Source organism: Agrobacterium sp. LEGMi-208b, assembly GCF_059511785.1.
On sequence record NZ_CM183446.1, the window covers coordinates 113,567 to 344,252 of the forward strand.

Consider the following 230,686-nt stretch of genomic DNA (forward strand, 5'->3'; position numbering starts at 1 on the left):
AGGACCGTGCTTTCCGAAGCGCCGGAGCTTATGGTGGTGTCCTTCCGCTTCAAGACCGGTGCGGAAGGCAAGCTGCACAGCCACCCGCACGTACAATCCACCTATGTCGCCAGTGGCAGTTTCCGCTTCTACCGCGACGGCGAGGCCTACGACCTTCAGAAAGGCGACAGCCTTGTCGTGCCCGGCCATATCGAGCATGGCTGCCTGTGTCTGGAAGAGGGCGAGCTGATCGACTGCTTCACCCCACGCCGCGACGATTTCCTCTGAGCAGGCGCTCAGTCGACAGATAAATCCCTCAGAGTGCGTGGCAAATTGTTCATGCACTCTGCGCCTGATGCCGTGACGAGGAACTGGTCCTCGATCATCAACGCGCCCAGCCCTTCGCCATAGAAGGGCGCTTCGAGCGCGACCACCATGCCGGGAAGAATGATTTCCGGATTTTCATGGGAAAAGAACGGCCATTCCTCGATGCCGACGCCACCGCCGACGGAATGGCCGAAATGGCCGCGATAATATTCGCTGAAACCATCCCTGCGCATCGAGGCCAGCATGGCGGCATGTACCGCGCCGAAGCTGTTGCCGGGACGAAGCGCTTCCAGCCCCGCCGCGAAGGCAGCTTCCAGCGCCTTGAAGATGGTCGCCGCCAATGGCGAGACCGGTCCCCATGAGAAGGTTCTCGCACCATCGGAGGAATAACCGTCGACCAGCGTGCCGACGTCGGCCTTGATCAATGCGCCCGGCGTCACCACGGCCGCCATATCCGATAAGGCTGGCCCGACGGATATGTAGTCCCAATGTCCGCTCAGTGAAAAACCGGATGTCGCGGCATGGGCCTGCGCGCCGGCCTTCCAGGCGGCGGAAAGCCCGCCTAGCGCCGCCCCCGGCCTGACGGCTGCCGCCATCGCGACCAGCCCGGCTTCAGCCGCCGCTGCCGCGTGCCGCAGAAGCTCGATCTCGCGTTCGGATTTCACCGCGCGCAGGCGGCGCAACACGGCCGAACCATCAATCCAGTTCACATCGGGAAGCGCCTGACGCAGCGCCAGAAAATCGGCGGCCGGCATGAATTCGAGATCCGCGCCGATGCGCGCCGCAGACAGCCCGCGTTCCCGCAGCAGATCAGCCAACAGGCCGAAACAGGCGCCACGATCGAATGTCTCCGGCCGCGGCCCACCGGAAGCGTTGCGGCGATAGGCATCGTCCACCTGCGCGATGGTTTCCACACCCGAAAGATCGACCATATCGATCCAGATGCGATGGCAGCGCAGATCGATATCCGGTGCCGCCTTTTTAACGAGCGGGGCGGCATGATCGCTGACGACGGCCGCGAGCCGCGCACCGGCATCGGCCGGCACCAGCGCAATCGCCGAACCCGCCCTGCCCCACATGGTTGCCACGCCGGCATGAGCGCCGACCGCATATCGGAAGGCTTCAGGCTGGAACAACACCAGCGCGTCGATATCCGCCTCCCGCATCAGCTGCTGCGCACGGCTTCGGTCGATATCGCTCATGGGAACTCCGGTGGAGGGTTTGCCTGCCGTATTTTGCGGCGTGTTTTATGAAACTACGCTTTAGCAGTCACCGGGAGAGGAATGAAGGGTGGAAGATGATATCTCGACTGGGAAGATCGCTCATTGAAACGAGCGTGCGCCGTCTGTTTCTTCTCCCCGCCGGGGAGAAGGTGGCGCGCAGCGCCGGATGAGGGGGCGACGGCAGAGATATTCGGAGAGCTTGCCCCCTCATCTACCCCTTCGGGGCATCTTCTCCCCGGCGGGGAGAAGAAATATGCCGCAACGCCTTGCCGTATCCAAAAGAGGCGGCGGATAAATCAGCCGCTCTCCTGATCGGCCTTACGCCTCAAGCCACTTCACCTGCTCCGGCGTCAGCGCAATATCCAGCGCCGAAAGACTGTCTTCCAGCTCGGCGATGGTGCGCGGACCGATCAGCGGGATGACCGGGAAAGGCTGGGCGATGACATAAGCGAGCGCGATATGGATCGGGTGCCGCCCAAGTTTCTGCGCAAGCTCGATTGCCCGGTCACGGCGGACGAAATTGCGGTCGGAATACCAGACGCGGACGATTTCCTCATCGTCCCGCTTGTCCCGCCCTGCCCTGTCGGTGAAGAAACCGCGCCCCTGGCTGGACCAGGCGAAATTGGGAATCTGGCGGGCTTTCAGCCATTCCTTCCACTCGTCATCCGATGCCGCCACGCATCCGGCCCAGATGGGATCGAGCATTTCGGCGAGCGAGAAATTGTTGGAAAGCGCACCCGGAGCCTGTTTGCCATTCTTCCCGGCATAGGCGGCAGCCTCGTCCATGCGCTCGCGCGTCCAGTTCGAACCGCCGAAGATGCCGCGTATGCGACCGCGCCGGACTTCGGCATCCATGGCATCGACGAATTCGCCGACCGGAACGTCCGGATTATCGCGATGCATGAAATAGGCATCGACATAATCCGTCTTCAGCCGTTCAAGCGACTGATCGAGTTGCTTCGCGATCATATCCGGATAGCAGAGCGGCGAATGCGCACCCTTGCCGATCAGCACGATCTCCTCACGCGGCACGTTGCGGCTGGTATGCCAGTCGCCGAAAATCGCCTCGGTCCTGCCTGCGCCATAGACATAGGCCGTATCGAACAGATTGCCGCCCGCCTCGTAAAAGGCATCGAGCGTCAGGGATGCGGAGGCAAAGTTGGGGAAGAATTCGAAACCGAGCGCGACCACGGAAGCAGGCTTGGCAATACCCGGTATCTGCCGCTTGGGAACCGCATTGCCGGCGACGACCTTGCCGCCGGTAATGTTGGCAATACGCGAGTTTGCTTTTTCAATGCTGTATTCGAGCCCGACGGAAGCCCGCCATTGGTCCATGACACGCAGATTGCCGAGGCTGTCGGCCCAGGCCATGCCGGGTGCATCGAATTCATGTTTGCCCTGGCGGATCGCCTCGCCAGCCGCATCGACCTCGAAGGAATAAAGCCAGCGATCCTCCGGCAATTCGATGGTTTCGACCTTGTCGCCCCTGATGATGTCGATCCGGCCGGTGCCGCCCTTGTGGCCGGCGGCGAACCAGAAATCCTTGACCTCGATACGGCCTTCCGAGCCGATGATGCGCAGCACATTGTCCTGCGCCGCCATGATCGAGCACGAGACTTCGGCAACGATGCCGTTTGAGAATTTCAGCACCGCCGAGGCCCATTCATCGACGCCCGACTGACCGAGATGGGCTGCACCCGCCACTTTTTCCGGTTCGGCGAAGGGTTTTCCGTCTACCGCACCGGCAATCATGCGCACCATGGAGACCGGATAACCGCCGACATCGAGAATGCCGCCGCCCGCCGTCTCATTGGCGAAGAGCCGGTGATCGGCCCGGAAAGAGCCCATATTAAAACCGAAGCTGGAACGGATGATGCGGATATCGCCGACCGCGCGGGCTTTCACCAGTTCCAACAATTTCGCCGTCTGCGGGTGCAGGCGATACATATAGGCCTCGCCGGCAAAAACGCCGGCCTTTTTTGCCTCGTGGAAAATGGCATCGGCATCATAGGCGGACAGAGCGATGGGTTTTTCCACCAGCACGTTCTTGCCGGCCCGGATCGCCTTGATCGCCCATTCGGCATGGCCGGTATGGGGCGTGGCGATATAGACGGCGTCGATAGCGGGATCGGCAAGCAGCGCGTCGTACCCATGGATGATGCGCGCGCCGGCAAAAGCTTCTGCAAGGCCGGGCTTGTCCGGATTGCGGGTGGCGATGGCCTCTAACCTGCCGGTGCGGGAATGGGCAATACCGTCAGCAAAGGTTCTGGCGATGGTGCCCGGGCCGATGATGCCCCAGCGGATCGGTTGTACGGTCGTCATGAAATCCTCGTCTTTCATATCAGTCTAGGGTGCTTGGGAAAGGGTTCAGCGCAGGCGTTCGCCCTTGCTGTCGAAAAGGAAAGCCCGGCGGGCGGAAAGGCCGACCGTCAGCCGGTCGCGATTGCCGACATCGCGCGATTCCGGCCGCTCGATGATCAGCTGCTCGCCGCCTTCGGTTCGGGCATAGACATAGCTGGTATTGCCGAGATGTTCGGCGACATCGACATGAACGGTGAGATCGGCATCGCCCGCGCCCGCATCGGCGAAATGTTCGGGCCGGATGCCGAGCGAAACCCTGGCACCGTCGTTCAAACGGGCCGCGACCGGCAGGCTCAGCCGCACCACAGGATCGCTGTCGAGCGAGAGTGTCACGCTCTCCGCGCCGCTGCCGGTGATGGTGGCGTCGAGAAAGTTCATCTTCGGCGAGCCGACGAAACCGGCAACGAAGCGGTTGGCGGGATCGTCATAGAGATCGAGCGGCGCGCCGACCTGTTCGATATTGCCCGCCCGCAGCACGACGATCTTGTCGGCGAGCGTCATCGCCTCGGTCTGGTCATGCGTCACATAGATCATCGTGGTGCCGAGCTGCTTGTGCAGGCGCGAGATTTCCACGCGCATCTGTACCCGCAATTCCGCATCGAGATTGGATAGCGGCTCGTCGAACAGGAAGACCTGTGGTTCGCGCACGATGGCGCGGCCGATGGCGACACGCTGGCGCTGGCCGCCGGACAGCTGCTTCGGCCGGCGCTGCATCAACTCGTTGATCTGCAGAATTTCGGCGGCGCGGTTGACCCGCTTTTGCGTATCGGCCTTGGGGTTGCCGTTCATTCTAAGGCCGAAGGATAGGTTTTCGGCCACCGTCATATGCGGATAAAGCGCATAGGACTGGAACACCATGGCAATGCCGCGATCTGCCGGATCGGCGTCGCTGACCGTTCTGCCGCCGATCACGATATCGCCACCGGAAATATCTTCCAGCCCGGCGATCATTCTGAGAAGCGTGGATTTGCCGCAGCCGGAGGGGCCGACGAAAACGACGAACTCCCCGTCCTTTACCTCCAGATTTGCGCCATGGATCACTTCCAGCGCGCCGTAACGCTTGACCACGTTGTTGAGCGAAAGTTCCGCCATGCGGCCCCCTTACTTGACTGCCCCGGCGGAAATGCCGGCGATGAAGTGACGCTGCAAAGCCACGAAAACCACGAGAATGGGTGCGGTGAGCAGCACCGCGCCGGCCATGATGCCGCCCCATGACACTTTGGTGAGCCCGATGAGGGTGCCAAGCGCCACGGGTGCGGTCATCATTCCTGGGCGGGAATTGATGAGAAGCGGCCAGAGGTAATTGTTCCACGAGGCCAGGAAGAGAATGATCGACAGCGCCGCCATGGTGGGTCGCGCCAATGGCAGGGCGATACGCAGGAAAATCTGCCATTCCTTGACGCCCTCCACCCGTGCCGCGTCGAAAAGCTCCGTCGGCATCATCGAGAAGGATTGCCGCATGAACAGCACGCCAAGCGAGTTGAACAGCGGCGGCACGATCAGCGCCACCCAGGTGTTGGCGAGCTTGAATTCCCGCGCCACCATGATGAATTGCGGAATGACAACGACGGCAAAAGGCAAAGTGATGGTGCCGAGAATGATGGCGATCACCACCCCGCGTCCGGCAAAGCGGTAACGCGCCAGCGCCCAGCCAGCCATCGACGTCAGGAACACCGAAAGCACGGTGTAAATGACGGCGACGGTGATCGAGATGAACATGGCCCTGAGGAAATTGGTGTCCGCCTGCAGATTGTTGAAATTCTCGACGAAATTGGTGGATGGCACCAGAACAATGTCCGGGCTGAAAATGCCGTAATCCGGCATGGTCGAGAACACGAACATCATCCACAGCGGAAACAGCCAGATGATGGCAAGCGGCGTCAGCGCCGCATGCAATGCGATCTTCTGCCAGAAAAGCGATCTCGATTTCGATCTCATTTCGGCTCCCTCCCGACCCAGAGATTGAGGAGCGAAATGGCGATGGCGAGCGCCGCCATGGTGTAGGCAATGGCCGACGCATAACCGAAATTGAGCGAGGTGAAGCCCTGGCGATAAAGGAACAGCCCCAGCGTCTCCGTGCCGCCGCCCGGCCCGCCCCTGTTGGTGATGAGGAAGGGTTCGGCAAACAGCTGCATTGTGCCGATGACCGAGAGCACGACACAGAACAGGATGATGGGTTTAAGCAACGGCAGGGTGATGTAAAAGAACTGCTGGCGCTTGCTCACCTTGTCCAGCGTCGCCGCCTCGTAAACATCACCCGGAATGGATTGCAGCCCGGCCAGAATGATGATGGCGTTATACCCCGCCCAGCGCCAGGTGACGGCGATGATGACCAGCGCCATGGCCGCATTGGCATTGTCGAACCATGAGACGGGGGAAAGACCAACTGAGGTGATGAGTTTGTTGATGATGCCGAAATCGGCGCTGAACATCAGCCGGAACACTGCCGCATAGGCGACCTCGCCGACGACGACAGGCGCGAAGAAGGCAAACCGGTAAAGCGGCCGTGCCTTCAGGAGCGGCGAATTCAAGAGCACCGCCATGACGGTGGCGAGCGCGATCATCACGGGCACCTGAATGACCAGAATGATCAGCGTATTATAAAGCGCATTGTAGAAGGCCGGATCGGAGACCAGCCGCCCCCAGTTCATGGAAGGCGCGAACCGCCACGGGTTGATCCGCGTGTTCTGGAACGACAGCATGAACGAACTGATGATCGGCCAGACCCAGAAGGTGGCGAAAATCAGAAGATAGGGCGCAAGGAACGCATAAGCGATCCTGTTCCTTGACGGCATGACGACCTCCATATGCCGGACGATGGCCGGATAAATGGAAAAGCTTGGAGGCCTGCCCCCGTTTGAGGGCGAGACCATTGCAAGGCGGTGCGGCCTATTTCTTCTCCCCGAGGGGGAGAAGGTGGCCCGAAGGGTCGGATGAGGGGGTAAGCTCGCAGTCTATCGCTGGCGTCGCCCCCTCATCCCGCTGCCGCGGACTTCTCCCCCTCGGGGAGAAGAAACTTGTGGCACCCGCCCGGTCCTAACCGCCGGCTTACTGCGCGACGGGCAGCCCCGTCGCCGTTTCGATCTGCTTGGCCGCATCATCAAGCGCTGCTTTCGCATCGGGATACCCGCCGGCGAAATATTTCGTCTGCGTCGCCTTGTAGATCGCATCCGCATCCGACTGGAACGCTGTGCCGCGGCTCGGCACGATCTTCGGCAGGGTGGCGAGAATGTCGGTCCACACCGCCTGCCCGCCCCAATAGGCCTGCTTTTCCTTGACGAAAGGATCGTCGATGGCGGACAGCAGCGAAGGAACGAGGCCGAAGGATTTCAGCATCGTCACCTGACCTTCATTGGTGGTCAGCGCGTAGTCGATATATTTCCACGCCGCCTCCTTGTGCTGCGATGTCGAACTGATCGCCAGCGACGAGCCGCCGAGATTGGCCGCGTGCGGACCGTCAGGCGTCAGGCTCGGCATCAGATAGACGCCCCATTTGCCGGAAAGATCAGGAGAGCCGGAACGAACCGTGCCTTCATACCAGGCGCCATACATCTGGCTGGCGGCCTTGCCGGCGGTATTGGCTTGGATTTTCTCATCCCAGATCGCGGCCGTGATGATGCCGGCGTCCTTCATTTCCTTGACCTTTTCCAAGGTCGCGACACAGGCCGGCTTGTTGATGGTGATGTTCTGCCCATCTGTCGAAAAGTAACCGCATCCCTGCTCATTGGCGATCATGCGGAACCATTCGCTGTCGCCGTTAAAATCGGCCTGCGCCATGACGGTGCCGGGATTGGCCGCCATGACCTTCTTGCCGGCGGTGATGAAATCGTCCCAGCTTTTGATGGTGGCCGGATCGACGCCCGCCTTTTCATAGAAGTCGCGGCGATAAAAGACGGCCACAGGGCCTGAATCCCACGGAACCGCATAGGCGACACCGTCAACCTCCAGCTCCGTGCGCTTGAAATCCGGGAAAAGCGCCTGTTTCTCAGGCGTATAACCAAGCTCGGTCAGATTGGCGAAACAATCGGGAAAGCGGCTCCAGAACAGTTCCGCCTCGAAATTTTCGATGGTGACAATATCCGGCAGTCCATCGCCACCGGCTGCGCAGGCGGCCAGTGTCTTGTCGAAAACCTGATTATTTCCAAGATCTTCAACAACAATCTTAATGTCAGGATTCTGCCTGTTGAAGCCTTCCACCGTGGATTTCAGCGCGGAAGCCGCGACATTCCAGCTCCAGATGGTGACGGTTTCTGTTTGCGCGAAAGCCGGGGCCGCAAGAAGCAGCATGGCCGTAGACGCGCCAAGAAATTTCAAGCACATTGAAAACCTCCCTTTTTCAATTGCCGTTCTTCAGCGAACATGGGCACATTAGCGGCGGCAGGAAATCTGTCTCGTAAAAAGGGAACATCGATTTGGCGGAAAGTAAGATTGCCGAAAGAGCCTTCTACCAGCCGGGAGCGAGCAGCATCGAAGGCATGCCGACGACGCTTCAGCTTTTCCATAACCACCCGCCCATCATGCTCCGCCCCCACTGGCACGCGCAGGTGGAGGTGAATTATGTGATGTCGGGATCGGTCCATTACCGCATGGGCGACCATGAACTCTCGCTCGATGCCGGCCAGATGTGCATTTTCTGGGGTGGCCAGCCGCATCAGATGGACCACTCTTCCGAGGATTCCTTTTATGCCGGTGCGCATCTGCCGCTCGTGCATTTCTTCCGCATGCGCCTGCCGGCCGCCGTCTCCAGCCAGCTGATGGGTGGTGCTACGATGGTGAGCGCTGAGACCGACAGGGCGGATGCGGAAAATTTCGGTCGCTGGTTCCGTTACGTTACCTCGGGCGATCCGGCAAAGGCACAACACGCGGTGGAGGAATTGCTGCTCCGGGTGGAGCGGATGTTCCTGGAGCCTTACTCCGTCATATCGTCCGCGGCCGATGGCAGACGCCGTGAAGATGACGAAGGGATGGCGCCCTCCATCGGCGTGGTCCGCATGTGCGATTTCATCGCCGCCAATTTTCTCGACGATATCGACGCCACCGATATTGCCCGCGCCGCCTCGTTGCATCCGAAATATGCGATGAACCTGTTCCGCAAATCCACCGGCATGACGCTGATCAAATATTTGACGCTGCTCCGGCTTTCCCGCGCGCAGGCAATGCTGATGACCGGCAAGGACAATATCCTGCAGATCGCCATGGAAAGCGGCTTCGGCTCCGTCAGCGCCTTCAACAAGGCGTTTCGCCAGATATCAGGCATGTCGCCTTCCGATTTTCGCCGCGACATGCGGGCGGCTGCGGCTTAGGGTATTTCCGATGCAGCCGTTACCGTAAGCAACCTACATGGTGCCGACGCGTCCCATCTCCACCCCTCATTCCTGTGCTTGTCACAGGAATCCAGCCGACGCGCGTCTGCGCGGCGGGAAGAGTCCTTTCAGCCCAAAGACTTGGGCTGGCTGGATCCCTGTGACGAGCACAGGGATGAGGAGCGTTAAGCCTAGTCCCCTATATCTTCCAAATCGGAAAAAGCAGCGCTGCGCTGCCGCGCCGCCTGCCGATAGGCCCTTGGTGAACTGCCCAGCATTCGCCGGAACATGGTGGTGAAGGCCGGTATGTTTTCATAACCGGCATCCAGCGCCACATTCGTCACCGCTTCGCCAGCCGCCAGTCTCGGCAGGGAGGCGAAGATACAGGCCTGCTGCCGCCAGGTGACGAAGCTCACCCCCAGCTCCTTGCGAAACAGCCGTGTAAACGAGCGCCGGCTGATGCCCATGGCGGCTGCCCAGTCATCGATCTCCACCCGCGCCACAGGCCTGTTCAGGAAATCGCGGCATAATCCGGCAAGGCGCTGATGACCGGGAAATGGCAATCCGAGCGGGCGTTCCGGCAGACGGTTGATTTCGTCCAGCAACAGCGCCCGCACCAGACCGCGCCGATGGAAAGCGACCGGTTGATGCTCTTCGCTCAGCAATTCCGCAATCAGGCTGGAGGCAAGCGCGGTGATTTCCACCACCCTTGGCACCTCGGCCTGAAACAGGTCGGGATGAACGTAGATCGAATGCATTTCCACCGTCGAAATGGTCTCTGATTCGTGTTCCAGCCCTGCGGGAATAATGAGCCCGTGGCCGGGCGGGATCATCCACCGGCCATCTGCGGTGCTGACCAGAACGACGCCCTGATGCGCATACCAGATCTGCGTCCGGCGATGGCTGTGGACCGGTCCCAGATGTCCCTTGGAATAGGTGCGGCAAAGCGCCAGCACCGGCTCGTTGGTGCCGTCGATCAGGTTCAGCATATAGTTGTGGTCTTCGGCCGAGAAGGAGCCGTAGACCAACGATTTGATTTTTGCCATTTGGCCCACTCACAAAGAAAATCGTCCAGAACACAAATGCAGGCCAGAAACAATATGAATAAAAGCGGGAAGAAATAAAGACATGTTTCCCGTCTTCCGCCGGGAACCCGAGAGGACTTCATCATGGCCACTGTTACCAGCGCCGGCAACAGCTTCAATCCGCAACGCACGGCGTTTTCGATCATCGCAGCCGCCAGCTTCTGCCACATGCTGAACGACATCATGCAATCCCTGCTGACGTCGCTTTATCCGCTGCTGAAGGCGAATTACGCGCTCGATTTCATGCAGATCGGCCTGCTTACCTTCGCCTTTCAGGTCACCGCCTCGCTGCTGCAGCCGGTTGTCGGCATGGTGACGGACCGCTGGCCCATGCCGTTCTCCCTGCCCGTCGCCATGCTGTCCACCTGCGCCGGCCTCATCACGCTTGCTTTTGCCCATAGTTTCGAGGTTCTGGTGATCGGCGCCTGCCTCATCGGCATCGGTTCGGCGATCTTCCATCCGGAAGCCTCGCGCGTTGCACGTCTCGCATCCGGCGGCCGTCATGGTCTGGCGCAATCCTTCTTCCAGGTGGGTGGCAATACCGGCACGGCCATCGGCCCGCTGCTCGCCGCCTTCATCGTCATCCCGCTCGGCCAGACGAGCCTCAGCTGGTTCTCGCTGATCGCGCTCGTCGGTTTTGGCGTGCTTTCCTGGGTTGGCGTCTGGTACACCCGCCACCGCCGCGCAACGGTCGGCAAGGCACCGGCCAGCCGCACGCTTCCCCTTGCGCGTGGCACTGTCATGATGACGCTTCTGGTGCTGGTGGTTCTGACCGCCACCAAGAATGCCTATCTCGCCAGCCTGTCCAGCTACTTCACCTTCTACACCATCGACAAGTTCGGTCTTGGTGTTCAGGACGCGCAGGTTCTGCTGTTCCTCTTCCTCGGCGCTTCGGCACTGGGCGTGTTCTTCGGCGGCCCGATCGGCGACCGTTTCGGCTCGCGCGTCGTCATCTGGTTCTCGATCCTCGGCGTCATTCCCTTCGCGCTGCTGCTGCCCTATGCGAACCTGTTCTGGACGGCCATTCTCGTCGTCGTCATCGGCTTCGTCTTTTCCTCCGCTTTCTCGGCCATCGTCGTGTTCGCGCAGGAACTGGTGCCGGGCCGCGTCGGTCTCATCGCCGGCATGTTCTTCGGTTTCGCCTTCGGTTTCGGCGGCATCGGCGCTGCGGTTCTGGGTGTTTATGCGGATAAGGAAGGCATCGAATTCGTCTACCGCATCTGCTCCTACATGCCGCTGCTCGGCCTGCTCACGGTGTTCCTGCCGAAACTGCCGAGCCACCGCTAAAAGCCTCGCGTTCAACGCTTTTCAACACGGCGGTCACCTGTGATACTCAGGTGACCGCCGTATTCTGTTGAGCAAAGCCCTACCCATGCAGATCCCGATAAAATCAATCCTCGTTTTCCACGCCGCGGCAAGGGCGGGCAGCATTTCCCGGGCGGCGGAGGAACTGAGTGTGACGCCTTCGGCCGTTTCCCAGCAGATCCAGTTGCTGGAAGGTCAGCTCGGCACGACCCTGATGGCGCGAACCGGCCGCAAGGTGACATTGACCGAAGCGGGCGAGCGCTATTTCTCGATGATCACCGCCCAGATCGAACAGATATCAGACGCCACCGACAGTATTCGCGGCTTCCGCTCGGTCACCACGCTGACGATCCGGGCGACGCCGACCATCTCCAACAAATGGCTGCTGCCGCGTCTCGGCTCGTTTCTGGAGGAACACCCGGAACTGGAAGTGCGCCTCGACGGCACCAACGAGCCGACAGATTTTTCGCAGGAGCTTGTCGATATAGAGCTGCGCCATGGCGATGGCCGCTGGCCGGGCCTCTTCGTGGAAGGGCTGGTGGAGGAGGAATTCCTGCCGGTCTGTTCGCCAAATTATCAGGGCGCCGGTAAATTTCTGCCCGAGGAATTGCAGAACCAGCGGCTGATCCATTCGGTCAAGGCGCAGGCGCAATGGAACCACTGGTTCCCTCTGGCCGGCGTCACGGCTGAGAAGCGCTGGCGGCGGGTCCTGTTCGACCGCAGCCACATGGCCATCGATGCCGCCGTTCTCGGCATCGGCGTGGCGCTGGAAAGCACCTTGATGATGGAGCGGGAGCTGCAGGACAAGATGCTGGTGCCGGCCGTGACGGACGCGCCGCGCATCAAGCTGGTCACCCAATGGATCGTTTGCCCGCATTCCCATCTGCGGCAGAGAAAAGTCATGCTGTTTCTGGAATGGATGCGAAAACAACGCGACGAGTGGCAAGCCCGCCGCGTTGTCTGAGGTTTCAGGCAATCCGTTTGCGCGTCAATAAAGCCCCATCAGCCTGATTGGCCCGAGCGTCAGCACCGGGAACAGCACCAGCGCGAAGATGGCAAGCGTCAGCACCGTCATCGGCGCCAGCGAACCGCGAATGACATCCTCGATCTTCATATTCGCCACCTGTGCTGCCGCAAACAGGCAGACCCCCACCGGCGGCGTCACCAGCCCGAGCGTTAGCGTCATGACAGTCACGATCAGGAAATGGATCGGATCGATGCCCAGTGCCTCGACCGGCGGCATCAGCACGGGGATGAGGATGAACATCGCCGGGATCGCTTCCATGAAGATGCCAATGATCAGCAGGAAGACGAAGATGACGAGCATGCCGGTCATGGGGCCGAGGTTCATGGCCTTCAAAAGCTCGGCCACCTGTTCGGGCAACCCATCGAAGGTGAAGACCCAGGCGGCAAGCTGCGAGGTAGCGGCGATGAACAGGATGGTGCCGGAAATGCGCGCCGTCGAGATCAATATTTCCGGCAGTTCCCGCACCGGCAGCGTGCGATAGACGATGACGCCAAGCACCGCGACATAAACCACCGCGATGGCAGCTGCTTCCGTTGGCGTGAACAGGCCACTGGCAATGCCGATGATCAGGATCAGCGGTGTCAGCATCGGCAGGATGGCGCGCAGACCCGTGACGACCACCAGACGGAAATTGAACGGTGTCGGCGGATTGTAACCGTAATGCACCGAATAGAAGTGGTTGAAGACCAGAAAGGCGAAGGCGATGAAGAGGCCGGGCACCAGACCGGCGATCAGCAGCGTGCCGATCGACACGTTGGCGATGGAACCGGCAATCACGATCAGGATCGACGGCGGAATGATCGAGGAGAGCGTCGAGGTGCAGAGTGTCATGCCGACGGCATAACCCTTCGGAAAACCGTGGCGCTCCATGGCCTTGATCTCGATGGCGCCGACCGAGGCGATATCGGCGACGGAGGAGCCGGAGACGCCGGAAAAGATCACCGATGAGATGACGTTGACGTGGCCAAGTCCGCCGGGAAGCCAGCCGACCATGGCCTCGGCGAAATCAAAGATGCGCTCCGCCACTCGCCCCCGCTCCATGACCGTGCCGACCAGAATGAAAAGCGGCACGGCAACGAGCAGGAAGGAGTTCATCGACGAGAACATCGTCTGCGACAGCAGGTCCATGGGCATGGAGGTGAAGAGCCACAGCGTGCCGACACTGGCGAGCGCCAGCGCGATGGCAAGCGGCACGCCAAGCATGCTGAGACCGAAAAAGGCGATGAGAAGAAAGACCGACATGGCTCAATGTCCTGCTGAAATGGAGATATCGGCATGGGCGATCTCGTCCGCCGGCAGGCCAAGCTCGGGAAGCGCGATGAGCTCCCGGCGGCTGCGCAGCGATTCGATGATGGCGAGCACGGCGATGATGGCGGAAACGGGCAAAACCATGCCGATGGCCCACATCGGGATCGGCAAAGTGGCGGCGGTCTCGTTCATCATGATCTGCTGGCGCACCAGGGTGAAACCCGTCCAGCCCATCATGCCGAAGAAGAACACCGATGAACCGACATAGATCGGCACCGCCAACCGCCGGAAGAAGCGGTGGAACAGCACGAGAAACACCACGACACGGGCGCTTTCCACGGTGCGGAAACCGGCGGCAAGGCCAAGGAAGACCATCCAGATGAAAAGAAAGCGGGTCGCCTCCTCGGTCCAGGGAAGCGGACTGCCGATGAGGCGGCCGATGACCTGAAGAAGCACGACGATGAGAATGCCGGCACAGGCTGCCCCCGCGGCTATATCGGCGATGAGTTTTACGATGGTGCCGAGCACCGAAGGTTTCGTATCGCGCATGACAATACCCTTCCACTGCTGAAACCGGATATCCGGTAAACGAATGCCACCCTGCCTTTCCGGCAAAGCAACGCCTGCTGACGTTTGGGGACGGCCGGGCCTGCCAAAAGATGCAGGCCGGGCCTCCAACTGCGGGAAACGTCAGTTCGTCTTAAGGAAAGCCTGCGTCTTGTCGAAGAACGCCTGATCTTTCACCAGCGCCGAGAACTTCGCCGAAAGCCCGGCCGCGACCTCTACGAAGGCCTTGCGTTCGTCATCGGTCAGCGTGTTGACCTCCATGCCGTTCTTCTTCAGCGTTTCGAGCGACTTGTCGATATCGGCAGCGTCGTTCTCGGCTTTCCAAAGCTCGGTTTCAGTCGCCGCCTCCTTCAGTGCCGTCTTGAAGCCCTCGTCGAGACCTTCGAAGCGGGCCGGGTTCATGCCCAGCACCCAGGCGTCAGCAATGTGGTTGCTGATCGTCAGATACTTCTGCACTTCGTAAAGCTTGGCGCTGACAGGCACGTTGACCGGATTTTCCTGCCCATCGACAACTTTCAGCTGGAGCGCATTGTAAACTTCAGCAAAAGCCATCGGTGTCGGGGCAGCCCCCATGGCACCGAAAAACTCGACCCAGAGCGGATTGTTCGGCACCCGCAGCTTCATGCCCTTGAGATCATCCGGTGATTTGATCGGCACCTTGGAATTGGTGATCTGGCGCAGCGGCCGCGACCAGAGATCGAGCCCGAGAATGCCGATCTTGCTCAGATCGGTGGAAAGCTCCTTGCCGAGATCGCTGTCGAGATAGACCCGGAGCTGGTCGATATCACGGAACTGGTAGGGAATGGCGATGGCGGTGAATTTCGGATTGAATGTCGCGTAAAGCGAGGTCGAATTCAAAAGCATGTCCAGCGAACCGCCGGCCAGCTGCTTGACGCCCGCCGAAGGGTCGCCGCCATACAGCGTGCCGTTCGGGAATACCTTGATCTTGAGTTTGCCGTCGGTCTTTTTCGAAACGATCTCGGCAAACTTGTTGGCGGCGAGCGTGATTTCGGAATTGTCGGCATCCGGCGTCGAAAGCGTCAGCGTTTCGGCCTGCGCGATGGATGCGACCAGCATGGTGGCGGCGAGAGCCAGCCCGTAAAGTTTCGAAATTTTCATGTGTTCCTCCCTTGTTATCTCTAGACAGTTTCGAGCGTTCCTCCGAACGCATTCATGCGCTTAATCTCAAGGATCACACCGCTGTGATCAAGCTCACCCGCGCCATGCTCGACCATGGAGCGGAACAGCCGGTCAACCTCCTCGCCGACCGGTAATTTCAGGCCACGGCTTTCGGCGAAAGCCAGCGCCGTGGACGTATCCTTCACCTGGTATTTTGCCGGGCCGCCGGGGCGGAAATCGCCCTCCACCATGCGTTTTCCGTGCTGGCGGAAGACGGTGGACTCGGCAAAACCGCCCAGCAAAGCCTGGCGCACCTGCGCCGGGTCGGCTCCCCCCGCTTCAACCAGCGTCAAAGCCTCGGCAACGGCGCAGATTGTCGAGGCGACGATCAGCTGGTTGGCGAGCTTGGCCAATGAGCCGCAGCCTACCGGCCCGACATGGGTGACGCGGCCAAGGCAATTAAGGAGTGGCCGCAATGCATCCACGTCCCGCTGTTCACCGCCGGCCATGATGGCGAGCGTTCCCTCTATCGCCCCCTTTTCACCGCCGGAAACCGGTGCGTCGACATAAGCGACGCCATAAACCTTTGCCGCCTCCGCCTGTGCCCGTGCGCTGTCGACCGGGATGGAACTCATCACCAGCAAAATAGCACCGGGCTTCATGGTGGAAACGACACCCGAGGCACCGAGCAGAACCTCGTCGCAGACCGGCCCGGAACTCAGCATGCAGATGACGACGTCGGCTTCGGCCGCAGCTTCTGCAGCCTTGGCCGCCGGCTGCACGCCCTTTGCCGCCAGAACCGCAGCTTTTTCAGCGCTGCGGTTCCAGGCTTTGACGGAAAACCCGGCCTCCGCCAGACGCCCCGCCATCGGAGCGCCCATGATACCCGTTCCGATAACGGCGATCCGGCGAATGTCAGCCATCGTTTCCATCTTTCAGAGCCATTGCCGGTTCAGGAAACGCACCGGCAGTTCTTCTTCGATGAGGGCGGGAAACGCCTCGCGAAACCGGTCGAGATGCGGTGTTTTGAGATGATCGTCGAAAGCCTGCCTGTCGTCATAGACCTCGTAGAACACCACATTGTTTCCGGTTTCCGGCCGCACCACATCGAATTGCCGGCAGCCCGGTTCATCCTGAACCGAGTGCCTGGCGTCATCGCGCGCGGCGTCGAGAAAGGCGTCCATCGCCTCGGGCTTCACCCGGAATTCTGCGATCACCACGAAAGCTCCCGTCGACATGCCCTCTCTCCCGTCCATCACGCCGCGGCGTCCTTTTGCGGACGGAACTGGTTTTCCATGTCCTGGCGCAGCTTCACCACATCGAGATCATTGACCAGTTCCACATCGTCGAAGCTGACGATCTGGTCTTTCTTGATGGCGCGCTTCAGCTTGACATTATGGGCAAGGCCGATCGGCAGTGCCTTGATGTCTAGGCTGCGGGTGGCGGGAATGGCGTTTGCCCAGACCGCGTAACCGCCCTCGCCGTCGAGCATCTCGCCGGGCTGCATATCCTTCTTCGCGGTCGCCACCGCATCGCCGCGAAACTCCTTGGAGCAACCGGTAGCCTCATTGCGCAGCACGGCGGAGAGCACGCTGATCGAGGTTTCCAGCCCGATGATGTGGAAAGGACGCCACATGGAGGCGTACCAGCCGGAGGGATCGGTCAGCAGGCCATATTGCTTGAAGCAGGCACGGGCATATTCATTATGCGCCTTGAAGGTGACGAAAACGCCGTAGCGAATGTTGTTGAACACCTCGCGTCCGTCCGGCTCCTGGCTTGCGGCAATATCGACCAGACCGGAACGCGACATACGGCCGCCATCGGCAGCCGGGCGGAAGACGCGGGCGAGATCGTGCAGGCCGGCCGGCGGGAAGGCCAGACCGTCATCCGGGCAATCCAGCCCCGTGCCGTTGGCGACGGCCGCCATTTCGATGGCCGCCTTTGTGCCGTCCGTGAAGGAATTGTACATTTTCGGATTGAAGTCGCCCTTGGCCACTTCTTCGTCGGTCCAGCCGAAATAACCCCAGACCGTGTCCGGCGTCGAATAACGGTAACGCGGCTCGAAATTCATGCCCTTGCCGGCGGAAACGACCTCGAAGCCGGTGGCTCGCGCCCAGTCCACCAGCTCGCAGATCAGCGCCGGCTGGTCGCCGTAAGCCATGGAATAGATCAGGCCCTTGGCCCGGGCCTTTTCAGCAAGGATCGGCCCGACCATGACATCGGCTTCGACATTGACCATGACGACGTGCTTGTTGTGCTCGATGGCGCCCAGTGCATGGCGCGCGCCGGCCAGCGGATGGCCGGTCGCTTCGATCACGCATTCGATCTCGCCGCAGGCGAAAAGCTCGTTCACATCGTCGGTCACATAGGTCTTGCCGCTCTTCAGCGCATCGGCGCAGCTCGTCGCGTCGTAACGCTCCTTCGGCCAGCCGACGCGGTCAAACGATTCCCTTGCCTTGCCGACATTGAGGTCTGCGACGGCGACCATGTGAAAACCGGCGATGCGCTGCGCCTGCGCCAGCACCATGGAGCCGAACTTGCCGGCACCGATGAGACCGACCCGGACAGGTTTGCCGCCGGCTGCACGCGCTGACAGAAGAGAATAGAGATTCATGTTTTGACATCCTTCGCTGGGGAAATTGCTGGCGAGAATGTCCAGACTGCCCGGCGAAGGCCATGCGATACCAAGGCTGCGAAGGTTCACCCCTCGCGGCGCTGGCCACATGACGTTTCTGCGTTCCTCCCGGATCCCGGCACACACTTGCGCCGGCTCTCGCGGTCGCCTCCCAAAGCAACCTTGAGACCAGAGTAGGAGCGTTCAGATATTAGTTCTATTTAGAAAATCAGATTTTTCGTTTAGTTTATCTAACAAGCCATCAGGCCGATTTGCGCAGCATCAGATCGGCGCTGAGCAGGATGCGTTCACGCATCCGCGTCGTGTCATCCGTCTCATCATCCAGCTTCTGCAGCAGAAGCTCGATCGACAGCCTGCCGATCTCGTTATAATTCTGCGCCACCGTGGTAATCGGCGGGCAGGCATAACGCGACAGCGGATGATCGTCATGGCCGGCAACCCTGAGGTCGTAATCGGAGCCGTGGCCAACCTTGATGCCCTTCTGGAAGGCGGCGGCGATGACGCCGAAGGCGATACGGTCATTGGCGCATAAAATGGTACGCGATGGCAAATGCCCTGCCCCATCCAGCAGCCGGCTCGCCTCATCAAAGGCGAAACGCTCGAAATCCCAGGTGACGATGCCGGGAACATCGATGACGTGCGGCTCGAAACCCAGACGCTGCATCGCTTCCTCATAGGCCGTGCGGCGTGTCGCCGCGTTGGTATTGACCTGCGGCATATCGAAAAAACAGGGCGGTTCGCCCGAACGGCAGAGATAATCCACCATCAGCCCGACACTCTGGCGGTTGTCCGTGCCGACAAAGGCCGAGGTCTCATCCAGCGGCGAATCGACATAAACGATCGGAATGCTGGCCGCGAGCTGCTCCAGCGTGGCGCGATGGGATTTGACGCCGAGCGGCGCGATGATGGCACCCGCAACATTCATCGACTTGAAGGTGCGGATCGCCCGGTCCTCGATTTCCGCCTTGCCATCCGACGATAGCACGAAAGCGAGGAACCCCGCCTCGTTGGCGATCAGTTCGATGCGGCTCGTCAGCGCCATGTAGAACGGATCGGTGGAGTTCGGAATGATGATGCCGATGATATTGGAACGGCGGCGGTTGAGGTTGACGGCGAAGATATTCGGCCGGAAGCCCGATTTCTTCAGCGCGTCCTCGATGGTGTCCCGCGTCTTCTTGCGGACCGAGGCCGGATCATTGAAGTATTTCGAAACGGTCGGGCGGGAAAGGCCGACGAATTCCGAAAATTCTTCCATCGTCCTGATAGATTTGGCCAAAGTGCTTGCCCCCATGAAATATTACATGTGGTACTCTATATCGACCGGCCTTCGCACGAAAAGCCGGTCGAATGGTTATCAACGGCCAAACGATCATTCGGCCGTAAACTGCACTTTCATCGTCGCCGGATCGGACGGTTTTTTCGTAAAGAATGGCAGCATTTCCGAAAGCGGCAACCGGTGCGACACCAGCCGCGCCATGACATCGCCATCCGTCTCCAGAATGGCAAGCGCCTGCGGTATGTTGCGGTTCAGCGAATGGGAGCCGACAAGCTTCAGCTGACGCCGGAAGATTTCGAAAGGCGCCACCGAAATGCGGGCATCCGGCGCGCAGACGCCGAAAAACAGCGCGGTGCCGCCATCCGCAACCAGCGGGATCATCGCTTCGGCAACGGCGGCAATACCCGTCGCATCGGCCACAAAATCGAAAGACTTCTGTTGCCGCAAGAGCGCTTCCGAGCCCGACACCGCCACCTTAAGTCCGAGGCTTTCGGCAAAGGCCAGTCTGCTTTCATTGATATCGGCCATCGTTACTGTCTGAATGCCGCGTGCTTTCAGCGACAGGGCAAGCAGCAGGCCGATGGGACCGGCGCCAAACACAAGCGCACTTTCCGGCACCACGCCAGTCTTACCGATGCCAGCGCTCTGCATGCCGTTGACGACGCAGGCGAGCGGTTCGGCCAGTGCCGCGACATGATAGGGCATCGAACCGATGCCGTGCAGGTGATCCGCACGCACAACGCTGAATTCGGCAAAGCCGCCATTGTGGGAAACGCCATAGGCCTTCAGCGTGCTGCAAAGGTTGGTCAGCCCCTTCCTGCAGCTGGCGCAGGTGCCGCAGGGCAGATTGGGATCGACGGCCACACGGTCGCCAGCCCTGAAGCCTGTCACATCGGAAGCCACGGCCGCAACTTCACCGGCATATTCATGGCCGGGGATGACGGGAAACGCACCGTCACCATAACGCGCATGCAGCACGTCTATATCGGTGTGGCAAAGCCCCGAAGCCTTGACCCGCACGAGCGCGTGACCCGGCGGCAGATCGGCGACGGGGAGTTCCGCCAGCACGGCGCGTCCCTTCTCGACGAATTGAATGGCATGCATGGTCATCTCCGGCTTTTCAGCTCATCCAGTTGCCGCCGTCGACATTGTATGTCTGGGCGAGAATATAATCGCTGTCGGCGGAGGCGAGGAAAACCGCCAGCCCCTTGATGTCATCAGGCGTGGCGAAACGGCCGATCGGCACGGATTTGGCCACCGCCGCCTTCTTCTCGCCGGGCCTTAAGCCTTCCCACTTGGCGAAATGCGCATCGACCACTTCCCAATGCTCGCCATCCACGACGCCGGGCGCAATGGCGTTGACATTGATGCCGTGCTTGACGAGCGCCAGCGCCGCCGACTGCGTGGCGGAAATGATCGCCGCCTTGGAGGCGCAATAAAGCGTCACCAGCGCCTCGCCGCGCCGGCCGGCCTGGCTTGCCATATTGATGATCTTGCCGCCGCGCGCGCGCTCGATCATGACATTGGAGACCGCCTTCATCATGAACAGCGGTCCCTTGAGATTGATGTCGAACACCCGCTCATAGCTCTCTTCGGTAATGCCGTTGATCGGCGCCATATCGAAGATCGCGGCATTGTTGACGAGAATATCGATGCCGCCGAATTCCTCATCCACCGCCTTCACCACGGCGTCGATCTCTGAAAGATCGGTCACATCCAGCTTCACGGCCTTGGCGGCAGGGCCGATGGCGGCGGCAGAGGCGGTCGCGCGGGCGATATCGATATCGGCGATAATCACCTTCGCGCCTTCATCCGCAAAAGCCTGCGCGAAACCAAGGCCGATGCCGCGGGCGGCGCCGGTAATCAGCGCGACCTTGTTCTTCAATCTCATGTCGATCTCCGTGATGCATGGCGGACACTGGATGAACCCGGTCATGCGTTTGTTGTTAGATGCATTTTTTCCGGCAAACCCGAACACGGTACACCGGGTAAAGATTTGATATGCCAGCGCACCCCACACTCCCTCATTCCTGTGCTTGTCACAGGAATGAGGGAGTGTGGGTGCGGCAGCCCCACCCCATGCCGCCCGCCACCAGAAGGCGAACGGGCGGCACGCCGGGAGGACGCGGCTACTTGATGTAGCCCGCGCGGGTCATGTCACGTTCGACCTGTTTCTGCGCGCCTTCGAGCGCCGCATCGACGGTCTGCTGGCCGGAAAGGGCTGCCGCGATCTGCTGGCCGACGACCGTACCGATGGACTGGAATTCCGGTATGGCGACGAACTGCACGCCGGTATAGGGCACCGGATCCCTGGTCGGCTTGGACGGATCGGCAGACATGATCGCCTTCAGCACCGTATCCGCGAAAGGCGCCGCCTTCTTGTATTCCGGCAGCTCATAGGTGGATTTGCGCGTACCCGGCGGCACGGCCACCCAGCCCTCGCTTTCACCAACCGTCTTCACATAGGACTTCGAAGTCGCCCATTTGACGAAGGACTTGGCGGTTTCAAGCTTCTTCGTGCTGTTTGGAATTGCAAGGTTCCAGGACCACGACCAGCTCGAACCGTTCGGCGTTACCTCGACCGGAGCACGCGTAAACGCGGTCTTGTCGGCAACCTGGCTCTGCTTGGGGTCATAAACGCGGCCCGCCGCCGAGGTGGCGTCGATCCACATGGCGCAACGGCCGGATGAAAACAGCGTCTGGTTTTCGTTGAAGCCGTTGGCGGCCGCACCGGGCGGGCCGTAGGAGGTCATCAGCGCCACATAATCCGCAATCGCCTTTTTCCACGGCTCGCTCGTCAGCTGCGGTTTCCAGTCCATATCGAACCAGCGGCCGCCATAGGTATTGATCATGGTGCCGAGGAAGGCCATGTTTTCGCCCCAGCCCGGCTTGCCGCGCAGGCATATGCCATATTGCTGTTTCGACTTGTCGGTCAGCTTGGCGGCGAAATCCTTGATCTGGTCGTAGGTCGGATTGTCGGGCATCTTCAGGCCGGCGGCGTCGAACAGATCCTTGCGGTAAAGCGTGAACGAGCTTTCGGTGTAGAACGGCACGGCGTAAAGCTTGCCGTCCACCGTCAGGCCCTTTTTGATCGGGTCGAGCAGATCGGCGTAATCGTAATCGTCGCCGAGATCGTCGACCGGCGCCAGCCAGCCCTGCTTGCCCCAGATCGGCGCTTCGTAACCACCAATGGTCATGATGTCGAACTGGCCGCCATTGGTGGCGATGTCGGTGGTGACGCGTTCGCGCAGAACATTCTCTTCCAGCACGATCCAGTTGATCTTGTTGCCTGTTTCCTTCTCCCAGGCGCTGGAAAGCTTCTGCATGATGATCATGTCGCCATTGTTGACGGTGGCGATGTTGATCTCTTCCGCCTGCGCCAGCCCGGCCAGAAGCCCGGCCCCAACCACAGACGACGACAGAATTCCAATGAATTTGCTCATGATACCCGCTCCTCCTTTACGGATGTCCACGCATAACAATACATGCGTAAATTTTTTATCTCGCAAAATTGCATCCATTGTCAACATCCAAAAATAAATCATCGAGCAACCGAACCGCCCGAAACCTGCATAAATCATTGTTTACACCAGTATATTGACTTCATAATTTATTATTTCGCGCATTTCTCTTGCTGCATTGCAGCAGATATTTCATCCATTAATATCTTGACGCGCGTAAACTTTAACTGATATCCGAGAAAATAACAGACCGCAAATGCACCTGCCCGGCAGGACGGCAGCACACGCTTATGGAGGAGACGATGAGGCAGGCATCTACACTGGCGCCGCAGACCCAGGGCCCGACCATCACGGCCGGCGAAATCCTCGTGGAGATCATGGCGACGACGGTGGGAAACGGCTTTCTCGAGCCGCAAACGCTGATCGGCCCTTTCCCGAGCGGCGCACCGGCCATCTTCATCGATCAGGTGGCGCGTTGCGGCGGAACCGCCGGCATCATCGCCGCAGTCGGTGACGACGATTTCGGCCGCCTCAATGTCGAAAGACTGCGCCGCGACGGCGTCGATGTCTCGGCCATCGCCACTATTCCAGATCGCCCGACCGGCAGCGCCTTCGTGCGCTATCGTGAGAACGGCGCGCGCGACTTCGTTTTCAACATCGCCCATTCCGCGGCCAGCGAAACGCAGATGACCGATGAAGCGCAGGCGCTCATCGAAAAGGCCGGCCATGTGCACGTCATGGGATCGGCCTTCGCGATTGCCGGCATTGGCGACATCATTCTGGCGGCGATCAGACATGTCAGGGCACGTGACGGTTCGGTGTCTTTCGATCCGAACATCCGCAAGGAACTGGCGCAGGGTGACGAAGGCCGCAGGCTGATCGACGATCTGCTTGCCGTCACCGATCTCCTGCTGCCATCAGGCGAAGAACTTCAGGCCGCCTCCGGTCTGGACGATGAGGATGCCGCGATAGAAAAGCTGCTCGCCTCCGGTGTCGGCGAAATCGTGCTGAAACGCGGCGCGAAAGGCGCAAGCCATTTCAGCCGCGCCCATGGGCGCATCGACGCCCCCGGCCTGAAGGTGGAGGAAGTCGACCCGACCGGTGCCGGCGACTGTTTCGGCGCAACCTACCTCACCTGCCGCCGCCTCGGCATGCACCCGGCAAAAGCGCTCGCTTACGCCAATGCATCGGGTGCCCACAACGTCATCAGGCGCGGCCCGATGGAGGGCGCTGCCAGCCTTGCCGAACTCGATGCCTTCATGGCCGCGCAATTGTCGGAGGAAGTCCTATGACCGCCATTCTGGAAAATCTCGCCGCCGCCCGCCGCGCCGGCAAACCCGCGGGCATCACGTCCGTCTGTTCAGCCCACCCCGTCGTCCTGCGCGCCGCGATCCGCCGCGCCGCTGCCAGCAAGACAGCCGTGCTGATCGAGGCGACCTGCAATCAGGTCAACCATCTCGGCGGTTATACCGGCATGACGCCCCGTGATTTCGTTGCCTTCGTCAACAGCATCGCGGCGGAAGAAGGACTGCCCGGCGAACTTCTGATTTTCGGCGGCGATCATCTCGGCCCCAACCCCTGGCGCAGGGAGAAAGCCGAAGAGGCGCTGATAAAAGCCGCCGCCATGGTCGAAGCCTATGTGGCATCGGGTTTTCGCAAGATTCACCTTGATGCATCGATGGGCTGCGCCGGTGAGCCGGCGGCGCTGGATGACGTCACCATCGCCAACCGCGCAGCCAAACTTGCGGCCGTTGCCGAAAAGGCGGCCACCGATGCCGGCCTGCCCAAACCGCTGTATATTCTCGGCACCGAAGTGCCGGTGCCTGGCGGTGCCGACCATGTGCTCGACACGGTTGCGCCAACGCAGCCGCAGGCGGCGCGCAACACCATCGACCTTCACCGCGAGATATTCGCGCAGCACGGTCTTTCGCAAGCCTTCGAACGGGTCATCGCTTTCGTCGTGCAGCCGGGCGTGGAATTCGGCAGCGACAATGTCGTCGCTTATGATCCGCAGGCCGCGGAAGCGCTGAGCGCCGTTCTGGACGGCGAACCGCAGCTGGTGTTCGAGGCCCATTCCACCGATTACCAGACCGAACCTGCCCTTGCCGCACTGGTGCGCGACGGATATCCGATCCTCAAAGTCGGTCCGGGCCTCACCTTCGCTTACCGGGAAGCGCTTTATGCGCTTGATATGATCGCATCCGAAATGGTTGGCACCTATGGCGACCGGCCGCTGGCGCGGACCATGGAAAAACTGATGTTGAGCGCGCCGGGCGACTGGCAGGGCCATTACCATGGCGACGACATCACGCTGCGATTGCAGCGCCACTATAGTTACAGCGACCGCATCCGTTATTACTGGACGCGGCCGGAAGCGTTGCAGGCCGTTTCCGCCTTGCATAAGGCGCTGGATGGGAAGACAATTCCCGAAACCCTGCTGCGCCAGTATCTCGGCGAATTACCGCTCGCAACAGTTGCGGGCGAAGACGCGGAAGAGATTTTGATCGCGGCTGTGGATCAGGTTCTGGCGACCTATCACGCGGCGACGGGCGAAGGCCGCCACTGACGGCAATCATAAATCCGGATGCCCCTGCGGCAGAGGCCGCCGGAGCGAAATGGGGGAAGTGCGAGCGATTTTCATTTGGAATCCCGCTCATACTCATAACTGTATCCGTGAGGGAGGACGACTAATGGCAACACGAAACACGAGCGGTCTGGCGCGGGTGATGCTTGCGCCATCGGTGCTGTTATTGCTGGTGTGGATGATCGTGCCTCTGGCGATGACGCTGTGGTTCTCATTCCAGAACTACAATCTCCTCAACCCGGCCAATGTCAGCTTTGCGGGTCTGTTCAATTACCAGTATTTCTACACCGACCCGGCCTTTTTCCAGTCGATCTGGAACACGCTTTTGATCGTCGGCGGCGTGCTCGCGATCACCGTCATCGGCGGCATTGCCATTGCGCTTCTGCTCGACAATGACATTTTCGGCCAGGGCATCGTGCGCATCATGATCATCTCGCCCTTCTTCGTCATGCCGCCGGTGGCCGCATTGGTGTGGAAGAACATGATCATGCATCCCGGTTACGGCGTGCTTGCCGATCTGTCGCGCTTCTTCGGTTTCCAGCCGGTCGACTGGTTCGCACAGTTTCCGCTGCTCTCCATCATCATCATCGTCGCCTGGCAATGGCTGCCGTTTGCGACGCTCATCCTGCTCACCGCCCTGCAGTCGCTCGACGGCGAGCAGAAGGAAGCCGCCGAGATGGATGGCGCCAACTTCGTCAACCGCTTCATCCATCTGACCCTGCCGCATCTGTCGCGCGCCATCACCGTCGTCATCTTGATCCAGACGATCTTCCTGCTCGGCGTCTACGCGGAAATCCTCGTCACCACCAATGGCGGACCGGGTTATGCCTCCACCAACCTCGCCTTCCTCATCTATCGCACCGCGCTTCTCGGTTACGACGTCGGCGGCGCTTCGGCCGGCGGCATCATCGCCGTCATCCTCGCCAATATCGTCGCCATCTTCCTGATGCGCGCCGTCGGCAAGAACCTGGATCGGTAAGGGGGCGGGATATGACGATGCTTTTGTTCTCTGGACGGCCCTCCACCCTCCCTCATTCCTGTGCCTGTCACAGGAATCCAGCCAGCCCAAGTCCTTGGGCTGAAAGAAAGCCCCTCCGTCGCGCCGACGCGCGCCGACTGGATTCCTGTGACGAGCACAGGAATGAGGGAAGTGGGGATGCCGCCGTCTCCACACCAAAACGGCCGCATACTTTTGCCGCTATCGCTTCAGGGGAGATGTAATCATGGCCCGCAAGACAACCACACGTGCGAAGATCGGCTTTTCCATCGCGGCCTGGGCCGTGGCGCTGCTGCTGTTCTTCCCGATCCTCTATGCCTTCCTCACCTCGCTCAAGACCGAGCCGGAGGCAATCGCCGGCTTCAGCCTCATTCCCTCGGGCACCTTCGAGAATTACGTGACGGTCCAGACCCAGCGCGATTACTTCAAGCCGTTCATGAACTCGGTCGTGCTGTCGCTCGGCTCGACGATCATCGCGCTGATCATCGCCATTCCCGCCTCCTGGGCCATGGCGTTCTCGCCGACCAAACGCACCAAGGATATTTTGATGTGGATGCTCTCCACCAAGATGATGCCGGCCGTCGCCGTGCTGGTGCCGATCTATCTGATCTTCCGCAATGCCGGCCTGCTCGATACCCGCATCGGGCTGACCATCATGCTGACCTTCATCAACCTGCCGATCGTCATCTGGATGCTCTACACTTACTTCCGGGAAATCCCCGGCGAGATCCTCGAAGCCGCCCGCATGGATGGCGCATCCCTGTGGAACGAGATCGTGCATGTGCTCACACCAATGGCGGTGCCGGGCATTGCCTCGACGCTGCTTTTGAACGTCATCCTTGCCTGGAACGAAGCCTTCTGGACCATCCGGCTGACGACCACCAATGCAGCGCCGCTGACGGCCTTCATCGCCTCCTTCTCAAGTCCGCAGGGGCTGTTCTGGGCAAAACTCTCGGCCGCCTCGATGATGGCGATCGCCCCCATTCTCGTCATCGGCTGGTTCTCGCAGAAACAACTCGTGCGTGGCCTGACCTTTGGCGCCGTGAAATAAGGAACGACAAACATGGGCAGCATTTCCCTTCAGAACGTGTCCAAGCTCTTCGGTGAGGCGAAAGTCATCCCGCCGATCGATCTCGATATCAACGACGGCGAGTTCGTCGTCTTCGTCGGCCCCTCCGGCTGCGGCAAGTCCACGCTTCTGCGCCTCATCGCCGGGCTGGAGGACGTCTCCGGCGGCAAGATCGTCATCGACGGCAATGACGCCACCGAAAAGGCCCCGGCCGAGCGCGGCCTTGCCATGGTGTTCCAGTCCTATGCGCTTTATCCGCATATGAGTGTCAGGAACAACATCGCCTTCCCGCTGAAGATGGCCAAGCTCGACAAGGCGGTGATCGATAAAAAGGTCGAGGATGCCGCCCGGGTGCTGAACCTCACCGATTATCTCGAACGCCGGCCCTCGCAGCTGTCGGGCGGCCAGCGCCAGCGTGTCGCCATCGGCCGCGCCATCGTGCGCGAACCGAAAGCCTTCCTGTTCGACGAGCCGCTTTCCAACCTCGATGCGGCGCTGCGCGGCACCATGCGGCTGGAAATCTCCGAGCTGCACAACACGTTGAAGACAACGATGATCTACGTCACCCACGACCAGGTGGAGGCTATGACCATGGCCGACAAGATCGTGGTGCTCAACCGCGGCAATATCGAGCAGGTCGGTTCGCCGATGGAGCTTTACCGCACCCCCGCCAACCTCTTCGTCGCCGGCTTCATCGGTTCACCGCGCATGAACCTCATCACCGGCGATTATGCCCGCGAGAAGGGTGCCGCCACCGCCGGTGTGCGGCCGGAGCATCTGCTGCTGTCGAAGGAAAGCGGCCTGTGGCAGGGCAAGGTCACGGTTGCCGAACATCTCGGATCGGATACCTTCCTGCATCTCGAGGTGTCAGGTATCGGCCCGATCACCGCCCGCACTGACGGCGAGTTCGAATGCAAACATGGCGATACCGTCTTCATCACCCCGGACGAGACCAAGATACACAGGTTTGATGAGAAGGGTGTGGCGATCTAGGTGTTGGCTTTCACAAGGTTTTTCATTCACAGCGGACCCGAAGGCGCGTGGAGCTTACCCCCCTCTGCCCTGCCGGGCATCTCCCCCTCAAGGGGGGAGATCGATCTGCAGCAAAGTCTCGTACATCTCGAAGCTTGCGAATGAAGCGATGAAAGAGCCTCTTGCCGATCTCCCCCTTGAGGGGGAGATGCCCGGCAGGGCAGAGGGGGGTAAGCCCCACGCGCCTTCGGGTCCGCTGTGAATGAAAGACCTTGTGAAAGCTCACATCCAGAGCCTCCACGATAGACGAACGAAAGGCAATCTGATGCCACGGTTGGCGCGTTTGCGAAGGTTCTCAACGTCTCCAGCTTTCCGCCGTTCCGGCTCAAGGCCGGAATGACGGAGGTGGGTTTGCAACCGCCCAGGAAATATTCCTGCGTACTATGCCAAACCTCACGCCTCCCCGATCCTCACGCCATTCCGATCAAAGACATGCAGCCTTTCCCGCGGGAAACCGACCCGCAGGGATCTACCCGGTTGCAACAATGCCCGATCTGACGAAAACAGCTTGAACGGCAATCCATGCACGGTGAGGTGCAGGATGACGCCGAGGCCGGTCGGCTCGACCAGATCGACAGTCGCTTCCACACCGCCATCAGCCGGCGCAACGGTGACATGTTCCGGGCGGATGCCGAGCGTGACCGGCTCGCCATCGGCGAGGTCCACTTCCCGGCCAAGCGCCAGGCGCGTGCCGTCACCCAGCATGACGAAACTGCCGCCATTCTCCTGCACGAGCCGTCCTTCGAGGAAATTCATGCCGGGCGAACCGATGAAACCGGCGACGAAAAGATTGGCCGGGCGATCATAAAGATCGAGCGGCGCGCCGATCTGCTGCACATGGCCGGCATTCATGGCGACGATACGTGAGGCAAGCGTCATCGCCTCGATCTGGTCATGGGTGACGTAAACCGAGGTCGCGCCGAGATCGGCATGCATCCGCTTGATTTCGGCACGCATCTGCTCGCGCAGCCGGGCATCGAGGTTGGACAGCGGCTCATCGAACAGGAAGGCTTTTGGCTGGCGCACGATGGCGCGGCCCATGGCGACGCGCTGACGCTGGCCACCGGAGAGCGCCTTCGGACGGCGGGCGAGATAGGGATCGAGGCCGAGTTTCGCGGAAGCACCGGCCACCGCCGCCGCGATGGTTTCTTTCGGGCTGCGGCGCAGGCGCAGGCTATAGCTCATATTGTCGGCGACGCTCATATGCGGATAGAGCGCATAGGACTGGAACACCATGGCGATATCGCGATCCTTCGGCCGGCGATCATTGACACGTTCGCCATCGATGGACAGGTCGCCGGATGTTATCTCTTCAAGGCCTGCGATCATGCGCAGCAGCGTCGATTTTCCGCAGCCGGAGGGACCGACGAGGACGATGAACTCGCCATCCCTGATATCAAGATCGACGCCATGCAGCACGGCGAGGTCGCCATAGGTCTTGCCGACATTCTTCAGCTCGATGGAAGCCATGGGATTATCCTTTCACCGCGCCGGCCGTCAGGCCCTGCACGAGATAACGTTGAATGAGCAGGAAGAAGAGGCAGGCCGGAATGAGCGCCAGAACGCCCGCCGCCATCATCTGCCCGAAATCGACGGAGAATTTCGAAACGAAGGTCAGAAGGCCAACCGGGAAAGTGGCGCTCTGGTTGCCGGAAATCAGCATCAGCGCAAACAGAAGCTCGCTCCACGCGGCGGTGAAGACGAAACCAAGCGTCGCGGCAATGCCCGGGAGCGTCAACGGCAGGATGATCTGGCGGAAGGCCGTAAACCGGCTTGCCCCGTCGATCATCGCCGCCTCTTCCAGATCCTTCGGAATGCCATCGAAGAACGACTGCATGAGGAAGGTGGCGAAGGGCACGTTGAAGGCGGTGTAGACGATGACCAGACCCGTCAGGCTGTTGGTGAGGCCGAGGGGCGAGAGCATCTTGAAGATCGGCGCGACCAGCATGACCAGCGGAAACATCTGGGTGATCAGCATTAACGCGACGATCCAGTATTTGCCCTTGAAACGAAAGCGTGACAGCGCGTAACCCGACAGCGACGAGAGTATCGTCACGGCAATTGCCGTGGAGCCCGCGACGATGACGCTGTTCTTAAAAAACGTCGGGAAGGCACTGTTTTCTATGACGAAACGATAATGATCCCAGGTCGCCCGCGATGGCCACATCCTCACACCTTCGCTATAGAGCAGATCATTCGGCGTCACGGACACCTTGAGCAGCCAGAACAGTGGGAACAGTGCAAAGGCGATATAGGCAAGGATCGCCAGACGATGGGCAAGGGTGAGAAATATCCTTGAGGTCATCGGTCAGTCCTTCTCGATCAGGCGCTGGCGCAGCAGCACGATCAGCATGGAATAGGCAAGCAGCAGCACCAGCAGCACCAGCGCGATGGCCGAGGCATAACCGAAATCCAGCCGCCGAAAGGCCTGCGTGAAGATGTAGCTGGCGACGATCTGCGTGCGGTCGGCCGGCCCGCCATTGGTCATGACGATGATGAGGTCGGCGAAATTGGCGATCCAGACGGTGCGCAGCAGGATGGTGATGGCGATGGTGGGCGCCAGAAACGGCAGGGTGATGGAGGTGAAACGCTGCAACGGGTTTGCCCCGTCAATTTCCGCCGCCTCGTAAAGATCGCGCGGGATGGCCTGAAGTGCGGCAAGCAAAGTGATGGCGAAGAAGGGAATGCCCCACCAGACATTGGCGATGATGGGCCCCCACATGGCAAGCTGCGGATCGGCGAGGATATTGTTGGGCGCGGATAACAGCCCGAGCGAGACCATCCAGTGCGGCAGCGGCCCGATGACCGGGTTGAACAGCCACGCCCAGTTGAGACCGGCAAGGAAGGTCGGCACGGCCCATGGCAGGAACACCAGCGCCTGCGCCAGCCCCCTGCCCGCGAAGGGTTTATCGAGCAGCAGCGCCAGAATGAGGCCGAAGAAGAATTGCAGGAAAACCGAAGCGCCGGTCCACCACAGCGTGTTTTTCAGCGCCCGGTAAAAGGCCGCATCCTGCGACAGCGCCTCCAGATGTTTGAGACCAACAAAACCGCCGGAAAACGGATTGAGCAGCTGCACATCGCGAAAGGCATAGGAGAGGCCGAGCACCAGCGGCACCAGCATGACGGCGACGATAAGCACCAGCACAGGCGCGCTGTAGAGCCAGGGTTCGGCCCAATCGGCAAACCGCCGCATCGCGGGCTTGCCAGCTGGTTTGCGCGCGGCCATGGGCCCGGCGCCATGGGCATAGGACATGATTGATCGCTCCTGATCGGACGGCGGGGCAGACAGGTTTTTTTAAGGCCTCTGGCCAGCCGGTCCGCACGTTTTTCAAATCGGCCTGTCCTTTTCGGCAGCCCGGAAGAACGGCCACGCGGGTTTCGCCCGCGCGGCCAGCCCGTGTCGTTACTTCGAGGCCAGGAACTTCTGCTGCGCCTTGGTCATGTAATCAGCCCATTGCTTGGCAAGGTCTTCCGGCGTGATATCGCCGAGCAGCGCTTCCTGCGATGTCTTGATCACAAGCGAATCCTTGAAGAAGGCAAATTCCTCAAGATAGGTCGGCATCGTCGTCGGCACGGCGTTCTTGTCGGCCAGTTCGTCAAACCAGCCCTTGAACTGCTCGCTGGCATAGAAGGGGTCCTTCTCCGCCGACTTGTGCACCGGCAACGCACCGGTCTTCTTGTTCCACTCGATATTGCCTTCCGGCCCTTCAAGCGTCTCGATCAGCTTCCAGGAAAGGTCTTTGTTTTCGGATTTCGACATCATCGACCAGCCGGCGAAACCGATCGTTGGGAAGGTCTTGCCGTCGGGTCCCTTGGGCATGGTCATGACGCCGAAATCTTCCGGCTTCATGCGCTGGGCGATGGCGATCAGCGCATCCGGGTCCTGATCGAGGAAGGCGCAGGTGCCGGAATAAAAGCCGGCGACGATCTCGTTAAAACCCCAGTTGACGCTGTCCTTTGGCGCATAACCGTTCTTGTAGAGATCGATCACATAGGTCAGGCCCTTCACCCAGCCGGGGCTGTCGAAGGTGGAGGTGCCGTCCTTGGTGAAGAACTCGTTCGAACCGGCCATGGATGCGCCGAACATGACCCAGCCGTTGAGGCCGCCCGGGCCGCCGCGCAGGCAGTAGCCAGATTTGCCGGGAAGGGCTGCGACCTTCTTGGACGCATCGGCAAATTCCTCGAGTGTCTTCGGCGGCTCCTTCACGCCGGCTTCGGCCAGCAGTTTTTTGTTGTAGAACATGGCGCGCAGGTAAAAACCATAGGGCAGCATATAGGCCGTGTCCTTGACATCGCGGCCGAGTTCCAGCGTGCGCTCGCTCAGGCCCGCGGTGTGCTCCCACTTGGCAAGATAGGGCTCAAGGCTCTCCAGCATGCCGTTATTGGCATAAAGCGACAGCCATGTGTCGGGCATTTCCATCACGTCAGGCACATCGCCGGCCGAGACCATGGTGGCGAATTTCTGGAAGGCTTCGCTCCACGGCAGGGAGATGATTTCCACCTTGGTGCCGGGATTGGCGGCCTCGAATTTCGAGACGATGCCTTTCAGCGTTTCCGTCCGCTCGGGACTTGTGATGACCTCGACCAGTTTCAAGGTCGTGTCCGCCAGCGCCGTTCCGGTCATCAGGGCGGTGAAGATTGCTGCTGTTACCAGTTTTTTCATGTCGTTCTCCCCTTTTTTGTCGTCAGTTTAAAAACACGTCAGGCGGCGGAGGCCGCCTTGATCGCGGGTTCGAGATCGTTCCAGAGGGCTTCCGTGCCCTCCAGCCCGACATGCAGGCGCACCGAACGCGCGCTGATGCCGAAGGTGTGGGCGGAGTTTGGCTGCGCCTTCTGTTCGAGCACCACTTCGCCGGGGACGATGAGGCTTTCATGCCCGCCCCAGGAAACACCCAGTTTGAAAAGCTTGAGGCGGTCGGCAAAAGCGCGCACATCCACCCCTTCCCTGAAGATGAAGGAAAACAGGCCCGAGGTGCCGTGAAGGCCGGGCGGCAGGCGGTTCGCCAGCCCCGGATGGCAGACCTTCTCCACCACATCCAGCGCCTGCAGGCGGGTTGCGATCTCAAGCGCCGAGGCCTGATGCGCCTTCATGCGCAGCGGCAGCGTGCGAAGCCCGCGAATGAGCAGCCAGGCATCGAAGGGCGACATCTTGCCGCCGAGATAGGGATAGGTTTCCGCCCGGATGCGGTCGATCATCGCCTTCGAACCGGCCACCACGCCGGAGACCACATCGCTGTGACCGCCGAGATATTTCGAGGCCGAATGCACGACGAGATCGACGCCGAGCGAGATCGGCTGCTGGAAGACCGGGCTTGCCCAGGAATTGTCGATGACGGTGACGGCGCCATGCCGCTTGCCGATGGCGGCCAGCGCACCGACATCATGGGCTTCCATCACCCAGCTCGTCGGGCTTTCCATGTAAAACAGCTTTGCGCCCGGCATCGCCTTTTCAACCGCCGCCTCGTCGCGGCCGTCAACATAGGTCACCTCGATATTCATGCGCTGCATGAAGGTGCCGAACAGGCGGAATGCATCGGGATAGACATGGCGCACGGCGACGATCCGGTCACCCGGCGAAACGAAGGAGAGCACGGTGGAGGAAATGGCCGACATGCCGCTTGCAAAACCGAGCGCATCTTCGGCACCTTCCAGCTTCGCCAGCATCTCTTCAAACAGCCGCACGGTGGGGTTCAGCCCGCGCGTATAGACCGGCCGCACCTTTTCGCCGCGATAGGTGGAAACCATTTCGTCATAGCTGGAAAAGGTGAAAAGCGAGGTCTGCACGATGGGCGGCACCACGGCCTCGAAGGCGTGGGCCTCGTCATGCGCAACGATAAATGAGGCGGGATCGAAGAGATCGTTGCCATGGTTCATTTCGACATGTCCTTGATATCCTCCTCGACGACGGCGAGGATTTTCAGTGTTTCTTCACGGGCGGTCTCGGCATCACCGGCGGCGATGGCGTTGAACAGCGTGCGGTGAAAGGGAAAAGAGCGGCCGGCGAAATCCGGGCGGTCGAACGGCTTCGACCAGAAGCGTTCGAAGCCTTCGCGCATCTGCTCCAGAAGCTGCTTGAACAGCGTATTATGGGTGGCATCGTAGATCGACAGATGGAAGGCAAGGTCGGCCTTGCCGGAGGTTCCCTCGGCCAGATGCACCCGCTCCATCTCGTCAAGCCGCGCTTCCATCGTGGCGATATCGTCTGCCGTGCGGCGGCGCGCAGCCGCCATGGAGGCTTCCACCTCGATGCCGCGCCGCACTTCCAGCGTCATCAGCAGCGCATCGCGCAGGCTCTCGGCATCGATGGAAATCGGCATATGAACGGTGGCGGCGGAAATCGGCTTCAGCAGGTAATTGCCGCTGCCCTTGCGGCTGTCGATGACACCGAGCGCCTGAAACTTGCGGATGACTTCGCGGATGGTGGAGCGGCCAACACCCAGCGCCGCCATCAATTCCCGCTCCGCCGGCAGCCGGTCTCCCGCCTTCAGCCCTGCCCGCTCGACATAGTCGGAAAGCGCCGCCTCGACCTGGCGCACGCGGTCGCTCGGTGGAATCGGCTGCATGAGTTCCCGGCTGGACCTGTCCAAGACGCACCCTCTAAATTGGTCTGACATCTTACCATTTCAAAGGGTGGATCGATTGTCAACCGGTAAGGAAGGATGCCCTGTCGTGCCACTTTCCCCCGATATCCTGTTGTGCCTCCGAAATGGCATTAGAATACCCAAGGCGATTTGGAGGCCGTGTGTGATTCCGGGGGTTGAGGGTGCGATAAAAAGGTACCCGCACAACCGCTCGATATGGAAAAGGCCTAGACCGGGGAAGGCTGGAAGGAAGAACTTAAAACGCCGAATCAGGGCGACTGACGGCCGCCGGTTAACGCGCCGTCGCGCGGGCGACATCACGCGCCAATGCATCGGCATGCTCATTGCCGGCAGTGCCGGAATGCCCTTTGCACCATTCCACGGCCACTTGGGGATGTCGCTCCAGCAGCGTGTCGAGCTGCTGCCAGATTTCCCTGTCGGGGATCGGTCTTCGGCGGGTACGCTGGTTAGGCGTGATCCGCTTCCAGCCGTTATTGCGCCAGATCGCCCGATATCGGTGGCAACCTTCAATGACATGAGCGGCGTCCGTCCAGAGCGTGATTGCGCGCGTTGGCGCCTCGGCGGCGATCCAGGACATTGCGTTGAGGACAGCGAGGACCTCGAAACTATTGTTCGATGTGCCAACCGCCTTGCCCGAGGCGGAATGGATCTGGTGGCCATCTTCATGAACGACGAACGCCCATCCTCCGGATCGGGAGGCATCGTCGAAGGAGCCGTCGGTAAAGATGTGAAGCGCATCGGACATGAGAGGGTGTGTAGCACCGAAATGGAAGCCGCTAAAGGAACAGCCATTGCGAAGGGATTCTTTCGTTCCGATGCCACTTCACATTCCGCGCCAAGCGGCAGGGGTGCCACCACGAAAGCAGAGAGGGCGGCGCAAGCCACCCTCTCCTAACTCATGCGAAGCTGCCCGTTTTACTGGCCGAGAACGGCCGCCGCAATCGTCTGCATGTTGTGGTTGACCATGTCGATATAGGTCGCAGCCGGGCCGTCGGCTGTCGAAAGCGCGTCGGAATAAAGCGTGCCGCCAACCTTCAGGCCGGTTTCGCTGGCAATCTGGTCGATCAGCCGCTTGTCGGTGATGTTTTCAACGAAAATGGCCGAGGCCTTGTCGTGCTTCACCTGATCCACCAGCTTGGCGACATCGGCGGCCGAGGCTTCGGATTCCGTCGATACGCCCTCCGGCGCGAGGAAGTTCAGGCCATAGGCATGCTCGAAATAACCGAAGGCATCATGCGAAGTAATGATGACGCGCTTTTCCGGCGGGATCGCGGCAATCTCGGTCTTCACCTTCTCGTTCAGAGCGGCAAGCTTGGCGATATAGGCATCCGAATTGGCGGTGTAGGTGGCGCAACCGGCCTTGTCGACCTCGCAAAAGGCGCCGGCAATATTCTTGACGTAGATTTCGGCGTTCTTGATCGACTGCCAGGCATGCGGGTCGAACTCACCGTGATGGTGATGCCCTTCATGGCCGTGATCGTGGTCATGGGCCTCGGCCGTCTCGTGTTTGTGGCCGGCTTCCTCCGCCTTGTGGTCGTGACCCTCCTCTTCCTCGGCTTCCGGATGGGCGTGACCGGCCGGCTCGTCGGAAAGCTTGAGCGGCTCCACACCCTTGGTCAGTTCCACCACCGGCGCCTTGGTGCCGCTGGTGTCGATCAGACGCTTCAGGAAGCCTTCGAATTCCAGGCCATTGACCAGCACCACATCCGCCTTGCTGACGGCGACGGCATCGGCCGGGCGCGGCTCATAGACATGGGCGTCGCCATCCGGCCCCACGAGCGTGGTGATATCGACCCGGTTACCACCGACATTTTTGGCGAAATCGGCGATGATCGAAAAGCTGGCGACAACTTTGAGTTCGGCGGCGGACGCCTGCGCCATCAGGACCGGAGAGAGGGAAAGAAGGCTGACGCCGGTGGCCAGGCGGAGGGTTTTGAACATGAAGGTTCTCCTTTTTCGAACGCTGTTTTCAGGCCGTCCTGTGACGGCCGGAACCGAGAAGATCACGCAGCACGCCGCGCGTGCCGACGAGGATGGAAAGCGCATAGATGACGCCTGCGGACAGGATGATCGCCGGGCCAGACGGCAGCGACGCGTGATAGGACAAGAGCAGACCGGCAAAGCAGGAAACCATGCCGATGCCGATGGAGATGAAGCACATGGGCGCCACGCGGTTGGACCAGAAACGGCTGGCGGCGGCGGGCAACATCATCAGCCCGACGGAGAGCAGCGTTCCGAGCGCCTGAAAACCGCCGACCAGATTGAGCACGACGATGGCAAGGAAGAGGAAATGCACCGGGCTGCCCCAGTTGCTGACCGAGCGCAGAAACAGGGGATCGAGGCATTCCGCCAGCAGCGCCCGCCAGAAGGTGATCATCACCACAAGCGTCACGATGCAGATGCCGCCGATCAGGCCGAGCGCCTCATTGTTCAACGCCAGCACCGTGCCGAACAGCACATGCATCAGATCGACGCTGGAGCCGCGCCACGAGACGAGCAGCACGCCGAGCGCCAGTGAAATCAGATAAAGGGCGGCAAGTGAGGCGTCTTCCTTCTGGATGGTGAAGCGCGACACGGCACCCGCGCCGAGCGCGACCAGAAGGCCGACGGCCAGCCCGCCGATGGTCATGGGCAGGATTTCCAGCCCGTAGAACAGAAACCCGACGGCCGCCCCCGGCAGGATGGCGTGGGACATGGCGTCACCCGTCAGGCTCATGCGGCGCAACATCAGAAACACGCCGACCGGACCGCAGCTGATGGCAAGGATCAGCGCACCGGCGAGCGCCCGCTGCATGAAGACATACTGGACGAAGGGTTGGATGAAGATATCAGCCATGGGCATTCGAATTCGCGTGGGAGTGGTCATGGGCATGGGAACGGGCGGTGGCCACCTGCGGACTTGCCCCGACGATTGGGGGCGAAGGCGCTTCGGCCGGTTCGCACCAGGGCGCATTTTCCTCCCACGCCTCGTGAAAATGTCGCGCCTGGCGAATGTTTTCCGCCTTCAGGACATCGGCCGTAGGACCCAGCCCGACAAGCTTTCGGGCAAGGAACAGGGTCTCGGGAAAATGCTGCCGCACGAGCTGGAAGTCATGGAGGACGGCCAGAACCGTGCGCCCCTCCGCCACCCATGATTTGATCAGGGCCATAAGGTCGGCAACGGTTCGTTCGTCGACGGCGTTGAAGGGTTCGTCGAGCAGGATCAGCTGCGCATCCTGCAACATGGCGCGGGCAAACAGGGCGCGCTGCATCTGGCCGCCGGAGAGCGAGTCGATATTGCGCCTTTCAAAACCGGAAAGCCCGACCGCCTCCATCACGCGGCCCATCGCCGCCCGGTCTGCGGGACGGTGGCGGCCGAGCAGGCCGCGTTTCGGCCAGAGACCAAGCGCCACCAGATCCCGCACCTGCGCCGGAAAGGAGCGGTCGAGTTCCGATTGTTGCGGCAGATAAGCGACGGACAGACCGGGGCTTACGCGGCACTCGCCGCCGAGTGGCTTTAAAATGCCGGCAATGCCTTTCATCAGCGTCGATTTTCCCGAACCATTGGCGCCGACCACCGCAGTGAGCGAGCCTTTGGCGATATCGCCATTGAGATGATGCACGGCCGCGCGGCCGGCATATCCAAGTGTGAGATTTTTGAAAGCGAGGCACGGATCGCTCATCGATCCCTCCGGGGCAGGATGTCATTCGATGGCCCTTGATATGTAATGTTATTACATTCGTCAAACGAATATGTAACGAAATAACATTAATCATTGGAAAGATGGCGGCTCTCTTCGGACAGCCGCCGCCCAGCCCGCCTTGCGGGACGCTTTTTTTCTGTCGCCCGTTGACACGCGACCGATATGTAATGTTATTACGTTACATAACGAAGACGGGCAGCATCGAACCCGTCGTTTCCAGATCGTCAGGCGTGACCGCCATGAGGTCCACGCGAACGTTGCCAAAGAACGAGGTCCATATGTCGAAAAAACTTCCCGTCACCGTGCTTTCCGGCTTTCTCGGCGCCGGCAAGACGACGCTTCTCAACCATATTCTCGCCAATCGCGATGGTCTGCGCGTGGCGTTGATCGTCAATGACATGAGCGAGATCAATATCGATGCGGCGCTGGTGCGCGATGGCGGCGCCAACCTCTCCCGCACGGAAGAACAATTGGTGGAAATGACCAATGGCTGCATCTGTTGCACGCTGCGCGACGACCTCTTGACCGAGGTGCGGGCGCTGGCCGAACAGGGCCGTTTCGATTACCTGCTGATCGAATCCACCGGCATCGCCGAGCCGCTTCCCGTCGCCGCAACCTTCGATTTTCGCGATGAAAACGGCCGCAGCCTTTCCGATGTCGCGCGTCTCGACACCATGGTGACGGTGGTGGATGCCGCCAATCTTCTCAATGATTACGGGTCGTCCGATTTTCTGGCCGACCGCGGTGAGACGGCGGGCGACGGTGACAACCGCACCATCGTCGATCTTCTGGTGGAGCAGATCGAATTCGCCGATGTCGTCGTTCTCAACAAGATCGGCACTGCGACCCCGGAGGAGCGGGACGCCGCCCGCAAGATCATCGTCGGGCTTAACCCGGATGCGAAACTCATCGAGGCCGATTTCGGCAAGGTGGCGCTGAAGGAGGTTCTCGGCACCGGCCGTTTCGATTTCGCAAAGGCTGAAGAACACCCTCTGTGGTTCAAGGAATTGCACGGCTTCAAGGATCACATTCCCGAAACCGAGGAATATGGCATCCGCTCCTTCGTCTATCGTGCCCAAAAGCCGTTTGACCCCGTGCTGTTCCAGCGCTTCATCGATCGCGCCTGGCCGGGCGTGGTGCGTGCCAAGGGTTTCTTCTGGCTGGCGACGCGCCCGCGTTATGTCGGGGAGATCAGCCAGGCCGGTGCATTGGTCCGCACCGGCAGGATGGGCCTGTGGTGGTCCGCCGTGCCGAAGGAGCAATGGCCGCGCGAAAAGCAGTTCCTCGACATGATGAAGCCCTATCTCGATCCGGTCTTCGGCGACCGGCGACAGGAAATCGTCTTCATCGGCTCCGATCCGATGAACGAGGCGCGCATCCGCGCGCAGCTCGATGCCTGCCTGATCGATACCGAGGCATTCACACCGGATGCATGGCGGCACCTGCCCGATCCTTTCGCAAGCTGGGACAAGCAGGCGGCTTGATCGTTCCTCACCGCCCGCATTTTAACCGAGCGGATGCGTCTTTCGCCTTCTCCCCGCCGGGGAGAAGGTCGCGGCAGCGGGATGAGGGGGCGAGCTCTCCGCAAATCTCTGCGCCTGCCCCCTCATCTGACCCTTCGGGCCATCTTCTCCCCCGCGGGGAGAAGAAACGGGAGGCACCCTCTCGCGAAAATAAGAAATTGAAAAGATTATAGAAAATTCAGCGTCACCAGCGCCAGAACGAGATAACGCCCAACCTTGGCGATGGTGACCAGCAGCAGGAAGACCGGCAGCGGTTCCTTCATGATGCCGGCGGCAACCGTCAGCGGATCACCGATCAGCGGCGCCCAGCTGAGCAGCAGCGACCATTTGCCATAACGACGGTACCAGTTCTGGGCGCGCTCCAGCGCCGCCTCCCCGACCGGAAACCAGCGTTCATGCCGAAAGCGCTCGATACCGCGCCCAAGCAGCCAGTTAACGAAGGAACCGGCGACATTGCCGACGCTGGCCACAGCAACCAGCAGCCAGACAGGCTGGGATTTCAGAAGGATGAGGCCGGCCAGTGCGGCTTCCGACTGCATGGGCAGAATGGTCGCCGCGATAAACGCCGTCAGGAACAAACCCGCATATACCGCCAGATCGGCCATTGCCCGCCCTTCATCATCCGCGAATCCCGTCGCTGCCCCTGAAGTGGCGGATGAGGATGGCCGCGGTCAAGCGTATCTTAAGCCCTGAAACGGGTTCTCAAGCCGAATTCGCGGCGATGGCGCGCACGATATCGTCATGATCCACCGCGAGAAGCGCCTTGTGGATAGAGAATTGCCGGCTTGTGCCGGAAGCCGACAGGATGACGATCACCGTTTCGCGCGGCGGGCAATCCGGCAGGACACAGGAAAGCTCGCTGACGGTGACGATGTCTTCGGGGTGGAGATGCAGCAGATCGCGGGACCATTGCTTCAGAAGACGGGCCTGCGAGACGATTGCGGAGCCGCTGCGCGCAAGCGGATTGTTCATGCCCTGCCCTTTCGCCCCACCTGCGAGGCCAGCGTATCGAAGAGAGCGCGGATCGGCTGCTGCGGCATGTCCATGCCGATCAGCACGATGCGCGTTGTACGATTTCCATCCGGCCAGCGCTCCAGACGGGTTAATGGATAAAGCCGGTGCTGCACCGCATGGGCGACAACCGGCCGCTCCGGATCGTCAGTCGCGCCGAAAATTCCCTTGAGCCGCAGCAGGCCGGAATGCACATTGCTGGTGACGAGCTCCAGAAAAGTGACGATCGCCTGCGGATCGAAAGCGCCGTCAAAGGTGAGATCGAAAGCCTCGACCCCAACGCCATGGCGGTTGATATCGTGCTGGTGGGCGGCATGAAGGCTCAGCCTGTCGGCAGCAAGCCACCCCGGCGCATCCTCCGGCTTGCCGCGCAGCGAATAATCCGACACTGCAAACAACGACATCAGATCGAAGTCGGCGGCATTGCGGTCATGAAACGATGCCGCAGGATTGAGATCGACGAGGCTGTCGCGGTCCACGGTCGTGGCATCGGCAAGATCGGTTTTTGTCAGGACGATATGGTCGGCAAAGGCAAGCTGTTTCCAGCCTTCGATGAAGCTATCGAGCATCGCCGGGCCGGAGGTGACGTCGAAAGCCGTGACCACGCCTGCAAGATGGAAATGCCGGGCGACGATGTGATCACGCAGGCCAAGCGCCGGCGTGCCGCCGGCGATCAGGCTGTTGATGATCGGCGCCGGATCGGCAAGGCCGGTGGTTTCGATGACGACCCGCGATACTTCCGGCATCATCCCCTCCAGAAAGGCCTGATGCAGCTCGTAAAGCGAGGTGCGGATATCGCTGGTGGCGGTGCAGCAGATGCAGCCCGTCGTCGTTCTGAAATATCGCTCGGAACCCGTTCGCACCAGACCGTGATCGATGGGCACCGCGCCGAATTCATTGACGATGACCGCAGCATCGCGCATGGCCGGCTCAGTCAGAAGCGCGTTCAGCAACGTCGTCTTGCCCGCCCCCAGAAAACCGGTCAACAGGGTGACCGGCACCGTGCGGACAGGTGGCGAGACGGCCAAATCGTCCCTGCGCTCAACCGCTTTCTTTCGCTTCATTCCGAACACATCCGCACCTTAGCCACCCACAAAATCACTGCATCATAATATGTAATGTAATAACGTATCAATTGCGATTGTTGGATTTCCAGCAGGAGCGAATTCCGTAACGGCATACGTCCAAAGACCGGACGCATGAAAAAACCATGGAACGAAGGAAATGGAATAATAAATCCGTTTCCTTCACTTTCGTTTTAATCGTTCCACGTTCTCTTGCATTTTCGTTAGAGTTCGCTTTTAATCGGATCGCTAATACAGAAAAGATCGCCCGCAGCCGGATCGAGGAGGATAGGCTGCAATAAAGGGCTGTATCTTTTACTGTTTTTATAATGGGAGGAATGACCTTGAAAAAACTCAGCTACCGCCTCGCCGCGGCATCCGCGCTTTCGTTTTTTGTCACATCGAATGCATATGCAGTAACGGACATTCAGTGGTGGCACGCCATGACCGGCGCCAATAACGAGGTCGTGGATACGCTTGCCAAAGAATTCAACGACAGCCAGAAAGAATACAAGATCACGCCCGTCTTCAAGGGCACCTATCCGGAAACCCTGAATGCCGGCATTGCGGCATTCCGCGCCAAGCAGCCGCCGGCGATCATCCAGGTCTTCGATGCCGGTTCGGGCGTGATGATGGGTGCTGCCGGCGCCATCAAGCCGGTGGCGGACGTGCTGAAGGAAGGCGGCTATACCTTCAACAAGGACGAATATCTGGCCGGCATCGTCGCCTATTATTCCAAGCCCGACGGCACCATGCTGTCCTTCCCTTACAATTCGTCCTCGCCGATCCTCTATTACAACAAGGATGTCTTCCAGAAAGCCGGCCTCGACGCCGACAACCCGCCGAAGACCTGGCCGGAAGTTTTCGAAGCCGCGAAAAAGATCAAGACCAGCGGTGCCGCCCAATGCGGTTTCACCTCCACCTGGCTCACCTGGATCCAGACCGAGAACTTCGCCGCCTGGAACAACATCTCCTATGGCAGCAATGAAAACGGCCTTGGCGGCACGGATGTGAAGCTTGCGGTCAATGCGCCACTCTTCGTCGAGCATTTTCAGGCCATTGCCGATCTCGCCAAGGACGGCACCTTCCGTTATGGCGGACGCACCTCCGAAGCCAAGCAGCTGTTCATGTCCGGCGAATGCGGCATCCTGACCGAATCCTCCGGCGGCCTCGGCGATATCGTCAAGACCGGCATGAATTACGGCATCGGCCAGCTGCCCTATTACGAAGGCCACGGTCCGCAGAACACCATTCCCGGCGGCGCCAGCCTCTGGGTCTTCGGCGGCAAGAGCGACGCCGAATATAAGGGTGTTGCCGAATTCTTCCATTTCCTCTCGCAGACCAAGATCCAGTCTCGCCTGCATCAGGTCTCCGGCTACATGCCGGTAACGATCGCGGCCTATGAGGAAACCAAGAAATCCGGCTTCTACGACAAGAACCCCGCCCGCGAAACGCCGCTGCTGCAGATGATGGGCAAGCCGCCGACAGAAAACTCCAAGGGCGTGCGTCTCGTGAACCTGCCGCAGGTGCGCGACATCATGAATGAGGAATTCGAGGCGATGCTGGCCGGCAAGCAGGACGCGAAAGCCGCCCTCGACAAGATCGTGGAACGCGGCGATGCGGCCATAAAGCAGGCCGCCGGCAACTAAGCGATCCCCTGCCCCGCCCGCATCCTTGTCAGGTGCGGGCGGCATTTCCATGTCATCAGGAGATCGCCGTGCAAAGCGTCGTATTCCCCAACAAGATCCTGCCCTATCTGCTGGTCGCCCCGCAGATCATCCTGACGGTGATCTTTTTCTTCTGGCCGGCGAGCCAGGCGCTCTACCAGTCGACCATGCGCGAAGACGCCTTCGGGCTGAGCAGCAATTTTGTCGGGCTGGCCAATTTTTCCGCCGTGCTGTCGGACGAGAGCTATCTTAACTCGCTGCAGGTCACCGTCATCTTCAGCATGCTAACCGCGCTCGTCTCCATGGGGCTGGCGCTGCTTCTGGCGACGGCGGCCGACCGCGTGGTGCGCGGCAAGGGTTTTTACCGCACCATGATGATCATGCCCTATGCCGTCGCCCCTGCGGTGGCCGGCATGTTGTGGCTCTTCATGTTCAACCCGGCCATGGGCACTTTCTCCTACATCCTGCGCCGCAACGGCATCATGTGGGACCCGCTGCTCAACGGCGATCAGGCCATGCTGCTCGTCGTCGCGGCTGCTGCGTGGAAGCAGATCAGCTATAATTTCCTGTTCTTTGTCGCAGGCTTGCAGGCAATTCCGAAATCATTGCTGGAAGCGGCGTCCATTGACGGCGCGCGCGGTTCGCGGCGCTTCTGGACCATCGTTTTTCCGCTGCTGGCGCCCACCACCTTCTTCCTTCTGGTCGTCAACACGGTCTACGCCTTCTTCGATACATTCGGCATCATCCATGCCGTCACCGGCGGCGGCCCCGCCAAGGCGACGGAAACGCTGGTCTACAAGGTCTATAATGATGGCTTCGTGAACCTGAACCTCGGCTCTTCCGCCGCGCAGTCCGTGATCCTGATGGTGATCGTCATTGCGCTCACCGCCTTCCAGTTCCGCTTCGTCGAGAAGCGCGTGCATTACGGCTGAGGATTTCACAATGATTGAAAATCGCCCGGTCGCCCGCATGGTCGCCCATCTGATGCTCATTCTCGGCATCATCATCGTGGCCTTCCCGATCTATTACACCTTCGTCGCTTCTTCCATGACGTCGACGGATATCATCCGCCCGCCCATGTCGCTTTTGCCCGGCGACCATCTGAGCGCCAATTACACCGAGGCCATGGTCGGCGGCGTCGAAAGAGTGGTCGGCGTCAGCCTCGAGCGGCTGCTGTTCAACAGCTTCGTCGTTGCGCTCGCCATCGCCATCGGCAAGATCGTCATTTCGTTCCTGTCGGCCTTTGCCATCGTCTTCTTCCGCTTTCCCTTCCGCATGGGCTTTTTCTGGATGATCTTCATCACGCTCATGCTGCCGGTGGAAGTGCGCATCCTGCCCACCTACAAGGTCATCGTCGATCTGGGCCTGATCGACACCTATGCGGGACTGACACTGCCGCTGATGGCCTCTGCGACCGCGACCTTCCTGTTCCGGCAGTTCTTCCTGACCATTCCCGGCGAGTTGGTCGAGGCGGCGCGCATCGACAATGCCGGGCCGTTCCGCTTCATGCGGGATATTCTGCTGCCGCTGTCGAGAACAAATATCGCCGCCCTTTTCGTGATCCTGTTCATCTATGGCTGGACCCAATATCTCTGGCCGCTGCTCGTCACCAACGATGCCAAGATGAACACGATCATCATCGGCCTCAAGCGCATGGTGGATTTCACCGACGCTTCGACGCCCTGGAATTATGTGATGGTGACGGCGATCCTCGCCATCATCCCCCCCGTTATCGTTGTGGTGCTGATGCAGCGCTGGTTCGTCAAAGGTTTGGTGGAGACCGAAAAGTAATGGCAAAAATTGCGCTGAAAGACGTCCGCAAGATCTATGGCGGCAATGTCGAGGCCATCAAGGGCGTATCGATGGAGATCGCCGATGGCGAAATGATCGTGCTGGTCGGCCCCTCCGGCTGCGGAAAATCCACCCTGCTGCGCATGATCGCCGGGCTGGAAAGCATTTCGGGCGGCCAGATCGTCATCGGCGACCGTGTCGTCAACGATCTCGAACCCTCCGACCGCGACATCGCCATGGTGTTCCAGAACTACGCGCTTTATCCGCATATGACGGTGCGGCAAAACCTTGCCTATGGCCTGAAGAACCGCAACACGCCGAAGGACGAGATCGAACGGCGCATCACCGAGGCGGCCAAGGCGCTGGAAATCGAGCAGTTCCTGGAGCGCAAGCCGCGCCAGCTTTCCGGCGGCCAGCGCCAGCGTGTGGCCATGGGCCGCGCCATCGTGCGCAAGCCGGCAGCCTTCCTGTTCGACGAGCCGCTCTCCAACCTCGACGCCAAGCTGCGCGTGCAGATGCGGGTGGAAATCCGCCGCCTGCAGCGCTCGCTCGCCACGACAAGCGTTTATGTCACCCATGACCAGATGGAGGCCATGACGCTGGCGGACCGGCTGGTGGTGCTGAATTCCGGCCGCATCGAGCAGATGGGCACGCCGATCGAGCTTTACGAAAAGCCGGCCACCACCTTCGTCGCCACCTTCATCGGCTCGCCTTCCATGAACCTGCTGAGCCATGGCGCGACATCCGCAAACGGCTCTTCCGGCTGGTCGGTACAGGGAACCACGGCGCTGCCGCAGGGCGTCGCCACACTCGGCATCCGTCCTGAAGACATCACGCTCGCTGACGAAGCCCCGGCGGATGCCGCCTTCAGCGGCACCGTGCAGGTCGACGCCGTGGAACTGGTGGGTGCAGAAAGTTACGTGCACGGCTCCTTCGCCGACGGCACCACCATCGTCTTCCGCGTTCACGGCCGCTCGCAATTGCGCATCGGCGAGACGCTGAAGATCGCTGCGCAGGCAAAGGATTTCCACCTGTTCGATTCGGCAGGCAAGCGGATCTGAGACGTCGCAGACCGTGATCGGCACCCGCCTCCCGGCGGGTGTCCGTTCATTTCTGAAAGCTTATCCGGCTATTTCACCACACCAGCTCCACCTGCGGCCGGCCATTGGAGGTTTTCTCCACGGTGCGGCCGGATGCATCGATGTTGCAGTGGACGCGCTGGCGGAAAGCGGAAAAGCTTTCGAAAGTCACGACGTCAACGGGATCATCGAGATGCAGGGTCAGCCGGTAACGCTCAGGGTCGCCACCGAGCGACTGAACGCCGAGCACGGAGGCCATGAAAGGCTGCCCGAGATAAAAACCTTCGACCCTTGAACCCAGAAGATAGGGGTTGAAGGCGGGCCGGTTGCCGGCCGCTGCGTGCAGGGTATTCCAGTCGCGAAAGCCATATTGCGCGGCGATGAGTTCCAGCGCCTTTGAGTGGGTGATTGTCTGCCCCTGTTCCTCAAGTGCGGTGCGCAGGCGTTTTGCCTGCTCTTTCAGCCCCTCAAGCGCGGGAAGCGGTTTGGACACGTTCATAACGGTTCTCCAACATTGACATGCCGAATTTTCCGAAGGGGGTCCGCGTTGCCATCGACGACATGCAAAACATGGGGATGACCGTTATTTTGAAAAGAGCTTCACCAGGGGCATAAATGCCTGCGGACGGCCGGGGCTCTCTGCCCGTGGCCGTCCCTATAGCCCAGAAAGCGCCGCCCGTCAAAGGCGGCGCAGCATCACGCCTCGGTCAGAAGCGATAGGTGATACCCGCGCCGATCAGCCACGGATCGAGCTTGGCCTTGCCGCTGATCGGCGTGCCGCCGAGTTCCGCCGTCCAGTCGGTCTTCAGGAAGATCTTCTTGACGTCGAAGTTCACGCCCCAATGCTCGTCCAGCATATAATCGAAACCGACCTGCACGGCTGCACCGACCTTGTTCTTGACGTCGAGATTGCTGAAGCCGGGCTGTTCCGACTGGTTGTAGAACATCGAATAGTTCACGCCCGCACCGATATACGGCTTGAAAGCGCCGAAATCGGTGAAGTGATATTGCAGCGTCAGCGTCGGCGGCAGCAGCCACGTCTTGCCGACCGGCGTGCCGGCCAGCACACCCTCGCCATTGATCTTGGCATAGGTGGTGCCGAGGATAAGCTCCGCGGCGAAGTTTTCGGTGAAGAAATAGGTGATGTCGAGTTCCGGGATCACCGTATCCGAATAGGAAAGGCCCGCACCCGGAACACCGTCGACGCTGCCGCTGTCATGGGTGATGACGCCGAGGCCGCGCACGCGCAGCATCCATGGGCTTGCCGCCGCAATCGCCTCTTCGGCGGTCGGCGCCGGCGCTGCCTGGGCCAGATCGGCGGCCATGGCATTGGTGGATACCAGCATGGCCGCAACACCAACCGCGACACTGGCAAGCAAGGCGGTTTTTTTGTTTCTGTTCGTCATTCCATCTCTCCTATAGCGCACCGCAGCCGGGCAAGTCCCCGGAACCGGCTGATGACGGCGGGCTTTCGCGAATCTTCGCCTGCCGCAACCGCTTGGAAGCGACTATGACGAAGGCAGAGGCGGGCCGATTGAGATGGATCAAACCGGGACGTCGATCGCGTATTGAGGCGATTAACCGGCAGGCAATGTGACAATTACGCAACAAATGCCGGTCAGCGATCGAGGGGCGAGGCTCACGGCGTCCGGCAAATGCCGGGAAAAGACGAAAAAGGCCTGCATCTGCAGGCCTCCTTCCGGTGCATCACCCTATCACACGGTCTGGGGCGTCAGAGTTGCGGAACCGGGCTTGCGCAGGAGGAGAACCGAGACGGCCGCGATCATGCACATCAAACCGGCAATCTGGAGCGCGGGCATATAGGTGTCGAAGTCACTCTTGAAGAACCCGGCGCCGAAGGCGGCGGTGGCGGCCCCCAGCTGATGGCCGGCAAACACCCAGCCGAAAACCAGACCGGCCTTTTCCCGGCCGAAATTCTCGGCGGCAAGCTTCACCGTCGGCGGCACGGTCGCCACCCAGTCCAGCCCGTAGAAGACGGCGAAAACCGAAAGCTCCACGAAGCTGAACCCCGAGAATGAGAGATAGAGCAAGGACAGGCCGCGCAGACCGTAGAACCAGAACAGCAGGAAGCGATTGTCGAAACGGTCGGAAAGCCAGCCGGCAAAGATCGTACCGAAGAAATCGAAAATGCCGATGACCGCGAGCGTGCCCGCCGCTGTCACCGCAGCCATGCCGAAATCGCCGCAGATTGAAATCCAGTGTGTCTGGATGAGGCCATTGGTCGAAAGCCCGCAGACGAAAAATGTGCCGAAAAGCACCCAGAAGACCGGATTGCCCGATACGCTCTTCAGGGTCACCAGCGGCGATACGAGCGTGGCGAGAAGATTGTGATCCTGCCTGGGCGGCTGTGCCACTGCGGTCTCGCCATAGGCCGGCAGGCCGACATCGGCAGGGTGGTCACGCATCAGCAACAGGACAAGGATCATGGCGGCAGCAATCACCGCAACCGAGAGGGTCAAGGCAGTGCGCCAGCCATAGGCTTCCGTCAGCGCCGCCAGCAGCGGCAGGAAAACCAGCTGGCCGGTGGCATTGCTCGCCGTCATGAGGCCGATCACCAGTCCGCGACGCTTGGAAAACCAGCGTGTCGCCACGGTGGCGCCCAATACCAGCGCGGTCATGCCGGTGCCGACGCCAATCACCACGCCCCAGAGCAGCAGCAATTGCCATACCTCGGTCATGAAGAAGGAGGCGACGATGCCGCCCATGATCAGGGCAAGCGCGGTGGACACCACCTGCCGGACACCGAAATGATTCATGAAGGCGGCGGCGAAAGGTCCAAGCAGGCCAAAGAGCACCAGCCTGACGGCCATTGCGGAGGAAATATCGGCAATGTCCCAGCCGAATTCCTGATGCAGCGGCTGGATCATCACCCCCGCAGATCCCATCGCACCGGCGGTGGCGAGCATGGTCAGGAAGGTGGTTGCGGCAACGAGCCAGCCATAATGCAGATTTCTGCCGGCCATCCAGCTGGCGAGGCGTGTGGAGAGCATGTTCAAATTCCCTTTCCAGCGGCCGCGGCCGATATTTTACGGGTATATACCCTATATTACGGGCAGATACCCGCTTATGGTTCGAAAATTACAGGGCTGCGAGCAGTTCCTGCAATTGTGCCGTTTTTTCGGGCCCGAGCCGGGCCTCGATTTCATCCTGCACCCCATCCCAGAGCGGCGCGCCCGCCTTCAGGATCGCATGGCCTTCCTTCGTCACGGTCAGCATCGCTTCCCGCTGATCCTCGCCGTGGCCGATCGCCACCAGACCCATGCGCGCCAGCACCTTGGCGTTGCGGCCGACGGTGGAACGATCCAGCTCCACCCGCGCGGCGAGATCGGTGAGCGAGACCGGCGCAGTGCGATTGATATTCCGCAACAGGCTGAACTGACCGATGTTCACGCCAAGCGGCGCCAGGGCTTCGTCATAATAAGACGAAACCTTGCGGGATGCTTTGCGCAACAGGATGCAGTGGCAACTATCGTTTGGCATTTGTCTCGGGTATATACCCGTAAATTTTCGCACGCAAGAGGCGCCCCGAGAAATTATCGGCGGGCAACGGCCGACCCCAAGGCCATATAGCAGAAACAATAAACCCCGGCTTTGTGCCGGGGTTTGATATCAGCAGTGACACCCGTCTCAGGCAGAGAGCCTGCGGCCGCTTGCGACCAGCAGGCCGGCAGCGCCTTCCAGCCAGCCGGCTTTCAGCTCCAGCGCCAGAAAACGGCTGCGCTCGAACGGGCCGGGCATGATGAGATGCTGGGCCTTGTCGGCGAAAAAGCCGAAACGCTCGTAATAGGAGGCGTCGCCGACCAGAAGAATGGCGCCGTGGCCGCGTCTGGTGGCTTCGGCAATGGCGGCGCGCATCAGCGCCGAGCCGATGCCCTTGCCCTCATGGGCGGCATCGACGGCCAGCGGGCCGAGCAGCAGCGCTTCGACGGCACGGCCTTCGCGCGAGATACCGGCTTCGACATTCCACAGGCGCACGGTGCCGATGACATGACCGTCTTCGTCCCGGGCAACCAGCGCCAGCCCTTCGGCCGGAACACGGCCGGCGCGCAGCTTTTCGGAAGACTTGCGGCGGCGGCCAGCACCCATGGCGCGGTCAAGCAAGTTCTCACGGGCGACGACATCGCCCGGATTTTCCTGATCGACATGAAATGTCTGCGGCGTGAAAAATGCCCGTACCGAATTCAGAAGAGCGGCCATCTCTCGGCCCTCCGTCACACAACCGCCCACACGCGGCCCTTGATAAAAATTGGTGAACCGTTCCGGCCCGCCGACACGCTTTCCTCGGCTGGAAGAGGTGCAGCAAGCAGGGATTTGCGCAACAGCACAATCGGCAGGGCCGGAACGGAAGCTTGGTCGAGACGCCGCCCTGTTCAGCGGACGGCGTTCGGATTTTTTGACCTGCGCATCGGGTTTTCCGAAAACCGCGTTACGCTTTTCGGCCCGATGCTTAGATGACGTAAGCCTTCAGCGGCTCGAAGCCATTGAAAGCAACCGCCGAATAGGTCGTCGTATAGGCGCCCGTGCCTTCGATCAGAACTTCGTCGCCGATGGTCAGAGAGACCGGCAGCGGATACATGTTCTTTTCATACAGCACGTCGGCGCTGTCGCAGGTCGGACCAGCCAGAACGCAGGGCTCCATCTCGTCCTGATCGCGCTCGGTGCGGATCGGGTAACGGATCGCCTCGTCCATCGTTTCGGCGAGACCGCCGAACTTGCCGATGTCGAGGAACACCCAGCGGTGGTTGTCATTGTCGGACTTGCGCGAGACAAGAACGACTTCCGCCTTGATGACGCCGGCATTGCCGACCATGCCGCGGCCCGGCTCGATGATCGTCTTCGGGATCTGGTTGCCGAAGTGCTTGCGCAGCGCCGTGTCGATCGCCTGGCCGTATTCTTCGGCAGCCGGAACGTCGCGCAGGTACTTGGTCGGGAAACCGCCGCCCATATTGACCATCTGCAGGTGGATGCCCTGCTTGGCAAGCGATGCGAAGACGCGCTTGGCGTCAGCCAGCGCCGCATCCCATGCGTCGAGGTTCATCATCTGCGAACCGACATGGAAGGACACGCCATAGGACTCAAGGCCGAGCTGATGGGCATAGACCAGAACGTCGACAGCCATCTGCGGCACGCAGCCGAACTTGCGCGACAGCGGCCATTCCGCACCTTCGCCATCCGTCAGCACGCGGCAGAAGACGCGCGCGCCGGGAGCGGCACGGGCAACCTTCTCGACTTCCTCATGGCTGTCCACGGCGAAGAGATCGATGCCAAGCGCATAAGCGCGTGCAACATCGCGTTCCTTCTTGATGGTGTTGCCGAAGGAGATACGGTCAGCCGTTGCACCTGCGTCGAGCGCCATCTGGATTTCAGCCACGGAGGCGCAATCGAAGTTGGAGCCGAGCGAAGCGAGCAGCTTCAGGATTTCGGGAGCCGGGTTTGCCTTCACGGCGTAGTAGATCGCGCTGTTCGGCAGGGAATGCCGGAACGCGTTGAAATTGTCGCGCACGACGTCGAGATCAACCACGAGGCAAGGGCCTTCGGGACGTCGGGTCTTGATGAAGTCGAGAATGCGTGCAGTCGTCATCGATATATTCCCTATAAAACCGGCTCCGGAAAAATCCGGAGGACAAAGGACGCTCGAGATATGCATTCGAATCAGCCGGTGGAGGCGCAGAATCGATAGCATACGCTCAAGGCGCGAATGTGAACGACGCCCTGCCAGAGCATCATTCGGCTTTGTCTGCCATCGATTGGAGGGATTGACCCGACCGCACTTCAGGCAATGATGGTGTGCCTCTTCAGTACCCCGGCTGATGGAGAGCCGGCAGAGAACCAGAAAGGCCCGCACCGTCGTTGCTTTCATATGTCCTCGCATTTCCCGGTTGGCCGGAATAGCGACTGGAGGGGTTAGTTCCAGGTACCTTACCTAAATCCTCACCACATCGAGGACTCGGCGGACACACATGGGCACGTGCGACTTTGGGCAGCCCGTGAAATAAGAATATTCGCAGTCATAATCAAGAGGATTTTTTCACCAAATAGCGGATTTTTTCGGCAGCTATTTTGGGGTTGAACAGTCTTTCTTCAGCGTTCAATTATATGGAACGAACCGGAGGATTTTCATGGACACGCTGACCCGCATCCGCGCCTTTATCGATGTTGTCGAAGCGGAGGGTTTTTCCGCCGCCGCGCGCAAGACGGGGCGTTCCAAGGCGCTTCTGTCCAAATATGTGCGGGAATTGGAGGACGATCTCGGCGCGCTGCTCCTCAACCGCACCACCCGGCAGTTTTCGCTGACGGAGGCCGGGCACACCTACTACCGCACCGCCTCCGACATTTTGAAGGAGATCGACAACCTCGCCGATCTGGTACGCGAAAAGAACGCCGATCTGAAAGGAAAGCTCAGGATTTCCGTTCCCCGCACCTTCATCGATGCCGAGGTCGGCCAGAGCCTCATCGATTTCGCCAAGGAAAATCCGGAACTGTCGCTGGAAATCGTCGCGGAAGACCGATTCGTCGACCTGATCGAGGAAGGTTTCGATCTCGCGGTTCGAATCACCCGGCTGGAAGATTCAGGCCTCATCGCCCGCAAGCTTTCCGATTTCCGGGTCTATGCGGTGGCAACGGCGGATTTCGTGGCGCAGCACGGGCCGCTCGACGGGCCGCAGGATTTCTCCCGCGTTCCTTTCATCATCGACACCAATACGCGTTTCCACAATACCGTGCGCTATCTCGAACCGGATGGTGGCTCGAATTCGGTGACCATCAGCGGGCCGATCGAGGTCAACAGCCCGCAGGCCACGCTACGCGCCGCCCGCGCCGGCCTCGGCATCGCCATGGTACCTGACTTCATCGCCCGACCCTATATCCAGTCCGGCGAACTGGTGACGCTGTTCGATGATTATATTTCCAAGGACAGGGGTATTTATGCGGTCTATCCGCATCGCCGTTACCTGCCCGCCAAGGTGCGCAGCTTCGTGGATTATCTTTCGGCGTGGTTCAGGAAGAACGGGTGAAGAGTGGAGAGCCGAATGGCTCTCACCGAGCGCCCCTCCGTCATGCCGGACTTGATCCGGTATCCAGCCACGGCGCGTCTGCGCCGTGAGACGAGTCTTCAGCGATCAAGGACTGGATCGCGCTGGACCCCGGATCAAGTCCGGGGCGACGGTGTACGGATGCAGCGGCCTCATTAAAACCTGATCTCTGCAAGTTTTTCCACCCGCCTAAACGCCCACCTTCCAGCGGGCGTCGCATGGCCGGAACCCTCTATCAGAACGGCGAATCCGGGAAGTAGAACTGCTCGGCATTGTCCTTGGTGATCAGGGTCGCGTCGAGAATATAATTCCCGGCAACCGGCACCTGATCGTAGAAATGCCCGGCCGTCAGCTGCATGGCGGTCGCCACCATTGCCGGCGGATAGAGCACGTCGACCGGCACCAGCTTGTCGCCATCCATGACCTTCTTGATCATGTCCTTGGAGCCCGCGCCCGCGACGATATACTGGATATCGGTCCGTTTCGCCTGCTGAATGGCTTCCAGCACGCCGATCGCCATGTCGTCATCCTGACACCAGACCACGTCGATCTTCTTGTATTTGGTCAGGTAATCCTGCATCACGCGGAAGGCGTCGTCGCGGTTCCAGTTGCCATATTGGCGGTCGAGAACCTTGACGCTGGAACCGGCGATGCCCTTGTCGAAACCATCCTGACGCTGCTGGTCGATCGGGATCGGCAGGCCGCGAATGACCACGACTTCGGCGTCAGGCGTTGTCTTCTTGATATATTCGCCCGCCACCTGGCCAAGTGCGGGGTTATTGCCGGCGACATAGAGATCGCGGATCGAATTGTCGTTGACGCTCGGCGCGCGGTCGACCAGCGCGACGAAGGTGCCCTTGTCCTTGATCTCCTTGATGGCGTTTACCAGCGGGTCGGGATCGGACGGCAGCACGACGAGCGCATCGAGCCCCTGCACGGCAAGATCCTGCAGCGCGTTGGCCTGATTGGCGGCATCCGGCGATGTCTTGACGATGACGTTGAGCCCCGGATGTTCCTGCATCAGAAGCTTCGCCACGCGCTCGGCATGGTAGACGACGCCCGCCGTCCAGCCATGGTCGGCCGCCGGAATGGATACGCCGATGGTGACCTTCTTGTCCTGCGCATGCACTGAACCAGCAAGCACCGCAGCGAGCGCGGCAAAGGCCACGCCGATGAATTTTCTACGCATAGTCTCTTTCCTCCCAGGAAAGGGGCGTTACTCCTCCGACCGCGCCTGCCCCACATAACGCGGCGTGACTGCTTACCGGCGGCTCAAAGAGCGCTGCACCAGCATGGCGATGATGATGATGGCCCCCTGAATGGCGCCGATCAGATATTCGCTGACGAAATTCGACAGGATCATGATGTTGCCGACGATCTCCAGAATGAAGGCGCCGCAGATCGTGCCCCAGATGCGCCCTACCCCGCCCCGCAGCGCCGTGCCGCCGACGACGACGGCCGTGATGGCCTGCAGCTCCCACAACATGCCTGTCGTGGCCGAGGTGGAGGCAAGACGCGGCACGTAAAGCAGCACCGCAACGGCAACACAGAGCCCCTGCACCACATAAGCGATGGTGCGCACCCGGGCGACGGAAATACCGGAATATCGTGCGACATCCTCACTGGAGCCGACGGCGGTCAGATGCCGGCCATAACGGGTGCGGTAAAGCACGAAGGCGGCGATGGCCGCGGTGACGAAGATGACGATGACAGGCACCGGCACGCCGAAGACATTGCCGAAATAGACCGGGCGATAAAGCGTCTGGATGTCCGGGTTGCGCAGCGTGATCGCGCCGCCCTGCGACAGCCATGTGGTCAAACCGCGATAGATACCCATGGTGCCGAGCGTGGCGATAAAGGGCTCGATGCGGCCGATGGTGGTGATGAGACCGTTCGTCAGTCCGCAGGCCGCGCCGATGGCGAGCGCCAGCGCCATGGCGGCAAGCAGCATCAGAAGCGGACTGGCAATGACGCCGCTGTTCATGAACAGGATCATCAGGCTGGCGACGAAGGCCACCATGGCGCCTACGGATAGATCGAGCCCGCCTGATGTGATGACATAGGTGGCGCCAAGCGCGATGATGGCGATGAAGGCGCTGCGGGTGATGACATTCAACAGATTGTCGATGCCGATGAAGTTGGGATTGGCGATGGTGCCGAGAACCAGCAGCAGGGCCAGCGCCACGAAAGGCGCGACGGCGCGCAGATCCCAGTCCTTCGAGGTCTTTGGCGTTTTGCCGTTATCAAATGCGGCCTCAGTCATGTTTCCCCTCGGTTTCTTTTGTCAGGCCATATTCCCCGGGACACGGGTGCTCAGGCGGGCTCCTGCGTATGCACACCCGTCGCCAGCGCCACAATGTCGTTTTCGGTCATGCGCTCGCCCGCCACCTCACCGACGATCCTGCCCGAACGCATCACCAGAATGCGGTCGCAGATGCCGATCAGTTCAGGCATTTCCGAGGACACCACGATGATCGAACGCCCCTCATCCGCGAGCCTGGCGATAAAGCGGTAGATCTGTTCCTTGGTGCCGATGTCGATGCCGCGCGTCGGCTCGTCGATGATGACGATGGACGGATCGAGCAGCATCATCTTGGCGAGCAGCAGCTTCTGCTGGTTGCCACCGGAAAGCTGGCCCGCCAGCAGATCCTTGCGACCGGTGCGGATATCGAAGTCGCGCACCGCATCGTCGAGCGCCGCCGTTTCGCGGCGGGTATCGATCTGGAACAGCCGGCTGAATTTTTTGAGCGAGGCGAGCGTGAGATTGACACGCAAATCCTTGGCGAGCAGCAAACCCTTGCCCTTGCGGTCCTCGCTCAGATAGACGATGCCGGCCTTCAGGCTGTCTTCCGCCTTTGCGAAATGCACCGGCCTGCCGTGATGCCGCACCGTTCCCCGCCCGGCACGCAGGCCGAGTATGCCTTCCATGAGTTCCGTTCTGCCCGCGCCGACCAGACCGGCGAAACCGAGGATTTCGCCCCTGCGCAGGCTGAAGCCGGCATCCTCGGCATAAGCCGGAACGGTAAAATGCTCCACCTGCAGCACCGGCTCGTGCTCTCCGCCGGCGGCTCGGTCCGGATAGAGCTTGGCCACATCGCGCCCGACCATCAGCCGTGCCATATCGGCAGGCTCCAGCGCCGACGCCGGATGGGAGGCGACCAGCCTGCCGTCACGCAGAACCGTCACGCGGTCGGCAATCTCCTTCACTTCAGGCAGACGGTGCGAAATGTAAATAACGGCCACGCCCTTGGCCCTGATATCGCGAATGACGTTCAGCAGCGCGTCCGTTTCGATGGGTGTCAGGCTCGCCGTCGGTTCATCGAAAATGACCACACGATGTGGCACGAGCAGAACGCGGGCGATCTGCACCAGCTGTCGCTGGGCAATCGACAGGCTGCCGACAATGGCGTCCGGATCGATCGTCCCGCCGAGATCGGCAATCGCCTTGCGGGCGCCGGCGCGCATGGCACGGTCGTCCACCATTGCGCCCCTGCGCACTTCACGGCCGAGATAAATGTTCTGCGCCACCGTCAGATCCGGGGCCAGCAATATTTCCTGATGCACGAGAACGATGCCGCGATGTTCGGCATCCACCGGGCCGCTGAGCGCAACGGCTTCGCCATCGATGCGGATTTCGCCGCCCGACGGTTTTTCATTGCCGGCCAACAGCTTCATCAGCGTCGACTTGCCGGCCCCGTTCTCGCCGATGATGGCGTGAACCTCGCCGGCGCGCACCGCGATCTCAATATCCTTGAGAACCTGTACCGGCCCGAAAGACTTCGACAGCCCGACCGTCCGGATCAGGGCGTGGTCTGGAGATTCGTCAGCAAGAGCCATGGGCCGTCACCGGTATCCCGCGAGAACGGACGGCGCTTGCCCCTTGATTTTACCTGAAATGACCATCGGCGAACTCCTCCCAAAGCTCGAGAGGAAGCTAACGTCCGTTTTGAGGTACGTAAAGCAGTTTTCGCTGGTCTTTTAGCATACACTGAAATTTGACCGGCTCGGCGGTCTTTCGTCATGGCGCCGGGGGATGCTGGAAGCCCTTCATGAGGCGATGCATGGCCTCGGCGCCTTCCTTCACGAGGTCGAAACGCTTGCCGAACAGCAGCCAGTCGTAGACGATGCCTTTGATCAGCCAGTAGAGCGCACCGAGCGCCGATTCCGCTGTCCAGTTGTCGTTGAAGAGACCTTCGGCCTGCGCACGCTCGAAAGCCGCCTCCAGCCGTTCCTTGTGGTAACGGTCAAGCTCTTCCTGCGCATGCAGGACAGGGGCGAACTCATCGGAGTAGTTGGTACGCAGGCTGATGGTCATGATGCGCTGGCGCTGTTCGTCTTCCGCCAGAAGCGCAAGCCACCGGCACGTCGCCTCCTCGATCTTGGCCAGCAGCGCCGCCCCCTTGAGATCAGGATCGCCAAAGTCCAGCAGATCCGATTCCGGCAGCGCGACCGATTCATAAAGGCCGATGAAAAGATCGGACTTGCTGGAAAAATGCCAGTATATCGCCCCGCGCGTGACGCCGGCCGCCGCCGCCACCTCATCCAGAGAGCTGTTGGCGACGCCCTTTTTGAAGAACACCCGCTCGGCGGCGGCAAGGATCGCCTGACGGGTCTCTTCTGCCTCGGCCTTGGTACGGCGCATGCTGATGTCTCCTTCCAATCGCGGCACGGCGCTTTCGCACCGTGCCTTTTCTGCAGTGCCGGGCTTTCAGTCAAATGAACGCATTCCCGTGACTTTTAGCCTGGCCTTCACACCCGTTTTATTCCGCCGGCGATACGGCGTCAGCAGCAATCTCATTCTCCTTCTTCCGATCCCCGAAAATCTTCATGACAAAGACGAAGAAGACGGGAACGAAGAAGATCGCGAGGATCGTCGCCGAGATCATGCCGCCGAGAACGCCGGTACCGATGGCGTTCTGGCTCGCAGCACTGGCACCCGAGGCGATTGCCATCGGCAGCACGCCGAGCGAGAAGGCGAGCGAGGTCATCAGGATCGGCCGGAAACGCAGATGCGCCGCCTCCACCGTCGCATCATAGGTGGATTTTCCTTCCGCCCGCAAATCCTTGGCGAATTCGATGATCAGGATCGCATTCTTTGCGGACAAGCCGATGATGGCGACGAGGCCGACCAGGAAGTAGACGTCGTTCGGCATACCGCGCAGCATCACCGCCGCCACCGAGCCGATGACGCCGAGTGGCACCACCAGCATGACCGAGAGCGGAATGGACCAGCTTTCGTAAAGCGCCGCCAATAGCAGGAAGACGAACAGCACGCTGAGGCCGATCAGCGCCGGCGCCTGCGAGCCGGACTGGATTTCCTGCAGCGACTGACCGGTCCACTCGAAACCGAAACCGCCAGGCAATTCGCGCGCCAGACGCTCCATTTCGGCAATCGCATCACCGGAGGAGTAACCCGGTGCGGACTGGCCGCCGATACGGATCGCCGGATAGCCGTTATAACCGACCACCTGCGATGGGCCGCGCACCCATTCCACCGAAGCGAATGAGCTGACCGGCACCATGCCGCCATTGGCGTTGCGGACATTCAGGTTCAAAAGATCCTCGGTCTTCATGCGCTGGCCCTGTTCCGCCTGCACGGTCACACGCTGCATGCGGCCGGCATTGGGGAAGTCGTTGACGTAGGACGACCCCATATTGGCCGAGATGGTGGCGTTGATGTCGCTGAAGGTCACACCGAAGGTATTGGCCTTTTCACGGTCGATGATGAGATTGACCTGTGGCGAATCCGGCATGCCTTCGACACGCAGGCCGGCGAGAACCGGGCTTTGTTGCGCCGCCGCCATCAGCTGTGCTCCGGCGGCGCTCAGTGCTGCCTGTCCCGCACCCGCGCGGTCCTGCAGGCGGAAGGTGAAGCCGCTGGAATTGCCGAGACCCTGAATGGGCGGCGGCGACAGCGTGAAGGACATGGAACCCGGCAGGCCCCACAGCTTGCCGTTGATGCGCTGAGCAATGGCGTCGGCTGAATCCTCCGGCCCGCGCTCGCTCCAGTCCTTCAGCGTCGCGAAGGCGAGACCGGCATTCTGGCCGGAACCGGAGAAGGAGAAGCCCGAGACCGCGATCACGCGATCGACCGCCGGTTCCGCCAGGAAGATCTTTTCGATTTCTTGGATGGATTGCAGCGTGCGTTCGCTGCTGGCTTCCGCCGGCGCCTGGATGTCAACGATCAGGTAACCCTGGTCCTCGTTGGGCAGGAAGGAGCTCGGCAATTGCATATAGGCCCAGCCGAGACCGGCAAGCAGCGCCGCATAGATGATCATGAAACGGCCGGAGCGCTTGATGATGCTACCGACTGAAGATGAGTATTTATGCGATGCCTTGTCGAAGCCGCGGTTGAACCAGCCGAAGAAGCCCTTCTTCTCGTGGTGGCCGGCCTTGATCGGCTTCAGGAACGTCGCGCAGAGCGCCGGCGTGAGCGACAGCGCGAGGAAGCCCGAGAACAGGATGGAGACCACCATCGTCAGGCTGAACTGCTGGTAGATGATGCCGACGGCACCGGGGAAGAAGGCCATGGGCACGAACACCGCCGTCAGAACCAGCGTGATGCCGATGATGGCGCCGGAAATCTGGCCCATCGCCTTGCGGGTGGCCTCCTTCGGCGACAGATGCTCTTCCGCCATGATGCGCTCGACATTTTCAACGACGACGATCGCATCATCGACGAGAATGCCGATGGCGAGAACCATGGCGAACATGGTGAGCACGTTGATGGAGAAACCCGAGACATACATGATGGCGCAGGTGCCGAGCAGCGCCACGGGCACCACCAGTGTCGGAATGATGGTATAGCGGATGTTCTGGAGGAAGACGAACATCACCACGAAGACGAGGATGATCGCCTCCACCAGCGTGTTGATCACCTTCTGGATGGAGATTTTCACGAAGGGGCTGGTGTCGTAGGGAATCTCATATTCCAGACCCGCCGGGAAATACCGCGACAGCTCCTCCATGGTGGCGCGCACGCCCTCGGAGGTCTGCAGCGCATTGCCGGTGGGCGACAGCTGCACGCCGATGGCCGCACTGGGTTTGCCGTTCAGGCGGCTGGAAAAGGCGTAGCTTTCGCCGCCCACTTCCACCCGCGCCACATCGCGCAGCCGCACGGAGGAACCATCCGGATTGGCGCGCAGCACGATGGAGCCGAATTCCTCCGGCGTCGTCAGCTGGCCCTGCACGTTGACGGTGGCAGAAATCTGCTGGCCGATCGGATTTGGCGACGCGCCGATGCGGCCCGCCGCAACCTGCGAGTTCTGCGCCTGAATGGCGCCAATGACATCGGAAGAGGTCAGGCTGAGGCCGAGCATCTTGTCCGGGTCCATCCAGATGCGCATGGAGCGCTGGGTGGCAAACAGCTGCGCGCTGCCGACGCCCGGCACACGGCGCAATTCGCCGACCACGTTGCGGCTGAGATAGTCGCCGAGGCCGATGGCGTCCGTATTGCCATCGACGGAGGTAAGCGCCACCATCATCAGGAACGAGGTGCCGGCCTGCTCAACGCGCAGGCCCTGCTGGGTAACCGCCTGCGGCAGACGCGGCTGAACGCGGGCGATGCGGTTCTGCACCTCCACCTGCGCCTCGCCGATATTGGTGCCGGGCGCAAAGGTGACGTTGATGGAAATGCTGCCTGAGGATTCGGAGGTCGATTCGAAATAGAGAAGACCCGGAACCCCGTTCAGCTCCTCCTCGATGGGACGCGTGACGCTCTGATAGATGTCCTCGGGCGCTGCACCGGGATAGTTGGTACCGATCGAAATCTGCGGTGGGGCCACATTCGGATATTGCGCAATCGGCAGCATGGGAATGGCGAGCAGGCCCGCCAGCATGATGAAGATGGCGACGACCCAGGCAAAAATGGGCCGATCGATGAAAAAACGTGCCATGGAAATCGGTCCTTATTGCTTCGCGGCCGGGGCAGCGCCCTCGCTGCCGGTGGCGGCAGTGACATCGGGCTCCGCAGACCACGGCTCAGGCTTCACCTTGGCGCCCGGCGCAGTTTTCTGGAAACCTTCGGCAACGACACGGTCGCCATCGTCAAGGCCTTCCGAAATCACCCAGCGGTCACCGATGGAACGGCCGACCCTGACGCGCCGCTGTTCGACGGTGTCTTCGGCATTGACGACGAGAACGCTTGCCTGCCCGCCCGCATCGCGCTGCACCGCCTGCTGCGGCACGGCAAAGGCCGCCTTCTCAATGCCCTGCTGGATCTGGACGCGGACATACATGCCCGGCAAAAGATCGCCGTTCGGGTTGGGGAATTCGCCGCGCAGCGTCACCTGGCCGGTGGTTTCATCCACCGCCGCTTCGGAGAACAGTAAGCGGCCGGCAACCGGATAACGGCTACCGTCATCAAACAGCAGATTGACTTCGGCTTCGTTCGGGCCGGTCATCAGCTGGCCATCCTGCAGCGCCTTGCGCAGACGGATGAGATCGGCGGCCGGCTGGGTAAAGTCGGCATAGATCGGATCGAGCTGCTGGATCGTCGCCAGGCTTTCCGAACCGGTGGCGCTGACCAGCGCGCCTTCGGTGATGCGCGCCCGGCCGATGACGCCGCTGATCGGGGCCTTCACATCGGCATATTGCAGGTTGAGCTTTGCTTCCGCAACGCCGGCTTCGGCCACCGCCACTTCGGCATCGGCCTGCGCCAGCTGGGCGACGGCATTGTCGAATTCCTGCTGCGAGCCGACATTGGAGCGGCGCAGCTGCTGCTGACGGTCGGCGGTCTGCCGCGCCTGCAGTTGGGCGGCCTGCGCCCGGCGCAGCGTGCCTTCAGCGCTGTCGACGCGGACCTGGAACGGCGCGGGATCGATTCGGTAGAGAACGTCGCCTTCCTTCACCAGCGAGCCCTGCTCGAACACCCGCTCGACGATGATGCCCGAGACGCGGGGGCGCACTTCAGCAAGTCGCGTCGGCGCGATGCGTCCCGGCAATTCATTGGTGATGGGCAGCTCTTCCGGCTTCACGGCCACGACCTTGACCGCACCGGGCGGCGGGGCGCCGGGCGCTGCGGCCTGCTCGTCGCTACATCCGACCAGAACGATGCCTGTCAACAACACCGCTACGATCTGCCCAAATCTCTTCGCCATACTGCGCTCCGAATCCACAAAATAGGTCACATTTACATACATACTAATACGTATGTAAAATTTCGGCAATAGGATTGTTGCAGTGCAAAAGCACCCTCACGCGCTTGTGAAGACGCGGGGCCGTGCGGAAACGGAGTATGTTCAAGGGGAAAGATGAAAAGCGGAGGCGAACGGACACGTCCAGGGAACGGACATATCGCAACAGCCGGAGGGTGGGGCTGGACTAATGATAGTCCCCGCACTCTCCCCGATCATCCCCGGGCGTTTCCCGGGCCTGTCCCGGGTATGCCGCTACGGACGAGGGACGGCTGCGCGACAAGCGATGCCATCCCTCGCGGTATAAATATCGCAGCCTATCCGGCGCGAAAAATATGCGCCGCCATATCGAGGCAGCGGCAGGCATAACCCCATTCATTGTCGTACCAAGCGACCAGCTTGGTAAGGCCACCCTCCGTCTGCATTCCGGCCAGCGCGTCGAAGATAGAGGAATGCGGGTTGCCGCGCATGTCGGTGGAGACGACGGGATCGTCGCAATAGGCAAGAATGCCGCCCATCTCGCCCGCCGCCTGCATGCGGATCATCGCGCAGATATCCTCGTAGGAAACCTTTTCCCGCAGTCGGCATGTCAGGTCGATCATCGAGACGTCAGAGACCGGGACGCGCACCGCCAGACCGTTGATCCGCCCGTTCAATTCCGGCACGACCCGGCCCACCATGCGTGCCGCACCGGTTGTCGCGGGAATGATGTTTTCCAGAATACCGCGACCAAAACGCCAGTCCTTGCGGGCGACGCCATCCACCGTGTTCTGGCTTGAGGTCGTTGCATGAACTGTCAGCATCAGTGCTTCCTCGATACCGAACGCGTCGTTCAGCACCTTGGCGAGCGGCGCGACGCAATTGGTCGTGCACGAAGCGTTCGAGACGATGGTTTGTCCGGCATAGCCCTTCGCATTGACACCCATGACAAATACCGGCGTATCGTCATCCGGCGGCGCCGAGATCAGAACCTTGCCGGCACCGGCGACAAGATGTCCTTCCGCCGCCTTCTTCGTCAGGAAAAAGCCGGTCGATTCGATGACGACATCAACACCCACCCCGGCCCAGCCGATTGCGCCCGGTTCCCGTTCGCTGAAGGCTCTCACAGCCCCGCCGTCGATGACAAGCGCGTTGTCCGCTGTCGCCACGGCGCCCGGGAAGCCGCCATGCACACTGTCATATTTAAGCAGATAAGCGAGATGATCGATCGGCAGCAGATCGTTGATCGCCACGATCTCGACATCGCCCCGCGCCATCGCCGCCCTTAAAACCGTCCGGCCGATGCGGCCGAACCCGTTAATGCCGATACGGATTTTGTCAGTCATCGATTGTCCTTTTAATCGAGAAGGAAAGGCAGGCATTCCCCGCCCGCGCAGCCGGAAGAGCACGCCACGCATACGCGTCGATGCTCTCCCCCGAAGGGATTGTTTTCCATGCCGCTTATTTTTATACTAGACCGCACAAAAATACGGCGCAACGAATTTATTGCGAAACGGTACAAAAATGAAAGAGAAATCCGCCCGGGGGCGTCCCCGGCAATATGACACCGACGCCGCGCTCGCCGCAGCCCTCCTCGAATTCCGTCGTCACGGTTATACCGCAACCTCGCTCGACCATCTGTCGGAGGCGACGAAAATGGCGCGGCCAAGCCTTTACGCCGCCTTTGGCAACAAGCGCTCCATCTATCTGCGGGCTATCGAGCATTATATTGCCGGGAGTAACGCACGCCGCAACCATGCGCTCTTCGCCACTCCCTCGCTCGCAGCGGCGCTCGATGGGTATTTCATGGCGATTGTCGGGATCTATTCCGAAGGGGCTGATTACCCGCTCGGCTGTCCGGTGCTGAGCGTCATCACCGGCGAAGCGACGGCCGACCCGCTGATGGGGGCGGAACTGTCCGCCGCCCTCGGTCGCACCGATGCACGGTTCCGCGAGCGCATCGCGATGGCACGCGATGATGGCCAGCTGCCGCCCGAAACAGATATCGATGCGGTCGCCGACATGCTCGCAGCCCTGCAGCACAGCCTTGCGCAACGCGCGCGGGCCAGCACGGCGCAAGCGGAGCTGGAGCGTATCGCACGAAGCAGCATTGCGCTCATTCTCAGGGCGACGGGCGCCAGCATTCCATCCTGACCGCCCTCGCCTGCGCGCTCAGAAGAGGCGCTTCAACGAGGTGGTTTCCGGCTGCGCGCTGTTCTTCGTCGTATCGCTATTGTCGGCGGAGCGGTTGCGCAGGGCCGCATAATAGGCGTTCTTCTGCTCGTACATGTTCATGTCGGCCCGGCGCACCAGCGATTCCATGGTCTCGCCGGCCTCACTGGTCGCCACGCCCAGCGACAGGCTGAGCGGCGCGCTGGAATAGAACTGGTTGTTGATTTTCAGCAGTTCATAAACGGTTTCAACCATGGCAGCGGCCACCTGCTTGTCGGCACCGGGAAGAAGAATGGCGAATTCGTCACCGCCGATACGCGCGGCATGGTTCGGCGCGGTCACCACGCCGTTCAGCACCTCGCCCACCCGCCGCAGCAGGGCGTCGCCGGCATCGTGGCCGAGCTTGTCATTGGCATCCTTCAGGCCGTTGAGATCGATGACGATGGCGGACACCGGCCTCAGCGCGCTGCGCTCCAGCCGGTTCAGCTCGTCCGAATAGAAAGCGCGGTTATGCAGCTTGGTCAGCACATCGTGCTTGCCGAGATATTCGAGATAGGCTTCCGCCTTCTTGCGCGCGGTGATGTCCGTCAACGCCACCTGCACCAGCGACCAGTCGTGCTCGTGTCCGGGGAAAACGGAAAAATGCAGGAGCACATGCCGTTCCGAACCGTCGAGCGCATAATTCACCACCTCGCGATGGTGGGTGAGATTGCCGTTCCAGAGTTCGATCAGCTGTTCCCGGAACGGCTTTTCCATCTCGCCGCGGAAAATATCGCCGAGCCGCTGCAACAGAACCTGTTTATCCGGGGCGCAGAAGAGGTCGAGCGTCGCGCGGTTGACGTCGATGACGCGGATTTCGCTCATGCATTGCCGCACGAATTCCGGATGTACATCCATGAACACGCGAAAATCGACGATGCCGCGATCCCTGACCTCCTCGATCAGCCGCCGCACCCGGCTGAAATCCTCCACCCACAGGGAAACAGGCGAATGTTTGAACATGCCTTCGGCGTAACGGCGGTTGAGAAGCTCCTTGCGGCGGGCCTCCTCCCGTTCCGTCACATCCTCGGTGGTCAAAAGCAACCGTCCGAGCGTTTTTTCGTGGCCGGGGATGACCGCGCCGCGCAGCTGAATATCCAGCCGCTTGCCGCCGATTGAATAATTGACCGCGTTGCCGGTGAATTCCGTCTTGCCCGCCCAGAGTTCGGAAAGCTCGTTCACATGGCTTTCCAGCATGTCGTCCCGAAAAATCCGGTGCAGATTATCAACGAGATGCGCCTGGTCGCGGGCCTCGAACAGTTCCAGCGTCCTCGCGTTGACCTCGATCACGCGGATCTTCTGTGAACAGGCCGCGACCCTTGATAAATCGCCCAGAAGAAACGTCCTGATATCCTCGACGCCCTCAGCCCGCCAGATATCGAACTGGCTTTTCACCTCGCTGAAATCCTCGATCCACATCGCCACCGGCGCAAGATTGAAGACATTGGTATCGATTGTCTCATTCATACGGGAAGTCTTCTCAGGATAGCAGGCGAATGCCGAAACGGTGCGGAACAGCGACGGCCGCCCACATAACCGGATTTATTAGAGATATTTGATTTAAAGCAAGCATTTATCGCGCAAACCGCCGGATTGCGCGATAATTCGTGGATTTTGCAGGATATGGTGCCCGTTACCAGAGCTTCACGTGCCGGTTCACATCCTTATAGAGCAGGTAACGGAAGCGACCCGGCCCGCCCGCATAACAGGCCTGCGGGCAATAGGCGCGCAGCCACATGAAGTCGCCCGCCTGCACTTCCACCCAGTCCTCGTTCAGCCGGTAGACCGCCTTGCCTTCCAGCACATAAAGGCCGTGTTCCATCACATGGGTTTCCATGAAGGGAATGGTCGCGCCCGGCTCAAAGGTAACGATGTTGAGATGCATGTCGTAACGCACATCGTCCGGATCGATGAAGCGCGTCGTTGCCCATTTGCCTTCCGTATCCGGCATGGGCGACAAATCATGCTCATCCTCATGGGAGAAGATCGCCGGTGGCGGCTCCAGCCCGTCGACCGCCTGAAACGCCTTGCGGACCCAGTGAAACTTGACGGGCACCTTGCCCGAATTGCGAAGCTGCCAGCGGGAGCCAGCCGGCAGGAAGGCGAAGGAGCCCTCCCGCAAGGCATGTTGCGCGCCCTCGAATTCCACCGTCATTTCGCCGTCAACGACGAAGATCGCCGCCTCGGCGCGTACATCCGGTTCCGGCCGCTCGCTGCCGCCACCGGGCTGCACCTCAACGATATATTGCGCGAACGTTTCGGAAAAACCCGTCATCGGCCGGGCGATGATCCAGGCCCGGGTGCCGGTCCAGTGCGGCAGCACGCTCGTCACGATATCGGACATGACGGTTTTGGGGATGACCGCGTAGGCGGTCTTGAACACCGCCTTGCTCGACAGAAGTTCCGTCTGTCCCGGCAGACCGCCCATATCCGAATAATATCTCTTCATTTCAGCCATTCCATTCTGCAACGCATTCGGCGCGGATTCTTAGGCCCGTGCCGGCGTTTAATCAAATGGTTATTGGCGGAGGGGAAGACGCGTTCTGACGGGAACTCGCGACGACATCGGGCGCAACGTCGCAGCGTGTTTCTTCTCCCCGCCGGGGAGAAGGTGGCCCGAAGGGTCGGATGAGGGGGCTACGGCAGAGATAGACTGAGAGCTTGCCCCCTCATCCCGCTGCCGCGGACTTCTCCCCGGCGGGGAGAAGAAACAAGCAGCGGGCGCTCGCCCCATCTGAAACGGGCGTCAATAAAGCGTCTTATAACCCTGCGCCTCACATCTTCTTACGCATCGTGGCGTAAACGATATTGTGGTTTTCGCCAAAGAACACCTCCGCCTCGATGCTTGCAGGATCGGCGCTGGCATTGACGATCCGCCACATATCCGCCTTGGAGCGCAACAGCAGCGCCCAGTTCATGAAGGTTTCCATGTAACCGTCAACGACGATGTCTTCCGAGAAATTGGCGAAAAGGAACATGCCGCCGGGTTTCAGCATCTCCATGCAGCGCCGCGTGAGTTTGATCGCCACGCGGTCGTTCAGATAATCATAGAGACCGGCCGCATAGATCAGATCGAAAGTGCCGAGTTCCTGCGTGCGCAGGACGATATCGCGCACGGAACCGTCGATCGCCTCGATGCAGCTGCCGTTGAAATCACGGGCGACGGAGCCGACACTGAGCGGATCCTGATCGAGCGCCACCCAGCGCTTGATTTTGCCCTGTTTCAACGCCACGGAGGCATCCGCCTCGCGCAGATGGCCGGAAGCGATGGTGAGGATTTCCGCCTCATCGCCATGCCGGGCCGCGGCCTTGTCGACGAAGCGCGTCAGCAAATCGCGCCGCTCGCGCACGGCGACCGAGGAACTGGCGTCTTTCGTATAATCATAAAGCGCCGCACCGAGCGGCGTGGCGCCGTTCACCAGTTCGGCAACACTGTCGTGGCCATAAATGAAATCGAGCAGCTGCGCATCGCCCGAATAACCCCGCGGCTTTTCGAAAGACCAGCGTGTGAACGGGTCCTCCAGAAAATGGACCGAAACAGGGTGATTCTGCACCAGCGGAATCAGTTCAGCCCACACGCTGGAGTGGAGCTTTTCACGCAGGGCATGAAGCGCACCTGCCGTTCTATGTATTATCTCACGTGCTGAAACACGATTGTCGAATTGCTGTTGTGCCAATTCGAGAATGAGCGCCACCTCTGCTTTCGCAACTGCGAACTGCTCATCGAATGTTTCCGTTCTGCGTGCAAAAATCTCTTTTGCGACAGTATCCGGGGTAATCAGACTTGCCCCGTCAAGATTTTTCTTCTTTACCCGCACCACTTCAGCCTCCAGTATTAACACATTGTTAACTATACGTTTCTGGGAGACGGAAGGCCACTCGCTTTCGATTTTTGAGCGGTGTAGGGATACATTAGTAGATTAGCGTATTTTTTTGGTCACACTCGTGAGTACGGGAGAAAGCAGATACGCGATTTAGTGAAACTTAATGTTGCGAACGTATGATGCGTTCTTCCTTTCCATGTTCTCCGCATGCATCGGCAGAGATCGACGGAAACCCGCACTGGGTGCGACAGCACACGGAAAAGTGGAATAAGCAGTTACTTAATAAAGTATACGCAACACTATGGGAAAGTGCATGAAGCACACATTGGGAGAGGTGAGTGGACAGCAAGACTATCGGCGGCCGGACTCCCGGTTTTCTGATGAACTTCTTGCCCTTTACCAGCAGGAAGGTGAGCGCAGCCGCCGTGGTTCAATCCGGCGGGGCCTGTGGACTGCTGTTTTCATCTATCTGCTGTTTGCTGTAACCGACATCATTCTGATACCCGACGTCGCTTTTTACACCATTGTCGCACGCTTCGTGGTCGTCCTTTCATCGCTGCTGACGCTGGAAATCCAGCTGCGCAAGGGCGCCAGCACCGCGGCGCTCGATCTTACCTGTGCGACGGCTCTCGTCATGGGCTATATCGGTTGGCTGTTGCCGTCGCTGTTGACCGACAATACCGAAAACATGTCCTATTACATGGTTTTCGGGGCGATCTTCATGATGGGCGCCAATCTGTTTTTCACCTTCCGCTTCCATCTGTCGCTGGTGTCTTCGGGCATTATTCTCGTTACCTATTTTCTGGCGGCAACGCAGTTTCCCGAAGATACGTTCTACAAGTTCGCCTTCGGCACCTTCTACATTTCCTGCTTCGTCTTCACTTCCTATGTGAACTGGAACCTGAACCGGGAGCGCTACCACGTCTTCGTCAACGGCCTGGAAGCGAAGGCCCAGCAGAAGGCGGCGGACGAACGGGGCCAGGCGCTGCTGCGGCTTTCCAACACCGACTCCCTGACGGGCCTGCAGAACCGCCGCGCCATCGATCATCATCTGCGCCTGCTGTGGGACAATTGGATCAGGAAGGAAGAAGGCTTTGCCGTTTTCCTGATCGACGTCGACTTCTTCAAGAAATACAACGACCGCTACGGCCATCAGGAAGGCGACAAATGCCTGGTGACGGTGGGCAGCGCCCTGCAGGATGCAATCACCGACCACGGCGCCTCAATCGGCCGTTATGGCGGTGAAGAATTCATCGTGCTGGCGCCATTCAGGTCCAAGCAGCAGGTGGGTGAGCTTGCCGAGACGATCCGCCACACCGTTGAAAACCTGTCGCTCGCGCATGACCAGCGCCGGGACGGCACCTTCATCGTCACCGTCAGCATCGGTGCGTCCTTTACCCGCACCAATCCGGACGGCAAGCTGGAAAAGATCATCAATGAAGCCGACCGCGCGCTCTATATCGCCAAGGGCAACGGCCGCAACTGCATGAAACTGTTCGATCCCGATGATCCGCAGACCAGCGACGAGACGGAGAACATTGCCGCCCTGCTGAAAATCGCCGTAGCGGAAGATCTCGTTTCGCTCGTCTACCAGCCGATCCTCAATGTTTCGACCAATGAGACCGCAGGGGTTGAGGCGCTTATGCGGCTTCGCCTGCTGGACGGCAGCCCTGTTGCACCCGGCATCTTCATTCCGATCGCCGAGCGCACCGGTACCATCATGGAACTGGGCCTCTGGACCATCAAGACCGTCTGCAAACAGATACTGGCCGATGACAAGGTGGCGGTCGTCAGTGTCAATGTGTCGCCAATGCAATTGAAAAATCCGGGTTTCGCCACCTCGGTGGCCGCCATTCTCGTGGAGGCGGGCATTGCCGGCAACAGGCTCGCTTTCGAAATCACCGAAGGCGTCGACATGGAAATGCACTCCGACGTGCTGCGTTGCCTGAACGACCTGAAAACGCTCGGCATCAATATCTGGCTGGATGATTTCGGAACGGGTTTTGCGGGCCTTTCGTGGCTGCGCATGACGGATTTCGATACCGTCAAGATCGACCGCTCCTTCCTGCATGACAGCAAGACCCCGCGTGGCCGGGCGATGCTGCAGGACATGATCCGCCTCATCCGCAATCGCGGCCACAAGATCCTGATCGAAGGCGTGGAGACCGAGGAACAGCTCAGACTCGTGCGGCAGATGGAGATCGACTACGCGCAGGGTTATTTTATCGGACGCCCCGTCGGGGCCGAAAGGCTGGGAGTGGCGGCAGCGCCCTATCCGCGCCCGAACATGCTGCTGCGCCCCGCCTGATCCTGCATGACGGCGCAAAGTCGCCGTCAGCCACAGGCCGCTTTAATGATAGGCGGGCGGATTGACCGAAAATTTTGCAGCAAGCTCCGAAAAAGCCTCTCGCGTGACGGGATCAACAGGAGCCCCTTCCCTCTCCCGCCTTGCCGCCACCGCCCACTCCCGGTCACCCGGCGCCATGACCTTGCAGTCTTCCCGCGCGGGCGATCCACGCAGGACCTCGAGATAACGTTTCATGCCCTCGTCGAACGCCTCGCGCTCCAGGAAGGCCTCCGGCTTCAGCGCCAGAACGAAGGCCCCGAGCCCGCGCGGCGTGGAAAAATCCGGCCCACCCATCGGAGCGATATCGAAGCTGAGCTTCATGCCCGTGAGAACAGCGCTGAAAATCTCCACCATTCCGGCAAGTGCCGCCCCCTTGAACCCGAACTCGCCGCCAACCGGGGCAAGCATTTCAACGGCATGGGGATCGCGCGTATCGATCCCTTCACCATCCGAGGCGACACCTTGCGGCAATTGTTGCCCGAGGCTGCGATAAAGCAGAACGCGGTTATAGGGCACCGCGCTGGTGGCCATGTCCAGCAGCCAGGGCATGTCATCCGCTGCCGGCACGCCAACGGCAATGGGGTTGGTGCCGTGGAAGCGCATGGCGCCATCATGCAGGCGCACGAAACTGTCGGAATTGCAGAAGGTGAGGCCGATATAACCCTGCCGCGCCGCTTCCAGCGCATAGGCACCGGCCGGGCCGAAATGCGAGGAATTCCGGATCGCCACCGCGCCTATGCCGAATTTTTCAGCAAGCGCCATGGCGCTTTCCATCGCCGCATAGGTGGCGCGGGCGCCATGGGCGTGATCGGCGTCGATCGTCTCCACCGCGCCGAAGCCGGAAACGCGGCTGATTTGCGGGCGCCCATTGAGACGCCCGCCTTCGAGTGCGGTAATATAATGGGCAAGCAGGCGCACGCCGTGGCTGTCCACACCGAGCCTCGTGCCATGCATCATGGCGCGAGTCGCCGCGTCGGCGGTTTCATCATCGGTGCCGGCGGCCAGGAAAACGGCGCGGCAAAACCGCTCCAGCTCATCCAGCTTCGCCAGAACGTTGGCTTTTTCATTGCTGTGCGCCATGAGGGAATCCTCCCAATTCCAGAATCCATGCCGCACAAGCTATTCGCGGGACGCGTTTTTGCAATCGAATATCGCACGCCCCTGAAGGCTCAATCAGTCTTCCGCCCCCATGGCATCGTAAGAAGAGCGTTCGCCGGCGATGATCGCCCGTTTGCCGACATGGTTGGCAGGCCCGACAATGCCTTCCTGCTCCATACGCTCGACGAGTGAAGCGGCACGGTTATAACCGACGGACAGGCGGCGCTGGATATAGGATGTGGAGCACTTCTTGTCGCGCATCACCACCTTGACTGCCTTTTCATAGAGATCGTCGCTATCGTCCTCGCCCATGGCGGTCTTGTCGAAAACAGCGGCTTCCTCTTCCACCTCTTCCTCGGTCTCGTCGGCGTCTTCCGTGACGGTGCCGAGATATTCCGGGCGTCCCTGCGTCTTCAGATGCGCCACCACCTTCTCCACTTCCTCGTCCGAAACGAAGGGACCGTGGACGCGGGCGATGCGGCCGCCACCCATCATGTGCAGCATATCGCCCTGGCCGAGCAGATGCTCCGCGCCCTGTTCGCCAAGGATGGTGCGGCTGTCGATCTTCGACGTTACCTGGAACGAGATACGGGTCGGGAAATTCGCCTTGATCGTGCCGGTGATGACATCGACCGACGGGCGCTGTGTTGCCATGATGAGATGGATGCCGGCGGCACGCGCCATCTGCGCCAGACGCTGGATCGCGCCTTCGATTTCCTTGCCTGCGACCATCATCAGGTCGGCCATCTCGTCGACGATGACGACGATATAGGGCATGGCCGTGAGGTCCATTTCCTCCTGCTCGTAGACCGCTTCGCCGGTGGCGCGGTCAAAGCCGGTCTGCACGTTGCAGAACACCGTCTCGCCCTTGGCGCGGGCGGCAGCGGCCCTTGCATTATAACCGTCGATATTACGCACACCGAGGCGCGACATCTTGCGATAACGGTCTTCCATTTCACGCACGGCCCATTTCAGCGCCATGACCGCCTTTTTCGGATCGGTGACCACAGGCGTCAAAAGATGCGGAATGCCGTCATAAACGGAAAGTTCGAGCATCTTGGGATCGACCATGATCAGGCGGCACTCTTCCGGCTTCAGACGATAGAGCAGCGACAGGATCATGGTGTTGATGGCGACCGACTTGCCCGAACCGGTGGTGCCGGCGACCAGAAGGTGCGGCATCTTCGCGAGTTCGGCGATGACCGGTTCGCCGCCGATGGTCTTGCCGAGGCAGAGCGCAAGCTTCTGGCGGGTCTCGGCATAATCCGTCGCTTCGATCAGTTCGCGGAGGTAAACCGTCTCACGCACCGGGTTCGGCAATTCGATGCCGATGACATTGCGGCCGGGCACCACGGCGACGCGCGCCGAGAGCGCCGACATGGAGCGGGCGATATCGTCCGAGAGACCGATGACGCGCGAGGACTTGACGCCGGGGGCGGGTTCGAACTCGTAAAGCGTGACGACCGGGCCGGGACGGACATCGATGATCTCCCCCTTGATGCCGAAGTCTTCCAGCACGCTTTCGAGAAGCCCGGCGCTCTGTTCCAGCGCTTCCGGGGTCATGGTCGTGGTCTGCTGGACACGGGCCTCCTGCAGAAGATCGATGGAGGGGTATTCATATTCGCCTTCGGCAAAGACCGGAGCTTCGCGGAACATCGGCTGCGAGGCCTGGATGGGCGCGCGCGGCGTGAAGCGCGGCTCGGCCGCAACTCTCTCCACCGGCTGAACCTGCTCCACGGGTCTCGGTGTCTCGACAACCATGGGCGCTTCCGCAACGGGCGGCGGCGCGATCTCCTGTCCGGCAACCGGAATGGCGGCGGGAACGACGGATTGACGCACGCCGATCTCACGATAAAGCCGGATTGCGGAACCGCCGGGCACGCTGACGACCGGAGGCTCGGACGAAAGCACGATCGCAGCAGCAGCCGGCGACGCGACGGCGACCGGCGCGGCGATCGCTGGCACCGTGACGACCGAATTTGCAAGAACGGCGCGCGTGGACACGGAAACGCCCTCGCCGGCACCGCCCGGCAGATCGAGCGTCATCACTTCCCAGAAAAGCTCATCCGGCAGATGGGCGGCGAAAGCCGGAATGACGGCCTGCGGCGCGGTGTCCTGAACTGCAGCCATAACGGGCTCGTTGGATTGTGGCTGAACCGGCGAGAATATCTGCCGCGCAGGCGCTTCAACGGCTGCGGAAATATCCGCCTGAACGGGCATCTGCGCGGCGGCGGCCGCCTCTTCCGCCTGTTTGCGGGCAAGCTCCAGCCGCAACTTATAGGTCAGCGCCCTTGCGCCCCGGGCATCCGGCGGCTGCGGCAGGAAGGGCATGCGCGGCGGCGGCATGCGCTCCTCCGCCTGCTTCACGACCGGTTGGGAGACGGGAGCAACCTCCTGCTGCACAGCCTGTGGCTCCGCCACCGCTTCCTGCTCCACCGTTTCAGGCGCAGCGGCGGCCGGCACGTCCTCTTCCGGAATATTGGGGGTCTCGACCGGCATGCGCCGGGTAAAGGCGCTTTCCGGCGTGCGGGTGAAGCGCACATTCGGGCCGAGCACAAAAGCATTCTGCCAGCCGGGCATCTCGGCGCGGCCTTCGATGGCGTCCGCTGCGCTGACATCGGCATTCGGCCGGGGTGTCCCAGCCTTCATCGCCGCCGTCTGCTGACCGGCAACCACCTGGCCGCCGGCATGACGAGCCTTCTCGCTCCCCTCCCCTACGCTATTGGACGAATTCTGGAATCTGGATCGGGAGAAGCTCATGGCAGCGTGCACACTCATCATAAACGTACATATTTCGGTCTCCTTGAAATAAAAAATAAAGGTTAATTACCCCTTTCCAAACGGGGTCGCCGCGGCAGATTTTCACTTCGCCCACAGGCGCAACAGCGCAGACACGGCCCAGGTCGCAGCATTTCAACCACCTCATTTTATTGCGTTAAATCAAATTTCCGGAACATCGCCGCCGGCACGAAGGCAACAGGAGAAAAGCGCATTACTGCCGGAAAGCATATTGTTTCCGCAAAGACCCGCGCAACGTAAAATCATTGCTGTAAAGCCCGCGAATTAACGTGGACACTGCCGAGGTTGCAGTCTTAAGATCGGCCGCCGCGGACCAAGCGGAAAGGCCCGCCCAGCCCTCATTTCCGGAGTGAACCATGTCGCCTGCCCACCTGTCCCGCCGCTCGCTTCTCAAGACCTCGCTCCTTCTTGCCGCAACCACGGGGTTGGCAGGCATCGCCGCCGCGCAGCAGGCAGCGCCCGGGGGAAGGCTGATCGTCGCGGCCGATTCGGAGCCGAAGAACCTCAACCCGGCGATCGTCGCCTCAAACGGCGTGTTTTATATTGCCAGCAAGATCATCGAGCCGCTGGCCGAAGCCTCCTTTGATGGCAAGGACGGGCTCACGCCACGGCTTGCGACCGAATGGCAGGGATCGGATGACGGGCTCAGCGCCACCTTCAAGCTGCGCGAGGGCGTAACCTGGCATGACGGCAAGCCGTTCACCTCCGCGGATGTGGCCTTTTCGGCGCTCTCCGTCTGGAAACCGTTACAGAATCTCGGGCGCTTGGTCTTCGCCAATCTCGAGAAGGTGGACACGCCGGATGAACACACGGCGATTTTCCGCTTCTCCAAGCCCACGCCGTTCCAGCTCATCCGCAATGCGCTGCCGGTCGTTACCAGCGTCGTGCCGAAACATCTTTATGAGGGCACCGATATCGCCACCAATCCGGCCAATACCAAACCGGTCGGCACCGGGCCTTTCGTTTTTGCGGAATACAAGCCCGGCGAATATTACCGCCTGACCCGCAATCCCAATTATTGGGGCAAGGGTGAACCGCAGCTCGAAGAGATCATCTACCGTGTCCTGCCGGACCGGGCGGGCGCGGCTTCCGCGCTCGAAGCCGAGGAAATCCAGCTTGCCGCCTTTTCCGCCGTGCCCTTGGCCGATCTCGACCGCATCTCGAAAGTAGCGGGCATCAAGGTCATCGCCGATGGTTACGAGGCGCTGACCTATCAGCTGGTGGTCGAAATCAACCACCGCCGCAAGGAACTGGCCGATCTCAAGGTCAGAAAGGCCATCGCTCACGCCATCGACAAAAAATTCGTCGTCGACAAGGTCTTCCTCGGTTATGCCACGGCATCCACCGGGCCGGTGCCGAAGAACGCCCCTGAATTCTACACCGACGATGTCGAGACCTACGATTTCGATGTGGCCAAGGCCAATGCCCTGCTGGACGAGGCGGGTTATGCACGCGGCGCGAACGGAACACGGTTTTCGCTGAAACTTCTTCCGGCGCCTTACTTCAATGAAACCAGGCAGTTCGGCTCCTATCTTCGTCAGGCGCTGCAGGAAATCGGCATCGATGCCGAACTGGTCAACAATGATTCAGCCGCTCACCAGAAAGCCGTCTACACCAATCACGCCTTCGATCTCGCCATCGCCCCGCCGGTCTTCCGCGGCGACCCGGCAATCTCCACCACCATTCTCGTGCGCTCCGGCATTCCGGCGGGCGTCGGCTTTTCCAACCAGGGCGGTTACGAGAACAAGACGCTGGACGAATTGATCGACAAGGCGGCGGTAACGGTCGATACCACCGCGCGCACGGCGCTTTACAAGGACTTCCAGAAGCAGGTCGCGGCCGATCTGCCGCTGATCAACGTCGCCGAATGGGGCTTCATCACAGTGGCGCGCGATACGGTCAAACATGTCGCCAGCAACCCCCGCTGGGCCGTTTCCAACTGGGCGGATACGGCGGTCGACAGCTGAGGACGCGCCGTGAAACGTGCAGCGATATTGCTGAAGCGAAGGGCAGTCAGCGCCATTCCGGTCCTGCTGATTGTTCTCATTTTCACCTTCGTGCTGCTTGAAAATGCATCCGGAGACGCGGTGGACGCCTATCTCGTCTCCATCGGCGGCGGCGATGCCGGGCTCAGGGATGTATTGCGTGAGCAATATGGCCTGAACGGTTCGATGCTGGCCCGTTTCTGGCTCTATGCCAGCTCGGTGCTGCGGCTCGATCTCGGCTGGTCGCTTGCCTTCGATCGGCCGGTGCTGGGGCTGATACTCGAGCGGCTGCCGAACACGCTTCTCCTGATGGGCAGCGCCACCGCACTCGCCTTCATCCTCGGCACCGGGCTTGGCATCGTGGCCGGTGCGCGCCCCGGCGGGTTGACGGATCGCGTGCTTTCAACGCTTTCGCTGGCGCTTTACGCCACGCCCGGCTTCTGGCTCGGCCTCGTGCTGGCCATCGTTTTCGCCGTTCAACTCAAATGGCTGCCCACCTCAGGCATCGAAACCATCGCCTCCGGCAAGCAGGGATTTGCAAGGGCGCTCGATATTGCCCGCCATCTCGTGTTGCCGGTCGCCAGTCTCGGTCTCATTTATCTCGCGCTGTTCCTGCGCGTCATGCGCACCGCCATGGCTGCGGTCTGGCCGCTGGATTTCGTGCTTTTTGCTCGATCCAAGGGGCTCTCCAGGAGACGAATCGTGCTGCGCCATGTCGCGCGCAATGCCGCTCTTCCGCTCGTCACCGTGCTTGGCCTGCAGGCCGCGACCATGCTCGGCGGCAGCGTGGTGATCGAAAGCGTCTTCGCCATTCCCGGTTTCGGCCGGCTGGCGCAGGAGGCGGTCAGCGGCCGCGACACGCCGCTTTTGATGGGCATTATTCTGACAAGCGCCGTTTTCGTCATCCTCGTCAATCTCGCCGTCGATCTTCTCTATGCCGTTCTCGATCCACGCATCGGCAGCGGGGAGCGACAGGCATGAGTTTCGCTCTCCGGCTGCTGCGCAGTTTCGAAGGCGCCACGGGCGCCATCATTCTGGTACTGCTTGCCATGACGGCGCTCGCCGCACCCCTCCTCTTTCCGGGCGATCCGCTGGCCATCGTCGGCGAACCGCTGATCGCACCCTTTACGGATGCCGCCCTGCCGCTCGGCACCGACCGGCTGGGCCGCAATGTGCTGGCCGAGCTTGCCCACGGCGCGCAGGCCTCCCTGCTCGTCGGCATGGGTGCTGCCGCCGCCGCGCTGGTTGTCGGCACCGTTATCGGCACGATCGCCGGTTTTGCCGGCGGTCTGGTGGACGAAGCGTTGATGCGCGTCACCGACGCCTTCCAGATCGTGCCGAATTTCCTGCTCGCGCTCGCCTTCGTCAGCACCATCGGCCCCTCCATGCCGACAGTCATTGTCGCCATTGCACTTGGCGCCTGGGCGGATCCGGCGCGGCTGATGCGGGCGCAGGTGTTGAGCATACGCGAGCGCGACTATGTGCAATCCGCCCGCGCCATCGGCATGCACCCGCTGGAGATCGCTTTCCGGCAAATATTGCCCAATGCCCTGCCGCCGGTTCTGGCGCTCGCCGCCATCATCGTCGCCGCCGCCATCCTCACCGAGGCGGCCCTGTCCTTCCTCGGGCTCGGCGATCCGAATATCGTCACCTGGGGCTCGATGATCGCCGAAGGACGCAACGTCCTGCGCTCGGCCGCGTTCCTGTCCGTCATCCCCGGCATCGGCCTTCTGGTCACGGTTCTCGGCGTTTATCTTCTCGGCGAAGGCATCAACAGGGCGATGGCGACGAGGAGGCAAGTGCCATGAGCGGGAATGCGCTGTGCCGGATCGATGACTTCAGCGTTTCTTATGCGGCCGGCGATGCGCCGGCATTGCAGAATGTTTCGCTGACGATCCGGCAAGGGCAGAGGCTGGCGATCATCGGCGAAAGCGGTTCGGGAAAATCCACGCTCGGCAAAGCCATTGCCGGGCTTCTGCCCGAAAATGCGCGAATTTCCGGCGATATTTCCTGGAGCCGCGATAGCGGCCTGTTTCACGGCAGGCCGCAGCCCGGGCGCGATATCGGCACGATCTTTCAGGATACCGGTGCGACACTCAACCCGGTTCTCACCATCGGAGAACAGGTGGCGGAAGGCGCCGTGCGGCATCTTAGCCTGTCATGGCGGCAGGCGCGCAATCTTGCCCGCGACCTTCTGGAACGGGTGCGACTGCCGCATCCTTCCCATCTGCTTGCCGCCTATCCGCATCAGCTTTCCGGCGGCCAGAGGCAGCGCGTGACGATTGCAACCGCCATCGCCGCCGGCCCGTCGATCCTGATTGCCGACGAGGCCACGAGCGCACTCGATACCGTCAGTCAGGCCGCCATCGCCACGCTGCTGGACGATCTGGTGCGCCAGGAAAACAAAACGCTGGTCTTCATCACCCATGATATCGGCCTTGCCTCCAGCCTTGCCGACGAGATCGTGGTTCTGCGCGCCGGGCGGCTGGTGGAACAGGGGCCGATCCGGCGGGTGCTTTCCACACCTGCCCATGACTATACGCGGGCCTTGCTTGCCGACTATCTCGATCTCTCCACCCCGCCGCTCATCGGTGAGGCCGCATCATGAACGAAGCCCTTCTGAGCGTCGACGGCCTGTCGAAGACCTATCGCACCGGTGCACGTACGGTAGTGGCGCTTTCCGACATCTCCTTTTCGCTTCAGCCCGGCGAGACGCTGGGGCTTGCCGGCCCCTCCGGCTGCGGAAAATCGACGCTCGCGCGCATTCTGATGCGGCTGATCCCGGCCGACGAAGGCATGATCCATTTCAAAAGCCATGATTGGCTGGCCCTTGACGGCGGCAGGCTTCGCGCCGCCCGCCGGCATATGCAGATGGTGTTTCAGGATACCCATGGCGCATTCAATCCGCGCGCCAGCGTCGAAGATGCCATCGGTGAGCCCTTGCGCATCCATCATATCGTCGAAAGACGCGAGCGCGCGGCGGAAATACGCCGCCTTCTCGACCGCGTGGGGCTGCCCGTCAGCTATGCCGGCCGCTCTGTCTTCGAGCTTTCCGGTGGCCAAAGACAGCGTGTCGCGATCGCGCGGGCCATTGCGCTCCGGCCCTCACTTCTCATTCTGGACGAAGCCGTCTCCGCGCTCGATGTTTCGGTTCGCCGGCAAATCCTCGAACTGCTGGTGGAAATACAGCGGGAAACGGCGGTTTCCTGTATTTTCGTCTCCCATGATCTCGCGGTCATCCGCGCCCTCTGCCACCGCGTCGCCATCATGGAAACGGGGCGGATCGTTGAAATCGGCAGGACGGGAGGCATTATCTCGGCGCCGCAATCCTCGACCGCCAGAACGCTGATCGACGCCGCACCGCGCCTGACCATTACCACCTAAGGACAAAGACATGCCCGTTCCGGATTACGCATTGCTGCTCGACCCACCCGCTTTTCCCGCGGAGCGTTACGCCACTCTGGCTGACCGGCTGGCAGCCTTGATGGGCACAAAAAACGACGTCCTGCTCATACAGGCGGAAGCCGTGCTGGCGCTCGAAGCGGCGGCAACCAGCCTTGCCCGACCGGGTCTGAGGGCGCTCAACATCGTCACCAGCCCCTATGGCGCATGGTTTGGCGGCTGGCTTGCGAGAGGTGGCGCCACGGTGCGCAACCTGGCCGCCAGCCCGGCAAGGCCGGTCACGCTGGAGGCGGTGGAGCGGGCGCTGGACGAGGGGCAGGATTTCGATCTTCTCGCCATCGTCCATGCGGAATCGGCAAGCGGTATTCTCAACCCCCTGCCCGCCATAGCCGCGCTCGCTTCAAAAAGGGGCGTCGTGACCCTCGTCGATGCCGTCGCGTCCATCGGTGGACATGCCTTCGAAGTCGACCGGCTGGGCATCGATATCGCCGTCATCGGCCCGCAAAAGGCGTTGGCCGGCCCGGCCGGTGTTTCCGCCATTTCCGTCAGCGAAAAAGCGTGGGCGCTTCTTTCGCATGCGGGTGCACCTGACAATTCCATGCTCTCGCTTCTAGACCAGAAGAAACTCTGGCTCGATGCCGGCCGCGGCGCGCTGCCCGGAACGCCGGCTCCGCTGGAATTCTACGCGCTGGAAGCGGCCCTCGAACGGATTGAGGCAGAAGGTCTGGCATCCGCCAATGAACGCCACGAAAGAGCGGCGGCCGCCACCCGAAACGGCATCAGGGCGCTCGGTATTCCAACCTGGGTGGAGGAGGCACACGCCTCCGCCCTCGTTTCCACGGCGATCCTGCCGGATACCGTGGAAGCCAAGGCGTTTCTCGCGGCTGCGTCCCAAAAGCATGACGCGGATATTTCCGCCGGTGTCGGCCCCGGTGCGGAACGGCTGATAAGGCTCAATCACACCGGTCGGAGGGCGCATCCAGAGGCGGTGAAAGCCAATATCGCGGCCTTCTCCAGCGCCTTGAAAAGCCTCGGCCATGCCTCGGACACCGATTCCGCGCTGGAAGCGACCGAAAAAACCTATTCTGACGCCCCTGCGAATGGCGTTTGAAGGCGCAGATAAACATTCATTGCGCCAAATCCGGCAGCGGTAAAATGTCAGTCACGACATTGTTGTTAAAAATGGTAGACAAATTCCTCGGCCAATCTTGACGAAATCATGGCAACGCGCGAAACTTAACACACCGTTAACTCGCGTGAAGAAGGGAAATGGCCATGGTAGCAGGGTTCAACATGCTCTCCTTTGACCTCTTTGGCATCGGCCGAAGGATGCCCGTCGTCAATGAGCGGGTGGAGACCGAATTTCAGGACAAAACACCGCGCAGACCCGATGACGAATCGCAGGGTGACGACCGCGATCAGGAATATGAACTGTTCTTCTGGTCGCTTTACCCGGTGATCTGAGCCACTCATAGCGGCTTACAGGCATGAGCCTTGCCAAGGACCGCCGGTTCATTCAATGATTGCCGCATGCGCCGGTCCGGAAACGAAAAGAACTCTGCAAACAGAGACTTGAAACTGCTGCGTCGCCTTCTGCGGGCCAAGGATCATATGGACGCGGCGCCCCATGAGGCGTGGCCTGTTTCACGCCTTGCAAGCGTCAGCGGCGCCTCGCAGGCGCACTTCGCGAGATCGTTTCGCGATGCTTTCGGCATACCCCCTCACCGCTATCTGCTGACCCGCCGGGTGGAGCGCGCCGTGGCGCTGTTGCGTGACACGGACCTTCCGGTCATCGAGATCGCGCTGCAAACCGGCTGGAATAGCATCGGCACCTTCGGCCGTGTTTTCCGGGATGTGACCGGGGAAAACCCGAGTGAATTGCGGCGCAGGACGCGGCTTTTGCCTGCCGACCTTGAGCAGGTTCCCCATTGTTTCGTCAGCGCCGCGCATCGTCCCCATCTCACAATCGCAGTTTCGGAGAAGCGCCGGCGAACGGAAAGCGATAGGCACGGTGAGTGAAAGGGAGATAGCTCATGAAAAACGGTATTCAACTTGTCGGCCTTTATGTTCATGACCAGGATGAAGCGCTGCAATTTTATGTCGAAAAACTCGGATTTCGTCTGCATACGGACGCGCGCAACGGCGATTATCGCTGGTTGACCGTTCAGCACCCGGACCAGCCGGATTTCCAGCTGGGCCTGTTCCGGCCGCAGGCGCCGACCGTTGACGAGACGACGGCGCAGGATCTGAATGAAGCCGTGGCCAAGGGCGCCATGCCGCCACTGGTTCTGGTGGTCGAGGATTGCCAGAAAGCCTTTGATACCATGCACAAACGCGGCGTCGAATTCACCCAGGAACCAATCGCCCGCTATGGATCAGTGGATGCGAGTTTCCGCGACCCTTCCGGCAATGGCTGGAAGCTCGTTCAGGCCCGTTGAGGCACCCATGTGTCACATTCCATCATGGATGCTTTTTCTCGGAGGCGACTTTGATCTTGCAAAAATGGATAAGACAGGGCCATCGGTGGCTGGGCATTCTGCTGACCGGCACCATTCTGGCGAACTTCGCTTCGATGGCATTCGGCCCGACACCACCGGTGATCGTTTATGCTCCGCTGCTGCCGCTGACTTTGCTTATCGGCAGCGGGCTGTACATGTTCTTCCTGCCTTATCTGGGAAAGCCGCTCTCTCACTCGAAGGAGTAGGCAGGCGGGCGACGAGGCACTGTATGTCTCACACATCAGGAACATTCCTGCAGTTTTGAAGACCGGCGCTTCATCGAATATCCAAAAATGTTTCAGCCCCGGGTTTTAGCCCGGGGCTGATTAAAAAGCGGTCGGCAAAAACCGCCTTGCCTCAGTGGTTGTCGCGCGGCAGGCCCTTGGTCTGGGCGATGCGCTGATATTTCACGGCCGGCTCCAGAACCGCACCGGTTTCCATCTGGCTGACGATACCGCGCTGGATTTCCTGCCATGGCGTCTGGTGGTCCGGGAACTTGTAACCGCCTTCGGCGGAAAGCGCCTCGTAACGCTTGGCCAGTTCCTCACCTGATATCAGGATATCCGCCTTGCCGCGGCCCACATCGATACGGACGCGGTCACCCGTCTGCAGGATGGCGAGGCCGCCGCCGGCCGCCGCTTCCGGCGAGGCATTGAGGATGGAGGGGCTGCCCGACGTGCCGGACTGACGGCCATCGCCGATGCAGGGCAGCGAATTGACGCCTTCCTTCAAGAGATAATCCGGTGCGCGCATGTTCACCACTTCCGCCGCACCCGGATAACCGATCGGACCGGCACCGCGCATGAACAGGATGGTGTTGGCGTCGATCTTCAGCGACGGATCGTCGATGCGGTGATGGTAATCTTCCGGACCGTCGAACACCACGGCGCGGCCTTCGAAGGCTTCCGGATCGTTCGGGTTGGAAAGGTAACGGTTGCGGAATTCTTCCGAGATCACGCTGGTCTTCATGATGGCGGAGGAGAACAGATTGCCGCGCAGCACGCGGAAGCCGGCGCGTTCCTTGAGCGGCTGCTCATAGGGACGGATGACCTTTTCGTCCTCGATAATCGCGCCACGGCAGTTGTCGCCGATGGTCTTGCCATTGACGGTCATGGCGTCTTCCATGATCAGTCCCTGGTTCATCAGCTGGTTGACGACGGCGGGAACGCCGCCGGCATGGTAATAATCCTCGCCGAGATATTCGCCGGCCGGCTGCAGGTTGACGAGCAGCGGCACGTCTTCGCCATAGGTCTGCCAGTCATCCACGGTCAGCTCGACGCCGACATGACGTGCGAGACCATTGAGGTGGATCGGCGCATTGGTGGAACCGCCGATGGCGGAATTGACGCGGATGGCGTTGATGAAGGCATCCTTGGTCATGATATCTGATGGTTTCAGGTCTTCCTTCACCATCTCGACGATGCGCAGACCGGTGAGATAGGAGACTTCCTGACGATCACGGTAAGGGGCCGGGATGGCGGCGGAGCCGGGAAGCTGCATGCCGAGCGCTTCGGCGAGCGAGTTCATCGTCGTTGCCGTGCCCATGGTGTTGCAATAGCCGGTGGACGGGGCAGACGAAGCGACAAGCTTGACGAAGCCCTGATAGTCGATCTCGCCCTTCGCCAGCAGTTCGCGCGCCTTCCAGACGATGGTGCCGGAGCCGGTGCGTTCACCACGGAACCAGCCGTTCAGCATGGGGCCGACGGAAAGGGCGATGGCCGGAATGTTGACGGTGGCCGCCGCCATAAGACAGGCAGGCGTGGTCTTGTCGCAGCCGATGGTCAGCACGACGCCGTCGAGCGGATAGCCATAAAGCACTTCCACGAGGCCGAGGTAAGCAAGGTTACGGTCGAGGCCGGCCGTCGGGCGCTTGCCGGTTTCCTGGATCGGATGGACCGGGAATTCGATGGCGATACCGCCCGCTTCACGGATACCTTCGCGCAGGCGGTTTGCCAGTTCCAGGTGGTGGCGGTTGCAGGGCGAAAGGTCCGAGCCGGTCTGCGCAATGCCAATGATCGGGCGGTCGGACTGAAGCTCGGCCTGGCTCAGGCCGAAGTTCATGTAACGCTCGAGATAAAGTGCCGTCATATCCGCGTTGGCGGGATTGTCGAACCACGCGCGCGAGCGAAGCTTGCCTCCCTTGCCTTGGGTTGCGGGCAGATTGTCGGATGTAGTCATGATGCGGGTCTCCAGCCGGAAGTGGCCAACGGTAAAATATTACGAAATGCGACAAGCTTATGTTGTGCGCAAGGAAAATGGAATCAGCTTTCGGAGATCACGCATAACCGACAGAGCAGCCCCAGACGAGTGATTTGGCGCTGTTCTTCGGCTTTAGCCGAATATTTTTCGGCATTTACGACGATACCGGTGTCGCGCAACGGCCTCTTCCTCCCTGCCTTGCCGGAATGCGGCTAGCCCGATGGCCCAGCACTCCGCCTCAGTTTGATCCCTTTATTTGTATTACTATTTGATGCCATCATTGTCTGTCAAGCCGCGTCACAGGTCATTTTCGACGTTCCTAGACAGGGAGAGAGTGAGATTAATTTTCGCTTAACTTGTTGATTAATTGTATTTTATGATGAAATTTCGCCGTCACTCGCGAAAGCCAAATTGCGAAAAGGCTAAAAAACCACTTTTCAAGAGTATTACTATATGCTCATAGTGTCGCCGTCACGCTGACATCATCTCTGGGAGGATAAGATGAGAAAAGCTCTTGCGGCATTCACTGTCGCCGTTTCCGCATGCCTTGCATCCAGTGTTTCCGCACAATCGCTTACCGTCGGCTTCTCGCAGATCGGTTCGGAATCCGGCTGGCGCGCGGCTGAAACCACCGTCACCAAGCAGCAGGCGGAGAAGCGCGGCGTCACGCTGAAATTCGCCGACGCGCAGCAGAAACAGGAAAACCAGATCAAGGCCGTTCGCGGCTTCATCGCGCAGGGTGTCGATGCGATCCTGATCGCGCCTGTTGTCGCCACCGGCTGGGACGCGGTGCTGAAGGAAGCCAAGGAAGAAAAAATCCCTGTCATCCTGCTCGACCGCCAGATCGAGGCACCGGACGATCTTTACCTGACCGCCGTAACCTCCGATCAGGTTCATGAAGGCAAGGTGGCCGGCGACTGGCTGGTCAAGGATGTCGGCTCCAAGGATTGCAAGGTGGTGGAATTGCAGGGCACGACCGGTTCTTCGCCCGCCATCAACCGCAAGAAGGGCTTCGAAGAAGCGATTGCCTCGCACAAGAACATCAAGATCGCGCGCTCGCAGACGGGTGACTTCACCCGCACCAAGGGCAAGGAAGTGATGGAAAGCTTCATCAAGGCCGAGGGCGGCGGCAAGGATATCTGTGCGGTCTATGCCCATAATGACGACATGGCCGTCGGCGCGATCCAGGCGATCAAGGAAGCCGGCCTGAAACCCGGAACCGATATCAAGGTCGTTTCCATCGATGCCGTGCCTGACATCTTCAAGGCCATGGCGGCCGGTGAAGCCAACGCCACCGTTGAACTGACGCCTGATATGGCAGGCCCGGCCTTCGATGCGCTTGAAGCCTATCTGAAGGACAAGAAAGAGCCACCGAAGTGGATTCAGACCGAATCCAAGCTTTATACGGCATCCGATGATCCGATGAAGGTCTACGAGGCGAAGAAGGGCCTGGGGTACTGAGCCATTTCTTCCGAGGAACGGCGCATTGGTTTGCGCCGTTTCTTTCGGTCGGAATGATTGCTGATGGAGCGAGCGGGTGCCGCCTGCTTCTTCTCCCCGCCGGGGAGAAGGTCGCGGCAGCGGGATGAGGGGGCTAGGGTAGAGATATTCGGCAACGTTACCCCCTCATCCGACCCTTCGGGCCACCTTCTCCCCGGCGGGGAGAAGAAACAAGCGGCAACCGCCCGCTCCATAAGCAATCAATCTGAATCTTCTGATGCGAGACCCATTTCGATACGGAACTGCTCAATGTCCGAAACGGCACCACTTCTGGAAGCACGCGCCATCGGCAAATCCTTTCTCGGGATAACGGCGCTCGATGGCGTCGATTTTTCGCTGCGGCGCGGTGAAATCCACGCGCTGCTGGGCGAAAACGGCGCGGGCAAATCCACGCTGATCAAGATCCTGACCGGGGTTTACCACCGCGACAGCGGTTCGATCTTTCTAGAGGGTAGCGAGATTTCACCCACCAATGTCGGCGAGGCGCAGGCGCTTGGTATCGGCACGGTCTATCAGGAAGTGAACCTTCTCGAAAACCTGACGGTTGCCGAAAACCTGTTTCTCGGCCGCCAGCCGCGTTGCTTCGGGCTGATCGACCGCAGCACGATGCAGAAGAATTCGCAGGCGCTGCTTGCCCAATACGGGCTGTCCATCGACGTCAATGCGCTGCTTTCCAGCTATTCCGTGGCCATACGCCAGATCATCGCCATTGCCCGCGCCGTCGATCTTTCCGGCAAGGTGCTGGTGCTGGACGAGCCGACCGCCAGCCTCGACGCCCATGAGGTCGAGATGCTGTTCGGCGTCTTGAGAAACCTGCGCGCACGCGGCATCGGCATCGTCATCATCACCCACTTCCTCAATCAGGTCTATGATATCGCCGACCGGGTGACGGTGCTGCGCAACGGTCGCCTCGTCGGCACCCGCGATATCGGCAGCCTGCCCCGTTCCGAACTGATCTCGATGATGCTCGGCCGCGAGCTTCAGCACATCACCCATGAACATCAGGCGACCGAAGATACGGTTGCCGAGGGCGAGCCGCCGATCCGTTTCGAAGGTTATGGCAAACGCGGCAGCATCGCCCCCTTCGATCTCGGCATCCGCCCCGGCGAAATCGTCGGTGTCGCCGGGCTGCTCGGTTCGGGCCGGACGGAAACAGCCTTCCTGCTGTTCGGCATCGACCGGCCGGATACCGGAAAGGCTGTCATAGACGGCCAGACGGTGGCGATTTCTTCGCCGGAAGCCGCCATTACCGCCGGTTTCGGTTTCTGTCCGGAAGAGCGCAAGACCGATGGCATCATCGGCGACTTCTCCGTCACCGATAATATCGCGCTGGCGCTTCAGGCCCGGCAGGGCTGGGCGCGGCCGCTGTCGCGTCGGCAGAAAGCGGAACTGGCCGAAAGCTTCATCAAGTCGCTCGATATCCGCCCGGCCGACCCCAACCGGCCGATCAAATTCCTGTCCGGCGGCAACCAGCAGAAGGCCATTCTGGCGCGCTGGCTCGCCACCCACCCCCGGCTGCTGATCCTCGACGAGCCGACACGCGGCATCGATATCGGCGCGCATGCGGAAATCCTGAAAATGATCGAAAAACTCTGCAGCGAAGGCATGTCGCTCGTCGTCATCTCTTCGGAACTGGAAGAACTCACCGCCGTCGCACACCGTGTCGTCGTGCTTTCCGACCGCCGTCATGTCAGCGAGTTGAAGGGCGGTGACGTGACCGCCGACAACATCATGCGGGCGATTGCCGACGCGGCAAAAACGGAGGCGGCATGATGGCAGCAGTGACACGACGCCTGAAAAGGCTTGCTCCGCAGCTTGCCGCGCTCTTCATCATTCTGGCAGCGATAACAATCCTTTCGCCGGGTTTCCTGCATGTCTCGTTCCAGAACGGCAGGCTCTATGGCAGTCTGGTGGATATTCTGGTGCGTGCCGCACCGGTCGCGCTTTTGACCATCGGCATGACGCTGGTCATCGCCACCAAGGGCATCGACCTTTCCATTGGCGCCGTCATCGCCATCTGCGGCGCGGTCGCGGCCACGCTCATCAGTAATGGCCATTCCATTCCCTCGGTCATCGTCATCTCGCTTGCGGTGGGCATTGCCTGCGGGTTGTGGAACGGCGTGCTGGTCGCCCTTCTCGACATACAGCCGATCATCGCCACGCTGATCCTGATGGTGGCGGGTCGCGGCATCGCCCAGCTTATTACCGAAGGCGTCATCCTCACCTTCAACAATGACAGCTTTTCAGCCATCGGTTCCGGCTCGTTCGCAGGCATTCCGCTGCCGGTCATCATCTGGGTTGCGGCGGCACTGTTGATCGGCCTTCTGGTGCGCAAGAGCGCGCTCGGTTTCCTGATCGAGGCGACCGGCATCAACCGCCGTGCGGCAGCGCTTGCCGGGGTCAGGGCGCGCTTCCTCTTGTTTTTCGTCTATGCCGTTTCCGGCCTCTGCGCGGCCATCGCCGGCATGATCGTCACCGCCGATATTCGTGGCGCGGATGCCAATAATGCCGGTCTGTGGCTGGAACTGGACGCGATCCTTGCGGTGGTCATCGGCGGTACATCGCTGAATGGCGGGCGCTTTTCCATCACCGCCTCGCTGATCGGCGCGCTGATCATCCAGACCATCAATACCGGCATTCTCGTCTCGGGCTTCCCGCCGGAATTCAACCTCATCATCAAGGCCGGCATCATCATGGTGGTGCTGACGCTGCAATCGCCGGCGATCATGGCCGTCCTCGGTTTCGTGAAAGCGCCGAAGCCGCACGTCAAACCGGCGGCCACCAATGGCATGACCAAGGAAGGAACCGCGCGATGATCCACAGCCGCAACCTGCCCTTCCTCACCACGCTGACGATCTTCGTAATCGCTTACCTCCTCTGCGTGCTGCAATATCCGGCTATCTTTTCCACACGGGTGATCGGCAATCTTCTGACCGACAATGCCTTTCTCGGCATTGCGGCTGTCGGAATGACCTTCGTCATCCTGTCGGGCGGCATCGATCTCTCCATCGGTTCGGTCATCGCCTTCACCAGCGTCTTCGTGGCGGTGATGGTCGGCACCTATAACGTCCATCCACTGCTGGCCTTCGCCATCGTGCTGGCAATCTCGACACTGTTCGGGTGCCTGATGGGCGCGATGATCCGCTTCCTCGCCATCCCGCCTTTCGTGGTGACGCTGGCCGGCATGTTTCTGGCGCGCGGCGCGGCTTACCTTATCTCCACCCAGTCAGTGCCGATCTCGCATCCGTTCATCGATGCGATACAGGGCTTTTATTACCGCTTCCCGGGCGGCGGCAGGCTGACGGCGCTCGCCATGCTGATGCTTCTTGTCTTTGCCGCCGGCATGCTGATCGCCAGCCGCACGCGCTTCGGCGCCAATGTCTATGCGCTGGGCGGCAACCCGCAATCGGCGGAACTGATGGGTGTGCCGATCGGGGCCACGACCATCGGCATCTATGCGCTTTCCGGTTTCCTGTCGGGCCTCGCCGGCATCGTCTATACGCTCTACACCTCGTCAGGTTATTCGCTGGCGACGGTGGGCGTGGAACTCGACGCCATCGCCGCCGTCGTCATCGGCGGTACGCTTTTAACCGGCGGCACGGGGCTGGTGGCGGGCACCTTCATCGGCCTGCTGATCCAGGGGCTGATCCAGACCTACATCGTTTTTGACGGGACGCTTTCCTCCTGGTGGACGAAAATCGTCATCGGTGTGCTGCTTTTCGTCTTCATCGTGTTGCAGCGCGCAATCATCTGGTATTCAAACAGGAGACTGGCCGGGCCACACCCGGCATAACCACCAAGGGAGGCTTGCTTGGGGCTGCTCGAAACGACGATAAGCGGGCGAAAACGCCGGAACAGCCACGCCCATGTGGTCTCCGAACTCGGCAGCGCCATCGTCTCGGGCAGAATTGCGGAAGGCTCCCTGCTGCCCAATGATGCCGAACTCTCCATGCGCTTCGGCGTTTCGCGCACCGTGCTGCGCGAAACCATGAAGACGCTGGCGGCGAAGCGGCTGGTGGAACCCAAGGCCAAGGTGGGCACCCGCGTTCTCGACCGTTCGAGCTGGAACTTCTTCGATCCTGATGTGCTCGGCTGGCGCTGCGAGGCCGGCATTGATCAGGAATTCGTCACCCATCTGGCGGAGATCCGCCTGGCGCTGGAACCGGCGGCAGCGGCAGCGGCCGCCCTGCAGGCCTCCAATGACGATATCGTTTCCCTCTACGTCATCGCCGCCAAATTCGACAATCCGAAACATACGCCGGAAACCATCGCCAAGGTCGATCTCGAATTCCATCTCGCCGTAGCGCATATGTCCGGCAACCCCTTCATGCGCTCGGCAAGCGGGCTGATCGAAGCCGCGCTTGCCATTTCCTTCCAGCTCTCGTCGCCGGCCGCTTCCCCCGGCACCATTGCCGAAATCGCCTCCAACCATCTGCGCATCGTGCATGCGATTGCGGCGCGCGACGCGGATGCGGCGGTGAAGGCCATGCGCCACGTGATCGAGGTGGGCAAGGACCGGACGCAGAACGCAATCAAGTCGGTTTGAAGACACGGTAACAGGGACCAGCGGGCGCCGCTTCCTCTCTTCCCGCCGGACAGAAGATCACAGCAGCGGGTTGGGGAGGCAAGGGTGCGGTCAATCCTCGCCGCCGCAGCGGCGCGCCGGCACTTTCCCCCTCATCCCGCGTGATGAAGCTCTCCACGCTGATCGGAAGCGTGACATCTCGGCGTTTCCATGCTAGAAAATCCGTGTTTTTTGACCAAACGTCCGAATTTGCGAGAGCGCGATGAATGATGCCCTGACCGAAATGTTGCGTGGCCTGAGGCTCGATGGCGTGGAATACGGCCGCTGCCGCATGGCCACGCCCTGGGCGACGGCTTTTCCCGAACAGGAAGCGGCGCGGTTTCATTTCATCGGCGTCGGTCAGGCGAAACTGCTGAAACCTTCCGGGGAGTGGCTGACGCTGACATGCGGTGACGCCGTGCTTCTGCCCCGTGGCCATGCCCATGTGCTGGGCAGCGGCGAGGATGTTAAGCCCACCCTCTTCGACCGGTTCGGCAAAAAGGAAGTTTGCCAGGGCATTTTCGACATGCAATGCGCAAGCGCTGGCGGCGATACCATCGCCTTTACCGCCTCGATGCGTTTCAACATGGATAATCTGCACCCTCTCCTGCAACTCATGCCGGATGTGATGCTGACCAGCGATCTGGCCAAAAGCGACCCGGCCATTCCGCATCTGCTGGAAGCCATGACGCGCGAGGTGGAACTGAACCGCGTCGGCGCGGGCGGTATTCTGGCAAGGCTTGCCGATGTGCTGACGGCAACGTTGATCCGCACATGGGTGGAACATGGCTGCGGCGATTCCAGCGGCTGGCTGGCTGCGGTGCGCAATCCCGAACTCGGGCGGGTGCTGGCCGCCATCCACCTCAACCCCGAAAAGGACTGGAGCGTGGAGGAACTTGCCGCGCTGATGGGCGCTTCCCGTTCGAGTTTTGCGGAACGTTTCACCCGCGTGGTGGGTGAAAGCCCGGCCCGTTATGTGGTGCGTGTGCGCATGCATCAGGCGCGGCTGTGGCTGCGGGAAGGCATGCGCGTGACGCTGGCGGCGGAAAAGCTCGGTTATGATTCCGAAGCCTCCTTCAGCCGTGCCTTCAAGCGGGTGATCGGCGCGCCGCCCAGCCAGTTCCGCAGGAAGGATTCGGCAGGGCTGGAGAATGCGGCGTAAAGGCCTGAACCGATATGATATTGTGTAGGGACATATCCGTTTGAAGCCACGGAAGCGCCGTTCGGGGAACATCCACCATGAGCATTGCCGACGACGCCCGTTTCTGGAACCGGACTGCCCGGAAATATGCCAGGGGCAAAATTGCGGATGAGGCCGGATATGAGCGCACGCTGGAGCGAACCCGCACGCTGCTGAGAGGAAATGACAGGGTATTGGAACTGGGTTGCGGCACCGGAACAACGGCGATCCGGTTGGCGGACAGTGTCAAAGACTATCTTGCGACGGATATTTCCACCGACATGATCGCAATTGCCGAGGAAAGAAAACACACCGCCGGCTCTCTTGCCAACCTCGTTTTCAGCACTGCGACGGTGGAAACGCTTGTGCCCGGCCCCGCGCAGTTTAACGCCGTTCTGGGCTTCAACTATCTTCATCTGGTTCGTGACCTGCCCGGCACAGTGAAGCGCATTCATTCCCTGCTTGCCCCACGGGGGCTGTTCATCACCAAAACCCCTTGTGTCGGGGAAATGAACGTCCTTATCCGCCTTGTCCTGCCGGCCATGCGCGCAATCGGCATGGCGCCCTATGCCGGCGTGTTCAACGCGGTCGAGCTTGGCCGGCATATAAACGCCGGAGGTTTCGACATTCTGGCCACGGAAATCCACGCGACAAGGGGCAATGACCATCGCCCTTACATCGTGGCGCGAAAAAGGTGAGCTGCGCCGCCTTCAGTGAAAATTGCGGGAAATGACCTTTATCCGCTCCACTTCGTCCTCACCATGGGCGGCAGGCGGCGGATGTTTCCTGGTCGCGCGGTGATCCTCCGGCGGAATGCCGTGGTGAAACTCATCACCCCGCCCGTGCGGCAGAGGAAAGGCGTGGTTGCGCTCGCCCACGCTGGCCAACGCCTCCGACAGGTCGGTCAGCCGGTGGGCGACCAGATGCACCACCTCGCCTTCCCGCTGGATCTTGCCGTAAATGCCGACCATGCCGGCGGACAGCACCACGCGCCGGTATTTTTCGAAGGTCTTGACCCACAGCACCGCATTGGCAATGCCCGTCTCGTCCTCCAGTGTCATGAAGATCACACCCTTTGCCGAGCCGGGGCGCTGGCGCACCAGCACCAGCCCCGCCGTTTCCAGCCATGTGCCATCGCGGGCACGCACCGCCTCCGCGCAGGTGACGATACGGCGGCGGGAAAGATCGCGCCGCAGGAAGCACATCGGGTGTTCCCGCAGCGTCAGCCCCACATGGCCGTAATCCTGTACTACCTCGCCACCGTCAGTCATGGGCCTGAGCGCAACGGAGGGTTCCTGAAGCTCGTCCACCACGGCGTTTTCCCGGCTGGCGGCGGCAGCAAAAAGCGGCAGCGGCTCATCCCGCAGGGCCTTGATGGCCCAGAGCGCCTCGCGTCTGGAAAGCGAAAGCGACGGTAAAAAGGCATCGGCTTCGGCGAGACACACCAGTGCGGCGGCGGGAACGCCCGCCCTTCGCCAGAGGTCATCGACAGAAACGAAAGGCCGATCCTGCCGGCCGGCAACGATTTTTGCGGCGTGATCGTTGGATAACCCCTTCATCAGACGCATGCCCAGCCGCACGGCATAGCGTTCTTTGCCATTGACATCCTTCTCGCCCGTAGGTTCCAGCGTGCAATCAAAGCGGCTGTTATTGACGCAGACCGGACGTACCTCCACGCCATGATCGCGCGCATCGCGCACGATCTGCGCCGGGGCGTAAAACCCCATGGGTTGCGAATTGAGAAGCGCCGTACAGAAAATATCGGGATGATGGCACTTCAGCCATGAGGAGGCATAGGCAATCAGCGCGAAGGAGGCCGCGTGGCTTTCGGGAAAACCGTAACTGCCAAAGCCTTCCAGCTGCTTGAAGATGCGTTCGGCGAATTCCTTGTCATAACCGCGCGCGACCATGCCCGTGACCAGTTTTTCCCTGAATTTGGAAATGGTGCCGACATTCTTGAAAGTCGCCATGGCCCTGCGCAACTGGTCAGCCTCATCTGCGGTGAAACCGGCGCAATCCATGGCGATCCGCATCGCCTGCTCCTGAAACAGCGGAACACCCATCGTCTTTCCCAAGACGCTTTCAAGTTCTTTTTTCGGAAAAAGGACCGGCTCCTTTCCCTGCCGGCGGCGTAGATAGGGATGCACCATATCACCCTGAATGGGGCCGGGGCGAACGATGGCAACCTGAATGACGAGGTCGTAAAACTCCTTCGGCCTCAGGCGCGGCAGCATCGACATCTGCGCCCGGCTTTCAATCTGGAACGTGCCAAGCGTATCGGCCTTCTGGATCATGGCGTAGGTAGGCCCGTCATCCGGCGGCATGGCGGCGAGATCGTATTTCTCGCCCGTGCGTGCCTCCAGCATGTCGAAGCCGCGCTTCATGCAGGAAAGCATGCCAAGCGCCAGGCAATCCATCTTCATGAACTTCACGACATCGATATCGTCCTTGTCCCATTCGATGATCTGGCGATCATCCATGGCGGCGGGTTCGATCGGCACCAGTTCGTCCAGCCGGTCATGGGTCAGAACAAAGCCGCCTGGATGCTGGCTGTGATGGCGCGGTGTGCCCACAAGCTGGTTGGCCAGTTCGAAGGCAAGTTTCAGGCGGCGATCCTCCATATTGAGGTTCAGTTCCTTCACCTGCTTTTCGCCCACCCCCTCGCTCCAGCGCCAGACCTGCGAAGACAGAAGCTTGGTCAGGTCTTCCGGCAGGCCCAGAACCTTGCCGACATCGCGGAGCGCCCCACGCCCGCGATAACGGGTAACGACGGAGCAGAGTGCGGCCTTGTCACGGCCGTAGGTATCATAGACCCACTGAATGACCTCTTCACGCCGCTGGTGTTCAAAATCCACGTCAATATCCGGCGGTTCTCCCCGGTTCTCGGAAACGAAACGTTCGAAGACGAGATTGCTGAAAAGGGCAGGATCGATGGCGGTAATACCAAGCACAAAACAGATAACCGAATTGGCCGCCGAACCACGCCCCTGACATAGAATATCTTTTGAGCGCGCATGACGGACAATGGCATTCACCGTCAGAAAATAGGGCGCATATTCCAGCCGGCCGACAACCGCCAGTTCATGATGCAGCGCCTTCTCCACCTTTTCCGGCAAACCATCCGGATAACGAACCGGCACCGCCTCCCAGACCAGCTTTTCCAAAGCCTGCTGCGCCGTCAGCCCCGGCAGCGTGCGCTCCTCAGGATATTGATAGACCAGTTCCTTCAGCGAAAATTTGCAGCGTTTCGCAATTTCGAGGCTGCGGGAGAGCGCTTCGGGATAACGGGCAAACAGCCGGTGCATCTCTTCCGGCGGCTTCATATAGCGGTCGGCGTGGCGCTCGCGGCGGAAACCAGCCTCGTCGATGGTGCAATTGTGCCTTATGCAGGTGACGACATCCTGCAGCATGCGCCGCTCCGGCACATGAAACAGCACGTCATTGGTCACCACGGTCGGCACACCGGCCGCTTCGGCCATAACCGAGAGCTCGAAAAGCCGCATCTGGTCGTTGGGACGCCTTCTGAGGCTCAGCGCCATATAGGCGCGATCCGCAAAAGCGGTTTTGAGCCGCCGCAGGCGAAGCGCGCAGAGATCGTCGGCCAGATCGGCGAGCAACACCACGATCAGGCCTTCGCCATAGGTGACGAGATCGTCCCATGCCAGCCGGCATTTGCCCTTGCCGCCCCTTTTCTTGCCGACGGAAAGCAGCCGGCAAAGCCGCCCGTAGGCCGGCCGATCCATGGGATAAACAAGCACGGAAAGATCGTCGTCCAGATCGAGCCGGCAGCCGATGACGAGGCGGATGCCATGATTATTGGCGGCCTCATAAGCACGGGGAATGCCCGCAAGACTGTTGCGGTCGGTGATGCCCAGCGCCTCGATGCCGAGAATTTTGGCCTGTTCGAAAAGCTCCTCGCAGGAGCTTGCCCCGCGCAGGAAGGAAAAATGCGTGGTCACCTGCAGTTCGGCATAAAGGGGCGTGCTCATGCGAAAACCCCATGGATGAACCAGCCCTGCGAGCCCGTTTCGGCATGTTCGCCATCACCGGAACGGAAAATCCAGAAACGTTCGCCGCTTTCATTTTCCACCGTGAAATAATCGCGTACGGCGGCCTTTTCCCGGTCGCGTTTCCACCATTCTCCAAACACCCGTTCCGGCCCGTCTGCCCGGCGCACATTGTGGCGCACGCCCTTCCAGAGGAAATAACGTGGCGGGTGGTCCGGCAGCAGCGCCAGCGTCTCGATGGGTTCCGGCCTTGCAAAAAGCCGGACCGGACGCGGCCAGTGGCCGGGCCAGCCGAGCGTATCCTCAGGCGCAAGCGCCGCAACGGGGGCAATGGAGCGTTCCGGCACGTCGCTTGCCACCGCCGCATAACGGTAGACCCGGTGGCCGCGATTGAGGATGACATCGACCGTATCGGCGATTTCCGCACGTTCCTCCTCCAGCAACGAAGAACGGGCCTGCGCGGCGACAAGCGGCTCGGCATGGGTGGCGGTCAGCACCATCATCTCGATGCCGAAACCGGGGTCGATGGTGTCGATCCGGTCGGTCAGAAGCCGGACAAGCTGTTTGACGTCGCGCACCGGCCTGGAGGTGCCGGCCCTTATGGCCTGCAGGCCGCTATCCACCCGGTGCAGCACCAGATCGACCCGGCGGGCGCCGAGGCCGCGCTTTTCCAACGCGGCACAAAGGCCGACAACCAGCTTCTGTGTATAACGGGCAATCGTCTCCGCCGCCGCGATGGGTTCGGGAAAGGCGCGCCGCACCTCCACCAGTTCGGCCACCCGCACGGGTTCGATGGGTTCGCCGATCTCACCGAAAGCCTGGGAAAGACGACGGACAAGTTCGGGGCCGAAACGCAGGGTCAGCGGCGCGCGCGGGGCCTCGGCAAGCTCGCCGATGCTGCGGAAACCGAGCACCTTCAGCCCAGAAACGATACGCTCTTCCAGTCTCAGCGCAGCAAGCGGCAAGCCGCTGATCGCCGCTTTCTGGCCACCCGGCGGTACGATGCCGATCTCATCGCGGCCGAAACGTGCCAGCGCATGGGCCGCCCCCCAGCTATCGGCAATGGCGGCGCGGGCGCTAAAGCCTGCGGCATGAAGGCGGTTGACCATGCCGCTCAGCATCAGCGCCTCATTGCCGTGAAGATGGTCCGCACCCGCCGTGTCCAGCACCAGCCCGTCGGGTAAGTCAGCGGCGACGATGGGGGCATAGATGCGCAGGAAATGAAAGGCCAGCTGCTGCAGGGCGCGGGCATCGGCCGCCGCATCCAGATTTTCGACAAGAAGACCCGGCACCAGCGCCTGCGCCTTGCTGACCGGCGTGCCGGGGCGAATACCCGCCGCCTTTGCCGCCTTGTCGAGCGCCAGCACCAGCCGGCGGCTGCCCTGACGGCCGATCATGACCAGCGGCTTTTCAACCGGTGGCGCGTTCTCTCCCGAAAGACGCCGGAAACGATCCGTCGGCCATGTCGGCAGGTAGAGCGAGACGACCCTTTGCATCACAGGCTTCCACTTCAAATTCGGCGCTTTCGCCGCCGCGACATCGCAAAAGCTCAAGCAACCAGCGCGGCCTGCCCACCCCCGGCACCGGCAGGGGTGATGAAGGCCGCACGGAGATACGCCAGCGGGTGACCGCCGCCGTCGGTTCGCCGAACAGTGCGGCATCGGCCGGACGCCGGAAGCGGCGGATGGCGATGCCGGTAACACCGGAGGTTTCCGCCGCCAGCTGCAGCCGCCGCGAGGCGGTCATCGGCAACTTCGCCACTTCACCCATCACCGCACCGAAACCGTTGCAGCGCAGTCCCTCCTCAAAACAGTCGAGCACGCCTTTCTCATCGCGGCATTCAACGATGATGAGCCGGTTCTGCGACAGGCCGGCCTGCGTCAGGCCCGGCATGAACAGGTCCCGCCGGGTGACGCACCATAAAACCTTGCCGGAAAGCCTTGCTGCCACACCGGCCGCAAACAGCGCTGCCGCCGCGCCATCGGCAGCACCATTGCCGCCGCCGCTCAGCTCATGCAGGCAACCGAGCTTCAGCCCGCCTCCCGGCAGGTGATGGTCGATGGCATCCACGCCGAAAGGCAAGGTCTCGTGCAGCCGCTCAGGGCCGTTCCCGATCCTTTCCAGCCTTTCACGCAGCTCTTCGACAACGAGCAACTGGTCCGCGCGCTTTTGCATGGCATGACAGGTTTCAATTCCGGTTATTCATCTTTATTGTTCTTGTTTTGTTCCTATTTCGACCAAGAGTCAAGCAACGAGCTGCCGCTCTTCAACAGTTTGCACGGGAAGAGGAGATTCTGGCCTTGCAGCCTTTCGCCTCGCCGTTAAAACTGAATTGTCCGTTCGCCGTAAAAACCGCGGCGGGGGCATCATGGTTTGGAGGAACCTGCCGATGATCGCCTGTATTCTGATTGCCGTGGTTGCGGCCATCCATATCTACATCGTCATTCTGGAAATGCTGCTGTGGGAAAAGCCGGCCGGCCGCAAGGCGTTCGGTCTTTCAGCGGATTTTGCCCGGCAGACGAAGGTGCTCGCCGCCAATCAGGGGCTTTATAACGGGTTTTTGGCGGCCGGGCTGATCTATGGGCTCACACAGGGCGATGAAGGGCTGAGCTTCAAGGTGTTTTTCCTAACCTGTGTACTGGTGGCCGGTATTTTCGGCGCCGTTACCGCCAATACCATGAAGATCCTGTTCATTCAGGCGCTGCCCGCCCTTTTGGCGCTTGGCGCGCTCTGGATTGGAGTCTGAACCGATGACCGCATGGAACGACAGCCGCGCCAAAGACGCCCTCAACCGGATATTCATGGCGGCAGTCGCAAGCGCCGATCCGGCGAAGGTGCTGCAACAACATCTCCCCTCCCCGCCCAAGGGTCGCTGTGTAGTGGTCGGTGCGGGCAAGGCCTCGGCCGCCATGGCCGCAGCGCTGGAAGCGGCATGGCCGCATGTCGATCTCTCGGGTGTGGTGGTGACGCGTTATGGCCATGCGGTCCCAACCTCCCATATCGAGATCATCGAGGCCTCGCATCCCGTACCCGACGACAAAAGTGCGGAAGCGGCCAAACGCATTCTCGCCGCAGTCGAAGGGCTCACCGCCGACGATATGGTGATCGCGCTGATTTCCGGCGGCGGTTCGGCGCTGATGGTGGCGCCAGCCGAAGGCATGACGCTTGCCGACAAGATGGCCGTCAATCGTGCCCTTCTGGCGAGCGGCGCGACGATTTCCGAAATGAACGCCGTGCGCAAACACCTCTCCCGCATCAAGGGCGGACGGCTGGCGCTGGCCGCCAAACCGGCGAAGGTGGTCTCGCTGCTGATTTCCGACGTTCCGGGTGACGATCCCTCCGAAATCGCCTCCGGGCCGACGGTTGCCGATCCGAGTGATATCGCGACCGTGCGGGAAATCGTCTCGCGCTATGCGCTCGATCTTCCCGAAACCGTGCGCAGGGTGCTGGAAAAAGGCGAGGAGACCCCGAAGACCGGTGATATCGAAGAGGATGTCAGGATGATCGCCGCGCCCTCGCTTGCGCTGCAGGCGGCGGCGGATGAGGCCGTGAAGCTCGGCCTTACGCCGCTCATCCTCGGGGATTCCCTCGAAGGCGAATCCAGGGATGTCGGTGCCGTCATGGCCGGCATTGCATCCTCCGCCAGCCGCAAGGGCCTGCCGGTCAAAGGCCCGGCCGTGCTGCTTTCCGGCGGCGAAACCACGGTCACGATCGGCAAGGGACCGGCCGGCAAGGGCGGCCGCAATACGGAGTTCCTGTTGAGCCTCGCGCTGACGCTGAAGGGTGCGGATGACATCTGGGCGATTGCCGGTGACAGCGACGGCATAGACGGCGTCGAGGATGCGGCGGGTGCCGTGGTGACGCCGGATACGCTTACCCGCATGCGCGCCGCCGGTGTCGATCCGCGCCAGTCGCTGGTGAATCACGACAGCTATAGCGCCTTCAAGGCGGCGGGCGATCTTGTCGTGACCGGACCGACCCTGACGAATGTCAATGATATCAGGGCGATCTTGATCGGGTGAAAGCGCAAGCGTTCGAGCCGGCTCTCCCGTCCGGTCGCGGGTATCACCAGGCAGAGGCCGTTTTGACTATGCCGCCGGACAGGTATAAATTAGCGGCATATCCTTGGGAGCCTCAGCCATGCGTCTTGGAGTGCTCGTACCCGGCCTGATAGTGGCCCTTAGCCCCGCTTTGGCGGATGCCCATAATTGCAAATGCCGAAATCGAGGCACCATGTTCGAACTCGGCCAGACATCCTGTCTGAGGGTCGACGGCGTTTCTTACCTCGCGCGCTGCGAGATGAAACTCAATGTTTCGTCATGGACCAAGATCGGGGATGGTTGTCCGGTGACAGAGCGGATGCAGCCGCAGTCGACACGCGTGAATTGATGTCGCCGTCAGGCGGCGGCAGACCGGGCTCCGAAGCGCGGAGGCTTATGCCGCAGCCGCCAGCTGTCGACTGCAATCCATCCCAAGCAGAACTGAGCGATGACAAAAGAGGCGAGCGGATGCCGCTTGCGTCTTCCCCCAAGGGGGAGAAGGTCGCGGCAGCGGGATGAGGGGGCAAGGGTGCGGTCTATCGCTAACGTTGCCCCCTCATCCGACCCTTCGGGCCACCTTCTCCCCGCCGGGGAGAAGAAAGACCCCTTACAGCTTCACCCAGCCGCCATTCTTCTTGCCGGACTCGATGCAGGCAGTGACGAAAGCGACACCTTTAACCCCGTCGTCCACGGTCGGGTAAATCACCGCCTTGTCGAGCGCCGAACCGGTGCGGCGCGCCTCGATGGCATGTGCGGCCTCGGTATAGATGGTGGCGAAGGCTTCGAGATAACCTTCCGGGTGGCCGGACGGGATGCGGGTGACGCGTGCTGCCGCAGCCCCTGCCCCGGCGCCGCCGCGGGTGATCAACTGCTTGGGCTGGCCAAGCTTCGTGAACCACAGATAGTTGGGATCGGCCTGCGTCCACTCAAGGCCAGCCTTATCGCCGAAAACACGCACCTTCAGCCCGTTTTCGTGGCCCACCGCAACCTGGCTGCACCAGAGCAGGCCCTTTGCCGCCCGCTTGCCGTCCTTCGGCTTGAAGCGCAACATCACATGGGCATTGTCATCCAGACGGCGGCCTTCAACGAAGGTGTGCACATCCGCCGCCAGCTCGTCGGCCTCCAGACCGGAAATGAAGCAGCCGAGATTATAGGCATGGGTGCCGATATCGCCGGTGGAGCCGCCAACGCCGGATTGGGCCGGATCGGTGCGCCAGACCGCCTGTTTCGCGCCGGTCTGTTCCACCGCTTCCGTCAGCCAGTCCTGCGGATATTCCATCTGCACCAGACGGATCGTGCCGAGTTCGCCGGCTTCCACCAGCTCGCGCGCATGCCGCACCATCGGATAACCGGTGTAATTATGCGTCAGGATGAACAGCGCATCGGCCTTGTCAGCCACGTCCTTCAGCTTCTTCGCGTCCTCCAGATTGGAGGTCAGCGGTTTGTCGCAGATGACATGGATGCCACGCTCCAGAAAGGCCTTTGCAGCGGGATAATGCACATGGTTGGGCGTGACGATCGCCACCGCCTCGATACCGTCTGAACGAAGGGCTTCCTTCTCGGCCATTTCCTCGAAGGAGCCGTAGCAGCGCTCGGCATCGAGCCCCAGTTCGCGGCCGGAAGCGAGGGACTTTTCCGGCGTGGAGGACAGGGCACCCGCCACGAGATCGAAGCGATTGTCGAGCCGCGCAGCCATGCGGTGAACACCGCCGATGAATGCACCCGAACCGCCACCCACCATGCCGAGCCGGATACGCTTTGCCGCGGTTTCGTTTGCCTTGCCTTCGATTGTCATGATCTCTCCCTCATCAGTTCATTCATCTTTCACGCAAAAGGCGCCACAAAACTGCGGCGCGCTTTGCTGCAATTCCTCAAAGCCCAAGCATACGGCGGTTGGCCGCATCGTCGGTGCCAGCAGATGCGAAATCGTCAAAGGCCTTTTCCGTGACGCGGATGATATGCGCCTTGACGAATTCCGCCCCTTCGCGGGCACCGTCTTCAGGGTGTTTCAGCGCGCATTCCCATTCGACCACGGCCCAGCCGTCGAAATCATTGGCCGCCATTTTCGAGAAGACGGCACCGAAATCCACCTGCCCGTCGCCCAGCGAACGGAAGCGACCGGCGCGCTCCACCCAGCCCTGATAGCCGCCGTAAACGCCCTGCCGGCCGGTCGGGTTGAACTCCGCATCCTTGACGTGGAACATCTTGATACGGTCTTTGTAGATGTCGATATTGTCGAGATAATCGAGGCATTGCAGCACGTAATGCGACGGATCGTAGAGCATGTTGGCGCGCTTGTGGTTCTTCACCCGCCCCAGGAACATCTCGAAGGTCACGCCGTCATGCAGATCTTCGCCCGGATGGATCTCGTAGCAAACGTCGACGCCCTGCTCATCGGCATAATCAAGGATCGGCGTCCAGCGTTTTGCCAGCTCGTCAAAGGCGGCTTCCACCAGCCCGGCCGGACGCTGCGGCCACGGATAAACGAACGGCCAGGCAAGCGCACCGGAGAATGTGGCATGCGCCTTGATGCCGAGGTTTTTCGAGGCTTTCAGCGCAAGCTTCACCTGCTCGACGGCCCATTGTTGCCGGGCCTTGGGGTTGCCGCGCACTTCAGGCGCTGCAAAGCCATCGAAGGCCTCGTCATAAGCGGGGTGAACGGCAACCAGCTGGCCCTGCAGATGGGTGGAAAGTTCGGTTACTTCCACACCGTTCTGGCGCGCCACGCCGGCGAACTCATCGCAATAATCCTTCGATTCCGCCGCTTTTTTGAGATCGATCAGCTGCCCGGCCCATGTCGGCACCTGCACGCCAGCATAACCCTTTTCCGCTGCCCATTTGGTAATGCCATCCCAGCTGTTGAAGGGGGCAGCATCACCGGCAAACTGGCCGAGAAAAAGACCCGGTCCCTTGATCGTTCTCATAAAATAACCTCCCTGTATCGATACAGTTGAGCGGTAAAACCGCTTTGACTCCCAGCGCCAAGCTAACCGCTCGTAATTTTCAGACAAGCCCCAAAAGCGGAGGGGCGAGAGAATTTCGCTATTTCACTAAAAAAGCGAAATAGGTTTAAAGCGCCAGCCCGCTGGCCCTGTCGAACACATGTACGCGCTCGTGATGCACGGTGGCGGCAAAGGGTGCGTTGACCTTCACCAGCTGCTCGCCATCCACCACGGCCGTCACCTGATCACCCGCCAGTTCAAAGACCACATGGGTCTGCGCACCGGTTGGTTCCACCAGTACGGTGCGGCCGGAAAGCGAGATATCGCCGCCAATGGTCGAACCGATGTGTTCGGGGCGAAGCCCGATCGTCACCGGCTGGCCGCGCTTGACCCTGCGTGTCGCGGCAATGCGGATCGCGGTGCCGTCCTTCAGCCGGGCGGCGGGCTGATCGCCCTCGCCATCGACCACACCTTCGATTAGGTTCATGGCCGGTGAGCCGATGAAGGCGGCAACGAAGAGATTGGCGGGCGTCTTGTAAAGTTCCAGCGGCGTGCCCTGCTGTTCGATGCGGCCGTGATTAAGCACCACCACCCGGTCCGCCAGCGTCATGGCCTCGATCTGATCATGGGTGACATAGATGGACGTCGTGCCAACTTTCTGATGCAGCGCTTTGATTTCGCTGCGCATCTGCACGCGCAGCTTGGCGTCCAGATTGGAGAGCGGCTCATCAAACAGGAAGACCGCCGGGTTACGCACCACGGCGCGGCCCATGGCGACGCGCTGGCGCTGGCCACCGGAGAGCTGCGAGGGCTTACGATCCAGAAGCTTGCCGAGATCGAGCATGCGGGCGGCTTCCGCCACACGTTCCTCGATGACGTTTTTCGGCTGGCCGGCGAGCTTCAGGTTGAAGCCCATATTTTCGGCCACCGTCATATGCGGATAAAGCGCATAGGACTGGAAGACCATGGCGATGTTGCGTTCGCGCGGTGTCATGCCGTTGACCACCCTGTCGCCGATGAGAATATCCCCGCCGGTGATTTCCTCCAGCCCGGCGATCATGCGCAAAAGTGTGGACTTGCCGCAACCGGAAGGGCCGACCAGCGCGATGAATTCACCATCCGCTATATCAAGCGAGATGCCGTGGATGACATCGAGCGAGGCATAGGACTTGGCGATATCCTTAAGTTCGACGGAAGCCATGTTTTGCTCCTTTCAGGTCACGATTTGACGGCACCGGCCGTCAGGCCCGCGATGATGTGTTTCTGCGCGAGGAAGAAGACGATGACGGTCGGCAGGATCGTCAGCGTGATGAAGGCGAGCACCAGCTGCCACTCGGTACCGAATTCGCCACGATAAACCATGATGCCGAGCGGCCAGGGATATTTCGATTCCGAATTCAGCATGATCAGCGGCAGGATGTAGCTGTTCCAGCTGCCAACGAAGGAAACGATGCCGACCGTGGCGACGATGGGTCGCGAAAGCGGCAGGGAAATGTGCCAGAAGAAGCGCAGATACCCGCAGCCATCCACGAAGGCGGCCTGAAACAGTTCCTCCGGCAGATTGCGGAAATAGTTGCGGAACAGGAGAATGCTCATGCCAAGCCCGAAGGCCACCTGCGGCAGCACCACACCCCAATAGGTGTCGAGCAGGCCGAGATCACGGATGCGGATGAACAGCGGCAGGATGGCGGTGGCCGCCGGGAACATCAGCCCCAGCAGGAAATAATTGAGCAGGAAGGACGAGCCGAAGAACTTCACATGCGCGAAGGTGAAGGCCGCCATGGCCGAAACGGTGAGCGTCAGGAACACCGTTAGGAGCGCGATGACCAGCGAATTGAATATCTGCAGCCAGTAACGTTTGCCGAAGAGAATATCGCCGTAATTGGCCCATTGCCATTCCGCCGGAATGCCGAACGGGTTGACGCGCAGGTCTCCCAGCGTCTTGAAGCCGCCAAGTGCGGTGGTGAGCAACGGGATGAGTACGATAGCCGCGATCAGGCTTAGCGATATATAAAGATAAAGCTTGGTTTGCAGCGGCATGCGGACGGAGGTGGATGTGTCAGTCATGGCGCATGAAAATCCTTTTGTAACCGAAGGCGAGCGTCACGCAGATGACGAAAAGAACGACGCCGACCGCACTGCCAAGCCCCACCTGCATGCGCATGACGCCGTAAGTGTAGAGGAACGTGACCATGGTCTGCGTGGAGTTGGACGGACCGCCGCCGGTGAGCGGCATGATCATGTCGAACAGCTGCAATGAGCCGATAACCGCGAAGAAAACGGAAAGACGAACGGTGGAGCCGAGCATCGGCAAGGTGACATAACGGAACTTCTGCCAGCCGGAAGCGCCATCGATTTCAGCGGCTTCCAGCACGTTCTTGTCGACGGACTGAAGGCCGGCGATGAACAGCATCATGTGGAAACCGAAATATTTCCAGACGATGACGCCGAGCACGGCATAGATCGCCACATCCTTGTCGGCCAGCACGTAAGGGTTGGCAAAGCCGAAGAAATTGGAAATGGCGGCGAAGAGGCCATAATCGCCGTCATAAACGAAACGCCAGATCAGACCCGCGGCCACATCCGCCAGCACATAGGGCAGAAAGAACACCAGCCGGAAGGCGACGACGCCCGGAATGCGGTGCGCCAGCATCGTGGCGAGCCAGATGGCCAGTGGAATCTGGATCAGAATGGAAATCAGGATGATGAGGCCGTTATTCAGCAGAGCCTGCGAGAAGGCGGCATTGCCAAACAGGACCTGAAAATTCCTTAAGCCCACGAAATCCGTCGGCGTGCCATAGCCGTTCCAGCGATAAAGGCTGTACCACGCCGCCTCGCCCATGGGCAGGATGACGAACAGGGTAAAGAGCAGCAGTGCCGGCGGCAGAAACACCAGAAGGGTCAGCGCCCGGTCATGCGCAACCGAACTTTGCTTGCGCTTCGCCTTTGCCGCGCCGCGCGCCGGTATGGACGCAGAAGTCATGGAAATATCCGTCATCTCTATCCGCTTTCTTTTATGCAGATATCGCGGCGCCGCGTTTTAGCGCGGCGGCCGCAATGCAGGTGACAATCAGCGAAGCTCGAAAGCATCCTGAATTTGCTTGGCGCCCTCTTCCGCGCTCATCTGGCCGGAGACGATCTCAACGGAGACATCATTAACGACGCGGCCGACGGCAGCGCCCAGCGTCTGGTCGAAGAAGTTCTGGTGCCAGGTGGAGCCGGCAAGCTGCTTGGCCGAATCCGCCAGCAGCGGGTTTTTCACCGCACCGTCAGCACCCGTCGCAACGGGCAGGATCATGCCGGCTGCCGCCATCTTCTCTTCACTTTCCTTGCTGGTCAGGAATGTCGCGAAATCGATGGCTTCCTTGGAAGCGTTTTTCGTGACTGCCCAGCCATTCAGGCCGCCCAGCGTATCGGTGGCCTTACCGGCACCGCCTTCGACAGCGGGGAATGCGAAGCGGCCAATATTGTCGGCGGCTAGTCCTTTGCCATCACCGGCATTCTTGCGCTGGTTGGCTTCGGTATTGTCAAAACCAAGGATCATCGCCGCCTTGCCGTCACCGAAGACGCCGAGCGCCTGCGGCCAGGTGGAGCCGAGATAACCGGGCTGGAAGGGTTCCAGCTTGCCGAATTCGGCCAGCTGCTCGCCGGCCTTGATGATGGCCGGATCCATGAAACCTTCGCCTTCGCCCTTGCGGGCGGCATCGAACACGGCCTGCCCGCCATTGCGCATGACGAGGTAGCTCCAGTAGAAATGGATCGGCCATTTTTCACCGCCGCCACCGGCAATCGGCACGATGCCGGCTTCCTTGATCTTTTTGACCGTGGTGCCGAGATCGTCCCAGCTCTTGATGTCTTCCGCCTTCACGCCGGCCTTGGCAAACAGCTCCTTGTTATAAAAGAAGCTGACGAGGCTGACCTTGTAAGGTACGGCCCAGACCTTGCCATCGAAAGACAGTCCGTCGATCGCCGAAGCATTATAGGCCTGCCGCAGCTTGCCGCCATCGGCGTCGAAAACCTCGGTCAGATCCTTCAGCGCACCGGTTTTGGACTGTTCCTCAAGAACGCCGCCGCCCCAGCTATAGAAAAAATCCGGAACGTCATTGGATTGCAGCAAAGTCGGCAACTTCGCCTTGAAGGCTTCGTTTTCCAGGAATTGCAACTGCACATCCACATCGGGGTGCTTGGTCTCGAAATCCTTGGCAATCTCCTCCCAGACGGCCACGGCTTTCGGGTCCAGTTCCACATGCATCCATTTAACCACCGTCGCGGCCGAGGCGCTGGCGGTGCCGAGCATGAGAGCGATGCTTGTCGTTGTGGCAAAGCCTGTCAGCCTGCCGCTCAGGCTTGCGCCTGCGTGCCAAATCGTCATGATGGTGATCCTCCCTCGGGGATTTCCTCATTTATTCCCCAATGCGGATTAATTCACATTAGCCCTCGCGCAATGTCAAGGCGCTATGCCGATTTTTTGCGCGAACCGCTTGACACACCCCTCCCCTAGACCGTTATTTAATCCGCAACCCGACATAAATCGGTTCTCGAACCGGCATTGATCGCAGCAGGACACCATGAAGACCGCAGACCCAGAATTGATGCGCGCGATCAACAGGCTAAGCGTGCTGGACAGCATCCGCCGCCACGGGCCGATCTCGCGGGTGGAAATCAGCGAAAGAACGCAACTTTCCACCACCACCGTTTCGGCGATTACCGCCTCGCTGCTTGATGACGGGCTTATACTGACACGTCATCTCGGTGATATCCGCACCGAAGGCGCACGCGGCAGGCCGCGGGTGATGCTGGAGCTGAACCCGGATGCCGCCCGCGTGGTGGGCGCCAAGATCGCCGCAAGCCGCATGGTTTTCGTTGTCACCGATTTCTGCGGTAATGTGCTTTCCACCCTCGCCCTGCCGATCCGTGTCGACCGCCAGCCGATTGGCGTCATCGCCGATCTGGTGGAGGATGGGGTTCGCCGCTGCGTGGTTGATGCCGGCCTGTCGCTGGAAGATGTCGACATGGTCTGTCTCGGCCTTCCCGGCGTCATCGAGCATCGCACCGGGAAAATCCGCAGCAGCCCGATTTTGCGCGAAGTGAACGTCAATTTCGCCGAGGAAATGACGGCGCGTCTTAGCTCGCCGACCATCATCGAAAGCGACGCTCACGCCATTACCCTTGCCCACCACTGGTTCGGCCATGCGCGCGATCTGGAAGACATGGTGCTGATTTCGCTTGAACAGACGCTTGGGCTTGGCGTTTTGCACCAGAACCAGCTGTTTCGCGGTGCTGGCGGCCTCAGCCACAATCTCGGCGACCTCGTCATCGGTCTTGCCAATGAAGGCACAGTGCGGCTGGCGAGTCAGGCCGGCGAAAATGCCATTTTGGGCTCACGCCCGGTGGATGGGCGTTTCGCAGAGGCGATCCGGCTCGGTCGCGGCATGCAGCATGCCCATGCGCTGATTGCGGCTGAAGATCACGATCTCATTGCGGCAGCCCTGCGCGCCGGCGCGGCGCTGGGCCTGACACTTGCCAATATCGTCACGCTGTTTGCACCGCCACGGGTCATCATCACCGGCTCCAGCCTGGAACTGGGCGAACCCTTCATCACCAGCATCCGCGACAGCTACAACGCCGCCGTGCCGCCTTCGCTGGCCGGCGTCGCGGAGCTGGTTTTCGACATAGCGAGCGATGAATTATGGGCGCAGGGCGCGGCGGCCGTCGCCCTCTACGAGCTTTACGAATCGCCATGGAACACCACGGGGCCGGCACTTTAGCCATCAGGACAGAGCGGCAGGCTATAAGCATTTCTGATTTACGGGAGGAAATCACATGAACAGGGTCGGTATCGGCATCATCGGCTGCGGCACCATCTCCAGCGCCTATCTCAAGGCCATGGCATCGTTTCCCATTCTCGACATTCGCGGTCTTGCGGATATGAACGAGGAGGTCGCGAAAGCCCGCGCCGAGGAATTCGGCCTTCAGGCAAAAAGCATTGACGCGCTTCTCGCCGATCCTTCCGTGGAGATCATCGTCAACCTGACGATCCCCAAGGCGCATGTGGAGGTGGGGCTGCGCGCACTGGACGCCGGCAAACACACCTATTCCGAAAAACCGCTCGGCATCAATTTCGCCGAGGGCAAGCGGCTTGCGGATGCGGCAAAGGCGAAGGGCCTGCGCATCGGCTCGGCTCCGGATACCTTTCTCGGCGGCGGACACCAGACCGCGCGCCGGCTGATCGACGAGGGTGTGCTGGGCCAGCCCGTTGGCGGCACCGCCACATTCATGTGCCCCGGCCATGAGCGCTGGCACCCCAATCCGGCCTTTTATTACGAGGTTGGCGGCGGGCCGATGCTGGATATGGGCCCGTATTACATCACCGATCTCGTCAATCTGTTCGGCCCGGTCGCCAAGGTTGCGGGTTTCGCCATCGCGCCGCGCAATGAACGCCTCATCACCAGCGAACCGAAGAACGGCGAAAAAATCCCCGTTCATGTTGCCACCCATGTCTCCGGCGTGCTGGCGTTCCAGAATGGCGCCGTGGTGCAGGTGGGCATGAGCTTCGATGTGGCGGGCCACAAACATGTGCCGCTGGAACTCTACGGCACGGAAGGCACGCTGATCGTGCCAGATCCCAACTATTTCGGCGGTGAGGTGCAATTGCTGAAAAAGGGCGGCCAGTTCGAGCCGCAGGCGCTGTCGTCACCCTATGCCGACGGCAATTACCGTTCCATCGGCGTCGCCGACATGGCCCATGCGATCCGCGAGAACCGCCCGCACCGCGCCAATGGCGATCTGGCCCTGCATGTCCTGGAGGTCATGGAAGCCTTCCAGACGGCATCCGACAGCGGCACCACCATTTCCATCACCACCAAGGCAGAGCGCCCTGCTCCGCTTGAAACATCGCTGGTCGACGGCCAGCTCGGCAAATAATCCGGAGGAGAAAATAAATGCGCGAAGCACTCATCGTCTGGGGCGGCTGGAGCGGCCACGAGCCGCAGGAATGCGCCACCATCGTCAAGGACATGCTGGAGGAGGACGGTTTCAAGGTCTATGTGGAGCATTCAACCGAGGCCTTCGCCGATCCTTCGGTACATGATCTCAGCCTCGTCGTGCCCATCGTCACCATGTCGAAGATCGAGAAGGAAGAGATCAAGAACCTCACGGCCGCCGTCGAAAACGGCGTCGGCATTGCCGGTTTCCATGGCGGCGCGGGCGACAGTTTCCGCGAATGCGTCGAATACCAGTTCATGATCGGCGGCCAGTGGGTCGCCCATCCCGGCAACATCATCGACTATCACGTCAACATCACCCGCCCCGATGACCCGCTGATGGAGGGAATTTCCGATTTCCCCTACACGTCGGAGCAATATTACATGCATGTCGACCCCTCCAACGAGGTGCTGGCGACGACAAAATTCACCGGCGACCATGCCTGGTGGATTGACGGCGTAGTGATGCCGGTGGTGTGGAAACGCAAATACGGCAAGGGCCGGGTTTTCTATTCGGCGCTCGGCCATCAGGCCAAGGAATTTTCCGTGCCGCAAATGAAAACCATGTTCCGCCGTGGCGCCAACTGGGCGGCTCGGTAAGGTTTTCGGAGCGGCGACCCTTACCGAAGGCCAGCCACCCACTCGACGTCATCCTCGGGCTTGACCCGAGGACCCAGTCACCTATCGCAAAATCGACCGGCGGCAGATCCTCGGGACGAGCCCGAGGGTGACGGAGGAGAGGTTCACAAACTAGCAGGGTGAGCCAAAGCCCTCTTTTAGCCCCGAACAATCTCTTCCGCAGCCATCGCCACACCCAGCAGGTGATCATCCGTCCCATGCAGGCCGGAAAGCAGCAGGCCGACCGGCATTCCTGCCTCGCCCGTTCCGCAGGGGATCGACACGCCGCAGAGATCGAAAAAATTGCCGATCTGGGTGTTGCGCAGGGTCTTCGCATTCATGGCGAAAAAGGCATCGTCATCATCGAGAAGCGGTGCGACCTTGGCCGCCACATGCGGTAATGTCGGCGATACCAGCAGCTCTTGCCTGCCAATCATGCCGGAAAACGCGGCCGTCATGCGTTCGCGCGCTTCGAGGATGGCGATATAGTCAGGCATGGAAATATTCGCTCCGAGCCCTGCTCTGGCCACCACGCGCGGATCCATGCGGGCGGCGTCGGCACTTTCCAGCCGGGTCTTGTGCAGGGCGAAGGCTTCCGCCGTCACCAGCGCACCCTTTTCCCTGATAAGGTCGAACAGTTCCGAAAAGACCGGGAACGCCTGCCGCCGCACCGAGGCGCCGGCGCGGACGAGACGTTCCACCGCCTGCTCGAAAGCGGCTGCAACACCATCCTCGATGCCATCGAAAAATACCGTCTCCGGCACCACCAGCGACAGACCGGAAAGAGGCGCGCGCGCGAGATCGGCAGCCGCCTTGCCACGCATGGCGGCATCCACCCAGACGGCATCCTGTACGGTGCGGGTAAGCGGCCCGAGCGAATCGAGGCTTTTTGCCAGGGGATAAACGCCGCGCATCGAATAACGGCCGCGGCTTGCCTTGTAGCCCACCACGCCGTTGAAGGCAGCGGGAATACGCACCGATCCGCCGGTATCGGTGCCGATCGCCACCGGCACCAGACCGGCAGCGACAGTAACGCCCGCGCCGGACGAAGAGCCGCCCGGCAGACGGTGACCATCCGTAGAAGCAGGATTGCGGGGCGTGCCGTAATGCGGATTGATGCCGAGACCGGAAAAGGCAAATTCGCTCATATTGGTGCGGCCGATGCAGATCATGCCCGCCTGTTTCAGCGCCGTCACCACATCCGCGTCGCGAGATGCAGGTGCATCATCCGCAAGCACGGTCGATCCGGCGGTGGTCGCCATGCCCTCAAGATCAAAAAGGTCCTTCCAGGCCACCGGAATGCCATCGAGCACACCATAGGAACGGCCCTCGCCAATGCGTTTTGCCGCGGCTTCCGCCTCCGACATGGCCCGCTCCGCCGTCAACTCGATAAAAATGGCCTGATCGTCCCCTCCGCCGACCGCATCCAGCGCCTCTTCCGCCAGGGCACGCGGATCGAGATGGCCGCTCTGGAGAAGAACAGAAAGCTGCGCGATATTTTTGCCTTTATGAGCCATGATATCTTCCCTGAAAACGGCATGTTGCGCACAACATGCCGTTTATCGGCCAGTTGGCAAGGCCAATCGCCGCACTACCGATGACCGGCATGCCGGATCAGGAAGCATGGCGGAGATCGCAGAATTTTGGAATTTATCCTTGACGGTTCACCTCCAACCTCCGATTTTTTTCAACCTGAGGTGCAGGAACGCCATCTCTTATATAAGCTACGACTATAAAAAGACGGATTAATTCTTAATCGCATCTAAACTTTGTTGAATTATTTAGCAGACAGCATTGAAATGCATGCCCTATAAAATTCCATAAAACAATTATAACGCGACATCGCGGGGGACTATCGCGAATGGAAGAGACTGCCTATCGCGGGACAGATAGACAGGTTGAACCGGGCTACACGCTTCGCTCACCAACGCAGCCGGAAACAGGCCGGTTTTCGCGACGGCGTTCGCTTGCCAGCAAGATAACCCTGATATTCCTCGGCGGCGTGATCTTTTCTTACAGCATCGGCGCGCTTGTCGGCTGGTATATGTTCGTCGCCGCCGCAAGCGAACAATGGCTCAACCAGGCCCGCGTTAATTCGCAGATCGCCAGCGCCACGCTTCGCAGCATCTATACCTATGTCAGCGTCACCGCCGATGCCGACGGGCAGGTCAACGGCATAATGACCGACAAACCCATCGGCGACGACGAATCCATTCTCGTCACCGGCTTCAACCCCAGCGACGTTCTCGCGCTTATCGGCGCGCAGACCAAAAATGCTGTCTGGCTTTTCCGTTATGACGCGGCCGATTCCGGCTTCCGGCAGATCGCGGCGGCTTTCGACAATGCCACCGATGACGATGAAAAGCCGCTCGCCACCGATCCCATCTTTTCCCGGGATGCGGTCGCCGCGCGTTTTTCCACCGGTTTTGCGACCATCGGCGAATCCAGCCATTATATCGGCCTGCTGCCGATCATCAGCACGGAAACGAAAAAACCCATCGGCGCAGTCGCCGTCAGCATCGGCGGCTCGGACGCGCTTTATGGCGCGCAGCGCAAGCTCATCTATAACTCGCTCGCCGCGCTGATCGTGGTCTTGACCGTTACCGGCGTGCTTGTGACCGTCATTGCCCGGCATTTCCTGAAACCGGTCCCGGCGCTGGTGCAGGCGACGCTTCGGATCGCCCGCGAGGAGACGGATGTCGCCACGCCGTTTCAGGAGCGGCGGGACGAGATCGGCGATATGGCCACCGCGATCGAAACGTTGCGCGAGGCGGTTCTGGAACGCGGACGCCTGCGGCAGATACGCGATATGGCGCAGCAGCTTGAACATATGGCCCATCACGATGCGCTGACCGGGCTTCCAAACCGCGTGCTGCTGATGAAGACGCTGGAAAACCGGCTGGAACAGCTTTCCGCGTCGGGCGAACCATTCAATGTCATGCTGCTCGATCTCGACCGCTTCAAGGCCGTCAACGACACGCTGGGGCACGCGGCTGGCGATGCCCTGCTAGTGGCGGTGGCCTCACGGATTTCCGCTGTGCTTGGTGAAAACGACATGGTGAGCCGTCTCGGCGGCGACGAGTTCGCGATCATACAATCGACAAACGGTGACTTCGAGAGCGATGCGGCGATGCTGGCCGCGCGGGTGGTGCATGCCGTCTCGCGCAGTTTCAGCCTCGAAGGCAGCGACATCAGCATCGATACCAGCATCGGGATCGCCTGCGCACCGGGTCACGGCACATCCGCAACGCAGCTTCTGCAACATGCAGATCTCGGCCTTTACCGGGCGAAATCCATGGGCTGCGGCTATTTCGTCTTCTATGAGCCGGGCATGGACATGGCGGCGCAGCACAAGCACGCGCTGGAAATAGACATGAAATCCGCGCTCGAAAACCAGGAATTCGAGCTGCACTACCAGCCGGTCGTCAATCTGCAGAGCGGTCGCATCGTCGCTTATGAAGCGCTGGCCCGCTGGCGGCATAGCAAGCTTGGCCTCATCGCTCCGGACCGCTTCATAGCGCTTGCCGAAGAAAACAACTTCATCAAGCCTTTGGGCGAGTGGGTTCTGGCACAGGCCTGCATGGATGCAATGAACTGGCCGAAGGACATCAGGCTTGCCGTCAACCTGTCTGCCGTTCAGCTCTGTAGTGATGACATCCTCCCGATTGTCGACCGGGCGCTTGAGAAATCCGGCTTCCCGGCGGAACGGCTCGAACTGGAAGTGACAGAAACGGTGATGCTGGAACGCGACAGCAGCGCCCGGGCGCTGAAACTGCTGAAGGAAAGGGGCGTTCGCCTCGCTCTTGATGATTTCGGCACCGGTTACGCCGGGCTCAGCACACTCGCCCATGTCGCTTTCGACAAGATCAAGATCGACCGGGAATTCGTCTCCGGCCTGCCGTCCAATCCCATGTGTTCCGCCATCGTCAACACCGTCATCGACATGGCTGAACAGATTGGCCTGAAGGTCACCGCCGAGGGCGTTGAAAACGGGGAGCAGGTCGAAGCGCTCAAGCTTTCCGGCTGCGACGAGGCGCAGGGCTATTATTTTGCCGAACCCGCGCCGCTTGCCCGAATTCTCAAGAACCGCGCCGTCATCGCTCCGATTGCGAAGGATGAATTCAGCGATATCGGCCGGCCGGCACGAGACACCTATCATCCACCACAAAAAGCGATTTGAGAAACCAGCCGCCGGCCAAAAGGACATAAAATGCGCCTTTCAGTATTTTGCCTTTTCCTCACATGCTTTGCCCCTGTTACCGCGCTGCAGGCCGCCGACGAAGGCGACACACTTCAGCAGATTGCCAAAACCGCAAAAATCCGCATCGGCTATCGCGAGGCCGAACCGCCCTTTTCCTATCAATTGCCAAATGGCGAGGTCACCGGTTTCTCGACCGATCTTTGTCGCGCGATCAGCGAAGATATTCGCAGGAAGCTGAAGCTCGACCGGATCGAGCTTGAATATGTCAAGGCCACGCCCGCCACCCGCTTCATCCTCGTTCGTGGCGGCCAGATCGATATTGAATGCGCGGCCACGACCAATAATAGCGAACGCCGCAAGATCGTGGATTTCTCCTATCCCAATTTCATGACCGCGACGCAGTTTCTCTCCCGCAAGCAGGACAATCTGAAAAGTCTCGCCGATCTCGCCGGGCGGTCGGTCACATCCGCCTCCGGCACCGTCAATATCGAGCAGCTCAATGCCGTGAACCGGGCGAAGAACCTCAATATCTCGGTGATGCCGACGAAAACCAATGAGGAGGCCTTCGACCTCGTGGTTTCCGGCAAGGCCTCCGCCTTCGTCATGGACGGCATATTGCTCGCGGCGCTGGCGGCAACGTCAGAGAATCCGGACCTCTATGCGCTTTCCGAGGAGACGCTGAGCGCCCCCGAACCCTATGGCCTGGTTTTCCGGCGCAACGATCCGGCGTTCAAGACGGCGGTCAATGAAAGCCTCAAGCATATCTTCACCGGGCCAGCCATTCACGGCCTTTATGAAAAGTGGTTCACCAAGCCCATTCCTCCGAACGGCATGAACCTGAACCTGCCAATGGCCGCCTCTCTGAAACAGGCATACGAACATCCGAGCGAATACCAGGACTGAGAGCAAGGCATCAACCCGTATCGATTTTCATGAAAATGTTTTGACGGATTATTTTGGCTGGAGATGCGCGATGCAGAGATCGACATTATGGCTTTTGTTGTTTTTTCTGAGTCTTCTGCCCGCTCACGCGGCCAGCGACAATGCCCAACCGCCGACGCTTGAAACCATTGCGAGAACCGGCACGATCAAGCTCGGTTATGCCGACCGCAATATTCCCTTTTCTTATCTCGGCACCGGGCCGGAGCCGATCGGCTACAGCATTGAGCTCTGCCTGAGAGTGGCGGATTCCATCAAAAGAAAGCTGGGCCTGCCGGACCTGAAGGTCGAGTTCGTCAAACGCACGCCCAGCAACCGCATCATGCTTCTCAATGACGGCACGATGGACATGGAATGCGTGGCGAGCACGAATACGGAGGAGAGACGCAAGGCCGTCTGGTTCTCCTACAGCCACTTCATCACCGGCACGCGTTATGTGGCGCTGAAATCGAGCGGCCTGAACACCGTCGCCGATCTTGCCGGACGAACGGTGGTTGTGACGACCGGGACCATCAATATCAGCCAGCTGAACGTGCTCAATCGCAAATTGGGGCTGAACGTCGCCGTTCTGCAAAATGACAGCACCGAGGGCAGTTTCGACATGGTGACGGAAAACCGCGCCTCGGCCTTCGTCATGGACGATATTCTTCTGCGATCCTTCGTCGCCGAAACCGGCCGGCCGGAAGATTACGTCATTTCGAACGAATATCTTGCCCCGCCGCAGCCCTATGGCCTGATGCTCCGGCACGGCGATACCGGCTTCCGGGACGCGGTCAACGAGGCGCTCGGCCAAATCTATGCGAGCGGCGAAATCGAGAGAATCTACGATAAATGGTTCAACGCGCCGATCCCGCCGAACGGCATCAACCTGAAACGCCCGCTGCCCGGCGATCTGGCCGAGGCGTTTCGAAAGCCCACCGATACGACGGCACAATAAAAACGCCGCCCGGTGGCGGGCGGCGTCTTTCAAGAAATATCTTACGCGGCGCGCAGATCGGCACCCAGAGGAATCTCGACATCGATCTCCAGGATGGAGACATGTTCGTCGCGATCCATCTTCACATGCACCCGATCATTGTCGATCTGCACATGTTTGGCGATGACGCCGAGAATTTCTTCCCGGAGGATAGCGACGAGATCGGAGCCGGAGGATGCCCTTTCGTGGGCGAGCAGCACCTGCAGGCGTTCGCGCGCAAGCGGTGCCGACTTCTGTTTGCGGAACAGGCTGAAAATGCTCATGCAGCCCTCCTTGCGAAAATTTTGGAGAAGATACCCCGCTTCTCTCCCGGAATGACCACCGGAATATCCTCGCCGGAGAGGCGGCGGGCAGCGTCGAAATAGGCCATGGCAGGCGGGCAACGGGCATCCGCCAGCGTCACAGGTGCGCCGACGTTGGACGCGCGCAGCACATCCGTGCTTTCAGGAATGATGCCGAGCAGCGGAATGGAAAGGATTTCCAGAACGTCATCGACCTTCAGCATGTCGCCACGCTCGGCGCGGGAAGCATCGTAACGTGTCAGAAGCAGGTGCTTCTCCATGCGCTCGCCACGTTCGGCCTTCAGCGTCTTGGAATCGAGCAGGCCAATGATGCGGTCGCTGTCGCGCACCGAGGAGACTTCCGGGTTGGTGACGACGACGGCCACATCCGCATGGCGCATGGCCAGCGTCGCACCGCGTTCGATACCGGCCGGGCTGTCGCAGATCACCCAGTCGAAGTGTTTCTTCAACTCGTTGATGACCCATTCGACGCCTTCCGGCGTCAGATTGTCCTTGTCGCGCGTCTGCGAGGCCGGCAGCAGGAACAGCGTCTCGAGGCGTTTGTCGCGGATCAGCGCCTGCGTCAGCTTGGCATCGCCCTGGATGACGTTGACGAGATCGTAAACCACGCGGCGTTCAGCACCCATGACGAGATCGAGATTGCGCAGGCCGACATCAAAATCGACAACCACGACCTTCTCCTTGTTCTGCGCCAATGCGGCGCCAAGCGCTGCGGTCGAGGTGGTCTTGCCGACCCCGCCCTTGCCGGAAGTTACAACGACTACCTTCCCCATATGGCTCTCTCCTGTTCCTGTGTTGTTTCTCTGTTATCAGCCGAGCTTCGCGGCCTTGATCGTATCGTTTTCCAACCACAGCTGAACGGGCTGGCCGCGCAGCTTGTCGTCAATGTCCTCGGCGACCTTGTAGACGCCATCGATCGCCAGAAGCTCGGCCTCCAGCTTGCGGCAGAAGATGCGTGCCGAGACATTGCCGAGCGAACCGGCCATGGCCCGTCCGCGCAGCGCACCGTAAATATGCACCGACCCGCCGGCGATGATTTCCGCACCCGAGGCGACCGAACCGATAACGGTGACATCACCCTCCGGGAACATGATCGACTGGCCCGAGCGCACCGGCTCGTTGATGACCAGCGAGGGCACAACGGCGCGGATTTCGCCCGAAGCGCGCGGCTTTTCTTCCGGCAATTCGGCTGCGATGGCGACCGGCTCCACCTCGACATCGGAAGCGGGCTTTCCACCCTTCAGCGATGGCGGCATGCCCGGCTCGATCATCGAAGGGCGAACGCCCTCAATGCCCATGATGCCGACATTGCGCTCGGTCAGCGCAGCCAGCAATTCCTTCAGGCCCGCCTTGTCGAGCGACAGCTCGGATACATCCAGAACCACCGGACGCGACAGAAAGAAGCCCGCCGAACGGGCGGCGAGATCATCGAGCCTTTCCAGCCATTGGTCGACCGGAGATTCGGGGGACAGGACGACCGCGAGAAAAGAGCGGCCTTTGATACGGATCGAACGCTGGTCTGTTAGCACTTTGGTCATCTTGGTAAACAAATCGTTGACAATTAGGTACCTCGAATATGGTTAACAAATGGTTAACGCCGACCCTAAAGGGCGGAACCTGTTAAGAAAATTAGCCTTGCGGCAATCCTCGCGCAGAACTTTCAAAAAACTCCGCTACCATTTGATTTTTCGAGATTCTGGCCTTTGTGAATGCCCATGATGACAGCTCATCCTTGCAGCGGGCTGACGTCCCTTCAAAGTCGCGTGCCTCTACCGCCCCCCTTCCCCGTGAACCCGACTCGCCGGGACCGCGATACGTCCGATTCTGGCACAAGAGTACCGAGCGGGCGTGAGCCGGCCACCCAGCTCCACCGATGGAAAAGCGATTCCGTTATGTCTCGCGATACTGTAGATACGGGTTGTAACGACAGTTCCAACGGAAGAATGAGATGCACAGCAAAGTCCCGCCGCAGACCCAGATATTTTCGCAAGAGTTTGCGGGCTTCCTGTTCGATATGGATGGAACGCTGGTCAATTCGATCGCCGTCGTCGAGCGCGTCTGGCGGGAATGGGCCGTGGCAAACGGCATCGAGCCGAATGCTTTCCTGCAGCGCATTCACGGCATGCGGGCCTCGGAGGTCATCCGCCGCGAAGCGGTTCCCGGCCTTGATGTCGATGAAGAGGCGGAGATGATATTGCAAGCCGAGATGGATGATGTGGAGGGCATCATTCAGATCCCTGGCGCGGCAGCCTTTCTTGCATCTTTGCCGGCGGGAAAGTGGGCCATCGTTACCTCGGCAGTCCGCGAACTGGCTGAGCGCCGGCTCGCCGCGGCCGGCATCACCCCCCCACCCGTGATGATCTGTGCAGACGATGTGGTCAACGGCAAGCCAGATCCCGAAGGTTACAGGAAGGCTGCCGAAAGGCTCGGCGTTGCGCCGGAAAGCTGCGTCGTCTTCGAGGATGCGCCCGCAGGCATCCAGGCCGGAGAACGCATGGGGGCCGCCGTAGTGGTCATCAACGTGACCCATTCCCATCCGATCGAAACGCCGCATCTTTCCATCGGTGGTTATGGTGAGCTGGAGGTGGTGACTGGCGAGAATGGTGGCCTGAAGCTCACAAACAACAGAGGCTGAAGAGTGGCCGGCACTCAAGTGCCTGCGCGTCATTCTACCTCCCGGCAATCGGCCAGTCGCGTCTGCCTGCCCGGCGAAATGGGCAGGAAGGCCACAAGAATCACCCGACTTGACGATTTTCAAAATACCGCGATCCGCTGATAAATATTGCTTTGCGGCCGCCGTCGCTGTATTTCAGCGCCCATGACCGACACGACCATTCTCCCCCGCCCGGAAGTCTCTGGTGATTTCCTTGTGGCCGCGCTTTATCATTTCGCCCGCCTGCCGCGGTTCGAGAGCCTGCGTGAGCCGCTGTTTGATCTCTGCCAGAAAAACGGCGTCAAAGGCACGCTGCTGCTTGCCGCCGAAGGCATCAACGGCACGATTGCCGGGCCGGATGCGGGCATTCACGCGGTGCTCTCCTTCCTGCGTGCCCAGCCGGAATTTGCGGCACTGGAGCACAAGGAAAGCCGCGCCTCGCACATGCCTTTCGTGCGGCTGAAGGTGAAGCTCAAGAAAGAGATCGTCACCATGGGGGTGCCGGATATCGATCCGAACCGCATCGTCGGCACCTATGTCGACCCGCGGGACTGGAACGCGCTGATCTCCGACCCGGATACCATCGTCATCGATACCCGCAATGATTACGAGACCGCCATCGGCGTCTTCAAGGGTGCGGTCGATCCGAAGACGAAAACCTTCCGCGAATTTCCCGACTGGGTGAAGAATAATCCCGGCCTGCACAACAAACCGAAGATCGCCATGTATTGCACCGGCGGTATTCGCTGCGAAAAGGCCACCGCCTTCATGAAGGAACAGGGTTTCGACGAGGTCTATCACCTCAAGGGCGGTATCCTGAAATATCTGGAAGAGGTGCCGGAAGAAGAAAGCCTTTGGGAAGGCGCCTGCTTCGTGTTCGACGAGCGCGTCTCGGTGGTGCACGGCCTTGCCGAAGGCGACCACCAGCTCTGCCACGCCTGCCGCAACCCGATCACGCCGGAGGTGCGCCTGTCACCCAAATTCGAGGAAGGCGTGTCCTGCCCGAGCTGCTATGACGACCGCAGCGAAGAGGACCGCCAGCGTTTCCGCGACCGGCAACAGCAGATCGACCTGGCAAAGAAGCGCGGCGAACGGCATCTGGGGCGGTAAGCCCGGGTCGGCAGCCCATTTTCCTCTCCGTCATGCCGGACTAGATCCGGCATCCAGCCACGGCGCGTCCGCGCCGTGAGAGGAGTCTTTCGCGATCAAGGACTTGATCGCGCTGGACCCCGGATCTAGTCCGGGGTGACGGAGTTCAAATCACTCACGCCCCTGCCCGCAACGCAAAGAGCGGTGCGTCCTGTCCGTCCAGCATGCCAGCGATCTCTTCCGCCGCAACCGGTTTCGAGAACAGGTAACCCTGCAATTCATCGCAGCCGCACAGATGCAGGATGGCGGCCTGCTCCTCCGTCTCGACACCCTCGGCCGTGACCGGAATATCGAGCGATTTCGCCAGCGCCACGGTGGCCTGCAGCATTTCCAGCGACCGGCCGCCCTTGTCGAGCGCCATGATCAGCGAGCGATCGATTTTCATGCGGTCGAAACCGAAGCGGCGCAGATATCCGACGCTGGCGAAGCCGGCGCCGAAATCGTCGAGCGCGATATGCAGGCCGAGCTGCTTCAGCTTGTCGATGGCGGCACTCGCCCGCTCCGGATGCTGGATGAAATAACCTTCCGTCATCTCCAGCCGCAACCTTTCCGGCGGCGTCTGCGTCGCCTCGAGAATATCCGCCACATGGCCCGAGAAAGCCGGGTTGCGGAATTGCACGGGCGAGATATTCACCGACAGCTTGATGGACGGCCATTGCCGCGCCGTCTCGCAGGCCTTGTGCAGGACGAGAAGGCCAAGCCGGTCGATAAGACCGCTGGTTTCGGCGGCGGCGATGAAGATGTCCGGCGGCACGAAGCCATAGCCCGGCCTCTGCCAGCGGGCCAGCGCCTCCACCCCGGTGATGCAGCGCGTGGCGGCGCTGACGACGGGCTGATAGACCACCTTTATCTCGTCGTTCAGGATGGCGGAGCGGAGATCCGCCTCGAGCTGCAGTTTCTCTTCGCGCAGCGCATCCATCTTCAACTCATAGGAAACGTAACGCCCGCGTCCATTCTCCTTGGCCTGATACATGGCCATATCCGCGCGGCGCAGCAGTTCTTCGCCGTTGATATCGCCGGCCCGCGAGATCGATGTGCCGATGCTGCAGCCGATGCTTGCCACACGCTCCCCGATACTGAAGGGTTCGGTGAAGAGTTCCAGAAGCGCCAGGCAGAGCTTGCGCCCTTCTGTCCAGACATCGTTACCCTGCACGGCAATGGCGAATTCATCGCCGCCGAGCCGCGCCAGCACCGCGCCTTCCGGCACCAGCACCCTGAGCGCCGCCGCCACGCCCTTGATCAGCCGGTCGCCGGCGGCATGGCCGTAGGAATCGTTGATCTCCTTGAAGCCGTCGAGATCGAGATAAAGCAGCTTGATATCCGTCTTGTCGTGACGGGCTTTGTCGACCATGCGGTTCAGCCTGGCGAAGAGCCCGGCGCGGTTGCTGAGCCCGCTCAGCCGGTCGCGGAATGCCTCCTCCCGCGCCGCCGCCTCATCCGCCTTCAGCCGGTCAAGCGTGGCCGAACCGATGATGAGCAGCACCAGAAAAAACGTGCCGGCAATGCCAAGCGCGGTGAAGACGACCGGCCGCGCCTCGTGAAAGCTGACATCTCCGGGCAGATGCGAGCGCCAAACCAGCCGCGCCAACACCTCCCCCAGCGGATTGACGATATCAACATGATTGGCGGCAGGCCCGTCGCCATAGTGCAGCTCCAGACCGTCGATGACGTAATTGCGGGCAAGCTTGTCCACCGTCGCCCGCTGGAGATGACGGGCGAAAACCAGATATCGCCGCTCCGCGCCGACCGCCGGCAGTACCCCGGATTTCAGCCGCACCAGTGCCACACCGGCTGCGGCAATGCCGTCTGCGGTTTTGACGAAACCCGTGACCTGCGAGGTGACGCCGGGCCGCATGGCCCGCACGCGCTCGACCATCTCCCTCAACCCGCCGGAAAAATACGTGTCATACGCCCATTTGACCGGCTTGCCGTTCTGATAGGCCATGCGGACATTGCCATCCTCGTCGATGACCACGGCGGTGTCGAAAAGATCGTTATTGACCGTCATGTCGCCGTAATTGCTTGCCACCCAATCGAAACGATCAGGGGCATAGACATATTCGGCGGCATCATCCCAGGCGGCATAGTCATTCAGCGTCGCGCCGAGCTGTTCGCGAAAGGTGACGAGCGCGCCCGCCGTCGTCTCGCGCGAACGGGCATTGTCGAGCAGATTCGCCTTTTCCCGCACCTGGCTGAGGGCGGACAAAACCAGCGCGGTGACGATGAGAAGCACCAGCGCGAAGGTGGACAATACCACGCCCACGGCGGTTCTGCGCCCGACCGGCAAATAATCCCCGATGTTTCGCGGCGCAATCCGCATAAAATCCCCTTCGAAAGCATCATCTTCCGAAGGAAACATTCAGAAGCGGTTAAACCGCGTCGCGACCACGCCCCAAAAAAATACGGGTATAAAACGGTAGTCCGCCAGAGACACTGAAAAATTCTTCCCGTAAATACCAGATTTTTTCATGGAAGGCGGATTTGCACCGGCCCGGAAAACAAAAAACCTCCCCCGCGAACGGGAGAGGCCGTGATTTTTTAGACCGGGATGGCGAAAAGTGTAAGCGGTTTTCGCCCTAAATCCCGGTCTCATCATATGATTTAGATCAGTATTCAGATTTCAGGCCGGTCCGGCCTAAAATCATCCTGATCTAGAGCCGGAACGGCTTACCAGGACGGGATGACCGTGCCGTTGTACTTTTCCAGAATGAAGGCCTTCACTTCCGGGCTCTGGTAGGATTCAACCAGCGTCTTCACCCATGGCTTGTCCTTGTCCTGCGCACGAACGGCGATGACGTTCGCGTAAGGGGACTTTTCGCTTTCGATGGCGATGGCGTCCTTCTTCGGGTTCAGGCCGGCAGCCGTCGCATAGTTGGTGTTGATGACCGAAGCGTCGGTATCGTCAAGCGAACGCGGCAGCTGGGCGGCGTCGAGTTCGACGATCTGGATATTCTTCGGGTTTTCGGTGATGTCGGCAGGCGTTACCTTCAGGCCGGCCTCTTCCTTGACCTTGAGGACACCCTTGGAAGCGAGAACCAGCAGCGCGCGGCCGCCATTGGTCGGGTCGTTCGGAATGCCGACGGTTGCGCCGTCCTTCAGCTCGTCAAGGCTCTTCACCTTCTTGGAATAAACGCCCATCGGGGTGGTGATGGTGGTGCCGACGCTGACGAGATCGAACTTGCGGTCAGCGATCTGGTTGTCGAGGTAAGGCTGGTGCTGGAAGGAGTTGGCCTGCAGCTCACCATCGGCCAGCGCCTGGTTCGGCACGACATAGTCGGAGAATTCGATGATATCGATATCGAGGCCCTTGGCGGCCGCGATCTTCTTCACCTGCTCCATGATCTGCGCGTGTTCGGCGGGGGTGACGCCGATCTTGATGGTTTCCGCCAGCGCCTGTCCGGCGGTGAAGAGAGCGGCGAGCGAAGCCGCGAGGATGAGTTTCTTCATGGGTGTCTCCTTGGGTTGTTATTATAAAGGCAGTTAATTCTTGCGGGTCCGCTTGTCGAAGCTGCGCGCCAGCCGGTCGCCGGCGCTCTGCACCAGCTGCACCAGCACGATCAGCACCAGAACCACGGCCAGCATCACATCAGGCATGAAGCGCTGGTAACCGTAGCGGATGCCAAGATCGCCCAGCCCGCCGCCGCCGACCGCGCCGACCATGGCCGAATAACCGATGAGGCTGACCAGCGTGAGCGTGAGCGCCAGCGTGATGCCGGGTTTGGCTTCGGCAAGCAGCACCTTGGTGACGATCTGCAACGGCGTCGCGCCCATGGCGCGGGCGGCCTCGATCAGGCCCTTGTCCACCTCGCGGATCGCCGCTTCCACCAGCCTTGCGATGAAGGGCACGGTCGCGACCGTCAGCGGCACGATGGCGGCACTGGTGCCGATCGACGTGCCGGCCACCAGCCGGGTGAAGGGAATGATCGCCACGACAAGAATGATGAAGGGCGTGGAGCGCGCCGCGTTGACGATGAGGCCGAGAATACGGTTGGTCATCGGTGCTGGAAACAGTTCGCCCTTGCCGCTGGTGGCGAGGAAAACGCCCATGGGCACACCGATCAGCGAACCGACGATGCCGGCCACCGCAACCATGTGCAGCGTCTGCCAAAGGCCCTTGAAGAGAAGGTTGAAGATCATATCAGGCGACATAACCGAGCACCTCCGTGTGAAGACCGGTTTCCGCATAAAAGCGGCTGGCGCGGGCGGTGACCTCAGCCGAGGCCGGATAGGAGACCACGAGCGAACCGAAGGGCTCACCGGAAATTTCCTCGATGGTGCCGGCGAGAATGTTCACATCAGGGCCGATTTCAGCGACGAGGCGCGCCGTCAGCGGCTGAAACGCCGTTTCGCCGAAGAAGACGAGACGTACCAGAACGCGGTCGCCTTCCGCCGCCTGCGGCTTCAGACCCGAAGTGACCCAGTGCGGCAGCTTCACGCCAACAGAGGATGACAGCAGGCTGCGGGTCGTCTCGTGTTTCGGCGCGGTGAAAATGTCGAAGGTTGTGCCTTCCTCGACGATCAAGCCCCTGTCGATGACGGCCACCTGCGACGCGATGGTCTTCACCACCTCCATCTCGTGGGTGATGAGCAGCACGGTGAGGCCGAGTTCGGCATTGATGCGCTTGAGGAGTTCGAGAATGGACTGCGTCGTTTCCGGATCGAGCGCCGAGGTCGCCTCGTCGGAAAGGAGCAGCTTCGGCTGGGTTGCGAGCGCGCGGGCAATGCCGACACGCTGCTTCTGGCCACCGGAGAGTTCCGCCGGATAACGCTTTGCCTTGTCCGAAAGCCCGACGAGATCGAGCAGCGGCGCGACGCGGGTCTCGATCTCCTTCTTGCCCATGCCTGATATTTCGAGCGGCAGGGCCACATTGTCGAAAGCGGTGCGCGAGGACAAAAGGTTGAAGTGCTGGAAGATCATGCCGACGGAACGGCGCAGCGTGCGCAGGCTCTTTTCGTCGAGCGCCGCGACATCGACGCCGTCGACGACCACACGACCGGTCGAGGGTTTTTCAAGGCCGTTGGCGAGGCGGATGAGCGTGGACTTGCCCGCGCCGGAGCGGCCGATGATGCCGGTGATGGAGCCTTTCGGCACGGTGTAATCGATGCCGGCAAGGGCGGCGAAGCCGGGCTTGCCGCCGGCGCCGCCAAAGGTCTTGGTCACGCCTTCAAACGTGACCATCGGTTCCTTTGCCGCCCCTTCCGGGACCGCCTGTTCTTGACGCGCGGGCGATGCCGCACTGGATGGAAAACTCATTGTGAACTCTGGGAATGCGTGACGGATCGGGTCTCAAAAAATCCTGTTGCGGTGCTGAACCGCTCTCTTCATGCAGCCTTCGGGCACATTCGATGACAGCTGATTTTCCGGGTCATTTCGTCAGGCTTTCACTCAGAAATGCCGGGGATCGGCAATTCGATGGCGCATACTTGCCCGCAGACGCCACCTTTTAACAGGGATGTTTTTTCAATTATCTGAAAAGAGAGAAAAAATCTACCGCAAAGCCGCCTCGGCGGCCCTGCGGCAGTCAAGCTTTTGCGAGCGGCGTAAAATCAGACGCGGCTGACGAATTCATCGGCCGGGCGGCGGACCTTTTTCAGGTTCACCAGCCCGTCGCCATCCGGCTGGCGATAACCGAGCGGCAGGATGGTGACGGAGCGCAGGCCCTTCTCGCGCAGGCCGAGAATCTCGTCGAGCTTGGCGGGATCGAAACCTTCCATCGGGGTGGAATCCACGCCCTCGAAGGCCGCCTGGGCCACGGCCATGCCGAAGCCGATATAGGCCTGACGGGCGGCGTGTTCGAAATTCACCTGCTGGTCGCGCTGCGGATAGGAGGACAGCAGCATCTGGCGATAGGCTTCCCAGCCCTCATTCTTGATGCCGCGCTCTTCATTGACCAGATCGAACATGTGGTTGATCCGCTCTTCGGTGTAATTGTCCCACGCCGCAAAGACTAGGAGATGCGAACCATCCGTCACCTGCGCCTGGTTCCAGGCAATCTCGCGGATTTTGGCGCGCACTTCCGGATCGGTGACGACGATCACTTCGAAGGGCTGCAGGCCGCTAGAGGTGGGGGCAAGCCGCGCCGCCTCGACGATCCGCTCGACCTTGTCTTCCGACACGACCTTGGAAGGATCCATTTTCTTGGTGGCATAACGCCAGTTGAGTTTTTCAATAAGCATCTTCGTTTTCCCTGGGAGGACCAGCCCGCCCTGCCCCTTGACCGGCAGAAACGGACGCTACGCCTTCGTAGCCCGTTTCACATAGGGGCCACGATGGCAGGCGCAAGCAGGCACCGCGCGGTAACCGGGAAAAAAGTTGGGAAAACTGATAATAAGGTGACAGAACTTTCCTTCCCGCCATCCTCGGACTAGATCCGAGCACGACAGGGGCAAGATCAAGCCTAGCGATCATGGCAGGCCTGACGGCAATGAAAGAGAAGCCAGCCCCGGCGAGCGGTCGAAGGCTGCCCTCACGGCAGCCCTCGGGCCCCTCGTGTCATCCCTTGACCGGCGTTTCCGGCACCGGCGTCAGCACCGTGCCATCCCTGAACCAGCCGAGAATGTTGTCGGCCACCAGATCGGCCATGGCGTTACGCGTCGGGACAGAGGCGGAAGCGACATGCGGCAGCAGGGAGACATTCGGCAACGACAGGAAGGCTTCCGGTACCTTCGGCTCGGCATAAAACACATCGAGACCGGCAGCACCCACGGCACCGCTCTCAAGTGCCTGCAGAAGCGCATCCTCATCGACGCTGGAGCCGCGTCCGACATTGATGAACACGCCCTCAGGCCCAAGCGCCGTCAGGATTTCGGTATTGATCGCTTTGTGCGTTTCCGGCGTGCCGGGCACGATGCAGATCAGTATATCGACGGCTTCCGCCATCTCCTTCAGCGAGCCGTAATAGGTGTAAGAGAGGCCATCCCGCTTGCTGCGGGTGTGGTATCCGATTTCCACCTTGAAGGGTTCCAGCCGCTTGGCGATTTCCTGCCCGATGCGGCCCATGCCAAAGAGACCCACCTTGCGGCCACGCAGCGAAAACGGCGACAGCGCAAACGGACCTTCACCAACCCATTTGCCATCGCGCAGCCAGGTCTCGGCCTGATAGAGACGGCGCACGGTGTTGATCAAAAGCGCAATCGTCGTATCGGCCACCTCGTCATTCAAAACGTCGGGCGTATTCGTCACCACGATGCCGCGCGTGGCGGCATGTTTGGCATCGACGCCATCATAACCCACACCGAAATTGGCGATGATCTCGAGCTTCGGCAGCGCATCGATCCATTTGGCATTCACGACGCCGGAAACGGCAATGGCATTGATGCGCTCCGCCGCACCATCAGGCAGAACCGGCTCGGCACCGGCAGGCACGGTTACGATCTCGACCTTGCCTTCGAGGCGCTCGAGAACGCGCGGGTTTATCTTGCCGGGAACGAGAACGACGGCCTTTTTGTCAGACATGAGCGGATATTCCTCCTGATAACATTCCGATAGCCGGAGCGGGTTTCAGGCGAACTTTTCGCCATCCCACTCCTCTGGAGGGCGATCTTTTCAAACTACGGCAGCCATGAAAAGGGCAATAAGGGGATGCTATGGGGGCAGACGGAAGTTTCATGTCGATTTTTTTAAGCGCCCCTCACCGTCAAGCCGTTTCTTTGCGGCACTTGCAAGGTCGTCATGCCGGATCCGGTCCACCCTGTCCGGTTTGAATCGAGAAGGCGACCAGAAGGTAGGAAACATATAGCTCGTCATTCCGGCCTTGAGCCGGAATCCAGCCGGCGCGCGTCTGCGCGGCGAGAGAGTCCTTTCAGCCCAAGGACTTGGGCTGGCTGGATACCGGCTCAAGGCCGGCATGACGGAGGAAGGGAACGCTGCGGACGATTATGGGCGCACGGTCAGCCGGCTCAGAATCGCAAACGAGCTCACACCCGCGGCCGCACCGGCCCTGTCGATTGCCGGATGCGCATTTCCGGCTTGATGAGGTGAATACCATCCGGCTCATGGCTGCCCGCCAGCCTGTCCAGCAGCGCGCGGGCCGCCAGACGCCCGACCTCGGCCTGCCCGTTGGAAACGGTGGTCAGCGCCGGGGTGGCAATCGCAGCCTCTTCCAGATCGTCGTAGCCAGTGACGGAAATATCGACACCCGGCACCAGACCGGCGCGGGAAATGCCGTTCATGAGACCGATGGCGACGAGATCGTTCCAGCAGACGGCGGCAGTCGGCTTCTGCGGCAGCGACAGGAAATGCACGGCCGCCTCGAAACCGCCCTGCTTGGAACGCGGACCGGGAATGCGCAGGTTCGGATCGACCTCGATGCCGGCCTTGCGCAGCGCATTGACGTAACCCTGATAACGGTCGCGTCCGGTCGAGGTCTGGTCGGTGCCGCCAACCATGGCGATGGTGCGGTGGCCGAGGCTGATCAGGTGATTGGTGGCCAGCGAAATGCCGTAGCTGTCGTCGCCACGATAGGTCGGCATGTCGACGCCATCCATGGAACGGGCCACCAGAATGGCGGGCATGCCGTTTTCTTCGGCCAGCGTCATGTCCTCGATCGGCGTGCCAATGGCCGGCGACATTATGATGCCGTCCGAGCCGAGCTGCAGCAGCGTTTCGATGAAGGTGCGCTGTTTCTCCACCGAATCATAGTGGTTGGAAAGAATGAAGGTCTGGCGGCTGCGGTCCAGCTCGGTTTCGATGGCCTTGAGAATTTCGCCATAAAACGGGTTCATCACATCATGGAACACCACGCCGACAATGCCGGAGCGCGAGGTGCGCAGGCTGGCGGCGCGGCGGTTATAGATATAACCCAGCGCCCGCGCCTGCTCCTTGATCTTGTCCCGCGTGTCTGAGGCAACCAGCGGGCTATCGCGCAATGCAAGAGAAATGGTGGCGGTCGAAAGACCGAGGCTTTCGGCAATCGTAGACAGTTTGACCTTTTGGGCCACGGCATTCCTCCCCAAACGCATGTCAGTGACGGATGTCTCCGTTTAAATTGCAATTAAACAATTTAAACAAAATCCGCAACCCGTTTAAGGAATACCCGCAAAACCGACGGCTCTTTTAAAAATTTCAACAAAATTATTGAAGATTTGCGTCTATGGCCTTCAGAAGTTTAACGATGTTTCGCACATCCTTGGCTGAAAGCCCCTCTACGGCCCGTGCACCACAATCGGCAATCGAAATATTGATATGCTCGACGCTTTTGAGGCCTGCTTCCGTCAGCTTCACCAGCGTCACGCGGCCATCCTCGTCGTCACCGCTGCGTTCCACGAAACCCTGGGCTTCCATGCGGCCGATGGTGCGTGTCATCGTCGGTGCCTTGACGCCAAGCTTCTGGGCGATCTGGCCCGGCGTGAGGCTGCCTTCCTGCGCCAGCGCCAGGATGACGCCGTCTTGGCCCGCGTAAAGCCCGCTTTCGGCAAGGCTGTGGCTCAGCGCCGTGCGCATGGAACGGGCGGCCTGGGTGATGGACTGCGCCAGTTCCTCGGGGTTGAAATTCTCATCCCGTTTTTTGGCGTCCTTTGTTTTTTTGCCGCCCTTTTCTTTCTTGGCGCTTTTGTCCTTATGCCCGGTTTTGTCCTTGCTCATATGCGAGTGCCTTTTACCCTGTGGCGGAACCGATATATGTTGCTGGAAATCCTTAACGAATGCACGCGCGGACTGCCAGATGCCAAACTCATACACGCATTATCACGACGAAAACGTAACAGACCCGCATCTTCGCGCAACAGGTGCAATTTCTGTGCTGCCGCTCGGGGCGCATGAACAACATGGGCCGCACCTGCCCTTCGAGACCGATACGCTGATTGCGCAAGGCATCGTCGCCCGCCTTGCCGCCGCCCTGCCCGGCCATCTGCCCGTCTCCTTCCTGCCGGCGGAACCGGTCGGATATTCCATCGAACACATGAATGTGCCGGGCACGAAGACGCTGCGATACGACGAAGCCATCGAGCGCTGGCTCGGCATCGCCCAGGCCGAACATGAAAAGGGCGTGCGCAAATTCGTGATGCTGAACGCCCATGGCGGCAATTCACCGCTGATGACCATCGTCGCCACCGAGGCTCGCGCCCGTTTCGGCATGCTGGCGGTCGCCACCAGCTGGACCCGTTTCGGCGTGCCGGCCGATATTGTGAAACCGGAGGACAAGGCGACCGATATTCATGGCGGCGATATCGAGACATCGGTCATGCTGGCGCTTCACCCCGAACTCGTGGCAATGCAAAAGGCCGCCGACTTCCCGTCCCGCCAGAGCGATTTCGCCAGCCGCTTCAAACACCTGCGCGCCTATGGCCCGCATGCCTTCGGCTGGCTGATGAGCGATCTGAACCCCGACGGCGTTGCCGGAAACGCCGCCGCCGCGACAGCGGAAAAGGGCGAAAGCCTCATTTCCCATGCCGTAAACGGCCTTGTCGAACTGCTTGAAGATGTCCACGCTTTTGACATAACGTTATTTCATAACAAAATTTGAGTGACGTGGCCGAATTCGGCCAAAATCTCTTTGAACTGCCAGGACGTCGCGCCTATATGGACGACGACACATCTTCCTGAGGCCATCACGCCTCTCTCCACGCGGGGTTTTCCATGACCGAAACAGCTATAGCCAAGCCCATTCCAGTCACAGTCCTGACGGGATATCTCGGCGCCGGCAAAACGACGCTTCTCAACCGCATTCTCTCCGAGAACCACGGCAAGAAATACGCTGTCATCGTCAATGAATTCGGTGAGATTGGCATCGACAACGATCTGATCGTCGAGTCCGATGAAGAAATCTACGAAATGAACAATGGCTGCGTGTGCTGCACGGTGCGCGGTGACCTGATCCGCGTCGTGGAAGGCCTGATGCGCCGTCCCGGCCGCTTTGACGGCATCATCGTCGAGACGACAGGCCTTGCCGACCCGGTGCCCGTCGCCCAGACCTTCTTCATGGATGACGACGTGCGCGCCAAGACCGAGCTTGACGCGGTCGTTGCCCTCGTTGACGCCAAGCACCTGCCGCTGCGCCTGAAGGACAGCCGCGAGGCCGAAGACCAGATCGCCTTTGCCGATGTCGTCGTCGTCAACAAGACCGATCTCGTTTCGCCGGAGGAAGTCGCCCGCATCGAGGATATCGTGCGCGCCATCAATCCTTCCGCCCGCATCTACAAGACGACGCGTTCAGGCGTCGATCTCGCCCGGGTTCTCGATCAGGGCGCCTTCAATTTGGAGCGCGCGCTCGAAAACGATCCGCATTTCCTCGAGCACGGCCATGACGACCACGTCTGCGGCCCCGATTGCGACCATCACCACCACGATCATGACCACCATCATCACGACCATGACCACGATCACGGGCATCATCACCACGATCATGACCATGGGCACGACCATCACCACCATGGCGCGGTGTCGCCGATCCATGACGTGACGGTGCAGTCGGTCTCGCTGCGCGGCGGCGAGATGAACCCCGAGCGGTTCTTCCCGTGGATCCAGAAGGTCACCCAGACCGATGGCCCGAACATTCTGCGCCTCAAGGGCATCATCGCCTTCAAGGGCGACGCGGAACGTTACGTGGTGCAGGGCGTGCACATGATCATCGAGGGCGACCACCAGCGCCCCTGGAAGGAAGACGAAAAGCGCGAAAGCCGCCTCGTCTTCATCGGCCGCGAACTGGACCGCGAGAAGCTGGAAAAGAGCTTCAACGCCTGCCTCGCGACGGCCTGATCCTTATCCCTCCGGCACCCAGGCCCTGAGCCGAGGTGCCGCCGCGTCCGTCATTCGGATGCGCTCACTGCCCCTCATCCCTGTGCTTGTCACAGGGATCCAGCCAGCCCAAGTCCTTGGGCTGAAAAGAGCCCTCCCGCCGCGCAGACGCGCGTCGGCTGGATTCCTGTGACAAGCACAGGAATGAGGGACAGGGAGATGCACCGTCCTGTAAAATCATGATGCCGTACACCGTGGATTCCTCGACGACAGAGCGGTCTATCTCCTTGATTTCACGAATCGTCCGAATGTAAAAGCGGTTCCGCTTTTGCCGGAAATGCTTTAGAACCATGCCTGCCGCCGGGGTCGACATCGTCGCCCTATCCGACACAGATACGAAAGACCGATACCCCATGCCGACTGTTGCCCCGCTTGATATCGAAGGCCACGTGGTCTCGACCCATTTTCTCGGCGACATTCCACTGTTTGCCACCGCCGCCGGCACCATTCACCGGCTGGATGGCGGCGAGAAGGTGACGCAGGCGCATGACGGGCTTCTGACCTGCGTGCGCGACCCTTATAGCGCCACCCTGCTTTCCGGTGGCGAGGACGGTCGCGTGCTGCGCATCGGTCATGACGGCAGCATCAGCGAAATCGCCAACGTGCCGCGCAAATGGGTGGGCGTCGTGGCCGGCGGGCCGCAGAAAGCGGTCGCTTATGGCGTCGGCAAGTCCAGCTTCGTGCGGCTTTCGGACGGCACGGTCAAGGAATTCAAGGAAGAGCGCACGGTGGAGGCAATCGCCTTTGCGCCGAAAGGCCTGCGCATTGCCGTTGCCCGTTATAACGGCGTCACATTGCACTGGGTGGCGACATCAGGCGATCCCGTCGATCTGGAATGGAAGGGCGCCCATACCGGCGTCACCTTCTCGCCCGACGGCAAGTTCCTCGTCACCACCATGCAGGAAAACGCCCTGCACGGCTGGAAGATGGAAGCCACCAAGGGCGGCATGGAAGCCCGCCACATGCGCATGACGGGTTACCCTGCAAAGGTCAAATCCGTTTCCTGGTCGGCAAAGGGCAAATGGCTCGCCTCATCAGGCGCGCCGGCCGCCATCGTCTGGCCGTTTGCCGGCAAGGACGGCCCGATGGGCAAGGCCCCGGAAGAACTCGGCAGCCGCGCCAACATCATGGCCACCAATGTCGCCTTCCACCCCGTGGAAGACGTGCTCGCCATCGGTTTCATCGACGGCATGATCCTCGGCGTCAGGCTCGCGGACGGCAAGGAAGCCCTGCTGCGCCGCCCCGGCAAGGGCGCCATTACCGGCATGGACTGGAGCGCCACCGGCAAGTTGCTGGCCTTCGCGTCAGAAGCGGGGGATTGCGGGATCATCGATATTTCGGCGTGAGGGCTGGTCGGTCGCGTGGCGGCCACTCATTCCAACGCCAATCTCCCTTCCCTCATTCCTGTGCTTGTCACAGGAATCCAGCCAGCCCAAGTCCTTGGGCTGAAAGGACTCTCCCGCCGCGCAGACGCGCGTCGACTGGATTCCTGTGACAAGCACAGGAATGAGGGTCGTCCGCTATGTCGCCGTCAGACAAGCCTTTGTGCAAGATTGCCGCCCCCTGCAATACCCTACTCCCCCACCTGCCGCCGCGTGAGAAACAAGAGCAGCAACGCCGCCCCGGCCCCCACCGAAGCAAGCCGGATCGAGGCGCCGAAACTCGCATATTGCGACACGAACCCCATCAGCGGCACCGCAAAAAGCGCCGCGAGGAAGATCGAATTCATATAGAGCGCCGTCGCACGGGCAGTGCGGCCGCGTGCGAAACCTTGCACGAAGGTGAGGCAGGTGCCGGCGCAAAGCCCGTAATAGGCACCTTCCAGCGCCGCACCCGCGATCATGGCCGGCAATGTGGTGACCGAGGCGATGACGTTGAAGGCGATGATCGCCATTACCGCCGAGACGCCAAGAAGCAGGCGGGCGCTGAAGCGGCGCATCATTCGCGGCGCAAGCAGGATGAACAGAACCTCCATGGCGCATTTGACACTGAGCGACAGGCCCGGCACGTAATCCGGCAGGCCGACCTCGCGCACCAGAAATATCGGTAGCGCCGAGGCGCACAGGGCATGGGCGAAAGACATGCAGAAGCTGGCCGCCGCCGCCAGAAGCAGCGGCAGGTTGCGCCCTGTATCGCCGTCACTTTCTGCCCGCCGCTCCATCGGGCTGGTCTGGTCCCGCGGCACCACCGCAAGGGCAAGCACGCCCCAGATGACCGCCATCAGCATGGCATTCACGAACACGGCTTTCGCGCCGGCAAGGTCGAAGATCAGATAGGCAGCGGCGGGAATCAGCATCCATGCCAGCGACACCATTGTCCGCAAAAAGGCGTTATAGGCCGCTGTATCCAGTGCCCTCACCCGGCCATGATAGCGGCCGTAGCTGAAAATGAGTGTGCTGGCGGCGTTGGAAAGCCCCATACCGGTCGCCGTTATCGCCACCAGCAGCGCCAGATGTCCGAAACTCGCCGCAGCGGCCGCGACAAAAGCGCCGAACACGGAAAGTATCAACAGCGGCCTCACCCGCACCCCGGCATCGACACGCTCGCCATAAACACGGCTGGCGATAATCGAGGCCAGTGCCGCCGTCACGCTGTAAAACCCGACCGTCGCCGGCGGATGGCCGAGTACCTGGATAATGTAGAAGCCGATAAACGGCACAACGGCCGCATTGGTGCTGCCGGCAATAAAAACCAGCAGGGCAATCATATAGGCCTGACGATCGAAAGCGCCCGGCGCGGTGCTTTTTTGTAGCATGGGAATCGACTGAAGGCTGGGAGGCGGGATGGAATGACGGCGACCACCATCACACCAAAACGGCCTGCTGTTCAAGCCTGTTCATAGAGCCAAATACGGTTTCATTCCCGAAGAAAGCACGTCGTCTCTTTTCACCCGGAAATAGGCTCGATTTGTAAGGTCATGGGGAAAACGGACAAAAAAAGAGGGCCGCGAGGCCCCCTTCCAGTCATGCGATGCGCCGTTTGTTCTTGCCGAAAACGCCATGCGTCAAACACACGCAACTCGGGGATCATTGCCGGCTTATGCGCTGCGCGCATCGTCTGCGTCGAAAATCCCTGATGATTTTCGAGCTGTTTCGTTGGAGCGGGATGGAGAAAAGCCCGATGGTTTCGCCATCCCGTTCCACGTTTCAGTTAGTGCCGGCGCTTTTTGCCGCCGTCATTCTTGTTGTCGATGACATCGACGGACGTCTTGTTGCCGTTCAGCACACCGTTCAGAATGCCGGTCTTGTTGCCGTTCAGAATCCCGTTATTGGACAGGATGCCGCTGACACCAAGATCGATGCTCGGCGAGACGACGACAAGGGCGCCGCCCTTGTTGCTGTTGCCGGACAGGATGCCTCCCAGAAGACCGCCCGCATTGGCCTGACCAACGGAAGCGACAGTAAGAATAGCGGCTACACAAGCGAACTTTGCAATCATTTCTCTCTCCTCTTTTGTTTGATCACGCCATCTGGCGTAATTGAACTGTATATTTAGAGGATTCTAATTCAAGCAAAGGCTAATATTACAATAAACGATTAACACTAATACTTGTGATTTTAATCAAATTTTACCTATCACGCCTTCGCCCTTGCACCCCTTATTCAAACATTGCCGACCAGCACTCGCCCCGCGACAGTAAAACGGCGCGGGAAACTTTATTAACCACCCAAATATAAGATATTGCTTAATTAGCGACCGGAGATGCGAATGCGGCTGGGGGGATATATCGCGCTTGTTCTCGGGCTTGCCTGCGCCTGCGGCGCGCGGGCGGGGGAAAAGGCCGATGAGCACAATGTCACCTATAAATCCGGCATTGTTTATGACAGCAATTATTTCGCCGACACCAACCGGCTGAGCGCGATTTCGCTGCGCGCCGGCTTCGGGCTCAATGGCAAGATCGCGCTGGAAGGGGCGGAACTGCGTTATTCGCTGGAGCAGGAAGAGGTTCGCCTGCCCCGCTACCGTTTCGCCAATGAGCATAACACCATCGCGGCACTGGGGCTGACGAAACGATTTTCCGAAAAGCTGGAATGGGCCCTCGAGCTGCGCGGCACCCGCAGCGATGCCGGCGATATTTTCCTGCACCTGCCGGAAGAAGACATTGGTTACCGGCAGCTGGATCACAAGCTGGAGGCGTCTTCCCAGCTTGGCATCCTCGCCCTTGGCGGCAAGAACACGCTGACGGCAAGCCTCGCCAGCCTGATGAAAGGCAAGGCGCGGTTCCGCCCGGCCTATTTCATGCCCACCCGATTGGAAGCTAACGAGGCACTTTTATCGCTGAAGGCCGAACATGCGCGGCCGCTCGGCGGCGGCGAGGCGGGGCTGACGCTTGCTTATGACCGCATCGCCGTGCCTGAAGCACAGCAGGAAAGATATGAACGTTTCCCGGCCAACACGCTGCGCGGCTCGCTGGCCTATGGCTACAAGTTTTCCGACCGTTTCGCGGTTCTGGCCGAAGCGGGCTTCACATCCATTTCCGGCGATGAGATCAGCGACAAGGTAAAGCGCACCCGCCCCTATCTGCGGGCCGAAGCCGAGGTGAAGGCCACCGAGCGCATCGCCTTCGGCCTTGGTTTTTCGCAGGATTATGCGCTTTTCGATCCGGATGATCCGATTGCCGAATTCCATCGTCGCTTTCAATTCGTCATGAAAAGCAGGCTCACCGAAAAGGTCGGGCTCGATCTTGCGCTGCACCGCGTCCACAAGGACTGGATCTATTATAATTACGACAGCAGCGAGCGCCGGCTGGTCGCGACGCTTTCCTTCGATACCGGCAAGAACAGCAAGCTGGAAGTGGAGTTCAACCGCCTACTGCATGGCGAGCGCGATACCGATCTTGCCTATGACGGCTCCAGCATCACCTCGCGCTTCAGCGGCACCTTCTGAAATTTAGTGTCAGCCCGCGCGAAGGATCGGACGCATCAGGTCGAAATTCGGTCCCAATTTCTGCTAGAGTCGGGCCTTCCAGATTCGAAGGCAGGACAGACCGGATAATGAACAGACGCTTTTTGCTCCTCGCGGCCGGCCTTGCCTGCGTTCCCGTCGTGGCGGCGGCGCATCCGCATATCTTTGCCGAAGCCCGCATGGAAATCGTCGAGGGACCGAACGGCACCGTTCAGGAAGTGCGCAACATCTGGCGTTTCGACGAGATGTTCTCGGCAAGCGTGGTGATGGATTACGACAAGAACAGCGATCTGAAGCTCGACAAGGACGAACTGGCCGAAATCGGCAACACCGTCTTGGAATCGCTCGCCGAATATTCCTATTACACCTTCATTACCGCCAATGGAAAACCGGTGGAGTTTGGGAAGCCCGAGGCCATTCACGTGGACTATAAGGACCAGCAGATCCTGATGTTCTTCTCCGTGAAGCCGACCAAGCCTTTAGCGATCAAGGGCAAGCTCAGCTTCGGCGCCTGGGATCCGACCATGTATACGGCGATCGATTTCGCCAAGGACGGCGATATCGCCACGCAGGGCAAGGACCTGAATGCCTGCAAACATCATATCGTCCGTCCCGATCCCGACGAGGTGATCTCGCAGAACCAGGGCACGCTCACCGACGCCTTTTTTAACGATCCGACCGGCACCGACATGACCAAGCTCTTCGCCACCCGACTGGAGGTGACATGCTGAGCCGCAGGGTCGGCCTCTTCGCCGTCGCCATCGGTCTCATTGCCGTGGCCGGTGCGGCCCATGCGCAATCGCCGCTCGGCATCGGCTCGGCCGAGCCTTCCTTTTCCGTCGGCGGCCCCTTCGCGCCGCTGATGCAATGGATCAACGTGCACCAGCAGATGTTCTATCGCGCCCTGACCGGTGCGCTGAAGGCGATGCGCGAGGATGGCTGGGCGCTCAGCTCGCTGATCGGCCTCTCCTTTGCTTATGGCGTTTTCCACGCCGCCGGCCCCGGCCACGGCAAGGCGGTCATTTCGTCCTATATGATCGCCAATGAAACGCAGCTGAAACGCGGCATTCTCATTTCCTTCGTCTCGGCGCTCATTCAGGGCGCAGTCGCCATCGGCCTTGTCGGTGCGGCCTGGCTCGTGCTGCGCGGCACCTCGATTACCATGACGAAGGCGACGCAGGCGATGGAGATCGCCAGCTTCGCCATGGTGGCGCTGTTCGGCGCCTGGCTGCTGGTGCGAAAACTGTGGTCGCTGCGCATCCGGCGCGAGCCGGTCGCCGTTTTCGCGCCGGCAGGCGAAACCACGACCGGCAGAACCACCGGCATGGGCACGGGTCTCCGTTTTCAGGGCAAGCCGGTTTTTGCCGATCACGACCATGATGGCACGGGCGATCTCTGCGCCGCCTGCGGCAAATCCCATGCGCCGGATCCGATGCTGCTGAAGGGAAATAACTTCAGCCTGCACGAGGCATGGTCGGCCATCATCGCGGTGGGGCTAAGACCCTGCTCGGGCGCAATCATCGTCATGAGCTTCGCGCTTCTGAACGGGCTTTATCTCGGCGGCGTGCTTTCCGTCCTCGCCATGTCGCTCGGCACCGCCATAACCGTGTCGGCTCTCGCCATCATGGCCGTCTCGGCAAAAGGCCTCGCCGTGCGTTTCGCCGGCCTCGGCAGCCGCAGGGCGGCCGGCATCAGCCATGCGATCGAGATCGCCGGTGCGCTGTTCGTGCTCATCATGGGGCTGTTGCTGCTCGGCGCGTCGCTTCAACTCTAACCGTCACGGCGACGCTGGTAACGGGCGCGCAGCCAGAACAGCAGGAAAAAACACAACACCGCCACCGTGCCGAAGGCAGCAGCGAGCCAGGGCGAATAATCGCCCAGCCACAGCATGATCTTCGGCATGACGAAGAAGACGAGCCCGAAGCCGACGATGATGAGCGCGGCGGCGATGGCCGGCGACCAGTCTTTTTTTCCCGGGGTCTGCTTTTCAGGCGTTGGCTTTTCAGGCATTGGCAAGCTCCGCGCGAATATCCTCAAGCTTGCGCTTCTGCGCCCCATCGGCCGCAAAATTCTCCGGCGAAAGCCAGGCTTCGAAGGCCTTGCCGATCAGCGGCCATTCGCCGTCGATCATCGAAAACCACGCCGTATCGCGATTTTGTCCCTTCGAGATCATATGCTGGCGGAAGACGCCCTCGAAGGTGAAGCCATAACGCTTCGCCGTGATCTTGGAGGGCTCGTTTTCATTGTGGCATTTCCACTCGTAGCGGCGATAACCCAAATCCTCGAACACATGTTTCGCCATCAGGTAATGGGCCTCTGTCGCAAGCGGCGAGCGCTTCATCTTCGCACCATGGGCGACGGAACCGACCTCGACCACGCCATTGGCGGGATCGGGCCGCATATAGCTCGCCATGCCGACGATATCGCCGGTGGTATTTTCAACGAAGACCAGCGTGACCCAGTTGAGCTTCTGGCCGGCGCCGATGAGCCAGTCACCAAAGGCATCGGCATCGGGAAAGGCGCTTTGCGGGAAATATTTGAGCAGCGCATTGGTGCCCTCGCCGCCAAGTGCGGCCCAGAGCCTTGCGAGATGTTTTTCGCGATCGAACGGCTCCGCCGTCACGTAACGGCCCTTCAGCACCACCGGCTGCGGCGGCGGACATCCCCTAAAATCACTCAGATCGCGCATTCTCTTCCCCATTTGCTGGGAGAAGGATTAGGGCAAGCGGGGCGGGATGACAACAGTGCATGTGGGGTGGGATGCGGTGGGCCTGGTGGGTGTGGCTCACCCCCCTCTGCCCTGCCGGGCATCTCCCCCACAAGGGGGGAGATCGACCTGCGGCGAAGTCCCGCCTATCTCAACATTCAAGAAGGAAGTGGTGAAAGAGCGTCTTGCCGATCTCCCCACCTGTGGGGGAGATGCCCGGCAGGGCAGAGGGGGGTGAACCACAGCCGCCGAGGCTAAACGCCTACCTCAAACCTTCGCCGCCACCACCGTAGCTTCAATGTGATCCACCAGCGCATCCGGCAACCCAAGCCGCCCGGCGAGAAGATCGAGATACCCCCGCTCCGCCCGCGTATCGGCCTCGATCGCAAGCCGCGAAGCAGTATAGAGCTCCACCTTCTGCTCTTCCGTGCGCGCGGCTGCCACCAGTGCGTCGATATCCAGCGGATCGGCCAGTTCTTTTTCCAGGAAACGCTCGGCTTCGGTATCGAGGCCGGAGACCTGCACCTTGTCCATGATATTGGCGCGCTCCTTCTCATCGATATGACCGTCCGCCTTGGCGGCGGCGATCATCGCCTGAATGAGCTTCAGCGCAAAATCATTGGAAAGGGCTGGCGATTGCGGATGGAAGGCGGAGTCAGCCGGCGGCGCGAGAAGCTCCGGCTCGGGTTTCGGCGCGGCTTCAGGCGCCTGGCCGGATTTGTAATTTTTGTAGGCGAGGTAACCGAGGCCGGCGATGGCGGCGACACCGCCGATGGTGGCGACATTGCCGGCGAGCTTGCGGCCGGTCTTGGTGCCCAGAATGGCGGCGGCGAGCGCGCCGGCCTTCAGGGGATTGTTCTTGGCGATATCGGCGGCCTGCCCGGCTCTGTCACGGACGCTTCCCGAAAGGCCCGGCACCTGCGAGCCGAGGAATTGTTCAAGAAGCTTCTTGGCGTCGAACATCAAAATCTCCTGTAGAGGTCAAATCTACAGGGGAGATAGGAAGCCGTGGGCCGAATACAAATGTCAAACCCGCTCACGCCTTCGTGAACGGGTTTGACAGGACGCAAATCAGGCGCGCAGCGCTGCGGCTTCGGCAGCGAGCTTGGTAATACCCGCCCAGTCACCCGTTGCCACCAGCTCACGCGGGGCAACCCAGGAGCCGCCAACGCAGACGACGTTTGGCAGCGAGAGATAATCATTGGCGTTCTTGAGCGACACGCTGCCGGTCGGGCAGAAGACGGTGCCGGCAAGCGGCGAAGACAGCGCCTTGAGGTAAGGCGCGCCGCCGGCCTGTTCGGCGGGGAAGAACTTCAGCACCTTGTAACCCTCGTCGCGCAGGGCCATGACTTCGCTGGCCGTGGCCGCACCGGGAAGCAGCGGCACCTTGGAACCGCGCGCGGCTTCCAGCACGCTTTTGTTGATGCCGGGGCTGACGATGAAGGTGGAACCGGCTTCAGCCGCCGCTTCGAAATCCCGGGCGTTGAGAATGGTGCCGGCGCCGACATTGGCGCCTTCCACTTCCGCAGCGACCGCGCGGATGGCGTCGAGTGCCGCCGGCGTGCGCATGGTGATCTCGATCGCCTTCAGGCCGCCTGCGACCAAAGCGCGCGCAAGCGGCACGGCGGAAGCGGCATCATCCACGATCAGCACCGGAACGACCGGCTGGAGCTTGAGGATGGAGAGCAGTTTTTCGGAGTCCTGGGCCAAGATAAGCCTCCCTTGCGCAATTGAAACGATTGAAATTCCGTCTATCGATTAGCCTGCCTCGGCTTTCATGTCGAGGCGCGCCGGCCGCATTTTTATCCAGATACTTCAATCAATTCGCTTCATCACACTATCATATTGCGATAATCTGGCGCTCCAGTTCGCGGAGACAGCATGGCCAAGGAAATTGAACGGAAGTTTCTTGTTGCAGGCGGTGAATGGCGCAATGAGGTCACGCATAGCATGGCTTTCCGGCAGGCATATGTCGCCTCGATGGAAAACCGCTCGGTCAGGGTCAGGATCGTCGACCAGCGCGATGCGACCTTGACCATCAAGATTGGCGCGAGCGCGCTTGTTCGCGACGAATATGAATATTCCATACCCCTCAAGGACGCCGAAGAGCTGATGGCGAGCGCGCCGGGCGTGGTGATCGAAAAAACCCGTCACACCGTCGATCACGGCGGCTTCACCTGGGAGGTGGATGTTTTCGAAGGGAAATATCACGGGCTGGTCGTGGCGGAAGTGGAAATGAATGACGAGAATGCCAATCCCGATCTGCCGTCCTGGCTGGGCAGGGAAGTAACCGGAGACAAGCGTTTCTCCAACCAGTCGCTCGCCATGGACTGTCCGAACGGAGACCTGTCGGATGCCCTTCAGAATTGACCCGAAAAAACCCTTCGGCGATGAAATCCGCCGTGCCGGACTGGAACTGATCGACGATACGATCACGATCCTGCGTGACCAGCCGTCCGGATCGCACGAGGCGGTGCATGACGCCCGCAAGCGGTTCAAGCGACTGCGTGCCCTCTACCGCCTCATCCGCAAGGCGGCGCCGGATTTCGGCCGCGAGGAAAATGCGCGTATTCGCGATATTGCCCGCTCCCTTGCCTTTGCGCGCGATGCAACGGCGCTGGTGGAGACGGGGGAATATCTCGAGGCCTTCGCGCGCTCGGACGCGCAGGGCGAAGCATTGCGATCGATCACCGCGATGCTGCGCGCACGCCGCGACGACGCCATGGAACATGAGGCCGGTCTCAACGAGGCCATTGCCGTCGCCATTGCCGGCTGCGGCGAAGCGCGCAGGAAGCTCGAGGCCGTGTCGCTGCCGGATGAATTGAAAGACACCGGCCGGCTGCTGAGAACCGCTTGGTCGAAACAGAGAAAAACGGCGCGCCAGGCGCTTGCCGATTGCCACGAGCAGGCCGACGTCGAGCATTTCCATGAATTGCGCAAAGCCGGGCAGGCCTATTGGATGCATCTCGGCCTGATGCGCCGGCTCTGGCCTTCCGCCATGCGCGCCAAGCGGGCCGATACCAAGCGGCTGGTCGATATTCTTGGCCACGAGCACGATCTCTCTGTTCTCGCCGCCGTCGCCGACCGCGAGCCGGACCGTTTCGGTAATGGCGAGCGGCTCGCTCTGCTGCTCGACGCCATCATTGAAAGGCAGCAGGCCCTGCGCACCGAAGGTCTTGCGCTGGCGAACGAGGTATTTTCAGAATCCGCCCGCACGGAAAGCCGCATCGTCGGACTGTTGTGGCGGCGGGCGGCGAAATAGCCCGGATTCCTTTGGTGCTGGCCGCCGTCCGCGATCCGGTCTCGAGCCGGAATTCAGCCAATGCACCCCCGCGCCGCGAGACGGCTCTTTCCGACCCGAGGACCTGGAATGGCTGAATACCGGCTCAAGGCAGGTATGACGGTAATTACCAAAACGCCCAACCGCTGAACCGCTCCACACTCAAGCCGCGTAGTTTTCCGCCAGCGGCCAATTGACAGCGCCGCACAAATGCGTCCTAATAAAATTGGTAAGACCATCTTACCGCTTGCGCGAACGGGGGGAGACCTTCGCGCTGGGAGGGACATCATGTTTGTGGCTCTGGAGCCGCGCCGCCTTTACCGGCTGGTCGCGGAACAAATTCGCTTGCTCATCGAAAGCGGGGAGCTGACCGAAGGTCAGCGCCTGCCGGCGGAACGGGACCTTGCGGAACGCTTCGGCGTTTCCCGCCCAACCGTTCGTGAAGCCCTTATCGTTCTGGAAGTGGAAGGCCACATCCATATCCGCATGGGTTCGGGCGTTTATGTCAGCGCTGCCGGCAGGCAGGCCAGGGAAAAGCCGCCCGTGCCGGATGCGCATGGGCCTTTCGAAATCCTGCAGGCGCGCTGCATCATCGAGAGCGCGATTGCCGAGGAAGCCGCACGGCTTGCCACGCCGGAATGCATCGCCAAGCTCGATGACATCATCGAACGTATGGCCGGCGCGCTCGACAGTTCGCCAAAGGCGCTCAATTTCGACCGGGCCTTCCACACCGCCATTGCCGACATCATCGGCAATTCGGCACTCAATCGCTTTACCGGCCTGATCTATGACGAGCGCAGCCTGTCACCGTTTTTCGAAAAGCTCGCAAGCTATTTCGAAGGCCCGCACACCTGGAACCTCGCCGTGCAGGAACACCGCGCGATCCGCGACGCCATTGCCGCCAACGACCCGGAAGGGGCCCGCGAGGCGATGCGGCAGCATCTGACACTGTCGCAAAAGAGATTTTCCGAGAGTTTCGGGGAGGAAACGATCGGGGAAGAGTGACCGTCGCCGCAACCGGCAACGGAAAAAACAGTACATCTGGCTTTAATTCGGGAGGAGTTAAGAATGAAAATCAGATTGTCGACTTTGATGGGCGCAACAGCCGCCATCCTGCTTTCCGCCCTGGCGGCGCAGGCACAGACCACGCTGAAATGGGCGCATGTCTACGAGACCTCCGAACCGTTCCACACCGATTCGGTCTGGGCGGCGGAAGAGATCGCCAAGCGCACCGATGGCCGCTACAAGGTGGATGTTTTCCCCGCCTCGCAGCTTGGCAAGGAAGCCGATATCAACCAGGGCCTGAAGATCGGCACCGTTGACATCATCATCTCCGGTTCTAGCTTTGCCGCACGTGATTTCAAGCCGATCGGCGTCACCTATTTTCCGTACATCTTCCGCGATCCGAGCCATCTGATCGCCTATACCAAGAGCGATATCTTCAAGCGCCTCGCCAAGGGTTATGAAGACAAGACCGGCAACCACATCGCCGCCGTCAGCTATTACGGCACGCGCCACACCACATCCAACAAGCCGATTGCCGCCTGCGCCGACATGGCGGGCCTGAAGATGCGCGTTCCCGACGTTCCGGCCTATCTGGCCATGCCGCGCGCCTGCGGCGCCAACACCACGCCGATTGCCTTTGCGGAAGTGTATCTCGCGCTGCAGAACGGCACCGTCGATGCGCAGGAAAATCCGCTGACCACCATTGAGGCGAAGAAGTTCTTCGAAGTGCAGAAGAACATCGTCCTGACCGGCCACATCGTTGACCACCTCAACACGGTGATCTCGAAGAACCTCTGGTCGCAGCTCTCCGATGACGACAAGAAAATCTTCACCGAAGTCATGCAGGAAGCCGCCGAGCGGACCACCAAGACCATCGATGAACGCGAGAAAAGCCTCGTCGAAGACTTCAAGAAGCGCGGCCTGACCGTTGCCGAAGTCGACAAGGCCGACTTCGAAAAGAACGTCATCGAAAAAGTGAAGTTCGAGGACTTCGGTTACGACAAGGCCGACTGGGAAGCCATTCGCGCCGTCAAGTGAGCCAAGATCCGGTGCGGCTCCTTTGCCGCACCGCCCTTTCTCTCCAGACGGGATATCTCAATGTCGCAGGAAATCCATACTCAGGTCACGCCTGAGGAACTCGCCCATACGTTCGATGAGGCGCCGCCCGAGGTCGATCTCAAGGTCTATTCATTCGAGGACTGGGTCACGCTCGGCCTTTTCTGGCTGATGACGGGCTGCGTGTTCCTTCAGTTCTTCACCCGCTACGTGCTCAACAACAGTTACGCCTGGACGGAAGAAATCGCCGTCAACTGCCTGATCGGCGTGGTGTTTTTAGGGTCGGTCATGTGCGTGCGCATGTCGCGCCACATTCAGGTGGATGTGCTTTATCACTACGTGCCGCCGCAGGTGGCCCGCGCCATGTCGATCCTTGTCGATGTGCTGCGCATCCTGTTCTTCGCCTACACATCCTGGCTGATGTGGCGTTATCTGGAAATTGTCGCGGATGAGGAAATGGTCACCGTGGCGCTGCCGCGCAACATCGTTTTCTACACGGTTCTGGCGGCATTTGTCTTGATGTTCTTCCGCTCCGTGCAGGTGTTCATCGCCAATATGCAGCGCGGCTATTCCGTTCTGGAACGGCCCGAAGAATTCCAGAGCGCGGGGGATTGACCAGATGCTGCTTCTTATCGGCTCGTTTCTTCTGCTGATGGTAATCGGCCTGCCGGTCGCCATTTCCATGGCCTCGGCCTCCTTGCTCTACATCGTGTTTTACAACGTCGCGCCTGATATCATCGCGGCGCAGCGGCTGATCGCGGGTGTGGAAAGTTTCCCGCTTCTGGCCGTTCCCTTCTTCATCCTTGCCGGCAATCTCATGAATACGGCGGGTGTGACGGGACGCATCTATTCCTTCGCTGTCGCGCTGGTCGGCTGGATGAAGGGTGGTCTCGCACAGGTCAACATCATCGGCTCGGTGATCTTTTCCGGCATGTCGGGCACCGCACTTGCCGATGCCGCCGGCATCGGCACCATCGAAATCAAGGCCATGAAAGATCACGGTTATCCGGTCGAAGCGGCCGTCGGCGTTACTGCCGCCTCCGCAACGCTCGGGCCGATCTTCCCGCCATCGCTGCCTTTCGTCATCTACGGCATGATGGCCAACGTCTCGATCGGCGCGTTGTTCATGGCCGGCATCGTCCCGGGCGTCGTCATGACGCTGTTGATGATGATCACGGTTGCGGTCTTCGCCTATATCAAGGGCTGGGGCTCCGACACACCATTCAGCCTCAGAACCATCTTCGGCGCATCGATAGAAGTCTTCGTGGTGATGATGGTGCCGCTCGGCATCTATATCCTCACGGCATTCGGCCTGTCGCTGAACCTGTCGATACTGATCGTGCTGGTCATCCTGCTCGCCTGCGACTGGTATTTCGACTTCTCCGCCGTGATGGCGCTGATGACGCCTGTCATCCTGATCGGCGGCATGACCATGGGCTGGTTCACGCCAACGGAAGCCGCCGTTGCCGCTGTTCTGTGGTCGCTGTTCCTCGGGCTCGTCCGTTACCGGACGATGACCTTCAAGACGCTGGCAAAATCAACCTTCGATACCATAGAGACGACCGCTTCGGTGCTCTTCATCGTCGCGGCAGCCTCCGTCTTCGCATGGTTGCTGACCGTCAGTCAGGCCGCACAGCTTCTGTCGGCGGCGATCCTGACGATCACTGACAGCAAGTGGATCTTCCTCGTGCTGGTCAACCTCCTGATGCTGTTCGTCGGCTGCTTCCTCGATACGATTGCAGCGATCACCATCCTCGTGCCGATCCTGTTGCCGCTGGTGCTGCAATTCAATATCGACCCGGTGCATTTCGGCCTGATCATCACGCTCAACCTGATGATAGGGCTGCTGCATCCGCCGCTCGGCATGGTGCTGTTCGTGCTCTCGCGTGTGGCGAAACTCTCCGTCGAGCGCACGACAATGGCCATTCTGCCATGGCTGGTGCCGCTGTTCGTGGCGCTGCTGCTGATCACCTTCATTCCGGCAATCACCTTGTGGCTGCCGACCGAAATGGGCCTGATCCGCTAAGACAAACATCCACACCCGCGCGGTCGCCACCGCGCGGGTTTCAACACAGTACACGATGGTTGAAAATCATTGACGATTCCGCGTGTGGCTCACCCCCCTCTGTCCTGCCGGACATCTCCCCCTCAAGGGGGGAGATCAGCAAGACGCTTTCTCGCCACTTCATTCTCGACCGTCGAGAGGTGCGAGACATCGCCAAGGAACGATCTCCCCCCTTGAGGGGGAGATGTCCGGCAGGACAGAGGGGGGTAAGCCACACGCAGGATTGTCAAATGATTTTCAAACGTCGTGTCCAGTGCAACCACCTAAAGAAAGGGCATCGTCATGCAGACACGCGTGGCACGTCTACACGGCGTTAAGGACATCCGCGTCGAAACGCAGGAGCTTGTGGCTCCGGGCCCCGGCGAAGTGCTGCTCACCATGGCGGCAGGCGGCATCTGCGGCTCCGATCTGCATTATTATCAGGATGGCGGTTTCGGCCCGGTGCGGGTGCGCGAGCCGATCATCTGCGGTCATGAGGCATCCGGCCATATCGCGGCTTTGGGCGCTGGCGTCAGCGGGCTCGCCATCGGCCAGCTCGTCGCCGTCAATCCGTCGCAGCCCTGCGGCCATTGCCAGTTCTGCCTGAAGGGCCAGCCGATCCATTGCCTCGAGATGCGCTTCATGGGCAGCGCCATGCGCCTGCCGCATGAGCAGGGCATGTTCCGCGACCGGCTGGTGGTTCCGGCAAAACAATGCGCAACATTTTCAGACGCGACCTCGCCCGCCGAGGCCGCCTGCACCGAACCGCTCGCCGTCTGCCTGCATGCAGTTGCCCAGGCCGGCGATCTGACAGGTGCGAAGGTGCTGGTCACCGGCGCCGGTCCCATCGGCCTTCTGACCATTGCCGCCGCCCGCCATGCCGGCGCCGGCGCCATCGTCGCGACCGATCTCACCGATGCCGCGCTGGAACGCGCACCCGCCATGGGTGCCGACCGCACCATCAATGTCGCAAAGGACATCGAGGCGCTTTTGCCCTACCAGGAAAACAAGGGGTATTTCGACGTCATTTTCGATTGCTCCGCCGCAGCACCCGCGCTTCGCACCGCCTTTGCCTGCGTGCGCCCGCGCGGCACCATCGTGCAGGTGGGTGTCACCGGCGACATCACCATTCCGCTCAATGCGCTGGTGGGCAAGGAAATCCTCTGGCGCGGCTCGCAGCGTTTCCATGATGAATTCGCCATCGCCGCCGGGCTTATCTCCACGCGCGGGATCGATGTGCGGCCGATCATTTCCCACAGCTTCCCGCTCGGCGAGGCGAAAGCGGCCTTTGAACAGGCCGGAGACCGCTCCGCCGCCTGCAAGGTGCAACTGACATTTTCAGCAGACTGATATTTGAGGATTTAAGATGAGACATACATGGCGCTGGTTCGGCCCGGTCGACAAGGTCACGGTTCAGGATGCGGCTCAGGCGGGTGCGGAAGGCATCGTCAGCGCGTTGCACCACATCGCCACCGGCGATGTCTGGCCGGTGGACGAAATCACCAAACGGCATGAGGCGATCAAGGCCGGCGGGCTTTATTGGGACGTGGTGGAAAGCGTGCCCGTCTCCGAAGATATCAAGACCCAGACCGGGGATTGGAAAAATCACATCGCCAACTGGCAGGAAACCCTGCGCCGCCTCTCCGCCTCCGGCATCCGCACCGTCTGCTATAATTTCATGCCGGTGCTGGACTGGACCCGCACCGACCTGCGCTGGGAAACCAGACACGGCGCAAAGGCGATGCGCTTCGATCTTCCCGATTTCGCCGCCTTCGACATTCATATTCTGAAGCGCCCGGACGCCGGGGCCGACTATCCGGACTGGCTGCTGGAGGAAGCGGCAAAACGCTTCGCCGACATGCCGGATACAAAAATCACCGCGCTCGGGCGCAATATCGGCGCTGGCCTGCCCGGCTCGGCGGATGGTTATACGCTCGCCCAGCTGCTCGAAAAACTGCGCTCCTATCACGGCATCAACCGTGAAAGGCTGCAGCAGAACCTGATCGACTTTCTCTCCGAGGTGACGCCGGTTGCCGAGGAAGTGGGCATCAATATCTGCGCCCATGGTGATGATCCGCCTTGGCCGCTGCTCGGCCTGCCGCGTATTCTTTCAACGGAAGACGACTACGCCCATATGCTGTCGCAGGTCGACAGCCGCGCCAATGGCGTGACGCTCTGCACCGGCTCGCTCGGCGCACGGGCGGATAACGACCTGCCCTTCATCGCCAGCCGTTTTGCCGATCGCATCCATTTCGTGCATCTGCGCAATGTGACGCGCGACACCGATACCGTGCCCTGCTCCTTCTTCGAGGACGAACATCTGGAAGGCGGCACCGACATGGTCGCCGTCATCGCCGCACTTCTGTCGGAGGAAACCCGCCGTCGCGCCGAAGGCCGTGAAGATCACACCATTCCGATGCGGCCCGATCACGGGCAGGAAATCCTCGATGACCTGACGCGCGGTGCGCAGCCCGGTTATCCCGCCATCGGCCGGCTGAAAGGGCTGGCGGAACTGCGCGGTATCGAGCGCACCCTGTCGCATGCCCGTTTCGGGCTAGGAACGAACTGAATGAGTTCCTTAGTCCGTCATTCCGGCCTTGAGCCGGTATCCAGCCGTCGCGCGTCTGCGCGGCGGGACGAGTCTTTTCAGCCCAACGACTTGGGCTGGCTGGATTCCGGCTCAAGGCCGGAATGACGGATGAGAGAACCTGCAGTCAATCGTGCCCTGAACTGGAGATAGGAAAAAGCAGCCAGCCCACCGACTGTGGCGCCGACGGCTTTCACTACGGCATCCGTCATATGCGGATGCCGTGTGGGCGACAAAAATTGCAGCCCCTCGATACCGAAAGCTGCCACCACGCCGGCAACGATGACGGCGAGCCAGTGGCGCGGATAGGCAAACACGAAAGCCGCCGAGCAGAAAGCGAAGGCGGCGGCACGGTCTATCCCGACCGTCATCAGCGTGTGAGGCCGAAAGCCGATCGGGCAGATTGTAACGATCACGATCAGCAGAAAAACCGACCAGGCGATGTATTTCGGAAGTCTATTTGTCATCATGACGTCATATAAAACGCCGTGCGCGTAAACGGAAGCGGGTGTTTTTCACACCTCGCCCAATTAATCACACTTTTTGGTCAAATAGTTGAGAAACCGGCTTTCGCTCAGGCCCCGCACGGGCTAAGGCAGAAGGCAACCGGACGAGGATCGCGGCTGATGGCGTTTGTGCTGTCGCCCTTCGGTTCATGTCGCGGTGTCGGGTGGATTTTCCACGCAGGATCAGATTTTCAGGGAAGAGCACAATGAGTTTCAAGCCGCACGGCAAACATCTGGTTGCAGGAGAATGGGTCGCAACGGAAGCAAAATTCCGCAGCGAGCCTGCACATGGCGAGGCTTTCGATTTTTCGGTCGGCACGGTCGATCTGGTGAACAAGGCTGCAGAAGCTGCTGAAGAAGCCTTCTGGAGCTACGGCTACACCACCCGCGAAGAGCGCGCCGCATTCCTCGACACCATCGCCGATGAGATCGAAGCACGCGCCGACGCCATCACCGAAATCGGCTCGTCCGAGACCGGCCTGCCCGCAGGACGCCTGCAGGGCGAACGTGGCCGCACCGTTGGCCAGCTCCGCCTTTTCGCCTCGCATATCCGCAAGGGTGATTATCTCGACCGCCGCCACGACGAAGCGCTGCCGGATCGCCAGCCGCTGCCGCGCCCGGATATCCGCCTGATGCAGCGCCCGATCGGCCCCGTCGCCGTCTTCGGCGCTTCCAACTTCCCGCTCGCCTTCTCCACGGCCGGTGGTGACACCGCTGCTGCTCTGGCTGCCGGCTGCCCCGTCGTCGTCAAGGGCCATTCCGCCCATCCCGGCACCGGCGAAATCGTTGCCGAAGCCGTTCTCGCCGCCGTCAAGAAGCACAATCTGCATCCCGGCGTCTTCTCGCTGATCCAGGGCGGCCGCCGCGATGTCGGTTCCGCGCTCGTGCAGCATCCGCGCATCAAGGCAGTCGGTTTCACCGGTTCGCTCGCTGGCGGCCGCGCACTGTTCGATCTCTGCGCCCAACGCCCTGAGCCGATCCCCTTTTTCGGCGAACTCGGCTCCGTGAACCCGATGTTCCTCCTGCCGGAGGCCGTTTCCGCTCGCGGCGAGGCCATCGCCAAGGGCTGGGCCGGTTCGTTGACCATGGGTGCGGGCCAGTTCTGCACCAATCCCGGCATCGCCGTCATTCTCTCCGAGCAGGCGGATACGGTTGCTGAAACCGCGCGCGCCGCACTTTCCGAAGTCGGCCCGCAGGTCATGCTGACGGATGGTATCGCTTCTGCCTATCGCGACGGACGTGACCGTATCGCTGCCGGCAACGGCGTGCGCGACGTGCTGACCACCACCTGCAACCTGCGCAATGCAACGCCGTATCTGTTCCGGGTTTCCGGCAAGGATTGGGTTGCCAACCATGCGCTTGCCGAAGAAGTCTTCGGACCGCTCGGCCTGATCGTAACGGTTGATAGCACCGAGGAAATGCTTGAGGTCGCCAAGAGCTTCGAAGGCCAGCTGACGGCAACCATGCATCTCGATGCTGGCGACGCCGAACTCGGCCGCAAGCTGCTGCCGATCCTGGAGCGCAAGGCGGGCCGCGTTCTTGCCAACGGCTTCCCGACCGGCGTCGAAGTCTCCGAAGCCATGGTGCATGGCGGCCCCTACCCGGCCTCGACGAATTTCGGCGCGACCTCGGTTGGCACCATGTCGATCCGCCGCTTCATGCGTCCGGTTTCCTATCAGAACATTCCTTCGGACGTTCTGCCTGACGATATCCGCTAAAACAAAGGGGAAGGCGCAAAAGCGCCTTCCCCTTTCATGTTCGACGCAGCTGCGTCAGATAGACTGGATCGCCTCGATCTTTTTGAGACCGCCGACAATTCCGGCAAAATCCTGCCAGACGCCCTGCGCGCCCTTGCGCCATTCATCCAGCACTTCCGGCTGCAGCACCTTGCCGCCCTTCGAGAGCGCAAGATCGACGGCCTTTACTTCATCTTCAACGATCAACTGATTGAAATAACGGGCACCTTCGCTGGAGGCTTGCGAGAGTACCTTCTTTTCCTCGTCGTCCAGCTGGTTCCAGAAGGCTGCACCGTAATAAACCACGCCTGAAGCCCAGATATGGCCGGTCTCGGTCAGATAAGGCACGACCTCGTAAAGCTTGAAACCGGCATAGGCCGATTTGGTAAGGTCCATGGCGTCGGCCACCCCGGTCGCCAGCGCATTATAGGTCTCGGTGATCGGAATGCCGACCGGCGTCATGCCGAAGGCGCTCCATAATCTGGTGTGCAGCGGGCTCTGGATGACGCGGATTTTTTTGCCCTTCAACTGTTCCGGCCGGGTCACAGGCTCCTTGGTCAGAAGATGGCGTGCGCCATAATTGATGAAATCGGCGGCAATGAATTGTTGTGCAGCGAGCTTCGTCTTCAGCTCTTCACCGGTCTTGCCCGTCACCACCTTGCGCACATGCTCGCCGTCGCGGAACAGGAAGGGCAGATCGAGTATCTGCAGTTCCGGTACCCAGCCGGACAGCGAAGAGACGGTGGAGAGGCTGGCCTGAACCGAACCGAGGCGGATGTTTTCCGCCACTTCCTTTTCGCCGCCCAGAGCGCCGCTCTTGACGATGTTGAAGCGAAAACGGCCGGGCAATTTCGCCTCCACCAGCTCGCTGATCCTGACCCATATTTTCGTCTCCGGCTTGTCATCGGCAAACAGCGACGCGACCGTGAGGCTGCGGGTTCTGGCATGCGCCGTGCGCACCACACCAGGTGCGGCGAGCGTCGCAGCCCCGAGAGCGGAGAGTTTGAGGAGATGACGGCGATCGATAATGGTCATGGCGAAAACTCCTGACTTAGAAGAATATGGCCCAGATGCACAAAATTGCGAGGGCAACGAGAAGCGAAACGAGATAGGGAATGACCGCCCGGAAAAGTGCTGTCGCCGGAACACGGGTCACGCCGCTGACCACGAAGATCAGCATGCCGAGCGGCGGCGTCAGGCCGTGGATCATCAGATTGACCACCAGAATGACACCGAAATGAATGGGATCGATGCCGGCCGCCACCGCGGCGGGCAGCAGGATCGGCCCGAAAAGCAGGATCGCCGCGCCGATATCCAGCACCAGACCGACCGCGAGCAGGATGAGATTGGAGAGCAGCAGGACGGCGATCTTGCTGCCGCCAAGCAAAGTGACAAAATCCGTAACGAGGCCGGAGACATTATCCACCGCCAGCAGGAAGGCGAAAGGGCCGGCCGTGCCGATCAGAAGACCGATCGCCGCCGCCTCGCCGGCCGATTGCCGGAAGGTCACGAATATGCGGCCGGCGCCCAGCCGGTAACCGAAGCCGAGAAGCAGCGTATAAAGTGCCGCAAGGGCGGCGGCTTCCGTGGTGGTGACGATGCCGATACGGATGCCGACCACCACGATGATGCCAAGGCCGAAAGCCGGTATGGCGGCTATGGCCGAACCCCATCGCTCTGCCCCGGTGGCGCGTGGCAGGATATCGACTCTACGCACGCTCAAATGGATCGCCACGCCTAGGCAAACCGCCATCAGCCCGCCAGCGAAGAAACCGCCGACCAGCAGCGAACCAACCGAAAGATTGGTGGCCGTGGCAAGGATCAGGAAAGCGATGGAGGGCGGAATGACATTGTCCAGCACGGATGTCGCGGCGATGATCGCGCCCGCCTGCGCCGGCGGATAACCGTGTTTGACGAGTTCCGGCTGGAAGGTGGAAGCGCCGAAGGCGGCGTTGGCGACCGATGAGCCGGATGCGCCGGAAAACAGCACGCTGGTCAAAAGCGTCGTCTGCGCCAGACCCGCCCGGCGGTGGCCGACGACGGAAGCGGCGAAACGGACGAGCTGGTTGGCGACACCGGATACCGTCAGCAGGCTTCCGGCCAGCAGGAAGAATGGGATGGCGAGCAGCAGGAACTTCGACATGCCTGTTACGGTCGAGGAAACGATGGCCGGCTCCGGCAAGGTGCTGCCGAAGGCAATCGCCACATAAGCGGCGGCAAGAAAAGCGTGAGCGAGCGGTGCCGCCAGAACCAGTCCCACCGCCGCCGTCAGCGCCAGAAACAGGCTCGGCGGCAGGCTCGTATCGATAAACACCTCCGGCAGGCCAACATAGGCCGCAAGTGCGATGGCCATGGACAGCAGAACGGCGAGCATCTTGCCTTCGCTGAAACGCTGAAGCGCCAGATAGACAAGGATCAGCCCGCCGCCCGCGCCGAGAAAACCGAAACGCACCCATTCCGGCAGGCCGAGCGTCGGCGAAATGCCGCCGAGCATCGCCGCGATCTCCACCCCGCCGAAAGCGAGGATGAGCGCCGCGACGAAGGAAAATGCATCGGCCAGAATTTCAGTGACGGTATGAAACCGCTGCGGCAGGAAGCGCACGAAGACATCAAGCCGCATTGCCAATGCGCTTTTGAGGCTGAGCGGTGCGCCAACGGCGATCATCGCCACATTGAGCCATATGCCGAGATCTTCCGCGCCGATGAAGCCGGTATGGAACAGATATCGCAGGGTGACATTGACCAGCACCACCACGAGAAGTGCCGCCAGGATCAATGCGGCCACCGCGCCGAGCACGGCATCGAAGCGTGACAGCATCACCGCCGCTGCCGTCTCGAAGCTTTTGCGCCACTGCTTTTCCGCTACCGCCATGATCCGCCTTCCGCGCGTGCTCGGTGTCACGCGGCCAGAAGCGGTATAGAAGAATGTCCCACCGTGTAAAGCGCCGCGCTCCGGGAAAACGGGGCGGCAGTCAGAGCGCCACGAGATGTCCGGGTGAAACTTCGCGATACGCCCGCGGATTGACCGCATAATCGACCGGACGGATGGGGCTTTTCAGCTCGTCATTCGCCGCACCGCGCCGCGTATTCCGGCGGTCCGGATCCGGTACCGGCACCGCGGCCATCAGCTTGCGGGTATAATCATGCTGCGGATTGTCAAACACCGCCGCACGCGGGCCGATTTCGACGATTTCGCCGAGATACATTACCGCCACCCGATGGCTGACGCGTTCCACCACGGCCATGTCATGGGAAATGAACAGGAAGGCGAGATCGAGGCTCTGCTGCAGATCCAGCATCAGGTTGATGACCTGCGCCTTGATCGAAACGTCCAGCGCCGAGACGCTTTCATCGGCGACGATGACCTTCGGCTGCAGCGCCAGCGCGCGGGCAATGCAGATGCGCTGCCGCTGGCCGCCGGAAAACTCGTGCGGGTAACGCGCCGCCATATCCGGCGAAAGGCCGACCTTTCTGAGCATGTCGGCCACCACATCCTTCGCCTCGCGGGCGCTGCCCATGCGATGCTCCAGAAACGGTTCGGCAATCGCAGCCCCCACCGTCATACGCGGATTGAGCGAGGCGAAAGGGTCCTGAAAGATCATCTGCACCGTCTTGCGCATCTCGCGCATGCCCACCTTGTCGAGGGTGAGAATATTCTCGCCATTCACCACCACCGAACCGGCATCCGGCTCGATCAGCCGCATGATGGCACGACCGGTGGTCGACTTGCCGCAGCCGCTTTCGCCCACTAGCGATAGAGTCTCCCCGGCCCTCAGATCGAAGGACACGTTTTCCACCGCATGCACCCGGCCGCTGAGCCGTCCCAACAGGCCGGAGTGAATGTCGAAACGCTTGGTCAGCCCCTCCACCTTGAGCACCGGCTGGGCGCTGGCATCGACGGTATCGGCCGGACGAGCCGGTTCCTGCGTTTCCCCCGTGGTGGTGTTGACGATGGGAAAGCGGAGTGGTCTTTCCTCGCCCTTCATCGATCCCAGAACCGGAACGGCGGACAGAAGCGCCCGGGTATAGGGATGTTTGCCGCGATGGAAGATATCGGCCGTCGCGCCGACTTCCACCTGCTCGCCGCGATACATGACGACGGTGCGATCGGCGATCTCCGCCACCACGCCCATATCGTGGGTGATGAACAGGACGGAGGTGCCCTCCTCTTCCTGAAGCGTCTTGATGAGATCGAGAATCTGGCCCTGAATGGTCACGTCGAGCGCCGTCGTCGGCTCGTCGGCGATCAACAGCTTCGGCCGGGACGCGAGCGCCATGGCGATCATCACCCGCTGACGCATGCCGCCGGAAAAGCGGTGCGGATATTCATCGAAACGCGAAGCGGCCGAGGGGATGCGGACTTTTTCGAGAAGGCGGATCGTCTCGGCCCGCGCATCGGCTTTCGACATCGGCTGATGGCACAGCAGGGCTTCGGAAATCTGGTCGCCAATGGTGAAGAGCGGATTGAGGCTGGTCATCGGCTCCTGGAAGATCATCGCCACCTCGTTGCCCCGCACCCGCCGCATGGCGTCTTCGGAAAGGGAAAGCAGGTTGCGACCACCGAGCAGGATTTCACCCTCAACCCTGCTGCTTTCCCGGTCCAGCAGCCGCATGATGGAGAGCGATGTCACGCTTTTGCCCGAACCGCTTTCGCCGACGATCGCAACCGTCTCGCCGGGGCCGACATCGAAGGAAATATCACGCACCACGGGTTTCCAGCCGCCATCCACGAAAAAGGACGTGGTGAGATTGCGGACGGAAAGCACGGCATCTTCGGCACCGAGCGGTGCTGCCTGCGGCATGGTCATGATCGTTCCCTTCTTTTCTTCTCGTTTGAACTGTTCAGGCTCGGCGTTGCCGCCTGTTTCTTCTCCCCGCCGGGGAGAAGGTGGCCCGAAGGGTCGGATGAGGGGGCACCCTCACCGAATTTCGGGACGCTAGCCCCCTCATCCCGCTGCCGCGGACTTCTCCCCCTCGGGGAGAAGAAACTCGTGGCACCCGCCCGCTCCATTTAATCCGGCCAGCGCAGCATGCCGTCGAAACGGTGGCGACTGCGATCTTCGAATGGCGTCGCAATCACCTCGTTGGAGGCGCGTGCCTTGTCCAACTCCTCCGCCAGCCGGGAGGCCACGATGGTTTCCTGACCGGGATGCAGATTGCAGGGGTCGAGATAGAAATAACGATGCTCCACCTCGTGATCGCGGGTGATGATCGGCGGATTGCCCTTAGCCAGCGCCGTCGTCAGGTCCCATGCGGTGATATGCGCCTCTTCGGCATCGATGATGACACGCAGCCGGTCGAGTGGGTTATTGGTCGGGTCGGGCTCGATCAGCGCCGTCACACCCGGGCGTCCGTCCAGCGTCTTTTTCCAGAGGTCGAGGTAGCCGGTTTCGCGCTCGCGAATGCCGGCATGGTCGCGCTTTTCCCAGGCTTCCAGTGCCGCCATGACACCATAGATGCTTTCCTTGCCGACCTTCATGCCACGGCCGATGCCCATGTTCTGCAGGAAGGCGTTGCGCACCAGTTCCTTACTTCCGGCGACGATGCCTGATGTGGGACCGCCGAGGAACTTATGGCCGGAATAGAGCACCAAATCCGCGCCTGTGGCCAGAAACAGTTTCAGGTCATATTCGGAAGCGGCATCAACGATGACAGGCACGCCCTTGGCATGGGCAATTTCAACGAATTCTGAAAGATGCAGCAGGCCGTAATCCACCACATGGTGCGAGACGACATAGACCGCCGCCGCCGTTTTTTCGGTGATGGCGTTTTCCATGTGGAAACGATGGGTCGATGTCGCCTGCCCGATCAGCACCACCTTGCCGCCTCCGAGCCGGATCGCCTGATCCACCGGTGCGCCGTAGCTCACCACATGCCCCATCTGCACCAGAACCTCGTTCTTTTCCGATGTCAAATCGGGCAGTTTTTCGATGGCCAGCAGATTGTTGCCGGTGATAGCACCCGCCACGGCCAAGCTGATGCCGGAGGAGCATGAGGCCGTGACAAAACCAGCCTCGCCGCCCGTCAGCCTCGCAATCACCGCGCTCGCCTTGCGCTGCAGATCATTGATCTCGACGAATTGCGGCAGGATGGCCGCCATGGCTTCGACCGCTTCCGGAACGACGATGGAAGCGCCGAGCGAGGTCATGGTGCCCGAGACGTTGATGACCGGGCGAAGGCCGATCCTGCTTCTGATATCCTCGGTCATGTCTTTCTCCTGTCCTTGCGATGCGATGGGCATCGACATATATGCCATAATAATGTAATAGCTTCTCAAAATGCATGAGGAGCCAAAATTGGACGCCCATAGACTGGACGAAACATCTTCAACCGCGCTGTCCGACGCGACGGAAAACCCGGATGCGAAGGCGGCCAAGCGCTCCCGCGTCAGCGGCATCGACCGTGCGCTTCAGGTGATTGATTATCTTTATGAAACCGGTTCTCCCGCCGGCGCTTACGCGATTGCCAAGGCCATCAAGGCGCCGCTTTCCACGGTCTATGTGATCATCGATGATCTCGTCGAAAAGAACATGCTGGCGCGCAATGCCGATGGCAATATCTGGCTCGGCGCACGGCTTTACCATTATGGCCTCGCCTATGCCCGCTCGCTGGATTTCATGGGTGTCGCCACCCACGAAATGCATGATCTCTGCCGCCATGCGGGCGAGACTGTGCAGCTTTGCGGCCGCGACGGCGACCATATGCTTGTTCTGGCCATGGCCGATGGGCCCAGCCATTTTCAGGTTGCGTCCCGTGTCGGCACCCGCGTTCCCTTGAACTGGACGGCATCCGGCCGCCTGCTCGTCGGCCACCTGCCGGAGGCGGAGCGCCTCGAACTTTTCCGACGCTGCGCCCGCTCCTCGCCCACGGGCCGTGCGGAAATCAATCCCGAGACCCTGGCGCAATCGGCGGCAGCCGCTTTCCATGACCGGCTGTCGATACAGGTCGCCGAATCCGACTACGCCGTCGCCTGCATCGCCTCGCCGATCTGCGACAACAGGGGCGAATGCGTCGCGACGATTTCCATCGTTCTGCCGGAACAGAAGGTGCTGGCGGACGAGAACCACTATACCGAACAGGTCAGGGTCTCGGCGGAACGGATCGAAAAGCTGATGGGCTGGCGCAACCATTAAACGGTCTCACCCCTTGAGCGCGACGATGGCTTCGATCTCGACGGTGATGTTGCCCGGTAGCGAGCCGAAACCCACGGCGGAGCGGGCATGCTGCCCGGCATCGCCGAACACATCGATGAAGAGATCGGAGCAGCCATTGATGACACTCGGGTGATCGCGGAAATCGCTCACCGCATTGACCATGCCGAGCAGCTTGACCACCTTTTTCACCCGCGACAGATCACCCAGCGCTTCATGCATGACGGCAAGCAGATTGATGCCGGTGAGACGCGCATGATTATAGGCCTCTTCCAGCCCGATTTCCGCGCCCACCTTGCCGGCATAGAGATGGCCGTTTTCTTCCCGCGGCCCCTGGCCCGAGAGATAAAGCATGTTGCCCTCCACCACATGGGTGACGAAATTGGCAATTGGCGGCGGCGGCGGCGGCAGGGAGATGCCGAGCGCAGCGAGCCGGTCATAGGGCGAAAGGTGCCCTTCTGCATCAAGCGAAGACTGTTTCACGCGAATTCCTCATAATGCCGGGACGGGTATCCCGTAATGTCTGCGGAAGGCGGAGTATGCCCCGCCATTCCATTCGGGTTCAGCGCCAGGAATAACCATGGCTGTGGCGCACCAGCTTGCGCGCCCTTGGAATATAACGGCTGGCGGCGATGGCCTCGGCACCGATGACCGCGTAACGCGGCTCGAACAGACGCGTCAGGCGCGCCACATCGCCATTTGAATCGGTCGCTTCCAGATCGGAATCCACGAGATCGAAAATGGTGAAGTCGGCGCGCTGGCCAACATCAAGACGGTTTTCCATATCGAGCCCAATGACGGAGGCCGGATTGCGGGTAACGGCCTCGATGACATTTTCGAAGGGCATATCAACCGACAGCAGCTTCGACATGGTCGTCGCCAGATCCCAGACCGGGAAATTCATCGAATGGCCATGCAAATCCGTCGAGATCGAGAAGGGCAACAGGCCACGCGCAATTGCCGCTTCCGCCACCTTGAAGGAGAAGGAGGCGCCACCATGACCGATATCCAGCCGGATGCCTTCACCGGCGCAGCGTTCGGCAAGGTTGAACAGGTCCTCGTCTTCCATGATGCTGGAGCCCGACTTGCCGTTGAAGCAATGGGTCACGACATCACCGGGGCCGAGGATTTCCAGCACCTCGTCATAAAGTGCCGGCGGTTCGCCCACATGCACCATCATCGGCACTTTCAGGATCTTGGCGATCTTCTTGCCGAGCTTGACCGGCGTCACACCCCAGGAGCCGGTGATGACATGGCTCGCCCGCACCTTCAGGCCGACAATATGTTCGCTGTTTTCCGCGTAACATTCGAGAATGCGATCAAGGTCTATATCCTTGATGTCGCGCAGTTCCGGCACCCGGTTGCAGGCGACAAGGCCGATGGAACCGAGATTGAGAAAGGCCTTGATTCGCTCTCTGGAGGGTTCGATGATATATTCGCGGAACCCATGAAAATTCGCCTCGCCGGCCGAGCCGGCATCCACCAGCGTCGTCACGCCGCGCTCAGCCCCGCATTCGGAAGGGCGGATGGAGATATCGGTGCCGCCGTGCCAGATATGCACGTGCAGATCCACCCAGCCGGGCGAGATGAAGGCGCCTTTGGCGTCAATGCGCTGCGCATCCGCAGGCGCCTGCAGGGCTGAGCCTACCGCGGCGATCTTGCCGTCGCCGCCGATCAGAATATCGGTCGAGGCCTGGGACGTCCCCTTTCCGAAACCGACAGGTTTGACATTGGTGAGAAGAATGGGAGCTTGAAGAGGCGTTTTCGCCTGTTCGCCGGACGACATATTACAAATCCCTTCGCAGTCTTGGGTCGAGCATGTCCCGCAGCCCGTCGCCGACCATTTGCAGCGACAGCACGGAAAGAATGATGGCAAAGCCGGGGAAATAGGTCATCCAGTCAGCCTGACCGATATATTGGCGGCCGGCGGAAATCATGGTTCCCCAGGTGGGTATCTCGGGGCTGACACCGAGCCCCAGAAACGACAGGCCCGCCTCGGCCAGCATGGCGCTGGCGAAAAGGAAGGTGCATTGCACGAGGATCGGCGACACCAGATTGCGCAGCACATGCCGCGTCATGATGTGGAAGGTGGAAATGCCGAGCGCTTTTGCCGCTTCCACATAGGGCAACTCACGGATCACCAGCGTCGAGGCGCGCACGATGCGGGCAAGGCGCGGCGAATAAACCACGGCAAGCGCAATGATGACCGTCGTCAGTGACGGGCCGAGTGCGGCAACCAGCGCAATCGCCAGCAGAATATCCGGAAAGGCCATCATCGCATCGATCAGTCGCGCAATCGGCGTATCCAGTTTCTGGAAGAAACCGGCGAGCAGGCCGAGGGTGATGCCGATCAGCGCCGAAAGCGCCACCACGGCGGCCCCGACCAGAAGCGACAGTCTTCCGGCGTAGATGGTGCGGGAAAACACGTCGCGGCCGAATTCGTCGGTGCCGAACCAGTAGAGTTCACTCGGCGGCTTCAGCCGGTTGACGATCGACAGTTTCGATGGCGAATAGGGCGCGATCATCGGCGCGAAGACGGCGAGCAGCACGAAGACGAGCAGCACGATGAGACCGGCGGCGACTGTCTTGCGCTTCAGGAGGCGTCGAATGAACAGGATCGTCGGGTTGCGCGCCGGTGGGGTGGTGGAAACAATATCGGCCATCAGTAACGAACCCTCGGATCGACCAGCAAATAAAGCATGTCGATTGCAAAATTGATGAGCACGTAAAGCCCGGCGATGACGAGAAGCGCGCCTTGAATGACCGGGTAATCACGGCGAAGCACGGCGGAGACGACAAGATTGCCGACGCCCGGCAGACCGAAGACGGTCTCGGTGACGACGGCGCCGGAAATCAGTACGGCGGCGGTGAGGCCAAGCACGGTGAGGATGGGGATCAGCGCATTTTTGAGCGCGTGTTTCATCACCACCCGGCGCTCCTTGACGCCCTTGGCGCGGGCAGTGCGGACATAGTCGTCACCCAGAACATCCAGCATCGAGGCGCGCGTGAAGCGCAGAATGAGGGCGGAGGAAACGAGGCCGAGCGCGATTGCCGGCAGGGTCAGATGATACATCCGCTCAAGGAAGCTCGCCCCCGGCCCGCCGTAACCCGACACCGGGAACAAATCGAGCCGGACGGCAAAGATCTGCATGAGGATGAGACCGAGCCAGAAGCTCGGAATGCTTGCCGCGAGCATCGCCATCGTGGTCGCGGCCTGATCCACGAAGGAACCCCGGCGATAGGCGGCATAAATGCCGATGGGAAGCGCGATGACGCTGGCGATCAGCAGCGAAAATATCGTCAGAAAGAAGGTGGGTTCCGCCCGGTCCAACAGGGCCGATCCGACGGGCATGTTGAGAAAGATCGACTGGCCGAGATCGCCCTTCAGCAATTGACCGATATAATAGACATATTGCACGCCGAGCGACTGATCGAGGCCGAGCCTGCCGCGTAGCTCCGCAATATCCTGCGCCGAGGCATCCGGCCCCAGCATCACGGCGGCCGGGTCGCCGGGCGTGACGCGCAGGATGACGAAAACGATGGTGACGACCAGGAACATCACCACGATCATTCCCGCAAGTCTCTGGAAAATATACCGTATCACGTATGAAGGCTCCAAAGTGCGTGATTGCCGCGACCAGGCGACGGTTGAACTGGGTTGACGATGAGTGCCGGTAATTCCGACACTCACAATGGCAATATCGAACGTTCCCTTCCCGCGTCCGCCTTATACTCCACCCTCATTCCTGTGCTCGTCACAGGAATCCAGCCAGCCCAAGTCCTTGGGCTGAAAGGACTCTTCTCGCCGCGCAGACGCGCGTCGGCTGGATTCCTGTGACATCCTCGGGCTTGTTCCGGGGAACAGGAATGAGGGCGGAGGCGAAGCAGGCACAATAGGTCCGGTGTGACAGAGCGCCGGATGCAAGACCCGACGCCCAATGACCACAAGGGCGTTATTTCGTAACCGAGGCGTTCCAGAAATAAGGCCATGGAGCCGGATCGACGCCTTCCAGCTTGTTGGACTTGGCCGCCACGGCATTGAAGTCGCCGATCTTGATGAGCGGCAGCTCGTCATAGATCGTCTTCTGCACATTGGCCCAGAGCGCGACACGCTTGTCCGGATCCGCCTCGGAGGTGAAGGCGTCAACAGCAGCCTTGCGCGCCGGCGTATCCCACCAGCCCGGCGAGCCGGTGGAGAGCGCACCGATCAGCGCCGGTTCCGGCAGGAAGGGGCTGTGGGTGATGTAGATGTCCCAGAGTTTCGGATCGGCGCGGCGCTGCGTCAGCGTCGCCCAGTCCACCACCTGCATATCCACCTTGAAGCCAGCGAGTTTCAGATATTCCGCAGCGACCTGCGCCATCTTGTAGTGGAACTCATATTGACGACTGGTGAGAATGCGAAGCGGCTCGCCATTATAACCGGCCGCCTTCAGCTTTTCGGCAGCGGCCTCCGGATTGCCGACATTATAATGACCTTCGACGCCCTCTTCCGAATGCCAGGAGAAATTGTCAGGATAATAGGCGCCATCGAGCGCATAAAAATCAGTGCTGCCAAAAGCGGCCGCCAGCATGTCTTCCATGTTCAGCGCTTCGGTTACCGCCTTGCGGACCTCCAGCTTGGAAGAAAGCCCTTCCTTGGTGTTGAACACGAAGACCGGATAACCGAAAGGCTTCAGCATCAATGGTTGCGAGGCCGATGACGATTTCACCTTGTCGAAGGATTCCACCGGAATGGAATCGACGTAGTCATACTGACCGGAAACGGCGGCCTCGACACGGGTGTTCGGATCGGGCACCGGAACGAAGCGAATTTCATCGAGATACTGATGGCGTGCGCCGCCATATCCGTCGCTTTCGCCATCGCGCGGTTTGTAACCGTCGAAACGGACGAGCTGGATATACTGGTCGGCCTTGCGTTCCTTCAGCATATAGGGACCGGTGCCGATGAATTCGGCCATCGGCTCCGCCTGTTTTTCGGCTGGCAGAATGATGGCCGCCGAATTATTGAAGGCAAGCAGCGAGGCGAGCGGCGCATAGGGCTGCTTGAGGGCGATCGTCACCGTTCCGGCATCCGGCGCGGAGATATTCTCGATGAATCCCGCTGCCTGTTTGCCGCGCGAGGCGATCTTCATCCAGCGACCCAGCGAGGCGACGACATCTTCAGACGTCATGTCGCTACCATCATGGAACTTGATGCCCTGCCTGAGCTTGATCGTATAGGTTTTACCGTCCGCGCTGATCTCGGGAAGGCTTTCCGCCAGAAGCGGCGTCACCTTCCAGCCCTTGTCGAAGGTATAGAGCGTTTCGAAAATATGCTGCGTGACGATGCCGACGAGATCGGCGGTGGATGCCATGGGATCGAGTGTCGGCGGCTCGCCGATCGTGGCGACATTGATCACGCCGCCCTTTTCCTGGGCCATCATCACACCCGGCGCAAGCAGCAAAGCGGCGGTGGCGAGAAATGCAAGTTTACGTCTCATGGTCAAGCTCCCAGCTCTTATGTGTTCCATTATTATGTTATATGCATCTTTATAACAGAATATCTCGATAAGGCGCCTTGTCAATGACCATGCGGCACGATGATGGGTTTCCGCGACCGGAGAAACGCAAGACAGGTCTATGCGAGAGGTGGAAACTGGATGTAAGGCGATGAAATAATGGAAATTTCGCCAAAAAATACGGTGAGCCGTGAAATCCATCTTTCCCCGCCGATGCAGCGGGAACGATGGCTGGCGTTTGACCGTAAAGGAAGAAAGGAAATCCGGAAGGTTGGATATTTCGCATTTGCGAACAAAGTGCTATTAAGGAGGGGACCAACACCTGATCGCCACCGACATAACCGCACATTCTTATTTATCGTTACGCTATTTAACGCCACCAGCCGTGTTTTTTAAGGGCTGCAGACAGAGCTGATATTCTACACCGCCACACTTTATTCCATGGCGGAACATTAATTTTTATTACGTTGAAATTATTGAGGAAATCATGAAGACGGCAATCGTGCATGACTGGCTCACCGACAGAGGCGGGGCCGAAAAAGTGCTTCACAACCTTCTTGAAATTTATCCTCACGCGGATCTGTACTGCCTTGTCGATTTCATGAGCGAGCGCGACCGGGGGTTTCTTGGCGGTCGTCCCGTCAACACCTCCTTCATCCAGAAGCTGCCTTTCGCCCGGAAAAAATACCGCTCCTATCTGCCGCTGATGCCGCTCGCCATCGAACAGTTCGATCTGAGCGGTTACGACCTCGTGATTTCCTCGAGTTACGCGGTCGCCAAGGGCGTCATCACCGGGCCGGGCCAGTTTCACGTCTCCTATATCCATAGCCCGATCCGTTACGCCTGGGATCTCCAGCACCAGTATCTCAAGGAAACCAGAATGACGCGCGGCGTTACCTCATGGATCGCGCGCGCCATCCTTCACTATATTCGCATGTGGGACATCCGCACCGCCAACGGCGTCGACCTGATGACGGTCAATTCCAAATTCATCCGCAACCGGGTGCGCAAGTGTTACGGGCGCGATTCCACCGTGATCTATCCGCCGGTGGATACGTCCCATCTTTCCCCGTCAGACCTTAAGGGTGACTATTTCGTCACCGCATCCCGGCTGGTGCCTTACAAAAAGGTGCACCTGATCGTGGAAGCCTTTGCAAAAATGCCCGACAAACGGCTGGTCGTCATCGGCGACGGGCCGGACATGAAACGCATCCGCGAAATCGCCGCGCCGAATGTCGAAATCCTCGGTTTCGTCGGCAATGAGGAGCTTCACAAATATATGGCCGAGGCCAAGGCCTTTGTCTTTGCGGCAGAGGACGACTTCGGCATCGTGCCCGTCGAATCCCAGGCGCTCGGCACACCGGTCATCGCCTATGGCAAGGGTGGCGTGCTGGAAACCGTCGTTCCGCTTGGCGCGTCCAACCATCCGACCGGCCTTTATTTCGGCGAGCAGACACCGGAGGCGATCCGCGCCGCCGTACAGGAATTCGTCGACAATTCCGATCGCTTCGACAAGAACGCCTGTGTCGCCAATGCCGCCCGCTTCTCACGCGAGCGTTTTTTGCAGGAATTCGCGGATACCGTGAATTTCGCGCTGGCTGAGCGGGCATGACGAAATTGCAAAAGCATTTACAAAACAATTGCTTGGAATTGACTTCAATCAACCGCGAAAGAAACCGCGCAAGCGTGACAAAACTGCACTAGCGCGATCCGTAAATCGAAGTGATTATGGCAGGTGACCGAATATTGAAGCATAACAATACTGACACCATCAGGGGATTCGAACATCGCGCCTCGCCGGGAATTTTTCGGCGCAGTTGAGCGATGATGAACTTGAAGCATCGTCTGAAATTGGGCATATGCCTGATGGAGACGTAAACATCTCGGGATGCGATTCCGCTGAACGGATGTAATGCCGGTTTGGAGTTTCTTTACCGGTGTCATTTATGAAGTGCTTATTTTTAAAAACTTATACGATGTCCGGATTATTTCTGCTTTTCGGACGACATTCATTTCGAGGACCAAATGCGTTTATTGAATGTTTCGATTCTGCTTGCCTCTGCAGCACTGGCGGGTTGCACGGTGACTGCGGCCTCCGGCCCCGATGCGGCGTCGATCGAATCTAACGCTTCCGTGAAGTTCGCCTCCAAGGACAAGCAGAAAACCGCAGGTGTCGATTACGCGCTGCTCGATATCAACAGCTCCGTTCTCAACTACGTCGGCGATACCACAAACACCACCCTGCTCGGCAGTTTCGGCGGCGGCAAGGGCGGCGTTCCGGCGCTGCCGATGGGCGTCGGCGACGTGGTGACGGTCGCGATCTTTGAAAGCCAGGCCGGCGGCCTGTTTATCCCGGCCGATGCGGGCAGCCGTCCCGGCAACTTCATCAGCCTGCCGAACCAGACGGTGGATCGGGAAGGCAATATCAGCGTTCCCTATGCCGGCAAGATCCGCGCCACCGGCCGCAATGTCGAGGATGTGCAGAGCGAGATCGAGGAACGGCTCGCCAACCGCGCCATCGAGCCGCAGGTTCTCATCACCAAGATTTCCAGCCGCTCCGCACAGGCCTCCGTGCTTGGCGACGTCAAGGAGCCAACAAAGGTTCAGCTGTCGGAAGCGGGTGATCGCGTTCTCGACGTCATCTCCTATGCAAAGGGCCTCAGCGCCCCGAATATCGAATCCTATGTCACGCTGATCCGCCGCGGCAAGACGGCCCGCGTCAACTATAACCACCTCGTCAGCACGCCATCCGAAAACATCTATGTGGTTCCGGGCGACACGATCATGGTGGAGCGTGAGCGCCGCACCTATCTCGCCTTCGGCGCGTCGGGTCTCAATGGGCGTTTCGAGTTCGAGGATGCCGATCTCAAGCTCTCGGATGCACTCGGCAAAGCAGGCGGACTGCTCGATTCCCGTGCCGACCCCGCTCAGGTCTATGTCTATCGCATCGTCAAGCGCGATCTTCTCGTGAAGCTCGGCATCAATACGTCCAAGTTCCCCGGACAGGACGTTCCGGTCATCTTCCGCGCCAATCTGCGCGATCCGTCGACCTTCTTTGCCGCCACGAAGTTCCCGATGCAGGATCGCGACATCATCTATGTCACCAATTCGCAGGCAACCGAACTTTACAAGTTCCTCGATCTTGTCGGCTCCGTACCGGCAACGACGGGCAATGTCGCCGACGACGTGCTTGCGACGCGCAACGCCATCCGGGCTTTCTGATCGTCGGCGTCTCGCCGCTGATACCAAAGCCGCCTCGTCTCCGGGGCGGCTTTTTCTTTGGCCGCAATGGGCAGCGAACGCAAACACGGTCTAGCATGGGCTTGTGGCATGAACGGAAACCGTCTGCCCCAGCCCTAACCCCAGCCACTGCCACTCCCCCTGCCCCAGACGGACAAGGCATATAGCGACGGTCATTGTCGCCGCCATTACAAAAGTTTAAGGTGATTTCGCAGCGCATTGGGTGTCTTGTGGGGGAAAGCTGCTCCCAAGGCTTACCGCACATGTTCGGGAAACATGTATCGCTCTCATTACGCGGAATCGTCAGATGAAACGTTTCTGGACCGCCCTCAGCGTTCTTGCCATCGCAGCCGCCGGTGCCTGGTATTTTAGGGATCGCCTGCCGCTCGATCAAGTTCCCTATCTCAAGCAATTTGCCAGCGTGTCTCCCAAGGCCGACGCCGAAACGGCAACGCAGTCCTCTCGAAGCGGTCAGCCGGCGCGGCAGCAGGGACAAAGACAGGGCGGAGGGCGGCGCAATGGCGGGCCACCCACCGTCAGCACCATCGCCGTCGGCAAGGCGACACTGCCCATGGATGCAACGGCGACGGGTTGGGCGGTTGCGGCCGACATCACCAATATCGCGCCGCTTCAGGCCGGCCTCGTCATGGAAATCGCGGCGAAGGACGGTCAGCATATCAAGGCGGGCGACCTGATCCTCAAGATGGATGACCGCATCGCCCGTGCCTCTGTCGACAAGGACAAGGCCAATATCGCCGCGGATCAGGCAACGCTGGAGCAGACGGAAGCCGCTTTCCAGCGCGCCGCCAATCTCGTCAAGCAGAGTGCCGAATCCCAGCAGGTGCTGGATCAGGCAAGGGCGGCGCGGGATAGCGCCAGCGCCAAGATCGATGCCGACCGCGCAACGCTCGCCTCCGACGAGGTGACGCTCGAACATATGGAAATCCGCGCGCCCTTCGATGGGCGGCTCGGCGATATCAGCGTCAGCCCCGGCGCCTATCTGAGCGCCGGCGTCAATATCGTGACGATCACCAAATACGATCCGATCTCGGTCAGTTTCCGGCTTTCCCAGCGCTACCTGCCGCAATTGCGCGAAGGCGTGGCGAAGGATACTGCAGTCGATGTCGACCCCGTAGCGACGGGAGGCGAGCCGATGAGCGGCGTGCTGCGGTTCTACGACAATACGGTGGACCAGACCTCCGGCACGGTATTGGCCAAGGCGGAATTCAAGAATGATCGTGGTCTTTTATGGCCGGGCCAGTCCGTCAATGTCACGGCGCACTTCGTTTCGGACGATGAAATGATCGTCGTGCCGACGGTCGCCGTGCGGCCGGGGCCGAAAGGCAATTTCGTCTATACCGTCGATAGCGAGCATCATGTCCATATGACGCCGGTGGAAGTCGCACGCTCGAATGGCGATCTTACCGCCATTGCAAGCGGCCTCAATGGCGGCGAGCACATCATCATCGAGGGTCAATCCGAACTTGCCGACGGCCAGTTCGTGGTCGAACAATTTTCCGACAAGGGCGGCGCGGCGGGCAATCTGGCCGCCAATATTCCGCAGGAAAAGGTTGGCGGCCAATGATCCCGAATTTCTGCATCAACCGGCCCGTCGCCACCACACTTCTCGCCATCGGCCTCGTGCTGGCCGGACTTGCCGGCTTCCGCCTGCTGCCCGTCGCCGCCCTGCCAAAGGTGGATTTCCCGACGATCAACGTCTCGTCGTCGCTTTCAGGCGCTTCGCCGCAAACCATGGCGACATCGGTCACCACGCCGCTGGTCAAGCAGTTCGAGACCATTCCCGGCGTCAGCGAAATCAGCGCCACCAATACGCTCGGCAACAGCTCGATCGTCCTGCAGTTCGATCTCAACCGCGATATCGACGCGGCGGCGGCCGATGTGCAGGCGGCGATTTCGCGCGCACAGCGGCAATTGCCGAGCAACATGACGACAACGCCGAGCTATCGCAAGACCAATCCGGCCGACGCGCCGGTGCTGCTGCTCGCTGTCAACAGCAAGGAAATGCCGACCAGCAAGGTGGATGAAATCGCCGAGAACATCATCTCGCCGCTTCTTTCCACCATTTCGGGCGTCGCGCAGGTGAGCATCTACGGCGCGCAGACCTATGCCGTGCGCATCGGCCTCGATCCCACCCAGCTTCAGGCAAGAGGGCTCGGCGTCGACACCGTCACCACCGCCATCGCCCAGGCGAATAATCAGGTGCCGGTCGGGGCGCTACAGAACGACAATCAACGCCTGACCATCGAGGCCGATACCCAGCGTACCGATGCGGCGGCCTTCCGCTCACTGGTGGTCTCGACGAATAATGGCGCGCCCATCCATCTCGGCGATATCGCCAATGTCACCGACAGCATCGACAACACCAATGCCGGCAGCTGGTTCGACGGTGAACAGGCCATCGTTCTCGCCGTGCAGCGCCAGCCGGACGCCAATACAGTCGATGTCGTGGACGCCATCAAGGCGAAGCTGCCGGCGCTTCACCAGCAATTGCCGCCTTCGGTCAATATCAACGTCATGAATGACGCCTCGACCGCCATCAAGGACGCGATTTCGGACGTGCAGTTCACGCTGTTCCTCACCATCGGATTGGTGGTTGCGGTCATCTATCTCTTCACCGGACACCTGACGGCGACCATCATTCCGGGCCTTGCCGTGCCCCTGTCTCTCATCACCGCCTTCGGCATGATGTATGTTCTGGGCTACAGCATCGACAACATCTCGCTGCTCGGGCTGACACTTTCGGTGGGGCTGGTGGTGGACGACGCCATCGTCATGCTGGAAAACATCCTGCGCCTGCACGAAAAAGGCCTGCCCATGCGCGAAGCGGCGCTTCAGGGCGCGGCAGAGGTCAGCAGCACCATTCTCTCCATGTCCGTCTCACTGGTTGCCGTCTTCATTCCCATCCTGCTGATGGGCGGCGTCATCGGCAGGCTCTTCAACGAGTTCGGTATGGTCGTCACGCTCGCCATCATGGCCTCGGCACTGGTGTCGCTGACGGTGACGCCGATGCTCGCCTCGCGCCTCTCCGGCCATTCCTCCAGACCACCGGCGATCATCCGCTGGTTCGATGCGGGTTTCGAACGTACGCTGCGCGCCTATGGCCGTGCCGTCGGCTGGTGCCTTTCCCATCGCCGCATCGTTTTGGCATCATTTCTCGCCTCGGTCGCGGCATCGCTCTATCTCTTCGAAACCCTGCCTTCCAGCTTCTTTCCCCAGGAAGATATTGGCCGTCTTTCGGTTTCGACACAGGCGCGCGAGGATATTTCCTATACGGCGATGCGCGATCTCCAGGCGCAGGTCGCCGACCAGATCCGCAAGAACCCGGCCGTGGTGCACGTCACCTCCATCGTCGGCGGCAACTCCCGCAATCCACTGAACAACGGCTCGATGTTCGTGGAGCTGAAGCCCAAGGAGGAGCGTGCACCGCTTAGCCAGGTGCTGGCGGAACTGGGGCAGGCCACATCGAAAGTGGCCGGCATCCGCACCTATATCAACCCACAGCAGAGCCTGCGTTTCGGCGGACGCAGCTCCGCCAGCCAATATCAGCTCGTCGTTCAGGGCCTGAATGCCGACACGACCAATGAATGGTCGAACAAGCTGATGGAGGCGATGCGTCGCGACCACACCTTCACGTCAGTCACGTCAGATGCCCAGAACGGCGCCATCGCCGCAACCATTTCCGTCGACCCGGAAAAGGCCGCCGCCTTCGGCATCACCAATGACCAGCTGCGCAAGACGCTGGAAATGTCATTTGGCGGTTATACGGCCGCGCAGATCCAGTCGACCGGCGACAGCTACGACGTGATAGTGGAATTCGACAGTTCGAAACCGTGGAATGATGATTTCCTCAGCGATATCAACATTCTTTCGGCGAAATCTGGCGTTCTGGTTCCGCTTTCCAACTTCGCTACCCTCGCCCGCACGCAGGCGCCTGTTACCATCAACCAGACGGGCCAGCTGGTTTCCACGACGATTTCCTTCAACCTGCCGGACGGCGTGGCGCTATCCGACGCCACAAGCCGGATCGACCAGATCAAGAGCACGATAGGCCTGCCGCAGGATGTCTTCACCAGCTATGGGGGCACGGCGGCGATCTTCCAGCAGAGCCAGGGCAATACCGGCATCCTCATTCTGGCGGCCGTGCTGACCATCTATGTCGTTCTCGGCGTGCTCTACGAGAGCTTCATCCACCCGCTGACCATTCTTTCCGGCCTGCCGGCAGCGGCCTTCGGCGCTTTGGTGGCCCTGAAGGTGATGGGCATGGATTTCTCGATCATCGCGCTGATCGGCCTGTTGATGCTGATCGGCATCGTCAAGAAAAACGCAATCATGATGATCGACGTGGCCGTGGAACTGATGCGCGAAAAGGCCGAGCCGCCCGCTACCGCCATTCACGAAGCCTGCGTGCGCCGTTTCCGGCCGATCATGATGACGACCTTCTGCGCGCTGCTCGGGGCGCTTCCCATTGCGCTCGGCTCGGGCGCGAGTTCGGAACTGCGCCAGCCGCTCGGCATCGCCGTAGTCGGCGGCCTCATCGTCTCGCAATTGCTGACGTTGTTCATCACGCCTGTCATTTTCGTGGAAATGGACCGGTTCGGCCATTTTCTCACGGGATTGTTTTCCCGTCGGAAAACGGCGGAAAAACACGCCGAGCCGCAAAAGCCGGAAAAGACGGGCGAACCGGACTCCGTTGCCGCTTGACGTCGCTTTTCGAGGCGCATCAGCGCCTCGAAAATCTGTCAAAGAATATGAAAATCCAGCCGGACGCTCTTATTGCCGGGAAAATCGGCCAAAGGCTCCACCCGAAAAACAAAGCGGATCACCATCGCGATGGGCGGCGCGCAGCACCTCGCCGACGATGATGGTGTGATCGCCCGCATCATGGGCCGCCGCCTGTCGGCATTCAAAACGAGCGAGCGTGCCGGGAATGACCGGAACGCCTTCATCGTTCATCTCCCAGTCGAGATCGTCAAACGCGCGGCCATTACGGGTGAAGCGGGCGCTCAGCACATCCTGATCGGAGCTCAGCACATGAATGGCGAAATGGGTCGCGCCGCTGAAGGCATGATAGCGCGACGAGCTTTTTGCCGGCGACCACAGCACCAGCGGCGGATCGAGCGACACGGACGCGAAGCTGTTGACCGTCATGCCGATCGGACCTTCCGGCGTCGTGGCGGTCACGACAGTCACTCCTGTCGTGAAAGCGCCAAGCGCGTTGCGAAAGCTGCGGCTGTTTTCGCCGCCGGGAATGAATACATGCTCATTGGGCATCTTGATTGCCTCTGCCACTGTCATCACGGCACCTCTTTTCCAATCGCAAGGGTGTAGAGTTCAAACCAGGTCTGGCGGTCCATCGTCACACGAAGCGCATCGGCAGCAGTTCTGATACGCTCGATATTATTGGTGCCGAGCACCGGCACGATCTTTGCCGGATGGCGCAGCAGCCAGGCGATGGCGACTGCCGTCGCATCGACGCCCTGTTCCTTGCCGATGCGCTGTAAGGCAGCCATGGTGCCGCCATGCGCGCCGGAGAAAAGCGAGCCACCACCCAGCGGCGACCATGCCATGGGCGAGACGCGCTTTTCCTGCAGGTAGGCCAGATCGCCATTTGTGAAGGAATCCGTGGCAAGAAGGCTCATCTCGATCTGGTTCGTCACCAGCCGGTTGCTCATGGCCGATTGCAACAGCGAAAAATCCCACGGGCGGAAGTTGGAGACGCCCACTGCCTTGACCTTGCCGGAGGCCACCAGCGCATCAAGCGCCTTGCCGGTTTCTTCGGCATCGATCAGCGGATCAGGCCGGTGGATGAGCAGCAGATCGACATGATCGGTTGCCATGTCACGCAGCGAGGCTTCGACCGAGGCGTTGATGTGGCCTGCCGTCGTATCGTAATGTTTGACGCGGGCGGCGGAGTGACGGCCGGCCGGCGCGACGATGCCGCATTTGGTGACGATTTCGATTTTGTCGCGCAGTCCGGGCGCCGCTTTGAGGCCGCCGCCGAGAATCGCTTCCGCCGTATATCCGCCGTAGATGTCGGCCTGATCCATGGTGGTGATGCCCTGCGCGAGGCAGGCCTCGATCTTCGCCTGCACATGAGCCGGCGAAGTGTCGGCATCGTCACCGATGCGCCACATGCCATAAACGATGCGGCTGAGTTCGAGTTTATCAGAAAGAGCGATACGTTCCATCAGTGGCGTTCCCCGTTGCCGAGCGGCGTGGCAGGCGTTTCAGAAGGTACCCGGCCGTAAGCATGCGGCAGGGAGCAGGTTTTCATCTGCGGCAGAACCTTGGTGCCGAAATGTTCCGCTTCGTCAAGATGCGGATAACCGGACAGGATGAAGGCGCGGATCCCCATCTTCTGGTATTCCTCCAACGCCGAAAGAACCTGATCCGTCGAACCGACCAGCGCCGCACCGCAGCCGGAGCGCGCCCGGCCGATGCCGGTCCACAGATTGGGTTCGACATAACCGAACTTGTCGGCGAGTTCGCGGGCCCGCGCCTGATGCGACACACCAAGCGAGCCGCTGTCATGGGCGCGGTTGCGGATCAGCTGGCCATATTCATCATCGAGCTTCGACACCAGATGGTCGGCATATTCGCGGGCTTCCTTTTCGGTATCGCGCACCACCATGTGCACACGCAGGCCATAATCCAGCGTGCGGCCATGGGCGGCAGCGCGCTCATTGGCGGCGCGCATGCGGTCGGCCAGCTGGTCCTTCGTTTCTGGCCACATCAGATAGACGTCGCATTGGGCGCCACAGAGTTCCAGCGCATCGGGAGAATAGCCGCCGAAATAGAGCAGCGGACCACCATTCTGCTGGTAGGGCCTTGCCGGTTCGGTCGACACGCCCTTGAACTGGTAGATTTCACCGTCGTGGTCGATGGTGTCGCGGGTCCAGGCCTGACGCAAAATCTCGACGACCTCGTGGCTGCGCTTGTAACGGAAGGCGCTGTCGGCCACCTCACCGGGGAAATCCGAGCTGATGACGTTGAGCGTCAGGCGGCCCTTCAGCATATGGTCGAGCGTTGCCACGGTGCGCGCCAGCATGATCGGCTGCATCTCGCCGCAACGAATTGCCGCGAGGAAATTGATGCGGTCGCTGATCGGCGCGCAACCGGCCACGAAGCTCAGCGTGTCCTGCCCGACCTGATAGGACGAAGGGCAGAGAATGTTGCGGAAACCGAGTTCCTCGGCTTTCTTGACGATGTCGGAGCAATGTTCGAAGCTGGAACGCAGGCTGCCATCCGGCACGCCCAGATAGGCGTAATCATCGGAACACAAAGCGGAAAACCAGGAGACCTCGGCAGCATCGAGATCAGCGGATGTAACGGGTACGACGGTCATGCAATTCCTCCTCAGGGCCGCTCTCGTTTTTCTTGCATAACATCAAGAAATATGTAAATCAATGATGTATCAATTTTTGTTTCGGGGGAGGAAACGGCATCATGAAACACACTGGTGGCAGCCTGCCCATGTATATGCAGATCGCTGAAATGCTGGTGCGCGAGGTGGCTGCCGGCCGTTTGATCGATGGCGAAAAGCTGGCGCCGGAGCGCGACATGGCGGCCGATCTCGGCATTGCCGTAGGCACGCTGCGCAAGGCGCTCGCCGAATTGCAGGAGCGCGGCCTTCTCGAGCGCGTGCAGGGTTCCGGCAACTACATCCGCGCCGTCAGCGATCCGCAAAGCGTCTATGCCTTCTTCCGGCTTGAATTGATCGAGGGCGGCGGCCTGCCGACGGCTGAGGTTCTGGATGTGGCCCGCCTTGCCAAGCCCGCCGACCTGCCCGCCTTCGGCACCTCGGCGGAAGGACACAGGATTCGCCGCCTGCGACGCATCGCCGGCAAACCGGCAGCCATCGAGGAAATCTGGCTTGATGGCTCCTATGTCGACACGATCGCCATCGAGAACATGTCGGAATCCCTCTACCTCTATTACCGCACCCGCCTCAATCTCTGGATATCGAAGGCGGAAGATCGCATCGATCTCGGTGACGTGCCCGAATGGACGCCCGAGGTTTTCGGCCAGAAAGCCGGCGCGTCCGTACCCCGGGTCCTGCGCCTCAGCCAGGCGCAGGATGGCGCGGTAGCCGAAGTTTCCTGGACCTGGTTTGACCATACCGTCGCCCGATACGTTTCTCGCATACGTTGAGATTGCGCAAATTTCGCGTGATCCACATGGATGAAGGAATTTGACGGGAGGCAAGCAAGCCACGGCCTGCGCTGCGGGTGATTTTGCAGTTATATTTCTTTGAATCAATGGTTTAATAGTTTTTGATTTCTGTCAGAAATAAAATTGATACACTATTGATTTCCTTTTTATGAAAGGTAATATCACGACCTCAGGGAGACAGGCGTTTCGCCATCCCACGATATCGCCGGACAATCGGGATCGATTTTCGAGGATGCGATACGGGGAACTTGAAGGTTGATACCGGCTATTGCGTCCATTCAAAATTCGGGCGCGCCGGTCGTGAGGAGGAAAATATGGCTTCGGTCAGCCTGCGCAAGCTGGACAAGAGTTACGGTGCGCTTCGCATCGTCAAGGGCATAGACCTTGAAATCAACGATGGCGAATTCGTCGTATTCGTCGGCCCTTCCGGCTGCGGCAAATCCACGACGCTGCGCATGGTCGCCGGGCTTGAGAGCATTACCGGCGGCGAGGTGAAGATCGGCGACCGCGTCGTCAACAAGCTGCCGCCGCGCGAACGCGACATCGCCATGGTGTTTCAGGACTATGCGCTTTATCCGCACAAGACGGTGCGTGAGAACATGGGATTCAGCCTGAAGGTGCGCGGTGTCAGCGCATCGCAGGCCAATGCCAGCATCGATGAAGCGGCGAAGATGCTCGGCATCGAGCATCTTCTCGACCGGCGGCCCGGCCAGCTTTCCGGCGGCCAGCGTCAGCGTGTGGCCATGGGACGCGCCATCGTGCGCCGTCCCCAGGTGTTTTTGTTCGACGAGCCGTTGTCCAACCTCGATGCCAAGCTGCGCGGACAGGTCCGTACGGAAATCAAGCGCCTGCATCAGCAGCTCGGCACCACCATCATCTACGTCACCCATGACCAGGTGGAGGCGATGACGCTCGCCGACCGCATCGTCATCCTGCGCGGCGGCGATATCGAACAGGTTGGCACGCCGGATGAGGTTTATAACCGCCCTGAAAGCGTCTTCGTCGGCGGTTTCGTTGGCGCCCCGGCGATGAACTTCGCCCGCGCAAAGGTGAGCGGTGACAGGCTGGCATTCTCCGACGGCAATTCCCTGCCGATGGCGGCCATCCGGCCATCGCGCGAAACGGGGCTTGAAGGCCGCGACGTCATCGTCGGCATTCGCCCGGAACATTTCGGCCCCGCCGAGGGCTTCGACAGCCAGCTTGCCGTGAAGGTGCAGGTGGTGGAGCCGCTTGGCTCGGACACGCTCGTCCACTTCAGCCTAGGCGATGCGGCGCTGACCGCGCGGATGCCGCCGCAGCTTCGGCCAACGCCGAACGAGGAACTGCGGATCGGCGTCGATCCATCCAAGGTCCATCTTTTCGACGCAACGACGGAACGTTCGATCCACTGATTGCCGGGCAAGAATGCTTGTGGCCAAGGGTTTAATAACGGGAGGAACACATGACACTTAAAACCATCAGGGGCAAAGCCCTCGTTGGCGCAGCGCTCTGCGCAACCATGCTTGCTTTTTCGGGACAGGCCTTTGCCGATGCCGAACTGAAGATCTTCGTTTCCAGCCAGCATCAGCCGGATGTCTGGCGCAAGGCGCTGGACCAATATGAGGCAAAGACCCCGGGCGTGAAGGTGGTCATCGAGACCGGCGGCAACACCTCGGAAATGCAGGCGCAATATCTCAACACCGTCATGTCGGCCAAGGATTCGAGCCTCGACGTGCTGATGCTCGACGTCATCCGTCCCGCGCAATTCGCCACCGCCGGCTGGACCAGCGATTTTTCCGGCAAGGACATGTCGGCCTATCTGCCGACCTATGCCGAAGCCAATACGGTGGACGGCAAGATCGTGGCGCTGCCTGCCTTTGCAGACTCCATGTTCCTCTATTACCGCAAGGACCTGCTGGATAAATACGGCATCCAGCCGCCGACCACCTGGGATGAGTTGAAGGAAGCCTCCAAGAAGGTGATGGAAGGCGAAAAGAACCCCGAACTTCAGGGCCTCTCCTTCCAGGGCAAGGCGATCGAAGGCGCGGTCTGCACGTTCCTGCTGCCCTATTGGAGCGAGGGCAAGTCGCTGGTTGAAAACGGCAAGCTGAATTTCGACAACAAGGCTGCGGTGGATTCCCTGAAGCTCTGGAAGAGCTTTGTCGACGAAGGCATTTCCAAAAAGAATATTTCGGAAGTCGCGACCGACGACACCCGCAAGGAATTCCAGGCCGGCAAGGTTCTCTTCGCCGTCAACTGGTCCTACGCCTGGACCCATTTCCAGGGCAAGGAATCGCAGGTGAACGACAAGGTCGGCGTCGCCCGCCTGCCGGCCGTCAAGGGCGGCGAGCAGACGACCTGCCTCGGCGGCTGGGAATTCGGCGTTTCCGCCTATTCCAAGCAGCAGGATGAAGCCAAGAAGCTGGTGGAGTATCTCTCCGGTCAGGATGTATCGAAGTTCATGGCCATCAACGCAGCTCTTCTGCCCACCTATGCCGCACTCTACAAGGATGCGGACGTGACCAAGACGATCCCGTGGTTCGCCGACGCCCTGCCAGTCGTTGAAACGGCAAAGGCCCGCCCGGTGACGCCGCGTTACAACGAGGTCAGCGAAACGATCCGCACCACCGTCAACGGTGTGCTTGCCGGCGTGATGACACCGGAGGATGGCGCAAAACAGATGGAAAGCCGTCTGCGGCGCGTTCTGCGCTAAACTTCAGGCCGGAAGGCGGCATGCGTGCCATGCCCTTTCCGGCCGTTTCGACTGACAGAAATAAAGCCGCCTGAACGGCGCGATAAACGGGCCGGACATAAACCGGTCCGATCGGGAGACGATGACGTGAATCCAGTTGCGGGAGCGGCAAACGTGACAATGCCGGAAAAAACCATGGTCCGGGTGGACGAAAAGCAGCTGCCGCGCTGGACGCGGTGGCTCGATCTCGGCGACCGGTCACTGGCCGTACTACTGCTCGCGCCGGCCGCGATTCTGCTGTCGCTCATCATCGTTTATCCGGTGGCGCGGCTCGTCTATACGAGCTTCTTCAGCCTGTCGCTGACCTCAGGTCTGCCGGCGGAATTTATCGGCTTTGAAAACTATACGGCGATGTTCGACGATCCGATCTTCTGGGAAACGACCTGGAATACGGTTCTGATCACGCTGATCACGGTGCCCGGCGCGCTCTTCATGGGCCTTGGCCTCGCACTGCTCGCCAACCTGCCTTTCTCCATGCAGTGGCCGATGCGGCTTTCGCTTCTCATTCCCTGGGCGCTGCCGCTCTCCTTTGCCGGCCTTATCTTCGCGTGGTTCTTCCATTACGAATATGGCGTGGTCAATGATGTGCTGAACCGCTTGGGTTTCGAAGGCATCATCTGGTTCAACTCGCCGAACTGGGCCTTTGCGGCCATCTGCCTGACAATCATCTGGAAGACCTCTTCCTTCATGGCGCTGATGATCCTCGCCGGTCTTCAGACCATTCCGCGCTCGCTCTACGAGGCGGCGGATGTGGATGGCGCCGGCAAGATCCGGCAGTTTTTCGAGATCACCCTGCCGCTTCTGAAGCCCTCGATCGTGGTCGCGCTCATCTTCCGCACGATCACCGCGCTGCAGACCTTTGATATTCCTTACATGATGACCGGCGGCGGCCCCGGCACATCCACCACCACGCTTGCCATGTATATCCACCAGAACACCGTTTCCTTCCTCGATCTCGGTTACGGCTCTGCGCTTGCTGTGATGATGTTTGCGCTTTCGATGTGCGTTACCGCCGTTTACCTCCGCATTATCAGGACGAAGGACTGATCCATGAGCACCGTTGCAACCTCCTCCGGTCTGTCCTCCTTTTTCTCCGGCAAGCCGCTGCGCTTCATCGCGGCCTCCATTCTTCTGGTGAATGGCCTTTTCCCCGCGATCTGGATTCTCTTCACCTCGCTGAAGACCGAAGCGGAACTGACCGTGAAACCCATCACCTGGTTTCCGCATGCACCGACGCTCGCCAACTACATGCAGGCCTTTTCCGACCAGCCGCTGCACCTCTTCCTGTTCAACAGCTTCATGGTGGCGTTGCTTTCCACCGCGCTCACCATCCTGATTTCGGTGCTGGCGGCCTATGCGCTGGCGCGACTGAACCTGAAATACCGGGCGCTGATCCTGTCGCTCATCATCGCCGTCTCCACCTTTCCGCTGGTGACGCTCTTGGTGCCGCTGTTCGAAATCATGCGGGCGCTCAACCTGCTCAACAGCTGGACGGCGCTGATCCTGCCCTACACGGTGCTGTCGCTGCCGGTCTGCACGCTGATGCTGGTCTCCTTCTTCGAAAGCATTCCGCGCGATCTCGAAAACGCCGCCATGATCGATGGCTGCACCCGCATCGGCGCCCTGTTCAAGGTGGTTGTGCCGCTTTGCGCGCCGGGCGTCTTCACTGCCGGCATTCTTGCCTTCGTGAATGCCTGGGATGAGTTCCTGCTGGCGCTCTCCTTCAATTCCAACCCGGCACTGCGCACCCTGCCCGTCGGCATTCAGCTCTACCAGGGCGAGTTCGCTTTCCCCTGGCCGGTGATTTCGGCGGCGCTGGTGGTCGGCATCGTGCCGGTTGCGATCCTGATCGTCATTTTCCAGGAACGGGTTGTCTCGGGCCTCACCGCCGGTGGTCTCAAGGGCTAAAGGGTAAGTCATGCATTTCGAAACGACCAAAGACGGCTTCACGCTCGCGATCGGCAACCGCACACTCCTTTCCCATTCGCCCGATAATCCGGCCTTCTTTGCCGGTTTCGGCAAGGAACGGATGGATATGTATCGTGGCAATTTCGATATCGAAGACTATGTCATCGAGAGAACAGCCCTGCGCCATGCCGCGGTCAGCGATAACAGCGTCACGCTCTCATCCGCACCGGGACAAGCGCCGCGCCTTCGCTTGACGCTCGATGGCAACGCTATCAGGCTGACGGCACTGGACGAGGCCATCAACCGCCTCTGGCTGCGTATCGTCGCGGAAACGGACGAGCATGTCTGGGGCGGCGGCGAGCAGATGTCCTATTTCGACATGCACGGCCGGCGCTTCCCGCTCTGGACATCCGAGCCCGGGGTCGGTCGTGACAAGACCACCGAAATCACCTTCAAATCCGATGTCAGCGGCAAGGCGGGCGGTGATTATTACAACACCAACTATCCGCAGCCGACCTGGCTCTCATCGCGCAAATACGCGCTGCATGTGGAAACGAGCGCCTATTCGGTCTTCGACTTCCGCAATGGCGATTTCCACGAGATCGAAATCTGGGCCATCCCCGAGAAGATCGAATTTTTCGCCGGCGACCACTTCACCGATATCGTCTCCGCTCTGTCGCTGCGGTTCGGACGCCAGCCGGAATTGCCCGATTGGGTCTATAACGGCGCGATCATCGGGTTAAAGGATGGCGTCAACTCCTTTGCGCGACTGGAGAAAATCCGTGCGGCCGGAACGAAGGTGTCCGGCCTGTGGTGCGAGGACTGGGTGGGGCTTCGTCAGACTTCTTTTGGCGCCCGCCTTTTCTGGGACTGGCAGGCGAATGACACGCGCTATCCGCATCTGCGCCAGAAGATCGCCGAGCTTGCCGATCAGGGCATTCGTTTCCTGGGCTATGTGAACCCCTATCTCTGCGTCGACGGACCGCTCTTTCCTGTCGCTGAAGCGGCCGGTTATTTCGCCACCGATGCGGATGGAAAGACGGCGTTGGTGGACTTCGGCGAATTCGATTGCGGCGTAGTCGATTTCACCAATCCGGCCGCCGCCGACTGGTTCGCCGAAGAGATCATCGGCAAGAACATGCTGGATTTCGGCCTTTCCGGCTGGATGGCCGATTTCGGCGAATATCTACCGATCGACATCAAGCTTGCGAACGGCGTTGATGCCAAGCTGATGCACAATGCCTGGCCCACGCTGTGGGCCGAGGTCAATGCGAAGGGCGTCGAAAGCCGTGGCAAGACCGGCGAGGCGCTGTTCTTCATGCGCGCAGGCTTCACCGGCGTGCAGGCCCATTGCCCGCTGATCTGGGGCGGCGACCAGTCGGTTGACTTCTCCCGTCATGACGGCCTTGTCACCGTCATCTGCGGCGCGCTTTCCTCCGGCCTCATGGGCAATGCCTATCATCACTCAGACATTGGCGGTTACACCAGCCTGTTCGGCAATGTCCGAACGGCGGAACTCATCATGCGCTGGACGGAGATGGCCGCCTTCACGCCGGTCATGCGCACCCATGAGGGCAACCGGCCGCGCGACAATCTGCAGATCGATCAGGATGAAACGGTTCTTTCCCATTTCGCCCGCATGACAGCGATCTATGTCGCGCTCACCCCCTATCTGAAATCGCTTTCCGCCGAGGCAGCGAAGACGGGCCTGCCGGTGCAGCGTCCGCTTTTCCTGCATTACGAGAACGAGCCGCAGACCTACACCATTCAGGACTGCTATCTCTACGGCGCGGACATGCTTGTCGCACCGGTGTGGAAGGCGGGCGAAAAAGAACGCTCGCTCTACCTTCCGGGTGATGGCCAATGGGTGCATCTGTGGAGCGGCACGCATCATGACGGCGGCAGGGATATCACCGTCGAAGCGCCGCTCGGCGAGCCTGCGGTGTTCTATCGTGCCGATAGCAGCCATCATCAGCTGTTCGAAAAGCTTCGCACCATCGGCTGAAGGCTTGGTCCTTGGCATCACCCCGTCAGGCGGGGTGATGTGATGGCCTTCTTGAAAAGGGCGGTCATCGCGTCGCTGATACCCTGGGACGGGCTGACTTCGAAGAACAGTCCCGGCGACGCGCATTGCTGCATGCGTGCGCCGATTTCCGGCTGAAACGGCTTGATCCAGCTATTGTACCAGTCGTTGGTCGGCAGCGGCAGATAGGTGGTGTAGAGCACGGCGATCCGGAAACCCTTTTCCTTGAGCTTCGTGCAATATTTGAGGTCGATCGGCTCCTGACAGCGGCCGCTGGTCGTTTTTTTGGTGCAGCTGGAAGGCTTGTAGCTATCGCCGACACCATCTGAAACGAAGAAGATGATCTTCTCCGGGCTTGCAGAACTCGCACCCGTGCCCGAAGAGCCGATCCTGTCGCCAATCTGGGTCAGCGCCCGGTCGAAATCGGTCTGCTGGTCGTTGTTATAGCCCTGATAGGGAATGGACATCAGGTCAACTTCACCCGCTTTTTTCTTCGCGGTGGCGAGATCCGATGTCAGGGGAACGACTTCGAGCAGCTTCGTATCTTCCGCCTTCTCCCCGAAGGTATAGACCGCCATACGATATTGATTGCTGCTTTTCCGCGTGGACTTCGCGGTATCCATCAGGCTCGCCGTGGCCTGCGCAACCACATTGATGCGCGTCGTCACTCCGAGCTTCTTTGCCTTGTAATAATAGCTGTTCGTATCCACCACCCCGTCTTTGACGATGTGACAGGCGAAAGCGCATTTGTCGCTCGTATTTGCAACCATGGTGGCAACATCGGTCGGCGTGGCGCCGACACCCATCGAAGGGGTGTTATCGAGCAGGACATAGAAGTCGCTGAAGGTCTCCGTCTCGTATTTGGCCGTCGCCCTGCCCGAAACGGTGATGAGGTCTTTTCCGAGGATCTGCGATAGCGTCGTTGCGACCGATGCCTTGAAGTCGACGGAGGATTCGATGGCGTTGCCGCGCTTGATCACCGACACGTTGAGAGACAGGAGCTTGTAGTCGGAATTGGCCCGCTTGTTAGCGTCGAAGAAGGCGGAGGCTTCATCACCGCCAAGCGTAACTTCGCCATCTCCCGACATTTCCTTCGCCTTGTGAACACTCGCCGACGTATCGGCAACGACCGCAAGCGCCGCAGCATCCGCTGCCATCTGCAGGTCCGATTTGATCGCCATGCCATGCGTCACATCAAGCGCCACGCCAGCGACGCCAATCAGCGGCACCATCAACAAGGCACTGAGAATGCCGAAATTCCCTGATTTGTCCTGCCAGATATTCTTCAAATTCGCCCCCCGGAACCCTGCCGGAGACGAGACTTAGCCAAATACTGTTGAAAGTCAGTTTCAATGGATAACTAATTTTCGATAAATCTAATTTCCAGAATAACTAATATTCCGATCGAAAAATGTTTTCCGTCACGCCAGCGGCAGGCATGGACAGCGCTTTGAACCGCTTTCGGGCACAAGCTTCAACTCGTCAGGCGCGGCGTGCTGATCGCCTTCTTGAACAGCGCCGACATCGCTTCGCTGATACCCTGCGAGGGGCTGACTTCGAAGAACAGGCCCGGGGAGGCGCATTGCTGCATGCGCGTGCCGATTTCCGACTGGAACGGGGCGATCCATTTATCGTAGTGCTGATTGCCGGGAAGCGGCAGATAGGTGGTGTAAAGCACGGCGATACGGAAACCTTGTTTTTTGAGGTCGTCGCACAGCTTGGTGTCCACGGGTTCCTGACATCGCCCATTCCAGATTACTGGCTTTGTACATTTCTTGGGCTTTTGGCTATCGGCCACACCATCCGACACAAAGAATACGATTTTCTCAGGGGTAGCAGAACTGGCGCCATTCCCCGATTCTCCCATTTTTGCTGTGATCTTCGTCAGCGCGCGATCAAAATTGGTGTGCTGATCGAGATTGTATCCATGGCCGGGAACTGACATCAGTTCAATTTCGCCGACCTTCTTCTTGGCCGCCTGCAAATCCGACGTGCGCGACACCACCTCCTGGAGGTCTTTATCGGGAAAGGCATCGTCTGCCGTCTTTCCGAAAGTGTAAACAGCAATGCGATACTGATCTCTTTTTTTGCGCGTGTCCTCAGCCGTGTCCATCAAGCTCGCGGTCGCCTTTGCGACCACATCAATGCGCGTCGTCGCGTTGATGTAACCCTTGGCCTTCGGGTCTTTATTTCTGAGCCGGAAATAGGTGCTGTTGGGATCGGACGAACCGTCTGCCAATGAGAGATGGCAGGCGAAAGCGCATCCGATCGCCTTTTTCATTGTTGCCACATCGGCGGGCGTTGCGCCGACGCCCATGGAAGGCGAGTTATCGAGCAGCAAATAGAAATCGGTATAGGTTTCCGTTTCATATTTGGCAGTTGCACTGCCGGAAACAGTAAGGAAATTCTTTCCCAATACCCTGGAGAGCGTCGTATTAAGCGAAGCTGTAAAACTCACTGACGATTCGATCACAGTGCCATTCTTCTTCACCTGTACATCGAGCGCCAATAGGCGATATTCCGGGTTTCCTCGCTGGTTGCTGTGAAAAAAAGCCTCCGCCTCTTCCTTGCCGACCGAAATGACGCCATCGCTTGCCATTCGCCTTGCGGCCTGAGCACTGGCCGAACTTTCCGCAACCACGGCCAGAGCCGCAGAGTCCGCTGCCATCTGAAGATCGGATTTCACGCTCATGCCTCGCACGACATCAAGCGCAACACCGGCGGATCCGATGATCGGTATCATCAACAGAGCGCTGAGAATGGCAAAGTTTCCAGACTTGTCCCGCCAGATGCTTTTCAATTTCGTCCCCGACCTTCTTTGGCTGCGGACGACATTTACTCGGATGATCTTGCGATATAGTTTATACATATAACTAATTGTCGATAAATTCGATATACCTAATAACTATATTTAAGTAATATATAGACAACGCATGACCAGTCGGCAGAGGCCGTTGACATTTTTAAAACTTGACCTACAAAACAAGCTCTTCCGAGGGGAGCACCTGACGGTGCTGAGATGGCGACGAGCCGGACCCTTGAACCTGATCCGGGTCATGCCGGCGTAGGAACGGAACTGTCGCGCCTTGGAGGCGCTACCCTTTCTCTTCTCCGCTTCGCCTGATCTCCGTGATTGTCACATCTGGAGACCAATGATGATGCTGAAACCTTCCACCCTTCGCACGCGGTGCGTTTGCGTCTGAGGTCCGGCTCATGCGTGCCACCCATGCGCTGAACGGTGTCGGTCTTCTGCTCCTTCTCTGGCAGGCCGGCACGTGGCTGTTCGCACCGCCCCGCTATATCCTGCCATCGCCCGTCGATGTCGCCGGCGCTTTCCTGCGCCAGCCCGGCTTCCTTTTCGGGCAAGCGCTGGTAACACTCGGAGAAATGGCGCTCGGGCTCGCCACAGGTATCACCGCCGGCATTGTCGTCGCTTTCACGATTGCCGCCATCCCGCGCCTCGGCCGCCTTGTCTGGCCCATGGTTCTGGTGTTGCAGGCTTTTCCGGTCTTCGTGCTGGCCCCCATCCTCGTCCTCTGGTTCGGTTTCGGCATGGCTTCAAAAGTGGTCATGACGGCGATCATCATCTTCTTCCCCGTTGCCTCCTCTTTCACCGACGGCCTCAACCGCACGGATCGCGCCATACTCGACGCCGCCTCGCTGACTGCGGCGAGCCACTGGCAGATCCTCACCCGGCTGCGTGTACCGCTGGCGCTGCCCTCGCTGATCTCGGGCTTGCGGGTGGCGGCGCCGCTCGCCCCGCTCGGCGCCGTCATCGGCGAATGGGTGGGCGCATCCGCAGGGCTCGGGTTCGTCATGGTCCAGTCCAATGCCCGCATGCAGACCGACACCATGTTCGCCGCCATGGCCATTCTCGCCGTGATGGCAGTGCTGCTGCGGCTTGTCGTCGACCGGGCGACAGCCAATCTCGCCCCCTGGGCCAAAGAAACAGAACATACCATTCCTTTCAGATATTTACGGAGACTTTCGGCACCATGAAACGAACTCTTCTCTCCCTCGTCGTCGCGGCTGTTAGCGTCCTCGCACCCATGCCGTCACAGGCGGCCGACAAGCTTACCGTCCTGCTCGAATGGTTCGTGAACCCCGATCACGCGCCGATGGTGATCGCCAGGGAACGTGGCCTCTTCGCCGATGCCGGGCTGGAGGTGGAACTGGTTCCGCCCGCAGACCCCTCCGCCGTACCGCGCCTCGTTTCGGCAAAACAGGCCGATATCGGCGTGCATTACCAGCCGAACCTTTATCTCGATCACGATGCCGGCCTGCCGCTGGTGCGTTTCGGCACGCTGGTCGAGACCCCGCTCAACACCGTCACCGTTCTGGCCGACGGACCGATCAAGAGCCTGAAAGACCTGAAGGGCAAGAAGGTCGGTTTTTCCGTTTCCGGTTTCGAGGATGCGATGTTGAAGCGCATGCTGGAAAAAGAGGGTCTGACGAAGGATGATGTCGAGCTGATCAACGTCAATTTTTCGCTCTCGCCGTCGCTGATCGCCGGCAAGGTGGATGCCACGCTGGGCGGTTTCCGTAATTTCGAACTGACGCAGATGAAGCTCGAGGGGCATGAGGGCCGCTCCTTCTTCCCGGAGGAGCACGGCGTGCCGGCCTATGACGAGCTGATCTTCGTCACCCATCGCGATCTCGTAAAGGACAGCCGCCTGCCACGTTTTCTCTCCGCCGTGGAGCAGGCTGCGATCTTCATCACCAACCACCCGCAGGAAGCCTGGCAGCTTTTCATCAAGGCTTATCCGAACCTCGACGATGCGCTGAACAAGCAGGCCTTCTTCGACACACTGCCGCGTTTCGCCAAGCGCCCGGCGGCGCTCGACCGCACCCGCTACACCCGTTTCGGCGCTTTCATGCAGGAGATGCAATTGATCAAGCAGGCGCCGGCAGCAGACGACATCGCCGTGGAGCTGCAACAGCCATGACCGGCAATAGTCCGACCGCGGCAAAGGCCGCCGAACTTCTTGAAAAAGTCAGGCAGGCACGCCCGCGCGTGCATTGCCTGATGAACACCGTGGTGCAGAAATTCACGGCCGACGGCATCACCGTCGTCGGCGGAATTCCTTCCATGACCACCTCGCTCGAGGAAATCGAGAGCTTCGTTGCCAAGGCCGATGCGCTGACCGTCAATCTCGGCACACTGGATGCCGAGCGGCGCAAGGTCATCCGGCTGGCGATAGAGATCGCCAATGCATCCGGCAAGCCGTGGATCGTCGATCCCGTGCATTGCGATTATTCACCATCAAGGCTGGCATTCGCGCGCGAACTCATCGCACTTTCCCCGACGATCGTGCGCGGCAATCACGCCGAAATGAGCCTGATCGGTGATGTGCCTGGTGTGGTGAGGATCGAGACCGGGCCTGTGGATCATCTAAGCGACAAGACCCGCAGCGTCAGGATATTCAACGGCCATCCGTGGATGGCGAAGGTGACAGGAACAGGTTGCCTTTCTGGCGGCGTCATCGCCGCCTTCATGGCGGTGGAAAAAGACGCGCTGACGGCGGCGGCCTCCGCCCTTGCCGTCACCGGCGTTTCCGCCGAACTCGCCGCGAAACACGCCAGCGGCCCCGGCACCTTCGAACCGGCGTTTCTGGATGCGCTTTCCGAAATTTCCGGTGAGGACATCACAAATCACGCGAGGATAGAGCATGAACAAGGTTGATTACCGCCTCAACGCGCTGGTCGATGCGAGCCTTGGCGACGTCGCGTCGCTGCCGGAGCTGGCTCTGGCCGCCGCACTCAACGGCGCCACCATTCTGCAATATCGCGACAAGCACGGCTCGACGCGGGCGATGATCGAAAACGCCCGCGCCATTCACGAAGCCATCACCGGCACCGGCGTGCCTTTGGTCATCAACGACCGGGTGGATGTGGCGCTCGCCTCGGGCGCGGACGGGGTACATCTCGGCGCTGACGACATGGATGCCAAGACCGCAAGGCGCATTCTCGGCGAAAAGGCGATCATCGGCCTCACCGTCAAGAACCGCGCCGATGCGGAACGCGCGGCCTCGATGCCCGCGGACTACGCCTGCATCGGCGGCGTGTTCGAAACCGTTTCCAAGGTCAACCCGGACAGGCCGGTCGGTATCGACGGTTTTTCGACGCTGCGCGCCCTGTTGAGGGAATGGCGGCCGGATATGCCGGTGGGCGCCATCGCCGGTATCGATCTTGCGCGTGTACCGTCCGTCATCGAGGCGGGTGCGGATGGTGTCGCGGTCATTTCGGCCATTTTCCGCGCGGCCGATATTGCCAGCGCAACCAAGGACTTCCGCGCCGCAATTGACGCCACGCTGAAAGCGAGACAACCATGACATCAATTGCATTGACCATTGCCGGCTCCGACAGCGGCGGCGGCGCGGGTATCCAGGCCGACATCAAGACCTTTTCCGCGCTCGGCGCCTATGCCGCCAGCGTCATCACCGCCATCACCGCCCAAAACACCAAAGGCGTGACAGCTGTGGAGGATATTTCGGTCGCCACCATCGTCGCGCAGATGGACGCCGTCTTTTCCGATCTTGCCGTCAATTCGGTGAAAATCGGCATGGTATCGCGGATCGAAACCATCGCCGCCATCGCGGAACGGCTTCGGCAGCAACCGCAGCCGGTGGTGCTCGATCCGGTCATGGTGGCGACGTCAGGTGACAGGCTGCTGCATGAGGATGCCATCGAGACATTGCGGCGCGACTTGCTGCCGCTCGCCACCATCGTCACGCCGAACCTGCCGGAAGCGGCGCTGCTGACCGGTACGCCGATTGCGGAGACGGAGACGGAGATCGCCCGTCAGGCCGAGGCGATCCTGAAGGCGGGCGCGAAAGCGGTGCTCATCAAGGGCGGCCATGGCGATGGATCTGAGAGCACGGATTATCTGTTTGCGGACGGCGCCATGCGGACGCTTTCCGCGCCGAGGGTGGAAACGAAGAACGACCACGGCACCGGCTGCACGCTGGCTGCGGCAATTACGGCCCATCTTGCAAGGGGTAGTGAGTTGCGGGAGGCGGTTGGTCTTGCGAAGGATTATCTGAACGGAGCGCTCGATGCCGGGCGGGAACTTGCCGTTGGACATGGGCGGGGACCGGTGCATCATTTTTATCGATGGTGGGGGTAGCGATGAGAGGGCAGAGTTTGGGGCTTTACCCCCCTCTGTCCTGCCGGACATCTCCCCCTCAAGGGGGGAGATCGACAAGCGGCCTGCTCTCCATATTCTGTAAGCCATAACATCTGTGGCGAAATGGTTGCGTAGGCCCGAGCGAAAGCCTCACCCGATCTCCCCCCTTGTGGGGGAGATGTCCGGCAGGACAGAGGGGGGTGGCCGCATATTCTGCCGCTCGTAAAATGCGACTACCGCCCCTTCGGCGTCGCCAGCACATTCCGGATCGCAAAACTCGAATGAATGCGCGAAACCCCGGGCAGCTTCGACAGAATTTCCTTGTGAATCCGCTCGAAATCCCCAGCACTTTCCGCCTCGCAACGCAGAAAATAATCCGATCCCCCAGTCATCAGATAACATTCGCGGATTTCCGGATAGCGCCGCACCGCATTTTCGAAACGGTTGAGAAAATCCTCCGTCTGGCGGTCGAGCGTGATCTGCACGATAACCGAAATCACCTCACCGCCGGCAAGGCCGCTGGTCAGCGCCGTATACCCCCGGATAATCCCCTCCCGCTCGAGAATATCGACCCGGCGAAGGCAGGCGGATGCCGAAAGCCCGACTTCTGCTGCCAGCTTCGCATTGCTGATACGGGCGTTGAGCCGAAGCAGGCGGATGATATGGCGGTCGGTCGCATCGAGTGACGACATAGAAAATTCCAATCGGCAAAGGAAAATTGCGTGATTATGAATTCTATCGCATTTCCTTCGAACAATCGCCAAGAAATTCGATAATCGTTGCAATACCCTCATGAGATAAAAATGAGGGTGAACGACCATGGACATGCAGATCAGCCGCCAGCAGGCCGCCGGTGGTGCAAGCGGCCATCTGACCATCGATCTCGGCGCATTGCGCGACAATTATCTGACGCTTGCGGCCATGGCGCCCGCATCGCAGACGGCAGCGGTCGTCAAGGCCGATGCGTACGGTCTCGGCGCGGATATCGTCTCGCAGGTCCTGTTCGATGCCGGCTGCCGCAATTTCTTCGTCGCCCATATCGATGAAGCGCTGGCGTTGCGACTGCGGCTTTCGGCAGAGGCGCGGATTTTCGTCCTCAATGGTCTTCAGCCCGGCAATGAGACCTCCTGTGCCGCCATGGCCGTCACCCCGGTTCTGAATTCGCTGGAACAGATTGCACAATGGGCGGCCCATGCCAGCCGTCTCGGTAAGAGGCTCGCCGCCGCCGTGCAGATCGATACCGGCATGTGCCGTCTCGGCCTCTCACCCGAAGAGCTTGAAATCCTCGCCTCCCGGCCGCAATTACTCGATGGTATCGACATCGCCTTCGTCATGAGCCACCTCGCCTGCGCAGACGAGCCGGAGCATACCTCCAATGCGGCGCAGCTTTCTGTAATGCGTAAAGCTGCCCTTGCTTTTCCGGACGTGCCGGTCTGCTTTTCCAATTCCGGCGGGATCTTTCTGGGTCATGATTACCACAATCACCTGCTTCGCCCCGGCATCGCGCTTTATGGCGGCGCGCCCTCCGTCGCACGCCCCAACCCGATGAAGCCGGTCGTTCGCCTCGATCTCGCCGTCATCCAGACCCGCACCGTTCCCGCCGGTTCGCTGGTCGGTTACGGCGGCTCCTTCGAAGCCGCCGGTTCCACGCGTCTGGCGACCGTCGCCGCCGGTTATGCCGATGGCCTGCCGCGTTCGCTCAGCAATCGTGGCGCAGCGTGGTATAACGGCGTGCGCCTGCCGATTGCGGGCCGCGTTTCGATGGACAGCATCATTCTCGACATATCCGCCCTGCCCGAGGAAACATTGACCCAGGGCAGCCTTGTGCAGATGATCGGGCCTGAGCAGACGCTGGAAGACATCGCCGAGGATGCGGGCACGATCGCCTATGAAATCCTGACCGGCCTCGGACGCCGATACCGCCGCAGTTATATTCAGCCGGGTGAAACCCCGGCCATTGTTTCAACATCAGTCAATCACAAGTGAGACGATCATGAACGTCACTATCCTCGGAGCCGGCGTCGTCGGCGTGACCTCCGCCTGGTATCTGGCCAAAGCCGGACACAAGGTGACGGTGATCGACCGCCAACCGGCCGCGGCACTCGAAACCAGCTTCGCCAATGCGGGCGAGGTTTCCCCCGGCTATTCCTCGCCTTGGGCGGCACCCGGCATTCCGGTCAAGGCGATGAAATGGCTGTTCATGAAACACGCGCCGTTGATCATCCGCCCCACTGCCGATCCGGCCGCATGGCGCTGGATGAGCCAGATGCTGCGCAACTGCACCTCGGCGCGCTATGCCATCAACAAGAGCCGCATGGTGCGTGTCGCCGAATATAGCCGCGATTGCCTGATGGCCCTTCGTGAAGAGACCGGCATCGAATATGACCAGCGCATGCAGGGCACGCTGGAAGTGTTCCGCACCCAGAAGCAGTTCGACGCCATCGGCAAGGATGTCGACGTGCTGACGGCAGGCGGCGTACCTTTCGAGATTCTCGACCGCGATGGCTGCGCCGCCATCGAACCCGGCCTCGCGCCCGCGAAGGAAAAGATCGTCGGCGGCCTGCGCCTGCCCGGCGACGAGACCGGCGACTGCTTCATGTTCACGACAGAACTTGCGCGCATGGCCGAAGAAGCGGGCGTTACCTTCCTCTACGATACCGGCATCATGCGCCCCATCGTCGAGGCGGGACGCGTCAAGGCGGTGGAAACCACCCGTGGGCTGGTGGAGGCCGACATTTTCGTGGCGGCACTCGGCAGCTATTCTCCGCAGTTCGTGCGGCAGCTTGGCCTTACCCTGCCGGTTTATCCGGTCAAGGGTTACTCCATCACGGTTCCGGTCGTGAACGAGGCGCGCGCGCCCGTTTCCACGGTCATGGACGAGACCTTCAAGGTGGCGATCACCCGGCTCGGCTCACGCATCCGCGCCGGCGGCATGGCGGAAATCGCCGGTTTCAGCAAGGATTTGCCGGCGGCCCGGCAGGAAACGTTGGCCCATTCGGTGGAAGACCTGTTCGGCGGCGCGGGTGATCAGACCCAGGCGAAATTCTGGTGCGGCCTGCGCCCGATGACGCCGGACGGGACGCCCGTCATCGGCGCCACCCGCTACAGCAATCTTTATCTCAATACCGGCCACGGCACACTTGGCTGGACCATGTCCTGCGGCTCCGCACGGGTGCTTGCCGATCTCATCAGCGGCAACAAGCCGGAGATAGACACCCACGATCTGGCGATCAGCCGTTACGCCGCCTGACACGCAATCAAGCCACCCGCCCCCGTCCCATTGGACGGGGACGCGCGGTCAATCAGAGCGCCAGCGCATCCTTCAGCGCCAGACCTTCCATCATGCGCAGGTCGAGATCGGCCTCAATGTGGTCGAGATGCTGCAACATCAGCGCGCGGGCCTTTGCCGCATCCTTTGCCTCCAGCGCATCGAGCAGATCGGCGTGATCATTGTGGCCACAACTTGAGACACCCGAACGCCCGTAAAGCGCGATGACCAGCGACGAGCGGGCAACCAGCTCGTCCATGAATTTTTCCAGAATGGCATTGCCGGCGAGCGAGGCCAGCATCAGGTGAAAATCGCCCGATGCCTTGATTTCCGCGCGTCTGGCGCTTGGGCCACGTTCGTGCTGGTGCCGGCTTTCCTGTACCAGATGCTCTCTCAGCCGCTTTGCTGCCGCCGGCGTGATTTTTTCGATTGCGGCATCCACGACACCGGGCTCGATCAACCGGCGCGAAGCGAACACCTGCCGCGCCTCATCCGGCGTGGGATTGGAGACGAAGGCGCCCCGGTTGCGTTCGGCCTTTACCAGCCCCTCATAGGCCAGCATCTGAAGCGCGGCGCGCACCACCGTACGGCTGACATCGAACAGCGTTCCCACTTCCGATTCCGACAGTTTGGTTCCCGGCGCCAGCCGCCGGTCGACAATGGCGTCACGCAGCGTATCGCGAATGGCCTGGGCCCGGTCTTCATGCGCGGTGTCGGAATTGACGGTTATCTGGGAAAGGCTCATCGGTGCGTCCTGTTTGATCTTGAGTTCTAGCGCGAAGTGCGGCCCACGCAAACAGGAATTGCGGGCCGCCGCCGGTCTGCCACAATTCATTCAGCGCCCGTTCAGCAGCCGGGCTGTATTTCCTTAACCATCGAATTTGCAACTGGCAGCGCCCTGCCACCTGTATGGAAGAACACACCATGTCGTCCTTTGCAGCCAAAACAGTTCTGACACTCGCTGTCGCCGCCGCCGCCATTGTTCCCTTCAACAATGCATCCGCTGGCGACTGGGACCGCCGCGACCGTCGCGATGCTGCCATTCTGGGTGGCGTGCTCGGCCTTGCCGCCGGTGTCGCCGTCGGCTCCGCAATGTCGCGTCCGGCACCGGTGGATGATGAGCGCGTTTATATCGACCCGCCCCGCCGTTACGAGCCGAGCTACGTCTACGAAGAGCCGGACTATCGTTATTATCGTGCCCAGCCGCAGCCGGTTTACCGCCCCGCCCCGGTCTATCGTCCGCAGCCTGTCTATGACAGCCGCCCGGTTTACGGCCAGCGCGCCACCTATCGCACCATCGAACCCTGGACCAACGCCTGGTACGACTATTGCTCGCAGCGTTACCGGAGCTTCAATTCCCGCACCGGCACCTATACGGATTATGACGGCCAGCGTCATTTCTGCGTCGCGGGTTGACCCGCCGGCCATTGAGCACACTTGTCGCTGTTATTATCAGGCCGCAGACGGAAAAGTCTGCGGCTTTTCCGTGAGAGCAACCCCTGACTCTGCGTCATCCTCGGCCCTGTGCCGATGATCCACTCACGTCTCGTAAAATCAGAAGGTAGCAGATGCTCAGGAAAGGCCGGAGCATGACGATCAAGAGGCTAGGCCGTCGCCATAGGTCTCGCTTTGCACCATTTCACGCAGCGCCATTCTTTACATAATCCGCCCGGTTGATGCCGTGGCGCTGCAGCTTGTCGTAAAAGGTCTTGCGGGCGATGCCGAGCGTGGCTATGGTTTCCGCCACGTCACCATTCGCTTGTTCCAGCGTTTCGCGGATGATGCGTGCCTCGATCCCGTCCATGCGCTCCGGCAAGGTGCCGGAGGCGGGGATCCCGGATTGTAATGCAGGTGCCGCCGCCGGTTCCGTCTCCAGCCCCAGCACCACCCTTTCGGCGAAATGTCCGAGTTCGCGCACATTGCCCGGCCAGTCATGGTCGTTGAGGCGGCGGGAAATGCCGGCGCTGATCTGCGGCACCGGCATGTTGAAACGATTGGCGGCCTTGGTGACGAAGTGGGAGAACAAGAGCGGAATATCCGCCTTGCGTTCGCGCAGCGGCGGAATGGACAGCGTCACCACATTCAGCCGGTAATAGAGGTCCTCGCGAAACGTGCCGCGTTCTGCCGGATCACCAAGATCGACCTTGGCCGCCGCGACCACGCGAATATCGACCGGCCGCTCCTCATTCGATCCAAGCGGCGAGACCTCGCGCATTTCCAGCACGCGCAGCATCTTCACCTGCACCGCAAGCGGCATGCTTTCAATCTCGTCGAGAAACAGGGTGCCGCCGCTGGAATGTTCGATGCGGCCGACGCGCTTTTTCTGCGCGCCGGTAAAAGCGCCCGGCTCATGGCCGAAAAGCTCGCTTTCGATCACCGTTTCCGGCAACGCGCCGCAATTTAGCGCCACGAAATTGCCCTTGGAGCGTTTCTTGCTCCAGCGGTGAAGGGCCGTCGCCACCACTTCTTTGCCGCTGCCCGTCTCGCCCGCCACCAGCACATCCACATCCGTATCCGCAATGTGCCGCAGCGTGGTGCGCAGGCGCTCCATGGCGGGCGTCTGGCCGATCAGCGGCAGATCATCCTCCGCCTGCCCCGCCGCCCGGCGAAGCGCACGGTTTTCCAGCACGAGGCGGCGCTTTTCCAGCGCCCGGCGGGCGCTTTCCACCATGCGTTCGGCAGGAAATGGCTTGGCGATGAAATCATAAGCACCGTTATGAAGCGCATCGACGGCCATCGGCACATCGCCATGGCCGGTGATGAGAATGACCGGCAGATCGGCATCGATCTTGCGGACATGATCGAAAAATTCCAGCCCGGTCATGCCGGGCATGCGCACATCGGTGATGACGACCCCGTCGAAATCCTCGCTCAAGGCCGCAAGCGCCTGCTCCGCGCGGGAAAAGGAGGTGACCGGCAACCCGTCGAGTTCCAGCGTCTGCACCATCGCCTTGCGAAGCTGCGAATCGTCGTCCACCAGGAATATGGTTCCATCCACTGTCATGTCATGCTCGCTTCAGAAATACGGAAAAACATGTGCCCGCCGCGTTGCTTACCACCTCGATACGCCCGCCATAATCCGAGGCAATATCGTTGGAGATGACGAGACCAAGGCCGAGGCCGCTTTCCTTTGATGTATTGAAGGGCGAAAAAAGCTGGGCGCGGATGGCCTCGGGAATGCCCGTGCCATTGTCGCTGACGGAAAGCACGACCATGTCGCCTTCCTCACGCACACGCACTTCGACACGGGCGGCCCCAGTCTCTTCAGTGGCTTCCAGTGCGTTTTGCAGAAGGTTGATGAGGATCTGTTCGAGCCGGATACGGCTGCCGAGCACTTTCAGGTCCTGATCCGGCAACACGATATCCAGCGCATCCATCTGCCCGGAAAAGCGGCTGCGCAACAGCATGACCGCACCTTCGATGACCAACCGGACGCTGACAGGTTCGGCGGCGGTGCGGCCCTTGCGCGCCAATATCTTCAGGTCGCCGGTAATCGTGCCGATACGCTCGGTCAGCGCCGCGATGTTTTCAAGATTTTCGGTGGCCTCGGACATGCGGTCGCGCTTCAGCAGGGTGCGGGCATTGTCGGCAAAGGCGCGGATGGTCGCGACCGGCTGATTGATCTCATGCGCGACACCCGCCGCCACCTGCCCCAGAATGGAAAGGCGGTTGGCCTGCACCAATTCGTGCTGCACATTGCGCAACTCGCCCGAGGTCTTCTCATGCAGGGCGATTTCCGCCTGCAGATGATCGCGGGTCTTCGTCAGGTCGCGGGTCCGCTCCTGCACCTTCATTTCCAGTTCGGCGCGGGCGCGCTGTTCCTCTTCCTTTTCCTTGAGCGCCTTGTGCCTGCGCCACAGCCACAGGGCCGAAAGCCCGATCAGCGGCATCAGCGTCGCCAGTGCCACCACCCTGCCCTCGCGGATGGCGGCATTCAGCGCCGGCGCGACCGGCTGAAGATAATGCAGCGTCCATGAGGTGGTCGGCACCGGCACTTCCAGTTGCAGATAATCGCCGCGCTCCCGTCCCGGTTCATCGACGTGAATGAGCGGGACGCTCTCACTGGAGCGCCGCGCCGCCCGAAACGGCAGCGTTGAAAGCGCCTCACTGCCGAATTGCAGGCTTTCGGAAATGATTTTCCGCCGCGCCTCATCGATCGGCGCAACGGTCCGGAAGCGCCATTCCGGCACGCTGGTCATCAGGACCACACCGTTTCTGTCGACCACATAGACCGGCTTGCCGCCAATATTCCAGTCCGTCTCCAGCCGGCTGAACTCGACCTTGGCGATGACGACGCCAAGCGGTCGCCCATCGGCGGCATCGATGCGGCGGGAGATATAAAGACCCGGCCGGCGGCTGACATTGCCAAGAGCATAATGCTCGGACATGCCCGTCTTCATCGCCGCCTGGAAATATTCGCGGAAAGCATAATTGGAACCGACAAAGCTGTCCGCCTGCCGCCAGTTGCTCGACGCGATGGTCAATCCCGTCGGCCCGGTCACATAGATCACCGAGGATTGCGTGCCTTCGATCAGCCCCTCCAGCTTGCGGTTCAGCCGATCCAGGGCAGGAGCGCCACCGCCATCCAGCGCGGCGGCAAGATCGGGATCACCGGAGAGGACCAGCGGAATGGCGCGTGGCCGTTCCAGCGCGACATTCAGCAGTGCGATCTTCAGCTCCGCATCCGTTGCGGCCTCGGACCCCGCGGTGCGCAGCGCCTGATTGCGGGCGAACTCATCGGCCACCAGCAAAACACCAAGACTGGCAAGCAGCCACAGACCCGCCAGCGCCAGCCATTGCGCCCGCCGCTTCGCATGGGAATGAGATGTCTGATCCTGATCGGCCATTCGATAATTGTGCGGATTTACACACAGATCGCAAGAGATTTTGTCCGGAATTCCGCACAAATGCCCGTGAGCCGGCGAAACGTCAATAAAAACTACTTTTAAAATCAGCCAGTTACAGCAAATAATCAAGTCTGGCATGCGTATTGCACATGACTCCGTAATCGGCGTGAAGCCGTCAACGACACGGCGATCCCGGGAGGCCAATCAAGGCAGGGTGAGGCCGAGGAGGAAAAAACATGATCGATACGACAGCCGTGGCCGCAGGCCACGCCAAGCAGCCATTCTACAAGCACCTGTATTTCCAGGTTCTCGTCGCCATCATCGCCGGTATCGCGCTCGGCCATTTTTATCCGGCCTTCGGCGAACAACTGAAGCCGCTCGGCGACGGCTTCATCCGCCTCGTCAAGATGATCATCGCTCCCGTCATCTTCCTTACCGTCGCAACCGGCATCGCCGGTATGAACGACATGAAGAAGGTGGGTCGCGTGGCCGGCAAGGCCATGATCTACTTCCTCGTATTCTCCACGCTCGCGCTCATCGTTGGCCTCATCGTCGCCAACACCGTGCAGCCGGGCGCCGGCATGAACATCGATCCCGCCACGCTGGATGCCAAGGCCGTCGCGACCTACGCCGACAAGGCCCATGAGCAGACCATCACCGGCTTCCTGATGAACATCATCCCGACCACCATCGTCGGTGCTTTCGCCAGCGGCGATATCCTGCAGGTGCTGTTCTTCTCGGTGCTCTTCGGTATCGCGCTCGGCGTCGTCGGCGAAAAGGGCAAGCCCGTCACCGATTTCATGCACGCCCTGATGTATCCGATCTTCAAGCTGGTCGCGATCCTGATGAAGGCCGCTCCGATCGGCGCTTTTGGCGCCATGGCCTTCACCATCGGCAAATACGGCATCTCGTCGGTCACCAACCTCGCCATGCTGATCGGCACCTTCTACGTCACGTCCTTCCTGTTCGTGTTCGTGGTTCTCGGTGCGGTATGCCGTTATAACGGCTTCTCCATCGTCGCGCTGATCCGCTACATCAAGGAAGAACTGCTTCTGGTTCTCGGCACCTCGTCTTCCGAAGCCGCTTTGCCGGGCCTGATGAGCAAGATGGAAAAGGCCGGCTGCAAGCGCTCCGTCGTCGGTCTCGTCATCCCCACCGGTTATTCCTTCAACCTTGACGGCACCAACATCTACATGACGCTGGCCGCTCTCTTCATCGCCCAGGCGACCGGTATCCACCTTTCCTTCGGCGAGCAGATCCTTCTGCTGCTGGTGGCCATGCTCTCCTCCAAGGGTGCAGCCGGCATCACCGGCGCGGGCTTCATCACGCTCGCCGCAACGCTCTCCGTCGTGCCTTCGGTTCCGGTCGCCGGCATGGCGCTGATCCTCGGCATCGACCGTTTCATGTCGGAATGCCGTGCACTCACCAACTTCGTCGGCAATGCGGTCGCCACCATCGTCGTCGCCCGCTGGGAAGGCGAACTGGATCAGGACCAGCTTGCGCGGGTCTTGAGCGGAGAGGAAGAATTCACCGGCATCGCCGATGTGGATCAGCTTCCCGCATCGGTTCAGCCCGCCGAATAATACGACCTCCCAAGGTCCGGCCTGTCCCGGTTTTCTCCGGGCAGGCACATACAGAAAGCCCGGCGCATCGACTGGATACGCCGGGCTTTCATTGTTCAGGCTTACACCCGTCAAACGGGGTTTTTATCGGCCGGAATATGCGGTAGAGCCGACACTTAACCAATGTGATGAGTGGAGCGGCGGCATGAAGAACCTGTTTCTGGCCTGGCAATTCTGGGCACTGCTATCGGCGGCCTTTGCGGCTTTGACTGCCATCTTTGCGAAGATCGGCGTCGAAAACATCAATTCCGATTTCGCCACCCTCATCCGCACCGTCGTCATTCTCGCCGCTGCGGGCCTGATGGTTTATCTCACCGGCAACTGGCAGCAGCCTTCCACCATCTCGGGCAAAACCTGGGTGTTTCTCGTACTTTCGGGACTGGCGACCGGCGCATCGTGGATATGTTATTTCCGGGCGTTGAAACTCGGCGATGCCGCCCGCGTCGCGCCCATCGACAAGCTGAGCGTCGTGTTTGTCGCCGTCTTTGCGGTGCTGTTTCTGGGCGAAAGGCTGTCTTTGCCCAACTGGCTCGGCGTGGTGCTGATCGCCTGCGGCGCGGTGCTCGTGGCCTACCGCGGATAGATCAGCTGGATAAACCGGCCGGCACAATCGCTGGAGTTATCAGCCTCGGGCCGCCGCGACCTTGTCGAGACCACGCCTCACGCCGGCAAACAGCTCATCGAGCTGTTCGGCCGTAATGATAAGCGGCGGGCAGAAGCAGATGGATTCGCCAATCGGCCGGGTGATGACACCCTCTTCCTCGATGGCTGCGGCAAGGGCGAGCGTGGTATCGCCCGGCTTCATGCCTTCCCATGGCTTCACCTCCAGCGCCCCGATGAGGCCGATACCGCGCGAGGAATGAATGAGCGGGTGATCGGCCAGCGCCTTCAGATGATCGAGAAACTTGCCCTCCAGCCGGGCGACATTGCCGACCAGATCGCGTTCCTGAATGATCTTCAGATTTTCCAGCCCCACCGCCGTCGCGACCGGATGGCCGGAAGCGGTGTAACCATGGCCGAAGGAGCCGATACGGTCGGATTCATCGGCAATCGGCTGGTAGAAATTGTCATTCATGATGATCGCCGAAAGCGGCATATAGGAAGACGAAATCTGCTTGGAGACGACAAGCACATCCGGCTTGATGCCATAGGTCTCGCAGGCGAACATCTTGCCGGTTCGACCGAAACCGCAGATCACCTCATCCACCACAAGCAGAATATCGTATTTCTTCAGGATCGCCTGCACGCCTTCCCAATAACCTTCCGGCGGCAGGAGAACGCCGCCCGCGCCCATTACCGGCTCGCCCCAGAAAGCGGCGATGGTCTCCGGCCCTTCGCGGAGGATCAAATCCTCCAATTCCTTGAGGATACGCGCGGTGAACTCCGCTTCGCTTTCCCCTTCCTTGCCGAAATGCACATAGGAGGGGCAGGCCGTATGCAACATTCGGTCCAGCGGCAGGTCGAAGCTTTCATGGTTGCGCGGCAGGCCGGTGATAGAGGCCGATGCGATCGTCACGCCATGATAACCCTTGATGCGGCCGATGATCTTCTTCTTGTCTCGTCTGCCCAGCGCATTGGAGCGATACCAGACCATCTTGGCGACGAGATCGTTCGCCTCGGAGCCGGAGGAGGTGAAATGCACCTTGGACATCGGCACCGGTGAAAGCTCGATCAGCAGCTCGGCGAGATCGACCGACGGGCCGTGCGTCTTGTAGGAAAAAGTGTGGTAATAGGGCAGCTTCTGCATCTGCTTCGTCGCCGCTTCCACCAACCGCTGTTCCCCGAAACCGAGCGCCACAGACCACAGCCCGGCCATCGCCTCGATATAGCGCTTGCCGCTACTGTCGGTGACATAGATGCCCTCGCCGCTCTCGATGACAAGGCCACCTGTCTTTTCGAATTTGCGCAGATTGACGTTCGGATGCATCTGATAGGCGATATCGCGTGCCTCGACGGAATTCGGCAGGATGGTCATCGATGAAGGCTCCATTTTCGGTTGATGCTCGGCGTGTCAGACGTGCTGGCCGCCATTGATGTGAATTTCCGCGCCGTTGATGTAGCTCGACTGTTCCGAGCACAGGAAATAGATGGTCTGCGCCACCTCGGCCGTGGTGCCGAGCCGCCCGAGCGGCACCTGGGCTTCCACCAGCTCCGCCGTTCCGGGCGAGAGGATGGCGGTGTTGATCTCGCCCGGCGCAATGGCATTGGCGCGCACGCCGCGCGGGCCGAACTCATGCGCAAGCTCCCGCGTCAGCGCCGCGAGCGCCGCCTTCGACGTGGCATAGGCCACGCCGGCAAAAGGGTGTACGCGTGAGCCGACAATCGACGTGACGTTGACGATGGAGCCTTTTGCCGCTTCCAGTTCCGGCAAAAGCGTGCGGGCGAGCAGGGCCGTCGAAACGAGATTGACGTTCAGCACCCGCGTCCAGATTTCCGCCGTCGTATCCATCACGCCGAGGCGGCTTCCGCCTTCACCCTTCGGCGAAATTCCGGCATTGTTGACAAGCGCCGCAAGTTTTCCCTCCGGCAGGCGGGAACGCACCTCGTCCGCCAGGTCGTCAATGCGGGACAGGTCCTCCAGATCGGCCTGAATATGGCTTTCCCGCGCCGACGGCCAGCGGCATTCCTCGGAAAAGGGTTGCCGCGATACGGTGAGAATTCTCCAGCCCTTTTCCTGAAACAGCTTGACGGTGGCATGCCCTATTCCGCGGCTTGCGCCGGTCAGAAGCATAAAAGGAACAGCCATATGAGAACTCCTGTGCCATGCGGACCGTTGAGCCGGCCGCGCATTCAGCCCCGCATGTTAGAGCGCTGCCACGGGCTGACAAGGTCTTTTTTGTCGCGGCACAGCGATGGTAAACCGGGGACGGGCTAATCCCATTTGATGCACGGCTTTCACCCGAAGGGAATATTTGAAGCCGACCGTTTACCCATAAAATGAAGCCTCCCGAATGTGTGATCAGTATTGGGAGGGGGCAAGAATGCGCATCGATATCATCGACACGGACGCCGGCTTCGAGGCGATCCGGGAAAACTGGGATGCGGTGTTCATGGCCGATCCCCATTCCCGGCATTTCCTCTCCTGGGGATGGCTGAGGGACTATATGCCGCGCCGCAGGCGCTGGTTCATTCTTGCGCTGCGCGAACGACCGGAAGGCTCGCCCTATGTGGCGTTTTTCCCGCTGCGCCTCGTTACCGAACCGGACAAGAAAACCGGACGTTTCCACGACAGCATCGTCATGGCCGGCAATGCGGCGGCGGATTACACCGGTTTCATAACCCTGCCGGACTATGAAAATCATGCGGTTGCCGGTTTCTGTTCATACATAAGGCAACAGAACTGGACCGAGCTGAAGCTCGACTACCTCTCCGGCCCGCCGGAACGCCGCGACGCAATGATCCGCGCCCTTCAGGGCCCGCTCGTCATGTTTCGCGACAACATGCCGACCAACCCCTACAACATCAACAATTGCATCTGCCCGGTGGTGGCCTTGCCGGAGACGTTCGACGGCTATCTCGACAGCCATATGAGCAGCCAGACCCGGCAGAAGCTCAGGCGTTTCCTGAGAAAGGTCGAGGGTGGCGACGAATATCGCATCACCTTCGCGACGAGGGAGACGATCAAACGGGACATGGACATCCTGTTCGATTTCTGGCGCATCCGCTGGGCGCCACACAAGGGCAAGGAGCGCACGGAGCTTCTGATCGGCGCGACACGGCAAATGCTAATGGATGTCTATATCCGTGGCGATCTGGAAGTGCCGGTACTGTGGTTCGGCGACCAGCCGCTCGGCGCGCTCGCCAATATTATCGACCGCCAGAAGAAATCGGTCCTGTTTTACATTACCGGCCGCGACGAGAACTGGAAGACCCCTTCCCCCGGCCTTGTGCTGCATGGCCATTGCATTCGCAGGGCAATCGAGCAGGGCTTCAAGACCTATGATTTCCTGCGCGGCAACGAGCCTTACAAATATTTCTTCGGGCCGGAAGAGCAGAAGCTGAGCTGCACGCTGTTCCGCACCCGCTCGGGCGACAATCTCGGCGGCACGCTTCACCCGCGCAGCATCCGTTTCGTCTACGAACAGGCCCTCAAACTCTATAAGACCGGCCAGAAGGCGGCCGCCAATATTGCCTTTGCGCAGGTGCTGACCGCCGCACCGGACCATCTCGGCGCGCAGTTCGGGCTCGCCAATCTGTTGTTCGACCGGGGCGAATTCCGGGAGGCCGAAATCGCCTTTCTCAGCCTTCTGGCCGCCGGCCAGGAACCCGTCGTCCTGTGGCTGCGCATCGGCGAGGCGCGGCTGGCGCAGCAGCATTATCACGAGGCATCCGAGGCCTTCCGCCAGGTGACCAATCGCGCTCCCTTCCACCGGGAAGCGCTCTACAAATGCGCCGTGGCGCTGATTGCCGCCGAAAGAACGATGGAAGGTGCGGAAATCCTCGACAGGTTGCAGCACTACCATTCGGACGATGCGGCACATCTGGAATATGCGGAAAAGGCCCGTGCAGCCCTTGCCCGGCTGGAACTGGCAAAAACCAGGGTTCCGCTGCCGACAGATGTCGTCACGCTCGCCATCAAGCCGAAAGCGGCGGGCAAACGCTGGCACCCGCCAAAGGTTTTGCATTAAAGCCAACGCCCTGTAAGTTGCGGCAGGAAAAACCGGCCGGACGACTTGCAAGGATTTTTGATGTTTCTGACCAACAAGGACATGCTCGATCTCATCGAGCTTCGCCATGATCTGCACCGTCATCCGGAAATCTCCGGCGAGGAGAAGGAAACGGCGCGGCGCATCCGCACTTTTCTCGAGCAGGCGCAACCCGACCAGCTTTTCGCCGATCTCGGCGGCCACGGCGTGGCTGCGGTCTATGACAGCGGCAAAAGCGGCCCGGCGATCCTGATCCGTTCGGAACTCGATGCCCTGCCCATTCACGAAAAGAGTGACGCCGAACACCGCTCCGGCACGGATGGCAAGGGCCATCTTTGCGGCCATGACGGCCACTCCACCATTCTGACGGCGTTGGCGCTCGGCCTTTCCCGGCATCGCCCGGAGACCGGCCGCGTCATCCTTCTGTATCAGCCGGCGGAAGAAACCGGCGCGGGCGCCGCCGCCGTCCTCGCCGACCCGCGCTTCGGGCAGATAAAGCCGGATTATTCCTTTTCGCTGCACAATCTGCCCGGCCTGCCTTTCGGCCATGTCAGCGTCCTGGAGGGACCGGTCAACTGCGCGTCACGCGGCGTCAAGATCCGCCTTTCCGGCAAGACGGCGCATGCGTCTTCGCCCGAACACGGCGTTTCCCCGATGCGGGCAATATCACGGCTGATGCCGGCCTTGGCCGAACTCGGCTCCGGTTTCCCGCCAGAGCCCGATTTTTCGATGGTGACGATCACCCATGCCGTGATGGGCGAAGCCGCCTTCGGCATTTCCCCCGCCGACGCGGAAATCTGGGCAACGCTCCGGACGCTGACCGACGACCGGATGGAAAAACTCTGTGAGGCTGCGGAAACACTGGCCAAAAAGGTGGCGGACGAACAGAAGCTGACGCTTGACATCACCTATGACGATATTTTCCTGCATTGCGAAAATGCGCCTGACGCGGTCGGCCATATCCGGCGCGCGCTGGATGAGGAAAAAATCTCCCACGGTTCGGAGGGTCTGCCCATGCGCGCTTCCGAGGATTTCGGCCGCTTCCGCGCCGTTTCCTCATCGGCGATGTTCTTTCTCGGCGCAGGCCTGGACTATCCCAATCTGCACAATCCGGATTACGACTTTCCGGATGCGCTGATCGGCACTGGCGCGCGCATCTTCATGCGCATCATCCGCAACCTCACCGACGCGGAATAGCAGCAATCGGCTTCATCCAGCCGCCCGTCAGCCGCCTTGCGGACCGTTGCTCGGCCGGGCGGCGCGCACCGCAGCCAGTCCCCGGATGCCATCCTTGTTTCCGATAGCGGTCAGGCTTTCGAAAATCTGGGCGGCCTCACCATAACGGCGCATGGCGAGGTAGGAATAACCGCGCAGCACCATCAGGTCCGTGCGCTCATCCGCCAGCCGCGCCCGCTGGTCTAGCAGGAGAAGCGTTTCGGCATATCGCTTCGACCCGAACGCGGAAACCGCTCGATCGGCAAGGATCGAGACCTGCAGTTCCGTCGCGCGCGGGCGATCCATACGCGATTTCGTCGCCGAGACGGCCGCATGGTCCGTCAAGCCCATGCGCAGATAGGCAAGGCTCTGGCCATAGGCAGCATCACTTTTGACATTGGATTGACCGCTTTCAATAGCGGATTCGAAAGCTTTAAGGGCCTCCGCCGGCCGGTTCGTCTCCATCAGGCACCAGCCGAGATCGAGCGCCTGCTGTGGCGGCAGACGTTGCGGATCGGGATAGGCCGCGCAGGAACGCGGGCGCGATGCGGCGCTGGTTTCCCTTTGCACCTGCACGGGGCGGCGCGCCTGCTTGCGCGAAGGTTCAGACTGCTGGACGACAGGCGGGTTATACACCACCGCCGTCTCGCCCTGCGGTACAGCGGTCTGCACGGGCGGCGCCGTCACCTGTGCGACAACCGGCGGCGCGGTTACGGGAGCAACCATTTGCCCGGACTGGTCCACCATGCGCGCCGTTCCGACATCGGCGATACGTTGCGAACGGCCTCCCCATTGCTGCTGGATGCCACGCAGGCCGGCGAGGTTGCGAAGATCGTGGTAGCTGACAGCCATGCCATAGGCCGATGGCTCATCATCGGGTTTCCAGCCAAGGGCAGTGCTGAACCATTGCAAAGCAAGCGGCGTCTGCCGGAAGGCAAGCGAGTACCAGCCGAATTGCTGCGCCGTCGCCGCATCCTTGCGCGCCACCGTTTCGGCGGCGATACGTTGCAGCACATCCGGCGGCAGTACGACCGGCGGCTCCAGCGCCAGAAGATTGGCCGTTGCGGCAAGATAGGTCGCAAGCGCATCGTCGGAAGCCTTGCGCCATTTATACATGACGTCCTCGGCCTCGCGCGGTTCGTTACGGTCGATCAGCGCCAGCGCCAGCCCCTGCGAGGCCGATGCGCTGTCTTCCTCTTCCCGTGCCTTGCGGAACCACTTTTCCGCCTCCGCCATGTTCTTCTGGCGGATATTGTACCAGCCGAGCAGCAGGGCGTCGCTTGCAAGCTTGTCGGTCTCGGCAAGCCGCTGAAGCCGCATCACATAGGCCGAGGGAGCGGTGACGCCCTCCTTCTCCCCTGCCTTGGCCACGAACTGACGGGCGAGATCGTTCTTGACGGGTTCGAATTCCAGCTGACCGTCCGCGCCGGGTTTTTCCTTGGCCAGCAGATCGTCCATCATTTCCGCCGGCAAAAGCGCGGATGCCTTCTGCACGGTGGCGAGCCTGTCGCTTGCAACCGTGCAATTGTTGAGAATGTAGAGATAGGCGTCGCGCGCCCGTCCCATTCGGTCGGTATTCGCGAAGGCATCGGCAACCCGCCACAGGACATCAACCTCGCCGCAGGTCAGCAGGCCGGGATTGTTGGCGGCCGTGTCCACCACTGTCGCATATTGCTTGAGATCGGAAGCATTGACGAGCCGCTGGCGGGCCTCGGCAAGGGACAGCATGCCCGTCAGATTGTCGGGCGGCTGCCAGCCGGGCTCCGCCTGCTGGCGGTCGGCAATCGCCTTCCTCACTTCGGCATAACGGCCGTCGGTATAAAGCTGCCACATGGCATCGAGCCGCGGATCGCCGTTTTCGGGAATGGCGAGAGGATCGGCAGGCGGCGTCCAGTTGGGATAAAGCGTGCGCAGGCGCGCGATCTCGGCCTGAAGACGCTGCGTATCACCCCTCGCCGCGAAATAGCGCAACGCGCTCAGATCGACCTCGGGCATATCGGACGAGGCAGGCTGGGTGGCGCGCGGGGCCGGTGCCTGCGCCGTCTGTGTCTGCGGTGCCTGCCCGCCGGCCTGTGTCACCGGCAGTGGATCGGTCGCCGGCACCGTGACGGGCGGTGTCGCAGGCTGCGTTACCTGCGCCATTTCACGGCTCTTGACGAAAGCGTTGATCTGCGCCGGATTGGCCGTCGTCGGCAAAACACGCTGTGCCGCCCGGTTGTCGCCGACCGCCGAGGTATGCACGTCCGACACCCGCCCGAGAATGCTGTCGCGCCAGTGGAAGGCCGCGAGCGCAATCAGAAGCAGAATGAGAGCCGAGGTCGACAGTGGCTTGTTCATCGGCATTCCCCGTTATTCCTTGCCAGAAACGACAATGCCAGAAGATGCAATGTGGAAGGATAATAAAGTGTTGGCTGGAAGTTTTTAAGTTCGGCGGAAACGGCCGCCCCGCCGCCGACGCAACCCGCGAGCGCCGGAATGATGCGATAGCCGGGATCGGACAGGACGTCCTTGACCGCTCCGTTCTTCAGATCGAAGGTTCCGGCAGCGCCGCTTTCCAGCGTCATGCCGCCTTTCAGCCGGACGAGCAGCTCCGGCGACCCCATATTCGCCCTTGCGAGATAAAGCGGTATGCGCACCGCATTATAGCCGAATTCCGGCGGGAAACCCGCTGCCGGCTGCGGCTTCGTCTTCACCGATACCCAGTCGGCCGGCAGTTTTCTATCGCTGAAAGCGAATGTGCCGATCTGCGCCACACCGTCATCGGCAAGGGCTTTCCAAAGCGGCGATGGCGCAACAAGATTGAGCACCGGAAAGGCCTCGAAAATCAGATAGGAAGGATTGACCACTGGCCCGTCCTCCCGGTCATTCTCGTCGAAACCGCTGGCCGCCGGCAGAAGCAGCGTTCGCCCGCCGCGTTGCACCACCGTCCTCTTCAGAATGGCGGATGCGATGGCCGCGGATGCTTCGGCATAATCCTGCCGGTTCCATTGCCCGGCCGCCAGCGCCAGCGCATAGGCGATCAGAATATCGCCATCCGTGGCGTTGTTGATATCGGTTACATGCGGTTTGGTGCGCGGATCCCATTTCCAGGCGGAAAGTCCGTCGTCACGCACCAAAAGCTCGGTGCGCGTGAAGCTCCAGATCAGTTCGAAGTCGGACAGATTGTCGGCAAGCACGGCAAGCCACATGCCGTAGCCCTGGCCTTCGCTGTGGCTAATATTGTCGTTGCCGGTATCGATGATACGGCCGCCGGGATCGAGAAACGCGCCTTTATAGGCAGACCACGCCTCCGGTGAAACCGAGGAGGCGCGGCTGGTGGAAATACCTGCAATCATCGTCATGATGGACAGGAAGAGAATGCCGGCCAGTTTCGAGATCCCGTTCGTCATCGATGCCGTCCCATCATGCGCAGCATCGTGAACGTGGCGAGGCCGAGGAGAGACACGAAGCCGATGAACGCCAGCGAATAGGAAAGAACGTTGGAAGACAGCCAGTTGGCGGCGACCAGCCTCCAGTTGGAAAGGGAAAAAGCCCGCGTGACGTAAAAATACGGCCGCTCCACCTCCACCGTTTCGAGCTTTTCGGCAGCCGCATCATAAGCGGCAACACGTCCCGTGACGCCACGCCAGCGGTTTTCCCGTGTCATCGCCGCCATGCCGTCAAGAAGTTCCGCCGATGTCGGTGCAGTCGCAAGCGTCCACACCCCGTCGCCGGAGGGGCTCAGTCCCTGTGCCAGCATGAAGGAGACATTGCCGGGTGGCGCATAAAGCTGCTCGGCTGCCGGCAAGAAGCGCAGCGTATCCGAACTCAGGTCGAAATTCCGCTTCATCCATTCCTCGAGAGAAGATACCTGCCCCTCCCAAACACCGCCATCCACCCGCTCGCGCCAGTCGTTGAAGAGGGTCTCGCTGCTCTGAGCGGGCGGCTGAACGCCGGTTCCCATTTTCCAGGATATCTGACTGGAGGGAACGAGATTGAACTGACCGATCAATGCCTGCGGGAATTGCGAAATCGTGCCGACGAACAGCGCGTCGCGATCACCGATCACTAGCGGCGAAGCGACAGTCTCGATGTCGATGGGATGCCCCGCCACACTCGCCAGCCGGCTGATCAGCGTGGCTGCCGCAGACATGGTGTCGGTGTCGAAACGGTCGAGTGAGAGGGCGACAGGCGTTCCGCCGGTCCGATAGGGCTGTCCGGCCCCAGCCATCGCGGCGAGATCCGGCTTGCGGCCGATCTGCGCATAGTCCGGAATATGCAGTTCCGACGTGTCGAACAACGCAAAACGCGGCGTCGCGCTGGCGGGCGCACCGGGCGCACAGGCCTGATCCTGCGCCGTCATCAACACCGCCTCGATGGTCACCTTGTTCGGCCCGGGCTTGAAATGACGCATTGTCACATTGATTGGCAGATGCCGGAAAATGCCGCCGCCATTGTTGGAAATCGGCACGGTCGAGGCGATCTGGTCATTGACGTAGATATCGACATGGCTGCCTGGCAGTACCTGCGACGAATAGGCGGCATCGAGGAGAAGCGACGCCTCGCCATAGGCCGAGGCGTAGAAATCGGCGGGCATGCCGACGTAAAATTCGTTGCGGAAACGCCGGCCGCCAAATTCGGTGCTTTCGAAACCAAGTTCGGAAAGCGCGATACGGCGATCCGACATGACGAGCGGCACATCCGGCGCATGCCAGCTTCGGGTCGAAAAAGTCGTCCTCTGCGCACCGGGTGTGCGCGATATCGACGAAAACAGCGTCTCGATTGCCGCCTGCACCGCCTGCGGAGTGGGGCCGCTGACAAAAAGCGGCGAAAGACCGCCCGGCGCTGAGGCGCCAAAGCCGGCGAAAGCGCCCGCCGAAGCCTCGGGTGGCAGCGTTCCGGCAATTCCGGCAATCTCGCGAGCGGTGCCAACGAAAACCGTCAGCGTGCCCGCCTTGCGCTCAGTGGAAGGAGCGGCCACGAAACGGATCGTCTGGTTCGGCATCTGGGTTCTAAGCGCCAACGCCTGTGAAAGACGCAGGAGAGAATCCGCAAATGCCGGATTGCCAAGTGCCGGCGCGACAATCTCGATCGACGTCATCGCCTTGCCATCCGGCCCCGTTGCCTGAATATCGTCGATATTGGCAAAGCTTCCGGCGACATCCGCATTAAAGCCGATATAGGTATTGGCTGGGTCTATATCGGTCCAAAGATCGTAGGTGGACTGGATCGTGCAATCGGTTCTATGGCGTTGCTGCACGCCCAGTCTCACGATATTTGAGCCGACCTGCAAGACGCCGGGCGGGATCTTCAAGGAGACATTGCCCTCGCTGTCGGGCGCTTCGATACGCGCGGCATCCAGCGCGACATTGTTCAGGCTGACCTGAAAATTCGAACTTTCCGGCGCGACCACGATGGCGTTCTGATAACCGATATTGAGCGAAACCGCGGCATTCACCTGCTCCGGCGTCAGATAGATGCTCCATTGCCGCCGGTCCATCTCACCGGAAAGGCTGAGCTTCTCATAGGGCAGGATGTAGCGGCGGCGGCTGTCGGCGCTAAGCCGAGAGGTCTGCGCGGGAACAGGTCTTGCGCTTTGCTGAGGCGATGGAGCCGAAACCGGCGGCGGCAACGGAACGACTGGGCGCTGTTGCGGCGGCGGGACCGATGGCTGCGACGGCGTCTGGGCCGGTATCTGGGCCGGCAACTGGGCAGAAGGCTGCTGGCGCGGCGCGGCAGGCGCAACGGTGGACGGCGGCACGGGTGCCGGAGCAGTCTGGGCGGGCCGTTCCGGCGACATGTCGAAGGGGGAGGACTGCGCCATAGCGCCCGTGGCGACGGCTCCCCATACCAACATTGCCAGAGAATCCCGGATGGGTTTACGGCCGGTCATTTTACCGCTCCGACAGGTTTGGCGTCTCTGGGAGCAGGCCGAAGCGTCCGGACCAGATAATAAAGGCCGCGCTGCGTCTGGAAGAGCGATATGGCCAGGAAGATGGCCGTGCCGCGGATAAGGCCGGGGTTCTTGCGGCGCACCCGCTGAAATTCGCTCCACTGTTCCGAATTGGCGAAGATCAGGTCCGCGATCAGGCGGTGATCGACGGCGCGTTGCGGCGAGAAGGTGCAGCCGATCGAGACGAAGCCCTCGCCCTTCACCGTTCGCACCACGTTGACAGGCATGGTTTCCGGCACACCCTCGCTATGGGGCTTGACCTTCACGATGGCCGTCGCGCCTTTTTCGATGGTTGTCGCGCTGTCGAAGAGATTGATCAGCAAGCCATGCACCGACACATTATCGATGGACGCCGGCACCCAGGCATCGCTGCCCTCGAGCTTGACCTCGCAGCGCCGTTTGACGGTGATGCGCCGCGACGCCGACTTGTCGCCGCGCTCGGAAACGACACCGAGCGCGCAGCCCGCGAAGATGAGATTGAGCAGGTTCCAGCCGCCGACCACGAGCGTGACATCCGCCTTGTAGGGCTCGCTATAGATGCGCCATACGGCAAAGGCCATCGCCACCAAGAGCAGCGCGAAAATGACGAAGAACGGCCGGCTGATTTCCGAAAGCCGCGCCTCGGCGATGGATTCATCCTTCGCCGTCACCTTGAAGGTGGGCTTGCCGGGATTGAAAATCACCGAAACGACGGCGGGCAGGAGGTGAACCGTCTGCACGTATTCGTAAAGCTCCGAAATCCACGGCCAACGGAAGCTGCCATAAAGATAGTTCTGCATCATCAGGTTCACGAGCATATAGGCCGCCGTATAGGCCAAGAACTCGCCACCCGAGGCCACGAAAATCTGCAGGTCGAAGAACAGGTAGAACAGCGGTGCGAACAGGAAGATGGTGCGCGGGAACGGGAACAGCCAGAACAGCGTCGACGACATGTAGCAAAGGCGCTGCGTAAACGAGAGACCGCGCCGGAACAGCGGCTGGCGAAAGATCAGGATCTGCATCATGCCCTGCGCCCAGCGGCTGCGCTGGCCGATAAAGCTTGCGAAAGTGGCCGGCTGCAGCCCGGCGATCAGCGGCTTGTCGACATAGATACTGTTCCAGCCGCGCGAATGCAGCGCCAGCGCCGTTTCGCAATCTTCCGTGATGCTGACGCCGCTGAAGCCTTCGGTGTCCTGCAGCGCCTCGCGCCGCAGCACGGCGGCCGAACCGCAGAAGAAGGCGCCGTTCCATTTGTCGAGGCCGCGCTGGATGATGCCGTAAAACATCTCGTTTTCACTCGGCATCGTCTCGAAGGTGCGCAGGTTGCGCTCGATGGGATCGGGATTGACGAAGAAATGCGGCGTCTGCACCAGAAAGAGCCGCGGATCCTCTTCGAAATAGCCCACCGTTTCCAGAAGGAAGTCGCGGGCTGGCGCGTGGTCGGCGTCAAACACGGTCACGAGCTCGCCGGTTGAATGGGCAAGACCGTTATTGAGATTTCCAGCCTTGGCGTGAACGTTGCGCTCACGCGTCAGATAACGCACGTCGAGGTCCTCGCAGAGCTTCTTCAGCTCCTCGTGGCGGCGCTGCGCCGCCTGCGCCTCGACGATATTGCTGGCATTGCGCTTCTGTACCGAGCCGCCATCATCCAGCAACCAGACGGTGAAACGGTCGGCCGGATAATCCATGTTCTTGGCCGCGGCGAGCGTATTGGCGAGAAGCTCCGCGTCCTCGTTATAGCTCGGCACGAAGACATCGACGGTCGGCCGGTAATCGGGCGAACCGGGCCGCGTCTTGCGCGACGGCAGCGGCATCGACACGATGACAAGGCTGAGGCCCAGCATCACGACGCTGTACATTTCCGCCAGATAAAGCAGAAAGCCGGGAATGAAATTCTCGAGCTGGTTGACGGGCGGCAACGTGCTGGTGGTGCGCCAGTAGACATAGCGCAGAACGATGGCCGTGCCGAAACCGAGCGCCACCAAACGCCAGGCCCCCTGCCCGTTAAAGCTCTTGATCGTTGCAAGGAGAATGAGCGAAATCGCCGTGGCGACCAGATGCGTCTGCAGGCTGACCGGCATCGTGATGATGGCCAGAACGCAGAGCGACACAAGTAACCAGACAATGATTGTGAGGGCCTTGCTCATCCAGAAACTTTCCGTTGTCTTCCCCACCCGGAATCTCGGCCCGGAATTTTTGCGATCTGCGTCTTTACGCCTTCTCTCCCCCTGGTTCCGGCGATCACCTGCATCCTGGCGCCGCTCCCGAACCGGACAGGCAGGCGGGCGACGGAATGGAAACCTGCGGAACCTGAGACGATGGCCGGCCACTTTCCACCGGCCCTCCGTCTACCCGCCTGCCCGCCACTGAAGGTCTCACGGTCTGGACTGGCGCCCCCGCCGATGCGGGCGACGGGATACTGACCGCAGCAACGGGTGGAAGCGGCTGTGGTTCCGGCTGGGCGGGCGGTGCAACGGCAGCCGCGCGATGGGCGGGCCGGGGCGGCACGCTCGCGGTCACCTCGCCGCCCGGCCGCATCGGCACCTCATCCGCCTTTGTGGGATAGACCGGATGACCCGGCCGGCCGAGATTCTTATCCACCGCCTGCGGCGTGCCGTAAGGGTTCCAGCTTGGTGAGGCATAGGTGCCTGTTATCGTGTAATTATACATGACCGCCAGCAACCGCTCGACAGTCGCGCCCGACTGGCAGAGGCGCAGCCGCACCTTGATGCGCCCGAGATTGCGGAAATCCTGCCGCATGCTTTCCGGCGAGCGTATATCCTGCCAGCCGTAAAGGCAGGTATCGTCGCCGCGGCCGCCGCCGGCAGCATAGGAAAACGCACCATAACCGTTCTGCAGGTAATTTGCCGACATGGCGATGTTTTCGCCCGGAAACTCGGCGCGGATTTCCCTCGCGAGGGAAGATGCCTTGAAACCGGTGAAAGCCAGAGCGTCGCCATCGGTATCGCCAGCCTGTTGCGGACCAAAAAACTCCGCCTTGATATAGTTCTGCCCCGGCGTCGTGGCTTCAGAGCGCAAAATGACCTGCTGCGCCACCGCGTTGGAATAGGTGCGGTTGACCACGGTAACGATTTCGGGACCGCCGGGTGGCGGGAAAATCAGCGCCTCGGAAGGAGACAACATCTGCGCGCCCCCGAACGACCGAACGCCCGCGGGAGTATTGCAGCCCGAAAGAACCGCAACGGAGAACAGCAATGAAGTAAAGGCAGAAAATCTCACTGCCTTGCGCCCCTTTATTTCCCCAACGCCGCCCAGGTTAAAAGGAGACCGAATCACTAATGACCAGACCATTGTTACGAAATACGGGAGGACTACGAATAAGCAATCTCAAATTTGCGTTGTAATTTCTGACACTTTATGACTTGCGAATCAGCGTTACCACCCCGTGTTTACTGTGGAAGAGCGTGGAACCAATAGCCCCGCCAAAGGTTGGCTTCCTGTCAGGCCTATAATTTTACGGTTGCAGCGCAATATGTCCCATGGTCTACTTGGCTCCATAATGACGTATTTTTATTGGTCCATTTTTTATTCAACTGTAAAAACAGAGAGTTGACGCATGACCTTGCCATTTCCGAGCATTTCGCAGACGCTTGCCGAAGAGATCGGAAGATTACGCAAATGGCTGGATGAGGACGCCCTGCCGCTGTGGTTGGAGGCGGGTTCGGCCCGTCCGGATGGCGGTTTTTACGAACGTCTCGGCCAGGATGCCAAACCGGTTTTTTCCGATGACCGCCGTGCCCGCGTGCAGCCGCGCCAGGCCTATTGTTTCGCCGCCGCCGGTCAGCATGGCTGGCAGGGGCCGTGGAAAGACGCGCTCCTGCATGGGCTCTCCTGGTTCGAGACGGTCTATCGCCTCGAAAACGGTCTCTACGGCAACCTTGCCGACCAGACCGGCCGGCTGATCGATCCCTCCTTCGATCTCTACAATCAGGCCTTTGCGCTGTTTGCCGCCGCGCAGGCGGCGGCGAGCCTTCCCGAACGCAGGGATGAGATGCGCGGCCGGGCGCTCGATATACTTGCCATCCTCGAACGCGATTACAAACACCCGGTCGCCGGCTTCGAGGAAGCAAACCCGCCGCGCACGCCGCTCTGCTCCAATCCGCACATGCATCTCTTCGAGGCGATGCTGGCCTGGGAGCAGCAGGACCCGGATGGTCCGTGGTCGGCGCTGGCCGACGAGATCGCGGGTCTTGCGCTTGAGCGCTTCATCGATGGCGGCAATGGCGGCTTGCGCGAATTCTTCGGCCATGACTGGACGCCCCATGCGAGCGACAAGGGCCGGATCATGGAGCCTGGCCACCAGTTCGAATGGGCCTGGCTTCTGGTGCGCTGGGGCAGCCTGCGCGGCAATGGCGAAGCGATCGACAAGGCCAAACGGCTGTTCGAGATCGGCGAGGAATACGGCATCTGCCCGCGCCGCAAGGTGGCGGTGATGAGCCTCTACGACGATTTTTCGGTGCATGACGGGCTGGCGCGGTTGTGGCCGCAGACGGAATGGCTGAAGGCTGCGGTGCGGCTGGCGAGCGTCACGGGCGGTGAGGAACGGCAGCGTTACCTCGCCTCCGGTCTCAGCGCCATCGGCGCGCTGCAGCCTTTCCTCGACACGCCGGTCAAGGGCCTGTGGTTCGACAAATGGCCGGCCGACACGCCAATGCTCGACGAGCCGGCGCCGGCAAGCACGTTTTATCACATCGTCTGCGCCATCTATGAGGCGGAGGCGGTGCTGGCGGTGGAACAATAAACCTGCCCCACCGGGCGAGCGGCGTCGGCCGCTCGCCGGCTTCAGAGATCAGTCAAGCCTTGGCCGGGCGCACCACGCGCCAGTCCGGTTTGCCGAGATTGTGCGGCCAGGCATGAACATCCTTGTCGTTGAAATAGACGACCTCTTCCAGCTTCGGAAAATCCGCCTGTTTCAACGTCACGTCGTTCATCCACGGGCGAACATAGGAATCGCCGCCTTCATAGCCCAGTTCGGCAACCCAGACCGGCCTGTTGAAGGTTTCGACAAGTCCATAGCCCTTGCGCAGCAGATCGGTGAAGGTCTTCGGTCCACCATATTCGATCTTGTCGTAGTCCTCGAGACCGAAGACCGAGAGACCGACCAGATCCGCGTAGTTGTCACCCGGATAGTAGACGCGCAGGCCATCGAGACCTTTCGGAGACCACATCACCTTGACCCCGGGCACCGCCTTGCGGGTCATGTCCACCATGCGCTTATAGGCTGTGATGTAGTCCTGCGGATTCCAGCCCGACCACGAGAAGCGGCCGGACGTGTCTTCCATTTCCTGCCCCCAGCGCAGGATGAGCGGGCTCTTCATCGCCGACATGCGCGCGGCAATCGCCCGCATGTTCTCGTCGTAATCGCCCCTCAGTACCTTGCGGCGCAACTCGTCGGAGGTGAGCCGCCAGTTGACGTCCCACGACCAGGGTTCGACCGTGATCAGCACGTTGCGCTTGCGTTCCAGCGCATAGGCATCCGCAAGCGCCAGACTGTCGAGATCCACGTCCTCCCAGGGCAGGAACAGATGTTCCGTCGCTACCCCTGCCTGACCGGTGAAATCGCCGTGCGGATCGTATGCGCCGAAGCGGATACCGTCCGCATGCAATGTCGGTCTTTTGTCGGCGAGTGTCTTCATGCCCGTCGAGGTCATGGGGGCGACACCCTGTGCGTCGAGCTTGAGCACCGGATACATGCCGGCGGTAAAGGCTGCGGCGGCGCCACCCGCGAACAGAAGTTTTCTTCTTGTTATCTGCATGACACCTTACTCCCTACCTTGTTGCCGTCATCGCCTTGTCGTAAGCGGCGATCTGCGGCGTGACATCGTCCTTGCGGACGAGCTTGAGGAATTCATCGCCAGGGCGTGGCGGGTTGTGCCGGAACACGTACCATGGCCCGCCCTGCTTGCGCTGGTAGAGCACCTTGCCGATGCGACCATGATCGAAGCAGGTATCGGCCTTGCCGTTTCCTGCAGCGCTTTTCCAGGTGGCGCGCATGCACAGGGTGCCGTTGGCGTCGACGGTCCAGCGGCCTTCACCGACGGATTTCTTGCCCTTTTCTTCCGTTGCGGCAATGAATTTGCGGTCTTGGGCGATGAAGCGTCCACCGCCCGTTTCCCATTTCCAGGTCTTGTCGAAGTACATGTCCACGACTTCGCTGGTTCTGAGCGGTTTCGGCGTCTTCGTGCCGCCTGCAGCGTGGACGGCGCTTGGCACGACCATTGCAAGACAGAGTACGAAAGCGGAGAATCCGCATTTGCTTATTGTTGTTTTCATCACAGCCTCCTCCTTCATTGTCCGACCCTATTGTCGGCCAGCATGATCTCTCCGGTTGCCACCGCCGGCGGCGGTGCCACGATGGGTTCCGCCTGCATTTCCTGCGGTCCGCGCAGTCCCGGTACGGCAATGCGCAGTTTCAGACGCACCGATCTCGCCCCTTCCACGCCCGCACCGGCGACCGTGAACCGCGTCTCGGTAAAACTGACATAGGGCTGCCCGTGCGACAGGGCCTCCAGCCCGCCGATGGCATGGGAGCTGAGTTCAACAGCACTGCCCGCCACCAGCAGCAATGAACAGGCGGCGGCGGTTGCTCCGCCGCGCAATGCCGGTAGCCTCGGCAAACCGTTTTCCACCGCATGGCGGATGAGCAGAAACACCGAAAGACCCGCATAGATCGCCACATTGATGGCGGCGAAGACGAAGAAGCCTTCCGCCCCGTTTTCACGCGGCGCCAGAACCATGGCCACAAGGCTGAGCGCCGCCAGAAGAATGTAAGGCGCGACGACCCGCAGCGGCAGCGGCGGTTTTGCCTGCGTGCCCTTGGGGGTAATGCGGAAATCGACGAAATCGCCACGGATCGTGTCGCGTATCGCCGCCAGCACACCCATCAGCGACCAGGGCCAGCGCAGGAAAAGAAAAATCATGGCTTCCCAGCTGAAGAGCTTCGCATCATGCGGACGGAATGCACCCGTGGCCCGCCAGAAGAACGCAAACACGATCATGATCAGCGAAACCGGCAGGAAATGTGCAAGAAACGCCGGATAGGATGCGTTGACCAGCACATGGCCGCGTATCAGTGCTATGGCGGGAAGCACGAACATCAACGCCATGAAGCCGGAAAACAAGGGATACCAGAGCTGCGAAAACAGGAACTGGAACTTCAGCCGCGGCGGCAGCTTCGGCACGTAGTGCCTTGAATATTGCAGCAGAATGGTCATCAGGCTGCGCGACCACTGGAATTCCTGCACGATGAGATCGGCAAAGGTCACCGGTCCCTCACCATGGGCGATGGCGTTGACCGCGTGGACGCCGCGCCAGCCGCCGGCGTTCATCAGCAGCGTGGTGGAATGATCCTCGGCAAGCTCCGGCCCAAGGCCGCCAACCTCCCGCAGGGCCTTCGTGCGCACGGCATAATGCGAGCCGATGCAGAGCGGCGCCCAGCCATTATTGTAACCCAGCTGCAGCGCGCCATGCAGGCTCGCCTCGGCAAAGAGCCTGCCGCGCGCCGCCCAGCTTTCACCGGCATTGGCGTCGCAAATGCTCGGGGCCGAAACATATCCAACCGTCGGATCGGCAAAGGGACGGATGATCTCGCGCAGGTAATCCGGTTCCGGCACATGATCCGCATCGAACTGGGCGACGAAATCATAACGCTCATAGCCGTAATGATCGTAGAAATAGGCGAGATTGCCCTCCTTGCAGCGTGTGCGCCGCGGCCAGGTCTTGCGGTGATACTCGGCGACACCCTGCCGGGTCGAAACGAAAACGCCGTGCGCGCCACACCATTTCAGCGTTTGCGCATCCGGAGCCTCGTCGGCCAGCCAGACGTCGAATTCCAGACCCTTCTGCTCCAGCATGGCCAGCAGCGTCTTTTCCACCACGGCAAAGGGTTCCGATGGCGCCTTGGTGACGACCATCGCCACCCTGCCCCGCGGCAGAGGGGAGCGCCGGTCGACAACCTTCGCGTTCAGAAAGATGAAGATGAAATAGGATGGCAGAAGCGTGATCCACGCGAGCGTTATCGTGACGACGGTATAATAGGGCCAGTCGATGACGCGATCGCGGTCGAGCCACCAGATCCAGAAATAAGCGAGCGTCACCAGCCAACCGCCAATGCCAAGAAGATAGGCCATGCGGTTCCAGCCGGCAAAGACCGGCAGCATCCGCAGATCGCTGGCGACTGCGACCGCACGGGCCGACGGAACGGAAGGGGTGGAACGGGCTTTCATGACCGCACCTCCAGTCCGAAACCGGGACCGGCCGTCCGGATGATGGTGTCGATATCCGAACGCTTCGGGATAAAGCCGAGAGTTTCTTCCGCACGCCTTATATCCGCAAACAGGGCTGGCGGATCGCCGGCGCGCCTTGCACCGAAATGCACCGGAACTTCCTGCCCCGTCACGCGGTGGATCGCCCGGATGATATCGCCGACCGATGTACCGTGACCGGAACCGAGATTGACGCGCAGCGTCTCTCCGCCCTCGGCCAGATAGTTGACGGCGGCGACATGGGCATCGGCCAGATCGCTGACATGGATGTAATCACGAATGCAGGTGCCATCGCTGGTGTCGTAATCCGCCCCGAAGACATCCAGTTGCGGCAGCCGTGCGGCAGCCGCCATCAGTGCCCGCGGGATCAGATGGGTCTCAGGCTCATGCCGTTCGTAAAGCTCGCCGTCCGGGTCTGCGCCGGCGGCATTGAAATAACGCAGCGCAACGAAACGCAGGCCGTAGGCAGCGGCATAATCATCGAGCGCCATTTCGAAGATCAGTTTGGTACGCCCGTAAGGGTTGACCGGCATTTGCGCCGTTTCCTCGCGGATGGGCAATTGCGGCGGCACACCATACGTGGCGCAGCTGGAGGAAAACACCAGTCCGATATTCTGATCGAGACAGGCATCCAGCAGCGAAAGACTGCCGCCGACATTGTTGCGGTAATATTTGCGCGGATCCTCGACGGACTCACCAACATAGGCATTGGCGGCGCAATGGATCACGAAGGCCGGTGAGAACTCCCGGAGCGTGGCTTTCAAAAGGCCACGATCCAGAATATCCCCCTCGATGAAGGGACCCCAGCGAACCGAATCCGCATGACCCGTCGAAAGATTATCGTAAGCGATGGGCTTGAAGCCGGATTGGGCCAGCGCCTTGCAGATGTGGCTGCCTATGAATCCGGCCCCGCCCGTGACGAGGATTGTGCGGGGCATCTCATACGGCCTCCGCCACAGTCTTGCCGGCCAGCAGCGCATCGAAATAGACGATGGTTTTTTCCAGGCCGATTTCGAGCGGCACGCGCGGCTGCCACCTCAGCAGTTCCTTCGCCCGCGAAATATCCGGGCGACGCTGCTGCGGATCGTCGATCGCGGCGGGCAGATGCACGATGCGCGAACGGGAACCCGTCATGCGGATGACGATATCGGCGAGCTGCCGCACCGGAATTTCCGCCGGGTTGCCGATATTGATCGGCCCGGTGCAATCCTTCGGCTTGGCCGAGAAGCGCAGGAAACCATCGATCAGGTCATCGACATAGCAGAAGGAACGGGTCTGGCTGCCATCGCCATAGATGGTGATGTCAGCGCCCTTCAGCGCCTGGACGATGAAGTTCGAAACCACACGTCCGTCATCGGGTCGCATGCGCGGCCCATAGGTGTTGAAGATGCGCCCCACCTTGATATCGACGCCGAAGCTACGGTGATAATCGAAAAACAGCGTTTCAGCGCTGCGTTTCCCCTCATCGTAACAAGCTCGCGGCCCGATTGTATTTACATTGCCGAAATAGGTTTCCGGCTGCGGATTGACGTGGGGATCGCCGTAGACCTCGGACGTCGAAGACTGCACGACGGTCGCACCGCATCTGCGCGCCACTTCCAGCACATTGACCGCACCCAGGACATTGGTGAGCAGCGTGCCGACCGGATCGCGCTGATAGTCGGGCGGTGAAGCCGGTGAAGCGAAGTTGAAGATCAGCGAGACATCGATGTCATAGGGTTTGCGCACATCGTGCTCGACCAGCAAAAACCGCTTATTGTCCCGCAAATGCGCCACATTCGCGGTGCGTCCGGTCGAAAGATTGTCGAGACAGATCACCTCGTGGCCGCAGCTCAGCAGGCGCTCACAAAGATGAGAACCGAGGAAACCGGCGCCGCCATTGACGAGAACGCGTTGGCCAGGTCTCCATTCGGAGTAGATGGTGACGCCGTTGTCGTGTTCGTTGGGAACGAAATTACGCATTACACACTCCTCCCCATGAGGAATCAGCGCAGCTGATTCAACTAAACTTTACCAAACTCCCGATTGTGCGATATCTTGAATATCATCCTCCGGTTTTTACTTCTTCTGGAGGTTTAATATTTCGATCAGATAAATTTCAACCTTCATGATAGGCGCAGCGAAAAACAGGTCAACTTCATTTTATCAAAATATTACAATTGATTACCCAAAATTACTCAAAATAGCCCGTTGATTTAATACTTTTTAACTACGCCTCTATTATGCCTTTCTTATTGAGCATTAGCGCAAGCTTCGCTCAACCAGTCGGGGCTATCCTGGTTTTGTAAGGCTCGATCCACCGGGAACAAAACCGCCCGGCGAGATGCGACAGACAGTCGATTTCAGGGGACACACATGACGAATGAAATGCCTTATTCCCATGGCGGCAAAGCAGCCCGCCATTGTCGCTTCGCGCTTGTTGCCGCAGCACTTGTAACTTTCACCTTCGCGACGGCTTCTTGCTCCGTGGTCGAAGACGCTGTTCTCATCAAGACCGCGTCGGCCAATACCGCCACGATCAAAAGTCGGGTCGCTCCGGCGAAGGCGTCCTACGGTTATCAAAAAACCGGCAACGCGGCCGTTACGCTTGTTGCCGATGCCTCGGACACACCCGCGGCATCGCGTCAGTCCTATTCGGGCTCTTCTCCCTATATCTGCTCACCGAGCGGATTCGGGCAGAAATCCCGCTGCTTCCTGAGGCCCTGAGCCTCCTGGAGAAACACCGGAGGGGAACTGGCGTCCGGACGGTCGTGGCCGCCCTGACGCTCAGTTCTTCCAGCCGCCGGAAAAGGTCGTGTCTTCATCCTTGTTGAAGAAGCGCGACGCCGCCTCCGTGCGGTTGCGCACGTTCATTTTCTTATAGATATTGCGAACGTGAACCTTGACGGTGTTCTCGGACAGATGCAGCCGATCAGCGATGATCTTGTTTTGCGTTCCCTTGCAAAGCAGGTCGAGGATTTGCACCTCGCGTGTCGTCAGCGCCGCCACGTCGCTCCTGCTTGCGGCAAGGGCATCGGCGCGATTGGCGATCACGGCATTGCTTTGAACGCTCTTGCCGTTGACGGAAGGTGAATAGGGCGTGAGCTTGCCAAGAAGAGCTGCGGGAAAATGTTCCCCGCCCTTCATGAGCAGATCGACAGCCGCCATGAAGACATCGAGCCTGAGGTTGAGCGGCAGCACGCCATCGATGACGCGCATTCCCACCAGCCGTTTCAAAGGCTCCTCGAATTTATCGATGGTTTCGACGACGAGCGCGATCGGCGCATCGGGATGTTTTTCCCGAACCTCCGAAAGAACGGCATGAAGACGATCCCCCGACATGCGGTAAGGCAAAACCAGCCGCACATTATTACCGTAGTCGTCCTCTATGCCCGCCGAAGACTTTACGCTCACCACCGCGAATGTTGGGAACTTTTTGCCCAGCGCCTCCATGAGGCACTCGGAAAACAGGTCCGGATCCGCTATGATCAATAAAGTTCCATTTATAGGAGCAACGGCGTTTTTTTGTTTTGCCGCATAATCTGACGTTCCCATGAACATTGACGCCTCCCTCAAGCGCTTACGCATTACTTTCTTTTGGTTGTGCAGTCTGTTGTCCGCCGGCTATCTTTCCCCTCAATACTTGGGGGCGATTCTCCGCTTCAGGCCATGTCAACTATCATTAATTACCCGTTAATTAACACACGCTAATACGAAAAGCTGTGTAAATAAATGGCCCAAACGGGTTATTTTTTACAATTGACATACAAAATAGGTTACGCAGAGATAGAATCATTCATCTGGTAACCGCTGCAAAAACAAACACATCGCAAAAGCTTTCGCTGTGGTTTTGTGTTCCGGGAAAATATAACTTTTAGTTGATATCCCTTTACATAGCTCGCCGACGAAGCACGCTGGAGCCTGTTCCTTTTCGGGATAAAGGCCTTTTCCCACCGAAATAAACCATGTTTCTCGAAAAAGCCGCCATGCCCTGACGAAGCGATCTTTTTGCGAGGCCAAACCGGTGAAACACCCCAGGGATCACCGCTCGCGACCTATATATTCGGGTGAAGCGCCGATATGTTTAGCCCGAATTGATATCTAGGAAGCGCAATTTTTCTGCGGCACAGTCTGACCGTCGCTGAACGGCGGCCGATGGAAAGATATCTCCGGCCTTGACGTGTGTTTGAAAAACGCCGGTCCCTTTTCAAGAAAACATGCAAGCAAAAAGACGAAGCCACCGCGCTCCCCATTGGAGCGAGGAACGGATTTGTGCGCCTTTTTACCGAGTAGCGCACAAGGGCTGAACGAAAAGAGCCCGATCACGGGCCAATACCGAACCGCAGATGATGCGTACCGAGTGCATCTGCAAACATCAATCTTCATGCTACCCGGGGCAAGCGCGAAAAAATCCCGTTTGAGATGAGAGGGATTTCGAAAGCTGCTCCGAGCTTTTTCGGAGGAAATCGAAATGGGTTATGATCACAAGGCATCCGGCGACGAGATCACCAAGATCGGCGCGCTTTCCGATGGTTTCGCCAACACGTCTACCAATGACGCCAAGGTGGAAGACAGCAACGTCGGCACCGCGAATGGTGAAAACCGCAACAACGACAACAGCGACAACAGCACCAATGTGGATGTTGACGCCAAGATCGATGTTGAGGCCAATAACGGCGACAATCGCGACAACGACTATGACTGGAGCTATGACAGCAAGTCGTACAGCGACAACGACACGACCACCAAGACCAGCACCGAAACCAACACCGATATCAAGGTCGATTACGACTGGAGCTATGAAAGCAAGTCGTACAGCGACAACGACACCAATGTGAAAACGATCACGGATACGGACACAAAGACGTCCAACTATTCCGACAACGACACCTCCACCAAGACCACGACGACCTCCGACAGCTTCAACTCCGCAGACAGTTTCTACAAGTCGGATGACGACTTCGGCAACATCACGGGCGTCAAGGATGTCGGCAATCTCGGCATCGCCGGCGGAGACCTCACCTTCAATCTGGGTGACGACTTCTCCTTCACTCTCGATGTCGACAATATCCTCAACGGCTCGCTCAACGGCGAAGGCAACGACACCGGCTTCAGCATGGTACAGGCCAACCACCTGGCGGATCAGGATCAGGCCTATGACATCAAGATGCAGAATGGCGGTGCGGAAAACCACCTGAGCGCCAATGCCGGTGACGCCTATGGCGCCGAAGGCATCGACGGCAAGGGATGGGACCTCAAGGCCGGCGACGATGCAGCAGGCACCAGCACTGCGGATGCATCGGCAATCCTTGCAAATTCCGGCTTCCATCTGGAACTGGTGCAGGGCGCCAACATGCTCTCCAACGCAGTTGATGTCACGATCACAGGCGGTAACTCGCATGTGTCTGATGTCGGTGAGGATCACTCCTGATACCCACCTCTTGACGAAAAGAGCTGCACCGGCACCCGCCGGTGCAGTTCGCGGTTGAAGGACCGGGTCTGCGTAAAAACGAAGCGCCGCCTCTGAGACGTGCGCCGTCCGCAGCTTCTAGGCTCTGCCGCGATGATCAGGGAGGGACCTCCGATGCATATCGACAAGATTTCGGACATGATTGCGCATTTCATCGGCCTGTTCGACACGGTGGTCGAGGAAGCGCGTCTGAGAACAAATTATACCGAAGGCCCGGCGCAATCCGATCCGGACCGTCTGCCGGACGATGAAGCGGCAAAGCTGCTCGACAAGAACTACGACGTTCCGCTCGAGGACTACGACCCCGGTGTCAAATATCACGCCGGATATTATGATTTCGACTATATCCGGCCGCATTTCGCCCGCGCTGTCGAATACGACATGCAGCAGCTTGCAAATGCCGTCCCGTTCGATATTTCCGCCGCAAACTTCCGTTTTCCCGGCCGCCTCTCCTTCGAAGAGCAGTATGAACTGGTGGTTCACCCCGGTCCGGGCTCGGTCATCGCGCATGTGGCGCAGGTCAATATTCTTCAGGACGACGACTATCTGAACATGACTGACGGCCCCTATGCGGGCCGCGATACGAGCTTCGTCACCGAACGCACCGTCGAGTTCTACAATGAAGCGTCGGTCTTCACGCCCTTTGCCGTTTTTCAGCGCACCGACGGTTACGACGCCCTGCAGGCGCTCGCCAAATCCGCGCATGACTATATCGACCATGCCCGCGAAAACGACGTGACGTCGCTTGGCACCGGTGCGGATCAGGATTTCGTTCTGGCCGGCAATGACATCCATGGGCTTTACATCAACGGCTCGATAGCCAGCGAAAAACCGATACTCGACGACTACATGCCCGATCGCGGCATTGCCAAGCCGGCGGAAGAGCCGGAAAAGAGCGACGTTTCGCTGCATGAGGACAGCCCTGCCGGCAACAGCCTCGATGTGGCCGCAGGCGCCAATGTCGTCGCCAACATCGCCACGCTCGTCAATACCGGCGTCATGACGTCGGTAACCGCCGTTATGGGCGACTATCACCAGATCGACGCAATCACCCAGGCCTATATCTATAGCGACCGGGACGAGATCGATTCCGTTTTCACACGGTCGGAAGATCAGGCCGCGACGGCAGCCTTCAATATCGCCAGCTTCGAGCGCAGCGTCTATCCGGGCGCAGAACACGCGGAGAACAGCGGCCAGGACAACGGCGAGCCGCCGATATTTCCGACCGCCTGGCGCGTCAGCGTGCTGGAAGGCGATGTTTCCTTCGTGCACTGGATCGAGCAATACCAGTTCGTCAGCGACAACGACACGATGACGATAACGACCTCGGGCGCCACCGTCAGCCTGCTGACGGGCGGCAACGCCGCGCTCAACATTGCGAATTTCCTCGGCATCGGCATGCAATACGACCTGATCATCGTCGGCGGCAATGTGCTGGACATGAACATCATCAGCCAGATCGCCGTGCTTTACGACAATGACTGGGCGCGCGCCAATCCCAATGCGCCCGATGGCGCCACCATCCAGTCCGGCAACAACCTGCTGTGGAACGACGCCACCATTCACAATGTCGGCAGCAATGATCGTTTCGAAACCATGCCGGACTATATGAACCAGACGGTGAACGCCATCAACGAGCGCGACCCCAACATGCCGGATGCGCTGGCTCATGACGTCAATTTCGCCGGCTATGAGGGTCTGAACGTCCTCTATATCACCGGCAATCTCTATGATGTCAGCATCATAAAACAGGTGAGCGTACTGGGCGATTCCGACGATGTGACGCAGGCCGCCGCGAAGGTTCTCGAAAACAACCAGGACGCCACCGTCCACATCGATACCGGCAGCAACGCCGTGGTCAATCTGGCGCAGATCGTCGACTACGACAGCTTCGGTTCCACCACCTATGTTGCCGGCGGCGTTTATTCCGATGCCATCCTGATACAGGGCGGCATCATCGAAAACGACACGTCGCAACCCCAGCAAGGCCAGCTGGCGAACGAGGTCATCGCCTTTCTTCACGACGATCCCGCCACCATCGAAAACGAATCCAATGGCGTCATCAATGCCGGTCACGACCTGTCATGGTCGAATGCCCATCCGGCCGACGTCATGCAGACGGTCGTTGCGTAACCTCCGGCAAGCGGGGCTGCAAACGCACCCCGCCGCAGCCGGAACCGCAAACACCGCTAGATCACCGAGGGGACCGATATAAAATGGATCATATTTCTAGAAAAACCATTGCCGACGGACGCTCGCTGGACTTGCCGCTGGATCAAGATGCGGAAGACAGCAAACTGACGGACGCCTGTATTTCAGCAATCAATGAAGCCGTCGAAAACCTGCGCCAGTTATCCGGCGCGGAACAGACGGCAAAAGACGTTTCATCCCCTGCGCAGATCGCCTCCCCACAAGTCCTTTCCCAACCGCATGCAAAAACGGAACAGGCGGAACAATTGCGGGATGTTCCCCCGGAAAGGCCGGCACCGCAACGGGACCGGCAACCCGCCTCCCCGCCGGAGCCGCAGGCCAAGATCGACAATACCGACCTGCCTTTCGTCAAGACCATCGACAATAACGACGGACCGATCCGCGAGAACGAACGCCGGCCGGTGACGGGCGGCGGCGGCAAGGAGCCGACGGACAATGGCGGTGGCGGCGGCGGTGGCGGCGGCGGTGGAAGCCAGAGCGGTTTTCACAAACGCAGCGAGCCGATCAATTTCGCCGCAAGCCTTGCCAAGGGCATCGCCGCCGTGCGGCGCAACATGGTGGTGGTGATGCTGTTCACGGTCGCCATCAACATCCTGCTGCTCGCCATCCCGCTTTATCTGTTCCAGATTTCCGACCGGGTTCTGACCAGCCGCTCGATGGACACGCTCGTCATGCTGACGGTCGCCGTCCTTGGTGCGGTTCTGCTGCAGGCCTTCATGGACGCCATCCGCCGCTTCATCCTGATGCGCACCGCCGTCGAACTTGAGGTGCAGCTTGGCGCGCCGATCCTGTCCGCCGCCGCCCGCGCCTCCCTGCATGGCAGCGGCAAGGACTACCAGACATTGCAGGATCTGCAGCAATTGCGCTCCTTCCTCACCTCCGGCACGCTGATCGCCTTTCTCGACGCACCGCTGATGCCGCTCTTCATCGTGGTGGTCTATCTCGTCCATCCGCATCTCGGCATCATCATCATGGTCTGCTGCGCCGTGCTGTTCGGCATCGCCTGGCTCAATCAGCGCTTTACCGCGAGGCAGTTCTCGGAAGCATCCGGTTATCTCAGCCGCGCCAATTTCCACCTCGATTCCATGTCGCGCAATTCGCAGATCATCAATGCGCTCGCCATGATCCCCGAAGCGGTGAAGATGTGGGGCCGCGAAACCGCGGGTTCACTGAAATCGCATGTGGCGGCGCAGGATCGCAACATCATGTTCTCCGGCGTTTCCAAGGCGGCGCGCATGATCACCCAGGTGGCGCTGCTCGGCTGGGGCGCGCATCTGTCGCTATCAGGCGAACTGACCGGCGGCATGGTGATTGCAGCCTCCATCATTTCCGGCCGCGCGCTGGCGCCCATCGAAGGCGCAATCGAGGGCTGGCACCAGTTCAACAAATCCGCCGCCTCCTATGGCCGTATCAAGCAACTGCTCATCAATTCGCCGCTCAATTTCCCACGCCTGCGCCTGCCCAATCCGGAAGGACGTCTCGATGTGGAGCGCATCCTCTTCGTGCCACCGCCGCAGAAAAAGGTGATCCTGAACGGCATTTCCTTTTCGCTGAAAAAAGGAGAATCGCTCGCCATCATCGGCAATTCCGGTTCCGGCAAGACGACGCTTGGCAAGATGCTGGTGGGCTCCATCCTGCCCACATCAGGCAATGTCCGCCTCGATCTCATGGATCTGCGCAACTGGGACCAGCGGCAATTCGGTGAAAGCATCGGTTATCTGCCGCAGGACGTGCAGCTTTTTCCCGGCACCATCAAGGCCAATATCTGCCGCATGCGCGACGATATCGAGGACCGGCAGATTTACGAAGCCGCCGTGCTGGCCGATGTGCACGAGTTGATCGCCGGTTTCCCGCAGGGTTACGAAACCGTGGTCGCCGCCGATGGCGCGCCGCTTTCCGGCGGCCAGAAACAGCGCATCGCGCTTGCCCGCGCCTTTTTCGGCGATCCGAAATTCGTGGTGCTGGACGAGCCCAACTCCAATCTGGATACGCAGGGCGAACAGGCGCTGGCCAAGGCGCTGCTGCACGCCAAAAGACAGGGCATCACCACCGTCACCATCACCCAGCGGCCGGCACTGCTTCAATGCGTCGACAAGATCATGGTGCTGAAGGACGGATCGGTCGCCATGTTCGGCGAAAGGATGGACGTGCTGAAAGCGCTTTCCGGCAATGGCCGCCCGGCCAACCAGTCCCCGCAGATCG

Annotated in this window: 196 protein-coding genes and 1 riboswitch (2 of these 197 cut by a window edge); of the genes, 88 read left to right on the forward strand and 108 right to left on the reverse strand. The window is 60.4% G+C overall.

The genetic code is table 11. From position 1 onward, the window contains the following. Nucleotides 1-267 carry the 3' portion of a cupin domain-containing protein gene (locus AC5YUO_RS15335; RefSeq protein ID WP_003499912.1) on the forward strand. 51 nt of this gene lie to the left of the window's left edge, so the window shows 267 of its 318 coding nt (coding positions 52-318); its start codon lies off the left edge, out of view; its stop codon occupies nucleotides 265-267. Nucleotides 268-275: 8 nt separating this feature from the next. Here AC5YUO_RS15335 and AC5YUO_RS15340 read toward each other — a convergent pair whose 3' ends face one another. From AC5YUO_RS15340 to AC5YUO_RS15365, 6 genes are all read right to left on the reverse strand, one after another. Further along, nucleotides 276-1,508 carry a M24 family metallopeptidase gene (locus AC5YUO_RS15340; RefSeq protein WP_496155823.1) on the reverse strand — a complete coding sequence of 411 codons (1,233 nt, stop codon included), beginning with the start codon at nucleotides 1,506-1,508 and terminating at the stop codon, nucleotides 276-278. A 339-nt stretch (nucleotides 1,509-1,847) separates the two neighbouring features. Then, nucleotides 1,848-3,851, reverse strand: coding sequence for an aldo/keto reductase (locus AC5YUO_RS15345; protein WP_496155824.1), 2,004 nt, complete (start codon nucleotides 3,849-3,851; stop codon nucleotides 1,848-1,850). A gap of 45 nt (nucleotides 3,852-3,896) precedes the next feature. Next, entirely contained in the window at nucleotides 3,897-4,982 is a 1,086-nt protein-coding gene (locus AC5YUO_RS15350) for an ABC transporter ATP-binding protein (RefSeq protein WP_496155825.1), read from the reverse strand. 9 nt (nucleotides 4,983-4,991) lie between these two features. After that, on the reverse strand, nucleotides 4,992-5,828 hold the full coding sequence (locus AC5YUO_RS15355; protein WP_046800394.1) for a carbohydrate ABC transporter permease: 837 nt from the start codon (nucleotides 5,826-5,828) through the stop codon (nucleotides 4,992-4,994). Further along, nucleotides 5,825-6,685, reverse strand: a complete 861-nt coding sequence (locus tag AC5YUO_RS15360; RefSeq protein ID WP_065656190.1) for a carbohydrate ABC transporter permease — start codon at nucleotides 6,683-6,685, stop codon at nucleotides 5,825-5,827. Before AC5YUO_RS15360 ends, AC5YUO_RS15355 begins: the two co-directional genes overlap by 4 nt. 253 nt (nucleotides 6,686-6,938) lie before the next feature. Next, nucleotides 6,939-8,210 carry an ABC transporter substrate-binding protein gene (locus AC5YUO_RS15365; protein ID WP_496155826.1) on the reverse strand — a complete coding sequence of 424 codons (1,272 nt, stop codon included), beginning with the start codon at nucleotides 8,208-8,210 and terminating at the stop codon, nucleotides 6,939-6,941. Nucleotides 8,211-8,296: 86 nt separating this feature from the next. On the opposite strand from AC5YUO_RS15365, the gene AC5YUO_RS15370 reads away from it, so the two are divergent. After that, nucleotides 8,297-9,193: a helix-turn-helix domain-containing protein gene (locus AC5YUO_RS15370; RefSeq protein ID WP_496156562.1), complete on the forward strand. Its 897-nt coding sequence runs from the start codon at nucleotides 8,297-8,299 to the stop codon at nucleotides 9,191-9,193. 191 nt (nucleotides 9,194-9,384) lie between these two features. On the opposite strand, the gene AC5YUO_RS15375 is transcribed toward AC5YUO_RS15370, so the two are convergent. Further along, nucleotides 9,385-10,239: an AraC family transcriptional regulator gene (locus AC5YUO_RS15375; RefSeq protein ID WP_496155827.1), complete on the reverse strand. Its 855-nt coding sequence runs from the start codon at nucleotides 10,237-10,239 to the stop codon at nucleotides 9,385-9,387. Between the two features lie 123 nt (nucleotides 10,240-10,362). Here AC5YUO_RS15375 and AC5YUO_RS15380 point away from each other — a divergent pair, with 123 nt between their 5' ends. After that, nucleotides 10,363-11,565, forward strand: a complete 1,203-nt coding sequence (locus AC5YUO_RS15380; protein ID WP_003522697.1) for an MFS transporter — start codon at nucleotides 10,363-10,365, stop codon at nucleotides 11,563-11,565. Between the two features lie 85 nt (nucleotides 11,566-11,650). After that, a complete protein-coding gene (locus tag AC5YUO_RS15385) occupies nucleotides 11,651-12,547 on the forward strand; it encodes a LysR substrate-binding domain-containing protein (protein WP_065116543.1) in 897 nt (298 codons plus the stop codon). Nucleotides 12,548-12,571: 24 nt separating this feature from the next. Here AC5YUO_RS15385 and AC5YUO_RS15390 read toward each other — a convergent pair whose 3' ends face one another. From AC5YUO_RS15390 to AC5YUO_RS15435, 10 genes are all read right to left on the reverse strand, one after another. Beyond that, nucleotides 12,572-13,852, reverse strand: coding sequence for a TRAP transporter large permease (locus tag AC5YUO_RS15390; RefSeq protein ID WP_173990185.1), 1,281 nt, complete (start codon nucleotides 13,850-13,852; stop codon nucleotides 12,572-12,574). 3 nt (nucleotides 13,853-13,855) lie between these two features. After that, complete coding sequence (locus AC5YUO_RS15395; RefSeq protein ID WP_003522700.1) at nucleotides 13,856-14,407, reverse strand: TRAP transporter small permease; 552 nt, start codon at nucleotides 14,405-14,407, stop codon at nucleotides 13,856-13,858. A gap of 141 nt (nucleotides 14,408-14,548) precedes the next feature. Further along, nucleotides 14,549-15,544, reverse strand: coding sequence for a DctP family TRAP transporter solute-binding subunit (locus AC5YUO_RS15400; RefSeq protein WP_496155828.1), 996 nt, complete (start codon nucleotides 15,542-15,544; stop codon nucleotides 14,549-14,551). A 20-nt stretch (nucleotides 15,545-15,564) separates the two neighbouring features. After that, nucleotides 15,565-16,467, reverse strand: coding sequence for an NAD(P)-dependent oxidoreductase (locus tag AC5YUO_RS15405; protein ID WP_496155829.1), 903 nt, complete (start codon nucleotides 16,465-16,467; stop codon nucleotides 15,565-15,567). A gap of 12 nt (nucleotides 16,468-16,479) precedes the next feature. Then, a complete protein-coding gene (locus AC5YUO_RS15410) occupies nucleotides 16,480-16,782 on the reverse strand; it encodes a putative quinol monooxygenase (RefSeq protein WP_496155830.1) in 303 nt (100 codons plus the stop codon). A gap of 17 nt (nucleotides 16,783-16,799) precedes the next feature. Further along, nucleotides 16,800-18,158 carry an NAD(P)H-dependent oxidoreductase gene (locus tag AC5YUO_RS15415; RefSeq protein ID WP_161991848.1) on the reverse strand — a complete coding sequence of 453 codons (1,359 nt, stop codon included), beginning with the start codon at nucleotides 18,156-18,158 and terminating at the stop codon, nucleotides 16,800-16,802. A 262-nt stretch (nucleotides 18,159-18,420) separates the two neighbouring features. Then, complete coding sequence (locus AC5YUO_RS15420) at nucleotides 18,421-19,434, reverse strand: LacI family DNA-binding transcriptional regulator (protein WP_048902871.1); 1,014 nt, start codon at nucleotides 19,432-19,434, stop codon at nucleotides 18,421-18,423. A gap of 114 nt (nucleotides 19,435-19,548) precedes the next feature. Further along, nucleotides 19,549-20,559 carry a D-altritol 5-dehydrogenase gene (locus tag AC5YUO_RS15425; RefSeq protein WP_496155831.1) on the reverse strand — a complete coding sequence of 337 codons (1,011 nt, stop codon included), beginning with the start codon at nucleotides 20,557-20,559 and terminating at the stop codon, nucleotides 19,549-19,551. Between the two features lie 16 nt (nucleotides 20,560-20,575). Further along, on the reverse strand, nucleotides 20,576-21,346 hold the full coding sequence (locus tag AC5YUO_RS15430; RefSeq protein ID WP_496155832.1) for a galactitol 2-dehydrogenase: 771 nt from the start codon (nucleotides 21,344-21,346) through the stop codon (nucleotides 20,576-20,578). A gap of 238 nt (nucleotides 21,347-21,584) precedes the next feature. Continuing rightward, entirely contained in the window at nucleotides 21,585-22,898 is a 1,314-nt protein-coding gene (locus AC5YUO_RS15435; RefSeq protein WP_496155833.1) for an ABC transporter substrate-binding protein, read from the reverse strand. 320 nt (nucleotides 22,899-23,218) lie between these two features. Here AC5YUO_RS15435 and AC5YUO_RS15440 point away from each other — a divergent pair, with 320 nt between their 5' ends. The 5 genes from AC5YUO_RS15440 to AC5YUO_RS15460 all read left to right on the forward strand — a co-directional run bounded on the left by AC5YUO_RS15440 (nucleotide 23,219) and on the right by AC5YUO_RS15460 (nucleotide 28,559). After that, nucleotides 23,219-24,208 carry a tagatose kinase gene (locus AC5YUO_RS15440; RefSeq protein WP_496155834.1) on the forward strand — a complete coding sequence of 330 codons (990 nt, stop codon included), beginning with the start codon at nucleotides 23,219-23,221 and terminating at the stop codon, nucleotides 24,206-24,208. Then, complete coding sequence (locus AC5YUO_RS15445; RefSeq protein ID WP_174031012.1) at nucleotides 24,205-25,482, forward strand: D-tagatose-bisphosphate aldolase, class II, non-catalytic subunit; 1,278 nt, start codon at nucleotides 24,205-24,207, stop codon at nucleotides 25,480-25,482. The genes AC5YUO_RS15440 and AC5YUO_RS15445 overlap by 4 nt, the downstream gene beginning before the upstream one ends. Nucleotides 25,483-25,606: 124 nt before the next feature. Then, a complete protein-coding gene (locus tag AC5YUO_RS15450) occupies nucleotides 25,607-26,479 on the forward strand; it encodes a carbohydrate ABC transporter permease (RefSeq protein ID WP_142781329.1) in 873 nt (290 codons plus the stop codon). Nucleotides 26,480-26,723: 244 nt separating this feature from the next. Beyond that, nucleotides 26,724-27,548, forward strand: coding sequence for a carbohydrate ABC transporter permease (locus AC5YUO_RS15455; RefSeq protein WP_496155835.1), 825 nt, complete (start codon nucleotides 26,724-26,726; stop codon nucleotides 27,546-27,548). A 12-nt stretch (nucleotides 27,549-27,560) separates the two neighbouring features. After that, nucleotides 27,561-28,559, forward strand: coding sequence for an ABC transporter ATP-binding protein (locus AC5YUO_RS15460; protein WP_496155836.1), 999 nt, complete (start codon nucleotides 27,561-27,563; stop codon nucleotides 28,557-28,559). 432 nt (nucleotides 28,560-28,991) lie between these two features. Here AC5YUO_RS15460 and AC5YUO_RS15465 read toward each other — a convergent pair whose 3' ends face one another. The 10 genes from AC5YUO_RS15465 to aztA form a co-directional block, all read right to left on the reverse strand. Continuing rightward, entirely contained in the window at nucleotides 28,992-30,068 is a 1,077-nt protein-coding gene (locus AC5YUO_RS15465; RefSeq protein WP_496155837.1) for an ABC transporter ATP-binding protein, read from the reverse strand. 4 nt (nucleotides 30,069-30,072) lie between these two features. Continuing rightward, nucleotides 30,073-30,903, reverse strand: coding sequence for a carbohydrate ABC transporter permease (locus AC5YUO_RS15470; protein WP_035228147.1), 831 nt, complete (start codon nucleotides 30,901-30,903; stop codon nucleotides 30,073-30,075). A 3-nt stretch (nucleotides 30,904-30,906) separates the two neighbouring features. Continuing rightward, entirely contained in the window at nucleotides 30,907-31,851 is a 945-nt protein-coding gene (locus tag AC5YUO_RS15475) for a carbohydrate ABC transporter permease (RefSeq protein WP_496155838.1), read from the reverse strand. A gap of 150 nt (nucleotides 31,852-32,001) precedes the next feature. After that, nucleotides 32,002-33,261 carry an ABC transporter substrate-binding protein gene (locus AC5YUO_RS15480; protein ID WP_127758036.1) on the reverse strand — a complete coding sequence of 420 codons (1,260 nt, stop codon included), beginning with the start codon at nucleotides 33,259-33,261 and terminating at the stop codon, nucleotides 32,002-32,004. A 38-nt stretch (nucleotides 33,262-33,299) separates the two neighbouring features. Then, nucleotides 33,300-34,472 (reverse strand): PLP-dependent transferase, encoded by a 1,173-nt coding sequence (locus AC5YUO_RS15485; RefSeq protein ID WP_065117691.1) that lies wholly within the window; start codon nucleotides 34,470-34,472, stop codon nucleotides 33,300-33,302. Continuing rightward, the gene (locus AC5YUO_RS15490; protein WP_048902873.1) at nucleotides 34,469-35,161 is read right to left on the reverse strand and encodes a FadR/GntR family transcriptional regulator; all 693 of its coding nucleotides are present in this window, start codon (nucleotides 35,159-35,161) and stop codon (nucleotides 34,469-34,471) included. Before AC5YUO_RS15490 ends, AC5YUO_RS15485 begins: the two co-directional genes overlap by 4 nt. Before the next feature lie 310 nt (nucleotides 35,162-35,471). Beyond that, on the reverse strand, nucleotides 35,472-35,945 hold the full coding sequence (locus AC5YUO_RS15495) for a ribonuclease H family protein (RefSeq protein WP_496155839.1): 474 nt from the start codon (nucleotides 35,943-35,945) through the stop codon (nucleotides 35,472-35,474). Between the two features lie 170 nt (nucleotides 35,946-36,115). Further along, nucleotides 36,116-37,141, reverse strand: coding sequence for a zinc ABC transporter substrate-binding protein AztC (gene aztC, locus AC5YUO_RS15500; RefSeq protein ID WP_496155840.1), 1,026 nt, complete (start codon nucleotides 37,139-37,141; stop codon nucleotides 36,116-36,118). Nucleotides 37,142-37,169: 28 nt separating this feature from the next. Beyond that, a complete protein-coding gene (gene aztB / locus AC5YUO_RS15505; RefSeq protein WP_496155841.1) occupies nucleotides 37,170-38,036 on the reverse strand; it encodes a zinc ABC transporter permease AztB in 867 nt (288 codons plus the stop codon). Next, nucleotides 38,029-38,862 (reverse strand): zinc ABC transporter ATP-binding protein AztA, encoded by an 834-nt coding sequence (gene aztA / locus AC5YUO_RS15510; protein WP_496155842.1) that lies wholly within the window; start codon nucleotides 38,860-38,862, stop codon nucleotides 38,029-38,031. Before aztA ends, aztB begins: the two co-directional genes overlap by 8 nt. 299 nt (nucleotides 38,863-39,161) lie before the next feature. Here aztA and zigA point away from each other — a divergent pair, with 299 nt between their 5' ends. Further along, on the forward strand, nucleotides 39,162-40,367 hold the full coding sequence (gene zigA, locus AC5YUO_RS15515; RefSeq protein ID WP_496155843.1) for a zinc metallochaperone GTPase ZigA: 1,206 nt from the start codon (nucleotides 39,162-39,164) through the stop codon (nucleotides 40,365-40,367). A gap of 206 nt (nucleotides 40,368-40,573) precedes the next feature. On the opposite strand, the gene AC5YUO_RS15520 is transcribed toward zigA, so the two are convergent. The 3 genes from AC5YUO_RS15520 to AC5YUO_RS15530 form a co-directional block, all read right to left on the reverse strand. Further along, nucleotides 40,574-41,011, reverse strand: a complete 438-nt coding sequence (locus AC5YUO_RS15520) for a YqaA family protein (protein WP_496155844.1) — start codon at nucleotides 41,009-41,011, stop codon at nucleotides 40,574-40,576. Between the two features lie 97 nt (nucleotides 41,012-41,108). Next, on the reverse strand, nucleotides 41,109-41,378 hold the full coding sequence (locus AC5YUO_RS15525) for a hypothetical protein (RefSeq protein ID WP_496155845.1): 270 nt from the start codon (nucleotides 41,376-41,378) through the stop codon (nucleotides 41,109-41,111). Beyond that, entirely contained in the window at nucleotides 41,375-42,481 is a 1,107-nt protein-coding gene (locus AC5YUO_RS15530; RefSeq protein WP_496155846.1) for a CobW family GTP-binding protein, read from the reverse strand. Before AC5YUO_RS15530 ends, AC5YUO_RS15525 begins: the two co-directional genes overlap by 4 nt. Nucleotides 42,482-42,819: 338 nt before the next feature. Here AC5YUO_RS15530 and ugpB point away from each other — a divergent pair, with 338 nt between their 5' ends. The 4 genes from ugpB to AC5YUO_RS15550 all read left to right on the forward strand — a co-directional run bounded on the left by ugpB (nucleotide 42,820) and on the right by AC5YUO_RS15550 (nucleotide 47,000). Further along, entirely contained in the window at nucleotides 42,820-44,130 is a 1,311-nt protein-coding gene (gene ugpB, locus AC5YUO_RS15535) for a sn-glycerol-3-phosphate ABC transporter substrate-binding protein UgpB (protein WP_496155847.1), read from the forward strand. Between the two features lie 68 nt (nucleotides 44,131-44,198). Then, complete coding sequence (gene ugpA, locus AC5YUO_RS15540) at nucleotides 44,199-45,080, forward strand: sn-glycerol-3-phosphate ABC transporter permease UgpA (RefSeq protein WP_496155848.1); 882 nt, start codon at nucleotides 44,199-44,201, stop codon at nucleotides 45,078-45,080. Between the two features lie 10 nt (nucleotides 45,081-45,090). Then, nucleotides 45,091-45,939 (forward strand): sn-glycerol-3-phosphate ABC transporter permease UgpE, encoded by an 849-nt coding sequence (gene ugpE, locus AC5YUO_RS15545; protein ID WP_496155849.1) that lies wholly within the window; start codon nucleotides 45,091-45,093, stop codon nucleotides 45,937-45,939. Beyond that, nucleotides 45,939-47,000, forward strand: coding sequence for a sn-glycerol-3-phosphate import ATP-binding protein UgpC (locus tag AC5YUO_RS15550; protein ID WP_496155850.1), 1,062 nt, complete (start codon nucleotides 45,939-45,941; stop codon nucleotides 46,998-47,000). Before ugpE ends, AC5YUO_RS15550 begins: the two co-directional genes overlap by 1 nt. Nucleotides 47,001-47,073: 73 nt before the next feature. Here AC5YUO_RS15550 and AC5YUO_RS15555 read toward each other — a convergent pair whose 3' ends face one another. The 6 genes from AC5YUO_RS15555 to odc2 form a co-directional block, all read right to left on the reverse strand. After that, nucleotides 47,074-47,517: a glyoxalase superfamily protein gene (locus tag AC5YUO_RS15555; protein ID WP_496155851.1), complete on the reverse strand. Its 444-nt coding sequence runs from the start codon at nucleotides 47,515-47,517 to the stop codon at nucleotides 47,074-47,076. Between the two features lie 208 nt (nucleotides 47,518-47,725). Further along, entirely contained in the window at nucleotides 47,726-48,424 is a 699-nt protein-coding gene (locus AC5YUO_RS15560; protein ID WP_496155852.1) for an OmpW/AlkL family protein, read from the reverse strand. A gap of 309 nt (nucleotides 48,425-48,733) precedes the next feature. Next, the gene (locus AC5YUO_RS15565; RefSeq protein ID WP_496155853.1) at nucleotides 48,734-50,029 is read right to left on the reverse strand and encodes an MFS transporter; all 1,296 of its coding nucleotides are present in this window, start codon (nucleotides 50,027-50,029) and stop codon (nucleotides 48,734-48,736) included. Nucleotides 50,030-50,117: 88 nt separating this feature from the next. After that, nucleotides 50,118-50,519, reverse strand: coding sequence for a MarR family winged helix-turn-helix transcriptional regulator (locus AC5YUO_RS15570; RefSeq protein WP_020813347.1), 402 nt, complete (start codon nucleotides 50,517-50,519; stop codon nucleotides 50,118-50,120). A 147-nt stretch (nucleotides 50,520-50,666) separates the two neighbouring features. Further along, nucleotides 50,667-51,236 (reverse strand): GNAT family N-acetyltransferase, encoded by a 570-nt coding sequence (locus AC5YUO_RS15575; protein ID WP_496155854.1) that lies wholly within the window; start codon nucleotides 51,234-51,236, stop codon nucleotides 50,667-50,669. A 250-nt stretch (nucleotides 51,237-51,486) separates the two neighbouring features. Further along, nucleotides 51,487-52,620, reverse strand: coding sequence for an ornithine/lysine decarboxylase (gene odc2 / locus AC5YUO_RS15580; RefSeq protein WP_400812626.1), 1,134 nt, complete (start codon nucleotides 52,618-52,620; stop codon nucleotides 51,487-51,489). 538 nt (nucleotides 52,621-53,158) lie between these two features. Here odc2 and AC5YUO_RS15585 point away from each other — a divergent pair. After that, entirely contained in the window at nucleotides 53,159-54,052 is an 894-nt protein-coding gene (locus tag AC5YUO_RS15585) for a LysR family transcriptional regulator (protein WP_496155855.1), read from the forward strand. A gap of 253 nt (nucleotides 54,053-54,305) precedes the next feature. Here the strand turns inward: AC5YUO_RS15585 and AC5YUO_RS15590 are convergent, their stop codons facing one another. The 7 genes from AC5YUO_RS15590 to gap all read right to left on the reverse strand — a co-directional run bounded on the left by AC5YUO_RS15590 (nucleotide 54,306) and on the right by gap (nucleotide 64,529). Beyond that, on the reverse strand, nucleotides 54,306-55,259 hold the full coding sequence (locus AC5YUO_RS15590; protein ID WP_496155857.1) for a substrate-binding domain-containing protein: 954 nt from the start codon (nucleotides 55,257-55,259) through the stop codon (nucleotides 54,306-54,308). 72 nt (nucleotides 55,260-55,331) lie between these two features. Then, a complete protein-coding gene (locus AC5YUO_RS15595; RefSeq protein ID WP_496155858.1) occupies nucleotides 55,332-56,333 on the reverse strand; it encodes an ABC transporter permease in 1,002 nt (333 codons plus the stop codon). A gap of 50 nt (nucleotides 56,334-56,383) precedes the next feature. Further along, nucleotides 56,384-57,907: a sugar ABC transporter ATP-binding protein gene (locus AC5YUO_RS15600; protein WP_496155859.1), complete on the reverse strand. Its 1,524-nt coding sequence runs from the start codon at nucleotides 57,905-57,907 to the stop codon at nucleotides 56,384-56,386. A gap of 181 nt (nucleotides 57,908-58,088) precedes the next feature. Continuing rightward, nucleotides 58,089-58,712 carry a TetR family transcriptional regulator gene (locus AC5YUO_RS15605; protein WP_400812631.1) on the reverse strand — a complete coding sequence of 208 codons (624 nt, stop codon included), beginning with the start codon at nucleotides 58,710-58,712 and terminating at the stop codon, nucleotides 58,089-58,091. Nucleotides 58,713-58,830: 118 nt separating this feature from the next. Continuing rightward, entirely contained in the window at nucleotides 58,831-61,965 is a 3,135-nt protein-coding gene (locus tag AC5YUO_RS15610) for a multidrug efflux RND transporter permease subunit (RefSeq protein ID WP_496155860.1), read from the reverse strand. A gap of 12 nt (nucleotides 61,966-61,977) precedes the next feature. Next, on the reverse strand, nucleotides 61,978-63,168 hold the full coding sequence (locus tag AC5YUO_RS15615; protein ID WP_496155861.1) for an efflux RND transporter periplasmic adaptor subunit: 1,191 nt from the start codon (nucleotides 63,166-63,168) through the stop codon (nucleotides 61,978-61,980). 353 nt (nucleotides 63,169-63,521) lie between these two features. Beyond that, nucleotides 63,522-64,529 carry a type I glyceraldehyde-3-phosphate dehydrogenase gene (gene gap, locus AC5YUO_RS15620; RefSeq protein WP_496155862.1) on the reverse strand — a complete coding sequence of 336 codons (1,008 nt, stop codon included), beginning with the start codon at nucleotides 64,527-64,529 and terminating at the stop codon, nucleotides 63,522-63,524. 178 nt (nucleotides 64,530-64,707) lie between these two features. Here gap and AC5YUO_RS15625 point away from each other — a divergent pair, with 178 nt between their 5' ends. Beyond that, nucleotides 64,708-65,337, forward strand: a complete 630-nt coding sequence (locus AC5YUO_RS15625; RefSeq protein WP_496155863.1) for a TetR/AcrR family transcriptional regulator — start codon at nucleotides 64,708-64,710, stop codon at nucleotides 65,335-65,337. Nucleotides 65,338-65,355: 18 nt separating this feature from the next. On the opposite strand, the gene AC5YUO_RS15630 is transcribed toward AC5YUO_RS15625, so the two are convergent. The 3 genes from AC5YUO_RS15630 to AC5YUO_RS15640 form a co-directional block, all read right to left on the reverse strand. Beyond that, a complete protein-coding gene (locus tag AC5YUO_RS15630; RefSeq protein ID WP_496155864.1) occupies nucleotides 65,356-66,861 on the reverse strand; it encodes a sensor domain-containing diguanylate cyclase in 1,506 nt (501 codons plus the stop codon). Between the two features lie 166 nt (nucleotides 66,862-67,027). After that, nucleotides 67,028-67,852: a bifunctional allantoicase/(S)-ureidoglycine aminohydrolase gene (locus tag AC5YUO_RS15635; protein WP_496155865.1), complete on the reverse strand. Its 825-nt coding sequence runs from the start codon at nucleotides 67,850-67,852 to the stop codon at nucleotides 67,028-67,030. Nucleotides 67,853-68,168: 316 nt separating this feature from the next. Continuing rightward, nucleotides 68,169-69,215 (reverse strand): class I SAM-dependent methyltransferase, encoded by a 1,047-nt coding sequence (locus AC5YUO_RS15640; RefSeq protein ID WP_496155866.1) that lies wholly within the window; start codon nucleotides 69,213-69,215, stop codon nucleotides 68,169-68,171. Between the two features lie 316 nt (nucleotides 69,216-69,531). Here AC5YUO_RS15640 and AC5YUO_RS15645 point away from each other — a divergent pair, with 316 nt between their 5' ends. Further along, entirely contained in the window at nucleotides 69,532-71,526 is a 1,995-nt protein-coding gene (locus AC5YUO_RS15645) for a putative bifunctional diguanylate cyclase/phosphodiesterase (RefSeq protein ID WP_496155867.1), read from the forward strand. 42 nt (nucleotides 71,527-71,568) lie between these two features. On the opposite strand, the gene AC5YUO_RS15650 is transcribed toward AC5YUO_RS15645, so the two are convergent. Together AC5YUO_RS15650 and AC5YUO_RS15655 are read right to left on the reverse strand one after the other, a co-directional pair. Further along, nucleotides 71,569-72,645 (reverse strand): Ldh family oxidoreductase, encoded by a 1,077-nt coding sequence (locus AC5YUO_RS15650; protein ID WP_496155868.1) that lies wholly within the window; start codon nucleotides 72,643-72,645, stop codon nucleotides 71,569-71,571. A 93-nt stretch (nucleotides 72,646-72,738) separates the two neighbouring features. Further along, on the reverse strand, nucleotides 72,739-75,444 hold the full coding sequence (locus AC5YUO_RS15655; protein WP_496155869.1) for a DNA translocase FtsK: 2,706 nt from the start codon (nucleotides 75,442-75,444) through the stop codon (nucleotides 72,739-72,741). A gap of 374 nt (nucleotides 75,445-75,818) precedes the next feature. Here AC5YUO_RS15655 and AC5YUO_RS15660 point away from each other — a divergent pair, with 374 nt between their 5' ends. The 10 genes from AC5YUO_RS15660 to AC5YUO_RS15705 all read left to right on the forward strand — a co-directional run bounded on the left by AC5YUO_RS15660 (nucleotide 75,819) and on the right by AC5YUO_RS15705 (nucleotide 83,553). Further along, nucleotides 75,819-77,429: an ABC transporter substrate-binding protein gene (locus AC5YUO_RS15660; RefSeq protein WP_496155870.1), complete on the forward strand. Its 1,611-nt coding sequence runs from the start codon at nucleotides 75,819-75,821 to the stop codon at nucleotides 77,427-77,429. 9 nt (nucleotides 77,430-77,438) lie between these two features. Next, a complete protein-coding gene (locus AC5YUO_RS15665; RefSeq protein ID WP_496155871.1) occupies nucleotides 77,439-78,428 on the forward strand; it encodes an ABC transporter permease in 990 nt (329 codons plus the stop codon). Next, entirely contained in the window at nucleotides 78,425-79,255 is an 831-nt protein-coding gene (locus tag AC5YUO_RS15670) for an ABC transporter permease (protein WP_496155872.1), read from the forward strand. The genes AC5YUO_RS15665 and AC5YUO_RS15670 overlap by 4 nt, the downstream gene beginning before the upstream one ends. Next, nucleotides 79,252-80,055 carry an ABC transporter ATP-binding protein gene (locus AC5YUO_RS15675; protein WP_496155873.1) on the forward strand — a complete coding sequence of 268 codons (804 nt, stop codon included), beginning with the start codon at nucleotides 79,252-79,254 and terminating at the stop codon, nucleotides 80,053-80,055. The genes AC5YUO_RS15670 and AC5YUO_RS15675 overlap by 4 nt, the downstream gene beginning before the upstream one ends. Then, a complete protein-coding gene (locus AC5YUO_RS15680; protein ID WP_496155874.1) occupies nucleotides 80,052-80,831 on the forward strand; it encodes an ABC transporter ATP-binding protein in 780 nt (259 codons plus the stop codon). The genes AC5YUO_RS15675 and AC5YUO_RS15680 overlap by 4 nt, the downstream gene beginning before the upstream one ends. A gap of 10 nt (nucleotides 80,832-80,841) precedes the next feature. Beyond that, nucleotides 80,842-81,960 (forward strand): pyridoxal-phosphate-dependent aminotransferase family protein, encoded by a 1,119-nt coding sequence (locus AC5YUO_RS15685; RefSeq protein WP_496155875.1) that lies wholly within the window; start codon nucleotides 80,842-80,844, stop codon nucleotides 81,958-81,960. A 158-nt stretch (nucleotides 81,961-82,118) separates the two neighbouring features. Next, the gene (locus AC5YUO_RS15690) at nucleotides 82,119-82,313 is read left to right on the forward strand and encodes a hypothetical protein (protein ID WP_400812648.1); all 195 of its coding nucleotides are present in this window, start codon (nucleotides 82,119-82,121) and stop codon (nucleotides 82,311-82,313) included. A gap of 66 nt (nucleotides 82,314-82,379) precedes the next feature. Then, nucleotides 82,380-82,868 (forward strand): helix-turn-helix domain-containing protein, encoded by a 489-nt coding sequence (locus AC5YUO_RS15695; protein ID WP_400812649.1) that lies wholly within the window; start codon nucleotides 82,380-82,382, stop codon nucleotides 82,866-82,868. 14 nt (nucleotides 82,869-82,882) lie between these two features. Next, nucleotides 82,883-83,287 carry a VOC family protein gene (locus AC5YUO_RS15700; protein WP_496155876.1) on the forward strand — a complete coding sequence of 135 codons (405 nt, stop codon included), beginning with the start codon at nucleotides 82,883-82,885 and terminating at the stop codon, nucleotides 83,285-83,287. A gap of 56 nt (nucleotides 83,288-83,343) precedes the next feature. Continuing rightward, on the forward strand, nucleotides 83,344-83,553 hold the full coding sequence (locus AC5YUO_RS15705) for a hypothetical protein (RefSeq protein WP_496156563.1): 210 nt from the start codon (nucleotides 83,344-83,346) through the stop codon (nucleotides 83,551-83,553). 151 nt (nucleotides 83,554-83,704) lie between these two features. Here AC5YUO_RS15705 and AC5YUO_RS15710 read toward each other — a convergent pair whose 3' ends face one another. Beyond that, nucleotides 83,705-85,525, reverse strand: coding sequence for an IlvD/Edd family dehydratase (locus AC5YUO_RS15710; protein WP_137004630.1), 1,821 nt, complete (start codon nucleotides 85,523-85,525; stop codon nucleotides 83,705-83,707). Nucleotides 85,526-86,047: 522 nt separating this feature from the next. Between AC5YUO_RS15710 and ytfQ the strand changes: the two genes are divergently transcribed. From ytfQ to AC5YUO_RS15745, 7 genes are all read left to right on the forward strand, one after another. Next, on the forward strand, nucleotides 86,048-87,007 hold the full coding sequence (gene ytfQ / locus AC5YUO_RS15715; RefSeq protein WP_496155877.1) for a galactofuranose ABC transporter, galactofuranose-binding protein YtfQ: 960 nt from the start codon (nucleotides 86,048-86,050) through the stop codon (nucleotides 87,005-87,007). 288 nt (nucleotides 87,008-87,295) lie between these two features. After that, a complete protein-coding gene (locus tag AC5YUO_RS15720) occupies nucleotides 87,296-88,819 on the forward strand; it encodes a sugar ABC transporter ATP-binding protein (RefSeq protein ID WP_496155878.1) in 1,524 nt (507 codons plus the stop codon). Continuing rightward, nucleotides 88,819-89,862: an ABC transporter permease gene (locus AC5YUO_RS15725; RefSeq protein ID WP_225246596.1), complete on the forward strand. Its 1,044-nt coding sequence runs from the start codon at nucleotides 88,819-88,821 to the stop codon at nucleotides 89,860-89,862. Before AC5YUO_RS15720 ends, AC5YUO_RS15725 begins: the two co-directional genes overlap by 1 nt. Then, nucleotides 89,859-90,839, forward strand: coding sequence for a galactofuranose ABC transporter, permease protein YjfF (gene yjfF / locus AC5YUO_RS15730; RefSeq protein ID WP_496155879.1), 981 nt, complete (start codon nucleotides 89,859-89,861; stop codon nucleotides 90,837-90,839). Before AC5YUO_RS15725 ends, yjfF begins: the two co-directional genes overlap by 4 nt. An 18-nt stretch (nucleotides 90,840-90,857) precedes the next feature. After that, nucleotides 90,858-91,592, forward strand: a complete 735-nt coding sequence (locus tag AC5YUO_RS15735) for a FadR/GntR family transcriptional regulator (RefSeq protein WP_400812655.1) — start codon at nucleotides 90,858-90,860, stop codon at nucleotides 91,590-91,592. 241 nt (nucleotides 91,593-91,833) lie between these two features. Then, complete coding sequence (locus AC5YUO_RS15740; protein WP_496155880.1) at nucleotides 91,834-92,772, forward strand: AraC family transcriptional regulator; 939 nt, start codon at nucleotides 91,834-91,836, stop codon at nucleotides 92,770-92,772. 77 nt (nucleotides 92,773-92,849) lie between these two features. Then, nucleotides 92,850-93,488, forward strand: coding sequence for a class I SAM-dependent methyltransferase (locus tag AC5YUO_RS15745; protein ID WP_496155881.1), 639 nt, complete (start codon nucleotides 92,850-92,852; stop codon nucleotides 93,486-93,488). Between the two features lie 12 nt (nucleotides 93,489-93,500). Here AC5YUO_RS15745 and AC5YUO_RS15750 read toward each other — a convergent pair whose 3' ends face one another. From AC5YUO_RS15750 to AC5YUO_RS15760, 3 genes are read right to left on the reverse strand one after another with little or no spacing between them, the layout of a single operon-like run. Continuing rightward, nucleotides 93,501-96,779: an error-prone DNA polymerase gene (locus tag AC5YUO_RS15750; protein WP_496155882.1), complete on the reverse strand. Its 3,279-nt coding sequence runs from the start codon at nucleotides 96,777-96,779 to the stop codon at nucleotides 93,501-93,503. Continuing rightward, a complete protein-coding gene (locus AC5YUO_RS15755; protein ID WP_496155883.1) occupies nucleotides 96,776-98,293 on the reverse strand; it encodes a Y-family DNA polymerase in 1,518 nt (505 codons plus the stop codon). The genes AC5YUO_RS15750 and AC5YUO_RS15755 overlap by 4 nt, the downstream gene beginning before the upstream one ends. Further along, nucleotides 98,208-98,972 (reverse strand): ImuA family protein, encoded by a 765-nt coding sequence (locus tag AC5YUO_RS15760; RefSeq protein WP_400812660.1) that lies wholly within the window; start codon nucleotides 98,970-98,972, stop codon nucleotides 98,208-98,210. Before AC5YUO_RS15760 ends, AC5YUO_RS15755 begins: the two co-directional genes overlap by 86 nt. Nucleotides 98,973-99,186: 214 nt before the next feature. Here AC5YUO_RS15760 and AC5YUO_RS15765 point away from each other — a divergent pair, with 214 nt between their 5' ends. The 3 genes from AC5YUO_RS15765 (at nucleotide 99,187) to AC5YUO_RS15775 (ending at nucleotide 101,186) form a co-directional block, all read left to right on the forward strand. Next, nucleotides 99,187-99,543: a DUF1304 domain-containing protein gene (locus AC5YUO_RS15765; protein ID WP_496156564.1), complete on the forward strand. Its 357-nt coding sequence runs from the start codon at nucleotides 99,187-99,189 to the stop codon at nucleotides 99,541-99,543. 4 nt (nucleotides 99,544-99,547) lie between these two features. Further along, a complete protein-coding gene (locus tag AC5YUO_RS15770) occupies nucleotides 99,548-100,819 on the forward strand; it encodes a glycerate kinase type-2 family protein (RefSeq protein WP_496155884.1) in 1,272 nt (423 codons plus the stop codon). 118 nt (nucleotides 100,820-100,937) lie between these two features. Further along, nucleotides 100,938-101,186, forward strand: a complete 249-nt coding sequence (locus AC5YUO_RS15775; protein ID WP_496155885.1) for a hypothetical protein — start codon at nucleotides 100,938-100,940, stop codon at nucleotides 101,184-101,186. Nucleotides 101,187-101,444: 258 nt separating this feature from the next. Here the strand turns inward: AC5YUO_RS15775 and AC5YUO_RS15780 are convergent, their stop codons facing one another. From AC5YUO_RS15780 to AC5YUO_RS15805, 6 genes are all read right to left on the reverse strand, one after another. Next, nucleotides 101,445-102,632, reverse strand: a complete 1,188-nt coding sequence (locus AC5YUO_RS15780) for a Gfo/Idh/MocA family protein (protein ID WP_496155886.1) — start codon at nucleotides 102,630-102,632, stop codon at nucleotides 101,445-101,447. A gap of 76 nt (nucleotides 102,633-102,708) precedes the next feature. Then, entirely contained in the window at nucleotides 102,709-103,761 is a 1,053-nt protein-coding gene (locus tag AC5YUO_RS15785; protein WP_496155887.1) for a sugar phosphate isomerase/epimerase family protein, read from the reverse strand. A gap of 145 nt (nucleotides 103,762-103,906) precedes the next feature. After that, the gene (locus tag AC5YUO_RS15790) at nucleotides 103,907-104,980 is read right to left on the reverse strand and encodes an ABC transporter ATP-binding protein (protein WP_496155888.1); all 1,074 of its coding nucleotides are present in this window, start codon (nucleotides 104,978-104,980) and stop codon (nucleotides 103,907-103,909) included. A 17-nt stretch (nucleotides 104,981-104,997) separates the two neighbouring features. After that, nucleotides 104,998-105,846: a carbohydrate ABC transporter permease gene (locus AC5YUO_RS15795; protein WP_035220775.1), complete on the reverse strand. Its 849-nt coding sequence runs from the start codon at nucleotides 105,844-105,846 to the stop codon at nucleotides 104,998-105,000. Then, nucleotides 105,839-106,777, reverse strand: a complete 939-nt coding sequence (locus AC5YUO_RS15800) for a carbohydrate ABC transporter permease (protein WP_065117675.1) — start codon at nucleotides 106,775-106,777, stop codon at nucleotides 105,839-105,841. Before AC5YUO_RS15800 ends, AC5YUO_RS15795 begins: the two co-directional genes overlap by 8 nt. A gap of 72 nt (nucleotides 106,778-106,849) precedes the next feature. Continuing rightward, nucleotides 106,850-108,151, reverse strand: coding sequence for an ABC transporter substrate-binding protein (locus tag AC5YUO_RS15805; RefSeq protein ID WP_142855804.1), 1,302 nt, complete (start codon nucleotides 108,149-108,151; stop codon nucleotides 106,850-106,852). Nucleotides 108,152-108,347: 196 nt separating this feature from the next. Here AC5YUO_RS15805 and AC5YUO_RS15810 point away from each other — a divergent pair, with 196 nt between their 5' ends. The 3 genes from AC5YUO_RS15810 to AC5YUO_RS15820 are packed head-to-tail and all read left to right on the forward strand — an operon-like array spanning nucleotide 108,348 to nucleotide 111,362. Continuing rightward, nucleotides 108,348-109,547 (forward strand): ROK family transcriptional regulator, encoded by a 1,200-nt coding sequence (locus AC5YUO_RS15810; protein ID WP_271363742.1) that lies wholly within the window; start codon nucleotides 108,348-108,350, stop codon nucleotides 109,545-109,547. Nucleotides 109,548-109,602: 55 nt separating this feature from the next. Next, complete coding sequence (locus AC5YUO_RS15815; protein WP_496155889.1) at nucleotides 109,603-110,703, forward strand: Gfo/Idh/MocA family protein; 1,101 nt, start codon at nucleotides 109,603-109,605, stop codon at nucleotides 110,701-110,703. Nucleotides 110,704-110,720: 17 nt separating this feature from the next. Then, nucleotides 110,721-111,362 (forward strand): ThuA domain-containing protein, encoded by a 642-nt coding sequence (locus tag AC5YUO_RS15820; RefSeq protein WP_003523774.1) that lies wholly within the window; start codon nucleotides 110,721-110,723, stop codon nucleotides 111,360-111,362. 176 nt (nucleotides 111,363-111,538) lie between these two features. Here AC5YUO_RS15820 and AC5YUO_RS15825 read toward each other — a convergent pair whose 3' ends face one another. Beyond that, nucleotides 111,539-112,897 (reverse strand): amidase, encoded by a 1,359-nt coding sequence (locus tag AC5YUO_RS15825; RefSeq protein ID WP_496155890.1) that lies wholly within the window; start codon nucleotides 112,895-112,897, stop codon nucleotides 111,539-111,541. Nucleotides 112,898-113,241: 344 nt separating this feature from the next. On the opposite strand from AC5YUO_RS15825, the gene AC5YUO_RS15830 reads away from it, so the two are divergent. From AC5YUO_RS15830 to AC5YUO_RS15840, 3 genes are all read left to right on the forward strand, one after another. Then, nucleotides 113,242-115,560, forward strand: coding sequence for an EAL domain-containing protein (locus tag AC5YUO_RS15830; protein WP_496155891.1), 2,319 nt, complete (start codon nucleotides 113,242-113,244; stop codon nucleotides 115,558-115,560). A 30-nt stretch (nucleotides 115,561-115,590) separates the two neighbouring features. Beyond that, nucleotides 115,591-116,484 (forward strand): amino acid ABC transporter substrate-binding protein, encoded by an 894-nt coding sequence (locus AC5YUO_RS15835; RefSeq protein ID WP_496155892.1) that lies wholly within the window; start codon nucleotides 115,591-115,593, stop codon nucleotides 116,482-116,484. 70 nt (nucleotides 116,485-116,554) lie between these two features. Continuing rightward, nucleotides 116,555-117,457, forward strand: a complete 903-nt coding sequence (locus AC5YUO_RS15840) for an amino acid ABC transporter substrate-binding protein (RefSeq protein WP_496155893.1) — start codon at nucleotides 116,555-116,557, stop codon at nucleotides 117,455-117,457. A 41-nt stretch (nucleotides 117,458-117,498) separates the two neighbouring features. Here AC5YUO_RS15840 and minE read toward each other — a convergent pair whose 3' ends face one another. From minE to minC, 3 genes are read right to left on the reverse strand one after another with little or no spacing between them, the layout of a single operon-like run. Continuing rightward, complete coding sequence (gene minE / locus AC5YUO_RS15845; protein WP_020809474.1) at nucleotides 117,499-117,759, reverse strand: cell division topological specificity factor MinE; 261 nt, start codon at nucleotides 117,757-117,759, stop codon at nucleotides 117,499-117,501. Then, a complete protein-coding gene (minD, locus tag AC5YUO_RS15850; protein ID WP_400812672.1) occupies nucleotides 117,756-118,571 on the reverse strand; it encodes a septum site-determining protein MinD in 816 nt (271 codons plus the stop codon). The genes minE and minD overlap by 4 nt, the downstream gene beginning before the upstream one ends. A gap of 36 nt (nucleotides 118,572-118,607) precedes the next feature. Continuing rightward, complete coding sequence (minC, locus tag AC5YUO_RS15855; RefSeq protein WP_400812673.1) at nucleotides 118,608-119,336, reverse strand: septum site-determining protein MinC; 729 nt, start codon at nucleotides 119,334-119,336, stop codon at nucleotides 118,608-118,610. 410 nt (nucleotides 119,337-119,746) lie between these two features. On the opposite strand from minC, the gene AC5YUO_RS15860 reads away from it, so the two are divergent. Together AC5YUO_RS15860 and trhO are read left to right on the forward strand one after the other, a co-directional pair. Beyond that, nucleotides 119,747-120,433, forward strand: a complete 687-nt coding sequence (locus AC5YUO_RS15860) for an HAD family hydrolase (RefSeq protein WP_496155894.1) — start codon at nucleotides 119,747-119,749, stop codon at nucleotides 120,431-120,433. Between the two features lie 183 nt (nucleotides 120,434-120,616). After that, complete coding sequence (trhO, locus tag AC5YUO_RS15865) at nucleotides 120,617-121,561, forward strand: oxygen-dependent tRNA uridine(34) hydroxylase TrhO (RefSeq protein WP_496155895.1); 945 nt, start codon at nucleotides 120,617-120,619, stop codon at nucleotides 121,559-121,561. Between the two features lie 154 nt (nucleotides 121,562-121,715). Here the strand turns inward: trhO and AC5YUO_RS15870 are convergent, their stop codons facing one another. The 8 genes from AC5YUO_RS15870 to AC5YUO_RS15905 all read right to left on the reverse strand — a co-directional run bounded on the left by AC5YUO_RS15870 (nucleotide 121,716) and on the right by AC5YUO_RS15905 (nucleotide 131,183). Further along, entirely contained in the window at nucleotides 121,716-123,959 is a 2,244-nt protein-coding gene (locus AC5YUO_RS15870) for a putative bifunctional diguanylate cyclase/phosphodiesterase (RefSeq protein WP_496155896.1), read from the reverse strand. 308 nt (nucleotides 123,960-124,267) lie between these two features. Beyond that, nucleotides 124,268-125,047, reverse strand: coding sequence for a MetQ/NlpA family ABC transporter substrate-binding protein (locus AC5YUO_RS15875; protein WP_003505446.1), 780 nt, complete (start codon nucleotides 125,045-125,047; stop codon nucleotides 124,268-124,270). A 33-nt stretch (nucleotides 125,048-125,080) separates the two neighbouring features. Continuing rightward, nucleotides 125,081-125,749 carry a methionine ABC transporter permease gene (locus AC5YUO_RS15880; protein WP_121691811.1) on the reverse strand — a complete coding sequence of 223 codons (669 nt, stop codon included), beginning with the start codon at nucleotides 125,747-125,749 and terminating at the stop codon, nucleotides 125,081-125,083. Further along, nucleotides 125,739-126,779: a methionine ABC transporter ATP-binding protein gene (locus tag AC5YUO_RS15885; RefSeq protein ID WP_496155897.1), complete on the reverse strand. Its 1,041-nt coding sequence runs from the start codon at nucleotides 126,777-126,779 to the stop codon at nucleotides 125,739-125,741. The genes AC5YUO_RS15880 and AC5YUO_RS15885 overlap by 11 nt, the downstream gene beginning before the upstream one ends. Nucleotides 126,780-127,147: 368 nt before the next feature. Continuing rightward, complete coding sequence (locus AC5YUO_RS15890) at nucleotides 127,148-127,777, reverse strand: NAD(P)H-dependent oxidoreductase (protein ID WP_496155898.1); 630 nt, start codon at nucleotides 127,775-127,777, stop codon at nucleotides 127,148-127,150. Between the two features lie 316 nt (nucleotides 127,778-128,093). Beyond that, nucleotides 128,094-129,056, reverse strand: a complete 963-nt coding sequence (locus tag AC5YUO_RS15895; RefSeq protein ID WP_496155899.1) for a 2-hydroxyacid dehydrogenase — start codon at nucleotides 129,054-129,056, stop codon at nucleotides 128,094-128,096. A 461-nt stretch (nucleotides 129,057-129,517) separates the two neighbouring features. Then, on the reverse strand, nucleotides 129,518-130,540 hold the full coding sequence (locus AC5YUO_RS15900; RefSeq protein WP_400812680.1) for a LacI family DNA-binding transcriptional regulator: 1,023 nt from the start codon (nucleotides 130,538-130,540) through the stop codon (nucleotides 129,518-129,520). A gap of 133 nt (nucleotides 130,541-130,673) precedes the next feature. Next, nucleotides 130,674-131,183: a MarR family winged helix-turn-helix transcriptional regulator gene (locus tag AC5YUO_RS15905; protein ID WP_496155900.1), complete on the reverse strand. Its 510-nt coding sequence runs from the start codon at nucleotides 131,181-131,183 to the stop codon at nucleotides 130,674-130,676. Nucleotides 131,184-131,262: 79 nt separating this feature from the next. Here AC5YUO_RS15905 and AC5YUO_RS15910 point away from each other — a divergent pair, with 79 nt between their 5' ends. The 3 genes from AC5YUO_RS15910 to AC5YUO_RS15920 all read left to right on the forward strand — a co-directional run bounded on the left by AC5YUO_RS15910 (nucleotide 131,263) and on the right by AC5YUO_RS15920 (nucleotide 134,680). After that, entirely contained in the window at nucleotides 131,263-132,063 is an 801-nt protein-coding gene (locus tag AC5YUO_RS15910) for a creatininase family protein (protein WP_496155901.1), read from the forward strand. Nucleotides 132,064-132,176: 113 nt separating this feature from the next. Then, complete coding sequence (locus AC5YUO_RS15915) at nucleotides 132,177-133,295, forward strand: CobW family GTP-binding protein (protein WP_059758487.1); 1,119 nt, start codon at nucleotides 132,177-132,179, stop codon at nucleotides 133,293-133,295. A gap of 392 nt (nucleotides 133,296-133,687) precedes the next feature. Further along, complete coding sequence (locus AC5YUO_RS15920) at nucleotides 133,688-134,680, forward strand: WD40 repeat domain-containing protein (protein WP_496155902.1); 993 nt, start codon at nucleotides 133,688-133,690, stop codon at nucleotides 134,678-134,680. Nucleotides 134,681-134,907: 227 nt separating this feature from the next. Here AC5YUO_RS15920 and AC5YUO_RS15925 read toward each other — a convergent pair whose 3' ends face one another. Together AC5YUO_RS15925 and AC5YUO_RS15930 are read right to left on the reverse strand one after the other, a co-directional pair. Beyond that, nucleotides 134,908-136,089 (reverse strand): MFS transporter, encoded by a 1,182-nt coding sequence (locus AC5YUO_RS15925; protein WP_496155903.1) that lies wholly within the window; start codon nucleotides 136,087-136,089, stop codon nucleotides 134,908-134,910. A gap of 395 nt (nucleotides 136,090-136,484) precedes the next feature. Further along, on the reverse strand, nucleotides 136,485-136,772 hold the full coding sequence (locus AC5YUO_RS15930; protein WP_004433441.1) for a hypothetical protein: 288 nt from the start codon (nucleotides 136,770-136,772) through the stop codon (nucleotides 136,485-136,487). 270 nt (nucleotides 136,773-137,042) lie between these two features. On the opposite strand from AC5YUO_RS15930, the gene AC5YUO_RS15935 reads away from it, so the two are divergent. The 3 genes from AC5YUO_RS15935 to AC5YUO_RS15945 all read left to right on the forward strand — a co-directional run bounded on the left by AC5YUO_RS15935 (nucleotide 137,043) and on the right by AC5YUO_RS15945 (nucleotide 140,013). Continuing rightward, the gene (locus tag AC5YUO_RS15935) at nucleotides 137,043-138,221 is read left to right on the forward strand and encodes a hypothetical protein (protein WP_496155904.1); all 1,179 of its coding nucleotides are present in this window, start codon (nucleotides 137,043-137,045) and stop codon (nucleotides 138,219-138,221) included. Nucleotides 138,222-138,328: 107 nt separating this feature from the next. After that, nucleotides 138,329-138,970 (forward strand): DUF1007 family protein, encoded by a 642-nt coding sequence (locus tag AC5YUO_RS15940; protein ID WP_496155905.1) that lies wholly within the window; start codon nucleotides 138,329-138,331, stop codon nucleotides 138,968-138,970. After that, a complete protein-coding gene (locus AC5YUO_RS15945) occupies nucleotides 138,964-140,013 on the forward strand; it encodes a nickel/cobalt transporter (protein ID WP_496155906.1) in 1,050 nt (349 codons plus the stop codon). Before AC5YUO_RS15940 ends, AC5YUO_RS15945 begins: the two co-directional genes overlap by 7 nt. Here AC5YUO_RS15945 and AC5YUO_RS15950 read toward each other — a convergent pair. The 4 genes from AC5YUO_RS15950 to AC5YUO_RS15965 form a co-directional block, all read right to left on the reverse strand. Beyond that, on the reverse strand, nucleotides 140,010-140,249 hold the full coding sequence (locus AC5YUO_RS15950; protein ID WP_496155907.1) for a hypothetical protein: 240 nt from the start codon (nucleotides 140,247-140,249) through the stop codon (nucleotides 140,010-140,012). The genes AC5YUO_RS15945 and AC5YUO_RS15950 overlap by 4 nt on opposite strands. Beyond that, complete coding sequence (locus tag AC5YUO_RS15955; RefSeq protein ID WP_496155908.1) at nucleotides 140,242-140,928, reverse strand: GNAT family N-acetyltransferase; 687 nt, start codon at nucleotides 140,926-140,928, stop codon at nucleotides 140,242-140,244. The genes AC5YUO_RS15950 and AC5YUO_RS15955 overlap by 8 nt, the downstream gene beginning before the upstream one ends. 285 nt (nucleotides 140,929-141,213) lie before the next feature. Next, nucleotides 141,214-141,909, reverse strand: coding sequence for a tellurite resistance TerB family protein (locus AC5YUO_RS15960; protein WP_404504522.1), 696 nt, complete (start codon nucleotides 141,907-141,909; stop codon nucleotides 141,214-141,216). A 108-nt stretch (nucleotides 141,910-142,017) separates the two neighbouring features. After that, complete coding sequence (locus AC5YUO_RS15965) at nucleotides 142,018-142,656, reverse strand: 2-dehydro-3-deoxy-phosphogluconate aldolase (RefSeq protein WP_004433419.1); 639 nt, start codon at nucleotides 142,654-142,656, stop codon at nucleotides 142,018-142,020. A gap of 171 nt (nucleotides 142,657-142,827) precedes the next feature. Between AC5YUO_RS15965 and AC5YUO_RS15970 the strand changes: the two genes are divergently transcribed. The 8 genes from AC5YUO_RS15970 to uxuA all read left to right on the forward strand — a co-directional run bounded on the left by AC5YUO_RS15970 (nucleotide 142,828) and on the right by uxuA (nucleotide 150,900). Further along, nucleotides 142,828-143,316, forward strand: a complete 489-nt coding sequence (locus AC5YUO_RS15970) for a CYTH domain-containing protein (protein WP_400812692.1) — start codon at nucleotides 142,828-142,830, stop codon at nucleotides 143,314-143,316. Then, nucleotides 143,300-144,208, forward strand: a complete 909-nt coding sequence (locus AC5YUO_RS15975; protein WP_496155909.1) for a CHAD domain-containing protein — start codon at nucleotides 143,300-143,302, stop codon at nucleotides 144,206-144,208. Before AC5YUO_RS15970 ends, AC5YUO_RS15975 begins: the two co-directional genes overlap by 17 nt. Before the next feature lie 306 nt (nucleotides 144,209-144,514). Continuing rightward, complete coding sequence (locus AC5YUO_RS15980; protein ID WP_496155910.1) at nucleotides 144,515-145,231, forward strand: FadR/GntR family transcriptional regulator; 717 nt, start codon at nucleotides 144,515-144,517, stop codon at nucleotides 145,229-145,231. Between the two features lie 63 nt (nucleotides 145,232-145,294). Next, on the forward strand, nucleotides 145,295-146,269 hold the full coding sequence (locus tag AC5YUO_RS15985) for a sialic acid TRAP transporter substrate-binding protein SiaP (RefSeq protein ID WP_110760313.1): 975 nt from the start codon (nucleotides 145,295-145,297) through the stop codon (nucleotides 146,267-146,269). Nucleotides 146,270-146,329: 60 nt separating this feature from the next. Then, nucleotides 146,330-146,902 carry a TRAP transporter small permease gene (locus tag AC5YUO_RS15990; RefSeq protein ID WP_020809476.1) on the forward strand — a complete coding sequence of 191 codons (573 nt, stop codon included), beginning with the start codon at nucleotides 146,330-146,332 and terminating at the stop codon, nucleotides 146,900-146,902. A gap of 4 nt (nucleotides 146,903-146,906) precedes the next feature. Further along, a complete protein-coding gene (locus AC5YUO_RS15995; protein ID WP_496155911.1) occupies nucleotides 146,907-148,313 on the forward strand; it encodes a TRAP transporter large permease in 1,407 nt (468 codons plus the stop codon). A 321-nt stretch (nucleotides 148,314-148,634) separates the two neighbouring features. Then, entirely contained in the window at nucleotides 148,635-149,681 is a 1,047-nt protein-coding gene (locus AC5YUO_RS16000) for an L-idonate 5-dehydrogenase (RefSeq protein ID WP_080819101.1), read from the forward strand. A gap of 16 nt (nucleotides 149,682-149,697) precedes the next feature. Beyond that, complete coding sequence (gene uxuA, locus AC5YUO_RS16005; RefSeq protein WP_496155912.1) at nucleotides 149,698-150,900, forward strand: mannonate dehydratase; 1,203 nt, start codon at nucleotides 149,698-149,700, stop codon at nucleotides 150,898-150,900. Nucleotides 150,901-150,977: 77 nt separating this feature from the next. Here the strand turns inward: uxuA and AC5YUO_RS16010 are convergent, their stop codons facing one another. Beyond that, nucleotides 150,978-151,385 carry an antibiotic resistance protein VanZ gene (locus tag AC5YUO_RS16010; RefSeq protein WP_496155913.1) on the reverse strand — a complete coding sequence of 136 codons (408 nt, stop codon included), beginning with the start codon at nucleotides 151,383-151,385 and terminating at the stop codon, nucleotides 150,978-150,980. A gap of 245 nt (nucleotides 151,386-151,630) precedes the next feature. Between AC5YUO_RS16010 and AC5YUO_RS16015 the strand changes: the two genes are divergently transcribed. Beyond that, nucleotides 151,631-153,142 (forward strand): aldehyde dehydrogenase (NADP(+)), encoded by a 1,512-nt coding sequence (locus tag AC5YUO_RS16015; protein ID WP_496155914.1) that lies wholly within the window; start codon nucleotides 151,631-151,633, stop codon nucleotides 153,140-153,142. Nucleotides 153,143-153,196: 54 nt separating this feature from the next. Here the strand turns inward: AC5YUO_RS16015 and AC5YUO_RS16020 are convergent, their stop codons facing one another. The 4 genes from AC5YUO_RS16020 to AC5YUO_RS16035 all read right to left on the reverse strand — a co-directional run bounded on the left by AC5YUO_RS16020 (nucleotide 153,197) and on the right by AC5YUO_RS16035 (nucleotide 159,368). Then, a complete protein-coding gene (locus AC5YUO_RS16020; protein WP_496155915.1) occupies nucleotides 153,197-154,195 on the reverse strand; it encodes a TRAP transporter substrate-binding protein in 999 nt (332 codons plus the stop codon). 16 nt (nucleotides 154,196-154,211) lie between these two features. Beyond that, nucleotides 154,212-155,978 (reverse strand): TRAP transporter large permease, encoded by a 1,767-nt coding sequence (locus AC5YUO_RS16025; protein ID WP_496156565.1) that lies wholly within the window; start codon nucleotides 155,976-155,978, stop codon nucleotides 154,212-154,214. A gap of 154 nt (nucleotides 155,979-156,132) precedes the next feature. Next, nucleotides 156,133-157,968 carry an ABC transporter ATP-binding protein gene (locus AC5YUO_RS16030; protein WP_496155916.1) on the reverse strand — a complete coding sequence of 612 codons (1,836 nt, stop codon included), beginning with the start codon at nucleotides 157,966-157,968 and terminating at the stop codon, nucleotides 156,133-156,135. Nucleotides 157,969-158,171: 203 nt separating this feature from the next. After that, nucleotides 158,172-159,368 (reverse strand): aminotransferase class V-fold PLP-dependent enzyme, encoded by a 1,197-nt coding sequence (locus AC5YUO_RS16035; RefSeq protein ID WP_496155917.1) that lies wholly within the window; start codon nucleotides 159,366-159,368, stop codon nucleotides 158,172-158,174. Nucleotides 159,369-159,456: 88 nt separating this feature from the next. Here AC5YUO_RS16035 and AC5YUO_RS16040 point away from each other — a divergent pair, with 88 nt between their 5' ends. After that, a complete protein-coding gene (locus tag AC5YUO_RS16040; protein WP_496155918.1) occupies nucleotides 159,457-160,293 on the forward strand; it encodes an IclR family transcriptional regulator in 837 nt (278 codons plus the stop codon). A gap of 6 nt (nucleotides 160,294-160,299) precedes the next feature. On the opposite strand, the gene AC5YUO_RS16045 is transcribed toward AC5YUO_RS16040, so the two are convergent. From AC5YUO_RS16045 to AC5YUO_RS16065, 5 genes are all read right to left on the reverse strand, one after another. After that, entirely contained in the window at nucleotides 160,300-160,794 is a 495-nt protein-coding gene (locus AC5YUO_RS16045; protein WP_020011822.1) for a RidA family protein, read from the reverse strand. Nucleotides 160,795-160,873: 79 nt separating this feature from the next. After that, on the reverse strand, nucleotides 160,874-162,097 hold the full coding sequence (locus tag AC5YUO_RS16050; RefSeq protein WP_496155919.1) for an amidohydrolase/deacetylase family metallohydrolase: 1,224 nt from the start codon (nucleotides 162,095-162,097) through the stop codon (nucleotides 160,874-160,876). Between the two features lies 1 nt (nucleotide 162,098). Next, nucleotides 162,099-162,974, reverse strand: coding sequence for an ABC transporter permease (locus AC5YUO_RS16055; RefSeq protein WP_400812713.1), 876 nt, complete (start codon nucleotides 162,972-162,974; stop codon nucleotides 162,099-162,101). Next, nucleotides 162,974-163,915: an ABC transporter permease gene (locus AC5YUO_RS16060; protein WP_496155920.1), complete on the reverse strand. Its 942-nt coding sequence runs from the start codon at nucleotides 163,913-163,915 to the stop codon at nucleotides 162,974-162,976. The genes AC5YUO_RS16055 and AC5YUO_RS16060 overlap by 1 nt, the downstream gene beginning before the upstream one ends. Nucleotides 163,916-164,264: 349 nt before the next feature. Then, nucleotides 164,265-165,791 carry an ABC transporter substrate-binding protein gene (locus tag AC5YUO_RS16065; protein ID WP_400812715.1) on the reverse strand — a complete coding sequence of 509 codons (1,527 nt, stop codon included), beginning with the start codon at nucleotides 165,789-165,791 and terminating at the stop codon, nucleotides 164,265-164,267. A 505-nt stretch (nucleotides 165,792-166,296) separates the two neighbouring features. Here AC5YUO_RS16065 and AC5YUO_RS16070 point away from each other — a divergent pair. The 4 genes from AC5YUO_RS16070 (at nucleotide 166,297) to AC5YUO_RS16085 (ending at nucleotide 173,771) form a co-directional block, all read left to right on the forward strand. Continuing rightward, the gene (locus AC5YUO_RS16070; RefSeq protein ID WP_496155921.1) at nucleotides 166,297-167,421 is read left to right on the forward strand and encodes a glycosyltransferase family 4 protein; all 1,125 of its coding nucleotides are present in this window, start codon (nucleotides 166,297-166,299) and stop codon (nucleotides 167,419-167,421) included. Nucleotides 167,422-167,834: 413 nt separating this feature from the next. Beyond that, nucleotides 167,835-169,031, forward strand: a complete 1,197-nt coding sequence (locus AC5YUO_RS16075; protein WP_496155922.1) for a polysaccharide biosynthesis/export family protein — start codon at nucleotides 167,835-167,837, stop codon at nucleotides 169,029-169,031. Nucleotides 169,032-169,356: 325 nt separating this feature from the next. After that, nucleotides 169,357-170,634 carry an efflux RND transporter periplasmic adaptor subunit gene (locus tag AC5YUO_RS16080; protein WP_496155923.1) on the forward strand — a complete coding sequence of 426 codons (1,278 nt, stop codon included), beginning with the start codon at nucleotides 169,357-169,359 and terminating at the stop codon, nucleotides 170,632-170,634. Next, nucleotides 170,631-173,771, forward strand: a complete 3,141-nt coding sequence (locus tag AC5YUO_RS16085) for an efflux RND transporter permease subunit (RefSeq protein WP_400812720.1) — start codon at nucleotides 170,631-170,633, stop codon at nucleotides 173,769-173,771. Before AC5YUO_RS16080 ends, AC5YUO_RS16085 begins: the two co-directional genes overlap by 4 nt. A gap of 69 nt (nucleotides 173,772-173,840) precedes the next feature. On the opposite strand, the gene smoA is transcribed toward AC5YUO_RS16085, so the two are convergent. The 3 genes from smoA to AC5YUO_RS16100 are packed head-to-tail and all read right to left on the reverse strand — an operon-like array spanning nucleotide 173,841 to nucleotide 176,415. Next, nucleotides 173,841-174,365, reverse strand: coding sequence for an NADH-dependent FMN reductase SmoA (gene smoA / locus AC5YUO_RS16090; RefSeq protein WP_496155924.1), 525 nt, complete (start codon nucleotides 174,363-174,365; stop codon nucleotides 173,841-173,843). Continuing rightward, nucleotides 174,365-175,258 carry an aldo/keto reductase gene (locus AC5YUO_RS16095; RefSeq protein ID WP_496155925.1) on the reverse strand — a complete coding sequence of 298 codons (894 nt, stop codon included), beginning with the start codon at nucleotides 175,256-175,258 and terminating at the stop codon, nucleotides 174,365-174,367. Before AC5YUO_RS16095 ends, smoA begins: the two co-directional genes overlap by 1 nt. Then, nucleotides 175,258-176,415 carry an LLM class flavin-dependent oxidoreductase gene (locus AC5YUO_RS16100; protein ID WP_269826753.1) on the reverse strand — a complete coding sequence of 386 codons (1,158 nt, stop codon included), beginning with the start codon at nucleotides 176,413-176,415 and terminating at the stop codon, nucleotides 175,258-175,260. Before AC5YUO_RS16100 ends, AC5YUO_RS16095 begins: the two co-directional genes overlap by 1 nt. Nucleotides 176,416-176,516: 101 nt before the next feature. On the opposite strand from AC5YUO_RS16100, the gene AC5YUO_RS16105 reads away from it, so the two are divergent. The 6 genes from AC5YUO_RS16105 (at nucleotide 176,517) to AC5YUO_RS16130 (ending at nucleotide 183,886) form a co-directional block, all read left to right on the forward strand. After that, complete coding sequence (locus AC5YUO_RS16105) at nucleotides 176,517-177,221, forward strand: GntR family transcriptional regulator (protein WP_496155926.1); 705 nt, start codon at nucleotides 176,517-176,519, stop codon at nucleotides 177,219-177,221. A gap of 335 nt (nucleotides 177,222-177,556) precedes the next feature. Beyond that, nucleotides 177,557-178,633: an ABC transporter ATP-binding protein gene (locus AC5YUO_RS16110; RefSeq protein ID WP_496155927.1), complete on the forward strand. Its 1,077-nt coding sequence runs from the start codon at nucleotides 177,557-177,559 to the stop codon at nucleotides 178,631-178,633. 50 nt (nucleotides 178,634-178,683) lie between these two features. Continuing rightward, nucleotides 178,684-179,934 carry an ABC transporter substrate-binding protein gene (locus AC5YUO_RS16115; protein WP_496155928.1) on the forward strand — a complete coding sequence of 417 codons (1,251 nt, stop codon included), beginning with the start codon at nucleotides 178,684-178,686 and terminating at the stop codon, nucleotides 179,932-179,934. Between the two features lie 174 nt (nucleotides 179,935-180,108). Further along, nucleotides 180,109-181,020, forward strand: coding sequence for a carbohydrate ABC transporter permease (locus tag AC5YUO_RS16120; RefSeq protein WP_162688087.1), 912 nt, complete (start codon nucleotides 180,109-180,111; stop codon nucleotides 181,018-181,020). Nucleotides 181,021-181,023: 3 nt separating this feature from the next. Then, nucleotides 181,024-181,881, forward strand: a complete 858-nt coding sequence (locus tag AC5YUO_RS16125; protein WP_092771274.1) for a carbohydrate ABC transporter permease — start codon at nucleotides 181,024-181,026, stop codon at nucleotides 181,879-181,881. Between the two features lie 10 nt (nucleotides 181,882-181,891). After that, nucleotides 181,892-183,886: an alpha-glucosidase gene (locus AC5YUO_RS16130; RefSeq protein WP_496155929.1), complete on the forward strand. Its 1,995-nt coding sequence runs from the start codon at nucleotides 181,892-181,894 to the stop codon at nucleotides 183,884-183,886. Nucleotides 183,887-183,903: 17 nt separating this feature from the next. Here the strand turns inward: AC5YUO_RS16130 and AC5YUO_RS16135 are convergent, their stop codons facing one another. Further along, nucleotides 183,904-185,193 (reverse strand): pilus assembly protein TadG-related protein, encoded by a 1,290-nt coding sequence (locus AC5YUO_RS16135; RefSeq protein ID WP_496155930.1) that lies wholly within the window; start codon nucleotides 185,191-185,193, stop codon nucleotides 183,904-183,906. A 185-nt stretch (nucleotides 185,194-185,378) separates the two neighbouring features. Continuing rightward, nucleotides 185,379-186,704 carry a TadE/TadG family type IV pilus assembly protein gene (locus AC5YUO_RS16140; protein WP_496155931.1) on the reverse strand — a complete coding sequence of 442 codons (1,326 nt, stop codon included), beginning with the start codon at nucleotides 186,702-186,704 and terminating at the stop codon, nucleotides 185,379-185,381. A gap of 185 nt (nucleotides 186,705-186,889) precedes the next feature. Then, nucleotides 186,890-186,992, forward strand: a riboswitch (TPP riboswitch). A gap of 125 nt (nucleotides 186,993-187,117) precedes the next feature. Here AC5YUO_RS16140 and AC5YUO_RS16145 point away from each other — a divergent pair. From AC5YUO_RS16145 to thiD, 5 genes are read left to right on the forward strand one after another with little or no spacing between them, the layout of a single operon-like run. Continuing rightward, on the forward strand, nucleotides 187,118-187,903 hold the full coding sequence (locus AC5YUO_RS16145) for an ABC transporter permease (protein ID WP_496155932.1): 786 nt from the start codon (nucleotides 187,118-187,120) through the stop codon (nucleotides 187,901-187,903). After that, nucleotides 187,900-188,850, forward strand: coding sequence for an ABC transporter substrate-binding protein (locus tag AC5YUO_RS16150; protein ID WP_496155933.1), 951 nt, complete (start codon nucleotides 187,900-187,902; stop codon nucleotides 188,848-188,850). The genes AC5YUO_RS16145 and AC5YUO_RS16150 overlap by 4 nt, the downstream gene beginning before the upstream one ends. After that, nucleotides 188,847-189,587 carry a hydroxyethylthiazole kinase gene (locus AC5YUO_RS16155; RefSeq protein WP_496155934.1) on the forward strand — a complete coding sequence of 247 codons (741 nt, stop codon included), beginning with the start codon at nucleotides 188,847-188,849 and terminating at the stop codon, nucleotides 189,585-189,587. Before AC5YUO_RS16150 ends, AC5YUO_RS16155 begins: the two co-directional genes overlap by 4 nt. After that, nucleotides 189,574-190,236, forward strand: coding sequence for a thiamine phosphate synthase (gene thiE, locus AC5YUO_RS16160; protein ID WP_496155935.1), 663 nt, complete (start codon nucleotides 189,574-189,576; stop codon nucleotides 190,234-190,236). Before AC5YUO_RS16155 ends, thiE begins: the two co-directional genes overlap by 14 nt. Beyond that, nucleotides 190,233-191,030, forward strand: a complete 798-nt coding sequence (gene thiD, locus AC5YUO_RS16165; protein WP_496155936.1) for a bifunctional hydroxymethylpyrimidine kinase/phosphomethylpyrimidine kinase — start codon at nucleotides 190,233-190,235, stop codon at nucleotides 191,028-191,030. Before thiE ends, thiD begins: the two co-directional genes overlap by 4 nt. A 233-nt stretch (nucleotides 191,031-191,263) precedes the next feature. Here thiD and AC5YUO_RS16170 read toward each other — a convergent pair whose 3' ends face one another. Then, complete coding sequence (locus tag AC5YUO_RS16170) at nucleotides 191,264-191,722, reverse strand: Lrp/AsnC family transcriptional regulator (protein WP_400812742.1); 459 nt, start codon at nucleotides 191,720-191,722, stop codon at nucleotides 191,264-191,266. A gap of 127 nt (nucleotides 191,723-191,849) precedes the next feature. Here AC5YUO_RS16170 and alr point away from each other — a divergent pair, with 127 nt between their 5' ends. Continuing rightward, nucleotides 191,850-193,016 carry an alanine racemase gene (gene alr, locus AC5YUO_RS16175; RefSeq protein WP_496155937.1) on the forward strand — a complete coding sequence of 389 codons (1,167 nt, stop codon included), beginning with the start codon at nucleotides 191,850-191,852 and terminating at the stop codon, nucleotides 193,014-193,016. Nucleotides 193,017-193,023: 7 nt separating this feature from the next. Continuing rightward, on the forward strand, nucleotides 193,024-194,280 hold the full coding sequence (locus tag AC5YUO_RS16180) for a D-amino acid dehydrogenase (RefSeq protein ID WP_400812744.1): 1,257 nt from the start codon (nucleotides 193,024-193,026) through the stop codon (nucleotides 194,278-194,280). A 52-nt stretch (nucleotides 194,281-194,332) separates the two neighbouring features. Here the strand turns inward: AC5YUO_RS16180 and AC5YUO_RS16185 are convergent, their stop codons facing one another. After that, on the reverse strand, nucleotides 194,333-195,043 hold the full coding sequence (locus AC5YUO_RS16185; protein ID WP_496155938.1) for a GntR family transcriptional regulator: 711 nt from the start codon (nucleotides 195,041-195,043) through the stop codon (nucleotides 194,333-194,335). Nucleotides 195,044-195,222: 179 nt separating this feature from the next. On the opposite strand from AC5YUO_RS16185, the gene AC5YUO_RS16190 reads away from it, so the two are divergent. After that, nucleotides 195,223-195,714: a BA14K family protein gene (locus AC5YUO_RS16190; RefSeq protein WP_496155939.1), complete on the forward strand. Its 492-nt coding sequence runs from the start codon at nucleotides 195,223-195,225 to the stop codon at nucleotides 195,712-195,714. Between the two features lie 223 nt (nucleotides 195,715-195,937). Here AC5YUO_RS16190 and AC5YUO_RS16195 read toward each other — a convergent pair whose 3' ends face one another. Continuing rightward, complete coding sequence (locus AC5YUO_RS16195) at nucleotides 195,938-197,302, reverse strand: sigma-54-dependent transcriptional regulator (RefSeq protein WP_496155940.1); 1,365 nt, start codon at nucleotides 197,300-197,302, stop codon at nucleotides 195,938-195,940. A 1-nt stretch (nucleotide 197,303) separates the two neighbouring features. Next, nucleotides 197,304-199,145, reverse strand: coding sequence for a sensor histidine kinase (locus AC5YUO_RS16200; protein WP_496155941.1), 1,842 nt, complete (start codon nucleotides 199,143-199,145; stop codon nucleotides 197,304-197,306). A 236-nt stretch (nucleotides 199,146-199,381) separates the two neighbouring features. On the opposite strand from AC5YUO_RS16200, the gene AC5YUO_RS16205 reads away from it, so the two are divergent. Together AC5YUO_RS16205 and AC5YUO_RS16210 are read left to right on the forward strand one after the other, a co-directional pair. After that, on the forward strand, nucleotides 199,382-200,728 hold the full coding sequence (locus AC5YUO_RS16205) for a dicarboxylate/amino acid:cation symporter (protein ID WP_400812749.1): 1,347 nt from the start codon (nucleotides 199,382-199,384) through the stop codon (nucleotides 200,726-200,728). Nucleotides 200,729-200,912: 184 nt separating this feature from the next. Next, complete coding sequence (locus tag AC5YUO_RS16210; protein ID WP_400812750.1) at nucleotides 200,913-201,350, forward strand: EamA family transporter; 438 nt, start codon at nucleotides 200,913-200,915, stop codon at nucleotides 201,348-201,350. Nucleotides 201,351-201,389: 39 nt separating this feature from the next. On the opposite strand, the gene AC5YUO_RS16215 is transcribed toward AC5YUO_RS16210, so the two are convergent. Then, nucleotides 201,390-202,742, reverse strand: coding sequence for an aspartate aminotransferase family protein (locus tag AC5YUO_RS16215; RefSeq protein WP_496155942.1), 1,353 nt, complete (start codon nucleotides 202,740-202,742; stop codon nucleotides 201,390-201,392). A 36-nt stretch (nucleotides 202,743-202,778) separates the two neighbouring features. Then, nucleotides 202,779-203,513, reverse strand: a complete 735-nt coding sequence (locus AC5YUO_RS16220; protein ID WP_496155943.1) for an SDR family NAD(P)-dependent oxidoreductase — start codon at nucleotides 203,511-203,513, stop codon at nucleotides 202,779-202,781. A gap of 235 nt (nucleotides 203,514-203,748) precedes the next feature. On the opposite strand from AC5YUO_RS16220, the gene AC5YUO_RS16225 reads away from it, so the two are divergent. Together AC5YUO_RS16225 and AC5YUO_RS16230 are read left to right on the forward strand one after the other, a co-directional pair. Further along, nucleotides 203,749-205,395: a GNAT family N-acetyltransferase gene (locus AC5YUO_RS16225; protein ID WP_496155944.1), complete on the forward strand. Its 1,647-nt coding sequence runs from the start codon at nucleotides 203,749-203,751 to the stop codon at nucleotides 205,393-205,395. Between the two features lie 60 nt (nucleotides 205,396-205,455). Further along, nucleotides 205,456-206,610 carry an amidohydrolase gene (locus AC5YUO_RS16230; RefSeq protein ID WP_496155945.1) on the forward strand — a complete coding sequence of 385 codons (1,155 nt, stop codon included), beginning with the start codon at nucleotides 205,456-205,458 and terminating at the stop codon, nucleotides 206,608-206,610. A 27-nt stretch (nucleotides 206,611-206,637) separates the two neighbouring features. Here the strand turns inward: AC5YUO_RS16230 and AC5YUO_RS16235 are convergent, their stop codons facing one another. The 5 genes from AC5YUO_RS16235 to bcsN form a co-directional block, all read right to left on the reverse strand. Continuing rightward, nucleotides 206,638-208,971: a tetratricopeptide repeat protein gene (locus tag AC5YUO_RS16235; protein WP_496155946.1), complete on the reverse strand. Its 2,334-nt coding sequence runs from the start codon at nucleotides 208,969-208,971 to the stop codon at nucleotides 206,638-206,640. Then, on the reverse strand, nucleotides 208,962-210,017 hold the full coding sequence (locus AC5YUO_RS16240) for a family 8 glycosyl hydrolase (RefSeq protein WP_496155947.1): 1,056 nt from the start codon (nucleotides 210,015-210,017) through the stop codon (nucleotides 208,962-208,964). The genes AC5YUO_RS16235 and AC5YUO_RS16240 overlap by 10 nt, the downstream gene beginning before the upstream one ends. Further along, nucleotides 210,014-212,500, reverse strand: coding sequence for a cellulose biosynthesis cyclic di-GMP-binding regulatory protein BcsB (locus AC5YUO_RS16245; protein ID WP_496155948.1), 2,487 nt, complete (start codon nucleotides 212,498-212,500; stop codon nucleotides 210,014-210,016). Before AC5YUO_RS16245 ends, AC5YUO_RS16240 begins: the two co-directional genes overlap by 4 nt. Beyond that, nucleotides 212,497-214,686, reverse strand: a complete 2,190-nt coding sequence (bcsA, locus tag AC5YUO_RS16250; RefSeq protein ID WP_496155949.1) for a UDP-forming cellulose synthase catalytic subunit — start codon at nucleotides 214,684-214,686, stop codon at nucleotides 212,497-212,499. Before bcsA ends, AC5YUO_RS16245 begins: the two co-directional genes overlap by 4 nt. A 94-nt stretch (nucleotides 214,687-214,780) precedes the next feature. Further along, nucleotides 214,781-215,683, reverse strand: a complete 903-nt coding sequence (gene bcsN, locus AC5YUO_RS16255) for a cellulose biosynthesis protein BcsN (RefSeq protein ID WP_496155950.1) — start codon at nucleotides 215,681-215,683, stop codon at nucleotides 214,781-214,783. 433 nt (nucleotides 215,684-216,116) lie between these two features. Here bcsN and AC5YUO_RS16260 point away from each other — a divergent pair, with 433 nt between their 5' ends. Further along, nucleotides 216,117-217,301, forward strand: coding sequence for an AGE family epimerase/isomerase (locus AC5YUO_RS16260; RefSeq protein ID WP_496155951.1), 1,185 nt, complete (start codon nucleotides 216,117-216,119; stop codon nucleotides 217,299-217,301). A gap of 52 nt (nucleotides 217,302-217,353) precedes the next feature. Here AC5YUO_RS16260 and AC5YUO_RS16265 read toward each other — a convergent pair whose 3' ends face one another. From AC5YUO_RS16265 to AC5YUO_RS16285, 5 genes are read right to left on the reverse strand one after another with little or no spacing between them, the layout of a single operon-like run. Then, nucleotides 217,354-218,316 (reverse strand): glycosyl hydrolase, encoded by a 963-nt coding sequence (locus AC5YUO_RS16265; protein WP_496155952.1) that lies wholly within the window; start codon nucleotides 218,314-218,316, stop codon nucleotides 217,354-217,356. Between the two features lie 13 nt (nucleotides 218,317-218,329). Beyond that, nucleotides 218,330-218,833 (reverse strand): DUF995 domain-containing protein, encoded by a 504-nt coding sequence (locus AC5YUO_RS16270; protein WP_496155953.1) that lies wholly within the window; start codon nucleotides 218,831-218,833, stop codon nucleotides 218,330-218,332. 14 nt (nucleotides 218,834-218,847) lie between these two features. Further along, nucleotides 218,848-220,785: a glycosyltransferase family 2 protein gene (locus AC5YUO_RS16275; protein ID WP_496155954.1), complete on the reverse strand. Its 1,938-nt coding sequence runs from the start codon at nucleotides 220,783-220,785 to the stop codon at nucleotides 218,848-218,850. Further along, on the reverse strand, nucleotides 220,782-221,762 hold the full coding sequence (gene galE, locus AC5YUO_RS16280) for a UDP-glucose 4-epimerase GalE (RefSeq protein ID WP_496155955.1): 981 nt from the start codon (nucleotides 221,760-221,762) through the stop codon (nucleotides 220,782-220,784). Before galE ends, AC5YUO_RS16275 begins: the two co-directional genes overlap by 4 nt. Before the next feature lies 1 nt (nucleotide 221,763). Continuing rightward, the gene (locus AC5YUO_RS16285; RefSeq protein WP_496155956.1) at nucleotides 221,764-222,786 is read right to left on the reverse strand and encodes a UDP-glucuronic acid decarboxylase family protein; all 1,023 of its coding nucleotides are present in this window, start codon (nucleotides 222,784-222,786) and stop codon (nucleotides 221,764-221,766) included. 393 nt (nucleotides 222,787-223,179) lie between these two features. Here AC5YUO_RS16285 and AC5YUO_RS16290 point away from each other — a divergent pair, with 393 nt between their 5' ends. Continuing rightward, complete coding sequence (locus AC5YUO_RS16290) at nucleotides 223,180-223,530, forward strand: hypothetical protein (RefSeq protein WP_496155957.1); 351 nt, start codon at nucleotides 223,180-223,182, stop codon at nucleotides 223,528-223,530. Between the two features lie 60 nt (nucleotides 223,531-223,590). Here the strand turns inward: AC5YUO_RS16290 and AC5YUO_RS16295 are convergent, their stop codons facing one another. Then, on the reverse strand, nucleotides 223,591-224,364 hold the full coding sequence (locus AC5YUO_RS16295) for a helix-turn-helix domain-containing protein (protein WP_400812767.1): 774 nt from the start codon (nucleotides 224,362-224,364) through the stop codon (nucleotides 223,591-223,593). Between the two features lie 910 nt (nucleotides 224,365-225,274). On the opposite strand from AC5YUO_RS16295, the gene AC5YUO_RS16300 reads away from it, so the two are divergent. The 3 genes from AC5YUO_RS16300 to AC5YUO_RS16310 all read left to right on the forward strand — a co-directional run. Then, the gene (locus tag AC5YUO_RS16300) at nucleotides 225,275-226,234 is read left to right on the forward strand and encodes a fibrinogen-binding protein (protein WP_496155958.1); all 960 of its coding nucleotides are present in this window, start codon (nucleotides 225,275-225,277) and stop codon (nucleotides 226,232-226,234) included. Nucleotides 226,235-226,387: 153 nt separating this feature from the next. Then, entirely contained in the window at nucleotides 226,388-228,406 is a 2,019-nt protein-coding gene (locus AC5YUO_RS16305) for a hypothetical protein (RefSeq protein WP_496155959.1), read from the forward strand. Between the two features lie 83 nt (nucleotides 228,407-228,489). Further along, nucleotides 228,490-230,686, forward strand: the 5' portion of a protein-coding gene (locus AC5YUO_RS16310; protein ID WP_496155960.1) for a type I secretion system permease/ATPase. It continues 8 nt past the right edge of the window; 2,197 of the gene's 2,205 nt are visible here — the first part of the coding sequence; the start codon lies at nucleotides 228,490-228,492; the stop codon falls past the right edge of the window.

Excerpts from the sequence above, each read along its gene's own strand:
- AC5YUO_RS15340 (WP_496155823.1), bottom strand. The coding sequence starts at position 1,508 with ATGAGCGATATCGACCGAAGCCGTGCGCAGCAGCTGATGCGGGAGGCG.
- AC5YUO_RS15345 (WP_496155824.1), bottom strand. The coding sequence starts at position 3,851 with ATGACGACCGTACAACCGATCCGCTGGGGCATCATCGGCCCGGGCACC.
- AC5YUO_RS15350 (WP_496155825.1), bottom strand. The coding sequence starts at position 4,982 with ATGGCGGAACTTTCGCTCAACAACGTGGTCAAGCGTTACGGCGCGCTG.
- AC5YUO_RS15355 (WP_046800394.1), bottom strand. The coding sequence starts at position 5,828 with ATGAGATCGAAATCGAGATCGCTTTTCTGGCAGAAGATCGCATTGCAT.
- AC5YUO_RS15360 (WP_065656190.1), bottom strand. The coding sequence starts at position 6,685 with ATGCCGTCAAGGAACAGGATCGCTTATGCGTTCCTTGCGCCCTATCTT.
- AC5YUO_RS15365 (WP_496155826.1), bottom strand. The coding sequence starts at position 8,210 with ATGTGCTTGAAATTTCTTGGCGCGTCTACGGCCATGCTGCTTCTTGCG.
- AC5YUO_RS15375 (WP_496155827.1), bottom strand. The coding sequence starts at position 10,239 with ATGGCAAAAATCAAATCGTTGGTCTACGGCTCCTTCTCGGCCGAAGAC.
- AC5YUO_RS15380 (WP_003522697.1), top strand. The coding sequence starts at position 10,363 with ATGGCCACTGTTACCAGCGCCGGCAACAGCTTCAATCCGCAACGCACG.
- AC5YUO_RS15385 (WP_065116543.1), top strand. The coding sequence starts at position 11,651 with ATGCAGATCCCGATAAAATCAATCCTCGTTTTCCACGCCGCGGCAAGG.
- AC5YUO_RS15390 (WP_173990185.1), bottom strand. The coding sequence starts at position 13,852 with ATGTCGGTCTTTCTTCTCATCGCCTTTTTCGGTCTCAGCATGCTTGGC.
- AC5YUO_RS15395 (WP_003522700.1), bottom strand. The coding sequence starts at position 14,407 with ATGCGCGATACGAAACCTTCGGTGCTCGGCACCATCGTAAAACTCATC.
- AC5YUO_RS15400 (WP_496155828.1), bottom strand. The coding sequence starts at position 15,544 with ATGAAAATTTCGAAACTTTACGGGCTGGCTCTCGCCGCCACCATGCTG.
- AC5YUO_RS15405 (WP_496155829.1), bottom strand. The coding sequence starts at position 16,467 with ATGGCTGACATTCGCCGGATCGCCGTTATCGGAACGGGTATCATGGGC.
- AC5YUO_RS15410 (WP_496155830.1), bottom strand. The coding sequence starts at position 16,782 with ATGTCGACGGGAGCTTTCGTGGTGATCGCAGAATTCCGGGTGAAGCCC.
- AC5YUO_RS15415 (WP_161991848.1), bottom strand. The coding sequence starts at position 18,158 with ATGAATCTCTATTCTCTTCTGTCAGCGCGTGCAGCCGGCGGCAAACCT.
- AC5YUO_RS15420 (WP_048902871.1), bottom strand. The coding sequence starts at position 19,434 with ATGGAAGAATTTTCGGAATTCGTCGGCCTTTCCCGCCCGACCGTTTCG.
- AC5YUO_RS15425 (WP_496155831.1), bottom strand. The coding sequence starts at position 20,559 with ATGCATGCCATTCAATTCGTCGAGAAGGGACGCGCCGTGCTGGCGGAA.
- AC5YUO_RS15430 (WP_496155832.1), bottom strand. The coding sequence starts at position 21,346 with ATGAGATTGAAGAACAAGGTCGCGCTGATTACCGGCGCCGCCCGCGGC.
- AC5YUO_RS15435 (WP_496155833.1), bottom strand. The coding sequence starts at position 22,898 with ATGAGCAAATTCATTGGAATTCTGTCGTCGTCTGTGGTTGGGGCCGGG.
- AC5YUO_RS15440 (WP_496155834.1), top strand. The coding sequence starts at position 23,219 with ATGAGGCAGGCATCTACACTGGCGCCGCAGACCCAGGGCCCGACCATC.
- AC5YUO_RS15445 (WP_174031012.1), top strand. The coding sequence starts at position 24,205 with ATGACCGCCATTCTGGAAAATCTCGCCGCCGCCCGCCGCGCCGGCAAA.
- AC5YUO_RS15450 (WP_142781329.1), top strand. The coding sequence starts at position 25,607 with ATGGCAACACGAAACACGAGCGGTCTGGCGCGGGTGATGCTTGCGCCA.
- AC5YUO_RS15455 (WP_496155835.1), top strand. The coding sequence starts at position 26,724 with ATGGCCCGCAAGACAACCACACGTGCGAAGATCGGCTTTTCCATCGCG.
- AC5YUO_RS15460 (WP_496155836.1), top strand. The coding sequence starts at position 27,561 with ATGGGCAGCATTTCCCTTCAGAACGTGTCCAAGCTCTTCGGTGAGGCG.
- AC5YUO_RS15465 (WP_496155837.1), bottom strand. The coding sequence starts at position 30,068 with ATGGCTTCCATCGAGCTGAAGAATGTCGGCAAGACCTATGGCGACCTC.
- AC5YUO_RS15470 (WP_035228147.1), bottom strand. The coding sequence starts at position 30,903 with ATGACCTCAAGGATATTTCTCACCCTTGCCCATCGTCTGGCGATCCTT.
- AC5YUO_RS15475 (WP_496155838.1), bottom strand. The coding sequence starts at position 31,851 with ATGTCCTATGCCCATGGCGCCGGGCCCATGGCCGCGCGCAAACCAGCT.
- AC5YUO_RS15480 (WP_127758036.1), bottom strand. The coding sequence starts at position 33,261 with ATGAAAAAACTGGTAACAGCAGCAATCTTCACCGCCCTGATGACCGGA.
- AC5YUO_RS15485 (WP_065117691.1), bottom strand. The coding sequence starts at position 34,472 with ATGAACCATGGCAACGATCTCTTCGATCCCGCCTCATTTATCGTTGCG.
- AC5YUO_RS15490 (WP_048902873.1), bottom strand. The coding sequence starts at position 35,161 with ATGCAGCCGATTCCACCGAGCGACCGCGTGCGCCAGGTCGAGGCGGCG.
- AC5YUO_RS15495 (WP_496155839.1), bottom strand. The coding sequence starts at position 35,945 with ATGTCCGATGCGCTTCACATCTTTACCGACGGCTCCTTCGACGATGCC.
- aztC (WP_496155840.1), bottom strand. The coding sequence starts at position 37,141 with ATGTTCAAAACCCTCCGCCTGGCCACCGGCGTCAGCCTTCTTTCCCTC.
- aztB (WP_496155841.1), bottom strand. The coding sequence starts at position 38,036 with ATGGCTGATATCTTCATCCAACCCTTCGTCCAGTATGTCTTCATGCAG.
- aztA (WP_496155842.1), bottom strand. The coding sequence starts at position 38,862 with ATGAGCGATCCGTGCCTCGCTTTCAAAAATCTCACACTTGGATATGCC.
- zigA (WP_496155843.1), top strand. The coding sequence starts at position 39,162 with ATGTCGAAAAAACTTCCCGTCACCGTGCTTTCCGGCTTTCTCGGCGCC.
- AC5YUO_RS15520 (WP_496155844.1), bottom strand. The coding sequence starts at position 41,011 with ATGGCCGATCTGGCGGTATATGCGGGTTTGTTCCTGACGGCGTTTATC.
- AC5YUO_RS15525 (WP_496155845.1), bottom strand. The coding sequence starts at position 41,378 with ATGAACAATCCGCTTGCGCGCAGCGGCTCCGCAATCGTCTCGCAGGCC.
- AC5YUO_RS15530 (WP_496155846.1), bottom strand. The coding sequence starts at position 42,481 with ATGAAGCGAAAGAAAGCGGTTGAGCGCAGGGACGATTTGGCCGTCTCG.
- ugpB (WP_496155847.1), top strand. The coding sequence starts at position 42,820 with ATGACCTTGAAAAAACTCAGCTACCGCCTCGCCGCGGCATCCGCGCTT.
- ugpE (WP_496155849.1), top strand. The coding sequence starts at position 45,091 with ATGATTGAAAATCGCCCGGTCGCCCGCATGGTCGCCCATCTGATGCTC.
- AC5YUO_RS15550 (WP_496155850.1), top strand. The coding sequence starts at position 45,939 with ATGGCAAAAATTGCGCTGAAAGACGTCCGCAAGATCTATGGCGGCAAT.
- AC5YUO_RS15555 (WP_496155851.1), bottom strand. The coding sequence starts at position 47,517 with ATGAACGTGTCCAAACCGCTTCCCGCGCTTGAGGGGCTGAAAGAGCAG.
- AC5YUO_RS15560 (WP_496155852.1), bottom strand. The coding sequence starts at position 48,424 with ATGACGAACAGAAACAAAAAAACCGCCTTGCTTGCCAGTGTCGCGGTT.
- AC5YUO_RS15565 (WP_496155853.1), bottom strand. The coding sequence starts at position 50,029 with ATGCTCTCCACACGCCTCGCCAGCTGGATGGCCGGCAGAAATCTGCAT.
- AC5YUO_RS15570 (WP_020813347.1), bottom strand. The coding sequence starts at position 50,519 with ATGCCAAACGATAGTTGCCACTGCATCCTGTTGCGCAAAGCATCCCGC.
- AC5YUO_RS15575 (WP_496155854.1), bottom strand. The coding sequence starts at position 51,236 with ATGGCCGCTCTTCTGAATTCGGTACGGGCATTTTTCACGCCGCAGACA.
- odc2 (WP_400812626.1), bottom strand. The coding sequence starts at position 52,620 with ATGACGACTGCACGCATTCTCGACTTCATCAAGACCCGACGTCCCGAA.
- AC5YUO_RS15585 (WP_496155855.1), top strand. The coding sequence starts at position 53,159 with ATGGACACGCTGACCCGCATCCGCGCCTTTATCGATGTTGTCGAAGCG.
- AC5YUO_RS15590 (WP_496155857.1), bottom strand. The coding sequence starts at position 55,259 with ATGCGTAGAAAATTCATCGGCGTGGCCTTTGCCGCGCTCGCTGCGGTG.
- AC5YUO_RS15595 (WP_496155858.1), bottom strand. The coding sequence starts at position 56,333 with ATGACTGAGGCCGCATTTGATAACGGCAAAACGCCAAAGACCTCGAAG.
- AC5YUO_RS15600 (WP_496155859.1), bottom strand. The coding sequence starts at position 57,907 with ATGGCTCTTGCTGACGAATCTCCAGACCACGCCCTGATCCGGACGGTC.
- AC5YUO_RS15605 (WP_400812631.1), bottom strand. The coding sequence starts at position 58,712 with ATGCGCCGTACCAAGGCCGAGGCAGAAGAGACCCGTCAGGCGATCCTT.
- AC5YUO_RS15610 (WP_496155860.1), bottom strand. The coding sequence starts at position 61,965 with ATGGCACGTTTTTTCATCGATCGGCCCATTTTTGCCTGGGTCGTCGCC.
- AC5YUO_RS15615 (WP_496155861.1), bottom strand. The coding sequence starts at position 63,168 with ATGGCGAAGAGATTTGGGCAGATCGTAGCGGTGTTGTTGACAGGCATC.
- gap (WP_496155862.1), bottom strand. The coding sequence starts at position 64,529 with ATGACTGACAAAATCCGTATCGGCATTAACGGGTTCGGCCGCATCGGC.
- AC5YUO_RS15625 (WP_496155863.1), top strand. The coding sequence starts at position 64,708 with ATGAAAGAGAAATCCGCCCGGGGGCGTCCCCGGCAATATGACACCGAC.
- AC5YUO_RS15630 (WP_496155864.1), bottom strand. The coding sequence starts at position 66,861 with ATGAATGAGACAATCGATACCAATGTCTTCAATCTTGCGCCGGTGGCG.
- AC5YUO_RS15635 (WP_496155865.1), bottom strand. The coding sequence starts at position 67,852 with ATGGCTGAAATGAAGAGATATTATTCGGATATGGGCGGTCTGCCGGGA.
- AC5YUO_RS15645 (WP_496155867.1), top strand. The coding sequence starts at position 69,532 with ATGAAGCACACATTGGGAGAGGTGAGTGGACAGCAAGACTATCGGCGG.
- AC5YUO_RS15650 (WP_496155868.1), bottom strand. The coding sequence starts at position 72,645 with ATGGCGCACAGCAATGAAAAAGCCAACGTTCTGGCGAAGCTGGATGAG.
- AC5YUO_RS15655 (WP_496155869.1), bottom strand. The coding sequence starts at position 75,444 with ATGATGAGTGTGCACGCTGCCATGAGCTTCTCCCGATCCAGATTCCAG.
- AC5YUO_RS15660 (WP_496155870.1), top strand. The coding sequence starts at position 75,819 with ATGTCGCCTGCCCACCTGTCCCGCCGCTCGCTTCTCAAGACCTCGCTC.
- AC5YUO_RS15670 (WP_496155872.1), top strand. The coding sequence starts at position 78,425 with ATGAGTTTCGCTCTCCGGCTGCTGCGCAGTTTCGAAGGCGCCACGGGC.
- AC5YUO_RS15675 (WP_496155873.1), top strand. The coding sequence starts at position 79,252 with ATGAGCGGGAATGCGCTGTGCCGGATCGATGACTTCAGCGTTTCTTAT.
- AC5YUO_RS15680 (WP_496155874.1), top strand. The coding sequence starts at position 80,052 with ATGAACGAAGCCCTTCTGAGCGTCGACGGCCTGTCGAAGACCTATCGC.
- AC5YUO_RS15685 (WP_496155875.1), top strand. The coding sequence starts at position 80,842 with ATGCCCGTTCCGGATTACGCATTGCTGCTCGACCCACCCGCTTTTCCC.
- AC5YUO_RS15690 (WP_400812648.1), top strand. The coding sequence starts at position 82,119 with ATGGCCATGGTAGCAGGGTTCAACATGCTCTCCTTTGACCTCTTTGGC.
- AC5YUO_RS15695 (WP_400812649.1), top strand. The coding sequence starts at position 82,380 with ATGCGCCGGTCCGGAAACGAAAAGAACTCTGCAAACAGAGACTTGAAA.
- AC5YUO_RS15700 (WP_496155876.1), top strand. The coding sequence starts at position 82,883 with ATGAAAAACGGTATTCAACTTGTCGGCCTTTATGTTCATGACCAGGAT.
- AC5YUO_RS15710 (WP_137004630.1), bottom strand. The coding sequence starts at position 85,525 with ATGACTACATCCGACAATCTGCCCGCAACCCAAGGCAAGGGAGGCAAG.
- ytfQ (WP_496155877.1), top strand. The coding sequence starts at position 86,048 with ATGAGAAAAGCTCTTGCGGCATTCACTGTCGCCGTTTCCGCATGCCTT.
- AC5YUO_RS15720 (WP_496155878.1), top strand. The coding sequence starts at position 87,296 with ATGTCCGAAACGGCACCACTTCTGGAAGCACGCGCCATCGGCAAATCC.
- AC5YUO_RS15725 (WP_225246596.1), top strand. The coding sequence starts at position 88,819 with ATGGCAGCAGTGACACGACGCCTGAAAAGGCTTGCTCCGCAGCTTGCC.
- yjfF (WP_496155879.1), top strand. The coding sequence starts at position 89,859 with ATGATCCACAGCCGCAACCTGCCCTTCCTCACCACGCTGACGATCTTC.
- AC5YUO_RS15740 (WP_496155880.1), top strand. The coding sequence starts at position 91,834 with ATGAATGATGCCCTGACCGAAATGTTGCGTGGCCTGAGGCTCGATGGC.
- AC5YUO_RS15745 (WP_496155881.1), top strand. The coding sequence starts at position 92,850 with ATGAGCATTGCCGACGACGCCCGTTTCTGGAACCGGACTGCCCGGAAA.
- AC5YUO_RS15750 (WP_496155882.1), bottom strand. The coding sequence starts at position 96,779 with ATGAGCACGCCCCTTTATGCCGAACTGCAGGTGACCACGCATTTTTCC.
- AC5YUO_RS15755 (WP_496155883.1), bottom strand. The coding sequence starts at position 98,293 with ATGCAAAGGGTCGTCTCGCTCTACCTGCCGACATGGCCGACGGATCGT.
- AC5YUO_RS15760 (WP_400812660.1), bottom strand. The coding sequence starts at position 98,972 with ATGCAAAAGCGCGCGGACCAGTTGCTCGTTGTCGAAGAGCTGCGTGAA.
- AC5YUO_RS15765 (WP_496156564.1), top strand. The coding sequence starts at position 99,187 with ATGATCGCCTGTATTCTGATTGCCGTGGTTGCGGCCATCCATATCTAC.
- AC5YUO_RS15770 (WP_496155884.1), top strand. The coding sequence starts at position 99,548 with ATGACCGCATGGAACGACAGCCGCGCCAAAGACGCCCTCAACCGGATA.
- AC5YUO_RS15775 (WP_496155885.1), top strand. The coding sequence starts at position 100,938 with ATGCGTCTTGGAGTGCTCGTACCCGGCCTGATAGTGGCCCTTAGCCCC.
- AC5YUO_RS15780 (WP_496155886.1), bottom strand. The coding sequence starts at position 102,632 with ATGACAATCGAAGGCAAGGCAAACGAAACCGCGGCAAAGCGTATCCGG.
- AC5YUO_RS15785 (WP_496155887.1), bottom strand. The coding sequence starts at position 103,761 with ATGAGAACGATCAAGGGACCGGGTCTTTTTCTCGGCCAGTTTGCCGGT.
- AC5YUO_RS15790 (WP_496155888.1), bottom strand. The coding sequence starts at position 104,980 with ATGGCTTCCGTCGAACTTAAGGATATCGCCAAGTCCTATGCCTCGCTC.
- AC5YUO_RS15795 (WP_035220775.1), bottom strand. The coding sequence starts at position 105,846 with ATGACTGACACATCCACCTCCGTCCGCATGCCGCTGCAAACCAAGCTT.
- AC5YUO_RS15800 (WP_065117675.1), bottom strand. The coding sequence starts at position 106,777 with ATGACGGATATTTCCATGACTTCTGCGTCCATACCGGCGCGCGGCGCG.
- AC5YUO_RS15805 (WP_142855804.1), bottom strand. The coding sequence starts at position 108,151 with ATGACGATTTGGCACGCAGGCGCAAGCCTGAGCGGCAGGCTGACAGGC.
- AC5YUO_RS15810 (WP_271363742.1), top strand. The coding sequence starts at position 108,348 with ATGAAGACCGCAGACCCAGAATTGATGCGCGCGATCAACAGGCTAAGC.
- AC5YUO_RS15815 (WP_496155889.1), top strand. The coding sequence starts at position 109,603 with ATGAACAGGGTCGGTATCGGCATCATCGGCTGCGGCACCATCTCCAGC.
- AC5YUO_RS15820 (WP_003523774.1), top strand. The coding sequence starts at position 110,721 with ATGCGCGAAGCACTCATCGTCTGGGGCGGCTGGAGCGGCCACGAGCCG.
- AC5YUO_RS15825 (WP_496155890.1), bottom strand. The coding sequence starts at position 112,897 with ATGGCTCATAAAGGCAAAAATATCGCGCAGCTTTCTGTTCTTCTCCAG.
- AC5YUO_RS15830 (WP_496155891.1), top strand. The coding sequence starts at position 113,242 with ATGGAAGAGACTGCCTATCGCGGGACAGATAGACAGGTTGAACCGGGC.
- AC5YUO_RS15835 (WP_496155892.1), top strand. The coding sequence starts at position 115,591 with ATGCGCCTTTCAGTATTTTGCCTTTTCCTCACATGCTTTGCCCCTGTT.
- AC5YUO_RS15840 (WP_496155893.1), top strand. The coding sequence starts at position 116,555 with ATGCAGAGATCGACATTATGGCTTTTGTTGTTTTTTCTGAGTCTTCTG.
- minE (WP_020809474.1), bottom strand. The coding sequence starts at position 117,759 with ATGAGCATTTTCAGCCTGTTCCGCAAACAGAAGTCGGCACCGCTTGCG.
- minD (WP_400812672.1), bottom strand. The coding sequence starts at position 118,571 with ATGGGGAAGGTAGTCGTTGTAACTTCCGGCAAGGGCGGGGTCGGCAAG.
- minC (WP_400812673.1), bottom strand. The coding sequence starts at position 119,336 with ATGACCAAAGTGCTAACAGACCAGCGTTCGATCCGTATCAAAGGCCGC.
- AC5YUO_RS15860 (WP_496155894.1), top strand. The coding sequence starts at position 119,747 with ATGCACAGCAAAGTCCCGCCGCAGACCCAGATATTTTCGCAAGAGTTT.
- trhO (WP_496155895.1), top strand. The coding sequence starts at position 120,617 with ATGACCGACACGACCATTCTCCCCCGCCCGGAAGTCTCTGGTGATTTC.
- AC5YUO_RS15870 (WP_496155896.1), bottom strand. The coding sequence starts at position 123,959 with ATGTTTCCTTCGGAAGATGATGCTTTCGAAGGGGATTTTATGCGGATT.
- AC5YUO_RS15875 (WP_003505446.1), bottom strand. The coding sequence starts at position 125,047 with ATGAAGAAACTCATCCTCGCGGCTTCGCTCGCCGCTCTCTTCACCGCC.
- AC5YUO_RS15880 (WP_121691811.1), bottom strand. The coding sequence starts at position 125,749 with ATGTCGCCTGATATGATCTTCAACCTTCTCTTCAAGGGCCTTTGGCAG.
- AC5YUO_RS15885 (WP_496155897.1), bottom strand. The coding sequence starts at position 126,779 with ATGGTCACGTTTGAAGGCGTGACCAAGACCTTTGGCGGCGCCGGCGGC.
- AC5YUO_RS15890 (WP_496155898.1), bottom strand. The coding sequence starts at position 127,777 with ATGCTTATTGAAAAACTCAACTGGCGTTATGCCACCAAGAAAATGGAT.
- AC5YUO_RS15895 (WP_496155899.1), bottom strand. The coding sequence starts at position 129,056 with ATGTCTGACAAAAAGGCCGTCGTTCTCGTTCCCGGCAAGATAAACCCG.
- AC5YUO_RS15905 (WP_496155900.1), bottom strand. The coding sequence starts at position 131,183 with ATGAGCAAGGACAAAACCGGGCATAAGGACAAAAGCGCCAAGAAAGAA.
- AC5YUO_RS15910 (WP_496155901.1), top strand. The coding sequence starts at position 131,263 with ATGCCAAACTCATACACGCATTATCACGACGAAAACGTAACAGACCCG.
- AC5YUO_RS15915 (WP_059758487.1), top strand. The coding sequence starts at position 132,177 with ATGACCGAAACAGCTATAGCCAAGCCCATTCCAGTCACAGTCCTGACG.
- AC5YUO_RS15920 (WP_496155902.1), top strand. The coding sequence starts at position 133,688 with ATGCCGACTGTTGCCCCGCTTGATATCGAAGGCCACGTGGTCTCGACC.
- AC5YUO_RS15925 (WP_496155903.1), bottom strand. The coding sequence starts at position 136,089 with ATGCTACAAAAAAGCACCGCGCCGGGCGCTTTCGATCGTCAGGCCTAT.
- AC5YUO_RS15930 (WP_004433441.1), bottom strand. The coding sequence starts at position 136,772 with ATGATTGCAAAGTTCGCTTGTGTAGCCGCTATTCTTACTGTCGCTTCC.
- AC5YUO_RS15935 (WP_496155904.1), top strand. The coding sequence starts at position 137,043 with ATGCGGCTGGGGGGATATATCGCGCTTGTTCTCGGGCTTGCCTGCGCC.
- AC5YUO_RS15940 (WP_496155905.1), top strand. The coding sequence starts at position 138,329 with ATGAACAGACGCTTTTTGCTCCTCGCGGCCGGCCTTGCCTGCGTTCCC.
- AC5YUO_RS15945 (WP_496155906.1), top strand. The coding sequence starts at position 138,964 with ATGCTGAGCCGCAGGGTCGGCCTCTTCGCCGTCGCCATCGGTCTCATT.
- AC5YUO_RS15950 (WP_496155907.1), bottom strand. The coding sequence starts at position 140,249 with ATGCCTGAAAAGCCAACGCCTGAAAAGCAGACCCCGGGAAAAAAAGAC.
- AC5YUO_RS15955 (WP_496155908.1), bottom strand. The coding sequence starts at position 140,928 with ATGCGCGATCTGAGTGATTTTAGGGGATGTCCGCCGCCGCAGCCGGTG.
- AC5YUO_RS15960 (WP_404504522.1), bottom strand. The coding sequence starts at position 141,909 with ATGTTCGACGCCAAGAAGCTTCTTGAACAATTCCTCGGCTCGCAGGTG.
- AC5YUO_RS15970 (WP_400812692.1), top strand. The coding sequence starts at position 142,828 with ATGGCCAAGGAAATTGAACGGAAGTTTCTTGTTGCAGGCGGTGAATGG.
- AC5YUO_RS15975 (WP_496155909.1), top strand. The coding sequence starts at position 143,300 with ATGCCCTTCAGAATTGACCCGAAAAAACCCTTCGGCGATGAAATCCGC.
- AC5YUO_RS15980 (WP_496155910.1), top strand. The coding sequence starts at position 144,515 with ATGTTTGTGGCTCTGGAGCCGCGCCGCCTTTACCGGCTGGTCGCGGAA.
- AC5YUO_RS15985 (WP_110760313.1), top strand. The coding sequence starts at position 145,295 with ATGAAAATCAGATTGTCGACTTTGATGGGCGCAACAGCCGCCATCCTG.
- AC5YUO_RS15990 (WP_020809476.1), top strand. The coding sequence starts at position 146,330 with ATGTCGCAGGAAATCCATACTCAGGTCACGCCTGAGGAACTCGCCCAT.
- AC5YUO_RS15995 (WP_496155911.1), top strand. The coding sequence starts at position 146,907 with ATGCTGCTTCTTATCGGCTCGTTTCTTCTGCTGATGGTAATCGGCCTG.
- AC5YUO_RS16000 (WP_080819101.1), top strand. The coding sequence starts at position 148,635 with ATGCAGACACGCGTGGCACGTCTACACGGCGTTAAGGACATCCGCGTC.
- uxuA (WP_496155912.1), top strand. The coding sequence starts at position 149,698 with ATGAGACATACATGGCGCTGGTTCGGCCCGGTCGACAAGGTCACGGTT.
- AC5YUO_RS16010 (WP_496155913.1), bottom strand. The coding sequence starts at position 151,385 with ATGACAAATAGACTTCCGAAATACATCGCCTGGTCGGTTTTTCTGCTG.
- AC5YUO_RS16015 (WP_496155914.1), top strand. The coding sequence starts at position 151,631 with ATGAGTTTCAAGCCGCACGGCAAACATCTGGTTGCAGGAGAATGGGTC.
- AC5YUO_RS16020 (WP_496155915.1), bottom strand. The coding sequence starts at position 154,195 with ATGACCATTATCGATCGCCGTCATCTCCTCAAACTCTCCGCTCTCGGG.
- AC5YUO_RS16025 (WP_496156565.1), bottom strand. The coding sequence starts at position 155,978 with ATGCTGTCACGCTTCGATGCCGTGCTCGGCGCGGTGGCCGCATTGATC.
- AC5YUO_RS16030 (WP_496155916.1), bottom strand. The coding sequence starts at position 157,968 with ATGACCATGCCGCAGGCAGCACCGCTCGGTGCCGAAGATGCCGTGCTT.
- AC5YUO_RS16035 (WP_496155917.1), bottom strand. The coding sequence starts at position 159,368 with ATGACCGAGGATATCAGAAGCAGGATCGGCCTTCGCCCGGTCATCAAC.
- AC5YUO_RS16050 (WP_496155919.1), bottom strand. The coding sequence starts at position 162,097 with ATGTCGTCCGGCGAACAGGCGAAAACGCCTCTTCAAGCTCCCATTCTT.
- AC5YUO_RS16055 (WP_400812713.1), bottom strand. The coding sequence starts at position 162,974 with ATGGCCGATATTGTTTCCACCACCCCACCGGCGCGCAACCCGACGATC.
- AC5YUO_RS16065 (WP_400812715.1), bottom strand. The coding sequence starts at position 165,791 with ATGAGACGTAAACTTGCATTTCTCGCCACCGCCGCTTTGCTGCTTGCG.
- AC5YUO_RS16070 (WP_496155921.1), top strand. The coding sequence starts at position 166,297 with ATGAAGACGGCAATCGTGCATGACTGGCTCACCGACAGAGGCGGGGCC.
- AC5YUO_RS16075 (WP_496155922.1), top strand. The coding sequence starts at position 167,835 with ATGCGTTTATTGAATGTTTCGATTCTGCTTGCCTCTGCAGCACTGGCG.
- AC5YUO_RS16080 (WP_496155923.1), top strand. The coding sequence starts at position 169,357 with ATGAAACGTTTCTGGACCGCCCTCAGCGTTCTTGCCATCGCAGCCGCC.
- AC5YUO_RS16085 (WP_400812720.1), top strand. The coding sequence starts at position 170,631 with ATGATCCCGAATTTCTGCATCAACCGGCCCGTCGCCACCACACTTCTC.
- smoA (WP_496155924.1), bottom strand. The coding sequence starts at position 174,365 with ATGACAGTGGCAGAGGCAATCAAGATGCCCAATGAGCATGTATTCATT.
- AC5YUO_RS16095 (WP_496155925.1), bottom strand. The coding sequence starts at position 175,258 with ATGGAACGTATCGCTCTTTCTGATAAACTCGAACTCAGCCGCATCGTT.
- AC5YUO_RS16100 (WP_269826753.1), bottom strand. The coding sequence starts at position 176,415 with ATGACCGTCGTACCCGTTACATCCGCTGATCTCGATGCTGCCGAGGTC.
- AC5YUO_RS16105 (WP_496155926.1), top strand. The coding sequence starts at position 176,517 with ATGAAACACACTGGTGGCAGCCTGCCCATGTATATGCAGATCGCTGAA.
- AC5YUO_RS16110 (WP_496155927.1), top strand. The coding sequence starts at position 177,557 with ATGGCTTCGGTCAGCCTGCGCAAGCTGGACAAGAGTTACGGTGCGCTT.
- AC5YUO_RS16115 (WP_496155928.1), top strand. The coding sequence starts at position 178,684 with ATGACACTTAAAACCATCAGGGGCAAAGCCCTCGTTGGCGCAGCGCTC.
- AC5YUO_RS16120 (WP_162688087.1), top strand. The coding sequence starts at position 180,109 with ATGGTCCGGGTGGACGAAAAGCAGCTGCCGCGCTGGACGCGGTGGCTC.
- AC5YUO_RS16125 (WP_092771274.1), top strand. The coding sequence starts at position 181,024 with ATGAGCACCGTTGCAACCTCCTCCGGTCTGTCCTCCTTTTTCTCCGGC.
- AC5YUO_RS16130 (WP_496155929.1), top strand. The coding sequence starts at position 181,892 with ATGCATTTCGAAACGACCAAAGACGGCTTCACGCTCGCGATCGGCAAC.
- AC5YUO_RS16145 (WP_496155932.1), top strand. The coding sequence starts at position 187,118 with ATGCGTGCCACCCATGCGCTGAACGGTGTCGGTCTTCTGCTCCTTCTC.
- AC5YUO_RS16150 (WP_496155933.1), top strand. The coding sequence starts at position 187,900 with ATGAAACGAACTCTTCTCTCCCTCGTCGTCGCGGCTGTTAGCGTCCTC.
- AC5YUO_RS16155 (WP_496155934.1), top strand. The coding sequence starts at position 188,847 with ATGACCGGCAATAGTCCGACCGCGGCAAAGGCCGCCGAACTTCTTGAA.
- thiE (WP_496155935.1), top strand. The coding sequence starts at position 189,574 with ATGAACAAGGTTGATTACCGCCTCAACGCGCTGGTCGATGCGAGCCTT.
- thiD (WP_496155936.1), top strand. The coding sequence starts at position 190,233 with ATGACATCAATTGCATTGACCATTGCCGGCTCCGACAGCGGCGGCGGC.
- AC5YUO_RS16170 (WP_400812742.1), bottom strand. The coding sequence starts at position 191,722 with ATGTCGTCACTCGATGCGACCGACCGCCATATCATCCGCCTGCTTCGG.
- alr (WP_496155937.1), top strand. The coding sequence starts at position 191,850 with ATGGACATGCAGATCAGCCGCCAGCAGGCCGCCGGTGGTGCAAGCGGC.
- AC5YUO_RS16180 (WP_400812744.1), top strand. The coding sequence starts at position 193,024 with ATGAACGTCACTATCCTCGGAGCCGGCGTCGTCGGCGTGACCTCCGCC.
- AC5YUO_RS16185 (WP_496155938.1), bottom strand. The coding sequence starts at position 195,043 with ATGAGCCTTTCCCAGATAACCGTCAATTCCGACACCGCGCATGAAGAC.
- AC5YUO_RS16190 (WP_496155939.1), top strand. The coding sequence starts at position 195,223 with ATGTCGTCCTTTGCAGCCAAAACAGTTCTGACACTCGCTGTCGCCGCC.
- AC5YUO_RS16195 (WP_496155940.1), bottom strand. The coding sequence starts at position 197,302 with ATGACAGTGGATGGAACCATATTCCTGGTGGACGACGATTCGCAGCTT.
- AC5YUO_RS16200 (WP_496155941.1), bottom strand. The coding sequence starts at position 199,145 with ATGGCCGATCAGGATCAGACATCTCATTCCCATGCGAAGCGGCGGGCG.
- AC5YUO_RS16205 (WP_400812749.1), top strand. The coding sequence starts at position 199,382 with ATGATCGATACGACAGCCGTGGCCGCAGGCCACGCCAAGCAGCCATTC.
- AC5YUO_RS16210 (WP_400812750.1), top strand. The coding sequence starts at position 200,913 with ATGAAGAACCTGTTTCTGGCCTGGCAATTCTGGGCACTGCTATCGGCG.
- AC5YUO_RS16215 (WP_496155942.1), bottom strand. The coding sequence starts at position 202,742 with ATGACCATCCTGCCGAATTCCGTCGAGGCACGCGATATCGCCTATCAG.
- AC5YUO_RS16220 (WP_496155943.1), bottom strand. The coding sequence starts at position 203,513 with ATGGCTGTTCCTTTTATGCTTCTGACCGGCGCAAGCCGCGGAATAGGG.
- AC5YUO_RS16225 (WP_496155944.1), top strand. The coding sequence starts at position 203,749 with ATGCGCATCGATATCATCGACACGGACGCCGGCTTCGAGGCGATCCGG.
- AC5YUO_RS16230 (WP_496155945.1), top strand. The coding sequence starts at position 205,456 with ATGTTTCTGACCAACAAGGACATGCTCGATCTCATCGAGCTTCGCCAT.
- AC5YUO_RS16235 (WP_496155946.1), bottom strand. The coding sequence starts at position 208,971 with ATGCCGATGAACAAGCCACTGTCGACCTCGGCTCTCATTCTGCTTCTG.
- AC5YUO_RS16240 (WP_496155947.1), bottom strand. The coding sequence starts at position 210,017 with ATGACGAACGGGATCTCGAAACTGGCCGGCATTCTCTTCCTGTCCATC.
- AC5YUO_RS16245 (WP_496155948.1), bottom strand. The coding sequence starts at position 212,500 with ATGACCGGCCGTAAACCCATCCGGGATTCTCTGGCAATGTTGGTATGG.
- bcsA (WP_496155949.1), bottom strand. The coding sequence starts at position 214,686 with ATGAGCAAGGCCCTCACAATCATTGTCTGGTTACTTGTGTCGCTCTGC.
- bcsN (WP_496155950.1), bottom strand. The coding sequence starts at position 215,683 with ATGTTGTCTCCTTCCGAGGCGCTGATTTTCCCGCCACCCGGCGGTCCC.
- AC5YUO_RS16260 (WP_496155951.1), top strand. The coding sequence starts at position 216,117 with ATGACCTTGCCATTTCCGAGCATTTCGCAGACGCTTGCCGAAGAGATC.
- AC5YUO_RS16265 (WP_496155952.1), bottom strand. The coding sequence starts at position 218,316 with ATGCAGATAACAAGAAGAAAACTTCTGTTCGCGGGTGGCGCCGCCGCA.
- AC5YUO_RS16270 (WP_496155953.1), bottom strand. The coding sequence starts at position 218,833 with ATGAAAACAACAATAAGCAAATGCGGATTCTCCGCTTTCGTACTCTGT.
- AC5YUO_RS16275 (WP_496155954.1), bottom strand. The coding sequence starts at position 220,785 with ATGAAAGCCCGTTCCACCCCTTCCGTTCCGTCGGCCCGTGCGGTCGCA.
- galE (WP_496155955.1), bottom strand. The coding sequence starts at position 221,762 with ATGCCCCGCACAATCCTCGTCACGGGCGGGGCCGGATTCATAGGCAGC.
- AC5YUO_RS16285 (WP_496155956.1), bottom strand. The coding sequence starts at position 222,786 with ATGCGTAATTTCGTTCCCAACGAACACGACAACGGCGTCACCATCTAC.
- AC5YUO_RS16290 (WP_496155957.1), top strand. The coding sequence starts at position 223,180 with ATGACGAATGAAATGCCTTATTCCCATGGCGGCAAAGCAGCCCGCCAT.
- AC5YUO_RS16295 (WP_400812767.1), bottom strand. The coding sequence starts at position 224,364 with ATGTTCATGGGAACGTCAGATTATGCGGCAAAACAAAAAAACGCCGTT.
- AC5YUO_RS16300 (WP_496155958.1), top strand. The coding sequence starts at position 225,275 with ATGGGTTATGATCACAAGGCATCCGGCGACGAGATCACCAAGATCGGC.
- AC5YUO_RS16305 (WP_496155959.1), top strand. The coding sequence starts at position 226,388 with ATGCATATCGACAAGATTTCGGACATGATTGCGCATTTCATCGGCCTG.